The sequence below is a fragment of the Mucilaginibacter achroorhodeus genome (genome assembly GCF_007846095.1).
GTDB lineage: Bacteria > Bacteroidota > Bacteroidia > Sphingobacteriales > Sphingobacteriaceae > Mucilaginibacter > Mucilaginibacter achroorhodeus.
Map to the genome: position 1 here is coordinate 230,687 of NZ_VOEI01000004.1, position 230,686 is coordinate 461,372.

The 230,686-nt window shown below is 43.0% G+C and carries 205 protein-coding genes and 1 tRNA gene (2 of these 206 cut by a window edge); 99 read left to right on the forward strand and 107 right to left on the reverse strand.

What is annotated here, in order from left to right; genetic code table 11:
• The 13 genes from FPZ42_RS12820 to FPZ42_RS12880 all read right to left on the reverse strand — a co-directional run.
• Window positions 1-53: the 5' portion of a hypothetical protein gene (locus FPZ42_RS12820; RefSeq protein WP_146271998.1), read on the reverse strand. The gene continues 640 nt to the left of window position 1, outside the view; only the first 53 of its 693 coding nucleotides appear in the window; it begins with the start codon at window positions 51-53; the stop codon falls past the left edge of the window.
• The gene (locus FPZ42_RS12825; RefSeq protein ID WP_146272000.1) at window positions 40-720 is read right to left on the reverse strand and encodes a conjugal transfer protein TraI; all 681 of its coding nucleotides are present in this window, start codon (window positions 718-720) and stop codon (window positions 40-42) included. The genes FPZ42_RS12820 and FPZ42_RS12825 overlap by 14 nt, the downstream gene beginning before the upstream one ends.
• A gap of 59 nt (window positions 721-779) precedes the next feature.
• Window positions 780-1,148: a hypothetical protein gene (locus tag FPZ42_RS12830; RefSeq protein ID WP_146272002.1), complete on the reverse strand. Its 369-nt coding sequence runs from the start codon at window positions 1,146-1,148 to the stop codon at window positions 780-782.
• 12 nt (window positions 1,149-1,160) lie between these two features.
• The gene (locus FPZ42_RS12835) at window positions 1,161-3,650 is read right to left on the reverse strand and encodes a TraG family conjugative transposon ATPase (protein WP_146272004.1); all 2,490 of its coding nucleotides are present in this window, start codon (window positions 3,648-3,650) and stop codon (window positions 1,161-1,163) included.
• On the reverse strand, window positions 3,647-3,967 hold the full coding sequence (locus FPZ42_RS12840) for a DUF4133 domain-containing protein (RefSeq protein ID WP_146272006.1): 321 nt from the start codon (window positions 3,965-3,967) through the stop codon (window positions 3,647-3,649). Before FPZ42_RS12840 ends, FPZ42_RS12835 begins: the two co-directional genes overlap by 4 nt.
• Window positions 3,968-3,978: 11 nt before the next feature.
• Window positions 3,979-4,254: a DUF4134 domain-containing protein gene (locus FPZ42_RS12845; RefSeq protein WP_391561007.1), complete on the reverse strand. Its 276-nt coding sequence runs from the start codon at window positions 4,252-4,254 to the stop codon at window positions 3,979-3,981.
• 98 nt (window positions 4,255-4,352) lie between these two features.
• Entirely contained in the window at window positions 4,353-4,880 is a 528-nt protein-coding gene (locus FPZ42_RS12850) for a hypothetical protein (protein WP_146272010.1), read from the reverse strand.
• 143 nt (window positions 4,881-5,023) lie between these two features.
• On the reverse strand, window positions 5,024-5,932 hold the full coding sequence (locus FPZ42_RS12855) for an RteC domain-containing protein (protein WP_146272011.1): 909 nt from the start codon (window positions 5,930-5,932) through the stop codon (window positions 5,024-5,026).
• 85 nt (window positions 5,933-6,017) lie between these two features.
• Window positions 6,018-7,952, reverse strand: a complete 1,935-nt coding sequence (gene mobC, locus FPZ42_RS12860; RefSeq protein WP_146272013.1) for a conjugal transfer protein MobC — start codon at window positions 7,950-7,952, stop codon at window positions 6,018-6,020.
• 11 nt (window positions 7,953-7,963) lie between these two features.
• Window positions 7,964-9,214 carry a relaxase/mobilization nuclease domain-containing protein gene (locus tag FPZ42_RS12865; RefSeq protein ID WP_146272015.1) on the reverse strand — a complete coding sequence of 417 codons (1,251 nt, stop codon included), beginning with the start codon at window positions 9,212-9,214 and terminating at the stop codon, window positions 7,964-7,966.
• Entirely contained in the window at window positions 9,169-9,591 is a 423-nt protein-coding gene (locus FPZ42_RS12870; RefSeq protein ID WP_186458762.1) for a plasmid mobilization protein, read from the reverse strand. Before FPZ42_RS12870 ends, FPZ42_RS12865 begins: the two co-directional genes overlap by 46 nt.
• A gap of 176 nt (window positions 9,592-9,767) precedes the next feature.
• Window positions 9,768-10,088: a hypothetical protein gene (locus FPZ42_RS12875; RefSeq protein WP_146272019.1), complete on the reverse strand. Its 321-nt coding sequence runs from the start codon at window positions 10,086-10,088 to the stop codon at window positions 9,768-9,770.
• Window positions 10,085-10,414: a helix-turn-helix domain-containing protein gene (locus FPZ42_RS12880; RefSeq protein ID WP_117381989.1), complete on the reverse strand. Its 330-nt coding sequence runs from the start codon at window positions 10,412-10,414 to the stop codon at window positions 10,085-10,087. The genes FPZ42_RS12875 and FPZ42_RS12880 overlap by 4 nt, the downstream gene beginning before the upstream one ends.
• 293 nt (window positions 10,415-10,707) lie before the next feature.
• Here FPZ42_RS12880 and FPZ42_RS12885 point away from each other — a divergent pair, with 293 nt between their 5' ends.
• Both FPZ42_RS12885 and FPZ42_RS12890 read left to right on the forward strand, forming a co-directional pair.
• Window positions 10,708-12,651, forward strand: a complete 1,944-nt coding sequence (locus FPZ42_RS12885) for a site-specific DNA-methyltransferase (RefSeq protein WP_146272021.1) — start codon at window positions 10,708-10,710, stop codon at window positions 12,649-12,651.
• A gap of 2 nt (window positions 12,652-12,653) precedes the next feature.
• A complete protein-coding gene (locus tag FPZ42_RS12890) occupies window positions 12,654-14,987 on the forward strand; it encodes a DEAD/DEAH box helicase family protein (RefSeq protein WP_146272023.1) in 2,334 nt (777 codons plus the stop codon).
• A 48-nt stretch (window positions 14,988-15,035) separates the two neighbouring features.
• Here the strand turns inward: FPZ42_RS12890 and FPZ42_RS12895 are convergent, their stop codons facing one another.
• The 7 genes from FPZ42_RS12895 to FPZ42_RS12925 all read right to left on the reverse strand — a co-directional run bounded on the left by FPZ42_RS12895 (window position 15,036) and on the right by FPZ42_RS12925 (window position 22,642).
• On the reverse strand, window positions 15,036-15,233 hold the full coding sequence (locus FPZ42_RS12895) for a hypothetical protein (RefSeq protein ID WP_146272025.1): 198 nt from the start codon (window positions 15,231-15,233) through the stop codon (window positions 15,036-15,038).
• 123 nt (window positions 15,234-15,356) lie between these two features.
• Window positions 15,357-15,890 (reverse strand): hypothetical protein, encoded by a 534-nt coding sequence (locus FPZ42_RS12900; RefSeq protein ID WP_146272027.1) that lies wholly within the window; start codon window positions 15,888-15,890, stop codon window positions 15,357-15,359.
• Between the two features lie 3 nt (window positions 15,891-15,893).
• Window positions 15,894-17,900 (reverse strand): GmrSD restriction endonuclease domain-containing protein, encoded by a 2,007-nt coding sequence (locus FPZ42_RS12905; protein ID WP_146272029.1) that lies wholly within the window; start codon window positions 17,898-17,900, stop codon window positions 15,894-15,896.
• A gap of 1 nt (window position 17,901) precedes the next feature.
• A complete protein-coding gene (locus tag FPZ42_RS12910) occupies window positions 17,902-19,569 on the reverse strand; it encodes a DUF262 domain-containing protein (protein WP_146272031.1) in 1,668 nt (555 codons plus the stop codon).
• A gap of 118 nt (window positions 19,570-19,687) precedes the next feature.
• Window positions 19,688-20,914, reverse strand: coding sequence for a site-specific integrase (locus tag FPZ42_RS12915; protein WP_146272033.1), 1,227 nt, complete (start codon window positions 20,912-20,914; stop codon window positions 19,688-19,690).
• A gap of 294 nt (window positions 20,915-21,208) precedes the next feature.
• A tRNA-Ile gene (locus tag FPZ42_RS12920) sits at window positions 21,209-21,282 on the reverse strand.
• A gap of 136 nt (window positions 21,283-21,418) precedes the next feature.
• The gene (locus FPZ42_RS12925; RefSeq protein WP_146272035.1) at window positions 21,419-22,642 is read right to left on the reverse strand and encodes a BamA/TamA family outer membrane protein; all 1,224 of its coding nucleotides are present in this window, start codon (window positions 22,640-22,642) and stop codon (window positions 21,419-21,421) included.
• Window positions 22,643-22,828: 186 nt separating this feature from the next.
• Between FPZ42_RS12925 and FPZ42_RS12930 the strand changes: the two genes are divergently transcribed.
• The gene (locus tag FPZ42_RS12930; RefSeq protein WP_146272037.1) at window positions 22,829-23,458 is read left to right on the forward strand and encodes an HAD family hydrolase; all 630 of its coding nucleotides are present in this window, start codon (window positions 22,829-22,831) and stop codon (window positions 23,456-23,458) included.
• A 9-nt stretch (window positions 23,459-23,467) separates the two neighbouring features.
• On the opposite strand, the gene FPZ42_RS12935 is transcribed toward FPZ42_RS12930, so the two are convergent.
• On the reverse strand, window positions 23,468-27,475 hold the full coding sequence (locus tag FPZ42_RS12935) for a T9SS type B sorting domain-containing protein (RefSeq protein ID WP_186458763.1): 4,008 nt from the start codon (window positions 27,473-27,475) through the stop codon (window positions 23,468-23,470).
• A gap of 664 nt (window positions 27,476-28,139) precedes the next feature.
• Here FPZ42_RS12935 and FPZ42_RS12940 point away from each other — a divergent pair.
• A complete protein-coding gene (locus FPZ42_RS12940) occupies window positions 28,140-28,331 on the forward strand; it encodes a DinB family protein (RefSeq protein ID WP_391561008.1) in 192 nt (63 codons plus the stop codon).
• Here FPZ42_RS12940 and FPZ42_RS12945 read toward each other — a convergent pair whose 3' ends face one another.
• Window positions 28,332-29,507, reverse strand: coding sequence for a proline dehydrogenase family protein (locus FPZ42_RS12945; RefSeq protein WP_146272043.1), 1,176 nt, complete (start codon window positions 29,505-29,507; stop codon window positions 28,332-28,334).
• A 153-nt stretch (window positions 29,508-29,660) separates the two neighbouring features.
• On the opposite strand from FPZ42_RS12945, the gene FPZ42_RS12950 reads away from it, so the two are divergent.
• The 4 genes from FPZ42_RS12950 (at window position 29,661) to FPZ42_RS12965 (ending at window position 34,580) form a co-directional block, all read left to right on the forward strand.
• Window positions 29,661-29,867 (forward strand): RNA-binding S4 domain-containing protein, encoded by a 207-nt coding sequence (locus tag FPZ42_RS12950; protein ID WP_146272045.1) that lies wholly within the window; start codon window positions 29,661-29,663, stop codon window positions 29,865-29,867.
• 9 nt (window positions 29,868-29,876) lie between these two features.
• The gene (aroB, locus tag FPZ42_RS12955) at window positions 29,877-30,935 is read left to right on the forward strand and encodes a 3-dehydroquinate synthase (RefSeq protein WP_146272046.1); all 1,059 of its coding nucleotides are present in this window, start codon (window positions 29,877-29,879) and stop codon (window positions 30,933-30,935) included.
• Complete coding sequence (locus FPZ42_RS12960) at window positions 30,936-31,826, forward strand: sterol desaturase family protein (RefSeq protein ID WP_146272048.1); 891 nt, start codon at window positions 30,936-30,938, stop codon at window positions 31,824-31,826.
• A 276-nt stretch (window positions 31,827-32,102) separates the two neighbouring features.
• Window positions 32,103-34,580, forward strand: a complete 2,478-nt coding sequence (locus FPZ42_RS12965; RefSeq protein ID WP_146272050.1) for an SLBB domain-containing protein — start codon at window positions 32,103-32,105, stop codon at window positions 34,578-34,580.
• Between the two features lie 134 nt (window positions 34,581-34,714).
• On the opposite strand, the gene FPZ42_RS12970 is transcribed toward FPZ42_RS12965, so the two are convergent.
• A complete protein-coding gene (locus FPZ42_RS12970) occupies window positions 34,715-35,530 on the reverse strand; it encodes an SMP-30/gluconolactonase/LRE family protein (RefSeq protein ID WP_146272052.1) in 816 nt (271 codons plus the stop codon).
• A gap of 200 nt (window positions 35,531-35,730) precedes the next feature.
• Here FPZ42_RS12970 and FPZ42_RS12975 point away from each other — a divergent pair, with 200 nt between their 5' ends.
• Entirely contained in the window at window positions 35,731-36,345 is a 615-nt protein-coding gene (locus FPZ42_RS12975; RefSeq protein ID WP_146272054.1) for a phosphatase PAP2 family protein, read from the forward strand.
• On the opposite strand, the gene FPZ42_RS12980 is transcribed toward FPZ42_RS12975, so the two are convergent.
• From FPZ42_RS12980 to FPZ42_RS12990, 3 genes are all read right to left on the reverse strand, one after another.
• Window positions 36,346-37,224, reverse strand: coding sequence for an SdiA-regulated domain-containing protein (locus FPZ42_RS12980; protein ID WP_146272056.1), 879 nt, complete (start codon window positions 37,222-37,224; stop codon window positions 36,346-36,348). It lies immediately after the preceding gene.
• A 24-nt stretch (window positions 37,225-37,248) separates the two neighbouring features.
• Window positions 37,249-38,475: a Pycsar system effector family protein gene (locus FPZ42_RS12985; RefSeq protein WP_146272058.1), complete on the reverse strand. Its 1,227-nt coding sequence runs from the start codon at window positions 38,473-38,475 to the stop codon at window positions 37,249-37,251.
• 71 nt (window positions 38,476-38,546) lie between these two features.
• Window positions 38,547-39,017 carry an SRPBCC family protein gene (locus FPZ42_RS12990; RefSeq protein ID WP_146272060.1) on the reverse strand — a complete coding sequence of 157 codons (471 nt, stop codon included), beginning with the start codon at window positions 39,015-39,017 and terminating at the stop codon, window positions 38,547-38,549.
• Window positions 39,018-39,199: 182 nt separating this feature from the next.
• Here FPZ42_RS12990 and FPZ42_RS12995 point away from each other — a divergent pair, with 182 nt between their 5' ends.
• Both FPZ42_RS12995 and FPZ42_RS13000 read left to right on the forward strand, forming a co-directional pair.
• Window positions 39,200-39,583: a DoxX family protein gene (locus tag FPZ42_RS12995; RefSeq protein WP_146272062.1), complete on the forward strand. Its 384-nt coding sequence runs from the start codon at window positions 39,200-39,202 to the stop codon at window positions 39,581-39,583.
• Between the two features lie 83 nt (window positions 39,584-39,666).
• Complete coding sequence (locus FPZ42_RS13000; protein ID WP_146272064.1) at window positions 39,667-40,440, forward strand: alpha/beta fold hydrolase; 774 nt, start codon at window positions 39,667-39,669, stop codon at window positions 40,438-40,440.
• A 69-nt stretch (window positions 40,441-40,509) separates the two neighbouring features.
• Here the strand turns inward: FPZ42_RS13000 and FPZ42_RS19400 are convergent, their stop codons facing one another.
• The 6 genes from FPZ42_RS19400 to FPZ42_RS13030 all read right to left on the reverse strand — a co-directional run bounded on the left by FPZ42_RS19400 (window position 40,510) and on the right by FPZ42_RS13030 (window position 53,285).
• Window positions 40,510-41,955 carry an efflux transporter outer membrane subunit gene (locus FPZ42_RS19400; protein ID WP_146272066.1) on the reverse strand — a complete coding sequence of 482 codons (1,446 nt, stop codon included), beginning with the start codon at window positions 41,953-41,955 and terminating at the stop codon, window positions 40,510-40,512.
• Window position 41,956: 1 nt separating this feature from the next.
• Entirely contained in the window at window positions 41,957-45,121 is a 3,165-nt protein-coding gene (locus FPZ42_RS13010; protein WP_146272068.1) for an efflux RND transporter permease subunit, read from the reverse strand.
• Between the two features lie 39 nt (window positions 45,122-45,160).
• The gene (locus FPZ42_RS13015) at window positions 45,161-46,306 is read right to left on the reverse strand and encodes an efflux RND transporter periplasmic adaptor subunit (protein ID WP_222431580.1); all 1,146 of its coding nucleotides are present in this window, start codon (window positions 46,304-46,306) and stop codon (window positions 45,161-45,163) included.
• A gap of 92 nt (window positions 46,307-46,398) precedes the next feature.
• Entirely contained in the window at window positions 46,399-46,785 is a 387-nt protein-coding gene (locus tag FPZ42_RS13020; protein WP_146272070.1) for a hypothetical protein, read from the reverse strand.
• 126 nt (window positions 46,786-46,911) lie between these two features.
• Entirely contained in the window at window positions 46,912-51,759 is a 4,848-nt protein-coding gene (locus FPZ42_RS13025; RefSeq protein WP_146272072.1) for a chemotaxis protein CheB, read from the reverse strand.
• Window positions 51,760-51,767: 8 nt separating this feature from the next.
• Entirely contained in the window at window positions 51,768-53,285 is a 1,518-nt protein-coding gene (locus FPZ42_RS13030) for a GAF domain-containing protein (RefSeq protein ID WP_146272074.1), read from the reverse strand.
• Between the two features lie 288 nt (window positions 53,286-53,573).
• Between FPZ42_RS13030 and FPZ42_RS19200 the strand changes: the two genes are divergently transcribed.
• The gene (locus FPZ42_RS19200) at window positions 53,574-53,732 is read left to right on the forward strand and encodes a hypothetical protein (RefSeq protein ID WP_186458764.1); all 159 of its coding nucleotides are present in this window, start codon (window positions 53,574-53,576) and stop codon (window positions 53,730-53,732) included.
• A 23-nt stretch (window positions 53,733-53,755) separates the two neighbouring features.
• On the forward strand, window positions 53,756-54,982 hold the full coding sequence (locus FPZ42_RS13035; protein ID WP_186458765.1) for a glycosyltransferase family 4 protein: 1,227 nt from the start codon (window positions 53,756-53,758) through the stop codon (window positions 54,980-54,982).
• Here the strand turns inward: FPZ42_RS13035 and FPZ42_RS13040 are convergent.
• The 9 genes from FPZ42_RS13040 to FPZ42_RS13080 form a co-directional block, all read right to left on the reverse strand.
• Entirely contained in the window at window positions 54,954-57,293 is a 2,340-nt protein-coding gene (locus FPZ42_RS13040) for a mechanosensitive ion channel family protein (protein WP_146272076.1), read from the reverse strand. The genes FPZ42_RS13035 and FPZ42_RS13040 overlap by 29 nt on opposite strands.
• A gap of 115 nt (window positions 57,294-57,408) precedes the next feature.
• Window positions 57,409-58,650 (reverse strand): cation:proton antiporter, encoded by a 1,242-nt coding sequence (locus FPZ42_RS13045; RefSeq protein ID WP_146272078.1) that lies wholly within the window; start codon window positions 58,648-58,650, stop codon window positions 57,409-57,411.
• Window positions 58,651-58,763: 113 nt separating this feature from the next.
• Window positions 58,764-59,609 carry an NAD-dependent epimerase/dehydratase family protein gene (locus FPZ42_RS13050; protein ID WP_146272080.1) on the reverse strand — a complete coding sequence of 282 codons (846 nt, stop codon included), beginning with the start codon at window positions 59,607-59,609 and terminating at the stop codon, window positions 58,764-58,766.
• Window positions 59,610-59,628: 19 nt separating this feature from the next.
• Window positions 59,629-60,522: a class A beta-lactamase gene (gene bla / locus FPZ42_RS13055; RefSeq protein ID WP_146272082.1), complete on the reverse strand. Its 894-nt coding sequence runs from the start codon at window positions 60,520-60,522 to the stop codon at window positions 59,629-59,631.
• A 21-nt stretch (window positions 60,523-60,543) separates the two neighbouring features.
• Window positions 60,544-61,572 (reverse strand): cytochrome d ubiquinol oxidase subunit II, encoded by a 1,029-nt coding sequence (locus tag FPZ42_RS13060; protein ID WP_146272084.1) that lies wholly within the window; start codon window positions 61,570-61,572, stop codon window positions 60,544-60,546.
• Between the two features lie 6 nt (window positions 61,573-61,578).
• Window positions 61,579-62,910 carry a cytochrome ubiquinol oxidase subunit I gene (locus FPZ42_RS13065; RefSeq protein ID WP_146272086.1) on the reverse strand — a complete coding sequence of 444 codons (1,332 nt, stop codon included), beginning with the start codon at window positions 62,908-62,910 and terminating at the stop codon, window positions 61,579-61,581.
• 208 nt (window positions 62,911-63,118) lie between these two features.
• Complete coding sequence (locus FPZ42_RS13070; protein WP_146272088.1) at window positions 63,119-63,790, reverse strand: YdeI/OmpD-associated family protein; 672 nt, start codon at window positions 63,788-63,790, stop codon at window positions 63,119-63,121.
• A 130-nt stretch (window positions 63,791-63,920) separates the two neighbouring features.
• Window positions 63,921-64,457: an RNA methyltransferase gene (locus tag FPZ42_RS13075; RefSeq protein WP_146272090.1), complete on the reverse strand. Its 537-nt coding sequence runs from the start codon at window positions 64,455-64,457 to the stop codon at window positions 63,921-63,923.
• A gap of 22 nt (window positions 64,458-64,479) precedes the next feature.
• Window positions 64,480-65,649: a galactokinase gene (locus FPZ42_RS13080; RefSeq protein ID WP_146272091.1), complete on the reverse strand. Its 1,170-nt coding sequence runs from the start codon at window positions 65,647-65,649 to the stop codon at window positions 64,480-64,482.
• Window positions 65,650-65,791: 142 nt separating this feature from the next.
• Between FPZ42_RS13080 and FPZ42_RS13085 the strand changes: the two genes are divergently transcribed.
• On the forward strand, window positions 65,792-66,082 hold the full coding sequence (locus tag FPZ42_RS13085) for a YciI family protein (protein ID WP_146272092.1): 291 nt from the start codon (window positions 65,792-65,794) through the stop codon (window positions 66,080-66,082).
• A 2-nt stretch (window positions 66,083-66,084) separates the two neighbouring features.
• Here FPZ42_RS13085 and FPZ42_RS13090 read toward each other — a convergent pair whose 3' ends face one another.
• From FPZ42_RS13090 to FPZ42_RS13105, 4 genes are all read right to left on the reverse strand, one after another.
• Entirely contained in the window at window positions 66,085-66,474 is a 390-nt protein-coding gene (locus FPZ42_RS13090; RefSeq protein ID WP_146272093.1) for a hypothetical protein, read from the reverse strand.
• A gap of 65 nt (window positions 66,475-66,539) precedes the next feature.
• Window positions 66,540-67,409: an aldo/keto reductase gene (locus FPZ42_RS13095; RefSeq protein WP_146272094.1), complete on the reverse strand. Its 870-nt coding sequence runs from the start codon at window positions 67,407-67,409 to the stop codon at window positions 66,540-66,542.
• 107 nt (window positions 67,410-67,516) lie between these two features.
• The gene (locus FPZ42_RS13100) at window positions 67,517-67,921 is read right to left on the reverse strand and encodes a DUF1761 domain-containing protein (protein WP_146272095.1); all 405 of its coding nucleotides are present in this window, start codon (window positions 67,919-67,921) and stop codon (window positions 67,517-67,519) included.
• 54 nt (window positions 67,922-67,975) lie between these two features.
• A complete protein-coding gene (locus tag FPZ42_RS13105; protein WP_146272096.1) occupies window positions 67,976-70,693 on the reverse strand; it encodes a carboxypeptidase regulatory-like domain-containing protein in 2,718 nt (905 codons plus the stop codon).
• A 154-nt stretch (window positions 70,694-70,847) separates the two neighbouring features.
• Here FPZ42_RS13105 and FPZ42_RS13110 point away from each other — a divergent pair, with 154 nt between their 5' ends.
• Window positions 70,848-71,315, forward strand: coding sequence for a CYTH domain-containing protein (locus FPZ42_RS13110; RefSeq protein ID WP_146272097.1), 468 nt, complete (start codon window positions 70,848-70,850; stop codon window positions 71,313-71,315).
• Window positions 71,316-71,365: 50 nt separating this feature from the next.
• Here the strand turns inward: FPZ42_RS13110 and FPZ42_RS13115 are convergent, their stop codons facing one another.
• Window positions 71,366-71,581: a hypothetical protein gene (locus FPZ42_RS13115; RefSeq protein ID WP_146272098.1), complete on the reverse strand. Its 216-nt coding sequence runs from the start codon at window positions 71,579-71,581 to the stop codon at window positions 71,366-71,368.
• Between the two features lie 230 nt (window positions 71,582-71,811).
• Here FPZ42_RS13115 and FPZ42_RS13120 point away from each other — a divergent pair, with 230 nt between their 5' ends.
• Window positions 71,812-72,318, forward strand: coding sequence for a hypothetical protein (locus FPZ42_RS13120; RefSeq protein WP_146272099.1), 507 nt, complete (start codon window positions 71,812-71,814; stop codon window positions 72,316-72,318).
• A gap of 75 nt (window positions 72,319-72,393) precedes the next feature.
• Here FPZ42_RS13120 and FPZ42_RS19205 read toward each other — a convergent pair whose 3' ends face one another.
• The 8 genes from FPZ42_RS19205 to FPZ42_RS19215 all read right to left on the reverse strand — a co-directional run bounded on the left by FPZ42_RS19205 (window position 72,394) and on the right by FPZ42_RS19215 (window position 74,325).
• Complete coding sequence (locus FPZ42_RS19205) at window positions 72,394-72,570, reverse strand: hypothetical protein (RefSeq protein WP_186458766.1); 177 nt, start codon at window positions 72,568-72,570, stop codon at window positions 72,394-72,396.
• Window positions 72,571-72,594: 24 nt separating this feature from the next.
• On the reverse strand, window positions 72,595-72,804 hold the full coding sequence (locus FPZ42_RS13125) for a hypothetical protein (RefSeq protein WP_146272100.1): 210 nt from the start codon (window positions 72,802-72,804) through the stop codon (window positions 72,595-72,597).
• A gap of 76 nt (window positions 72,805-72,880) precedes the next feature.
• Window positions 72,881-73,090, reverse strand: a complete 210-nt coding sequence (locus tag FPZ42_RS13130) for a hypothetical protein (protein WP_095703974.1) — start codon at window positions 73,088-73,090, stop codon at window positions 72,881-72,883.
• A gap of 75 nt (window positions 73,091-73,165) precedes the next feature.
• On the reverse strand, window positions 73,166-73,375 hold the full coding sequence (locus FPZ42_RS13135) for a hypothetical protein (protein ID WP_146272101.1): 210 nt from the start codon (window positions 73,373-73,375) through the stop codon (window positions 73,166-73,168).
• 74 nt (window positions 73,376-73,449) lie between these two features.
• Complete coding sequence (locus FPZ42_RS13140) at window positions 73,450-73,656, reverse strand: hypothetical protein (protein WP_146272102.1); 207 nt, start codon at window positions 73,654-73,656, stop codon at window positions 73,450-73,452.
• Between the two features lie 57 nt (window positions 73,657-73,713).
• Window positions 73,714-73,902, reverse strand: a complete 189-nt coding sequence (locus FPZ42_RS13145) for a hypothetical protein (RefSeq protein ID WP_146272103.1) — start codon at window positions 73,900-73,902, stop codon at window positions 73,714-73,716.
• Window positions 73,903-73,977: 75 nt separating this feature from the next.
• Window positions 73,978-74,124 carry a hypothetical protein gene (locus FPZ42_RS19210; RefSeq protein ID WP_186458767.1) on the reverse strand — a complete coding sequence of 49 codons (147 nt, stop codon included), beginning with the start codon at window positions 74,122-74,124 and terminating at the stop codon, window positions 73,978-73,980.
• A 48-nt stretch (window positions 74,125-74,172) separates the two neighbouring features.
• Entirely contained in the window at window positions 74,173-74,325 is a 153-nt protein-coding gene (locus tag FPZ42_RS19215) for a hypothetical protein (protein WP_186458768.1), read from the reverse strand.
• Between the two features lie 507 nt (window positions 74,326-74,832).
• Here FPZ42_RS19215 and FPZ42_RS13150 point away from each other — a divergent pair.
• Window positions 74,833-76,269, forward strand: coding sequence for a tetratricopeptide repeat protein (locus tag FPZ42_RS13150; RefSeq protein ID WP_146272104.1), 1,437 nt, complete (start codon window positions 74,833-74,835; stop codon window positions 76,267-76,269).
• 9 nt (window positions 76,270-76,278) lie between these two features.
• Here the strand turns inward: FPZ42_RS13150 and FPZ42_RS13155 are convergent, their stop codons facing one another.
• From FPZ42_RS13155 to FPZ42_RS13170, 4 genes are all read right to left on the reverse strand, one after another.
• The gene (locus tag FPZ42_RS13155) at window positions 76,279-76,560 is read right to left on the reverse strand and encodes a hypothetical protein (RefSeq protein WP_146272105.1); all 282 of its coding nucleotides are present in this window, start codon (window positions 76,558-76,560) and stop codon (window positions 76,279-76,281) included.
• A 271-nt stretch (window positions 76,561-76,831) separates the two neighbouring features.
• Window positions 76,832-77,203, reverse strand: coding sequence for a helix-turn-helix domain-containing protein (locus tag FPZ42_RS13160; protein WP_146272106.1), 372 nt, complete (start codon window positions 77,201-77,203; stop codon window positions 76,832-76,834).
• 163 nt (window positions 77,204-77,366) lie between these two features.
• Window positions 77,367-79,649 carry an ATP-dependent helicase gene (locus FPZ42_RS13165; protein ID WP_146272107.1) on the reverse strand — a complete coding sequence of 761 codons (2,283 nt, stop codon included), beginning with the start codon at window positions 79,647-79,649 and terminating at the stop codon, window positions 77,367-77,369.
• A gap of 76 nt (window positions 79,650-79,725) precedes the next feature.
• Entirely contained in the window at window positions 79,726-80,145 is a 420-nt protein-coding gene (locus FPZ42_RS13170; RefSeq protein WP_219124647.1) for a hypothetical protein, read from the reverse strand.
• A gap of 146 nt (window positions 80,146-80,291) precedes the next feature.
• On the opposite strand from FPZ42_RS13170, the gene FPZ42_RS13175 reads away from it, so the two are divergent.
• On the forward strand, window positions 80,292-82,292 hold the full coding sequence (locus FPZ42_RS13175) for a thioredoxin domain-containing protein (RefSeq protein ID WP_146272108.1): 2,001 nt from the start codon (window positions 80,292-80,294) through the stop codon (window positions 82,290-82,292).
• 67 nt (window positions 82,293-82,359) lie between these two features.
• A complete protein-coding gene (locus tag FPZ42_RS13180) occupies window positions 82,360-82,866 on the forward strand; it encodes an FKBP-type peptidyl-prolyl cis-trans isomerase (RefSeq protein ID WP_146272109.1) in 507 nt (168 codons plus the stop codon).
• A 39-nt stretch (window positions 82,867-82,905) separates the two neighbouring features.
• On the opposite strand, the gene FPZ42_RS13185 is transcribed toward FPZ42_RS13180, so the two are convergent.
• Both FPZ42_RS13185 and FPZ42_RS13190 read right to left on the reverse strand, forming a co-directional pair.
• Window positions 82,906-83,553 (reverse strand): hypothetical protein, encoded by a 648-nt coding sequence (locus FPZ42_RS13185; protein WP_146272110.1) that lies wholly within the window; start codon window positions 83,551-83,553, stop codon window positions 82,906-82,908.
• Between the two features lie 191 nt (window positions 83,554-83,744).
• On the reverse strand, window positions 83,745-86,492 hold the full coding sequence (locus tag FPZ42_RS13190) for a TonB-dependent receptor (RefSeq protein ID WP_146272111.1): 2,748 nt from the start codon (window positions 86,490-86,492) through the stop codon (window positions 83,745-83,747).
• A gap of 209 nt (window positions 86,493-86,701) precedes the next feature.
• Between FPZ42_RS13190 and FPZ42_RS13195 the strand changes: the two genes are divergently transcribed.
• The 18 genes from FPZ42_RS13195 to FPZ42_RS13280 all read left to right on the forward strand — a co-directional run bounded on the left by FPZ42_RS13195 (window position 86,702) and on the right by FPZ42_RS13280 (window position 106,439).
• A complete protein-coding gene (locus FPZ42_RS13195) occupies window positions 86,702-87,781 on the forward strand; it encodes a fatty acid desaturase (protein WP_146272112.1) in 1,080 nt (359 codons plus the stop codon).
• 135 nt (window positions 87,782-87,916) lie between these two features.
• The gene (locus FPZ42_RS13200) at window positions 87,917-89,452 is read left to right on the forward strand and encodes a TolB family protein (RefSeq protein WP_146272113.1); all 1,536 of its coding nucleotides are present in this window, start codon (window positions 87,917-87,919) and stop codon (window positions 89,450-89,452) included.
• A 23-nt stretch (window positions 89,453-89,475) separates the two neighbouring features.
• Window positions 89,476-90,390: a TIM barrel protein gene (locus FPZ42_RS13205; protein WP_146272114.1), complete on the forward strand. Its 915-nt coding sequence runs from the start codon at window positions 89,476-89,478 to the stop codon at window positions 90,388-90,390.
• A gap of 74 nt (window positions 90,391-90,464) precedes the next feature.
• Complete coding sequence (locus tag FPZ42_RS13210; RefSeq protein ID WP_146272115.1) at window positions 90,465-91,019, forward strand: gluconate 2-dehydrogenase subunit 3 family protein; 555 nt, start codon at window positions 90,465-90,467, stop codon at window positions 91,017-91,019.
• Window positions 91,020-91,021: 2 nt separating this feature from the next.
• Window positions 91,022-92,740 carry a GMC oxidoreductase gene (locus FPZ42_RS13215; protein WP_146272116.1) on the forward strand — a complete coding sequence of 573 codons (1,719 nt, stop codon included), beginning with the start codon at window positions 91,022-91,024 and terminating at the stop codon, window positions 92,738-92,740.
• Between the two features lie 185 nt (window positions 92,741-92,925).
• On the forward strand, window positions 92,926-94,605 hold the full coding sequence (locus FPZ42_RS13220; RefSeq protein WP_146272117.1) for a GMC oxidoreductase: 1,680 nt from the start codon (window positions 92,926-92,928) through the stop codon (window positions 94,603-94,605).
• A gap of 24 nt (window positions 94,606-94,629) precedes the next feature.
• Window positions 94,630-96,060 carry a Gfo/Idh/MocA family protein gene (locus tag FPZ42_RS13225; protein ID WP_146272118.1) on the forward strand — a complete coding sequence of 477 codons (1,431 nt, stop codon included), beginning with the start codon at window positions 94,630-94,632 and terminating at the stop codon, window positions 96,058-96,060.
• Between the two features lie 45 nt (window positions 96,061-96,105).
• A complete protein-coding gene (locus tag FPZ42_RS13230) occupies window positions 96,106-96,678 on the forward strand; it encodes a gluconate 2-dehydrogenase subunit 3 family protein (protein WP_146272119.1) in 573 nt (190 codons plus the stop codon).
• Between the two features lie 123 nt (window positions 96,679-96,801).
• Window positions 96,802-97,968 carry a Gfo/Idh/MocA family protein gene (locus FPZ42_RS13235; protein ID WP_219124656.1) on the forward strand — a complete coding sequence of 389 codons (1,167 nt, stop codon included), beginning with the start codon at window positions 96,802-96,804 and terminating at the stop codon, window positions 97,966-97,968.
• Window positions 97,969-97,972: 4 nt separating this feature from the next.
• Window positions 97,973-99,025: a sugar phosphate isomerase/epimerase family protein gene (locus FPZ42_RS13240; RefSeq protein WP_146272120.1), complete on the forward strand. Its 1,053-nt coding sequence runs from the start codon at window positions 97,973-97,975 to the stop codon at window positions 99,023-99,025.
• 31 nt (window positions 99,026-99,056) lie between these two features.
• Window positions 99,057-99,494, forward strand: a complete 438-nt coding sequence (locus FPZ42_RS19280; protein WP_219124658.1) for a c-type cytochrome — start codon at window positions 99,057-99,059, stop codon at window positions 99,492-99,494.
• A gap of 40 nt (window positions 99,495-99,534) precedes the next feature.
• Window positions 99,535-100,788, forward strand: coding sequence for a nucleoside permease (locus tag FPZ42_RS13250; protein WP_146272121.1), 1,254 nt, complete (start codon window positions 99,535-99,537; stop codon window positions 100,786-100,788).
• 4 nt (window positions 100,789-100,792) lie between these two features.
• On the forward strand, window positions 100,793-101,677 hold the full coding sequence (locus FPZ42_RS13255; protein ID WP_146272122.1) for a hydroxypyruvate isomerase family protein: 885 nt from the start codon (window positions 100,793-100,795) through the stop codon (window positions 101,675-101,677).
• A gap of 54 nt (window positions 101,678-101,731) precedes the next feature.
• On the forward strand, window positions 101,732-102,610 hold the full coding sequence (locus FPZ42_RS13260) for a sugar phosphate isomerase/epimerase family protein (RefSeq protein ID WP_146272123.1): 879 nt from the start codon (window positions 101,732-101,734) through the stop codon (window positions 102,608-102,610).
• 20 nt (window positions 102,611-102,630) lie between these two features.
• The gene (locus tag FPZ42_RS13265) at window positions 102,631-103,401 is read left to right on the forward strand and encodes a 3-keto-disaccharide hydrolase (protein WP_146272124.1); all 771 of its coding nucleotides are present in this window, start codon (window positions 102,631-102,633) and stop codon (window positions 103,399-103,401) included.
• Between the two features lie 130 nt (window positions 103,402-103,531).
• Window positions 103,532-104,329, forward strand: coding sequence for an NIPSNAP family protein (locus tag FPZ42_RS13270; RefSeq protein WP_146272125.1), 798 nt, complete (start codon window positions 103,532-103,534; stop codon window positions 104,327-104,329).
• A 12-nt stretch (window positions 104,330-104,341) separates the two neighbouring features.
• Window positions 104,342-105,787, forward strand: coding sequence for a phytoene desaturase family protein (locus FPZ42_RS13275; RefSeq protein ID WP_146272126.1), 1,446 nt, complete (start codon window positions 104,342-104,344; stop codon window positions 105,785-105,787).
• 61 nt (window positions 105,788-105,848) lie between these two features.
• The gene (locus FPZ42_RS13280; protein ID WP_146272127.1) at window positions 105,849-106,439 is read left to right on the forward strand and encodes a TMEM175 family protein; all 591 of its coding nucleotides are present in this window, start codon (window positions 105,849-105,851) and stop codon (window positions 106,437-106,439) included.
• Here FPZ42_RS13280 and FPZ42_RS13285 read toward each other — a convergent pair.
• Entirely contained in the window at window positions 106,436-107,083 is a 648-nt protein-coding gene (locus FPZ42_RS13285) for a YceH family protein (protein ID WP_146272128.1), read from the reverse strand. The genes FPZ42_RS13280 and FPZ42_RS13285 overlap by 4 nt on opposite strands.
• 46 nt (window positions 107,084-107,129) lie before the next feature.
• On the opposite strand from FPZ42_RS13285, the gene FPZ42_RS13290 reads away from it, so the two are divergent.
• The gene (locus tag FPZ42_RS13290; protein WP_146272129.1) at window positions 107,130-107,945 is read left to right on the forward strand and encodes an SDR family oxidoreductase; all 816 of its coding nucleotides are present in this window, start codon (window positions 107,130-107,132) and stop codon (window positions 107,943-107,945) included.
• A gap of 22 nt (window positions 107,946-107,967) precedes the next feature.
• Window positions 107,968-108,357, forward strand: coding sequence for a hypothetical protein (locus FPZ42_RS13295; protein ID WP_222431581.1), 390 nt, complete (start codon window positions 107,968-107,970; stop codon window positions 108,355-108,357).
• A gap of 56 nt (window positions 108,358-108,413) precedes the next feature.
• On the opposite strand, the gene FPZ42_RS13300 is transcribed toward FPZ42_RS13295, so the two are convergent.
• The 6 genes from FPZ42_RS13300 to FPZ42_RS13325 form a co-directional block, all read right to left on the reverse strand.
• Window positions 108,414-108,806, reverse strand: a complete 393-nt coding sequence (locus tag FPZ42_RS13300; RefSeq protein ID WP_146272130.1) for a group III truncated hemoglobin — start codon at window positions 108,804-108,806, stop codon at window positions 108,414-108,416.
• A 72-nt stretch (window positions 108,807-108,878) separates the two neighbouring features.
• Window positions 108,879-109,622 carry a 3-keto-disaccharide hydrolase gene (locus tag FPZ42_RS13305; protein WP_146272131.1) on the reverse strand — a complete coding sequence of 248 codons (744 nt, stop codon included), beginning with the start codon at window positions 109,620-109,622 and terminating at the stop codon, window positions 108,879-108,881.
• A gap of 12 nt (window positions 109,623-109,634) precedes the next feature.
• The gene (locus FPZ42_RS13310) at window positions 109,635-111,359 is read right to left on the reverse strand and encodes a GMC oxidoreductase (protein WP_146272132.1); all 1,725 of its coding nucleotides are present in this window, start codon (window positions 111,357-111,359) and stop codon (window positions 109,635-109,637) included.
• Window positions 111,360-111,775: 416 nt separating this feature from the next.
• On the reverse strand, window positions 111,776-112,507 hold the full coding sequence (locus FPZ42_RS13315; RefSeq protein ID WP_146272133.1) for a 6-phosphogluconolactonase: 732 nt from the start codon (window positions 112,505-112,507) through the stop codon (window positions 111,776-111,778).
• A gap of 6 nt (window positions 112,508-112,513) precedes the next feature.
• Window positions 112,514-113,605 (reverse strand): Gfo/Idh/MocA family protein, encoded by a 1,092-nt coding sequence (locus tag FPZ42_RS13320; RefSeq protein WP_146272134.1) that lies wholly within the window; start codon window positions 113,603-113,605, stop codon window positions 112,514-112,516.
• Window positions 113,606-113,615: 10 nt separating this feature from the next.
• Entirely contained in the window at window positions 113,616-114,302 is a 687-nt protein-coding gene (locus tag FPZ42_RS13325) for a GDSL-type esterase/lipase family protein (RefSeq protein ID WP_146272135.1), read from the reverse strand.
• Between the two features lie 369 nt (window positions 114,303-114,671).
• Here FPZ42_RS13325 and FPZ42_RS13330 point away from each other — a divergent pair, with 369 nt between their 5' ends.
• From FPZ42_RS13330 to FPZ42_RS13395, 14 genes are all read left to right on the forward strand, one after another.
• The gene (locus FPZ42_RS13330) at window positions 114,672-115,109 is read left to right on the forward strand and encodes a MerC domain-containing protein (RefSeq protein WP_146272136.1); all 438 of its coding nucleotides are present in this window, start codon (window positions 114,672-114,674) and stop codon (window positions 115,107-115,109) included.
• 25 nt (window positions 115,110-115,134) lie between these two features.
• Window positions 115,135-115,584: a Fur family transcriptional regulator gene (locus FPZ42_RS13335; protein WP_146272137.1), complete on the forward strand. Its 450-nt coding sequence runs from the start codon at window positions 115,135-115,137 to the stop codon at window positions 115,582-115,584.
• A 127-nt stretch (window positions 115,585-115,711) separates the two neighbouring features.
• A complete protein-coding gene (locus tag FPZ42_RS13340; protein ID WP_186458769.1) occupies window positions 115,712-116,530 on the forward strand; it encodes an N-acetylmuramoyl-L-alanine amidase family protein in 819 nt (272 codons plus the stop codon).
• 110 nt (window positions 116,531-116,640) lie between these two features.
• Window positions 116,641-117,339 (forward strand): HAD family hydrolase, encoded by a 699-nt coding sequence (locus FPZ42_RS13345; protein ID WP_146272139.1) that lies wholly within the window; start codon window positions 116,641-116,643, stop codon window positions 117,337-117,339.
• 14 nt (window positions 117,340-117,353) lie between these two features.
• Window positions 117,354-118,202 (forward strand): phosphoribosyltransferase family protein, encoded by an 849-nt coding sequence (locus FPZ42_RS13350; RefSeq protein ID WP_146272140.1) that lies wholly within the window; start codon window positions 117,354-117,356, stop codon window positions 118,200-118,202.
• Complete coding sequence (locus FPZ42_RS13355; RefSeq protein ID WP_146272141.1) at window positions 118,192-118,746, forward strand: TerD family protein; 555 nt, start codon at window positions 118,192-118,194, stop codon at window positions 118,744-118,746. Before FPZ42_RS13350 ends, FPZ42_RS13355 begins: the two co-directional genes overlap by 11 nt.
• A gap of 19 nt (window positions 118,747-118,765) precedes the next feature.
• Window positions 118,766-119,380, forward strand: a complete 615-nt coding sequence (locus tag FPZ42_RS13360) for a TerD family protein (protein ID WP_146272142.1) — start codon at window positions 118,766-118,768, stop codon at window positions 119,378-119,380.
• Between the two features lie 112 nt (window positions 119,381-119,492).
• Complete coding sequence (locus FPZ42_RS13365; protein ID WP_146272143.1) at window positions 119,493-120,632, forward strand: toxic anion resistance protein; 1,140 nt, start codon at window positions 119,493-119,495, stop codon at window positions 120,630-120,632.
• A gap of 7 nt (window positions 120,633-120,639) precedes the next feature.
• The gene (locus FPZ42_RS13370) at window positions 120,640-121,602 is read left to right on the forward strand and encodes a hypothetical protein (protein WP_146272144.1); all 963 of its coding nucleotides are present in this window, start codon (window positions 120,640-120,642) and stop codon (window positions 121,600-121,602) included.
• A gap of 8 nt (window positions 121,603-121,610) precedes the next feature.
• Window positions 121,611-122,438, forward strand: coding sequence for a TerC family protein (locus tag FPZ42_RS13375; protein ID WP_146272145.1), 828 nt, complete (start codon window positions 121,611-121,613; stop codon window positions 122,436-122,438).
• Window positions 122,439-122,442: 4 nt separating this feature from the next.
• Window positions 122,443-122,925, forward strand: a complete 483-nt coding sequence (locus FPZ42_RS13380; RefSeq protein ID WP_146272146.1) for a phosphatidylglycerophosphatase A family protein — start codon at window positions 122,443-122,445, stop codon at window positions 122,923-122,925.
• Between the two features lie 82 nt (window positions 122,926-123,007).
• On the forward strand, window positions 123,008-124,285 hold the full coding sequence (locus FPZ42_RS13385; RefSeq protein WP_261382291.1) for a sensor histidine kinase: 1,278 nt from the start codon (window positions 123,008-123,010) through the stop codon (window positions 124,283-124,285).
• Window positions 124,286-124,349: 64 nt separating this feature from the next.
• Window positions 124,350-124,730: a response regulator gene (locus FPZ42_RS13390; RefSeq protein ID WP_146272148.1), complete on the forward strand. Its 381-nt coding sequence runs from the start codon at window positions 124,350-124,352 to the stop codon at window positions 124,728-124,730.
• Window positions 124,730-125,776, forward strand: coding sequence for an adenylate/guanylate cyclase domain-containing protein (locus tag FPZ42_RS13395; protein ID WP_146272149.1), 1,047 nt, complete (start codon window positions 124,730-124,732; stop codon window positions 125,774-125,776). Before FPZ42_RS13390 ends, FPZ42_RS13395 begins: the two co-directional genes overlap by 1 nt.
• Window positions 125,777-125,880: 104 nt before the next feature.
• Here FPZ42_RS13395 and FPZ42_RS13400 read toward each other — a convergent pair whose 3' ends face one another.
• Window positions 125,881-127,341, reverse strand: coding sequence for a YitT family protein (locus FPZ42_RS13400; RefSeq protein WP_146272150.1), 1,461 nt, complete (start codon window positions 127,339-127,341; stop codon window positions 125,881-125,883).
• Between the two features lie 172 nt (window positions 127,342-127,513).
• On the opposite strand from FPZ42_RS13400, the gene FPZ42_RS13405 reads away from it, so the two are divergent.
• From FPZ42_RS13405 to FPZ42_RS13440, 8 genes are all read left to right on the forward strand, one after another.
• Window positions 127,514-128,545: an LLM class flavin-dependent oxidoreductase gene (locus tag FPZ42_RS13405; protein WP_146272151.1), complete on the forward strand. Its 1,032-nt coding sequence runs from the start codon at window positions 127,514-127,516 to the stop codon at window positions 128,543-128,545.
• 153 nt (window positions 128,546-128,698) lie between these two features.
• Window positions 128,699-130,075 carry a serine/threonine protein kinase gene (locus FPZ42_RS13410; protein WP_146272152.1) on the forward strand — a complete coding sequence of 459 codons (1,377 nt, stop codon included), beginning with the start codon at window positions 128,699-128,701 and terminating at the stop codon, window positions 130,073-130,075.
• Between the two features lie 117 nt (window positions 130,076-130,192).
• Window positions 130,193-131,155: a hypothetical protein gene (locus FPZ42_RS13415; protein ID WP_146272153.1), complete on the forward strand. Its 963-nt coding sequence runs from the start codon at window positions 130,193-130,195 to the stop codon at window positions 131,153-131,155.
• A 94-nt stretch (window positions 131,156-131,249) separates the two neighbouring features.
• The gene (locus tag FPZ42_RS13420) at window positions 131,250-132,710 is read left to right on the forward strand and encodes a PP2C family protein-serine/threonine phosphatase (protein WP_146272154.1); all 1,461 of its coding nucleotides are present in this window, start codon (window positions 131,250-131,252) and stop codon (window positions 132,708-132,710) included.
• Window positions 132,697-136,767: an FtsW/RodA/SpoVE family cell cycle protein gene (locus tag FPZ42_RS13425; protein ID WP_146272155.1), complete on the forward strand. Its 4,071-nt coding sequence runs from the start codon at window positions 132,697-132,699 to the stop codon at window positions 136,765-136,767. Before FPZ42_RS13420 ends, FPZ42_RS13425 begins: the two co-directional genes overlap by 14 nt.
• Window positions 136,768-136,921: 154 nt before the next feature.
• Window positions 136,922-137,713 (forward strand): FHA domain-containing protein, encoded by a 792-nt coding sequence (locus tag FPZ42_RS13430; protein ID WP_146272156.1) that lies wholly within the window; start codon window positions 136,922-136,924, stop codon window positions 137,711-137,713.
• A complete protein-coding gene (locus FPZ42_RS13435; RefSeq protein WP_146272157.1) occupies window positions 137,706-139,106 on the forward strand; it encodes a serine/threonine protein kinase in 1,401 nt (466 codons plus the stop codon). The genes FPZ42_RS13430 and FPZ42_RS13435 overlap by 8 nt, the downstream gene beginning before the upstream one ends.
• A 50-nt stretch (window positions 139,107-139,156) precedes the next feature.
• The gene (locus FPZ42_RS13440; protein WP_261382292.1) at window positions 139,157-139,879 is read left to right on the forward strand and encodes a ThuA domain-containing protein; all 723 of its coding nucleotides are present in this window, start codon (window positions 139,157-139,159) and stop codon (window positions 139,877-139,879) included.
• Window positions 139,880-139,958: 79 nt separating this feature from the next.
• On the opposite strand, the gene FPZ42_RS13445 is transcribed toward FPZ42_RS13440, so the two are convergent.
• The gene (locus FPZ42_RS13445; protein WP_146272159.1) at window positions 139,959-141,113 is read right to left on the reverse strand and encodes a hypothetical protein; all 1,155 of its coding nucleotides are present in this window, start codon (window positions 141,111-141,113) and stop codon (window positions 139,959-139,961) included.
• 310 nt (window positions 141,114-141,423) lie between these two features.
• On the opposite strand from FPZ42_RS13445, the gene FPZ42_RS13450 reads away from it, so the two are divergent.
• Window positions 141,424-141,867 (forward strand): hypothetical protein, encoded by a 444-nt coding sequence (locus tag FPZ42_RS13450; RefSeq protein ID WP_146272160.1) that lies wholly within the window; start codon window positions 141,424-141,426, stop codon window positions 141,865-141,867.
• A 78-nt stretch (window positions 141,868-141,945) separates the two neighbouring features.
• Here FPZ42_RS13450 and FPZ42_RS13455 read toward each other — a convergent pair whose 3' ends face one another.
• Genes FPZ42_RS13455 through FPZ42_RS13470 form a run of 4 tightly spaced genes read right to left on the reverse strand, consistent with a single transcriptional unit; the run spans window position 141,946 to window position 145,760 of the window.
• Complete coding sequence (locus tag FPZ42_RS13455; RefSeq protein ID WP_146272161.1) at window positions 141,946-143,247, reverse strand: MFS transporter; 1,302 nt, start codon at window positions 143,245-143,247, stop codon at window positions 141,946-141,948.
• 14 nt (window positions 143,248-143,261) lie between these two features.
• Window positions 143,262-143,924, reverse strand: coding sequence for a bifunctional 4-hydroxy-2-oxoglutarate aldolase/2-dehydro-3-deoxy-phosphogluconate aldolase (locus tag FPZ42_RS13460; protein WP_146272162.1), 663 nt, complete (start codon window positions 143,922-143,924; stop codon window positions 143,262-143,264).
• The gene (locus FPZ42_RS13465; RefSeq protein WP_146272163.1) at window positions 143,914-144,933 is read right to left on the reverse strand and encodes a sugar kinase; all 1,020 of its coding nucleotides are present in this window, start codon (window positions 144,931-144,933) and stop codon (window positions 143,914-143,916) included. The genes FPZ42_RS13460 and FPZ42_RS13465 overlap by 11 nt, the downstream gene beginning before the upstream one ends.
• Before the next feature lie 11 nt (window positions 144,934-144,944).
• Complete coding sequence (locus tag FPZ42_RS13470; RefSeq protein ID WP_146272164.1) at window positions 144,945-145,760, reverse strand: SDR family oxidoreductase; 816 nt, start codon at window positions 145,758-145,760, stop codon at window positions 144,945-144,947.
• Window positions 145,761-145,916: 156 nt separating this feature from the next.
• Here FPZ42_RS13470 and uxuA point away from each other — a divergent pair, with 156 nt between their 5' ends.
• Entirely contained in the window at window positions 145,917-147,104 is a 1,188-nt protein-coding gene (gene uxuA / locus FPZ42_RS13475; RefSeq protein WP_146272165.1) for a mannonate dehydratase, read from the forward strand.
• A gap of 140 nt (window positions 147,105-147,244) precedes the next feature.
• On the opposite strand, the gene FPZ42_RS13480 is transcribed toward uxuA, so the two are convergent.
• The gene (locus FPZ42_RS13480; RefSeq protein ID WP_146272166.1) at window positions 147,245-147,436 is read right to left on the reverse strand and encodes a hypothetical protein; all 192 of its coding nucleotides are present in this window, start codon (window positions 147,434-147,436) and stop codon (window positions 147,245-147,247) included.
• Window positions 147,437-147,516: 80 nt separating this feature from the next.
• On the opposite strand from FPZ42_RS13480, the gene FPZ42_RS13485 reads away from it, so the two are divergent.
• Together FPZ42_RS13485 and FPZ42_RS13490 are read left to right on the forward strand one after the other, a co-directional pair.
• Window positions 147,517-149,664, forward strand: coding sequence for a GH92 family glycosyl hydrolase (locus FPZ42_RS13485; protein ID WP_146272167.1), 2,148 nt, complete (start codon window positions 147,517-147,519; stop codon window positions 149,662-149,664).
• Window positions 149,665-150,088: 424 nt separating this feature from the next.
• Window positions 150,089-150,982, forward strand: a complete 894-nt coding sequence (locus FPZ42_RS13490) for a glycoside hydrolase family 25 protein (RefSeq protein ID WP_146272168.1) — start codon at window positions 150,089-150,091, stop codon at window positions 150,980-150,982.
• A gap of 20 nt (window positions 150,983-151,002) precedes the next feature.
• Here the strand turns inward: FPZ42_RS13490 and FPZ42_RS13495 are convergent, their stop codons facing one another.
• Window positions 151,003-151,272, reverse strand: a complete 270-nt coding sequence (locus FPZ42_RS13495; RefSeq protein WP_186458770.1) for a CHC2 zinc finger domain-containing protein — start codon at window positions 151,270-151,272, stop codon at window positions 151,003-151,005.
• Between the two features lie 320 nt (window positions 151,273-151,592).
• Between FPZ42_RS13495 and FPZ42_RS13500 the strand changes: the two genes are divergently transcribed.
• Complete coding sequence (locus FPZ42_RS13500) at window positions 151,593-151,994, forward strand: response regulator (RefSeq protein WP_146272170.1); 402 nt, start codon at window positions 151,593-151,595, stop codon at window positions 151,992-151,994.
• 103 nt (window positions 151,995-152,097) lie between these two features.
• Here the strand turns inward: FPZ42_RS13500 and FPZ42_RS13505 are convergent, their stop codons facing one another.
• Window positions 152,098-152,673 (reverse strand): TlpA family protein disulfide reductase, encoded by a 576-nt coding sequence (locus tag FPZ42_RS13505; protein ID WP_146272171.1) that lies wholly within the window; start codon window positions 152,671-152,673, stop codon window positions 152,098-152,100.
• A 45-nt stretch (window positions 152,674-152,718) separates the two neighbouring features.
• On the reverse strand, window positions 152,719-153,621 hold the full coding sequence (locus FPZ42_RS13510; RefSeq protein ID WP_146272172.1) for a metallophosphoesterase family protein: 903 nt from the start codon (window positions 153,619-153,621) through the stop codon (window positions 152,719-152,721).
• A 130-nt stretch (window positions 153,622-153,751) separates the two neighbouring features.
• Here FPZ42_RS13510 and FPZ42_RS13515 point away from each other — a divergent pair, with 130 nt between their 5' ends.
• The 4 genes from FPZ42_RS13515 to FPZ42_RS13530 all read left to right on the forward strand — a co-directional run bounded on the left by FPZ42_RS13515 (window position 153,752) and on the right by FPZ42_RS13530 (window position 158,510).
• A complete protein-coding gene (locus FPZ42_RS13515) occupies window positions 153,752-154,231 on the forward strand; it encodes a DUF4385 domain-containing protein (RefSeq protein ID WP_146272253.1) in 480 nt (159 codons plus the stop codon).
• A 112-nt stretch (window positions 154,232-154,343) separates the two neighbouring features.
• The gene (locus FPZ42_RS13520) at window positions 154,344-155,657 is read left to right on the forward strand and encodes a paraquat-inducible protein A (protein ID WP_255563158.1); all 1,314 of its coding nucleotides are present in this window, start codon (window positions 154,344-154,346) and stop codon (window positions 155,655-155,657) included.
• A gap of 16 nt (window positions 155,658-155,673) precedes the next feature.
• The gene (locus FPZ42_RS13525; RefSeq protein WP_146272174.1) at window positions 155,674-157,014 is read left to right on the forward strand and encodes a paraquat-inducible protein A; all 1,341 of its coding nucleotides are present in this window, start codon (window positions 155,674-155,676) and stop codon (window positions 157,012-157,014) included.
• 161 nt (window positions 157,015-157,175) lie between these two features.
• A complete protein-coding gene (locus tag FPZ42_RS13530) occupies window positions 157,176-158,510 on the forward strand; it encodes a putative sensor domain DACNV-containing protein (RefSeq protein ID WP_146272175.1) in 1,335 nt (444 codons plus the stop codon).
• Between the two features lie 11 nt (window positions 158,511-158,521).
• On the opposite strand, the gene FPZ42_RS13535 is transcribed toward FPZ42_RS13530, so the two are convergent.
• A complete protein-coding gene (locus FPZ42_RS13535) occupies window positions 158,522-159,775 on the reverse strand; it encodes an arsenic transporter (protein WP_146272176.1) in 1,254 nt (417 codons plus the stop codon).
• Window positions 159,776-159,777: 2 nt separating this feature from the next.
• On the reverse strand, window positions 159,778-161,022 hold the full coding sequence (locus tag FPZ42_RS13540) for an MFS transporter (RefSeq protein ID WP_146272177.1): 1,245 nt from the start codon (window positions 161,020-161,022) through the stop codon (window positions 159,778-159,780).
• Window positions 161,023-161,333: 311 nt separating this feature from the next.
• Here FPZ42_RS13540 and FPZ42_RS13545 point away from each other — a divergent pair, with 311 nt between their 5' ends.
• From FPZ42_RS13545 to FPZ42_RS13555, 3 genes are all read left to right on the forward strand, one after another.
• Window positions 161,334-162,050, forward strand: coding sequence for a LytR/AlgR family response regulator transcription factor (locus FPZ42_RS13545; protein ID WP_146272178.1), 717 nt, complete (start codon window positions 161,334-161,336; stop codon window positions 162,048-162,050).
• Between the two features lie 105 nt (window positions 162,051-162,155).
• On the forward strand, window positions 162,156-162,611 hold the full coding sequence (locus tag FPZ42_RS13550; RefSeq protein WP_146272179.1) for a hypothetical protein: 456 nt from the start codon (window positions 162,156-162,158) through the stop codon (window positions 162,609-162,611).
• 28 nt (window positions 162,612-162,639) lie between these two features.
• Window positions 162,640-164,292 carry a sensor histidine kinase gene (locus tag FPZ42_RS13555; protein WP_146272180.1) on the forward strand — a complete coding sequence of 551 codons (1,653 nt, stop codon included), beginning with the start codon at window positions 162,640-162,642 and terminating at the stop codon, window positions 164,290-164,292.
• Between the two features lie 19 nt (window positions 164,293-164,311).
• Here FPZ42_RS13555 and FPZ42_RS13560 read toward each other — a convergent pair whose 3' ends face one another.
• From FPZ42_RS13560 to FPZ42_RS13570, 3 genes are all read right to left on the reverse strand, one after another.
• Entirely contained in the window at window positions 164,312-165,076 is a 765-nt protein-coding gene (locus FPZ42_RS13560) for a copper homeostasis protein CutC (RefSeq protein ID WP_146272181.1), read from the reverse strand.
• A 67-nt stretch (window positions 165,077-165,143) separates the two neighbouring features.
• Complete coding sequence (locus FPZ42_RS13565; protein ID WP_146272182.1) at window positions 165,144-166,163, reverse strand: N(4)-(beta-N-acetylglucosaminyl)-L-asparaginase; 1,020 nt, start codon at window positions 166,161-166,163, stop codon at window positions 165,144-165,146.
• A 100-nt stretch (window positions 166,164-166,263) separates the two neighbouring features.
• On the reverse strand, window positions 166,264-166,698 hold the full coding sequence (locus FPZ42_RS13570) for a putative signal transducing protein (protein WP_146272183.1): 435 nt from the start codon (window positions 166,696-166,698) through the stop codon (window positions 166,264-166,266).
• Between the two features lie 51 nt (window positions 166,699-166,749).
• Between FPZ42_RS13570 and FPZ42_RS13575 the strand changes: the two genes are divergently transcribed.
• Together FPZ42_RS13575 and FPZ42_RS13580 are read left to right on the forward strand one after the other, a co-directional pair.
• Window positions 166,750-167,706, forward strand: coding sequence for a helix-turn-helix transcriptional regulator (locus FPZ42_RS13575; RefSeq protein ID WP_146272184.1), 957 nt, complete (start codon window positions 166,750-166,752; stop codon window positions 167,704-167,706).
• 266 nt (window positions 167,707-167,972) lie between these two features.
• Window positions 167,973-168,398, forward strand: coding sequence for an SRPBCC family protein (locus tag FPZ42_RS13580; protein ID WP_146272185.1), 426 nt, complete (start codon window positions 167,973-167,975; stop codon window positions 168,396-168,398).
• An 11-nt stretch (window positions 168,399-168,409) separates the two neighbouring features.
• Here FPZ42_RS13580 and FPZ42_RS13585 read toward each other — a convergent pair whose 3' ends face one another.
• A complete protein-coding gene (locus FPZ42_RS13585; protein ID WP_146272186.1) occupies window positions 168,410-169,744 on the reverse strand; it encodes a dihydroorotase in 1,335 nt (444 codons plus the stop codon).
• 145 nt (window positions 169,745-169,889) lie between these two features.
• Between FPZ42_RS13585 and FPZ42_RS13590 the strand changes: the two genes are divergently transcribed.
• From FPZ42_RS13590 to FPZ42_RS13625, 8 genes are all read left to right on the forward strand, one after another.
• Window positions 169,890-171,251, forward strand: coding sequence for a DEAD/DEAH box helicase (locus tag FPZ42_RS13590; RefSeq protein WP_146272187.1), 1,362 nt, complete (start codon window positions 169,890-169,892; stop codon window positions 171,249-171,251).
• On the forward strand, window positions 171,217-171,525 hold the full coding sequence (locus tag FPZ42_RS13595) for a hypothetical protein (protein WP_146272188.1): 309 nt from the start codon (window positions 171,217-171,219) through the stop codon (window positions 171,523-171,525). Before FPZ42_RS13590 ends, FPZ42_RS13595 begins: the two co-directional genes overlap by 35 nt.
• A 10-nt stretch (window positions 171,526-171,535) precedes the next feature.
• Window positions 171,536-171,865, forward strand: a complete 330-nt coding sequence (gene gldC / locus FPZ42_RS13600) for a gliding motility protein GldC (RefSeq protein ID WP_146272189.1) — start codon at window positions 171,536-171,538, stop codon at window positions 171,863-171,865.
• 19 nt (window positions 171,866-171,884) lie between these two features.
• Complete coding sequence (locus FPZ42_RS13605) at window positions 171,885-172,307, forward strand: hypothetical protein (protein ID WP_146272190.1); 423 nt, start codon at window positions 171,885-171,887, stop codon at window positions 172,305-172,307.
• An 88-nt stretch (window positions 172,308-172,395) separates the two neighbouring features.
• Window positions 172,396-175,836 carry a response regulator gene (locus FPZ42_RS13610; RefSeq protein WP_146272191.1) on the forward strand — a complete coding sequence of 1,147 codons (3,441 nt, stop codon included), beginning with the start codon at window positions 172,396-172,398 and terminating at the stop codon, window positions 175,834-175,836.
• A gap of 2 nt (window positions 175,837-175,838) precedes the next feature.
• Window positions 175,839-176,675, forward strand: coding sequence for a CheR family methyltransferase (locus FPZ42_RS13615; protein ID WP_146272192.1), 837 nt, complete (start codon window positions 175,839-175,841; stop codon window positions 176,673-176,675).
• On the forward strand, window positions 176,665-177,273 hold the full coding sequence (locus FPZ42_RS13620) for a chemotaxis protein CheB (RefSeq protein WP_186458771.1): 609 nt from the start codon (window positions 176,665-176,667) through the stop codon (window positions 177,271-177,273). Before FPZ42_RS13615 ends, FPZ42_RS13620 begins: the two co-directional genes overlap by 11 nt.
• Window positions 177,274-179,223 (forward strand): response regulator, encoded by a 1,950-nt coding sequence (locus FPZ42_RS13625; RefSeq protein WP_146272194.1) that lies wholly within the window; start codon window positions 177,274-177,276, stop codon window positions 179,221-179,223.
• Here FPZ42_RS13625 and FPZ42_RS13630 read toward each other — a convergent pair.
• Together FPZ42_RS13630 and FPZ42_RS13635 are read right to left on the reverse strand one after the other, a co-directional pair.
• A complete protein-coding gene (locus FPZ42_RS13630) occupies window positions 179,207-179,695 on the reverse strand; it encodes a methylated-DNA--[protein]-cysteine S-methyltransferase (RefSeq protein ID WP_146272195.1) in 489 nt (162 codons plus the stop codon). The genes FPZ42_RS13625 and FPZ42_RS13630 overlap by 17 nt on opposite strands.
• A gap of 4 nt (window positions 179,696-179,699) precedes the next feature.
• Window positions 179,700-180,509, reverse strand: a complete 810-nt coding sequence (locus FPZ42_RS13635) for an SDR family NAD(P)-dependent oxidoreductase (RefSeq protein ID WP_146272196.1) — start codon at window positions 180,507-180,509, stop codon at window positions 179,700-179,702.
• A 112-nt stretch (window positions 180,510-180,621) separates the two neighbouring features.
• Here FPZ42_RS13635 and FPZ42_RS13640 point away from each other — a divergent pair, with 112 nt between their 5' ends.
• From FPZ42_RS13640 to FPZ42_RS13685, 10 genes are all read left to right on the forward strand, one after another.
• Window positions 180,622-181,305: a heme exporter protein CcmB gene (locus FPZ42_RS13640; RefSeq protein WP_146272197.1), complete on the forward strand. Its 684-nt coding sequence runs from the start codon at window positions 180,622-180,624 to the stop codon at window positions 181,303-181,305.
• Between the two features lie 32 nt (window positions 181,306-181,337).
• The gene (locus tag FPZ42_RS13645; protein WP_186458772.1) at window positions 181,338-182,486 is read left to right on the forward strand and encodes a carboxypeptidase-like regulatory domain-containing protein; all 1,149 of its coding nucleotides are present in this window, start codon (window positions 181,338-181,340) and stop codon (window positions 182,484-182,486) included.
• 237 nt (window positions 182,487-182,723) lie between these two features.
• The gene (gene ccsA, locus FPZ42_RS13650; protein ID WP_146272254.1) at window positions 182,724-183,389 is read left to right on the forward strand and encodes a cytochrome c biogenesis protein CcsA; all 666 of its coding nucleotides are present in this window, start codon (window positions 182,724-182,726) and stop codon (window positions 183,387-183,389) included.
• Between the two features lies 1 nt (window position 183,390).
• A complete protein-coding gene (locus tag FPZ42_RS13655) occupies window positions 183,391-183,600 on the forward strand; it encodes a CcmD family protein (protein WP_146272199.1) in 210 nt (69 codons plus the stop codon).
• Window positions 183,601-183,759: 159 nt separating this feature from the next.
• Window positions 183,760-185,196 carry a Glu/Leu/Phe/Val family dehydrogenase gene (locus tag FPZ42_RS13660; protein WP_146272200.1) on the forward strand — a complete coding sequence of 479 codons (1,437 nt, stop codon included), beginning with the start codon at window positions 183,760-183,762 and terminating at the stop codon, window positions 185,194-185,196.
• Between the two features lie 197 nt (window positions 185,197-185,393).
• Window positions 185,394-187,028: a sensor histidine kinase gene (locus tag FPZ42_RS13665; protein ID WP_146272201.1), complete on the forward strand. Its 1,635-nt coding sequence runs from the start codon at window positions 185,394-185,396 to the stop codon at window positions 187,026-187,028.
• Entirely contained in the window at window positions 187,021-187,710 is a 690-nt protein-coding gene (locus tag FPZ42_RS13670; protein WP_146272202.1) for a response regulator transcription factor, read from the forward strand. Before FPZ42_RS13665 ends, FPZ42_RS13670 begins: the two co-directional genes overlap by 8 nt.
• A gap of 152 nt (window positions 187,711-187,862) precedes the next feature.
• The gene (locus tag FPZ42_RS13675; protein WP_146272203.1) at window positions 187,863-188,273 is read left to right on the forward strand and encodes a cytochrome c maturation protein CcmE domain-containing protein; all 411 of its coding nucleotides are present in this window, start codon (window positions 187,863-187,865) and stop codon (window positions 188,271-188,273) included.
• A 10-nt stretch (window positions 188,274-188,283) separates the two neighbouring features.
• The gene (ccsA, locus tag FPZ42_RS13680) at window positions 188,284-190,782 is read left to right on the forward strand and encodes a cytochrome c biogenesis protein CcsA (RefSeq protein ID WP_146272204.1); all 2,499 of its coding nucleotides are present in this window, start codon (window positions 188,284-188,286) and stop codon (window positions 190,780-190,782) included.
• A 250-nt stretch (window positions 190,783-191,032) separates the two neighbouring features.
• Entirely contained in the window at window positions 191,033-192,454 is a 1,422-nt protein-coding gene (locus tag FPZ42_RS13685; protein WP_146272205.1) for a hypothetical protein, read from the forward strand.
• A 14-nt stretch (window positions 192,455-192,468) separates the two neighbouring features.
• Here FPZ42_RS13685 and FPZ42_RS13690 read toward each other — a convergent pair whose 3' ends face one another.
• Complete coding sequence (locus tag FPZ42_RS13690; protein WP_146272206.1) at window positions 192,469-192,711, reverse strand: hypothetical protein; 243 nt, start codon at window positions 192,709-192,711, stop codon at window positions 192,469-192,471.
• 178 nt (window positions 192,712-192,889) lie between these two features.
• On the opposite strand from FPZ42_RS13690, the gene mutS reads away from it, so the two are divergent.
• Window positions 192,890-195,499 (forward strand): DNA mismatch repair protein MutS, encoded by a 2,610-nt coding sequence (gene mutS, locus FPZ42_RS13695; RefSeq protein ID WP_146272207.1) that lies wholly within the window; start codon window positions 192,890-192,892, stop codon window positions 195,497-195,499.
• 72 nt (window positions 195,500-195,571) lie between these two features.
• On the forward strand, window positions 195,572-196,543 hold the full coding sequence (locus tag FPZ42_RS13700) for a 3-keto-disaccharide hydrolase (protein WP_146272208.1): 972 nt from the start codon (window positions 195,572-195,574) through the stop codon (window positions 196,541-196,543).
• A gap of 236 nt (window positions 196,544-196,779) precedes the next feature.
• Here the strand turns inward: FPZ42_RS13700 and FPZ42_RS19405 are convergent, their stop codons facing one another.
• Together FPZ42_RS19405 and FPZ42_RS13710 are read right to left on the reverse strand one after the other, a co-directional pair.
• Window positions 196,780-196,953 (reverse strand): GIY-YIG nuclease family protein, encoded by a 174-nt coding sequence (locus FPZ42_RS19405; protein WP_261382293.1) that lies wholly within the window; start codon window positions 196,951-196,953, stop codon window positions 196,780-196,782.
• Between the two features lie 110 nt (window positions 196,954-197,063).
• Window positions 197,064-202,685 carry an alpha-2-macroglobulin family protein gene (locus FPZ42_RS13710; protein WP_146272209.1) on the reverse strand — a complete coding sequence of 1,874 codons (5,622 nt, stop codon included), beginning with the start codon at window positions 202,683-202,685 and terminating at the stop codon, window positions 197,064-197,066.
• Between the two features lie 97 nt (window positions 202,686-202,782).
• On the opposite strand from FPZ42_RS13710, the gene FPZ42_RS13715 reads away from it, so the two are divergent.
• The gene (locus FPZ42_RS13715; protein ID WP_146272210.1) at window positions 202,783-203,175 is read left to right on the forward strand and encodes a VOC family protein; all 393 of its coding nucleotides are present in this window, start codon (window positions 202,783-202,785) and stop codon (window positions 203,173-203,175) included.
• Here FPZ42_RS13715 and FPZ42_RS13720 read toward each other — a convergent pair.
• The 10 genes from FPZ42_RS13720 to FPZ42_RS13760 all read right to left on the reverse strand — a co-directional run bounded on the left by FPZ42_RS13720 (window position 203,172) and on the right by FPZ42_RS13760 (window position 215,096).
• Window positions 203,172-205,817 (reverse strand): non-ribosomal peptide synthetase, encoded by a 2,646-nt coding sequence (locus tag FPZ42_RS13720; RefSeq protein ID WP_146272211.1) that lies wholly within the window; start codon window positions 205,815-205,817, stop codon window positions 203,172-203,174. The genes FPZ42_RS13715 and FPZ42_RS13720 overlap by 4 nt on opposite strands.
• Window positions 205,818-205,911: 94 nt before the next feature.
• Complete coding sequence (locus FPZ42_RS13725; protein ID WP_146272212.1) at window positions 205,912-207,099, reverse strand: glycosyltransferase; 1,188 nt, start codon at window positions 207,097-207,099, stop codon at window positions 205,912-205,914.
• Between the two features lie 11 nt (window positions 207,100-207,110).
• Window positions 207,111-208,457, reverse strand: a complete 1,347-nt coding sequence (locus FPZ42_RS13730) for a lipopolysaccharide biosynthesis protein (protein ID WP_146272213.1) — start codon at window positions 208,455-208,457, stop codon at window positions 207,111-207,113.
• Between the two features lie 15 nt (window positions 208,458-208,472).
• Entirely contained in the window at window positions 208,473-209,087 is a 615-nt protein-coding gene (locus FPZ42_RS19460; RefSeq protein ID WP_146272214.1) for an acyltransferase, read from the reverse strand.
• A gap of 12 nt (window positions 209,088-209,099) precedes the next feature.
• Window positions 209,100-210,599: an O-antigen ligase family protein gene (locus FPZ42_RS13740; protein WP_146272215.1), complete on the reverse strand. Its 1,500-nt coding sequence runs from the start codon at window positions 210,597-210,599 to the stop codon at window positions 209,100-209,102.
• 11 nt (window positions 210,600-210,610) lie between these two features.
• Window positions 210,611-210,760: a hypothetical protein gene (locus FPZ42_RS19220; protein ID WP_186458773.1), complete on the reverse strand. Its 150-nt coding sequence runs from the start codon at window positions 210,758-210,760 to the stop codon at window positions 210,611-210,613.
• 36 nt (window positions 210,761-210,796) lie between these two features.
• Entirely contained in the window at window positions 210,797-212,947 is a 2,151-nt protein-coding gene (locus tag FPZ42_RS13745) for an exopolysaccharide transport family protein (RefSeq protein WP_146272216.1), read from the reverse strand.
• Window positions 212,947-213,630, reverse strand: a complete 684-nt coding sequence (locus FPZ42_RS13750) for a TolC family protein (protein ID WP_146272217.1) — start codon at window positions 213,628-213,630, stop codon at window positions 212,947-212,949. The genes FPZ42_RS13745 and FPZ42_RS13750 overlap by 1 nt, the downstream gene beginning before the upstream one ends.
• Before the next feature lie 4 nt (window positions 213,631-213,634).
• Window positions 213,635-214,729 carry a sugar transferase gene (locus tag FPZ42_RS13755; protein ID WP_146272218.1) on the reverse strand — a complete coding sequence of 365 codons (1,095 nt, stop codon included), beginning with the start codon at window positions 214,727-214,729 and terminating at the stop codon, window positions 213,635-213,637.
• Window positions 214,707-215,096: a response regulator gene (locus FPZ42_RS13760; protein ID WP_146272219.1), complete on the reverse strand. Its 390-nt coding sequence runs from the start codon at window positions 215,094-215,096 to the stop codon at window positions 214,707-214,709. The genes FPZ42_RS13755 and FPZ42_RS13760 overlap by 23 nt, the downstream gene beginning before the upstream one ends.
• A 295-nt stretch (window positions 215,097-215,391) precedes the next feature.
• On the opposite strand from FPZ42_RS13760, the gene FPZ42_RS13765 reads away from it, so the two are divergent.
• Complete coding sequence (locus tag FPZ42_RS13765; protein WP_146272220.1) at window positions 215,392-216,885, forward strand: gluconokinase; 1,494 nt, start codon at window positions 215,392-215,394, stop codon at window positions 216,883-216,885.
• Here the strand turns inward: FPZ42_RS13765 and FPZ42_RS13770 are convergent.
• The 5 genes from FPZ42_RS13770 to FPZ42_RS13790 form a co-directional block, all read right to left on the reverse strand.
• Window positions 216,880-217,284, reverse strand: a complete 405-nt coding sequence (locus FPZ42_RS13770; RefSeq protein WP_146272221.1) for a hypothetical protein — start codon at window positions 217,282-217,284, stop codon at window positions 216,880-216,882. The genes FPZ42_RS13765 and FPZ42_RS13770 overlap by 6 nt on opposite strands.
• Window positions 217,285-217,355: 71 nt before the next feature.
• A complete protein-coding gene (gene topA / locus FPZ42_RS13775) occupies window positions 217,356-219,746 on the reverse strand; it encodes a type I DNA topoisomerase (protein WP_146272222.1) in 2,391 nt (796 codons plus the stop codon).
• Window positions 219,747-220,007: 261 nt separating this feature from the next.
• Window positions 220,008-221,096 carry a tRNA 2-thiouridine(34) synthase MnmA gene (gene mnmA, locus FPZ42_RS13780; RefSeq protein WP_146272223.1) on the reverse strand — a complete coding sequence of 363 codons (1,089 nt, stop codon included), beginning with the start codon at window positions 221,094-221,096 and terminating at the stop codon, window positions 220,008-220,010.
• A 108-nt stretch (window positions 221,097-221,204) separates the two neighbouring features.
• Window positions 221,205-221,879 (reverse strand): TIGR02117 family protein, encoded by a 675-nt coding sequence (locus FPZ42_RS13785; RefSeq protein WP_146272224.1) that lies wholly within the window; start codon window positions 221,877-221,879, stop codon window positions 221,205-221,207.
• A gap of 53 nt (window positions 221,880-221,932) precedes the next feature.
• Window positions 221,933-222,313, reverse strand: a complete 381-nt coding sequence (locus tag FPZ42_RS13790) for a winged helix-turn-helix transcriptional regulator (RefSeq protein ID WP_146272225.1) — start codon at window positions 222,311-222,313, stop codon at window positions 221,933-221,935.
• A 109-nt stretch (window positions 222,314-222,422) separates the two neighbouring features.
• Between FPZ42_RS13790 and FPZ42_RS13795 the strand changes: the two genes are divergently transcribed.
• Window positions 222,423-223,019 (forward strand): FMN-dependent NADH-azoreductase, encoded by a 597-nt coding sequence (locus FPZ42_RS13795; protein ID WP_146272226.1) that lies wholly within the window; start codon window positions 222,423-222,425, stop codon window positions 223,017-223,019.
• A 32-nt stretch (window positions 223,020-223,051) separates the two neighbouring features.
• Here the strand turns inward: FPZ42_RS13795 and FPZ42_RS13800 are convergent, their stop codons facing one another.
• Together FPZ42_RS13800 and proB are read right to left on the reverse strand one after the other, a co-directional pair.
• Window positions 223,052-224,299 (reverse strand): glutamate-5-semialdehyde dehydrogenase, encoded by a 1,248-nt coding sequence (locus tag FPZ42_RS13800; RefSeq protein ID WP_146272227.1) that lies wholly within the window; start codon window positions 224,297-224,299, stop codon window positions 223,052-223,054.
• Between the two features lie 3 nt (window positions 224,300-224,302).
• Complete coding sequence (gene proB, locus FPZ42_RS13805; protein WP_146272228.1) at window positions 224,303-225,382, reverse strand: glutamate 5-kinase; 1,080 nt, start codon at window positions 225,380-225,382, stop codon at window positions 224,303-224,305.
• Window positions 225,383-225,678: 296 nt separating this feature from the next.
• Between proB and FPZ42_RS13810 the strand changes: the two genes are divergently transcribed.
• Window positions 225,679-228,624 carry a TonB-dependent receptor gene (locus FPZ42_RS13810; protein ID WP_146272229.1) on the forward strand — a complete coding sequence of 982 codons (2,946 nt, stop codon included), beginning with the start codon at window positions 225,679-225,681 and terminating at the stop codon, window positions 228,622-228,624.
• 375 nt (window positions 228,625-228,999) lie between these two features.
• On the opposite strand, the gene FPZ42_RS13815 is transcribed toward FPZ42_RS13810, so the two are convergent.
• Window positions 229,000-230,250 carry a sulfate adenylyltransferase subunit 1 gene (locus FPZ42_RS13815; RefSeq protein WP_146272230.1) on the reverse strand — a complete coding sequence of 417 codons (1,251 nt, stop codon included), beginning with the start codon at window positions 230,248-230,250 and terminating at the stop codon, window positions 229,000-229,002.
• A gap of 164 nt (window positions 230,251-230,414) precedes the next feature.
• Window positions 230,415-230,686, reverse strand: the end of a protein-coding gene (gene cysD, locus FPZ42_RS13820; protein ID WP_146272231.1) for a sulfate adenylyltransferase subunit CysD. 634 nt of this gene lie beyond the right edge of the window; only the last 272 of its 906 coding nucleotides appear in the window; the start codon falls outside the window, past its right edge; it ends in the stop codon at window positions 230,415-230,417.

The window sequence follows — 230,686 nt, forward strand, 5'->3', positions numbered from 1 at the left end:
CTTTTTCGGCCGATCAGATCTGCACAATGCTTAATCTTATTAATTGATTCCATATAAAGCTTTTATTGATTTCGTATCAGCAAAATCCCTGCTCCGTTGCAGGCAGATTCTCAGATTCTGATTATTAAATTGCTGCAAGTCATTATAGTTGATGTCCAGCTGGTCGCTGGCGTGGTTGATCAGTTCGAGTCTTTCGGCATCGGTCATTTGAGTTTTAAAACCATTGATGACTAATAATATCTGATCAAGATTTTGAACACTCGCATCGAGGATGCCACTATAAACTTTTTGCATATAAGAAATCTCATCAGGTCTGAAGTGATTATCTTTCTGAAACAATCCCCAGGCTCTCTTATATTGCCCCACAAGGGCTGCCTGTTTCAAGGTGACCTCTTTTATTCGTTGGTAATAGGCAATGGTAGATTTGATCTTCCACAATTCAGTATAATAGCCGCTATATAGTTGCTTTTGAGCTTCTGTCCACCCGGAAATCTCAGTTAATTTTATTTTAGAAAGTTCATTCTCCAATACCTTTTGGGCGTTTTGCAGCCAAATGGTTTTGTTCTGCATCCGTTGCACTTTGAGATCTATGGCTTTGATCACCTTCTTTACCGTCAGCTTTATGACTTCACCCACAAGGAACTGCGCATGAACTTTAGGAGCTGATAGCATCATTAAAGCAGCAATAATTATCGCCGGCATTACCTTAAAATTTTTCATAAAAAGTCCCCCTTACCCTCATTTCTATGAGAGTTCACTTTTGATTAAAACGAGATTAATTACTTGATTTTTAAGTACTCTGTGCCCTTTAAGCTCAAAGATTTCCCATCTTCACTAAAGGTAATTTGTCTGCCTAATTCTGTTTCAGACAGAAACATATTGTCCTTATTCCATTGGGCTGACCATCTTTCAGATTTAAATTCTTTTGCCATAATTGAACCGTTTCTAATTTTTTGAAACCCGGTTTTCCGCTCAATCTCGTAGCTTAGTTCTGATTTTTTGGAAAGGATAAGAGTGTCAAAAGCAATACTGTATTCGCTTTGAGCTTTGTTTACGTAACTGCCTGAAAAATCACTATTTGTTTCACTGTTACCACAGCCTGCGAATAGGAAACTTATTGCAAGAAAATAAATGATCGACGCTTTCATAATAATATTTGGTTAAGCTACTTTTTCAATTTCTTCCTGGACAATTGCTGCGATGCCGCGCTGAATGCTCCCATACTTTCTAGCATACTCTTGAACCCTTGCTTTTTCTGCTGATTCCGTTGTATAAGTCCAGTACTCTTCACGGCTTACTTCTGTACGATACACTTTTGAGAGTTGACCATTGAGACTGATAAATACTTCCTTGTATTTGAATTTTTCATCGTTGTTGCGGTTCATGCTCATGATCAGCGCCGTCTCCTTATCCGTGATCCCTAAGAGCTGCTGAATTTTAGGAAAGTCATTCTGGTATTTGCGCTGGTCAAGAAGAATTTTGCAGTCACTGTTGTTGATGATGGCCTGTTTAACCACCGGAGAACTAATTATATCTTCAATATCCTGGGTAACCACCAAGGCTTCGCCAAAATATTTACGGACCGTTTTAAATAAGTATTTGATGTACTCTGCCATGCCTTCACGCGCAATGGCTTTCCAGGCTTCCTCGATCAAAATCATCTTCCGGGTAGCCTTGCTCAGTTTGCGCATTTTGGACACAAAGGTTTCCATTATAATCAGTGTAACCACCGGGAAAAGAATGGGATGATCTTTGATATTGTCTAATTCGAAAACAATAAAACGACGGTGCAATAAGTCGAGGTTTTCCCTTGCATTTAACAGGTAAGCATACTCACCACCTTTGTAATATGGCTTTAATACGAACAGCATGTTATCAATATCAAAACGCTCATCTTTGACTTTTGATTGTTTCATCGCCTCATAAAAGTCTCCCGCCAGAAATTCATAAAAGCTATTGAAGCAAGGAAATGTATCAAGATTTGACTTAAGCTTTTCATAATAGTGGTACAAGGCGTCGGAAATTGCGATGTATTCCGAACGTTGAACACCTTCATCTTCTTTCTTCCATAATGCAAGGATCATGGCCTTGATACTTTCTTTCTTTTCTGTATCCAGGTAGTCACCTTGAGCTATATAGAAGGGATTAAAGCTGATCGGGTTATCTTCTGAATAAGTGAAGTAGTAACCTCCGACGAATTCACACAATCCCTGGTAACTATGACCAACATCCACCAATACGATGTGAGCGCCCTGCTCAAAATAGCTTCGCAGCAAGTGATTAGTAAAGAATGATTTGCCGCTGCCGGATGGCCCTAAAATAAATTTATTGCGATTGGTCGTGACTCCCTTTTCCATCGGTTCATCACTGATATCCACATGAACCGGTTTACCTGATAACCGATCTCCTAAACGCAGACCGCACGGACTGATACTTGACTGGTAGTTGGTCTCTAAGTTGAGAAAGCAGGTAGCCTGTTCAACAAAGGTATCAAAGGTATCATTCATGGGGAATGTAGCTTCATTGCCTGGTAGTCCAGACCACCAGATCTGCGGTGCTCCGTCAGTTTCTTGCTTCGGTTGGGCATCCATTTGAGCTAAAGCCGAGCTCACCTTATTTTTAAGGTCTTTCAATTCTGCACGGTCATCAGTCCAGGCCATAACGTTGAAGTGTGCTTTTACCGGTAAACGCTGGTGGCTGATCGCTTCATTCAAAAATTCGTGGGTAGCATCGCGGCTGATCGCATTTTCCCGAGAATAAGCCGATAAGGATTGTAAGCGGAGTTTTTTGGCTTCCAGCTTCTTTAACGTTAGTGTGCTGTCTTCAATAAAAATAAACTGATTGTAAACATGGTTACACCTCAATAAGGTTCCTATAGGTGAAGCAAAGCCGGTGCTGAATTTGGTTTTATCCGTGCTGTACTTGTCAAAGGTGATCCTCGGGCCACAGAGCGGCGGCAGGTCTTCCGCATCACTCAGGGTGAATAGCTGGCAGTAATCACCGCCAATGCGTATTTCATCCTGGATATGGATGTCTTTCAATAGGGCACCACTATTTTTATTAAGCAAAAAGCAATATTGTTCGAGAACACCGGCTGACTTTGGTGTACCGGCCAGCCCGTCATCACCTATGCGTCGCAGTGTAATTAAGCCACTATCTTCAAGTACTTTAACAAACTGTCCGGCATTGTCTAAAAAGTCTCGAAACAACTCTTCGGAAGTAGTCTGATTAGGAACTATCCGCTTACGCATCAGCGTACTGACCGCACTGGTGTAAGGTTTGAACTTTTCTGGCTTCTTAGTCAGAAATATATGGCAGTGATGATGTAAAAAGGGCCGCTCATGAAAATGCTTTTCGCTCGAATGAGATAGAAAGGTTTTTACCTGAGTTTCACCGTTGACCTGAAAGCGCGCTCCATATCGTTCGCTTAAGAACCAATCTTGTTTATGAAAGATACAATTCTTTGGGAGCAGCTTTAACGCTTTGATCCAGGTTTCATGAAAGCTATGATACTCGTCATTGGACAAAGTAAATATCTCTGGCAGTGTGACCTCATATCCAATCGTAAGGTCGCCCTGTGCGGAAAGCATACAGTCATGCTGAACCTTGTAAACAGGAAACACCTGCTCTGCTTTACTATGTGATCTCATGATGTTCGTTTTAATCGTAAAAAAACTTGACGCGTTTTAAACTGAAGGTATTTTGGCAGGTAACGCTTTGCCGATCTCTTCATCAAACCATGCTGACCATATTTATGGCTTAGCTTAAATACCTGATAGAAAAGCAGACTTCCAAGCGCACCGATCATGATGACACAAAACGTCACCGGGACACCTACCAGGTACATGATCGCAAACCCGACAAGTAAAAGAACAAGCCCGCCAGCTAGGTAGCCAATGTATTGTGCTTTCAGCCCTTTAAATTCTATCGGCTTATTAATCCCCTTATTAATATGATATAGTGCCATGGTAATTCGCATTAAACACCAAAAAAAGATTTGAGTACGGTAGCAACAACCACGAGAAAGATGCAGCTTCCAAACCAGCTGGACGCCACTTTCCCGGTATCGTGTTCCCCGTCATTCCACTTCTTATAGACCTTTATCGCACCGACCAAACCCACCAAGGCACCGATAGCATACATTAAAGTGGTCCCGGTGGTGAAATAGCTTTTAACCTGCGTTGTTGCTTCCTGGATACCTGCATTACCGTCTTGTGCATATAAGCTAAAGCTGATCAGCATCAACGTCAACATTCCGCAGATCGTTTTTAATGCATGTTTTACGCTGTATGCTCTTTTTACTTGCTGTGATTTCATGATAACCGATTTTTAAGATTTATATAAATGATTAATTAATTCCATTTTGGTAATTCATCCGCGGTAAGATCAAATAGTAAATTCTCAGCGGACTGGCTGATCACATGAGTGGTAACCTTGGAAAAATCTATTTCTGCCTGATACGGCTGAAATGATCCTATAAGTATTTTTAGCAAAGAGAGGAACTCGGATTTATTGTCTACATCCTTAAAAGCTGCAATAAGATTATCAGTTTCGCCAATCAGTTGCGCTTCCGGAATTGTAATGTTGTTGTTTGAATCGGTTAAATCGCCAGTTGAATCCAGGCTTTCATTTAATTCCTCGTCGGCGAATTGTAGTTCCTGTTCCTCTACAATACGCACATGCTTGTCCGGACGGGCGGCACCCATCAGTTCCGTAGGTGAAATGGAGCCGCCTTGCGACATTACCGCGCTTTGCTGTTTTGATGTGAAGAGATTTGAGATCTCGCGCTGATAGTAACGCAGAAGTACATACAGGTAGTAGGTTACACTGATGATAGCGATGGCCGCAAAATACTGCTGCCAGGAAATTGATGACAACATACCGCTTTGTTTTAAAGATCATCTGCACCATGCAGCGATCCCTGAAACAAAGGTTGGGCTATCTCCAAAAAATTTATCACACCTCATGTACAAGGTAGGATAAATTTTTTTTAATTAACTAATAATCAAACTTTTACAAAATACTAAAATTTCAGCTTTTGTTGAACTGAGCCATCTTCATCAAGTTTTTGGTCGATTTTTCGGAGCAGCGACAACTTCAATTTATCTAACAACAATGTACGATCCTTCTTTCGCCTGGTGATGTCGGTATATTTATGGTAATACTGGCCCAAATCAATGTGAAAAACGGTTTGAAAGAAACTAACCACCGATTTAATTTCTGCATTGCCGTTATTAAAAGCACCTGCTGCAACCAACGCATAGATCAGCTCGATAAGATCCGTTTTGCTAAAAGTCCAGGTGAGGGGTAATTCGATGCTCATTTCAGGTGGACGCTCATCATGATTGTTGATTTTCTGCAATTCGATATTCAGGAAGTCCTGGTATTTTTCATTAGCAATGATGTTGGCGAGCTTATAGTCATGGCTGGTTGAGTAAACCTCATCTTCTTCAAACTTCTCCAGTTCCACATGTACATCGAATCCACCACGTGTAAAGTAAACCTGGTCCATTTGGGTTGAGCCGGACCGGTAATATTGATAAAAGGCAGCGTTGTGGTCGAAGTATCGTTTAAGATCTGCTAGTTCGGAGTTGATGTATTCTTTCAGATGATCCTCGGCACCTGTCGGCCTCTTCATCAAAAAGTTGTAGACACTGATAAAATAGATGTATTTGCTGTAAAACATCGGCTTTACTTCTTTGAAAAAGTGGATCTCGTCGTCAACGCTTTCGAAAGAGTAACTGGAAATATAGCTTTTCAGCTTTGCCATCGCCTTTTTGCAAAGTATGATCGAGGCTTTGTATTGTTCGGCCAGAGGTTCGCCGTTCGTAGAAATTTCGTTTAATTGATTTTCTAAAGCACTATAGAAGCGTTCGGTGATGGTGCGCATATAAGTAAGGATAAGGCTATTAGGGTATTTCTTATTACGCAAAATAAGAATAGCGTGTTACAACACGCTATTCAAAAAAGTTCATATTAAATCAATATTACGTTAATATGACGTTTGGTGTTATTTCTTAAGAGTTAACAATCACACTTTGTACAATTACCTTAATGTCGTCTTTTATTTGCTGATAATTTTGAAGAATAGTAGCTTGATCAATATTCCTTACACTGGGAATAGTTTTGTATGCCAATTCCTCTTTGTTGAGTGCCAAGTGGTCATTTTGTATCTCGTTATGAAATACTTTTAATTCAATCTTATTGGTTGGATCATCAGACACCATGCCCACAAATTCACCTGAAGAAAGTCCGGCAATCTTAGAAGCGGGAATTGCGAAATCCAGTTGTGTTGATCTGCTGATCGAAGTGTCCTGGCTGTTGATGGATACACTTTCTTTTTGTTGATTGATCTTGCCAAAACGTTCGGAAAGTTGTTTTGCTGTATCTCCTGTGACCTGACCGCAAACGATGTTGCCAACAATGTTCATGATAACTTCAGCCTGGTCGCGTCCATAATCTTTTTTTAACTGGCTGTAATCCTGAACGGCAAGTGTAACCGCTACCTTGTTCGACCTGGCCGTGGCGATGAGATGATCAATTCCGTTGAAATAGATCGTTGGAAATTCATCAAAGATCATACTGCACTTTTGCCTGTTCTTTTGGTTGACCAGCTTATTGATCCGGTTAATGTATAGAGACAGCACAGCGCCGTTTACCTGCGACTTTTGCGGGTTGTTAGCCAGGCAAACGATCTTCGGTTCGTCTGGGTTGTTGATGTCAAAAGAGAAATCATCGCCGCTCAATACGTAATAAAGCTGTGGTGAAGACAATCGGGCTAAGCTGATCTTGGCGCTTGCGACCTGGCCTTCCAACTGTTCAAAAGCCTCATTTTGCCAGGCAGAAATAAATGGATTGATCAGGACTTCAATTTCGGGCTCCTGCAACAACACTTCGAATAAATCTTTATAATCCACCTGTGCCAGCTCAATAACGTGTGGCAAAGTACAAAAGCGCCCGTCCTGGTACTTTCTTAAAAACCACATGATCGCGGTAATAAAATTAATGGGCGACTCGACAAAGAAATCCCCTTGTTTTTTGATCCACTCCCGATTTAACCCGAGCATAATCGTTCTGCTGGCATCGATAGCATCCGTGATATCCAGCATGGTTTCCGGCTCTAATGGGTTAGCACGGTGCATTATCTGTTCCAAATTGATGACGTAGAAGGTAGGCCTGACCTTATATAAGTGCCCGTATTTCAGCAATGCGTTATAAGCAATCTTGGTGAGATCGTCGTATTTAAAGTCATAGATCAGCATAGAGAATCCTTTACTGATATGCTGGGTGATGATGTGACGGATAACGAAATAGGATTTACCGGAGCCAGGACTACCGCCGATAAGTGTGCCTCTAAAGGGGTTAATAATATTGATCCAGCTGTTACGCACCTTTCCTTTGTAATGATAAACCGCAGGCAGGTTGATCGAGTATTCGTTATCCAAATAGCGTTCTTCCTGGGGAAATGATTCGTTGGCTTTATTAAAAATGTCATTAGCCAGCTTAAGCTTTAAAATTCTAAATAACGCACTTATCCCTGATAACATAAACAGGTAGCCAAACGAAGTAATGCTGATATAAAGCAGTGCCCTCACAGCGAATGAGTAGTGTGCCTTTAAAAATACCGCACTCAAAAAATAAAGCAGCAAACCGATCACGGCAAAAGCCAAGGCGCTACGGGCTTTGATCTTCTCATCCTTTTTACCTTTAGTACCCAATAATGAAATCATCAGCGTGATCAAAGCGGCCAGCTTAGCCAGCATAGTACTTTTGAAAATGGCCATTTTGGAGACTGGAAGTAAGATACTGTCTACAATAGATTGGGTTAAACCCCATTTCTGAAATGCCCTAGAGCATGTCAGGTAGAAATGAAGGAACAATATGGCCAGGCTGATAAACCGGGTAAAGTCAATGATCCTTCTTAATGCTTGTTCATTTTCACCTGTTTGCATGATTGAAATTTTTAAAGTGAATGTCCTCTGCGTTTTTTCTTACGCTTTTTTTGCTGAAGCCTGCCGATCGCAGCCATATCTTGCCTTTCCTCCTGGTAAAGTGCATCTATGATGGACCTGCCTTCCAATTGCTGATCGGCATAAATATTTGAAGTATTTATGTTAGTATGGTTAACTGGAGAGCCCGTCCGCTGAAGTTCCTCACGCGAAACAACTGATTGGGAAAAGTATTGGGATAGGCTGTTAGCGCTATAGCTCTTTCCTAAATCGCTGCCGTTAAACACTGCTTTAGCGTGATGGTCGACAAACGTAACACCGTACATTCTGCCTTCGTCGCTGTGTCTGAATATCGCATCTATCTTTTGTGCCTTAAGTTTGAGCTGAAATTCTTTTGTGCTAACTGAACTGGTAAGGACGGTATCGACCTTGCTTTTCAGTTGTTCCTTCAATGTTTTCCGCAACACTTCATTCAGGGTAAATCGATTCTCAAGGGTTTTTAATGTTGGCTTCCCGTAGATACTGCTTGCTTTGATTGGCACGCCGATTTTGCCGCCGTTATGATCCAAAGCCCAGTACACTAAACCATTTTTCTCAAACATCCTGGATTCTTTTGAGCCTCTGTCAGCAGCTACGTTAAATCCATTTAATACCGCATTCAATTCCGGCAAACTTGTAAACTTATAGTTTCGCAACACCTCGTTAACTACATTGGTAATCGCTCGTTTAGTTTCTGATTTGCCATAGGCGACCTGTTCCAATTTTAAAGAAGAAATAAGCCCCTGACCCTTTGTTTGCTCTTCTGCCTTCACCAACCCAAAATGCTGTTCGACTTGCTTTCGTGATTGCTCTGATGCTTTATTTGCCAGCAAATGAAAACTGATCCGGTTACCATCCGGCTTTATGTTCGTCGAAATGATATGAAGGTGCGGATGACCGGCATCTTGGTGCTGATAAACGAGGTAGGGTTGCGCACCAAATCCTAAACCTTCCATGTACGCATCGGCTATTTGCTGAAGGGTAACCTTATCTAAATTTTCACCAACTGCAAAGTTCAGCGAGACATGCAGGGCGTTGACCTGGGTACGCTCATTCCGTTTGGTCAGGTCTGTTAACCGTTCCAACTTGTTACTAAAAGTAAGTTCATGCGGTTCCTTCAAATAGCCCTGTGCAAGGAGCAATTCAGCCTTTCCCAAACGAACTTTATGTTCGTTATAATTTATTGCACCGAGGATGCTTCGTCCGGTTTTAATTTTTGCGACCATAACTCTGAAAAGCTTTGCATCCGGTCTTTGATCTGGGCAATAGCCGGGTCTACTTTAGTTCCGATAATCGACATCAATGACAGCCACAAACGATTGTCTGCGGAGCCATGCGCAGCGTTGATCTGACGTACAGCCTGGTTTAAATTATTGCCAATGGCATTGAGTTCACGGCGCAGCAAGGAGAGCTCTTCCAGCATCTCATCCATGGACTTGTCACGATAATTTACCGTGATCGGTTTTTCTAAAAGAACACTCCTAATGTATTCGCTCATTTTGCGAAAGCGTGTCTTTTTAAACCGCCGGTCAATTAGCAAAAACTCACCTGGTTTGAACCTCGTGGTGATCTTTCGCTCACGGTTTTCTTCCTCATTTTCCATACCTTCTGTCTCTTTAAAAATCCGACTTCGGAGGGTTTTTACCATGCTCCCGGACTGACTTCGGAAGGGAGGGCAAGATCCGTTTGTCCGACAAACGTTTATCTTGCTGATTGCTTAAAAATGCAATCTCGTCCTTTTGCAAAGCCCTCGATTTGGATTTGTTCAACGTCATCAACTTAAAATGATTCACTATAAAATGGTGATTGTCTCCATCTCCGTTTTACTTCCTGCCGATAGTTGTAGATCCATTCGGCTGCACAAACTTTCCAATTATAAATCATGCCGCCGGTCAGCGTTTTCCATCCTCGATTATCATGTTCGTAGTAGAACTTTTCAGCCAATTCACCTTCGCCTTTTTGGTCGAAATAGATCAGTAAGACATCTCTATCTGGTGGCATAGTAGTTCCCATTCCATCATGAACTGATCGAAGATTTTTGCTGCTTTCCCTGACTTCCTTTGAGAGTTTTGGAACGGTGCGTTTGGCCTTGCGTTTCATGCCATCTTCATCTGATCATTCAACTTGCCGGAGGCCATCAGCTTTTCAATTTCCTCGGAATTGTAATAAGTGATGCCACCCAGTTTTTTGAAAGGGATCAAGCCTTTGTCCCGGAGATATTGCAGCTTGCTTTCCGAGAGCCGAAGCATTTTTTTGATCTCGAAAGCTTTCAGCCATTGGTGGCCGGGCTGACCGGATTGTTCTTTCAGTAGCTTCTTAATGTCTACGATTAGCTGTTGCTTAAAGTCGAGCAAGTCCTGAACCGTGATCAGCTGATCACGGTTTACTTTAGGAAAGTCATGTTGGATTTCATTATGATTTGCCATAGCTTAAAATTTAGCAAAGGCAAATGTGAAGAAAGGCAAAATAAATTTATCACACCTCATGTACGAGGTAGGATATTTTATATATTGTTTCAACCACAAATTTTTAATACAGTATAACAGATCAAGCGAAAATTTAATTTTTAATATGTGAACCAGATTATTTCTTATTTTTACTAAAATTTTTAGCAAATTGTATTTTATCGGATTTTTTGAATTTTTTTTAATCATCTGATTTACTACATTTTGACTATTAACAAAAGAAAGTTTAAGGTTTTTTTTTACTTTTAAAAACAATGGGAAATACAACTATTTATGAGAACGGTAGTATGCAAAACCTTGATAAGGAGCAACTTATTCATCTTATAAAAGAATTACAGGAGGAAAAAAACCTTAACGCGGCGTTTTCAAACATATCGGAAACTGGATCAAACGATGCAGCATTGATGTGGCAAGGAAGGAATCGCTTCTTAGCAGAAAATGTAACACCGGTTTCGATCAAACAAGTATCAGAGAAAAGTTTTCCGTCTCCTGAAGGTGGTGTACATAGGATTATTGATGGGGACAACCTTGCTGTCATGAGATCACTTCTTACTGAGTATAGAGGGGGGCCAAAAAGTGGCTTTGATGTCGTATATATAGACCCCCCTTATAATACAGGCAGTGATACTTTTATATATAATGACAATTACCGCTTTTCAAAATCAGAAGTTGCACGATTAAAAAAAGCAATTAATCGTGTTGAAAAAGGGGTCTCTTTAGATGATCCTTCAAAGCATACAAAGTGGATCAACCATATTGCTCCGAGACTTTGGGCTGCAAGGAAATTAATGAAACAAACTGGTGTTCTTATTGCATCCATTGATGAACACGAGCTCCCAAGGCTTTGGATGCTAATGGAAGAAATGTTCGGAGAACGAAACAGGATTGCGACCTTAATATGGGAACGTTCTAGAAAAAATGACGCACGGTTCGTTTCTGAAGGTCACGAGTATATGCTGCTATGGGCACGTGATAAAGAATCCCTGGATAAACTGATTAGAGAAAAGGGAAAGTGGCGAGAACCCAAACCTGGTTTAGAACAATTCTCTTTGGAATTTCAAAGGTTAATTGAGCTTCATGAGGATAATTTAAAAGAAATCTCATTGGGATTAAAATCTTTTGTTAAGGGAATAGACAAACAGAACGCGTTATGGACTATACGGCAATACGTAGGGGTTGATGAAAAATACAAAGAATTAGGGCCGTTTAAAGAAGATGATCCGACATGGCCAAAGGGAGTTGGTCCTCATCATTTTGACGTTTTACATCCTGATACCAGAATTAAAGTTAGAACTCCACCCAAAGGCTGGCGTATTAATACACCTGAAAGATTCATTGAGCTTGATCAGGATAATAGAATTGTTTGGAAAGGAACAGGCACACCAAAAATTAAAAAATATTTATTTGAGGGCCGTGAGAATGATGTTATAACTAGCGTAATTCAAAAAGAATCACGACAGTCGGTAATGACGTTAAAGTCTATTTTGGGCATAGATGCAGCAATTGAGCATCCAAAAGATCATTTAATTTTAAAACGCCTTTTTTCAGTTGTTACTTGGAATGATCCTAATGCTCTAATACTAGATCCATATGCTGGAAGTGGTACAACTGGGCATGCGGTGTTGGAGATGAATTCAGAGGATAACGGTAACCGGAGATTCGTTTTGATTGAAAACGGCGATCCTACAAATAAAAAAATCCCTCGTGAGCTTTATACTGAACGATTAACTGCTGAACGATTACGTCGTGTGATAAGCGGTGGTTGGTTTGATGGTAAAGAGCATAAGTCATATGATGCCGGTTTTACTTTCTATGAAGCTAAAAAAAGCTTGAGCAAAAAGATTCTTATGGAATCGACACGGGAAAATCTGGCAGATATCATATTGCAAATAGTAGAAGAAGATTCAAACAGGCAGGATTGTAGAATGGATGGTTACCAATATCTAATAGGCAAAACTAGATTAGGATATGGTATAGCTTTGGTATGGCAACCTGGTAATACAAATGGTCATCAGGTTTTAACAAAGTCAATTCGATCAGAAATTATGAAAGAAGCTGATTTAGCTGGTGTTACAAAGCCAGTTTACATTTATGCCGTTGCAAATGTTTCGCCAATAAACGATGAATTATATCGATTTCAGCAAATTCCTGATTCAATTTTGGCAAGACTTAATTTATTAGAAGAAGAAGAGGATTAATAGTGCAACTAAATAAAGATCAACTTAAACCTTTTCAGCTGCGTGCTGCCGCTGACCTTACTGAAATGCTGGCCACATATCCTGCGGCGCCATTTAAAAAGCAGTTCAATCAAGATACTGGCGAACCATTACCTTTCTTATGTAGGCTTAAAGCAATAACCGGTAGTGGCAAAACGCCTATGTTGGCGAGCAGCATTTCCCAATTATCTGATTGTATCGTATTATGGACGACAAACCGTGGTGCTGTAATTTCACAAACAAAGGCTAATCTTTCATCTGGAGGTAAGTATAGCAAGCTTTTACCTGAAGAGGTAAACATATATAATTTGTCAGAGATGACATCGTTAGATTGGGAAGAAGTCTGTAATGCTAAGACGGGTTTGACGATAATACTATCAACTGTAGCGTTATTCAATCGTGACGGCGATGTGCTGAACGTCCACAAAAATAGAGGTGAAACGAGCCACTGGGAAATGCTAGCTGGTGATAGTGTAAATGGAAGACTTCGAGATTTATATATAGTGTATGATGAGGCCCATGGAGGCACTAAGGCTCAATTTAATAGACTAAAGGACCTTCACCCTCGGGCGTTTATTCTTGCGTCAGCATCAGAATTACCAGAAGATCTTGGAGAATTGTTACCTGGCCGTACTCCTGACGACAAGTCTGCAGCACTAAATTTACAAACAGTCGTTGTACCAACTCAAGAGGTGGCTGAGGCAGGTTTGTTAAAAACTAGATTGTTTTTAGTTGATTGTAATACTACACGTTTAGACGCCCTTTCTGAAGCGAATAAAAAATGGCTTGAAATTACAGACAAATTAAAAGCATTCAATGAACAACCGGTTATATGTTGTATTGTAAATTCGACTACAGCTGGTCTCGAAATTTGGGATTATTTAACTCAAAATCTTTCTGTAAATCCCAGTCGGATAGCTGTTCACTTATCCAACGTAGATAAAGCTCTACTGGAAGCTAACCCAAATGCGCCTTGGTCACAATTGATAGATACATATAAAGCTAAAAAAAGCCCTGAAGCACTCAGAAATGAAGGCTATACACATTTAATATGGAACCTTTCTCTTAGGGAGGGTTGGGACGAGCCTTGGGCATATGTAGCTTATTTAGATGGTGAGGCGAAATCATTAACTGACATTTCGCAAAAGATTGGCCGCTTTTTACGTCAACCAAATGCTTTGCCATTTGATGATAGTGATTTAAACTCCGCTTATTTTTATTTTAATGTACCTGATGAAGATTTCGCAACTGTTGTTCGCAACACGCAAAATGAATTATCAAATGAAGGTTATGAAATAATCGCAATTAAAGGATCGTCTACACGACCCAAGCTTTCTAGAGAGGCACCTACAAAGTCGATTGTTAACTTGCCGAAGGTTTCGGAATCCTTTGGTGAAGATTTACAAGTCCTAGATGATATTCTGTTGTCAAACATACCCTTGTTTGCAGAAGATAATTTAAAGGCTTCTGGCCGTGTAAGTACAAGGGTTATTGATATACGTCGAAATAAAGAAGATGGTTCATTAAGAAAGGATGAAAAGCGCAAGGATAACGCTGAAATATCAGTCTGGGAGTATGTCATTGGACGTTTGGGAGCTATAGATTCGCGAATAGCACGAAAAAACGGAACTTGCTTCACTTCATTTGTTAAAGAGGACAAGCGAATGAAGCAAAAAATGCAAGCGGGCTCACCAGCGATGACAATATTGAATAACTCAATATCGACGATTGTTAAACAACTAAATAATGAATTTCGATTGGAATTTGAACCTGATCAAGTTTTCACGATTAAACCTTTCAATCTAATTTCTCCAGACCTTTTTACTGACGATGAAAATAAGCGTGAGCGATACAAGGTGAGAACCTACAATAATGCGTTACACGAAAGTTATAACGGAATGAACAATTTCGAGATTCGTCTAGCAGATTGTCTTGATAATCAAGATTTACCATGGTGCAGAAACCCTTCCAAAGTAGGATATGGAATCCCAATTGCACAAATTGGGGAAGGAACAAGTACATTTTACCCTGATTTTTTGTACTGGTCAAATCCCAAAACATTATGGGCAATAGATCCCAAGGGAACTCACCTTATTAATGATGCAATAAGAACAAAGCTATTGGGAATCTCAGATGTACACGATTTGCCATTAAAAGTTAAGATTGCTTTTGTTGTAGAAGGCGAATATGAGTTAGGTATAGATAATCGGCCGCAGTTACGAAGTCAAAATGGATATTCAGTAATTTTTAAGTACAATACAGGGTTAAAAGCAAAAAATTATCAAACATTGGATAATTTAGTGAAAGACCTTAAATGAAGAAAGCTATCTAAAAAATATTAGACTTGGGTTTGGTATAGTATTACTTTAATATTCATTAAAAATTTCCTGATTGCGAATACTAACTTGCGTAACATGCTCGTTACGTTGTTCGTCTTGATAAGTAATTTTTAATGATAGTCCTTCTAACAATTCCGGAATTTTGCCTTCTAAAATATCATCGGCCTCTAAGTGGGTCCCCTCAATGAAATAATCAAATTCGGCTGAGATTTCTAATTTTCCCATTTGCTCTAAATTATTAGTTTTAGGAAGTTCTGTTATCCGGGTAAAGGTTTTTTCTGAACTGGGTTCAACTTTTATATTAAAAGCGGGATAACTTGAATTATTATATAGAAAGAGTGTGTATTCTTAATTTAATTTCCAATGAATTATTGGTTTGGTTGCAAATCCAATTATCATAACAGGATTGCCATTTTTATCCTTCTCTACAGGGTTTTTATTACTATAACCTTGTGATCTACGACCACTGCTATTATATCTTAAGTCAGCATCTAAGAAAGGCCGCCCTTTGACACTTACAACGCCAACGTCTTTACTTCCTTTTATTTTCTGATACATTTCTAATTCAGCATCAGATTTCCATTTTTTCAAGAGCGGTGTTGGATAATTATCGAAGTCTTTGTCTATCAAGTCTGCACAACTACTACACAACCATATTCCATTTCCTATGTCAGCTCTTTGTTCTCTAGTTAAATCATTGTCGTATCTCGGGCCACCAGGAGACGCTGCTGTGATATGAGCCGCCTCACCAATGCGCGTAGATTTGTCTCTGTTCTCATTAGGTCCAACTGTAAAACAACGACATCTAGGATTACTGCAAAGATATCCAACGCGTTCGGCTAATATTCTGGTAAGATTTTGGCTAAAATTGTCTCTGGCCATGTACTATTCAATCTTTTCACAGCCGTCTAAATCTCTCGGACGAAGGCTTTTCAACAAATAACAACAACTTTCATCTTCAGGAATTGCTATATAATGTGACTTGCACTTTTCGTTTAATAATAATGGTTCTTTTATGAGACGTATCTTCCACAGAGGCATATCGGGCGGAGGTGCAAAGTTTTGAGAAATTGATTTCAAATCAGCACCAACCAGATTTAGTAATAGTTTCTTAAAATAAATTTTATATTCATCACGGTTTTTGTAATTGCCATAAATAAAATATTCGAGTTCCCTGTATTTATCGAAAAGACAGCGTTTATGAGCACTTACAACGTTCCAAAAAGACCACCAATACTCGTAAAATTTGTAGTGGCCATTTACTTCAATCGTTAACATTGCCCTTCGAAAATCATCATTTATGTCTTCCTCAAAGTTCCTCAAAATTACCTTATGAATATCAGACAGAAGTTTTTCATCTAAAGAGAGGTTGTCTTTATCGATATCAATGGTGAATAGTGCAAAGTCAATTCTGCCTTGGAATAAATTAGTGTTTTCTATTTGCACCATAGGTTCCTTATAACTTGAGTTATGAAGTATGAGTTTCGCTTTTAGCTTTTCTTCCTCTATCTGCTCCCTCGCAAATGCCGACTTGACTAGATCTTTCTGAGCTAGGAAATGGTAAATATTTCCGCATCCTTCTGCTAATTCGTTAATTAAATTGACAACACCATCAAAGGCTTGTGGGCTTCGTATTATCGCTGGACGATCACCATATTTTGAAATATCACCACGTGACACAATATTCCGTATCACACGCATCCAGTCGAGAAAGTATGTTCGATTAAAATTTTGTGTGCGAAGCAAATATTCGGTTTGGGCATAAAACAATATCTTTTGAGAGTAGGATGCGCTATTTCTTTGTAAAGTAGAAAATTGATTATCCTCAAAGACTAACGCAGAAAACAACGTTCCGTCTGGAGAATGCTGCCAAAGGGGCATATTTATAGAAATATCAATATTCTCTTTAAACAAATTTGAATACAGATCAAAACAATCGCATAAAAATAAAAACCCCTCTTCCGAAAAAATTTCGGCTCGTACATTATTAGGGTTTTCTTGAAGCTTTGATATAGTATTTATCCTATCATCAGATTTTTCAAGCGATTGGCGAAGCATTGCGATACAAGAAATGAAACGCATAAATGCTTCATCAATACTATTCTCTTTTCTATGCTGCCAAAATAAATCAGTCCAAATGGTATCAATTTTACATGCGAAAGTGTCTAAAAAGCCTTTAGATTGTTCCCAATTTTTGTCAATTATTAGTTTTTGAAAACTTGCTTTAAAATTCTCAAAAGGAGATAACAATTTCCCACGAGCATTCATTTTTATATAGAGGTCATCAGTAAGGCCTATGTCCTCTAATTCGACGTGATAAAAAGATATTAAGCCACTGGCAGTAGAAAGTTTGACTCTAAGATTTTCTATATTAAAAAACTTTGCATGGATATCGTCAATTGTGCGAAGCATTGCATCAATAGTTGGGTCACTTTTCCATGATAGAAAAAACCACGAAGAATCAATAATACTTTCACTTAAAATTTTATTTTCTTCTATACCGATAGGGTTATCAACTATAGCATTACAAAATTCACGTGAGCTGATTCTCGTTTCATATGTGAATCTTTTAAGTAATTGAACATCATCGGAATTATTACCACTATCTTTTTTTAAGGCATACCAATGCAACAAAAACAAAGTTGTCAATCGTTGCTGACCGTCAAGAGGTTGAAATGCACCATCTTCATTACTGCCATAAATAAAATCAAGCTTAATAGAATTATTCTTTTCCAAACTGTCATAAAGTGCAGTTAAGAAGTTGTCTCTAAGTTCTCTCTTATCTTTACGACCTTGTGCATAGTCTCGCTGAATAATAGGAATTTCAATTTTTTGATTCTGTAGTAATTGCCAAAAATCCAATGTTGTCCCTCTGTATTTGTTCTCATTCATACTAAAACCGATTAATATAATTTGCTAAAACTTTTTCGAGATCTTTAAAATAATTATCTCTGTCTTCTTGTGTCCAAAAAGAAATTTTAGGTGGGTAGTCGCTGAAGTATTTTAGAAAGACGTTTTTGGTACATAATGGTATGAATGTTCCATCCTTTTCCCTAGTAATAATAGTTTTACGCTTAAGTGGGAACACTGCGTTTTTATATCCCCGATTAGTTTCTGAATCCAAAAGTGTGAGGTTAGAGATATCGTTAATGTCCTCATCTTTAAGATTGGAGTTAAAATGTGATACTATGTCCGTGAACAAGCTGTTAAACACATTTTCATCTGTACAATCGCATTCATCGGCACGTCTTTTTAATTGGCGGCCTTCTTTTTTATCCGTATCAATAAACGCTTTTGCGTCTGTAAGCCACTGCGTTTTATTATCGGGAATAGTATCTTTTACAGAAGTTATATGTTCGATATCCCATTTTCCGTTCTTAAATATGTCAAAAGGAAAAAAGGAATTATCCTTTTTGTTACTCAGCATAGTCAGGATATTATATAGAAGCAAAATCCTTTTTACACTTTTATCACCATATTGAACATTTTCGAGTGATACTCCTTTAAAATTGTTTTTTATCGTATCATCAAGAAATTCTTTAAATTCGGATTTGCTTTTGTTAGCTGAAACTTCATATAAATCTTTTATAGTTAAGCTATCAGTGGTGATTAGAAATCCAATTTTGTGATATAGATCTCTCTCTTGAAACCATTCATTGAAACGCTGAAAATATTTTTTAATTTCTGCCCAATTTTTTTCAATTACGCTAAATGACTTGTTTTGGAATTTCTTATTGAAAAATCTGAATGTTGAATAGGTATCTGTGTTGTCTTTTTCATCGTTCATAAGGTCAAAAATGAATTCGATACGATTTGTCGAAGCTTTTTTCCCATTAATAAAATACCAAAATCTATCATTTTGAAGAGCATGTTCAATGGTGTCCCATTCCGTAGAAATTTCAAGTTGCTTTAATCTAATACGGTCCTTATTTTTTTCAAAGTTTGAACTATTGAGAAATAGCGCTTTAATTAATTCGGCATTTGTTAAAGGAATCTTACCAATATTAATCCGTGTGAAAATCGCAATAGGATCAATTTCAAAACTTTCATACCAAATTACTTTAGTATTGAACTTGAATTTTGATTCAAAATCGTTTCTATTGAAATTAGGTTTGTTGAACCAAAGAGTGATTGCTTTGTAAGCTTCTGATATATAATAAAAATCAATATTATCATCACTGCTTACATCCTTCTTAAGCTTGCTTAAAAAAGTGCTTGAACCTGATCTAGTTTCATAATGCAGTTCAAACAGTTTCTGACGGTTTTCTTCAGTGTAAATCTGATTTAAATAGTGCAAGACAAGATATATTGACGTAAGCCGTTGCTGGCCGTCAATAACTTCAAATAATCCATCATCCTTACGTTTGACTACAATAGGCTGTAAACAATACCATGTTTTTTCATCACTATCTTCAACCTGACGTGGTTTGAAATCAGCAATGTCGTTTAATAAATCAATTACCTCAATGTTACTCCACCTGTACCCCCTTTGATATGATGGAATAAAAAAGTTATTTTCTTGGAGGCTGTTTATAGTTTTTAATTCAAGAATATTTTCCATTAATAGCACTTGTGTAAGGCCTATGAAAAATAAAGATACATAACTTTATTGTATGTTTTAGCCATGTTAAAAAGTAACCATTATCAACAGACGCCTATTTATGACATAAGAAATCCAGCTAAAGCTTTGATAATTTTGCTTTAAGATTTTGCATATCTTCCTTCAATTTGCGCTCAACAACCTTGGCATATATTTGCGTAGTAGTTATCTTGGTATGCCCTAGAATTTTACTTACTGTTTCTATAGGTACACCATTAGATAAAGTTATGGTCGTAGCAAAGGTGTGCCTGGCAATATGAAATGTTACATTTTTGGTAATGTCGCAACGATGGGCAATTTCCTTGAGGTAACTGTTTACCTTCTGGTTTGATATTTTCGGAAACACGCGGCCGTCATATAAAGCGCGTTCATTGTCTTTATACTTGTCAAGGATAGCTAAGGCTTTAGGCAGTAACGGAACAATTACAGGTATGAGTGTCTTTTCACGGCACGTCCTGATCCATTGCTCTCCATCAGCTCCGGTTACAATATGTTCAGGCTCCAGGTTGCTGACGTCAACGTATGATAAGCCTGTATAACAGCAAAAGACGAACATGTCCCTGACCATTTCTAAACGCTCAATGCCAAACTTCTTATCCTCAATGCCTTTAAGTTCTAACTCGGATAATTGTTCGCGGTTCACCTTTTGAATTTTCAGTTTATAGGTGGCAAAAGGATCGTTACTTATCCATTGAAGATTAAGCGCAAGGTTCACCATTTTTTTTAGGCGTATGATATGTTTCATTACGCCATTATTGTTGAGCGGCTTTTGATGGTCTTTTGGTTTATGATTTCTTAGAAAAACTTCGAAGTCCTTTACAAATTTATAATCCAGTTGATGTAAGTAAATGTCACTGGCGTTAAACTGTATATCCAAGAACTTCACTAAATAACGCTGAGTTACATAATAATGCTTCAAGGTACTCCATTTCAGGTCAGTCGTGGATGATTCGTTGTGATAGGTGAAAAGACGGCTCATGGAGTAAACTTCCTGTTCAGCTCCGAGATACAAATCTTTAACCGCTCTGGCGGAAAGCATCTTTCTTTTTAACTGTAATTCTTTATAACTACTTCCAATGGCCAACCGAACTTCCTCCAGGTAATTGTTAATAGATTTGACTTCATCTTTGTTACCCTTGGCTGCCCCCTTACCGCTATCCCAATTTTTGGGGTCAACATTCTGCTTTAAGGCGATGTAAGCGCGCTGGCGGTTAACGGTCACGCATGCATAAATAGGCTCCTTTCCGTCTTTGGCTTTGTCCGGACGAGTGGTAAAATGAATACCGAACGACTGTGATGTTTGCATAAATTTAAATTTTGAGTTTTAATGTTTCATACTTCATCCTATTTTTTGAGGTAACACACAGGTAACAAAAGCAAAGTATAACAAGGGGCTTTTGACCAACTATTATCGCTGTAACTAAATGGATTTCAATCGCTTGAATCGATTTGTGTTACCTAAGGTAAAAACAAAAAACAGGTAGTCGGATAGGTAACGAGAACCTTGGCTTTACAAAGGGTTAGTAAGGGGATAATTAATGAAAAAACCCCTTAAATCAGTGATTTAAGGGGTTTCGACACCTTGCCATAGGCAAGTTTGTGCGCCCACCTGGGCTCGAACCAGGGACCAAAAGATTATGAGTCTTCTACTCTAACCGACTGAGCTATAGGCGCTGAAAATATTCGCTATTTTCGAGGCGCAATATTACACATTTGATAGCAATTCACCAAAGCAGGGCCATGTTTTTTTCAAAGTTTTTACTTGCTCAGCTTTCATCGTTCTTAACAATCTCACATTCAACGCCATTGTTTAGAAAGCTTCGCCCAAGTTTAGCATGATTGCCCTGTAACCCTGACTAAATCCATAATCAATACCCACGTTAGTGTTGGCTCCTTTATTAAACTTAACGCGAAGCCCGGTACCGGCGGCCGGATGCCAGGATGTAAACAGGCTTTTAGAACCGCTTACGGTGTTGATGTTGCTAAATAACACAAAGCCTAACAAGCCGTTTCTGGTGATGTCCCTTCTATACTCGGTCTCAAAATATAGCAGCGTTCTGCCGCGATACCTGTTTTGGTCTATTCCGCGTGCCGAACGGTTGTACGGGTCCCATCCAATGCTCGGCAAGTCGAGATATGGCGTTTTGTTTGAAAATGCTTTCCATAAGTAAGACCAAAACGCCAGGGTATTTTGCTGGTTTGGATTACCGGGATTCATAGACATATATTTGCGGACATCGATATATATTGATGTCCAGTTTTCCTGGCTACCCAAAAATTTGGGATTAACCCGATACACGATATTGGCATATGCTCCTGGCAAGGGATTAATGGAGTTGTTACGCGTATCATAGAGCAAATTCAAGGTGACACCCGATGAAAAGGAGTTTCCATTTACGCCATAATTATAACCTGTAAACTCCTTCAGGTCGACATTTGGATCATCGCTTCTTACGTTTATTCTATAATCCAGGTTATAGCCTACACCAGCAAACAAGTAGGGCTTTATTTGTTTTAAAACGCTTTGGTAAAACCGGATATACTTATAATCAACCAAAGTTCGATCCAGGTAGCCGTTTTTGCTACCTAAACCCCAGGTATACTGCGGGTAAACCAGGAACCGTGTATCTCCTTGTATGGTCCATTCATTATTTGGAAGCCAAACACTTGTGCGCAGCGGCAAACCAAATCTGCCCCTAAAATTTAGGTAAGGTGTAAACGTTGCGCTCGATATGTTGGTGGTTTGTCTTGGCCCAAGGTATATACCTGCGGTTGTACTGGTTATAAGGGCTTTGCCTGTACCACCCGGCACCTGCCCGCCAAAAGGCAATATTGAAAAATAAACAGTTTTATCTTCAGAAAAACGGGGCTTCGTTGCCTTGGGTTTGAATATCGACCGGTAAATGTCTATCAAATCCGTTTGTTTTGATGTATCCCTAACGGTATTGTTGCTCGGTATTATTGTAGTTGCATTCTGCCCATGGCTGGCAGCGGTAAGCAAGCATAGAAACGCAGCGGCAAGTAGTTTATACATACAATAAATTCAGCATTTTTGGTATCACGTAATCTAATTCAGATCAGTATCAAATGATATATACCTCTGTTTACGCAACAATGTGTGGTAACGCTGCTTATACACTACCATCGTGCCAAAAATTAATACTAAGCATTAAAAGAAATAATAAGAAAGCAATATAATTGCAACAACAAACAAGCCAGCATGCAAAATATCAAAAACATTATATTTGATTACGGTAATGTGATCTTTTCCATCGACTTTAAACGCAGTCAGGAAGCTTTTAAACAGTTGGGAATTCGAAATTATGAAGAGTTTTTTGGTCACCGGCAGCAGGACCAGATATTTGATAAGTTTGATAGGGGCGAAGTGAATGCCGATGAATTTCGCGCTTATGTGAAACAAAGGATCGGCAATAATGATGTAACTGACCAGCAGATCACAGACGCCTGGAACAGCTTATTGATAGGCATAGCGCCCGGTAATCATGACTTATTGCTGAAATTGAAAGAAAAATACCGCACGTTTCTGTTAAGCAACATTAACGATATCCACTACAATTACATCATGGATTATCTTAAAACCGACTTTGGTTTTGAAGACAACGAGCACCTGTTTGAAAAAACTTACTACTCGCACCTTATTGGAAAACGTAAGCCGGAGATTGCCATTTTTAAACAGGTACTTGAAGAAAATAACCTTAAAGCAGAAGAAACATTATTTATTGATGACTCTCCGCAACATTTAGAAGCAGCAAGCACGTTAGGCATACTAACCTTTTTGATGACCGCACCGAATACTATACAGCAGTTTGCCGACCGCGAGCTTCTATAAAAATTGATATCACCGTATCAACGTAATATTACCGGTAGTTGCTGCCGTATTATTGTCTAAATGTATCACATAGTAGTAAACCCCTGCAGGCAATTGTTTGCCGTTAAATGTGCCATCCCAGGGTTGGCTGCTTTGGCTTGCCCGGTAAACATTTTGACCCCAACGTGTAAAAATTTCTATTGAAGCTCTTGGATAGTCGCTTAAGTTTTTGATTACCCAGTAATCATTTATCCCATCACCATTTGGCGAGAAGCTGTTGGGAATAATTAAATTAATAAGAACGGTTACTTTTACTTCGTCCTCGTTTATACATCCATTTATTGTACGAACGCTAAGCCTGTAGACCGTGGTCGAACTTGGATTGGCAACAGGATTTAGGATCTTGTTATTACTTAGACCAATTGCGGGACTCCAGGTCACCTCATCAATATCCCCGGAAGCAACGGCTGACAACTTTACTGTAGCGCCTTTTTCTATTACCTGGTCGCTACCTGCGTTGACACTTGGCAACTGGTTAACCAACATAGTAACAACATTGCTTTCTACGATTGCAGGTAACACACAGTGATCTGGATTGGTTAAACGGCAACGAACAAGGTCTCCATTTAATAAGGTTTTGGTTTGATAAAATGAGTTGTTTGATCCAACGGGCTTATCATTGACCAACCATTGATAAGCCGGATTGTTGCCTGCATGTTGTACTGTCGCTGAAAAACTAACAGAATTTCCTGCACAGATATTATTATCAGATGATGTGATTGTTACTGACGGAGTTGCCGGTCTGTTTACCACAACCGTTATAATGTTACTATTTGCAATTGGATTAAGCGTACAAACGCCATTGCTAACCACAATACATTGCACAACATCGGCATTTAATAAAGGGCCTATCGCTAAGGTTGACGCATTATTGCCTACATTATTGCCGTTAAGTTTCCATTGATATGATGGATTTATGCCAGCATTTGAAACGGTAGCTGCAAAATTTGCGACATCACCCTGGCAAATAATTGCATTAGTTTGGGTTATGGTTACTGACGGTGTAACGTAAGATATGGTACTGATGGTTATCTGATTACTTGTTGCTGTAGGTGTAACCGCACAAGGGGCGTTGCTTGTTACGGTACAAGTTACCTTATCACCGTTATTAAAACCTGCGCCAGCAAACGTAGGGCTATTATTACCGGCATTAAGCCCATTTACTTTCCACTGATAAACCGGCAAAGAACCTCCACCAGTAACAGATACTGTAAAAGTTACCAAACTGCCCGGGCAAATATTGTTTTGAGAAGCAGTGATGCTTACAGCGGCAACATCAGAATTAACACTGATAATTATTTCGTTACTATCAACAGTAACAGGCGTAGTACACAAGGCATTGCTCGTTACCGTACAAGTTACCTTGTCGCCATTTACAAGATTGTTGCTACTAAAGATGTTGCTATTAGTTCCAGTCGGCACACCATTTATCTTCCATTGGTACACTGGTGCCGTACCACTGTTATTGGTCACCGCTACAAAATTCACTAAACCACCGGCACAAACGTTTGTATTAGATGCTGATATAATTACTGACGGTTGAAGCTGGGGCGTAACGTTCATTGTTATCACATTACTTACAGCGTAAGCTGGTAACGCGCATTCTTCGCTACCAGTCACCTTACAAGTAACCATATCGCCGTTTAGCAATGAACTGCTGCTAAAGGTTGAACTGTTAGCACCCACATCAACACCATTAATCTGCCATTGGTAAGTTGGCGTGTTGCCCGCATTAACCGTTATAGCTGTGAAATTAACAAGCGTGCCGGCACAAACGTTATTATCGGATTCTTTAATATTAACCCCAAGAGGCAGATTAAATTTTACGGCGGCAATTATCTCATTACTGATAGCCGTTCCATTAAGTGAGCAAACCGCGTTACTTGTGACGACACAGGTTACCTTGTCGCCGTTGTTGAGTGAATTTGTTTCGAAGTCAGCGCTATTTAAACCGGAGTTTGTCCCGTTAATCTTCCATTGATAGGATGGTGCAGTGCCGGCGTTTATTGCTACAGCCGAAAATTTGATCAGTGTACCTGCACAAGCGTTATTCTGCGAAGCAGTAATGCTTACTGATAATGGCGACGCACTATTTAAGTTTATCGTCAGTTCATTACTAACTATCGGTGTTACACCGGCACAAGGAGCATTACTTATAAGCGTGCATACTACCTTATCTCCGTTGCTTATAGTGTTGCTGCTATAAGTTGGACTGTTGACGCCCACATTCACATTGTTAACTTTCCATTGGTATGAAGGGCTTGTGCCGGCACCTGTTGTTGCGGCAGTAAAAACTATCGGTGTTCTTGGGCAGTTATCAGGTTGAGAAGCACTTATTGTTATTGCCGTTTGTGCAGATGTTACTGATACCGTAATAACATTGCTTGTGGCTTGAGTGGGTGTGGCGCAAGGAGCGTTACTTGTCATCAAACAATTCACTTTGTCGCCGTTAACCAATGAAGAACTGCTAAATGCCGAACTATTTGCACCAACATTTACACCGTTCACTTGCCACTGATACATAGGTGCAGTACCGCCGTTAGTGGGGGTGGCAGTGAAATTAATTGCTGTGCCTGCACAAATATTGTTTGTATTGGCCGTTATTGAAACAGATGCCGGTGTTGCCGCACCGGAGTTGGAAACTACAACCTTCACTTTGGCAGAATCTACACAACCTTCTGCTGTGATAATCTCAACTTTGTAATCAGTAGTAGCGGCCGGCGATGCTTTAGGGTTGGCTATATTAGGATTATCGAGTCCGGTGGCTGGCGTCCATTTGTAAGTAACACCGCCATAAGCAGATAATTGTGCGGTTCCGGAAGGACAAATATCTAAAGTGCTCGATTGCACGTTGCTTGACTTATAATCGGAGAAATAACCATAAGACGTACCGTTGTCTACGCCGCCGTTAATGAATCCCAGAGAAAAATTTCCTGATGAATTTGAAAAATTGATAGGTACATTCACCGCTACTGCTGCACTTAGGTCTATTCTGGCAGTTACATACTCTCCATTTGTGCCTTGTACAGGTGTAAAGTTTAACGCATTGATTAAACCGGAATTGCCATTTACACTGAAGTTTCCCTGATTGCCATTTTTCGTGGTGATCATTACAGCAAAAAGAGTGTTTTTGCTTCGCACTACGCTGACCGACCTTGAACCCGTGCAATTTAGTTTGGGAATCATTGCCGACCCTGCCTCACAACCATTGCCTGATAAGTGATATACATAGATTTTTTTTGTGGAGCTAATATAAACGCTTGGATTTTGCAGTGTGAAGAAAGCGGAATTTCCTTTCTGCAAAACTGCTGATGGAGTAGGCTGCCCGTCCAAAAATATTGATGTATTATCTTCTGTAGCCGTTACATAAATATAATCAAAGATCTGGCCGCTGCCAAACGGAGTTAGATACCCTTGTGTTACCACATACTGAGTTCCTAATACGCTTGTTGGTACAGTTTGATCGCCTATAAGGTCAGCACAACTGGATATCTGCACCAGGTCATCTTTAATCGTTATAGCGATAGGTTTATCAGATTCAACATAAGAGCCTTGTAAATGGTCGTCCGGCCCAATACCTACGGCCTGGGCCGAAAATGTCTGTCCGCGATTAAGCGTTATAGTGAAAGGTACGTTAGCAGCATGTCCTATTATGGCTTTTGAAGGTGTGATTTTGATTAGCGTATTGTCCTTGGTTGCAACAATGTCAAAGGCATTTGTCGCCGCATATGAAGTGGATTCTGAGAACGAGAATTGCGACGAAATAAAAAATTGATTGCCCAACGCGTTTTTACCCTTTAACGAAAAGATCTCGGGGTTGCAATTGCAGCCACTTACAACTTCATAATAAGCCGTTACATCAGTAGTTGATGTAATAAGTATGCCTTTATTTAAGGTAGTATTAGCAGGTTTATTTTGTAATTGGTTTACCCAGGCAGTTAGGTCTACCGTTCCGGTCTGGTTAGCGCCAATATCCATTACTATGGGTACAAAGGATGGGTCTGCCGGCAACGAAATGGTTACGGTTGTTGCGGATGAAGAAGTGGTAAGTCTTAGAACGATCGGCTTATTGAAATCCCGGTTTGGGTCTTCATAAACACTCGGTGCTACAAACCAAAATTCTCTATCAGTTTGTGCTATTAAAAATTTTGGCGCAATCGATAAAGTGATTAGAATTAATAATTTAAAAAAGAATCTTAACTGTAATGGTTTAGTTGTTATCATCAGCGGGGTGTATCACACGCAACCATCACAAAAATAAAATTTTTTTGCGCTCTTAAAAGCTGTTTTATTTAAGTGAAAAATTTATTTTAGATGCAGCAGTACAACTATGAAAGAATCTTTCTTCAATTAACACATCAAAGCATCCATACCGTGAAATAGCAGTCTGCGCTTATTTACTAATTACGAAAGGCTGTATAAATTACATTGAAAGCAGCAGTGGAGGGTTTATCCGGCAGTAACATTCGTTTAACGACGAAAGCATGAGCAGTATGCTGGCACATATTCCTAACACCTGTTTAAGCTGGGTAGTAGCCTTTATTCAACAGCAAGAGATCGATTATTTAACTTTGAATGATTGCAAAGATATTAACGCAGCACGAACTACATTGAACAAATAGACAGAGCCGAGAAAGGATTTCTGGAAAGCTTTAAGCAATCGTTGAACTTGTCGCTTACACTTGAGAAAGGGCAGGGAGTTATACTTAACCTTTCACCGTTAGAGCTTTTTACCCATGTTATTACGCACGAATTTCACCATAAAGGCCAACTGGTTAATATGAGCAGACAGTTGGGATATATTCCGGTTGACACCGATGTGATACGTACCTGATCAGGCAGCGCCACGGCGCTTGCGCTCTTTACTTATTAAGCTTAGCTCTCTGCTCATTTGCCCGGCAATGGCAGTGTTCTCCTGCGCACGGCGGAATAGATAAGGCAAAACCGCCTTAACAGGCCCATACGGTACATACTTGGCTACGTTGTAGTTAGCATTGGCAAGGTTAAAGCTCAGGTTATCGCTCATGCCCAAAAGCTGTGAAAAATAAACGTGCGGATTTTTATGTTCTATCTTTTTCTCATTTAACAAGTCGGCTAATAAACGGCAGCTTTCCTCATTATGGGTGCCTGCAACAAAGGCAATGTTGTTCACGTTGTCGGCACAATAAATTATGGCATCGTTGTAATCTCGGTCGGTAGCTTCCTTGTTAGGTTGGATAGGAGAGGCGTAACCTTTTTCTTCAGCACGTTTACGCTCTTTCTCCATGTAAGCACCGCGTACAATTTTGGCACCAAGGATAAAGCCTTCAAGTTCTGCTACGGCATGGTCTGCAATCAGAGAAGCCAGCTTGTCATGGCGATACAGTTGGTAAGTATTGTAAACAATATTAGTTTCCTTATTAAAGAAACGCATCATGTTCAAAGCCAAGTGGTCTATTGTTTTTTGTATCCAGCTTTCCTCCGCATCGATCATCACCGGCACACCTTCAGAATGGGCCATCTCGCAAATGGCCAATACCCTGTCCTGCGCGGTTTGCCATTCCAGTTGCTCGTCTACACTCAGTTTTAAACCGGCGTCAAGCTTCTCCAGTAGCGCAAATCGGGCAACACCGGTAACCTTGAAAACAGTAAGCGGTATGCTTTTGCTTTTTGCTGCAGTAAGTATGGTGCGGATTATCTCATCACGGGTACTGTCAAAAACCTGTTCGCTATCTTCGCCCTCTACAGAATAATCTAATATAGTGCCCACGCCGCCTGCTGCCAGGTTTGAGGTGGTTTTTGAACATTCTTCAATAGTTTCGCCGCCGCAGAAATGTTTAAATATTGTTGCTTTTATAAGCCCTTTGATAGGCAAGCCAATCTTCATGGCAAAATTGGTAATAGGTGGGCCTATTTTTACCAGTAAGTTAACGTTGATAACCTTAAATAGCCAGTAAGCACGGTCAAGATCGGCATTTGTTGAGTGGCGGAAAGCGATCTCGGTATTTTCGAAGGACAGTTTTTCGTTCATTTATTGTACGGCGTTCGGGGATAAAATATCATAGTGCCCAACAAACCTGGTGATTATTTCACTAAGTATGGGCATTATCTATAAACTCTCAACCGGTTGCAAAATTATAAAATGATAACTCATTATTGTACGAATAGTTTAATTTTGCCAGCCATGATTGAATTTAAGGTAGAGGGCGATTATATCCCAATGATACAGCTGCTTAAAGCGGCTAACCTGGTGCAAACCGGCGGCGAGGCACAGATAGTTGTTGCTGAAGGCGAAGTGAAGTACAACGGACAGGTTGATTATCGCAAACGCCTTAAAGTTAAAGCCGGTGACGTAGTTGAATTTCGTGGCCAGCAAATAAAAGTGATTTAAGATTTGCCCATGCAAACCATCCAAAGCGACAGCTATCCTATATTTTTTGAGAACAGCATACAAGAACTGGTGAATTTTGTGGAACAAGGTAATTATTCGCGTTGCTTTATCCTCACAGATGAAAATACCGGAGAGTATTGTCTTCCGGCCGTACAAACAGCCCTTGCTCATCTCGATAAAACTGATATCATAGAAGTTAACGCCGGCGAAGAAAGCAAGAACATTGATTTTTGCGCCGGTATCTGGAAAATGCTGATCGATTTCGGTGCCGACCGTAAGGCTCTAATGATAAATGTTGGCGGTGGCGTAGTTACCGACATGGGGGGCTTTGTTGCCTCAACGTATAAACGGGGGATCGACTTTGTGCAGGTGCCAACATCACTACTTGCCCAGGTAGATGCATCTGTTGGCGGCAAAACCGGCGTAGACCTTGATGGTGTAAAGAATATTATCGGCACATTTACCCAACCAAAAGCGGTATTTATAAATATTGATTTCTTGCAGACCATGCCGCCAAGGCAAATATTATCCGGCCTTGCCGAAATGCTGAAACATGGTTTGATAGTTGACCAGGCTTATTGGGACAGCCTAAAAACAAGCGACCTTAGCTTACCATCTGTTGATTTGGTGCATCGTTCGGTAGAGATCAAGAACGAAGTAGTGATTGAAGACCCCCATGAAAAAGGCATCCGCAAGGCGTTAAACCTTGGGCATACCATTGGTCATGCGGTGGAAACATGGTCGTTAATGAATAATGAGGATCACCTCACTCATGGCGAGGCCATCGCTATCGGCATGATCTGCGAAGCATGGCTTTCCAACAAAAAGATAGGTCTGCCTGATGATGAGCTTGCAGAGATCACGAGTGTGTTGATGAAGCTTTATCCAAAGTATGATCTTCAGGAAGATAGCTTTGGTACGCTGCTTCAGCACATGCAAAACGATAAAAAGAACGAGAACGGCAACATTAATTTTACTTTATTGACACGTATTGGACAATACAGTATTGATAATGTATGCACGCCTGCCGAAATTTGCGATAGCTTAAGGTATTACGCAGCATTGTAAATGTCGTCTTTAGATTCACGTTCAGAAGCAGTTATCGTACTGGTAAGTTTACTTATCCTGCTTACGCTAACAGAAATGTGGTTCAGCTACCGCGAAAACCGCAAATATTATGAAAAGCGCGATACGCTGACGAACATCTATTTAACAGCGCTCGCGTTTATCCTTAACCTTGCTGTTAACGGAAGTACGTTTTTCCTGTTGCACTTCGCCTGGCAGTTTCGCCTGTTTGAGATACATAACATTTTTTGGTATTGGTTTGTATTGGTAATAACGCAGGATCTTCTGTATTGGGTTTTGCACTACACAGGCCACTACTGCAGGCTGTTTTGGGCTATGCACGTAACGCACCATTCGTCTGAGCATTTTAACTTTACCACGGGTTTTCGCTCAACTGTTTTTGAGCCGTTATACCGAACATTTTTTTATTTGCCGCTGGCGCTGATGGGTTTTAACGCAGTGGATATCCTGTACGCTTACCTTGTTACACAGCTGTACGGCAATATGGTGCACACGCAGTATAAAGTGCCTTTGCCTAAATGGTACGGATGGATATTTGTAACGCCTGCGCACCATCGTGTTCATCACGCATCAAACGTCCCTTACCTTGATAAGAACATGGGCATGGTGCTCATTATCTGGGATAGGTTATTCGGAACCTTCCACGATGAAGATGCTGATGAACCTGTAAAGTATGGTCTTACCCATCAACCCGATGACATGGGCCCGGTAAACGTAATTTTCCATGAGTGGAAGGCACTTATAGCAGATGTTAATAAAGCGCCGGGCTTAGGCAACAAGCTTAAGTACCTGTTTAACCCACCAGGCTGGAGCCATGATGGCAGCACCCAAACTGCGAGAGTTTTGCAGAAAGAGTACAAAAAGGTGTCTTAAGCGGTCATATGCTTAATTAATATTTAAGCAATTTATTTCTGTAAAACGGTTCACTCTAAGTTTTTAAAATTTAACGGCAGTTACCATACCCGTAGAGTTATAATTCCACAAAATTGCGCTCTTTCGCGGCGTTGTAGTTTTTATATCCTCGTGTTGTATTGATTAAGTAATTGATACATAGGTTTTTATTAAAAATTAACTAATAGAAGTCGCTTTGTAATTTTTTTTACTTTTGTTGAAACCATATTAGTCTCTGGCCACTGCCTCTAATATCCTATGACAAAAAAAATTCTTATTTTGCTATTCACCGTTGGGGTATTGATCTTTTCGGTTAATGCCACATCAGCCCAGGGCTCACTGCAAAACATTTCTTCAATTAATCCGAGCGAGTTGTCAGATCAGCAAGTAGGGCAGTTACTTCAACAAGCTGCCGGTGCGGGTTTAAGTGATTCTCAAATTTTGCAACAGGCGCAATCGCGTGGTATGTCTTCATCGCAAGTATTGCAATTGCAAACCCGTATAACCGCATACAGGCAAAAAAATGGTAATGCCAGCAGTTCAATGCAGGATACAACCGGTTTTTCGCAGCGCAAATTAAATTATACGCCAGATACCATTGATACTACCACCACCAATAAGGGCGAGTTATTTGAAAATCTAAAACCAAAAATATTTGGCGCGGATATTTTCAGAAATAAAAACAGTTCGTTTCAGCCAAATCTTAAAATAGCTACACCGGTAAATTACGTTGTTGGCCCCGGCGACCAGTTAGTAGTAAACGTTTATGGAAACTCCCTGGTAAATTGGAAACTGGGGGTGTCACCTGAGGGGAACATCAATATTCCTGGCGTAGGGGTGCTAAACGTATCCGGTAAAACCATAGAGCAAGCTACAGAAGCTATTAAAGGCAGACTAAAAGCCAGCAATTATGCCATTGGCAGGGGTACCAATGTAAAAATTTCACTGGGCGATATCAGAAGCATTAACGTGATATTGGTAGGCCAACTGGTTAAACCAGGTACATACACTTTATCATCGTTATCAACCGTTTTTAACGCGCTATACGCAGCCGGCGGGCCAAATGATAACGGTAGTTTAAGGCAGATACAGATCATACGTGATAACCGCGTGATAAGAACGCTTGATGTTTATGATTTTTTAACCAAAGGGGATCAGAAGAATAACATTACACTTAGGGACCAGGATATCATCAGGGTGCCTACCTACCGTACCAGGGTAGAAATGTCTGGAGCGGTAAAGATACCTGCATTGTTTGAGGTGTTACCTGGCGAAACGCTTGATAACGTAATAAATTTTGCCGGCGGTTTTACTGATAGTGCTTATACCGGTCGTATAAAAGTTTTACAGGTTGCAGACCAACAGCGTAAAATTACTGATGTGATAGAAGCTGATTTTAAAAATTACGTTCCGTTGCGTGGAGACAAATATATTGTTGAAACCATATTGCGCAGGTTTGAGAACCGTGTGGTTATAAACGGAGCTGTTTTTAGACCAGGTGAATATGAATTGCAAAACGGCTTAACCCTCCAACAATTAATAGCTAAGGCAAGTGGTTTGAGAGAAGATGCTTTTACTGAGCGCGGAACCATCATCAGGCTAAAACCGGATAATACGACCGAGGCTATCAGTTTTAATGTAAGAGACGTAGTTAATGGTAAGTCTAACATTGCGTTACAGCGCGAGGACGTTGTTACCATATCGTCAATATTCGATCTGAGGGATAAATACATCGTTACTATAGCAGGTAACGTAAGAAGTCCACGCACAATACCTTATGCTGAGGGACTGCGCGTAGAAGACGTTATTGTAAAAGCCGGTGGATTTGCCGAAGGTGCCAGCCCAAATAGGATAGAAGTTGCACGCCGTGTATCGGATTCAGATCCGTTATCTAAAAATACCCCTGTAGCTAAGGTGTTTACTATTGATGTTGATAACCAGCTTAAGTTATCAGATGCAAATTTTGAACTTAAGCCCTTTGATGTTATCTCGGTTTACAGCCTGCCGGGTTACGAAAAACAGAAACTTGTAAAGGTTGAGGGAGAGGTATTATACCCGGGCCCTTATGTTATCAAAAATAAGAACGAGCGTATTTCAGACCTTGTTAAACGGGCAGGTGGTATTACGGCTTCAGCTGATGTTGAGGGTGGCTCACTAAAACGCGACAACTATGCAATATTAGGCGTGGATAAAAGTAAAACGGATACCACCGCTATAGCCTTGGAACGCCAGCAGCAAAACAATCGCTTAAAAAGGACTTATCGGGATTCTTCTAACCTGGCAGACACACAGCTGAGGAACAATTTTGTAGGTATCGAGTTAGACAAAATTCTAAAAAAACCTGGAAACAAAGGTGACCTTATATTGGAAGATGGCGACGTGTTGCGCATCCCTAAGCAACAGCAGGTAGTTCGTGTTAATGGTCAGGTTTTATATCCAAGTGCCGTATTGTACGAGCGTTCTAAATCATTTAACGATTTTGTTTCTAACGCCGGTGGTTATGCACCAAGGAGTTTGCGAAGCGGAGCTTACGTGATATATCCTAATGGTACAGTGAGGGGGACGCGTAAATTCCTGTTCTTTAATATACATCCGCCCGTCAAGGCCGGCAGTGAGATCTATGTTCCGAAAAAGCCTGAAAGCAGAGGAAATGGTCTGCAAAATGTATTGGCGTTTAGTACAGGTTTAGCTTCATTAGGCGCCATCATATTGGGGATACTTACTTTGAAGAAATAGAAGTACTAAAAAAGATTTTAGTTAAATACAAAAGCGCTGACAAATTTTTGTCAGCGCTTTTTTGCTTAAAAAGTGTTCACAGCGTTCAAGGTGTTCACGTGCGTGAACGTGAACGCCTGAAGTTTAAAGCCAGTCTACTTGAGTTTGTAGGCATCTACGGCATTTCCAAAAAACGTTGGGATGTAAAGCGTTCGGGTATTTGCATCATAGCCAATGTCTGCTGTGCTGCGTTTCTTTTGGCGTGTGTCCAAAAGTACTTCTTTAGCACCTTTTGCATTGATGTAATAAACTACGCCGCCCCAGCCGGATACGATGAATTCATTTGGTTTTACCATTACTATGCCATCGGCACCGCCTTCAATACCGGTAGCTATTACAGTCGTCTTTTTATCAGCATCTGCTTTAATGAAGGTGCCATCTGCAAGTATGTAAAGGCTGCTGCCTACTGATAACAATCCGTTAACTCCTTTTTGGTTCTCCATATAAAGGGACACCTTACCGTTGGCAATGCGGTGTATTTTACCGGTTTGTGTATCACTTACATACACAATGCCTTTTGCATCAACTGTAATATCGTTAAGCATTTTGGAGCCTTCAATAGGTATGCGCTTTACAATGCTTCCTTTGGTTACATCTATAACTGCTACCGCATTAAGCTCTGCTGCGTAAAGCATGTTTTTATAAAGGCCTAAACCTTTAATTGCATTTAAGCCCTTTACCCATTCAAGTGCCTTGATATTACCATTCATATCCAGTTTGCTTACAAAGCCGGTGTTGGGCGTTTTAATATCGCCGATATTGGAAACATACAGGGTTTTACTCCTGGCATCTACCAAAACCGATTCTGGGGTTTTAAGGGTAGTATCAGACTGCCAAATTTTGCTGAGGGAATGTTGTGCAGATGCGCTTGCCGATAATGCGGTAAGTAATGCTAATAATGTTTTCTTCATAAGTATTTAGATTAAATTTTAAAGAAAGCTGATTTTGATAAAATTAGTATAATAGATTTACTATCACTTTTGATAAAACAAAAAATGGGAGCGTGATAGGTCCCTATTTGGATGTATACTTATAATATCAATAATAATAAGCCGTTATAGCTTTTCATACTTTATCATAGTTACAATTAATAAGGTCTATAAATTCCTTGATGAAATTTAAACTATTTTTAGCGCTGCTGCTTTTATCGGCATCAAATTGCTTTGCCCAAAATTGGGATGCGAAGCTGTTGGCATCAATTAACCCTAATGGCGGTGAAAGCGGCACCTGGCGGTTTATTACCAATAGCGCTATCCCTATCTCTGTTGCTACACCATTTGCAATGTTCGCTGTGGGTAGCCTTAATCATGATGATAACCTTAAGAAAAATGCCTTGCATACAGGGTTTGCTTTACTTGCAAACGGCCTCGTGACGAGCGGCATCAAAAACACCATCCAGCGGCAACGGCCTTTTCTTTCAAACCCGGGATATATCCATTTACAAGGGCAAACCTCCGGGTATTCGTTTCCGTCAGGCCATACTTCAACTACGTTTTCTTTGGCAACCTCGCTTAGTTTGTCATACCCCAAATGGTATGTTATCGCGCCATCGTATACGTTTGCCGCAGCAACAGCTTACTCCAGGATGTATCGTGGGGTACATTATCCCGGTGATGTTCTGGGTGGTATAATAGTTGGCTCGGGTACGGCTTATTTGAGCTGGAAACTGCAGAAATGGTTTTACCGCAGCAACCGCATTTACGCGAAAAGCCTTCAGGGTAGATAACTACTTTTTAGCCGACGGTTTATATTCAAACCGCAAAATATTGCCGCTTTCCAGTTCGTCTCCTTCGTTTGATATGTAGAGGTTACCTTTGCTATCGAATGCGATTCCCTCTGGCTGTAGAAATCTTGAGGTAAGCAGTTTGTAAGAACCTTTTGCAATAAATTTTCCATCGGTCACCAACAGCATGTTATTGTTGGCTGATAAAATAAACCAGTCGCCGGATACTGGATTTTTACCCAGTGCAGACGGCTTAAACTTGTCTTCATCACCATTCTTTTTCATTAGCTTTTCCATGGTGATGCTAAACGTTCCGGATTGAACTAAAGTATCCGGATTTGCGGCGCTAAGGATATATCCGCCATCCAATTCGCCGGCTTTTTTGCCGCCGCAATCTTTGCACAGTACGTAAATCTTCTTATCCGCCTGATCGGCGTACAGGCCTTCATACTCTGCTTTAGGAAGCAGTTTTTTAAACTCTTTAACGTTGGTTTGATCTTCCAGGTTGATATTTGCAATGGGAAAGCTATATAGCGTGCCGCTGCTTTTAAGGACGATAACGTTATCGTTTATAATGGTAACATCCTCGTAATCTCCCTGTTTGCTAAAATGTGTGTAGGCTACTTTACTGTCTCCCGGATGAAAATGGTAAACCCTACCGTCTTCATCTTCAATAGCATAAACGGTATCGGGGTTGTTATTATGAAAAGCAATCCCCGAGATCTCGAGCAAGCCTTCGCGCATTCTGAACTTCTTAGGATTATTAAAATCGTACCCGGATGGGCTTTCAACCTTCTCGCTTTTAAGTTTATTGCCGCAACCACCAACAGTTACCGCAATTAGAAGAATAGAGACGATAGAAGTGATAAACTTTAAACGCATAGCGTATTTAGCCTGATGATAAATTCAATGTTTAAGGTTAAGAACAGCGGTTAGTACAAACGCCAATACCGAGCCTACCAAACCAAACATAAATATATTGTAAGAGTATCTTAGCAAGCGGTATTTATGACCTAAAACAACGCCTTGTGCATAAATGTCGGTTATCAGGCTATCATATAAATACTCTGTATCATCCATTACTTTACGCATGCCGGTACGGTAGTTATCCAAACTCATGCTGTAAAAATTACCGAAGAACAAAAGGTTCACTTTACGTTCATCTATATCGCGCTGCGTGTATTTCCCATCGGGGATGGATGGCCTTGTTGCAAGGATGGCAAAGATCATTGCCGATAAGCTTATCAGGATGATAATGATGGTAGGTATCACAAAGTAGGGATAGTCTTCCAATCTGCGTAGTAACAAACTAATGATAGCAGAAAGTATGATAGAATTAACCGTTATCATGATATTGGCCTTGTTATCTGCAAGGTCGCTCAAACGCTGGTGATTGGTAGAGCTGATCCTGAACATGGTTTGCACGCCCTTATCTTGCTTCTCTTCCTGTTTGGCTTTCTCTTTTTTAGGTGCGCTTACTTCGTTCTTCTTTTCCTTTTTAGCTTCTTTTTTGGCTTCTTTAGGATTTTCTATACTCCATTCGTTCTCCTTTTTTACCAGTGCCAGTAAGTTGCGTTGTTTTTCTGCCTCAAGTAATAGCTGGCAATAGTCGGTATGGTATTGGTGTTGCTCTATCAGCCTGATGGTTTTCTGGCGCCAATCGTGCTTGCTGATGTCTTTGCCGTGTATTTCGATGACCTCACGGCGCATGGCTTTTGATTTTTCCTGAAAATCTGCTGAACCGAAATGGAAAAGATCCGCGTCGCAAATGATCTGTTCTAAAAAGCTTTGGGGCTGCTGCGGCATTTTGGTTGCCATAATGCATTTAACCACCTGCTCTATAACCTGCGGGTCAATTTCAATAGAACTCAAGTATTCTTTTGCAAGCCCGGCGCTGTGTTGTTCATGCTCATCCAAACTTTCCAGGTAGCCGGTATCATGAAACCAAGCGGCAGCAATAACCGTAAAAAAGTCGGTATCGTTAAGTTGGTAGTGGTTGGCAATTTGCGTAGCAGCAGCTGCCACATCTTCGGTATGCTGCTGGTTGTGGTAAACCAGTTTCTTGTTTTGATGCGTCGCAAAATAATTAAGCACATGCTGTTTAACCTGGTCCAGCTGGGTTTGGTAGCTCATTTGGTAAAAGTAAATAACAAATAAACATTAAAAGGGCCAATTGTTTTGGCAGTGCTCTTCACATGGTTAAATTACTTGCCCTGCGGATACCGGTCTGCTACCAGGTTTAGCTTCACACCAAACTCCAGCCAGGCTTTTAAACCGGCAAGCACCAAAGTAAATCCGCCTAATGAGTCCATAGCAGCTTTCATCTGCTCATCGTTAGACCCCGTGAAGCCAGAATTGACAACTTGTATCAGAGTTGCCGTATCAGTTAAATTATTAAAGGTAAAATCAACCTGTGTTGGGTTCTGGTTGCCCCATTCCAGCAATATGCGTTTGTTGCGCTCAAAAGTCAAAACCTTCACCTTGGTGGTTACCTGATACATTTCCCATGTCCACTCAACTTCTGCACCGTCCTGCAGCTTGCCGGTGCTGTGGGTAAACCAAAACTGTGTGGTATGTTTAGGATCGGCAAGGGCGTCAAAAACGCGATTAATGGGCCGCCTTATCAGCATAGCAGTTTCGGCAACCGGGGCTTTGGCTGCAGTTTGTTTCTTCATGAACGTAAATTTAGGTTTAATTTACTGATATCAAAACGATTGTGATGCACGCGAAATAAATTGTAATGTCCATTTGCACCGCTAAGTTGTCCTAATTACACGTGGTTAGTAACATTGCAGGTTTTAATTTTGTATAACTGAACGTAAACATTAAATTAGTAATACACCAAACCTGATTAATAATGAAAAAAGTAAAAATTGCTTATTGGATATTCACTATCCTGCTTGTGTTAATGATGGGCTTCTCGGCCGTGATGAGCTTTAACCGCACACCTGAAAGCGATAAGATGATGGCGCATATCGGCATCGTGCCACAAATGATGGTGTTTCTTGCAGTATTTAAAATATTAGGCATACTCGCAATCTTAACTCCCGGATTACCGAAATTAAAAGAGTGGGCCTACGCAGGCTTTACATTTGACATATTAGGAGCGATTTATCTTTTCATTGTGGCCGGCGACCCTGTGCAGGCCTGGGCACCTATATTGGTTGCGCTGGTGCTGATATTTGGTTCGTATATTTTTTGGCGTAAGAAAACAGATCTGTTGCAACGGAAATCTTATTGATCCTTCAAATCATGAAATTATGTACCGCATTGGCCATGATGATTTTCATGACATTAAATACCCAAGCCCAAAGTTCAAAACCTATGAAAAAAACATCAGGCCATGCGCAGGTAAACGGCATCAGTATGTATTATGAGGTGTACGGCAAAGGCCATATGCCGCTGGTTTTGATACACGGCGGCGGCTCAACTATCCAGACCGTATTTAGCAACATACTGCCATACTTCGCGGCAACGCATAAAATAATAGCGGTTGAGCTGCAGGCTCATGGCCGAACTACAGACCGCGATACGCCGGAATCTTTTAAACAAGACGCTTCTGATGTTGCTGGTTTACTCAAATATCTGAAAGTAAATAAAGCTAACTTACTTGGCTTTAGCGATGGCGGTTGCACCACCTTGCAACTGGCAATTGATAACCCGCAGTTGATCAATAGGATGATCGTTGTATCATCAAACTACAGCAGGGCAGGGATGATACCAGGCTTTTTTGAAGGTATGCAAAACATGACTTTCGATGATATGCCACAGCCTTTAAAAGATGGTTTTTTGGCAGTAAATAACGACAAAGCCAAATTGTTAAATATGTATGAGAAGGATAGAGCAAGGCGCATAGCTTTTGAAGATTTTAAAGAAAGCGACATCAAAGCCATCAAAATACCTACGCTTTTTATGTTTGGTGATAAAGATGTTATCACCCTGGATGAAGCGCTAAGACTTAAAAGTATGGTGAATGGTTCGCATTTGATCGTTTTGCCGGGTATGCACTGTACATTACTGGGCGATGTTTGCACGGTGAAGGAGGGAAGCAAGCAGCCGGAGATTACAGCAACGCTGGTTAATGAATTCTTGAATTAAAAATAAAGCCGTACATCATCGCGATGTACGGCTTTCTATCATTAAAACACGAGTATAAAAGAAACTATCTTATCTCCAGCCACCGCCAAGGGCACGGTACAGATTTACTTCGCTTATAAAAATATCTCTTTTAATATTGGCTAACTCAAGCTCTGCTGTCAGCACATCGCGCTGTGCGGTGATCACTTCCAGGTAATTGGCACGACCAACCAGGTAAAGGTCATTCGCTACACTTACCGCATTTTTTAGCGCACTTACTTCAAGTTTCTTCTGATCGAAATACTTGCTGTAGTTTTCCATGCCCTTCAAATTATTGATCACTTCCTGGTAGCCATTCAAAACAGTTTTCTGGTAGTTGAATAGTGCCGCTTTGCCTTCGGCTATCCTTGATGCATATTCGGCTTTTAAACGACCGCGGTTAAGCACAGGTGCAGTAACATCTGCTAACAAACCATAAACTGCTGAACCCGGATTGAAAAGCAGTGCACCTTTAAAGGCATTGTAGCCCGTGTACGGCGATAAATTCAGGGACGGGAAAAAGGCAGCCCGTGCACTTTTAATATCGGCATTAAGGGCGGCCAATTGCAGTTCTGCCTGTTTTACATCCGGACGGTTAAGCAGCATTTGCGTGGGTACACCGGTCTTTAGTTTCTCGGGCATCGTTAAGGTCAACAGCGAGGTGTCGCGCTCAATGGTTCCATTGAATGACCCAGTGAGCAAACGTAATTGATTCTCCGTTTCGATGATCTGCTGTGTGGTGCTAAATTGTAAACCACGTGTGTGGCTTAATTGTGCCTGAAACTGTTGTACGGCCAGCTCTGTAGCCCTGCCACCTAACTTTTGTATCTTAACTATCTCAAGTGCATTTTCCTGCAGCTTAATGTTCTTGTTGATTACATTCTGTTCCACCTCAAGCGTTAAAAGCTGGTAGTAAGCAGTAGCTATCTGGCCGGTTAACTCAGTGGTTAATAAACGGTAAGCGCTTCGCGATGCAAGAAAACGCGCCAGGGCAGCATTTTTCTGATTCTTTAACTTTCCCCAAAGGTCAACTTCCCATGATGCCCTAAAGCCCACGAACAGGTCGGCAGTAGGGTTGGGTATACGCTGTTTATCATTAATGTTTGGCGAAAGGTTGGTATCGTAATTGCCAACGCCGTTCATGGTATAATCACCGTAACGCTCCAAACCCGCGCGCGCATTAAAGTTGACCGTAGGCAGTAATAGCGATTTGTTAAACTTAACATTTGCCGCAGCCATATCAATGCGCTGCAAAGCCGACTGCAGATCGGGGTTTGCCCTTAAAGCAGTGTCTATCAGTTTTAGCAAACGGGCATCCTTAAAAAAGTTTGCAGCAGGCAGGTAACCTGCGCTAAGGGTATCGGTACTACCATCAAACGTTGCCGGTAAGGGCTGATTTGTTTTTGGCTCGATAGGTTTAAAGGTTTTACACCCTGCTGCCACAATCAGCAGCAGGAGTAAAACCGATTTGTATATAGTTGATTGTTTGACGTGCATTTTAATTTACATTTTCAGGAACTTCAACAATTTGGTGGGCTGTTGCAGGTGCTTTCTTTTTCTTTTGGCCGATGGATGCGAATATCACATAAAGGCCGGGGATAAGGATAAGCCCGAAGATGGTGCCGAAGAGCATACCCCCGGCAGCAGCCGTACCTATGGAGCGGTTACCCAAAGCACCCGCTCCGCTGGCAATACAAAGCGGTATCAAACCCGCAACAAAAGCCAGAGATGTCATCAGGATAGGGCGCAGACGTGACACGGCACCTTCTACAGCAGCCTGCAGTACTGTTAAACCCTCGCGCTGGCGTTGAACGGCAAACTCAATGATAAGGATGGCGTTCTTGCCCAGCAAACCGATGAGCATTACCAATGCTACCTGTGCATAAATATTATTCTCGAGCCCTAAGATCTTGAGGAAGAAAAACGCCCCAAAGATACCTGTGGGCAGGGAGAGGATAACCGGGATAGGTAACAGGAAACTCTCGTACTGTGCCGATAACAGCAGGTAAACGAATATCAAACAGATGATAAAGATATAGATCACCTGGCTGCCGGACAGGATCTGCTCCCTCGTCATGCCCGACCATTCAAAGGTGTAACCCTTGGGCAGGCTTTTATCGGCAACGGTTTTAATAGTACTTATGGCGTCGCCGCTACTGTAACGCGGCGCAGCATCGCCCGTTACCATGGCAGATGTGTACATGTTATACCGCGTTAGCTGCTCGGGGCCAAAAACACGTTTCATGCTGATGAAGGTAGAGAAGGGTACCATTTCGCCGTGCTTGTTCTTGATCATCAGTTGCAAAACGTCCTCAGGCTTGGTGCGAAACTCAGGCGAGGCTTGCACCATCACTTTATAGAGCTGCCCAAAACGGATAAAGTTGGATGCATAGAAGCTACCCATCAGCGTTTGCAGGGTAGACATAGCCTCGTCTATCGTGATGCCTTTCTTGGCGGCCATTACCTGGTCAACCGAGATCATGTACTGCGGGAAGTTGGCATCAAAGCTGCTAAAGGCACCATCCACCTGTTCAGTGGCGTTCAAGTCGGCGAGGAACTTATTGGTTACTGCCGCTGTTTTCTGCAGATCGCCTGTACCGGTTTTATCCAGTACCCGTATCTCAAAACCACTGGAGTTACCAAAACCCGGTACGGTTGGCGGCGGGAAGAACTGGATGGATGCATCCGTTAAAAACCTGGTTTTTTGCGTTAACTCGTCGGTAATTTTAGCAATAGATTTGTCTCGCTCTTCCCATGGTTTCAGATTGATCATCACCATACCGTATGACGCCCCGGCAACGCTGTTTACCAAACTATAACCGGCAAGCGTAGACACCGATTCAATCTCGGGGATCTGTTTACTTTGCTCTTGTATGGCCGACATAATCTGCTCTGTACGTTCAACGGTTGCACCCGGCGGTGTTGTGATATTGGCGTAAATAACACCCTGGTCCTCCGTAGGTATGAAACCTGTTGGCAAAATGGCACTCAGGCCCCACGTAGCCGCCAGGAAAAATAGCAGCATGGCAACGGTAACTATTCTACGGCCGGCAATACGTGTAATAAGGCCCGAGTATTTATTTTGAACGCCATCATAACGTTTATTAAAGCCTGTAAAGAACCTGCCGAGTAATCCTTTTGATGGTTTGCTGGCATCATGCGGTTTTAGCATGATAGCGCAAAGGGCAGGGGTAAGGGTTACCGCATTTACACCCGATATAACGATGGATATAGCCAGGGTTAGCGAGAACTGCCGGTAGAATACACCAACCGGCCCGGTCATAAACGCCACAGGCACAAACACTGCCGACATAACCAGTGTTATGGCGACGATGGCACCACTGATGCTTTTCATGGCACTCAGTGTAGCATCCATCGGCGATAGGTGTTCTTCGGCCATTTTTACGTGCACGGCCTCAACCACAACAATGGCGTTATCTACCACTATACCTATGGCCAGCACGAGTGCAAACAGCGTAAGCAGGTTTATGGAGAAGCCCAGCATCTGCATAAAGAACAGCGTACCTATCAAAGCCACCGGTACTGCCAAGGCTGGTATCAGCGTAGAACGGAAATCCTGCAGAAAGAGGTAAACCACAATAAACACCAGTATGAATGCCTCTACCAATGTGCGCAATACCTCGTGGATAGATGCATCAAGGAAGCGGGAAACGTCATAATTCACGTTATACTCCATACCTGAAGGAAACTGTGTTTCCTTCAACTCGGCCATACGGCTTTTGATATTGTTGATCACCTCGCGGGCGTTAGAGCCGGGGCGTTGTTTGATCATGATAGATGCGGAAGGCCGGCCATCGGTCTTGGAGATCATCCCGTAGGTTAAAGCACCAAATTCAACATCGGCAACCTGGTACAGCTTAAGCACAGTGCCGCTGCTATCTGCTTTCAATACGATGTTTTTGTACTGGTCCGGCTCAAAAAACTTACCGGGATAGCGTAACGTGTATTGCAGCAGCTGCGGCGATTTATCAGAGCTTTGCCCGGTTGAGCCCGGCGCAGCCTCTACGTTTTGGGCACGGATAGCAGCGATCACTTCGTCGGTAGAGATATGATAAGCCGACATGCGATCGGGCTTAAGCCAAACACGCATTGCGTACTCTTTGGCACCCATGATCTCGGCGCGGCCCACACCATCAATCCTTTTCAGCTCCTGCAGTACGTTTATATCTGCAAAATTGTAGATGAACTTCTCGTCAAGCGTACTGTCCTTACTCATTACATTAAGGTACATCAGCATACTGTTCACCTCTTTTTCGGTAGTTACCCCGGCTTTGATAACCTCCTCGGGCAACTCATCTATAATGGTAGAGACACGGTTCTGTACGTTCACAGCAGCCTGATCGGGATCAATACCTACGTTAAAGAAGATCTCGATGACGGTTAAGCCATTATTGCTACACACGGTAGACATATAGGTCATACCGGGCACACCGTTAATGGCGCGCTCAAGTGGGGTAGCTACGGCCTTGGCACACACCTCGGCGTTGGCACCGGTATAATTTGCCGTTACCGTTACAGATGGCGGCACAATGTCCGGGAATTGGGTTACCGGCAACTGTATCAGCGCCAGCACACCCAACAGGGTTATAATAAGGGATATGACCAGTGATAACACCGGTCGTTTTATGAATACTTCAAACATGTTTACTATTGCTAATAATTACATCAAAAAATGAAAGACTTACTTGTCTTGCGTTTTCATGGCAAGCAGATTTTTTGGCGGCGCAACCGGTTTAATGGTCATGCCGTCACGTGCGTTTTGGGCACCTTCAAGCAGTATGCGTTCGCCGGGTTTAAGGCCATCTTTTACCACGTAATAGCTTGCTAAACGGGTAATGGGCTTAAATGCCTGCATGTGTAATTTATTGGCGCCGTCTACCGTGTAAACGTAGCTTTTGTCCTGTATATCAAATACGGCTTGCTGCGGCAGCAAAATCACGCTATCCATCTCTGTAGTGATGTAAAGCTTTGCTGATGCGCCGTGTCTAAGCAGTTTATTGGGATTAGGGAAACGCGCGCGGAAATCTATCGAGCCCGTGCTTTGCTCTATCTGTCCTTCAACTGTTTCTATTTTGCCGGGATGGCCATATTTGCTGCCATCAGATAGAACAAGTTTTACATCCTCATCATCTTTACTGGTTGCGTTACGGCGCGCGCGTTCATAGCGCAGGTATTCATTTTCAGGAAAACTGAAATAAGCGAACACCTGTGTGATATCGCTGATGTTGGTAAGCAAAGCGCCTTCCTCCATCAAACTACCGGCCTTAAGCGGGATACGGTCTATGATACCATCAAAAGGTGCACGCAGGCTGGTATAAGCAATGTGGTTGTTGGCGCTTTGCACGGCACTGCGGGCTTCTTCGATGGTGGCCCTATCCGCATTGAGTTTTGCTTCGGCAACGTCTAATTCTGATTTGGAGATAACGTTTTTGTTAACCAGCATTTTGATGCGTTCCATCTCTACCTCGGTAGCACGGGCGGCAGCTTGGGCGTTGCTTAGGGCAGCCTTAGCCTTGCTGAGCATCACGCGGAACTCTTCATCGTTTATTTTGAACAGAAGCTGGCCCTTTTTTACGGCCATACCTTCGTCTACAAATATCTTCTCTAAAAACCCTTTAACGCGGGTACGTACCTCTACGTTTTTAATGGCCTGTATATCGGCTACGTAACCGGTTTGCAAAACGGTGTCTGTTTGTTTAAGGGTGTAAACCGGGAAGCTTGGTGCTTCATCTTTCTTTTTGTCGCTGGCATTACCGCCTGCGCATCCGTATATAAATATTGTTAAAGCCGCCAGCATGGCATATACCGGCGCATATATCTTTCTCATTGATGTGGGTGCTGTAAATTAATTTAAAGCGGCTTGCGCCGCAAAACGTAAAAAACTACTTATGCAGTTTAGGTGAAGTTTTTACAGCCAGATCAAAAAGGACTTAAACGGAAGAGGTGCTGGTATTGGGCAAGGGAAAAGGTGCGGTGTAAGAAAAAGCTTAAATTGTTTATGCGGATATGCTGCACAAAATTGGCACAGGCAAAAACTTCCGCAACAGGCAGGTTGGCAATAAAATGAAACTCGTTACCTGATGTGTACCGACTGCGAACATTTATTTTATGCTGCTCCTGGTCTTCTTTTTTGCATTTGCCGGGGTAGCTGATTAGAAATGCCAGTAACGTATCGTCGTTAAAGCATTCGCTTATACTGCATTCATCCCCAAAATCGTGATTTTCAAACGGATTTGTTGGATGAAAGCACACCAAAGCATTGATGAGCCATGCACAAAGTAAATATGTGGTCCACTTTTTTAGCATTGTTCAGAGCATCCTTAACAGAAACCGGCAGATTTGGTTTCAAACAACGCGAAGTTACTAATTTATAGTGTGAATTGTACACACATACCTGTTATTTTGGTAAATGTTACAATGCAAACAGCTTTATTACGCTTTGTTTTTGATTGGAATTGTGAACCAGAATGTTGAACCAATATTTGCTTTGCTTTCCACGCCAATTTCTCCTTTATGGCGTTTGATGATCTCAGCAGAGATATAAAGCCCCAAACCTAAACCAGAAACGTGACTTGATGACTCCTGTACACGGTAGAACCTATCGAACAGGAAATCCTTTTTATCATCAGGTATGCCTATACCAAAATCAGTTACACTCACTTTGAAGTTTTTATCATCAATGTCACATGTAATGGTAACCTTATCAGCCTTTGGCGAGTACTTTATAGCGTTGGTTAAAAAGTTGGTTACTACCTGCTCAAGGCGCACCTTATCTGCATGCACCCGCATTTCACAGTCGGCTTTAAATTCTATTCTGTGAGTTGAATTTTGTGCGTAAACTTCTTCCATGCATTCTTTTACCATAGCAGCTGCATCAAAGTCGTCATAGTTCAACACCATTTTGCCTTCCTGTATCTTGGTTACATCAAGCAGGTCGTCAACCAGTGTGGTAAGCTTACCGGTTTGTTTGTTAGCCTTATCAATGAATGATGCAAGCGTGGCGTCTTTACCTTCGGCTTTGTCTATCATGCGTTTAAGGATCTGTAATGACCCCTTTATGCTGGTAATAGGCGTTTTAAGCTCATGGCTGGCAATGCTCATAAACTCGTCCTTCTTCTGCATCAGCTCTTCTGCTGCCTGGCGGCCTTTTATCAGGTCGGTAACGTCAAAACCGAAGAACGCAATACCATCTACGCCGCCATCTTCTGCAAACACCGGGGCGTAAATAAAATCGAACCAGCAATCTTTCTTTTCGCCTGTTTTGTGATCAAAGCGGTAAACATGAAAAGCGTTTTTTACAACTGTCTTCCCTGTTTTAAATACGTGACGCTCTACTTTGAAAAGTTCCGAATCTTTCAGTTCAGGATGTACATCTAAACTTTTGCGGCCTAAGTAGCTTTTTTGCCCATCAAATTTCTCAAAGGCTTTGTTTACAAATTCGTAAATAAGATCGGGCCCGCGTTTAATGGTAATGAGGGCAGGGGCATTGGTGAAAATGCTATAGAACTCGTCCTGCTGTTTTTTAACCAGCTGCAGCAGCTCTTTTCTGCGGCTCTCTGCCTGTTTCTGTTTGGTTATATCAATAATATAACTTACAGAGTTTATCGGGGTATCATCTTGCCTTAACACAGCTGACCCCATTAGTACCCACAAACGATCGCCATTATGTTTGCGGTACTGCTTTTCAAACGGCGGTACAACACCATGTTGCTTTAATTGTTCAACTGCCCAAAGGCTTATTTCGTGATACTCTTCGGGTGTGATTTCTTTCCAGTTCAGCGGGTCGGCTTCAACTTCCTCGCGGGTATAGCCTAACATATTCAGGAAAGCATCGTTGGTTTCAATGATGCGGCCATCCATGTTAGAGAACACCATACCTATCATATTACTCTCAAATACCTTTCTGAATTTGCTTTCGCTTTCATCCAGGCGTTTTTCGGTTTCAATAAGTCGGCTGATATCTATTATTGACCCTACTAAACGGTAAGGCGTTTTAAATTCATCTTCCAGTATGCTGCAACGATCTAAAATAGTGGCGTATTTTCCATCTGCTTTTAAAAAGCGATATTCTGCCGTCCACTGGTCCTGGTGGTTATTTATAGCACTGTAAATGCTTTTTTGCACACGTTCGCGGTCTTCCGGATGGATCTTCTCAAACCAGTTATTTACGTCGGCTATCTCATCGTTAATTTCATAACCAAACATGGTTGCGAAATTTTCGCTGCGCCACATGGTGTTATTAACCAGGCTCCAATCCCAAATGGTATCATTGGTGGCCTTTGATACCAGCTTAAAGCGCTCTTCACTTTCGGTAAGTTCACGCGTGCGGTCAAGCACACGCTGCTCAAGCTCGTTGTTAAGGTTTCGCAGGCCTTCACGGGCGGTGATGAGTTCGTTGTAATTATGCTTAAGTTTTTGCTCGCCCTGTTTGCGCTCGGTAATGTTAGTTAAGCTGATCACAAAACCATCATTCATTTTACCTAAAACCGCCTGGAACCACCTATCATCTGCTGTTTTAAGCTCTGTCTCGATAGGTTTGCCGCCAGTAGCTATTTTTACATACTGATCAAAACTTACCAGGTTACCCAAATCAGGGAATTCTTTTATTGACGGATGGCGCTCCATGCTCGCTGCATCCTTTTTGAGGATATCAAGTGCAGCGTTATTGTAAGCTATGCAATTAAAATCAACAGCCTTACCAATTTGATTATGCACCTGCCTGAAAGCTAGTATGGCGGCGGAGCTCGCATTAAATACACCGTTGATAATGTTATTAAGCTCGGTGATAACCGATATATCAACAAAAGAGATCACTACACCATCAGCGCTTTTATCCTTTTTTAGGTAAGGCATAATGCGCATCAGGTTGTTTTTGCCGTTAAGCAATTCTATTTCCTTTTCAATTACCTGGCCGCTGGCAAGTACGGTGTGGATATCATTGGTGAGGTTATCGTATTTGATATTGCTTGATATGTGGTTGATAGGGCGGCCGATATCCGCCTCTATCAGGTTCACCATTTTTACGGCAGCAGGGTTAAACTTACGGATGCGCAAGTTGGCATCAATAAAGATTTGGCCTATATCGGTGCTCCTAAAGTAGTTATCAAGGTCCTCATTCAGCTCAAGCAGCTCGCGGATCTTTAGCTGATGCTCAGTATTAAGCGTGTGCAACTCCTCGTTAAGCGATTGCAACTCTTCGTTTCCTGATTGCAGTTCTTCATTGGCAGACAATAACTCCTCATTGCTTGATTGCAATTCCTCGTTAGTGGTCTCCATTTCCTCAACGGCCATTTGCAGGTTAACACGGGTTTCGCTAAGCTCAGCCTCCATCTCCATCAGATACTCGCTCTGATGCTCGCCTGCAACCGGCGGCAGCTCAATACCGTCTTTTGGCTGATGTTCTGTTTTAGCCTCGGTGAACATCAGCAAGGTGTAACCGTTTGGTGATCGCGTATCAGGCGGCTTAACGGTTATCTGTAATAATATATCTTCTTTGCCGCGTTTAATACGCACACGGTTAACGTGCGTTTTTTTATTCTCTTTCCACGCTTTGCGGATAGCCGTGTTTAGCACCACTGATACCTCCCGGCTAAGCATGTTCAATATATTCAGATCAAGCTTTTTATTTGGCAGGGTAAGGAACTGGTTAAAGTTGCCAATGGTTTCCTTAACGGTGTACGTTTTGTCTATAAAAATACCTACTGTACCAAACTCCTCTAATATCAGGTCGCGAAACTCCTCATCCAGCGAGCGTGATGTTTCGCCGTTTTGAAAAGGCAGTTTTTTGTCCGCATACCGCAAGTTTGGCGTTACGGAGGTGTAGGTGTGATGTAAACCGTAGTTGATAGTGCCGGTTTTCTGGTAGATCTTCCATTTGCCACTTATTTCGGTTAAGCCTTCCTTTAAGCTTGTGGCATTTTCGCTCGAACCTAAAAATAAATAGCCGTTCCTGTTAAGAGAATAGTGGAAAGTTGATAACACCTTTTGCTGTAACAACGTGTTCATGTAAATGAGCATGTTACGGCACGTTACCAGATCGTTTTTAATAAACGGTGGCGATTTTATGACGTTGTGTTTGGCAAAAACAATTTGCCTGCGTATAGATGGAAGAACAGAATAGCCTTTATTTTCTTTAATAAAATACTTTTTCAGTAAAACCGGTGGTATCTCTTTTGCGATTGTTAACGGATACCTGTTGCGTGATGCGATCTCTATGCTTGATTCATCTACGTCTGTGGCAAATATCTTCAGCTCTAATTTTTTGCCGGTTTTCTGCAACTCCTCATTAAACAGGATGGCTATAGAGTATGCTTCTTCACCGGTACTGCAGGCGCACACCCATATTTTAAGCATTTCCCCGTCAACTTTACCGTCAACCAGTTTAGGGATGATATCCTTAGCAAGAATATCAAATGCAGGCTGATCGCGAAAGAACTTCGTTACATTGATCAAAAAGTCTTTAGCAAGCAGTTTTACCTCTGAAGGTTTCTCATGCAGCAGGGTAACATAGTCTTTTAATTCCTTTACATTCACCGCAGCCATGCGCCTGTCAATCCGCCTCAAGATTGTTGGCGTTTTATACAGGTTAAAATCCTGGCCACTACCGTTATGCACCAGTTTAAATATCTCGTTCATTACGGTATCATCCGGGTGCGTCTCTTCTAACGGCGGTTTGTGATTTTGGCTTACATAGTTATAAACCTCGGTATGCATGGTATCGGGTGCCAATATGTAATCGGCATTGCCTGATGTGATGGCGCTGTTAGGCATACCATCAAACTTGGCTGTTGCTGGGTCTTGTACGATAACCATGCCGCCGCATTCTTTTACCGCTTCAATACCTTTTGTACCGTCTGTACCGGTGCCGGATAGAATGATAGCGATAGCCTTGTCTTTTTGATCCTTAGCAAGTGTGAACAAGAAGGTATCAATAGCGGTATTAGGCGATTTATCGGCGATTTTATCTGCCAGGCGCAGCCTGCCGCCGCGTATGGTCATTAATTTTTTTGTAGGTATGATGTATACGCAATCGCGCTGCAGGGTGGTGTTATCTTCTGCTTCATACACCTTCATGTGGGTGTGTTTTGAAACTAACTCGACCAGTAAACTTTTATAATCCGGTGATAAGTGTTGTATTACAACAAATGTAAAACCGGAATTTGGCGGCATGTGGTCAAAAAACTCATGAATAGCCTCAAGCCCACCGGCAGAAGCGCCGATAGCAATTATATAATGCTCCAGTATTTTATCCTCCGGAAATTTCACCCTGCTATCTTTCAATTTTAAGACTATGCGTTATGCGTTGTAAATTCATATACGAAACTTCTCATATTCTCAGCTATGCCAATTTCTTCTTTTTTCCATGGCTCAGAGGTATTATGAACCGTTTCTTGCCAAAGCTTAAACGAATTTCTTGGATGGTAGTTTTTGCCATCTGGCTCAAAATTTATGGCTTTGTTAGGGTTGCCACCCCATTTTATGGTTTGTTTAACCTCGGGCCTAAAGGCAACAATGTAGTCGCCTGTGGCGCTGTTAACAGGTATAGCCAATGCGCCGCTTGCTATATCAGCAAAGGGCAGGGCTTCGTCATAAATGGATGAGAGATGATCGCTTACAAAAAGTTTGTTTACGTTTTTGCTTTGCAGCCATAATACCATATTCTCCAAAAAGTCATTATCAGGCGTATTGCCGGCTTTGTAAAGTTTACCTTTTATAGATGCAGCTACGCCACCGGCGTTAAGTACATCCATCAGGTTAAGTTCGGCATCATTCAGTAATCCTGCAAGCAGGTCACCTTCGGCATAAACCTGGGCAATTAGGTTTGTTTGTTTCTTTTGCAGGTCTGCCTCAAACTCAAAGTTCTCCTTATATAATATTGTAGTTATCTTATTTGAAACTACTGATGATATCAACTCGCAAACGCTGCAAAGTTCAAAACTGAGGTAGCGCGGCGTTAGATGATGGCAGGCGATAAGCCCCCAAAGTTGCCCGTTGTGTATCACCCTGAATGACATGCTTGCCTGGACGTTCATGTTTTTCAAATACTCCAGGTGAACGGCAGCCACACCGCGCAGGTTGCAATCGCTCAGATCAATAAATGTGTTTGTTTTTGGGTTGATAACAGGGTAGAGGCGTACCGGTTTAAAATCCCTGTCTGGTATTAAGCGGTAAGCATTTTTAAGATAAAGCTGCCTTGCCTGCTTTGGCACATCTGATGCCGGAAAGGTGTGGCCCATGTAATTTTCCAGGCCCTCATCCTGCACTTTGTCCTCGGCAATAACGGTGCCGTTCCAGTCAGGATCAAAGTGGTACATCATAATGCCATCAAACCCGGTTAGCTTGCGTAGTTCAGTTACGGCTACTTGGCTTACATTCTCTATGGTATCGGCCTGCTCAATGGCGGCCATAGCGTATTTTACTTCTTCAAAAACGTTGGCGAAACTCCGTTCGGCAGCTACGGAAGGTTTTTCCAGCTCTAAAATAATATAACCGGGTTTAAAATGCACCAATGCATGTACCTTGGTGCCACCTATAACAAATGTTGCAGGTACTTTATCTTTAACAGTATCCCCAAAACGCTCCTGTAATTTAACGATTGCAGTTGTATCGGCATAGGTTGCAAGTGGCGTGTTGACCACATCGGACGCAGGCTTATCAAGCAGCTCGGATATGTTTTCGCTTGCTTGTATCACATCAAGCGACTCGCTGTCAACAACCAGCAGGTAACCGTAGGATTGTATTACGTTGATATGATTAAGGGGAAGGCTTCCGCAGAAATCCGAATCGTAATTCTTTTTTTTGTCCATCACAAAATTTAATCGAGTGCAGCTATCTGTTTAAATAAAATAGCGTAAAGGATACCGTTATGGGCTAATGCCGAAAACAAAAATAACGCTGAGATGTAAGTATAAACAGATGTGTGGCTAAGGTATTATTTAATTATAAATAAAACAAAATGCATAAGCACAACTTACGAGAGTATATTAACTCTTAACATAAAAATTAACTTCGTGACGAAAGTTATTCATCTCATAATCTGCTTTTAACATTACCCTTAAACTAAGCGGGTAAGTTTGTGTTATAACATAAAACCAATGGAAATGGGCTATTCATCACTTGATCTTATAATGCTGCTGATAGCCGGGCTGGTTATCTGGGCAGCCTCGCGCGTGCCGGTAAAAAAAGACGAGTCGCACCGCCGTACAATGCGCAGCAGGCTTAAAGAAAAACACCAGCACTCCCATTCTTTATAATATCTGCTGAAAGGGACTTTTTTTTGAATAAGATAAGGGTAGCGTTTTTTGCCGAAATATTGGCAGAAGATTTTGACGGGGCCGTGCGTACCATGTATCAAATTATCAGCAGGATAGATACATCTCGCTTTGAATATTTATTTATCTACGGAGCCGGGCCCGACCAAATAGGCGATTTTCAAACATTTAGAGTACCGCATATTAAAGTGCCTTTGAACACCAGGTATTCGTTGACCTTGCCCGGCCGGGTCAAACCTTTGTTAAGCGAAAAGCTTAAGGCATTTGCCCCGCAGGTGATCCATATTTCCACCCCATCATATCTTGGTAGTTTTGCGCTTGAATATGCACAGGGCAATAAACTCCCGGTGCTGAGTATTTACCATACACACTTTATATCGTACGTTAATTACTATTTCAAGTTCACACCTTTTCTGATCAAACCGCTTAAGGATCACATTGCCAGGGGATACCGGAAATTTTATAATCGGTGCGACAAGGTCTACGTACCATCAACCAGTATACAACAGGAATTAACCAGTATCGGTCTCCGGTATAGTAATATGCAGTTGTGGAAACGCGGGATAGACACTCAGCTTTTTAATCCCTTGAAGCGTGATAAACGTGTTATAGAGCGATTAACTGGAAATAGAAACCCAACCATAGTGTTTGCGAGCAGGCTGGTTTGGGAGAAAAACCTGGAAACGTTGATCGCTATTTACGAGAAATTTAAACAGCGCAACAACCATGTCAATTTTTTGGTAGTAGGGGATGGTGTTGCCCGTAAAGACTGCGAAAAGAGAATGAAAGGTGCTTTCTTTACTGGTAAGGTCGACCATATTTATCTGGCATCTCTCTATGCATCCGCAGATGTTTTTCTATTTCCATCAATTTCAGAAACCTATGGTAATGTAGTGGCCGAAGCGATGGCATCCGGGTTACCTTGTGTAATAGCAGACGGGGGCGGATCAAAAGATTTTGTTGAGCATGGCAAAGATGGTTTTAGATGCAGGCCCTTTGATGCAGATGATTACGTTGAAAAGCTGGAAATACTACTCAATAATAAACCACTTGCCCATCATTTTGCCACAGAATGCATCAAGCACATGAAAGAGCTAAGTTGGGATGCACTGGCCCAAACCTATTTCGATGATGTAACCGCACTTGCAGAGAGAACCGCTCCCGCCGAAATTGTACCTCCGTTAAAACCACATGCGCAGTTGATCACATCACTTTTATCTGTGCGTCTGTAAAGCGCTGCAGCAAATCTGCCAACAGCTTGCTTTTAAAGGCCGGTTCTATATATACACTGGTAACCCATATCAATATTTTAATTTCTACAGCATCAGCAGTAATATTATTTATCAGGATCTCGGGCGGCAGGTTTTTAACAGTGTGGTCTGTTTGATCTATCAGGTCTTCTAAAATTTTAGATAGCGCGTTCAGATCAGTCGCCATATTTACCTTAAATATCATTTCTGATTTTACGTAGGATGCACCCTGGGTCCAGTTAACGAGGCGATTGGAGAGCAGGTCGCCGTTTGGGATGATCACCTGCGAGCCATATTGCGTCAACATCTTGCTTGAGCGTATGCCAATGTCCTGGATCTTGCCTTTTTTATCGGCTATTTCAATAAAGTCACCAATTTCAAAAGGTTTTTCAAATACCAGTATCACGCCGGATACAAAGTTGTTTACGATGTTCTGCATGCCCAAACCTATACCCACACTAAGCGCACCTAACACCACCGTTAACCTATCCATAGGTATGCCCGATGCTGTAAAGGCAAGTAATAAACCAAGCATCACGATCACCAGCCTGAACAGCGTTAGCTTTGAGCTTTTATGTTCTACCTGGTTATTGGCATAGCCGATGGATTTTTCTCCAAACAGAACGCCGATATTTTTTTGCAGGATGTTGGATACGTAAATGATCACCACAAAGAACAGCACATTGCCCAGCGTAAATTTAAGTGTACCGAAAACCCTTTCTTTTACTAACACCTGGTGAACGAAACTGAACACACCCCCGGCAACATTAAGGTTGATAAAGAAAACCAGCAACCACAGTATCACCGCAATAACGGATAACATTCGCTGAAAGGATTGCCGTGTTTTAGCAACATCCAGCCTTGAGAACAAACCGCCGTTGGAAGAGCTGATCTTGATCTGCAGTTCCAGGGCATCAGTTAGTATTTGGATGAAAATAGCCAGCCCTATAACCTGGGTTAAGCCAACTATGGCTGTCACAGAATCAATTTTCGCCAGGCTTATCCGGCCAAAAACATTCAGAAAAATAGCTATAATATTCAGGTAGAAGAAAACATAAAGTACAGGCTTGATAAACCCTTTTTTAAAGTTAATCTCTTTTAATTTTTGATAAAATTTATAACCTATGTATAGTGAGGCAATGTTAACGGCAATTAATAACAAGCGCACAAAGATGGCATGGTGTACAGTGGCCGTTACAGCCATTACCAGTATATACAGCCCAACAATGTAAAGCCACCGCCTCAATTGCTTTGCCGGCAGCTTTTTCCAGAAATCAATTGTCAGCAGGATAAGTAAGGCAAAGGAAATGATCTCGATGTACAGCGACGGTGAATCGGGCTCGAAAAGCGGGGTGATGATGAGCATCACAATAAGCGCCGGGATCACCGGTATGGCACTGATGTATTTAAACTCCAGTGCGCCAAGGCTTTCCCGCACATCCGGTTTATTTGCTTTGCGATAGTTGAGAAACACCCACAAGAAAAATGCAACCCCAAACAGTATTACCAGGATTCGATTGTCCCAGGTAGAATTGATAAAGTAACCAAGTATTTTATTTTGGCCCCTGATGGATGATGAGAGTAGTTCTCCCAGATCTTCGCCTTTGTTTTCTACCGGTGCCGACCAAATATAGGGCGACTCTTTTCTTAAAGCACTTCTGCCTGATGTTCTCATGCGGTCGCTGATATCAACCTGCAATTCTGTAAGCTCAAGATTAGTTGCTGATACCTCGGCAAGTAACTTGCTCGTGGTGTCGAGGTTAGCAGTGGTAAGTTTGCCCGCATTTTGCAACCTCAGCTTGATATCCAGGAGCTGGCTTTTATATAGATTTTTGGCGGTAGTGTCATCAGCTTTTATCATCAAAACCGAATCCTTACTCAACTGCACTATCTCTTTTGACATCCGCTGCAGGTTGTTGCTTTCTTTAGAAAGCTTATCTTGAATGTCCTGCAGGTTTTCTTGCGATGTTTTTAATATCAGCTGGTAATTACTCAGAATTTTCGGCTCGATAATTCGCTCCTTGATATCCAGGTCTTCTTTTATCGGTTGAACGTTTTGCCGGATGTCTTTAAGCGTTTGCCTGGCGGTTAAGGTATTGTAACCATCTTTGTTAGCTGCGTTTATTTCTGTGATAGCAGCCTGTGCACGTTGCATCCTGAAAAGCAAGGTATCAGGCAGGGTTTGCCCCGAATCGCTTTTTAAAGTTGGTACCTGGGCAAAAGCAATATTTATTGAGACGATATTAAGCAGTAATAGAACCGCTGTTTTAATGAAAATGCCGTTGAATTTCATTCCTGAGATATTTAACCCTAATGGAAAGGGCTCAAAACAAATTATAGCTTATAACACCTTTTAGTTGTGATTTTGTTTCAGAAAATCAGGAATAGCCCTATTGGCTATCAAAGTGTCAGTTTGGATTACGTAATAATTTTTTAGTGAAACTGCCAATCGTAAGTCCTTGCACAAGGATGGAAAAGACAACAATTATGTAGGTGATAAGCACAAACTCTTCGCGATACATTTGTGGCCCCAAAGAAAGGGCCAACGCCACAGAAAGTCCTCCCCGCAAACCGCCCCAGGTTAAAATAGTTACAGCATTACGTTCAAATTTGATCTTCAATTTAAGAAGATTGATGGGTACAAATACTGCCAGCCATCTGGCAAATAATACTGTGATTATACTGATGGCTCCGATGATCAAGATAGTTGTGTTTATCTTAATGATGAGCATCTCAAGACCTATCAGCAGGAAAAGAATAGCATTTAAGATCTCGTCGATGAGTTCCCAAAACTTGCCCAGATAATCCCGACTGATTTTTGACATTGCCTGGCGTTTAACTTTATTGCCTGTAAGTAAGCCTGCAACTACCATTGCTAAAGGGCCTGATACATGTAGCAAACCGGCCAAAAGATATCCGCCCATTACTATCGCCACAGTTACCAATACTTCTACTTTGTAATCGTCAATAGGTTTTAGTGCATAATAACCGGCATAGCCTAACAGCGCACCAAACAAAATGCCGCCCACGGCTTCCTGTAAAAAAAGTTTTGCAACTGATAGGGCATTGATGGTTGAGCCGGTGCCTGCGGCATCCAGTAAAGTCACAAATATTACTACTGCTATGCCATCATTAAATAACGATTCGCCGGAAATTTTTAATTCAAGAGAGGATGGGATCTTTGCTTCTTTGAGTATAGCTAAAACAGCTATCGGGTCGGTAGGTGATATTACCGAACCAAATAGCAAGCAATAAATAAAAGGTATGTGGATATTGAAAAGTGCGAAAAGATAGAACGTAGTTATACCAACAACTGCTGTAGAAATAACGGTACCTATTGTTGATAATGCTAAAACAGGCCAACGTTCTTTTCTTAATTGATCAGTATCTATGTGTATTGCTCCTGCAAAAAGTAAAAAGCTCAGCATAAATTTGAGCAATACGTCCCTAAAGTTTATAGACTCGACCAGGCGGAGGGCTTTATCCGGGAGAAAAGGATGGTAATTACCCCAAACGGCTAAGATGATAGAGCAACATAGCGACATTACCATAATGCCAATAGTAGGAGGCCATTTAATAATGCGATTGTTGATATACGCAAATAGTGCTGCCAGTACAACGGTAATAGAAATGATCTCGCTGATACCCATATCCCGCTAACTTAATAAAATCGTTTGAATAATGGTAGACAGACGGGTTTGGAACCCGGAAGTTTGGCATGTTTTATTCAAAGGAATTAGCTGAAATAAAATGTGATAGTGGCCTACTTTCTATTTAGCAGATATTCAAAATCAAATATTGGTTCGTATCCTAACATTTTCCGTGCTTTATCTATCACGTAAACTCTGTCAATACTATTGGGTAGTTCCCACCCTTTTGACCGGTAAATTTCTGCAGCATGGGGGTAAAGCCTCAAAATAGCGTCAGCCGGGTTTGTTTTAAGTACTTGCAGATCTGCTTTTGTAAACGGGCTTGTGCTTGCAATATTGAAAATTTCAAATTCTTTAAAGTCTTTGTGTAAAGCCAGGTATAGCGCTTCAGCTCCATCTCGTTCGTCAAGTCCGCGATACAAGCGATGATTAGCTTCCAGGTTAGGTGCTTCGGGCAGAAAACGACCAACGCGATAAACCGAGGTTTGAAGTTTCTCTTTATAAAAGAAATCTTTGCAAAGTTGTTCAGCAGCTTGTTTGGTGATGTCGTAAATATCGCGCGGCTGTTCGGTAAGTGATTCATCAACCCACACCGCCTTATATGGATCAACCATTGCCGTACCGTAGATTGATGTGGTACTAATATACAAAAAGCGTCTTACGCCTTGTTTTACCGCTGCATTAAGCAAGTTGAGCGTGCCGTGGATATTGGTATCGATAAATTCTTCGCGCGGGTAGTTCAGGTCGCAATGTTTCCCATGAATAGCAGCCGTATGTATTATGGCATTAACTCCGTAACATGCTTCATCTACACCAGCTTTATTTTTGATGTCTAAAATTATGTCAGTCGTTGGCGAAACTAAAAGGTCGGCACCAACAGCATTTAAACCAGCAGACCGGAGCCTTTCCATTACTGCCCTGCCTAACTTACCTGCCGAACCGGTCACCAATACCTTCATATCTTTTCGCTTGCCATTATCAATTTAATTTTTCGCCCACAACGTCATCGTAAACTACCTTGGCAATGCGTGCTATAACTGCTTCGCGCGTATTAGTATCGGCCTTTGCGTTACTTACAAACACTACCAGTATAAATTGCTTGCCGTTTGGTAAGGTGATTATGCCGCCGTCATTTGTGGCAGGGGAGATCCCGGTTCGGTTATCCGTAGCCGAAGTGCCGGTGCGATGGGCAACAACGGTGTTTGCCGCCAAAAGTCCTTTTATCCGCTTCTTGCCTACCTCCGTTTTTTCCATCGTTTTTATAATGTATTCGGTGCTTTTTGCAGAGAGGGCTTTGCCATTTCTCACAGTTCTAAATAGCTTTGCCATGTCAGTCACCGTGCAAACATCAGTAAATTGCGCCTGCCAGTCATTCTTCATTTCCATCTCGGTTGCTCTTATCCAGAAAGAAGTGCCACCTAACTGATGCATGTACTGTTCTACTTCCGCTTTGCTGCAAACCTTGTTCAAAAGAATATCGCATGCATCGTTGTCGCTCCAGATCAGCATGTAATCGAGCAGTTCGCGTATGGTTACGTCAACGTTGCCGTCTGGGTGCTTATCGCGCAGCGGACTGTAATTTTCGGGCAGATCGGCTTTGGTGAGACGAAGTTTATCTTCGAGCTTAATACTGCCTTTATCAACCTTATGCAAAACCGCAACCGCGATAGGTAATTTAAAGGTACTCTGCATCACCAGGGGCTTATCACCATTAATGGAAAATGATCTTCCGGTTTGCAGGTCGATCATGCTTACGCCAATTTCGCCTTTTGCATCTTTAGCTATTTCATTGATCTTATTTTTAAGTGGGGTTTGCGCTACGGCAAAGGTGCAGTATCCTAAAAAGAATGAAAACAGCAATATTTTTCGCATAAACTAAATTTTGTAGATAGGTTATTGATGCAGATCGGCACTGTGATTAGGATCTTTCTTTTGAAAACTCCAAACCAGGTAAAATAGTGCAGGCAATATAAATAAACTCCCGGCCAGTAGCGCTATACCCAAAGCCTGTATGGTTTTATCAGCCCCGCGATGAACTAATAACGACAAGTAAGTGCCGTTTCTCAGAATAACAATGTTTGGATAGTGCTTGTAAGTGGTGGTCAACAAGATCATGGTCATCTGGAAACCGGCCAGCACCCGTATGATGTACCGTTTTCCTTTACTTATCAGGTACCATAAAAGGATAAGCGACAATGTTGCCAAACCAACCGCTGCAATGCCGATGAAATTACCGAACACCCACTGCACAAGCGGAATGTTTTCTTTGATGGATGCTACAAAAACAACCGCGCCTGATACAACCGCCGCCACATTCATGATGCGGGCTTTGCGGATGAAACTGCGGCGCTCAGCATCGTCGCGGGCTTCGCCTATAAGGTAAATTGCCGCCAAAAAACCGCATAGAGATGTGGTAAAAAAACCAATAGCAACAGAGAACCAATTGAACCAGCTAAAAATATAGGCATCCATAAAATTGTTGGCCTGCGGGTCTACCCGGCCGGATACGGTGCTCCCCGCAATAATTCCCAAAAATAACGGCGTAATAAAGCTGGAGTACACAAATATCTTGTTGTAAACCTTCTGCATGTTATCATTAACGGCATCATAATTACGAAAGGTTAATGCTGTGCCACGAGCTATGATCCCCATCAGCATGATAGTTAACGGGATATGCAGATAGGTTGACATAGTAGCATAGATGGTAGGAAAACCCACAAATAATATCACGATGGCTATGATAAGCCACATGTGGTTTGCCTCCCAAATTGGGCCGATGGCATTATACATAATGCGCCTGGTGCGCGATTTATTTGGGGTGGAGGTAAACAACTCAATTATACCTGCACCAAAATCGGCACCACCCATAACCAGGTATAGGAGCAGCGAAACCCACAGAAAAATAATTACTACGTAGATCATAAGCTCTTATTTGGCATGTACAGGTTTGGGTTTAACATCATAAATAACAGGCACCATTTTAATTTGCCTGTACAAAAGAAATATCACGGCAATGCTTAACGATACATACACCGCCGTAAACAAGTAGAACGAATAATGTATGCCGGGCATTGGTGTAACTGCATCTGCGGTAAGCATTACGCCTTGTATTATCCAGGGTTGGCGGCCTACTTCTGTTACCGTCCACCCGGCTTCAACGGCTATGAAGCCGATAGGGGTAGCTAAGATAAATAGTTTGAGAAACCACCCTGCGGTTAGCCATAACCGCTTTTTCCAAATGGCAATGAGGTAAAGCACACCCAGCGCCATCATGGCCATACCCAATGCCACCATTAATTGGAAAGCGTAGTGGGTAACAGCAATAGGGGGCTGGTCCTGTTTAGAAATCTGGTCGAGCCCTTTAACCGGTGTTTTGAAATTATCATAGACCAGAAAGCTAAGCATCCCGGGCAACTCAATTGCATAATTTACTTTTTGATTTTTTACATCAGGTATTCCACCGATGATCAACGGGGAGTAAGGTTCGGTTTTAAAGTGCGCCTCCATGGCGGCCAGCTTTGCAGGTTGGCGTTTGGCAACCATCTTAGCAGATATATCACCACTTAATGGTTGTAATAAGGCAGCGAGCACACCAAATATGGCAGCTATTTTAAATGAACGCAGGTGAAAGTCAACATTGCGCTTGCGGAATATCATTAACGCGTGTACGCCCGCAACGGCAAAACCGGTTGCTGCAAATGCAGCGATACACATATGTAAGGCCTGTGAGAACCAGGCAGGGTTAAACATTGCTTTTATTGGGTCGATATTGGTATACTGGCCATTTACAAAGTCGAACCCGGTAGGGCTGTTCATCCAGCTGTTGGCTGCTACCACCAATATGCCCGATGCTAATCCGCTGATACCTACTACCACGCCTGTAACCCAATGGAACCAGCGATTAAAACGATTCCATCCGTACAGGAAAAAGCCCAGCGCAATTGCCTCGATAAAAAAGGCTGTACCTTCAAGCGAAAATGGCATACCGAAGATGGGGCCGGCGTGCTTCATAAAGGTTGGCCAAAGCAGCCCCAGTTCAAAGGACAACACCGTGCCGGATACAGCACCGGTGGCAAAGAAAATGGCGACACCTTTACTCCATGCTTTGGTTACATTCTGGTACACCTGCTCTCCGGTGCGCAGCCACAAAAAGTGCGATACTGCCATAAAGAACGGCATCACCATGCCAATGCATGAAAATATGATGTGGAAACCAAGTGAAAGCGCCATTTGCGAACGCGCGGCCATAAAATTATCCATACCGCAAGTTTAAGTACTATAATCTGTTTGCTGATATAATACGCAGACTTTTAGTAATTTAGAACGAATAATAATTAAGAAAAGAGATAGGCCCGAATTGGATATTTGGAGATTTATGCTTATAAAATAAGCATGCCGGCGTTCACGGTGTTCACAAGTGTTCATGGCGTGAACGTGAACGCTCTTTCATCTTCATGGGTTAGATGAATTATTTATCCGATGGGTTTTTCTTACCTGCCAGCAACATCTCCATCATCTTAACTATGCGGTTTGCACGTGTTTGTTCCTGTTTCGCGCTTAATATCCACAGTACGTATTCTTTGCGGTGAGACCAGGCCAGTTTCTCGTAATAAGCCATTGCGGCCGGTTCTGCCGCCAAAGCTTCCTGCAGATAGGGTGGAAGGGTTATCTGCCTTTTATCTACATCTATAAATTCTGAGTAGTCATTTTCTTTACGGATGGATGCAGCACTGCCTTCTGAATGCTTCACCAGATGTTCCGGACGAAAGCGGAGCGATGTCCATACATTGTTAATAGCAGCCGAAGCCACCGGCCGCAAACCAAAAGGTTTAGTCACTTCCCAACCGCTCATCATCTCCAGGTCGGTTTCAATACCCGAAGTTTTCTTCGGGTAGATCACCCAGAATATGGTGTCATCTTTTAAAGAAGGTTTTAAATGCTTCAAAACTTCGCTCAGTTCTGCACCGGTTTTAACAAATACCTGAATGCCGCTAACCGGTTTGCCTACCGCGAAGGTTAACTCAACACCATCAGGTAGGGGTTCAAGCGTAGCCAGGTAATCTTCAGGTGCGTTCAATATCAGCCATGTTTGGCCGGGTTTCATTTGCAGCTTTTTGGCAAGCGGACTGCTTTGGGTCATGGTTAGTTAAGATAGTTTATAGTCTAAGCAAGTTAAGTAAAACTTTGCGCAATCAGATAAGTTGCAACTATGAACTATGAACTATGAACTATGAACTATGAACTATGAACTATGAACTATGAACTATGAACTATGAACTATGAACTATCTTCACGTAAAAATCCCACAACACAATGCCGGCCGATACCACAATATTAAAAGAGTGTTTTGTGCCAAATTGAGGGATCTCAATACAAGCATCGATCTGCTGCATCACTTCATCGCTTGCGCCGTTAACCTCGTTGCCGAATATAAGCGCGTACTTTTTCGCAGGCTCGGGGGTGAAGGTATTGAGCATGGTACTGTTCTCAGCTTGCTCAATGGCGATAATGGTGTAACCCTCTGTGCGTAAGTGTTCAACGGCCTGTACAGGTGTTTCAAAATACTGCCAGTTAACTGAGTTGGTTGCGCCCAGGGCAGTTTTCTCTATCTCCCGATGTGGCGGCTGTGCAGTGATACCACACAAACAGATATGGTCAACCGCGAAACCATCTGATGTACGGAAGATAGAGCCAATGTTGTGCATGCTACGCACGTTATCAAGCACTACAGCTACAGGAAGTTTATCCTGAGCTTTAAATTCTTCTACTGAAGCACGATTAAGTTCGTCGAGTTTTAGTTTGCGCATTATAACGTCTAAAGCCGCAAATTTACGATTTTACAGCTTCATTCAACGTACCTACGCCATTACCGATGAGTGAACTGTAAACGGCAGGGGCATAACCTACCTTATTTGTGTAGTAAACAATAACCTCTTTGCTAAATTGCTCAAAGGCGCTGCCCTCAACCAACGCAATGGCGCAGCCGCCAAAGCCTGCGCCGGTCATACGCGCACCGGCTACGTCGGGGTTGGTTTTTGCGTACTCAACCACAGTATCCAGTTCCTTGCCACTTACTTCGTACAGGTCGCGCAGCGAATCGTGGGAGGCATACATCAACCTGCCAAATTCTGTCAGGTCGTTATCATTCAATGCTTCTGCTGCCAGTTTAACACGGTCGTTCTCTTCAACCACGTGTTGTGCACGCTTTAATACGGTCTCATCTTCTATCAGGTTCTTGCACTTGTTAAAAGTTTCGGTATCAATATCGCACAAATAAGTAATATCTAACTGCTGCTGCAACGCTTTAAGCGCTGTTTGGCATTCCTGTACGCGTTCGTTGTATTTTGATTCGGCCAGCTTGCGGGGCTTATTGGTGTTGATGATAGCCAATACGTAGTTGCCCAGGTTGCTGTCTACAGCTTCGTACTCCAATGAGTTGCAATCCAGTTTCAGTGCTTTGTTTTCTTCACCAAATGCAACAGCAAACTGATCCATAATACCGCAGCTTACTCCGATAAATTTGTTCTCAACCGCTTGAGAAAGCTTAACCAGTTCCAGTCGCGAGTAACCGGCGTTGAAAAGTTGATTAAGTGCAAACGCTGTCACAACCTCAATGGACGCAGACGACGATAGTCCTGATCCAATAGGGATATCGCCGTAAAATAACATATCAAGACCTTGTAATCGCTTGCCGTTTTTTTGAAAATGATCAATAACGCCAATAGGATAGTTATACCAAGTTTCGCCGGTTTTCTGGTAAGAGCTCTGCAAAGGTACTTCTGCCTGCTCATTAAAATTCAAACTTTTGAATCTGAAGACGTTATCATCATTAGGTGTAACCAACAAATAAGTGCCAAAAGTGATAGCACATGGCATTACCAAACCACCATTGTAATCAATGTGTTCGCCGATAAGGTTTACGCGGCCGGGACAAAAAAAAGTATCGACTGCTTGCTTGCCATAAAGTTCTGTAAACGCTTCTTGAAGTTGACCTTTCATAATTGGTTATCGGTGATCAGGAAACAAATATTGTAAAAAAGACAGTTATTGTTACATCCTGTTCAAAATAAATTTACAACACAATTTTGGTGGTGCTAAACATCGTTCAGTTTTCTTTGTTGCTTTAGTAAATAACGATATCATGAACCAATACCTGGTAACAGCATACGATTATACCGACGAAGGCGCCCTTGAACGCCGCATGAATGTACGCCAACATCACCTGGATAGCGCAAAAGAACTGAAAGCCACTGGCAACTTTATATTGGGCGGTGCTATGCTTGATGACGACGGCAAGATGATAGGATCAGTACTGGTGATGCAATTTGAAAGCGAGGAACAATTAGAAGCATGGAAACAGGGAGAGCCTTACATTACCCAAAAGGTTTGGGAAACAGTCGACGTAAAACCATTTAAGGTTGCGCCGATATGATCTTAAATAAAAGATTCGTATTCCCAATACCCTTGCACATTTCTGATATAACGTGCTGTGTACTCTTTACCCTCCGTCCTGAATTGGAATGAGAAGTGCTGTGTAGTAGGGTCTGATGGAAGAAATTGCTCTACAATGCTATCAGCTACAAATTTTACCTTTTCGTTTTCTGATGGTTCAAGGGGCTCTGTTTTTAAAGCTTCTCTATAATCCGAAAAGTTAGCGTAAAGCAGCTTATCGCCTGCATTTTGACGTGCAGCATTAAATGCAGCCTCTTCTGTGGCATCCCGGTATTCTTCCATTGCTTTCAATAATCCGTCAGCAGATATCTCAGGAAGGCCGTCAGCATCCATAGTATAATATTTGGCGAGTATTTCTTCTTTACTTTTCACGCCCTAAAAATAGCAGAAAAATAAAAAAGGATGCCGTGCATGGCATCCTTCAAAATTATAGTTTGTTAACCTACCGGAGGCGCAATGCCATCCAATTGGTCTATGTCGTCAGCGTCCAAGTTTATCTCTGCTGATTTCATATTTTCTTCGAGATGGCCTACGCTTGATGTGCCCGGTATCAACAAAATATTTTTTGAGTGCTGCAGCAACCAGTTTAAGGCAACCTGGTGCACCGTAGCGCCGTGTTTTTCGGCTACTTTTTGCAAAATCTCCTGGCTGGCAACATTCCCTGCGTTAAGCGGGAACCATGGTATAAAGGCTATATCATTATCCTCGCAGTAGTTTAATACACCTTCCCATTTGCGGTTATCAACGCTGTACATATTCTGCACTGATACTACTTCAAAAAATTCCTGGGCATGTTTAATATCATCAACACTAACTTCAGATAAACCGATATGGACAATTTTACCCTCTTGCTGTGCTTGCTTTAAAAACCCGAAAGTTTCTTCGGCAGGCACCTTAGGGTCTATCCTGTGTAACTGATACAGATCTATGCGATCAAGTTTCAATCGTTTCAGGCTTCCCTCTAATGCTTCCTTCAAATGTTTTGGGCTTGCGTCAACCGGCCACTGGTCAGGCCCGGTGCGGAGCAGTCCGCCTTTTGTGCCTATTACTAAGCCGGCAGGGTATGGGTACAAAGCTTCGGCTATTAATTCTTCAGATACGTGCGGGCCATAGCTGTCTGCGGTATCTATAAAATTTACGCCTAACTCAACTGCACGCTTTAATACACGAATAGCCTCGTCTTTATCTTGCGGCGGGCCCCAAATGCCTTTGCCTGTAATGCGCATAGCGCCATAGCCCAAACGGTTAACGGTAAGCTCACCGCCTATTGTGAAATTTGGTGAAATATTATTTGTTACGTTACTCATAAGTTGATCTTTAAGATATATAAGAATAACGCCTGCTGTGTCCTATTGTTCGCCAAAAAGCTCACACCATTGTCATAAACTTTGGCGTGATAAACTGTTGATAGCCGCTATCTCCAAATACCGATGATTGCGCCCATTACGGTAAGCGTAACCGCGCTATAACCGCCGTTTATAAAAATGAGGCGCCAGCTTTTAAGTTCAAACAAACTATGGATCGCAATTGCACTGAATGTCCAGATGCCGGCGAGGAAGCCCGCGGTTGCGCCCCAGCTTAGATCGGTTTTAGCATCAGCAAGAAACATGGCCAGGTTAAATGCCATGAGTAACGAAAAGAACGCTGTAAAGCCAAATATTTTGCCCTTGTTTCCTTGCTGTATAGCATCAGTTGTTAAACCGTTGTCGGCCATCCAGGCTTTACCGAAAACTGCAGGAGCATACCAGATACCACCAATAGCAAACCCCGATAAAGCTGCTACCAATACCGCAGGTAAATTAAGTTGTGATAAATTCATAGTAATCAGGTTTAATTGCCTGAATATACGAAGATGCTATTAATTCAAAAACAACTACTTAACCGTGTAACGATATATATAACGGCCTAAGTTACCATCCGCATCAAAACCCTCAATTGTAGCACGGTAGGTGCCGCGGCCATCGGCATTAAAGAAATCAACAGAAGTGGTACCAGTTACCTTATCGGTTCTAACTTTTGGGCTCCAGTAAATTGTACTGCGCAGGTCTCCGCCAAAGGCACCTTGTTTTAAGGCATCATACTTAGGCGAATAAAACTCTTTAGCCACTGCATAACCAAAACCATTATAGGTAAGCACATTTCCTTTCGGGATCATATCCTGTAATTGCTGTAAAGTTATCCGCTCACCCTTTGGTTTCTTTTTCGTAATGATAGATATGATACCATCTGATTGATATGTTCTGTTTATTGAACTTACGCCATCACTTTTAAATACGTCTATTACTTCAACATCACGCCCTGCAATGCTGTTCAAATACCCGTAGTCAACAACTTTACCATCTACAAACACCTGTATGGGTAACTTATTGGAGTTAGAAATATTTTTGGAGAAATATAAGTTGTTATCTTCTGCCGTAACGCCTAAAAGATTTGCCGGGAGACATACGTAGAGATTTGGACAATCTTGAAACCTCTCGCCTGTGAGGCTTTGGTCTGACATGGCCGGTAGTCCGCTAAGCATGCTATAGTCCTTGTAGCTCGGCTTTTTTACCATTGGCTTTGCCTTAATCGTTACTTCCTTTAAAGTATGCGTGTTATCATACTGCCTTTTGCTGTTGACAAGTAATGGCTTAAAGGCACTGTCGATATTCATTATTTCGTCAAGGTTGTAAATATTCTTGGTTGCAGGCTGGTATGGGTCCCCGTTAACGCTGATCACCAAGTTACGGCTGTTAACATTGCCGCGTGCATTTAAAACTATCTCGGCAGAATCGGCAAAGTCAAGTTTAGAAACTTTGAAGTTGCCCTCCATATCGGTCATAGTTTCAGTAAAAAATCTTTTTGATGGTATCTGCAACCTCAAATTACCTCTCGAAATTGGCATGCCTGTATTGTTCCTAAGCATACCGGTTATCTCTAATCCGTTTTGTTCTGGCTGCAAAACTATTTGCGGTACTTTATTAAGGATAACATTACGATAAGATATACGGCGATACCCCTGAGTAAGCATCAATACGTCAAGATCTGCAGCTGCATTGGCATTTTTTGTAAGAAAATAATAATTAGGTTTCTCAACATTGCCCTTAAGTTCTGATGTAAGTAGCAGATTTGATAAAATAGTAGTTTCGTTATCCTCATCATACGGAACTTTGCTTTCGTCAATTACCGAGATAGAGAAATCGCCTGCTACAGGAGCTGCTCCTTTTTTGGCGGCAACCTGCAGATGGACTTTTTGACGGGCACCATAGGTCTTCTTATCAGAGTTTAAGGCAATATTTAGTGCATCGTTACGCTGTACAAATATCACGCGCTCTGCGAGTATGACGCCCCGCTCGCTCATTAAACTGAATTGGATTACTCCGGTAGGAAATTTATCGCGTGGAATTGATGAAGTAAAAGTTTCCTGTGTGAGAGCGGTTTGGGCGGCAAAATAAACCGCACCGCCATTTTGCGCTAACACATAATACATTTTACCCTGGTTAGCTGCAAAGTAAGCTTGGTTAGCCGTTAGTTTAATATTAACATTGTTTGGGTCAAAATTATTAACAGCCAAGCTTATACCAGAAGGTTTAATGCGCGGCATATCATAAGAAGCCGTTGAACCGTCTGAGAAAGTAATATTAGCCTTATACGTTTTGCCATCCTGCGGTGTAAGGGTAAAAACGCCCATACCAGCGTGCTGAGATTGAAGCTGGGCCACGGTTGTACCTGTATTATCTATTACTACACCTTTGATGTTTGTGCCTAAGCCATTGGCATTGATAGCTTTGAAAGCTATTTTAGATTCTACCCCCAGTGTTAATTCACCACCTTCAGGAAAAAATTGAACATCATGCTGTTCCGCAGCACCCTGTAATGGAAACCGATCAAGCTTTTCCTTTTTACCTGGGGTTTCTAAATTAGCGATCAGCGTGGCTTTTTGGAGGTTGGTATTGGCAGCTTCGCTAAGCGGCACTGTAATGTTTCCATTGGCATCTGTTGTGGCTTTCCCTTTTGCAACTTCATCTCCATTGGCATTTGCTATGCTCCAGTTTACACGCCTGTTAGCCAAACCGGCCCCACCGGTTTCTTTGTATGCTATTACTGCAATCGGTTTACCGGTATTTTTAAACGTAATACCCGTGTTAATGCCTTCAATTATAGAGTTGCCGATAGTGATATTTTTATTAAAATAGTAGTCGGGATCATAATTACGCATGTATTGCGTGTATCCTCTTAGGTGATAATTTCCCTGGCGATAGGTTTCTGCCGGAAGAAAGATGTTACCATGGGCAGTACCGTTAACAACCGGCATTTTAAGAACTTTAATTATCGAATCCTTATCATTTGCTATATCAACATAAACAATATTGCTTAACACAGTAGGCTGATGCTTGTCAATGGTAACATAAGCTTTAAACCAAATGGTGTCGCCTGCCGTGTAATAGGGCTTATCTAAATGCAGGTAAACCTTTTCAAAAGGAAAGGCATTGATATATTGAGAGGTTTTTGTAACAATAGTTTTGATACCAATGGTATCCCGTTGAGCAAAAACGGTTGAAACTGAAAACAAACACGAAAACAAAAACAGTGTAAATTTCTTAAGGTTCATATCTCAGAATGATATAGCGCGGCTAATATAAACATTTAGCCTAAGCCATAGCTTCTACAAGCGGGCTTTTAACATTTCATTAACTCTATCAGCAACAAAAATTTTACATTTGAAGCTAAATGTTTAAATAAATTACTGTAAAAATTAAGCTACAATGGGCCAGGAGATAGAGAGAAAGTTTTTGGTAGATCATGATAAATGGAATGCCCTAAAAAAGCCGAAAGGTAATGTCTACAAGCAAGGGTACATTTTAAATGAAGAAACACGTACCGTACGCATAAGAGTTACAAATAATACAGCATACATTACGCTGAAAGGAGCGGCCGATGGTATAAGCAGGAGTGAATTTGAATACGAGATACCAAAACTACAGGGCTCACAGATACTTGCTGAATTTGCAACGTCATCAGTAGAGAAAACCAGGTACAATATTTCTTACAAGGGGCATCTGTGGGAGGTTGACGTTTTTGAAGGAAGTAACAAAGGATTGATTGTTGCAGAGATCGAATTGAAAACTGAGGATGAGAGCTTTGAAAATCCTGATTGGGTAACAGAAGAGGTAAGTTATGACAGCCGTTATACCAATGCAATGCTATCTGTAAAGCCTTACAGCAGGTGGTAATAAAAAAGGCCTGCAAAACTGCAGGCCTTTTTTTCTAATGTTATTATTATTTACCAGCCAGAGCCTTTTTTAGCGTTACCATTTTTGATATGCTCTTCTGCCGCAGCTTTACCCATAATTGCTGCCATTTTGTTTCCTTCGGCATCTTTACCGGTAGCAATATATCTGCCTGATTTTACATCAATAACCGGATCGATCATTGGAACATTCTTGGTTTTTGTTTTAACTGAATAGGCGGTAATTCCACCTTCTTTTTTTGCTGCCATGTTTAAGTTTTTTGTTTTCTGTAAGTAATGTATTAATTCCGTTTGTGCTAATACTGGCTTAAAAAGCCTGTTGCAAGCCATAACGTGGGCAATATATATATAAATGTGCAACTAACAAATTTAAAAGCCACAATCGCAATCTATAACCGCTATTGCCAGTATAATGTTACACAATTAACAACATTTACTCCCCAATGTTGTTTAGCTGTAAACAAAAACTGAGATCAACAATGAAACCTTATTTTTTAGTATGCGCGCTTGCATTAGCCTCCTGCGCTGGAAATGGAGAAAAGAAATCTGACACGACGGCTAATGTTAGTGGCGACACTACCGCAAAATCTGAAATGAAAGCACCTGCGCAAAAGATGGATTATTGCTTTATCCGTACAGAGGGTACAAGTAACCAGGATACCACCGCTGTACATTTATTATTAAAAGGCGATAAAGTGACCGGTGAAATGAAGTGGTTACCAAAGGAAAAGGATAGCCGAAAGGGAACCTTGAATGGAACATTAACGGGTAACGAGATAAAAGCGGTTTGGAGCTTTATGCAGGAAGGTATGAAAGACTCTATGAATGTAGCTTTTAAACTATCAGGACAGGAACTGGCGCAAAAGCCATTTAAAGTTAATGCTGCAGATGGTAGACAGATTACCGATGATGCCGCCAGATATACTTTAACATACAAATTGGATAATTGTAGCCAGTTCAAAACTGCCGGTAAACCGGCTATGTAAATTATTTGGCCTCGCGCCTTCTTACGCCTCGTTGATTTTTAACGGGGCATTTTTGTATATAATGATTGCACGAAATTAATCGGCAGTTGCGATATCTGATTTTGGCGAAGCGGCTGTGGCGTTAACCTTCAGGTTGTTGATCTCCTGTTTAGTATTTACAGGTGCAGATGTGTTATCACTTTTGGTTGATAAAGAATAAGCGGTAACTCCTGTACTTAGAAGTAATGCTGCAGCAATGATAAACTTTTTCATAGTTAAATTTTTTTGGCTTAATAATTAGTCAGCAGTACCTATGTCTTTTTTAGTGTCTGCGGTGCCAATGTCTTTTTTTGTGTCAGCGGTACCGATATCTTTCTTGGTGTCAGCAGTGCCTATGTCTTTTTTGGTATCAGCTGTACCGATGTCTTTTTTAGTGCCTGTTGCTGCGTTTGCTACTGATAAGCTTGTTGATAATACTACTGCTGCTGCTATGATGAACTTTTTCATGATCGTTTTATATTTTGAATGTTTTTATCTGTGTGTTAATTGATGTCTCTGGTTGGAATAAGGCCTTGTGGGATGATTAGTCAGCGGTGCCAATGTCTTTTTTAGTGTCAGCGGTGCCAATGTCTTTTTTAGTGTCAGCTGTACCTATGTCTTTTTTGGTGTCAGCGGTACCGATATCTTTTTTGGTATCAGCTGTACCGATGTCTTTTTTAGTGCCTGTTGCTGCGTTAGCTACTGAAAAACCTGTTGATAATACTACTGCTACTGCTATGATGAACTTTTTCATGATCGTTTTATATTTTGAATGTTTTTATCTATGTGTTAATTGATGTCTCTGGTTGGAATAAGGCTTGGGGGATGATTAGTCAGCGGTGCCAATGTCTTTTTTAGTGTCAGCGGTGCCAATGTCTTTTTTAGCGTCAGCTGTACCGATATCTTTTTTAGTGTCAGCAGTGCCAATGTCTTTTTTGGTATCAGCTGTACCGATGTCTTTTTTAGTGCCTGTTGCTGCGTTAGCTACTGAAAAACCTGTTGATAATACTACTGCTACTGCTATGATGAACTTTTTCATGATCGTTTTATATTTTGAATGTTTTTATCTGTGTGTTAATTGATGTCTCTGTTTGGAATAAGGCCTGGGGATGATTAGTCAGCAGTGCCGATATCTTTTTTAGTGTCAGCGGTGCCGATGTCTTTTTTGGTGTCAGCGGTACCGATATCTTTTTTAGTGTCAGCAGTGCCAATGTATTTTTTGGTGTCAGCGGTACCGATGTCTTTTTTAGTACCGGTTGCGTTTGCTACTGATAAGCTTGTTGATAATACTACTGCTGCTGCTATGATGAACTTTTTCATGATCTCGTTTTATGTTTTAATGTTTTTATATCTGTTGATTGTTATTGGCTGGTGTAATTAGTCGGCGGTGCCGATATCTTTTTTAGTCATTTTACTTACCTGGTCCGCATTGGTAGCTACAGGCGCACTTTCTTCTTTCTGCGGCAATGATGGGGTAGTAAGTGTAGTATCACGATGCATAAATGCTCTTGCTGATACGATGCCTGTTGATAAGATGATGGTTGCTGCTATGATTGACTTTTTCATGTTTGTAAATTTTTAAAGCGTCTTTTTTGTAGGGGTAATAATAATTTCGTTTAACCGTAGTGAATGGATCAGTAATTAGTCGGCAGTACCGATGTCTTTCATGTTAGGAGAGGTGCTGCGTTCGTAACGTGCTGTTACTTTAATATCTGCCTGTTTTGTGCATGATGGTAATACACCTAATGTTAACACGATGGCTACTACTGCTATAATGATCTTTTTCATGAAGGTTTTTTCTAAAGTTTTGTTGTAGATATTGATTTAAGTTGCTGATCAGTCGGCAGTGCCTACTTCTTTTCTGAAAGCTGATGTTGGCTGCTCAATTTTAGCGGTGTTTTGCACCTTGTTGTCATCGTGTTTCGTGGTTGATGCCAACAAGCCGCTTGTTACTAAAACCACTATTGCTACTGCTGTAAACTTTTTCATATCTCGTTTATCTATTCACTTTTTTAACAAAATTTAATCTGCTGTGCCTATATCTTTTCTAATGCCAATGGTTGCTTTCAGCAAAACATCCATGCTTGTACGCACGCTTGTTTGCTTGATGCAGGATGATAGAAACATGCCGCACAACAGTAGGATATATCCAAGCACAGTTTTTTTCATTTTATTATTGATTAACATTTTAAATTATCTAACTTGCTAATTAATCATTTTTCAATTTGCCTAATTACACCCTTTTCTATACTGATGTAACTGTAGGTTGATAAAGTTTACTATAGGGCATATTATTTTCAACTACGTAATAATACGCCAATATCAGTATAACTTATTAACAATCAATAAATTAACAACACAAATATAGATATGTTTTTTAATTCTCAAGCAATTGTAAAAAAAAAATTCTTAACCTTTTTTTCACTAATTTTAGCACTTAAATAAAGTGCGATTTATTTCATAACTTACACCCAATTATTACCGTATAGAGGGCTGATGAAAAGAACCTTTTCTCTTCTTGTTTTTTTTCTGATCACGTTTGTTATTTATGCGAAGGGTAATGATGATATCACGCAAAAAGATACCACTGAAATAATAAAGCTTAACAGGCAGGCATACGCTAATCGTCTCACAAGTCCTGAGCAAACGATAAGCGATGCAAGTAAGGCGCTGGATATGGCGGTTAAGCTTGATTATAAAGCCGGTATAGGCGAAGCTTACCGTGTGCGCGGCATTGGTTATTATTATCTTAACCAGGCAACCGCTGCTATCAACGACTATCTGAACGCGCTTAGCACATTTGAAAAAGCAAAGGATCTGCGCTCACAAGCTAAGGTTAACAACAACATAGGAAACCTTTACCTTGATAATAATCTTACCAAGGCTTTGGAGTATTTCAAAAAATCACTTACTATAACAGAGCGTTTAAACGATAGCAGTTTAACTGCTTCGTTGTATATGAACATCGGCAACGTATATTACCGTAAGAACAGTTTTAACCAGGCTCTTAACTACTACGATAAAAGCAACGCCTTATTTGCAAGCCTGGGTGATAGTGCAAACCTGGTACAATGCCTGCAAAACCGCGGTGTTATCTATTATCATTTAAATGACTACGATAAAGCCGAAAAGCTTTTATTAGCAGCAAATAAAGCGGCTAAGGCTCAGGATCTAAACAAACCTGTTGCAAGCACCAATCTTACCTTGGCATCTCTTTATATAGCGCAAGGCAAGTTTGATGAAGCAGAGCGTATAGTGCACGAAGGAGAGGCTTATGCCGCCGCATTAAAGGACGAAAAGCTGACCAACGATTATAATTACACCATTTACCAGTTGGAGTTTAAAAAAAAGAATTACGAGAAAGCCTTACGCTATCTTCAAATGATATTCAGGCAGGATAGCTCTATACACATATCAAACGAATCGACACAGATAAACCTGATACAGGAGCAATTTAAGCAGGAAGCTAAACAGCGGGATACGGAGCTTTTGCTGGTAAATCAACAGAACGACCGGATAAAATTTTGGGCAGTTACAGTAGTGGCTGGTCTGCTACTGGTTGTTATTGGTTTGTTGGTGAGCAATGTTAAGCGTAAAGCAGCAACCAACGCCCAGCTTACCGGGCTTAACGAAGAGGTATCCCGTCAAAAAGATAACCTGGATAGGGTGAATCATCACTTGGAAGAAATTATTGACGAGCGTACAAAAGATCTGCAGGTTAAAAACAAAAAATTGTCCGATTACTCATCTTACCTGTCGCACCAGATACGTGGGCCAATCGCCACACTACGTGGTTTGATGAATTTGGAAAAAGAAGGCCTTGTTGATGAAAAAGAATGTATCAACATGATGGATAAATGCGTCTCAGACATCGATCAAAAGATCATTGAGATGAGCGAAATGCTTAATGAAGGGCCAAGGACGATAGTCTAATATATTGTTTTAATTCACCGCCGGATAAGTACTATGTATCTGAGCGTCCATCAAACCAAGATAAACGCAATATCTTGATATCATCTGTAAAATAAGAAGCTGCCTGTGGCGTTTGTAGCCTTCAGTTTCAAACGCTATAGTCTGGCTACCTGCAGTTACAAAAAATCTCACCTCACCATCCTGTTGCTTTGCACGGGACTTAAATAAATCGAACACCTTAACCTTTAAGCTGCTGCGACGGTCATGAATGGTGCCCTTACGGTGGCTATCGGCATTTGATATTGATATCATGTAATTACACATATAGTACAATTTATAGATGTACAATGTTATTACAACAATAAAACCAAAGGTGAGCGATAACAGAGTTTAAGTACTGATAAAACAAAAAATCGGTAACAGAGTAGTGTTTTTTGTCGCTTTACGTAATAAATTAAGGTTGACTTAATAATATTACGTAAAGCGTAAATTTTCTACATCTATTACCGAACTGAAAAACAGGATACCTGTTTTGTTTTTTGAACAGTAGGGGCGTAATTAAATATAGCAGGGGTGTCTTTATTTAAATACTCACGCCGTTTTTGCTCAATAATTCTTCATAAAGCAATATCACTTTGCGTTGCAGGCTGGCAATCTCAGTTTCGCGGTCAAGAAGTTTCTTTTGAACAATGTTAAGGCTTTGATCTTGCACCGGGGCTTCTTCTATATGATCAAGCGATAACAGGTTCACAACACTTACCTCAAAGATGTTAGCGATCTGCTCCAAACGCGAAAGGTTGATATCGGTAACACCGGTCTCGATCTTTGAGAATGCGGGGATTGATATTCCTAAACGGTTTGCTACATCTTCCTGACTCCAACCATGCTCATGGCGTAACGCTCTGATATTCTTGCCAGCTGATTTGTTGGTCTTTTTCTTAATAGTCTCGCTCATCATGTACATAATAGTTAATTAAGGGAATAAGGATATTAACCATTAACCAATATGGATGCCAATAGCGAAAAGTGCCTCTATTATGTCAGATTAACGTTTAGTTAACGATGAGTTATTTTTGATGTAGAATTTGTTCCCCAAATATTGGGTATTTTAAGCGCGATTACTCACTTACTATGCTCAATTTTGCGAACTTTAGCAACAGCTGTTTTTGCCCTATTTCTTTAAAAAATATAGTAGCTTTTACATCTGGTTTATTACCTTCCAGGCTTATCACTTTACCAAAGCCAAAGCGCTCATGCTCTACCTGCATACCCACTTGCAGGTTAGCAGTATCAGCAGGTTTAAACCCTGCTGATGGCACGTGTGCTTTAGCCAATATTGATGTTGTTTTAATCGGCGGTGCAGTAGCCGGTTTTGGCTTGGAAAATGCATCGGCAGGCTTTCTGCTCCAGGCGCTGCGCTCATCTCCAAAAGAGGCTGATTGGGCTGGGGCCGGTTTAGCAGAAAAATCCAGCTCAAGATACTTGGCATCTATCTCATCCAAAAAACGGCTTGGCTCACAGTTAATAAGCGTGCCAAATTTAAAGCGGGATGTTGCGTAGCTAATGGTTAATTTATACTCGGCGCGGGTGATGGCAACATAAAATAAACGGCGCTCTTCTTCAAGGTCACTACGCGAATTGAGGGACATTTGCGACGGGAAAAGGTTCTCTTCAAGCCCAACAATGTGCACCTGAGGGAATTCTAGCCCCTTAGAAGAATGGATGGTCATTAATGAAACGGTATCGGCATCCTTATTCTTATCATTATCGTCGTTAGTTAAAAGCGCCACATCCTGCATAAAAATCTCAAGGCCCTTTTCTTCGATATCTTCCCGCTCAGAGAACTCCTTGATACCGTTTAGTAACTCTTGTATGTTTTCGTATCGATTAAGGCCCTCAACAGATTTATCGTCGTAAAGATCTTTAAGTAAGCCCGAGTGTTGCGCAATATGTAAGGCGGCATCATAGGCGCTCAAAGTTTTAGTTATCACTTGGAAACTCTGGATCATGGTGGCAAAGGCCATTAACGATGCCGGCGCTTTTTCAACATAACGCGGTGCCTGCAAGATCACCTCAAAAGGCGTAAGCTGATTTCTGTCGGCGGCAACAATAATGCGGTCTACAGTAGTATCGCCAATGCCTCGTTTAGGGTAGTTGATAACTCTTTTAAGCGCTTCTTCGTCGTTTGGATTAAAGGTAAGTCTGAAATAAGCAATGAGATCCTTTATCTCCTTGCGCTGATAGAAAGACATGCCGCCGTATATCTTATACGGAATATTGAGCTTCCTCAAAGCCTCCTCCATGGAGCGCGACTGCGCATTGGTACGGTATAAAATGGCGAAAGCCTTCCATTTTAAACCATTGGTGCTGCGTTGCTGCATAATGGCTTCAGCTACCATTTTGCCTTCTTCATTGTCGCTGAAGGCACGCATTACTTTTATCTTGTCACCACTGTCCTTTTCAGAAAAGACGTTTTTTTTAAGCTGGTCTTTATTGTTGGCTATGATGCTGTTAGCAACGTTCACAATATTTTGTGTAGAACGGTAATTCTGCTCCAGCTTAAACACTTTCAGATCAGGGTAATCCTTCTCAAAGTTGAGTATATTTTGAATGTTTGCCCCGCGGAAGGCGTAAATACTCTGTGCATCATCTCCAACCACACACAAGTTTTCGCTTACGGCTGCTAAACGCTTTACTATAAGGTACTGCGAAAAGTTGGTGTCCTGGTACTCGTCAACCATCAGGTATTTAAATTTATGCTGATACTTGTTCAGCACATCCGGGTGGTTCTTAAGCAGTTCATTAGTTTTAAAGAGCAGGTCATCAAAATCCATTGCGCCTGCGCGGAAACAACGTTGGGCGTATGTCTCGTAGATCTTACCCAACATTCCGCGGCCGCTACTAAAATCATCAGCCTGTATCTGGTCGTTATTTTGATATTCCTGCCAGCCTACCAGGTTATTTTTGGCAGCCGAAATACGGTTATAGACAAAGTTTTGGTTGTACAGCTTATCATCCAGCTGCATTTCTTTTAAGATGGCACGGATAACACTCTTGCTGTCGTCAGTATCGTAAATGGTGAAGTTATTTGGATAACCGATCTTATCAGCTTCTACACGTAGTATCTTGGCAAATACAGAGTGGAAGGTGCCCATCCAAATATTCTTTGCCTCGGGGCCAACTATATGGTTAATACGCTCGCGCATTTCCTTGGCGGCCTTATTGGTAAATGTTAGTACCAATATGTTAAACGAATCAACACCGCTGCGAATAAGGTGAGCCACACGATAGGTGATAACGCGCGTTTTGCCCGATCCTGCGCCGGCAATGATCATTACCGGGCCTTTAATTTGTAAAACGGCAGCTTTTTGTTCGGGATTTAACCCCTGTAGATAATCCAAATCCAGTTCCTCTTTTCTGTGTCTGCGAAATTAACACTTTGGCAGGGAAAGCTAACAAAATTGGTAAGGCAAATTTTCAACGATGGGTTGTTTTGTCAACTGTCGGTAGCAGGTGGTTATTCATGGCCTGATAAATTATCCAGCCGAAAGGTATGAGCCAAATTATATCGTTCCAAACGTTTACCCAAAAGAAGACAGGCGCAAGCTTACCCTGCCATATATAATAAACAGAGCCTAAAGGTCCCAGTAGTTTACCAATAAAGCCTACCAATATCAGCGGCCAATATACCTGCGGGTCGCGCCCCGCAAAGTAGTAGGCCACACCATAAACGCCAACCAGCATCCCAACGCATTGTAAAATAATGATGAGAAAATCAGTAGGCGGGTTGCCAAACAGGATGATCTCCGGCTTAAGCGATATCGCCGCTCCACAGAAAATATTGTACGCTGCCGCAAGATACATGATGATTTTGGCGGTTTTAAGTTTGGTGTACATAATGAATAAATTTGTATGCAAATAGAAAAATAATTATTGAACTTTCAAAAATAAATGAAAGTAAATTCCGATTTTCATATTAAATTTTTGTAATATTTCCAACTATACTTGCGGCTGATTGTAGTTAATTAAACCATCCACCGCTAATGAATCGCCTTGCCAACGCTACTTCGCCATATCTTTTGCAGCATGCCAATAATCCTGTTGATTGGTACCCCTGGGGCGCTGAAGCCCTGCAAAAAGCCAAAGATCAGAACAAACTGATATTGGTGAGCATTGGCTACTCGGCATGCCACTGGTGCCACGTTATGGAACACGAGAGCTTTGAGGACGAAGGCGTGGCAGCGCTGATGAACGAGTATTTTGTATGTATAAAGGTTGATCGTGAAGAACGCCCGGATATTGACCAGATATACATGAGCGCCGTGCAATTGATGAGTGGCAGGGGAGGCTGGCCGCTCAATTGTATCTGCCTACCCGATCAGCGGCCTATCTACGGCGGTACCTACTTCCGCAAAAACGACTGGGCATCATTGCTGCTTAACCTCGCCGATTTTTTTAAAACCAAGCCCGAAGAAGCGGAAGATTACGCTGTACGACTCACAGAGGGCATCAAACAGTATGAATCTGTGCCATTTGTTGAGCAAACAGCCGAGTATAGTAAAGAAATGCTGGAGCCCATCATGGCCAACTGGCGAAGGTATATTGACCCGGTTGAAGGTGGCTTTGGCGGTGCACCAAAATTCCCGATGCCGGCCAACTGGATCTTCCTGATGCGGTATGCACTTCTGATGAAAGATAGCGGTATTGCCGAAAACGTAAAACTTACGCTACAGAAAATGGCTCATGGTGGCATCTATGACCACATCGGCGGCGGCTTTGCACGTTACGCTGTGGATGGTGTTTGGCACGTGCCACATTTCGAGAAAATGCTGTATGATAATGGTCAGCTTTTGAGCCTTTATGCCGAAGCGTACACCTGGAATGCTAATCCGCTTTATGCTGAAATTACCGATGAGATCATCGGTTTTGTAAAACGCGAACTTACATCGCCCCAAAGCAGTTTTTACTCGGCGCTTGATGCTGACAGCGAAGGCAAAGAAGGTAAGTTCTATATCTTTACTCAGAACCAGTTAGCTGAAATTTTAGGCGATGATGCGCCGGTATTTAATGCTTACTACCACGTAACTGAAGAAGGTAACTGGGAAGAGGAGCAAAGCAATGTGTTCTTCCGTAAGGAAGATGAAGAAGCCATTGCATCACAATTTGGCATTACCACCGAAGAGTTACACAACCGTTTAAACGCAGCTAAACAAAAAGTATTTGACGCCCGCAGCAAACGCGTACGACCTGGTTTAGATAACAAGATCCTGGCATCATGGAACGGTTTGATGTTAAAAGGCCTGTGCGATGCTTACCGCGCTTTTGCCAAACCAGAGTATTTGGAGCTGGCGTTAAAAAATGCGGACTTTATTACTAAAAATCTTATTTCAGGCGCAAAGATCAGTCGCGTTTACAACCCTCAGACTACCGAAGGTGTTGCATTTCTTGATGACTATGCAAATGTAGCTGATGGCTTTATTACATTATATGAAGTAACGTTTAACGAGGATTGGATCATCCAGGCTCAGAAACTTACAGATTATGCTTTACAACACTTTTACAATGCAGAAGGCGGCATATTCTTTTACACTGCCGTTAATGATGGGCAGCTTATAGCCCGTAAGTCAGAGATAATGGATGGCGTTATACCGGCATCAAATTCGGTAATGGCGCGTAATCTTAAAAAACTCGGGTTGCTGTTTGATAACGAAGGTTACCTTGAAGTTTCAGCGCAAATGCTGCGCAACATTGTGCCTCACCTGGCTAAGTATGGCACAGCTTACCCTAACTGGACGATCCTTTTACTTGATGAGATTTTCGGTGTTAATGAGGTTGCCATAACCGGCCTGGATCATGAGAATATACGCAGAGAATTTGAACAACATTACGTGCCAAATAAGGTTATGCTGGGCGGCCAAACCGGTACACTTCCGCTGTTAGATGGCCGGCTTGGTGACACCACAAGAATATTTGTCTGTAAAGACAGAACTTGCGGTTTGCCTGCCAACACGGTGCCTGATGCATTAAAACAAATAGCCGGGTAATTAGTATTTATAATAAATAGGCGGGTTAAAAAAAAAATTTAGCACCTTGCCGCAAAATTATCAATAAATGAAAATTCAACCACAACACGTAGTGTCACTAACATACGATCTGTATGTAAAGAAAGAGGACGGTGAAGAAGGACTTGTAGAAAGCGCAACACAGGAACAGCCGCTTACATTTTTATTTGGCGCAGGCCAGATGATCCCAAAATTTGAAGAAAATTTAAGTACGCTGTCAACAGGTGACACTTATGATTTCCATATATCAGCACAGGATGGTTACGGCGAGTACGACCAGGAAGCTGTGGCAAACCTGCCAAAAGAAATGTTTGAAGGCCAGGGTGCGGATCTACCGCAGGTGGGCGAAGTATTACCTTTGCAGGATAACAACGGCAACCGTTTTCAAGGCCAGGTAGTATCGATCACAGAAGATTCGGTAATTGTTGACCTTAACCACCCAATGGCAGGCCAGGAACTGCATTTTAAAGGCGAGATCATCAACGTTCGCCCGGCAACACCGGAAGAACTTTCGCACGGCCATGCACACGGCCCGGATGGTCATCACGATCACTAAAAATTAAACAGAAACGGCGCCTTTTAGGCGCCGTTTCTGTTATTTAGCAAAATCAAGCGTGCCGTTACTATTTAGTACGCATTCGATCATTATCCGGCATGACACAGCTTCACCTTCATAGCTGGCAGGTACAAACACCAGGTCATCAGGATTAGGTAATTTCAAATTCATGCGTATATCATCGATCGACGTTTGCAGCGGTGCGTAGATCAAATGCACTGTGTAATCCGCCAATCTGCCGCCGGGGCTTACTAATAGTTCAACCACCACGTTTACATTAGAATAATCTAAATCGGTAGATGAATACCTCTTTGGCATTTTAAACAATGATACATAAGGCAGATATCCATAATATACGCCGCCTATACGCAACGGTTTATTTACCTTTGGGTTGGCCACTTTAACAGTATCAAATGTCCGGTCTACAAAATAATGGATGTTAGAAGTAGTATCTTCCTGCGCTTCGTAAACAAACTGGTTCTTATCAAAATTGTAACTCTGCACAACAGTGCCTCTGTTATTATAAAACTGCCATAATCCAACCCGCTTATTATCCTTATAAGCACCGTTAGCCAAAGCAATCTTCTTTTTGTAAAGAGCCTGGTACATGCCCTGGCGGGTATGCCCGTCGCCTGATACATGATATACTTCTGAAACGTTGTTAGTAAGCCGTTTTGTGACCTTCATGGTTTCCTGTGCTGAAACCCTGAGCGAAAAAGCTGTAAATAATAAACAGATAAATTTTAGATAACGCATTTAGGCTATATTTATTTAATTAACCGCGCAGGAGGTATTTATGTTTTTTAGCGGTGTTGTAAATTTATAAGCTTCTTAGAGATATATGGTGATGCAAACAAATTTTGTTCGACGGTTACCGATCAACCTCTGTTTCGTCCGCGACGCCCGCCACCAAAATTACCCCTGCCGCCTTGTCTGCCTGCAAATTTTTGCAATCGCATGGTGAAAGATAACATAAAATATCTGCCTAAACGATTGCTCCTGGTATCGATGATCTGGTTGCCTGATACCACCCTCGATACGCCCGTGTTTTGGTTAAACAGGTCAAACGCCTGGAAACGCAACACGGCCAAGTGATTTTTTAGGAACTGATACTCCACATATGTACTAAGCAGGGTAGGGTTGGCTTTAACTGTAGCGCTGAACCCTTTGTTGATGGTTTGTGTTAAATTGTAGCCTAATACAAAATCGTTCAAGAAATAGTTACGCCCGTCAAGACCCAATGCCCAGGTTTTAGCGTCGGTATTAATCGATGAGGGTAAACTGTACCTTGTGGAGTTGATGCTGTAGTTTCCGCTTACCTCGGTATCCATCAGGCTGTCAATGTCTATCCGAAGTTTCGCCCCCTGATTAAAGACCCAATTCTTACCCTCATTACGCTGGTCTTCAATAAAGTTAATATTGTTATTAAAACTTGCTCCACCGTTTAATGTAGCGGTAAATTTTCTGTTGGCAAACGGTTTTGAGAATGAATAATTACCATTTGCACTGTAATAACCGCTGGTATTTAAGTATCGGGTCTCTTGTACAAAACGAGTGGCATCAATACCGATACCTGTTATAGGCTGCGTGTTGGTCACTATCTTGTTTTGTGTTTTGTTGAACGAGAGATTAGCGAATAAAGCATCACCGCTTGCTATATCAAATTGATTATATCGCAACGCGATGTTGTTGCTAAACTCCGGCTTAAGATTGGGGTTACCGTAGACCCGGTTCTGCGGATTTGAAAAATCGGGCTGCAGTTGCAATTGCGTAAAACTTGGCTGGTTGTTACTTCCGGAGTAGTTAATGGAAAGCGTGTGGTTACGTTTGAAATTGTAAATAAACCTTGCGGTAGGTATTAAATTAAAGGTGTTGGTTGTAGTAGTGAAATTATGTGACTCGCCCGTAAGTGTAGCAGGCTGTACCGCCATCCCAATAGTGTAGTTATACTTGGTTTTTACGCCACGTAAATTAAGCCCAAATTTATTGGTAGTAAATTGGTAATTGTAAAGTGTACTTAAACTATCTACATAAGTTTGCGTACCGGTTTGCGGATCTATGCGATAATTATAGCGGTTATTATCTGTATTGTTGCGGCTAAAAGCATAATTGCCTTCTAAAAAAGTAGTTTTACCCAACGGCTCAATGTAGCTTAAATTAACACCCACCCTTGAGCTTTGATTATCAGTATTTATCTGCTGGAACAACGGTGTTACAATAGTATCCTGCCTGGTGGTATACTGGTCATTAAGGCCCTGGTCTGTTTTAGAAAAACTTAAACTGGTGTTGATGCTGAAGTTGCGGCCCTTCTTTTTAAACTTGTGATTATACAAAACGCTAACACCGCCATTGGGCGATTTAGCGTTGGTAAGTGCGAGTTCGTTACCGTTTATTACCCGGCCATTACGGGTGTTGGTAAATACATCGGTAGTATTATCGTTAGAGCTGCTGTACGAGAAATTTGGGTTTATCTTCAAGTAGTTGACTGTATCAATCCGATATTCGATATTGAAATCAAACCTGTGGTTAACGGTGTTGTTGCGGCCAATAGTGTTATCATCGTTTAACAAGGCACCACTCTGAAAAAGGTTTTGCGTTTGCGAAGTGTTGGTGATCAGCCTGTCGCGGTCAGAAAAACTGTAGCTACCATAAGCGGTAACTTTTTTGCCCCACTCATCGCGGTAATTAAAGCCTAAAGAGCGGTTTGTAGTAACACCGTTTGCTGTGCTAACGCCGCCTGAAGAACCGCCGCCGCCTGCACGACCACCGCTGCCGCCCTGCGCACCTAAATTAAATGAATTGGTATTGGTGTTATTCCAGGTACCAATTACCGATACCTGTCGATCTTCCTTAAAAGCGTTGGCTGATAATCGGGCAAGATAGCGGTCATCATTACCCGCACCAACCGTGGCCTGGCCAAACTTGCCGGTTCGCTTGCCTTTTTGGATAGTGATGTTCAATATTTTATCAGGGTCTCCTGTTTTAATGCCGGTTAAATTGGCCTGGTCACCGTAATCATCAATAACCTGTATGTTCTCAACAATATTGGCAGGCAGGTTTTGCGTTGCCGTTTGCACATCTCCACTAAAATAATCTTTACCGTTTACCCGTACTTTGGTTACTTGCTTGCCATGCGCCGTCACATTTCCATCTTTATCTACTGAAACGCCGGGCAATTTTTTCAAAACATCCTCAACCGGCGAACCTTCACGTACCTTATAAGCCGACGCTTTGTATTCAACTGTATCTTCTTTGATGGTGATCGGGTTTACAGCTACAATATTAACCGCCTGCAAAAAGTTAAGCTGTACTTTAAGTTTGATGGGGTCCAACACCACCGGTCCTGTAGCGTTATCCATTACATACTTACGGGTAATTGTTTGATAACCAATTCCACTAATAGTTACACTGAAGTTTTTGCTGCCAACCGTAGGGAAATTAAATTTGCCATTTACATCACTTACCGTCGCTACGCTGTCTTTACCTGCTTTTAACTTAACAGTGACACCGGGTACTGCACCCAAACTATCTATAACGCCACCCATCACTGCACGCGGAACTTCCTTCTGGGCAAAGGTTTTTGTAGTAATAAAACATATTGCCAACAGCAGTAGGTATTTGAACATAGTAATAATTGTAGGTTTTGATTTTACATGACATAATAGATTTGCGGAAGTTTAACAGATCGCGCAATGTCATACAATTGTTGCAATTAGGTAGACATTTTTATGACAATTTAATTATTTATTAAAAATTTTAAAGCTATTTGAAAACTAAACCATATCTTCCATCCGTATATCCCTACAACCCCAATTAATTAACTAATCCCAATTTAATGGCTTTTATACATGATGTGCTCGAAGCACCATCTTACGGTTGGAAAAACGCTGATGGCGAATTGTCAAAACCCACTCAGAAACAACTCCTCCGGGAATTTTTATCGCGGATAAACATTTTTAAGGATAAAAAAAATTGGTTGTCGTTCACCGCGTGGATGATGGTTGTCGCATTATCACCTTTTTTATACTTCTTCATATTCGAGTATTTTAGTGTATCCAGATTGATCATTGCTTTTGTATACAGCATGATGGTGATGGGTACACATGGCACCATTTGGTACCACCGGTACTGTACGCATGGCGCTTATAAATTTCGCAACAATTTCTGGCGTTTTGTTACGCAAAACTTAACGCTTAAGATTATTCCTGAGGAGATCTATGCCATTTCTCACCATGTGCATCACGCCCTTTCAGATACTCCCGGTGATCCTTATAACGCACAAGGTGGTTTTTTATATTGCTTTCTGGCTGATGCAAATCACCAACCCGTAAATCGCAACCTTACAGAGAAGCATTTTGAGCGTTGTATCAAATTAATGAAACACACCGGTGTAACAACCAATACCTACAAGCAGTACCAAAAATGGGGCTCTATAGCTAATCCGCTACATATGATAGTTGGCGTAATAGCCAATTGGGCATTTTGGTTTGCAGTGTTTTATTTGTTAGGAGGTATCGGTTTGGTTTGTGCGATATTTGGTGCAGCAGGTGTTTGGGCAGTAGGTGTACGTACATTTAATTACGAAGGCCACGGCAAAGGCGATGATAAACGCCGCGAAGGTGTAGACTATAACACGAAGGATATGTCTATTAACCAGGTATGGCCTGGTATTGTAGCTGGCGAATGGCACAATAACCATCATTTATACCCTAAGAGCGCACGTTCTGGTTTCAAACCGTACCAGGTAGATAGCGCGTGGTATTATATTAAATTTATGAGCCTTATAGGCGCTGTAACTCATTACCATGATGCTAAGGCCCAATTTTATAAAGATTATGTCAGGCCTGATATAAAGGCTATTGTTGAGCCTGCTTATTGTCCCCTTACCGGTGAGAAGTTACTGCTGACTGAATAGACACATAATCTGAAATATTATACAAAAAAAGCACGCCTTTAAAGCGTGCTTTTTTTGTATAAAAATGTTTAAGCGCGCTTTTTTATCAAATGAAATGATAACTTAGTAAATCCAATTTATTAAGCCCAATAGCTAATGTCATCTTCAAAGGTTTACTTACTTGCGGTAACGCTGGTGAACATACTTGTTGCTACAAGTGTTTTTGCACAGCCGGCACCTGGTGTTTTCCAGGGAAGTACAAACGTTGGCTCGCCTAAACGTAAAGGTACTGTTGTTTATCAAACTGCCTTACAGCAATATAAAGTAAGTGGTGCGGGTGGCAATATGTGGTTTGGTAAAGATGAATTACATTTTGTTTGGAGACAGGTAAAGGGAGATTTTATCCTCAGAACAAACGCCTCATTCTTAGGCAAAGGAGCCGAAGCTCATCGTAAATTGGGTTTAATGGTTCGTAGTTCGCTTAAGCCTGCTTCCGCACATGCAAGTGCGGTAGTGCATGGCGATGGTCTCACCTCACTTCAGTATCGAAAATTAGAAGGCGATAGCACCCGCGAACAGAAACTAACGGTGACTGGCGCAGATGTTATACAATTAGAGAGGAGGGGCAACACCTACACCATGTCGGCCACCCGTAACGGCAATGTATTTGGTTCCGATGAAAAGGTTGAACTTAACCTTGGCGATGAGGTTTATGTGGGGCTGTTTGTATGCTCGCATAATGCAAACGTAACAGAAACGGCAATTTTTAATAATGTGAGAATTGTTAAGCCGGCACCGGCTGATGTGGTGGCATACAAGCAATATCTGGGCAGCAACATCGAGGTCTTGGATCTCAATACCAAAAATAGCCGCGTGGTTTATCAATCGCCAAAATCGCTGCAGGCACCTAACTGGACAGTAGATGACAAGTCGCTAATTTATAACAGTGAGGGCACGCTTTATAAATTTGATATTGCAACAAGTACACCCAGGTCGCTGAACACCGATCCTGCAAAAAATAACAACAACGATCATGTGCTATCTTTCGATGGGAAGTGGTTAACCATCAGTAGTAACGATGATGGCCCATCAATAGGCTACGTGGTACCCGCTAACGGGGGCAAGGCCCGCCGAGTAACACAGTTGGGTAAGGGAGCATCATACATGCACGGATGGTCGCCCGATGGTAAATACCTGGTTTTTTGTGGCGAACGTAATAAAGAATTTGACGTGTACCGCATACCTGTTACCGGCGGCACAGAAGAGCGGCTCACCACCACACCGGGCCTGGACGATGGCCCCGAGTATACTCCGGACGGCAAATACATTTATTTTAACTCGGTGCGAAACGGCCTGATGCAGATATGGCGAATGAAAGCTGATGGCTCAGAGCAAACACAGATAACGAATGACGATTACAATAACTGGTTCCCGCATGTTTCGCCAGACGGGAAATGGATCGTATTCATTACCTTCCTTAAAAATGAAGTTGCACCCGGCGACCATCCATTTTACAAACACGTTTACATCCGTAAAATGCCTGTAAGTGGTGGCCCGGTTACAGTGATGGCCTATTTGTACGGTGGGCAGGGCACCATCAATACGCCTTCCTGGTCTCCCGATAGCAAGCGGATAGCTTTTGTAAGCAATACCGATCTGCTGTTCCCGGTTTATCCCATCAGTAAAAATTGAACAATCAACTAATCTCTAATAACATGACATCATCCAGAAGGACTTTCTTAAAAAACAGCGCCGTAGCCGTAGCAGCAACAGCGCTGATGCCGAAAAACCTTTTTGCCGAACCCGCAAAAATGCAGCGCGTAGGTTTACAGCTTTATTCTGTTCGCGATGCAATGAGTAAAGACCCGCTGCCAACGTTAAAAAAACTGGCGGATATGGGTTACACGCAAGTGGAACATGCCAATTACATAGATCGTAAGTTTTACGGCTGGAGTGCCAAGGATTTTAAAAAAGTGCTGGACGATCTTGGCCTGCAAATGCCAAGCGGCCACACGGTAATGTTGCCGAGCCACTGGGATCCTGCTACCAATGATTTTACCGATGCGTGGAAAGCAACTGTTGAAGATGCAGCCTACATGGGCCAAAAGTTTGTGATAAGCCCATGGATGGACGAGAAGGTAAGGCATGATACAGATTTGTTAAAACGTACCATGGATCAGTTTAACAAAAGCGGTGAACTGTGCCAGAAGTACAACATGAAGTTTGGTTATCATAATCATGATTTTGAGTTTACCACCATGGTAGGTGATATACGCTTGTTCGATTACATTATGCAAAACACCGATCCGGATAAGGTTTCGCAACAATTAGATATTGGTAACATGTATGGCCGTGAGAATAATGCAATCTCCCTGCTTCAAAAATATCCCGGCCGCTTCGTTTCTATGCACGTTAAGGACGAGATCAAAAGCGCTACCAAAACAGAAGGAACAGGTTATGAAAGCACCATTTTAGGTAAGGGCGTATTACCGGTAAAGGAAACTTTGAAGGTAGCCAAAAACATAGGCGGAACGGTTTATCTGATCATTGAGCAGGAGAGCTATCAGGGTATCGATCCGTTAGAGTGTGTAAAAATTGATTTACAAACCATGAAAAAATGGGGATATTAAGGAGTAAACGCTACCTTAAAGCCCTGAAACCATATCAGTCACAATTATAAACGCTAATTACATTGAACTTAGATATGAACCGGCGCGCGGCTATCCGTAATATGGCTCTGATATTAGGAGGTGCCATTGTATTGCCATCATGTTTGCATGATGACAAAGGGAAAGCGATAGTTGAACTCGAACGCCTTAAAATAGATGCTGAGCAGGAAAAGCTGGTTAACAGCCTTACCCAAACCATTTTACCAAAAACAGATACCCCCGGCGCTGCCGAATTGGGCATTAACCTGTTTGTATTTAAAATGATGGATGATTGCGCAAGCAAAGAGCAGCAGGCAGATTTTATAACAGGCCTTAAAACCTTTGCTGATGAGGCTAAAAACCAAATGAACAAAGCTTTCGCCGATGGTACCGACCAGGAGCGCACTGCTTTTGTACAATCGGTTGAAAAGCAAAGCACAGACAAAAACTTTAAGGACGATGGCAAACTGATGGCCTTTTATCAAATGGTAAAGGGGCAAACCATATTTGGCTACACCACCTCAAAGTTTTTTATGACCAAGCAAGTGGTTTATGAACTGGTACCCGGCAGGTACAACGCAATGTACCCTGCAAGCAAAGCAACAGCATAGTAATGGCAAACTTAAATATAGATAGCATAAAAGAGCGTACGTTCGATGCCATTGTTATAGGCTCGGGTATGAGCGGTGGCTGGGCTGCCAAAGAGTTTACCGGCAAAGGACTTAAAGCCCTGGTTTTAGAGCGTGGCCGCGATGTTAAACACTTAAAAGATTATCCAACCACTAACCTTTACCCATGGGAGTTTCCACACCATGGGGTGGTGCCAGACGCGGTACAGAAGGCTAACCCCATTGTTAACCGTTGTTATGCTTTTGGCGAGGACGCTATGCATTTTTTTGTTAAGGATGCCGAGCACCCTTATGTGCAGGAAAAACCCTTCGATTGGATCCGCGGGTATCAAACCGGTGGTAAATCATTATTATGGGCACGCCAAACCCAGCGCTGGAGTGATTTTGACTTTGAAGGCCCTGAGCGTGATGGTTTCGCAGTAGACTGGCCTATCCGATACGCGGATATTGCGCCATGGTACAGCTACGTAGAAAAGTTTGCAGGTATATCAGGTAACCGCGATGGCCTGGCAGAATTACCTGACGGTGAATTTTTACCGGCTTTTCCATTAAATGCTGTTGAAACCTATTTTAGCAATCACCTTAAAAAGAACTACAAAGGCAGGCACGTAATAAGTGCACGATGTGCGCATTTATCAAAACCCAACCAGATCCACTTGGATCAGGGTCGTGGTCAATGCCAGGAGCGTACACTTTGTCAGCGCGGTTGCCCGTTCGGTGGCTATTTTAGTGCCAATTCATCAACCATACCCTGGGCATTAAAAACAGGCTTGTGTACGTTAAGGCCACATTCTGTTGTTGAGTCTATCATTTATGATGATAAGAAAGGCAAAGCTACGGGTGTGCGCGTTATTGATGCGCAAACCAAAGAAGCCATAGAATATTACGCACCGGTAATATTTGTAAATGCCGCAGCATTAAACAGTAACCTGATACTGCTTAACTCCAGATCAAGCCGTTTCCCTAACGGTTTGGGAAATGACAGCGGTACGCTGGGTAAATATGTAGCATTCCATAACTATTCGGCACACATTAATGCAGAATATGATGGTGCCAAGGAATGGACCACAGATGGTCGTAACCCGGCTGGTGGTGGCTATATTCCACGCTTCAGAAATCTGCATAAACAAGAAACAAATTATCTCCGAGGTTATGCGGCCGGCTTATATGCTTACCGCGGCCGCATGCAAAGCGGTGAAGGCATAGGTGAGGACTTAAAGAAAAATCTGGTTAACAAAGAACTTGGCGGCTGGCAGGTTGGTTCGCACATGATGGGTGAGACCATCCCTAAAGAAAGTAATTACGTTGCGTTAGATAAAAGCCTTAAAGATCCGTGGGGAATCCCGCAATTGAAGATCTCGGTAGATTACGACGACAACGACGAAAAAATGAAGAAGGACTACATCGAGCAGATGACAGAAATGTTTACCTCGGCAGGGTTCAAAAATATAAGACCCGGGACTGATCATCGCGCGCCTGGTTTAGATATCCACGAAATGGGAGGGGTACGTATGGGTAAAGACCCTAAAACGTCAATGCTTGATAAATGGCATCGTTTGCATGCTTGCCCTAACGTATACGTAACAGATGGTGCCAGCATGACCTCAACATCATGCCAAAATCCGTCTCTTACTTATATGGCTTTTACCGCACGCGCAGTAGACCATGCAGTAGGAGAGATGAAGAAGGGAAATCTTTCTTAGTCAGCAGTTGCCAGCAGGCAATTTACAGGGTTAAAATGACTGCTGCAAACTGCAAACCAAAAACTACTAACTAACAGATGCAATGTGTGAAAAAAACACAATGGATAATGCTTGTAAAATTAATTTTATTCATACATTAGGCGAGACAACCAATTGTTAAAACTAAAATAAACGCTATACTTATTATGTCTAATAACACTTATGACGCGATAGTCATTGGTTCAGGTATCTCAGGCGGCTGGGCCGCCAAGGAACTGACTGAGAAGGGTTTAAAAACCATCATGTTGGAGCGTGGTAAAAACATAGAACACATTAAAGACTATGTTAATGCCAATAAGGCACCATGGGAATTTGAACACCGTGGCGGTCGCACGCAAAAAATGATAGAGGATTATCCCGTACTAAAACGCGATTACCCTCTGAATGAAACCAACCTTGACTATTGGACCAACGAAAAAGAAAGCCCGTATGTTGAAATTAAGCGTTTCGACTGGTTCCGTGGCTATCACGTAGGTGGTCGTTCGTTAATGTGGGGCAGGCAATCATACCGCTGGCACGATACCGACTTTGAAGCAAACGCAAAAGATGGTATCGGTACAGACTGGCCTATCCGTTACAAAGACCTGCATGACTGGTATGGTTACGCAGAGCGCTTTGCCGGTATCTCTGGTAATAAAGATGGCGTTCCAATTCTGCCGGATGGTGATTTTATGCCGCCAATGGAGATGAATGTTATTGAGAAAGACGTTCAAAAACGTTTCAAGGATTTTTATAAAGATGCAAGGCACTTCATCATTGGCCGTACAGCCAATATCACCGTGCCGCATAACAATCGTACAAATTGCCAGTACCGTAACAAATGCTGGTTAGGTTGTCCGTTTGGTGCGTACTTCAGCACGCAATCTGCTACTTTACCTGCAGCTATGGCAACCGGTAACTTAACCGTTCGCCCGTGGTCAATCGTAACTAAGATACTTTACGATAAAGACACCAAAAAAGCTAAAGGTGTTGAGATATTGGATGCTGAAACCAATAAAACTTACCAATATTTCGCTAAGATCGTTTTCGTTAACGCATCTGCACTAAACAGTGCATGGGTGTTAATGAACTCTGCTACCGATGTTTGGGAAGGTGGTTTGGGCAGCAGCAGCGGCCAGCTTGGTCACAACCTGATGGATCACCACTTAGGTGTTGGTGCGGGTGGCCGTATCGAAGGCTTTGAAGACAAATACTACTTTGGCCGTCGTGCTAATGGTATCTATATCCCTCGGTACCGTAACTTAAACGGCGAGAAACGCGATTATATCCGCGGATTTGGTTACCAGGGTGGCGGCAGTCGCCAAAACTGGAGCCGCGACATTGCAGAGCTCAATATTGGTGGTGCATTTAAAGATGCATTATCAGAACCAGGCAGCTGGAACTTTGGTATGGGTGGTTTCGGTGAAACGCTTCCTTATCACGAGAACCGCGTATTCCTGGATAAAGAGAAAAAGGACAAGTGGGGTTTACCTGTATTGGCAATTGACGCTGAGTGTAAGGATAACGAGCGCAAAATGCGCATCGATATGATGAACGATGCGAAAGAGATGCTTGAGAACGCAGGTGTTAAAGACGTACAGACTTATACAACTGAGCCGGTATTAGGCCGTGGTATCCACGAAATGGGTACCGCACGTATGGGCCGCGATCCAAAATCATCGGTTCTTAACGAATGGAACCAGGTTTGGGATGCCAAGAACGTGTTTGTTACAGATGGTGCTGCAATGGCATCAGCTGCTTGCCAAAACCCATCGCTTACCTACATGGCACTTACAGCACGCGCTGCAAACCATGCCGTTGAAGAGCTTAAAAAGGGTAATATTTAATACAGTATTGAAATTCGACTACCAATGACTGAAAAAAAAGAAACAACTACGAACAGCGCCTCGAGAAGGGATTTTCTTAAATCCACATCAGTGGCTGCTGCCGGTTTAATGATCGTACCACGCCACGTGCTGGGCGGCAAAGGCTTTACCGCACCAAGCGATATGCTCAATGTTGCCGGTATTGGTGCTGGCGGTAAAGGTGAAAGTGACATTGCTAACTTTGCAAAAAGCGGTAAAGCAAATATTGCTTATCTGTGTGACGTCGACGACCGTCAGGCTGCAAAGTCAAGGGCTTCGTTCCCTAAAGCCAAATACGTTAAAGACTGGCGCGAGCTTTTAGAAAAAGATCATAAGAATTTCGATGCTGTATCAGTATCTACCCCAGATCATAACCACGCTATCATAGCATACCATGCCATGCAACTGGGTAAACACGTTTATGTGCAAAAACCACTAACGCATGATATCTGGGAAGCACGTTTGCTGACCGAGGCTGCTAAAAAATTTAAGGTAGTTACCCAAATGGGTAACCAGGGTGCTTCAAACGATGGTACCCGCTTAATGGCAGAGTGGTATGATGCAGGCCTTATTGGTGATGTAGATACTATTTACTGCTGGACAAACCGCCCGGTATGGCCACAAGGTATTAAATGGCCTGATCCAAGTCAGAACATCCCTAAAGAGCTTGACTGGAATCTTTGGTTAGGTACTGCACCTCACAAAGATTATGTCGAGAAATTGGTTCCGTTCAACTGGCGCGGCTGGTGGGATTACGGCACAGGTGCATTAGGCGATATGGGTTGCCACCTTGTTGAAGCTCCGTTCCGCGTATTGGGTTTACAATATGTTAAAGACGTACAAGCCAGCGTGGGTAGCGTCTATGTAGATTCGTTTAGAAAAGGTAGCTTCCCTGAGAGCTGCCCGCCATCAAGCCACATTACGTTAACCTTCCCTAAAACTGCCAAAACCAAAGGTGATGTTACGCTTCACTGGATGGACGGCGGTATACAGCCGGAGCGACCTGACGAGCTTGGCCCTAACGAAAAATGGGGTGGCGAAGAAGGTAACGGTACCTTGTTCATTGGTAGTAAAGGTAAAATGTACGCAAGCACTTATTCTGATGCGGCTACCCTGCTACCAAAAGAACGCACCAAGGATGCGAAAGCGCCTCAGAAATACAAACGTGTTCCTGGTGGTGCAAATGGTCACTATGCACAGTGGGTAGAGGCAGCTATAGCCGGTTATGGTAAAATGGAAGTAAGTTCTCCATTTGAAGTTGCAGGCCCGCTTACCGAGGCTTTGCTGATGGCTAACCTTGCGGTTCGTGGTCATGACCTTAAAGGTGGCGCGTTCAAATACACATGGGATAACAAAGCCATGAAGGTTACCAACTTTGACGATGTTAACCAGTACGTTAAACGCCAGTACCCTGCGGGTTTTGAGCTAAAAGCGTAATAATTAATACAATTAAAAACATTAACTCATTAATTCTATAAAACAATGGATAGAAGAGACGCGATAAGCAGAGTGGGTTTGATACTGGGCGGTGCCGTTATCGGAGCCGAGTTCTTCGTGTCAGGCTGTAAGTCAGGCGGATCGGTAAATACCGACGACCTGTTTAATGCAGATACTACGGCCTACATGGATGAAATAGCAGAAACCATTTTGCCTGAAACCTCAACCCCGGGTGCTAAAGCAGCAAAAGTGGGTGCATTTATGGCCGTTATGGTACGCGATTGTTATACCGATGACGACCAAAAGATCTTCAAAAAAGGTTTAAAAGACCTTAATGATGCATCAAGCAAAAAGTACAACAAAAGCTTCATGGAGGCCGATGCAAAACAACGTACAGAATTGCTTACCCAGTTAGACAAAGAGGCTAAGGATTACAACAAAAATAAAAAGCCTGAAGATCCTAACCATTACTTCAGCATGATCAAACAGCTTACACTGTTGGGTTACTTTACCTCAGAGCCGGGCGCAACAAAGGCGCTTAGATATGTACCTGTACCGGGCAAATACATTGGCGATTATCCATACAAAAAAGGTGATAAGGCCTGGGCTTTATCATAAAAAATACGTTTACATTTGAACATCAACCGCTCCGTAAAAAATACGGAGCGGTTTTTACACATTTATCTAATCTTAAAACAAAGGTAAATCCGGGCTTGTTCCGATTTATACTTTACAGCTATTATGAGTAACAGAAAATTACGCATGGGCATGATAGGCGGTGGCAAGGATGCATTTATAGGTGCTATCCACCGTATAGCTGCCAACATGGATGGTCAGGTTGAGCTGGTTTGTGGTGCCTTAAGTATGCACCCAGATGTTGCGCAGGAAAGTGGCCGTATGCTTTTTTTACCCGAAGAACGCACTTATAACACTTACGATGAAATGTTCAAAGCCGAAGCACAACGCCCGGCCGATGATCGTATGGATTTTGTAACCATTGTTACGCCAAACTTTGCACACTTTGCTCCGGCAATGCAGGCTTTAGAAAATGGCTTTAACGTGGTGATCGAAAAACCTATCACTTTTACGCTTGAGGAAGCTAAACAACTTAAAGCAAAAGTAGAGGAAACAGGATTGATGCTATTGCTTACCCACACCTATGCCGGATACCCGATGGTGAAGGAAGCCCGCGAAATTGTAAAAAGCGGCGCTTTAGGTAAAGTAAGAAAAATATATGTTGAGTATTTGCAAGGCTGGTTAAGCCGCCTTTCAGAACGTGAAGGTAACGCCCAGGCTTCGTGGCGCACCGACCCATCTAAATCTGGTAAAGCCGGCGCAATGGGTGATATTGGTACACACGCAGCTCACCTGGCAGAGTTTATTTCCGGCCAAAAGATCAGTGAACTTAGTGCAGCACTAAACATCGTGGTTGATGGCCGTATGCTTGATGATGACGGCGCAGTGTTGCTTCGTTTTGACGGGGGCGCTACAGGCACACTTACTGCATCTCAAATTGCAGCAGGTGAGGAAAACGCTTTAAAGATCCGTGTGTACGGAGAAAATGGCGGCCTTGAGTGGAACCAGATGGAGCCAAACACATTAATTGTTAGATGGCTGGATAAACCTGCTGAAATATTACGTGCAGGTGCCGGTTACACTGGTCATTTATCAGCTTCGGCTACTTCAAACTGCCGTACTCCCGGAGGTCATCCGGAAGGATACCTTGAAGCATTTGGTAACCTTTATCGCAACTTCGCTTCGGCGCTAAGCGCTAAGATAGAAGGCCGCCAAGTTCCTGAGTGGATCGATTTCCCATCTGTAGATGATGGTATCCGCGGTATGGCATTTATAAATAATGTGGTTGCCTCAAACGAGAGCAACGAAAAATGGACCAAATACACAATCTAAAGGCATGAATACCATTAAAGGACCGGCTATTTTCTTAGCCCAGTTTATTGGTGATACCGCACCTTTTAATGATCTGAAATCTATTTGCCGATGGGCTGCCGGATTGGGTTACAAAGGTGTACAATTGCCAACAAACGACCTTCGTTTTATAGATGTACAAAAAGCGGCAGATAGTAAAACTTATGCCGACGAGATAAAAGGCATTGTTGCAGAAGCCGGCTTGGAGATAACCGAGCTTTCTACGCACTTGCAAGGACAGTTGGTAGCCGTTAATCCGGCTTACGACACGCTGTTCGATGCATTTGCACCCGATGCTTACAAAAACAATCCTGCTAAAAGGCAGGAGTGGGCGGTATCGCAGGTTAAGGCTGCCGCAAAGGCTTCACAAAACCTGGGCTTAAATGCATCAGTAACCTTTAGTGGCGCATTAATATGGCATATGGTTTACCCTTGGCCGCAACGCCCGGCAGGATTGGTAGAGACAGCCTTTGCTGAGCTTGCTAAACGTTGGGAACCTATCCTTAATTATTACGATGAGCATGGAATCGATCTTTGCTACGAGATACATCCCGGAGAAGACCTGCACGATGGTGTAAGCTACGAGCGTTTCTTGGAGAATGTGAATAATCACAAACGTGCCTGCTTGCTTTACGATCCATCGCACTTTGTATTGCAGGCAATGGATTACCTGGAGTATATCGATATCTACCACGAACGCATTAAAATGTTCCACGTTAAGGATGCTGAATTCAATCCTACAGGCCGTCAGGGAGTTTATGGTGGTTATTCGAACTGGGTTGAGCGTGCAGGTCGTTTCCGCTCACTTGGAGACGGACAAGTTGATTTTAAATCAGTATTCAGCAAATTAACCCAATACGATTACAAAGGATGGGCTGTTTTAGAGTGGGAGTGTGCCCTGAAACATCCCGAGGATGGTGCAAGAGAAGGTGTACAGTTTATCAAAGACCATATCATCCGGGTAACCGATAAAGCTTTCGATGATTTTGCAGCATCCGGCAGCGACGAAGCTTTTAACAAATCACTAATTGGACTATAACACATATTAACTAATAACACAAAAACGCATCATGAAAAAAGTATTCTTTATATTAGGTATCAGCGTAGCTTTCTTAACAGCTTGCGGTGGTAGCAGCAACAAACCGGCAGACACAGACAGCGCATCGTCAAGCAATAACAGCGCTGTAGCGCAACAATCAAATGCCGCTAATGACACATCGGTAAATAAAATAGGTACTGATAAAAACAGCGGTACCACAGGCAATAAAGGCGAAGAGCTTATGGCCGCTGCAGACTGTAACACCTGCCATAACGCGCAAAGCAAAGTTATTGGCCCTGCATTGGTTGATATCGCCAAAAAGTACAAAGAAAGCGACGTTGATATGCTTGCAAAAAAAGTAATATCAGGCGGTAGTGGTAACTGGGGTACAGTACCAATGACAGCGCACCCTGACCTTTCTTTAGATGATGCTAAGGCCATGGTTAAATACATTTTAACCGTAAAATAAGTACTGACTAAAACCTAACTAATTTAAACCAATACTAATTATGACCGTAACTACACGTGTTAAGTTATCAACCATGATGTTCCTGGAGTTTTTCATCTGGGGAGCATGGTTTGTAACGATGGGAACGTACCTTGGCAAAACCTTAAACGCCACGGGCGTGCAAAATGGTAATGCTTATGCAACACAATCATGGGGCGCTATTATTGCACCGTTCGTGATTGGGCTAATTGCCGACAGATTTTTTTCTGCACAAAAAGTTTTGGGTATACTGCATTTAACCGGTGCAGCACTTTTGTATTACATTACCACCCAAACAAATTTTGAGGGCTTTTTCCCAATTATTTTCGCTTATATGGTTGTGTACATGCCTACACTTGCGTTGGTTAACTCGGTATCTTTCAGGCAAATGCAAAATCCAAGTAAAGAGTTTCCGCCGATACGTGTGTTCGGTACTTTAGGTTGGATCATCGCCGGTTTGGTTATTGGATGGTTGGGCTGGGAGCAAAGCAACTCGCTTGTCCTTACCTTTAAAATGGCTGCTGCGGCATCGTTGATTTTAGGCTTATTGAGCTTTACGTTGCCTGCAACGCCGCCTGCTAAAAAAGGACAAAAAGCAAGCCTTGGTGATATATTGGGTTTAGATTCTTTAGGTTTATTAAAGAACCGGTCATACTTAACATTTTTCCTGGCATCTGTTGCTATATGTGTGCCTTTGGCATTTTACTATAATTTCACCAATCCGTTCTTAAATGAGGTTGGTATGAAAGCGGCGGCTGGTGTGCAGTCGCTGGGCCAGGTGTCAGAGTTCTTGTTTATGGCTTTGATGCCGTTGTTCTTCGTACGCCTTGGCGTTAAGAAGATGCTCGCAGTAGGTATGCTGGCATGGGTTATCCGATACATCTTCTTTGCTTACGGCAATGTAGAATCTAATTACTGGATGCTGATTGCAGGTATAGTAATGCATGGTATCTGTTATGACTTCTTCTTTGTAACGGGTCAGATTTATACTGATAACCTTGCTGGTGAGAAATTTAAAAGCGCGGCACAAGGCTTTATAACACTTGCAACTTATGGTGTGGGTATGTTAATGGGATCTTACATTTCGGGCCCGGTGGTTGACAAATACAAACTAACAGAAACATCACACAACTGGACAAGCATCTGGCTAATTCCGGCTGCTATTGCTGGGGTGGTATTCCTGCTGTTTATCATATTCTTTAAGGATACTAATCAAATACAAACCAAACCGGGTTTGGATATTGAAGAGCCGGGACTTGGCCGTGCAGATATATAATATTATGGCAGGTACAAACAGAAGAACAGCTATTAAAGGCATACTCGCCGGTACAGCTGCAATAGGGACGGGTGGTGTGTTATCGTCATACAAACCCGATAGTAAAGAACAAATGAGCGATAAACTCAAAGGCAACATTAACCATGCGGTTTGCCGCTGGTGTTATGATGGCATATCTGTTGAAGATCTTTGCAAAGCAGCTAAAGATATCGGCATAAAAGGTATTGACCTGGTTGGCCCATCTGATTGGCCAACGCTTAAAAAATATGGTCTTACTTCGTCAATGTGTAATGGGGCTGAGATTAACCTTACTGATGGTTTTGGTGATACGCAATTTCATGCACAGCTTCATAAGCAATACAGCGAAATGATACCTAAAGTGGCTGCTGCGGGATATAAAAACCTGATCTGCTTTAGCGGTAGCCGTCGCGGAAAAACAGATGAAGAAGGATGGAAAAATTGTGTTGAAGGACTTAAGCCGATGGTAAAACTGGCAGAGCAGCACGGTGTGGTTTTAGTGATGGAATTGCTGAACAGCAAAATAGATCACAAAGATTACCAGTGCGACCATACCGCTTGGGGTGCTGAACTTTGCAAACGCTTAGGATCAGAAAACTTTAAACTGCTATATGATATTTACCATATGCAGATAGATGAAGGCGATGTTATCCGCACCATTCGTCAATATCACCAGTATATTGCGCATTATCATACCGGTGGCGTTCCCGGCCGTAATGAGATAGACGAAACACAGGAATTATACTACCCGGCAATTATGCGGGCTGTGCTTGAAGTAGGCCACAAAGGCTTTGTAGCACAAGAGTTTATCCCTAAACAAAAAGACAAAATTGCATCGCTTAGAAAAGCTGTGCACATTTGCGATGTTTAAACTATTGCCGTTGTAGAGCGTCTATAACGGCAATATTACTTTTATAAATACATTATGACTACTACCAGAAGAATTTTCTTAGCGCAAGCCGGTTTGGCTGCGGCAGGCATTATGCTTGCACCAAAACTGGCTTCGGCGAAAAGCCCAAACGGCATAGGCATACAGCTTTATTCCCTGCGCGACCAATTACCTAAAGATGTTAAAGGCGTTATTGTTGCTGTAGCAAAAGCCGGATATAAAGAGGTTGAAACCTTTGGTTACTCTAAACAAAATGGCTTTTGGGGATTAACCGCAAAAGAGTTTTCCGCATTGTTGAAACAGAACGGTTTGAAAAGCCCAAGCGGTCACTATGGCCTTGATGAGTACTTTAGTACCGGTAAAATGGATGAATTTGACAGCTACATTGAAGCTGCAAAAATTTTAGGCCAGACTTACATTGTGGTGCCAAGCCTTAACGGAGACCTCATTAAAACTGCAGCCGATTTTAAATCAATTGCAGCCAAAATGAACCAAGCCGCTGCCATCTGCAAAAAACACGGTTTAAAACTGGGTTACCATAACCACAACTTTGAGTGGAAGGAAGTAGAAGGAACTACTTTTTATGACACAATATTGAAGTATACCGATCCAAAGTTGGTAGCCATGGAAATGGATATTTATTGGGTGGTTCGAGCCGGTAAAGATCCTATCGAGATATTCAAAAAACATCCTGGACGTTTTGCAATGGTGCACATCAAGGATATGGACAAATCTAATCATGATCTGAATACGGAAATAGGCACTGGCGCAATTGATTTTAAAAAGATCCTTGGTCAGGCAAAATTAGCCGGTATAAAACATTACATTGTTGAACAGGAAAACTTCACCAACATTGATCCTTATGTAAGTATTGCCAAAAGTGCATCTTACCTTAAAACCAAACTCTATTTGTAACGGCACCAATTAACTAAAAAATGAAACATAAACTGATTTTAACTGCTTTGCTTTGCGGAGGCTTTTATATGGCTAACGCGCAAAACGCAAAACCCGAGGATACTGAAAAATGGGAACCTGTACCACCGGTTGTAAAGCCTGGTAAAGTTGCAGGAGAAGCACCATCAGATGCCATTATACTTTTCAACGGCAAAACCGGGCTTTCTGAATGGGTGGACGTAGCCAGCGGAGATGCTGCCAAATGGGATGTAAAAGGTGATGTATTAACCGTTAACAAGAAATACGGCAACATCGAAACCAAAAAGAAATTTGGTAACTATCAGTTACACATAGAGTGGAAAGTACCTTCAAATATTGAAGGTACCGGCCAGGCACGTGGTAACAGCGGCGTATTCCTTGCATCAATAGGCAAAGGCGATGACGGTTACGAGTTGCAGGTATTAGATTCTTATAATAACAAAACCTACGTTAACGGTATGGCTGGCAGTATATACAAGCAATTTATCCCGTTAGCTAACCCAACAAACCCTCCGGGCACCTGGAATGTTTATGACGTGATCTGGACTGCTCCAACCTTTGACGGTGACCAATTAAAAACGCCTGCGCGTGTTACTGTTATATTCAACGGTGTTTTGGTGGAGAATAACGTTGAATTAATGGGCCCTACACAATACATCGGCAAGCCTGGTTACAGAAAACCACATGGCGATAGCCCAATTAAATTACAAGCTCACGGCGACAAAAGCGAACCGCTTAGCTTCCGTAATATTTGGGTGAGAGAAATTAAATAAGCCATTTAAGAATACGTAAAAAGCTTGCCTTAGGCAGGCTTTTTTTGTTTATGGAGCGTCGCATCAATTTACCGCTTATACGTGCCTCTGCGATGGGATTATTTGCGTAATTTAGCATAACCACAATTTTATGTATAACATTCAATCTATATCACAGCGTTTGTTGTGCTTTCTATCACTCATCGTTTTTATGGTTGTTAGCAAGCCGTCACAAGCCCAAACCATCAAAGGCGATTACTACCAGATAAAGATATATCACTATAAGTCGCCTCAGCAAGAAGCGGTACTCGATGCTTATCTGCAAAAGAGCTTTCTACCGGTGATGCACAAAAAGGGCATTAAAAATATCGGCATCTTTAAGCCTGTTGAAACAGACACTGCTGACAGGAAGATTTACATACTGGTGCCGTATGCTTCATGGAAGGATGTTGAGCCGGAAAATGTATCTGCAAGTAAACCTGCTATTTCATCGACTGATAACAATGAATACGTTACCGCAGCGTATAACAACGCACCGTACTCGCGTATCGAAACTATTTTGCTTAGTCCGTTTATTACACGCCCGCATTTGATGTTGCCCAAATTAACCGGAGAACGTTCAAAACGGGTGTATGAACTGCGCAGTTACGAAAGCCCAACAGAAGCTTACCACCATAACAAAGTAAAGATGTTCAACAGTGGCGAAACAGACATTTTTGAGCGCTTAGGCTTTAATCCGGTTTTTTACGGCAGTGTTATTGCAGGCAGTAGAATGCCTAACCTGATGTATTTAACAACATTTGATGATAAACAAAGTAGGGACGAGCATTGGAAAGCTTTTGATGCAGATGCGCAATGGAAAGGGCTGATAAGTGATGCTCAGTATAAGAACAATGTATCAAAGGCAGACATTATTTTTCTTTATCCTACCGCTTACTCCGACTATTGATAACAACAGCCTATGGCGCTTGAGAAACGCGATTACGATGCAATTGTAGTGGGCAGTGGCCCGAACGGCCTTGCGGCTGCCATACTGATGCAGCAGCAAGGGTTATCGGTATTACTGCTCGAAGCGAAGGACACCATTGGTGGCGGCCTGCGTACAAAAGAGCTTACGTTGCCGGGCTTTAAGCACGATGTATGCTCTGCGATCCATCCGCTTGCAGTCGCCTCCCCTTTTTTTAAAACGCTGCCTTTGGCAGATCATGGGCTGGAATATATCTACCCGGAGATAGATGCCGCTCACCCGCTGGAGCAACACAACACAGCAATTTTATGTCGCGATATCGAGCGTACAGCCAAGCAATTGGGAGCTGATGAAAATGCCTATTTAAAGCTCGTGAAGCCTGTGACTAAGAACTGGCCACTGATAGATGCTGATGTACTTGGTCCGTTGCACATGCCTAAGCATCCGCTGGCATTGGCGTCTTTCGGGTTAGATGCGCTTAAACCGGTCACTATGCTGGCAAAGCAATTTAAAACTAAACAAGCTAAAGCATTATTGGCCGGCATGGCCGCTCATAGCATGCAACCGCTAACCAACGCGGCTACTGCTGCCATAACACTTGTGCTAATGGCCACCGGGCATTTGCAAGGCTGGCCGCTACCTAAGGGTGGATCACAAAGTATAGCTGATGCCTTGGCAGGATATTTTACTTCGATAGGCGGTAAGATAGAGACCAATACTTACATTACATCTTTAGACCAACTACCCTCAGCGCATGCTGTATTATTTGATGTAACACCGAAGCAATTACTGCAGATAGCCGGGCATAAATTTTCCGCGCTATATAAATGGCAACTTAAGCGATATCGTTATGGTATGGGTGCTTTTAAAGTTGATTTTGCCTTAAGTGAACAAATTCCATTTATTCCTGAAGCCTGCCTTAAGGCCGGAACGGTACACCTCGGCAACACGCTTAACGAGATACGTGACGCCGAGCAGCAAACCTGGAACGGCAAACATCCCGATAAACCCTTCGTATTGCTGGCCCAACAAAGCCTATTCGATAATACCCGCGCCCCCGACGGCAAGCACACCGCCTGGGCCTATTGCCACGTTCCCAACGGCTCAACCAAAAATATGACGGACGCAATTGAGAAGCAGATAGAGCGCTATGCGCCGGGCTTTAGGGATACCATCCTTGCTAAGCATACCTTCAACACTGTCGAACTGGAAGAATACAATCCCAACTATATTGGCGGTGATATTAATGGGGGAGTTATCGATCTTGGTCAGTTGTTTACACGGCCTGCCATACGTTTGTCGCCCTACAGAACTTCTGAGAAAGGATTATACATCTGCTCTGCCTCAACACCTCCGGGTGGAGGGGTGCATGGCATGTGCGGTTATAATGCCGCCAAAAAAGCGCTTAAAGATGTGTTCGGCATAGCGGTAACGCTTTAGAGTTTTTTGCCTTTGCAAAGCACTCTGCCTAAACGTATATTTAACTTCAATTGATCACAGTATGGGTAAAGGTCGTTTAGAGGCATTTAGCGATGGCGTTTTTGCTATTATCATCACCATTATGGTGCTTGAACTTAAGGTGCCGCATCACGCGGAGTGGAGCGATCTGATACATTTATCGCCAGTGTTTCTAAGCTACGTTCTTAGTTTTGTGTATGTTGGTATTTATTGGAACAACCATCACCATCTTTTACACGCAACAAAATCAGTGACCGGTGGCATCTTATGGGCTAATCTTTTCCTGTTGTTTTGGTTGTCACTTGTTCCGTTTGTTACAGATTGGATGGGCGAAAACCACTTTGCACAGGTCCCGGTAATATGCTACGGCATTGTACTTATTATGTGCGGCGTGGCTTACAGCATATTGGTGCGTTTGCTTATCAAACATCATGGTGAGGAATCATTACTGGCACATGCCATGGGCAGTGATATGAAAGGTAAACTATCCGTAGGCATATACGGAGTGGCTATCGCATTGTCATTCGTCCATCCATGGTGGGCGGCTGGCCTGTATGGTGCGGTTGCGCTTATTTGGTTGATTCCTGATAGAAGGATCGAGCGTAAATTGAGCGGTAGTGAAACTTCCGTTTAAGATAGTTCCTTCATTGATTTATCAAAGGCTTCTTTCAGTTCGGCGAAATCAGTTTCCAGCTTACTTAAGCGTTCTTCGAGATCGTTGTTCGATGTGCGGCGCTGAGGCTCGTCGAATGCATCATCTTCAGGAACGGATCCGCCTAAAAGGTGTCGGTAACGCACTTCCTTTTGCCCCGGTCGTTTTGGCATCTGCTCTATAAACGGGAGGTCGCCTCCGGCTAATTTCTCCAGCATTTCCGTTACTTCATCCAGATTTTCAAACTCATACAAACGTCCAGAATTGGTATTGATCTCGCCGGGTGTTTGCGGTCCGCGAAGGATAAGCAAACAGATAACAGCCACTTCTGATGGGACAACCGGGAAAACGATACCAAAATTATGTTTGTACTTAATTACCCTACTTGAGCCACCAGTAGCGGTAGATACCAGGCCTTTACGTTTCAATGTGTCTAAAGCCAAAGCAACGGTTTGTTCGTCATACTCTACTACAGGCTTGCGTGCAGTTTTTTGGTTGCAGGCTGCAGTTAAGCCGTTGATGGTCATGGGGTAATAATCGGGCGTTATCTTGCTTTTTTCCATTAGCGAGCCTAATACCCTCAGTTCTGTGTCGTTTAGTACAGGTAAAGTTTGCGGCGTATCCATAGGGCAAATATATTGTTTGCATTTGTATTATCTTTAAGCCGCTATTATGACAATAAGTATTTTAGGATGCGGTTGGTACGGGTTGCCACTTGCAAAGGCTCTGGTCAACGACGGGTACAAAATTAAAGGCAGTACCACATCTGCCAATAAAGTTGAACAATTGGCTAACGCAGGTATTAAGCCCTTCGTGTTGGATCTATCGACTGATCAATCTACCTTTCCCGATGAGTTTTTTGATACCGATATTTTAATAATTGCTATCCCGCCTAAAACCCGGTCCGGGGAAGGGCAGGAGTACTTAGCTAAAATGGAGAAGGTAGTGGAGAGCATCATTAAACATCAAATAAGCAAAGTTATCCTGATCAGCTCCACAGGTGTTTATGCTGATATGAACAAGATGGTAAACGAGGATATACCCCCGGATCCCGATACCGAATCCGGCAAAATTCTATTAAATGCAGAGGCACTGTTCCAGCAGCGAATTAGCTTTAAAACAACCGTCATCCGTTTCGGCGGGCTGGTAGGGCCAGGCCGGCATCCCGGAAGGTTCTTTGCAGGCAAGCAGGGGGTTGCCAACGGATTGGCACCTGTAAATCTGATACATTTAGATGATTGTATAGGCATTACTAAAACCATCATTAGCAAAAATGCCTACGAGTGTACCTTTAATGCGGTTGCCCCGCATCACCCAACCCGTGCAGATTTCTATACCCAAGCTGCTGAGCAAGGCGGTTTAGCATTGCCAGGTTTTATTTTAAAACTTGATAGATGGAAAATAGTGGAAAGCATGAACGTGCCGGAAATATTGAATTACCAGTACGACGCAAATAATTGGTACACAGCCCTTGATCATAAATTTTAATATCCCTTCAATATCAATAAGCATGTCACAATACGTCATTCCGCTCAAGTACCGTAAGATGGAGAACCTCCATATCGTGTTCTGGCTTTTTAAGGATATTGGCTGGTGTATGATATGGAAGCCGCTTGGTATTATTATGATTGTCCCTACGTTGGTGATATCCATCTTGATAGCCTGGCGCACAAGAGAGCTGATGTCTGAACTTTGCCATAACCTGGCTATTACCTTTTGGATAAGTGCTAACTCTTACTGGATGATAAGCGAGTTTATGGGTTTTGATCACATTACCATTAGCGGATGGTTCACTTATAAGCATTTAGCCTTGATCCCATTTCTGCTTGGTGTTTTTTGCCTGGCATTTTATTATGCCATCTGGCAGCCTCGCCATCCGGATGAAATAGAGACGATGTGAGTAGATGTTATTTGTGTTTGTAGAGCGGGGAAACGAGAGCCGGAGCGGGCTTCGTTTTACACAATATTAAAAGGATTATTCCTCAGATAAGCAAGTTTACTTTGAAACATCGTAGCCATTTTATTAGCGCGCCATTTGGCTTCCGCGGCTTTATCGCCGCTAAATAGTTCATCAACTGTTCTTGTAAATAGAGCCAGCCATTGGTTAAAGTGCTTTTCATCGATAGGCAACTGCGCGTGAGGCGGGAATGGGCGACCGCCATAAGTGTATTCTTCCAGCAGAACGGTTTGCCAAAAGCGGTACATCTTATCCAAATGCTCGGGCCAGTTATCTTTTATCCGCTCGTTAAAAATGAGCTCTAACAGATCATCTTTTTGGATCCGCTCGTAAAAGGTATCAACCAAAAGTTTGATATCTATAAGCGATAAAATATCCTCCTTGCCTTGCATGCACCAAAGTTAAGGATTAGTAGTTGCCAAAAATGTGACGGCTGTCACAAACATTCCATAAAAGCCCTGATCTTATAGTTTTTTGATCTCAACATTTCTGAACCAAACATCTGCGCCGTGGTCTTGTAACGCGATATGGCCTTTCTTGAAGGTGCCGAAACCCGGCCATTCCTTAAATTTGCTTGCCGCTATCATCTTCTTCCAATTGTCATCCCACATGTTGGTAGATAATACTTTCTCATCGTTAACCAGGATTTCCAGTTTGCCATCATTGGCTATCACTTCGGTTTTGTTCCATTCGCCCGCTGGTTTAACTACCTCTTTTGAAATCGACATCAGATCGTACAGATCGCCTGCACGATGCTTGATCAGTTTGCCGTCCTCATTTTCTTTATTGTCAGCTATTTGTGTTTCCGGGCCGGTTTGCCATGGATATTTGTATTTGGTAGTATCTTCATGCACGTAAAACATGATACCGCTGTTACCCGCACGCGATATTTTCCATTCTACCTTAAGGTCAAAGTTCTCATACTCTTCATTGGTGATAATGTCGCCGCCGCCGTTGGTTTGCCAATCAGCTTTTTTAGAAGCATCAAGGTGCAACACGCCACCTTTTAGCTGCCACGCTTTTCCCACGCCCGTTTTACCGTAGGTGTGCCAGTTGCTCATGGTGCTATCGGTAAGTAAAGGCTCAAATGCGGTTTTGGTGGTGTCTGCTTTGACCTCTACTGTTGTATCACCTGCGGTTTTCTTATCTGCGGATTGACAGGCAGCCAATGCCATTATTGCAATTGATAAGTAGGCTAATTTTTTCATGTGAGATAGATTTTAAAGTTTACCTGCTTTAACCTGCTCTGCAGCATAGTTAGTTGCGCGTGCTGTTAATGCCATGTATAAAATTGAAGGACTTTGATTACCGGTACTGGTCATACAGGCCCCATCGGTAACAAAAACGTTTTGGCAAAGGTGCAACTGGTTCCATTGGTTTAGCAGTGAGGTTTTGGGATCTTTACCCATGCGTACGCCACCCATCTCGTGAATATCCAGGCCTGGTGCCTGCTTGTTGTTATTTGTTTCGATGTTTTTTACGCCGGCTTTCTCGAACATCGCGGCTGTCTCTTTTAGGAAATCATCCGTCATTTTATCATCGTTAGGGTGGTAGGCGACTGAAGTAACCAATAGCGGAATACCCCACTGGTCTTTTTCGGTATCGCTTAAACGAACGTGATTTTCTTCGACGGGTACAGTTTCGCCCTGTAGATAAGCGAATACATGCCAGCCGCCGGGTTCAGACAGGTTGTCTTTATAAGCGGAGCCAATGTGTTCACCCGGGATATCTTTTGCATGCTGATCGCGATAGGCATTCAGGAAGGTAGTATAGCCGCCGTAATAATCCGTCTCGCGTTTATGTAGGTTTTTGTAATTCACTAATATCAGGTCGGTAGGATTGCGGCCGAAATAGTATTTATCCTCATAACCGTCCAGAGTGCCGCTTACCGATGCACGGTAATTATGAAATGCAACATATTTGCCCAACAACCCATTATCGTTACCTAACCCATTGGGAAAACGTTTTGACTTTGAATTAAGGAGGATGAGATTAGTATTCAGTGCTGAGGCGTTCATAAATATCACCTTTGCTTTGAAGTCAATGGTCTCTTTGGTTTGGGCATCTATCACCCTTACACCAGATGCTTTGCCTGTTTGCTCGTCATAAATAATAGAATGAACAACAGAGTGCGGACGTATAGTTAAATTCCCGGTTTTGGCCGCCCAGGGCAGGGTAGAGCTTACCGAACTGAAATAACCGCCAAAAGGACAGCCACGCATACACATATTACGCGCCTGGCACTTACCCCGGCCCTGATCCAGGTGGATCTGTTTAGGCTCGGTTAGATGCGCCCAACGGGCATGCACCAAATGCCTGTTAAAGTTTTGCTTGATGTTGTCTCGCATAAATTTTAGCGGCGCACTCATTTCAAACGGTGGTAAAAATTCACCATCAGGCATTGCCTCTAAGCCGTCTTTATTTCCGCAGATTCCAATGAATTTTTCAACGTGAGAATACCATGGGTCTACATCTTTGTAGCCGATAGGCCACTCAATACCGTACCCAAAACGATGTGGGGCGGTAAATTCAAAATCGCTCCAGCGTTGCGTAGCGCGGCCCCAAGTAAGCGACTTACCTCCAACCTGGTACCCACGGATCCAGTCAAAGGGCTTTTCCTGTACATAAGGATGGTCTGCATCTTTGATGAAAAAGTGGTCGCAATCGTCGCCATAGCCGGCAGCTTTGGTGATCAATGGATTTTCTTTAAGCTGTTTCAAACTTACCCGGCCGCGGTATGGAAACTCCCATGGCGCTTTCGTAGCAGTAGGATAATCCTTAATGTGTTTAACATCCCTGCCGCGTTCTAACACCAGCGTTTTGAGGCCTTTTTCGCAAAGTTCTTTTGCAGCCCATCCACCACTAATTCCGGATCCAATAACTATAGCATCGAAAGTTTGCGCAGCAGAAGTTGCCGCAGTATTTTCAGGCGTATCAGTAAGCATTTTGTAGTTTATAATTGGTAACTAAAGATGCGATTAAAAATCAAGAAGTACTAATTACGTCACGCCGAATTTACATGGGCTGTGCTCCAAGCAAGTATTGCTATGCCCTTATACTTATAAACGCACAAGGCCAAAATTGCTTTGGTCGCTTTCGCCCGAAGCCTTTTTGCTGACGCGGGATAAAAGAAATGCACGGACAGAACGTAACCGAATAAGGCGACATAGTGTAACGTGCGGTAGCACAGGCATTGCTAAAGCATAGCCATTGTAGCGCGTTGCCGTGGTCGCGAGTTTTCTTTGGTTACTTTCTTTTGCGGAAAAAGAAAGTAACATCCACTAACAATCATACCACTCACTGCCTTTCCTAACGAAGAACCGCCTTTGAGATTGCTTCGTACCTCGCAATGAAATGGTCCTTATACTTTTATCAACTTAGTTGCCACTTCCTCATCCAACAAAACAACCGCGTTATCCAGTGTTTGCAGGATAGATGCGGGCACAGCTGTACTTACTTCGCCTTGCAGGCTTTTGGCAATAATATCAGCTTTTTTAGCGCCCGAGGCAATTAATATGGCTTTGCCGGCTTCTGCCAGGTGCTGTAAGCCCAATGTAATGCCACCGGTTAAAGGCGTGGCTTTATCGAAATATTTCTGACCAACCTCAACAGTTACCGGATCCAGTTCTGAACGGTGTGCGTAGAGGTTAAATGGTGTGCCGGGCTCATTTAAACCAAGGTGGCCGTTCATACCTATACCCACCATCATCACATCAATACCGCCTTTGGAAGCGATAAAGCCATTTATACGATCACACTCGGCTTCAAGGTCATCAGCTTTGGCGTTAAATAAGGTGACATTGGTAAGCTTCGTGTTTAGCTTATCGAAAAAAGTATTTTTGAGATAGTATTTGCAGCTTCCTTTATCATTCTCATCCATGCCTACCCATTCGTCAAGGCCAACGATAGAAGCTTTCGTCAGATCTATGCGGCCATCATTAGCCCAGCTAACCAAATAATTTAGGGTTCCTGTTGGAGAATCGCCTGAAGGAAAAACTAATACCGAATCCGGTTTTACTGCCAATTGCGTCGCAACCAGTTCGGCTGCTGCTTTTGACATTTCGTCGTAATTGCTATATACTTTAACTTTCATTTTTTGTTAGTCATGTTTAGGGTTTAACCAAAGATCTATCGGCTTTTCTACTTTGGCATAGTAGGGCAACGCTACCTTTTTCCCTAATCCGGCAGATGCATAAGCTGCATAAATAATTTCCAGCACTGCTCGGCCATCCTCGCCGGTAACAATAGGGGTTTTGTCTTTCCGAACGCACTCGATAAAGTGTTTCAACTCCTGCGGGTAACCCTGGTTAAATGCTTCCTCAAAGATGGTAAATGTCCAACCGGCAGAACTATCCACTTTTTCCATGGCATAACCATAGCCATCTTTGCTGTATGTAAGCGCAGAATTACCCATAAAAAGATCGGCATATACCACACCGCCGGTGCCGTATATTTCGCAACGGTCGTCCATGCCGCCATGCTTGGCCCAGCTGCTTTCCGCAACGCAGGTAACGCCGTTCTCAAACTCCACTATCACTACCGCATTGTCTTCGCCTTTTGTGCGGCCTTTATGTAAAACGGTACTCATGGTGGCGTAAACATCTTTCACCCTGGCATAATTCAACACCCAGCGAAACCAGCCTAAAGCGTGGCAACCCATATCCATTAGTACACCACCGCCGGCCAGGTCAATATCATAAAACCAATCAGTATGCGGGCCGGAGTGTTTCTCGGCTTGCTTTAGCATGTACACTTCGCCAACGGCACCCTCAGTAACCAAACTGCGGGCACGCTCGTATTTCGGCGCAAAGCAAAGCTCTTCTGCATACATCAGTTTTACGTTATTCTCTTTGCAAACCGCTATCATTTCATCGGCTTGTTCAATGGTAACGGCCAATGGTTTTTCTATAATGATATGCTTTTTGGCTTTTGCTGCTTTAATGCAAACCTCGGCGTGCAGGTAATTGGGTACGCAAATGTCGATCACTTCGGCATCGGTTTCGGCCAGTAGCTGGTCAACATCATTGAACCAGGTTGCGATATGATATTTCTCGGCAAAGGCCTTAGCTTTATCCAGGTTACGGGCATAAACGGCTACAACCTCGGCCTCCGGCACAAAGCGGTGGTACGATTCCAGGTGAATGTCTGAGATAAAGCCTGCGCCAATGATGGCTACTTTAGTTCTGTTCATAAGTAAGATGTTATAAATAGTTCATTTTTTTGAGATATGCCACCCAAACCTTGTAGGCATCCTGATTAAGGTGCAAACCTTCAAGCGTATAACGGTTATCAAGCAACCCGTTTTTATCGGTAAAAAGCGGTGCTAAATTAACCCATGTAAAATTAAGTTCTTTTGCTTTCGCTTTCAGCAGGTTATTAACAACCGATACATGAGCGCCCTTATCATAGTGCTGCGGGAAATTAGCGTGGGTAGGATTTACCGGCAATGTACTCTGCACGTAAATATGTGTTTGGGGGCTTTTAGCGTGTACGCGTTTAATGATCTTAAAATAGTTATCAGCAATAACCGCATCCGGGATATCTTTACCGATATCATTAATGCCAAACAAGATGAATAGCTTATTGGGCTGGCGTGCAATGATATCATCCAAGCGTTTTAGTGCCCCGAAGGTAATATCGCCACCGATCCCACGATTAACGGTGGTTGTATCGCCGGTGAGACTTCCCCAGTTACCCATCTCGGTAATGCTATCGCCAAAGAATATGACGTTAGCCTTTTTTACCGGCTGGGCAGCAAATATTTTTAACCTATCGGTAGTATGGTCGGGAATAAAGGGTATGGTATCAAACAGATTTTGATTTGTAGGCCGCTGCTGGGCCTTTGCAAAAACCGGGATGGCTAATAGCAGTAATAAAAACTTCTTCATGAAAAAATAATTGGCAGCTAAATGTACAAAAAGCTGACCGCTGATTTTATTGATTTTGGGATTAAGATGATTTTTTACTCACCCCGCGGCACTTCGTGCGCGACCCTATCTTCGCTGCGCGAAAGAAGGTGAGGAAGAAAGAAGCTAAACCACCATGTCACTTCGAGCGAGCAGAAGGGTAGGGTAAAGCTTGGGGGCGACGAGAAATCTTCTACATTTACATTAGCAGGTGTAAGTATAGTATATAGAAGATCTTTCTACGGCGTAGTTCGTTCGAAATTACACTGTAGATAACGAGAGTATCCATTCCTGACAAAATCTAAACAAATCTAAATGTAATAATGTTGCATTTATATTTATCTTTGTAGCATGTTATCACCCCGTAAAGCCTTAAAGCTGGACAATATTGGTATGACCGCCTCTACACTTTGTGCTATACATTGTGCGGCGGTGCCGGTGTTTTTTACCAGTTTGCCTTTGTTAGGGTTGGAGTTTTTGGCTAACCCATGGGTGGAGTGGAGCATGATACTGTTTGCGCTGTTTATAGGCGTATGGTCTATAGGTGGGGAGTACAAGAACCATCGCAACGCTTTGCCTTTAGCAATGTTGGTTTTGGGTTTTATACTTGTTATTGGCGGTCATTTGTTAATACACAACTGGGTTGAAGCCGTAGTAGTGCCCGTTGGCGGCTTATTGATAGCCACCGCACATTTTATTAACTACAAACTGGCCGGTACATGCAATGCCGGCAACAGCTTCCTGCACCTTAAACACTCACACAAACACGATAATAAGCAAGCTGCTTAACTGAATTTTACCTAAATTTGGAGAAATGGCACAGACTAAGAATTTTCGTTTTGAGGAACTGCTGGACAAGCACCATCTAAAAAAAACCGGTGCGCGTTTACGGGTGCTTTCTATGATGTATTCAAAAAACACGGCTACTTCGCAGCCCGATCTGGAGAGTGTGATGAGTGATATTGACCGCGTTACTCTTTACCGTATCCTTAATGTGTTTGAAGAAAAAGGCATCATCCATAAGGTTTTCGATTTAAACGGTACAGCCAATTATGCCGTTTGCCACGCAGATTGTGGCGAAAATCATCATCATGATGAGCACCTGCATTTTAACTGTACCAATTGTAAAAACGTTTACTGCCTTGATGATCTGCACATGCCACGTTTAAATTTACCGGAAGGCTTTAAGGCCGATAGCTTTACGCTTTATGCATCGGGTTTGTGTCCCAAATGCAGTAAAAAAAGCGCTGCTACCATTAATTAATGCAATACGGAGATTTCTTTTATTAATCCCTTTTACAATCTCGTCGTCAAAATCAACAATAGCAAACTTTTATTTGCGTTTGCAGTTTGATAGTGTGGCTGATAAATTTGTATTCCTGATTAATCTAATGCGACAAAAATACACGAGGCTGATCTGTGGTGTCAGCGTTTTATGTTTATATATCCTGTTTTGTTCTTTTACCCCTGCAGATACTATTGTTACGGGAGGTTATAAAATTAAGAACATTATCATTGATGCTGGCCACGGTGGTAAGGATGCCGGCGCCCGCGGACAGTATTCTTTTGAAAAGAACGTCACGCTTTCCATCGCCAAAAAGCTGGACGCTGCAATCCATGCTCAACTGCCAGATCTCACTACTGTACTTACGCGAAGCGATGATACTTTTATCGAACTTCGCCGGCGATCGACTATTGCCAATCAGTCAAAAGGTAACCTTTTTATTTCCATCCATTGTAACTCATCTGCAGAGGGCACAGCTTATCGCGCGCACAAGCAAAGCGGGGTAATGGTGCTGGTTTATGGTTTGCATCGTGCCAAAGAGCAGGCAGAAGCCATGCGCGAGAACGCCTCTATTTTTGAAGAAAAGAACTACCAGCAAAATTACCAGGCACTTGATGACAGCGACCCTGCTAATGCAATTATCCTGGATGCCTTTACTAAAAAATACCGCAAACAAAGCATTATGTTTGGCGATTACCTGATGCGGGAGTTCACCGATACTGACGGGCGTGCTGCATTAGGTGTACGCGAGCAGGGTGTTTACGTACTGGCTAACAGCGCTATGCCGTCCGTATTAATAGAAACCGGTTTTATCAATAACCCTGATGAAGAAGAATATCTGAACTCTGATGAGGGGCAAACGGCCATAGTGCAATCTATTATCCGCTCCATTACAACATACCGCAACGTGTTAAGTAGCAGGTAAGCTATTAATATAAATTTCATTCTAAGTTATTAAGCTAATAAGCATTATTTTATATCTTGGGGTCTTGTTAAGCCTGTAAAAAGGCTTTTTACTGACACCTATTAAATCTAATGCCTTATTTTCAGCACTATTCGTTCGACTTGTGGTTAACGCTCATAAAATCAGACCCAAGGTTTAAGCCCGAGCGCGCTAAATATTTCCACCAACATTTTAATAAGGCAGATAAGTCTGTTGACGAGATAGCAACAATATTTCGGCAGGTTGACTTGATGTGCAATGCCGTGAACGAGAAGAGCGGTAAAAATATCGATGCCGACGAGATGTATCTGATGGTTATCCACCTGATCAATGGCGATAGACTTGATATTGATGAAGTGGATTATCAGCAACTGCATAACGATATGGAAGCGTTGCTTTTCAAATATCCCTCACAATTATATAGCGATGTAACATTTGAAGCCCTGAAAACTCTAAAAGAAAAAAGCGGAGCAACTTTTAGTTTGTTGAGCAACACAGGATACATCACCGGTAAAACATTGCGTAAGGTGCTTGCACTTTACCAACTGGATACTTTTTTTGATTTTCAGCTTTACTCTGATGAGGCAGGCATGTCAAAACCCAACCCTGAATTTTTTGAGGTTATGCTAAAGAATATCGACATCTGTAATATGGGTAAAGACATCCCGCGCAGCGGTATTTTGCATGTTGGTGATAACCCCAAGAATGATGTGGCCGCAGCCGAAGCAATGGGTTTAAAAGCAGCATTGATCAATTCCAATCAGCAAACAATTTTGAGTCTTGTTGGCTAATATATCTCACACCTATGAAAGCATTAACCTATTCATTACACCATATCAATAGCGAAACTCATTTCGGTTTCGAGGCGGCAGATTACAGTCGCTTTAAGTTTGGCGATGGCACGGTATCGCGCGATTTTGGCGTGGCGCTGGCCAACGGTTTTATTGAAGAGCATCTGGCGCGAGCCGAAAATATAAAACAGTTGGTGGTGATCTCCAGTCCGTATTCGTTTATCCCAACGGCTACTTTTGCCATGAAGAACTGGTTTGTATACACACTCAACCACTGGCTGGCAGAGAATGACTTACCCGTTGTTCAGGAAACCAAAGTACACCGCACCATCACCTATAAAGAAGATTACGGCGAGCTGGATGCAGAGCAACGGATGAAGTTGATAGGCAATGATAGCTTTCATATAGATAAGGCTTTTCTGGAAGGCAAGACATTGATTTTTCTGGATGATATCCGCATCACGGGTAGCCACGAGCGTATGATCATGAAAATGGTGGATGCTTACGGCTTAAAGAATGACATCTACATGCTTTACTTTGCCGAACTGGTGAACAGCAATATCCACCCTAATATTGAGAACTACCTCAACTACCACCAGGTAAAGTCAATATTTGACCTGCACAAGATCATTAACGATAGCAGTTTTTGCATCAACACAAGGTTGGTTAAGTATATCCTCAACTACGAGCATGACAAGTTCAGGGTATTTATTGAAGACCAATCGACAGCGTTTTTGGATGAGTTGTACAACATGGCTTTAGGCAATGGCTATCATACTATTGAAGCCTATCAGCAAAACCTTGGCTTTATAAAAAAACTTTTACTTTTAGATAATTATAAACTCGTACAATATGGCAATTAATCTGCAAAAGGGGCAGCGCGAAGCTATTGACGCTCCCAAATTCACTATAGGCCTGGGCTGGGACACCAATGCGTCGTCAACAGGCTCGGCTTTCGACTTAGATGCATCTGTATTTATCATGGGCGACAATAAGAAGTTGATAGCCGATGAGTATTTTGTTTTTTATAACAACTTAAAAAGCCCTGATGAAGCCGTTGAGCACACAGGCGATAACCTTACGGGCGCCGGTGACGGTGATGATGAGCAGATCAAAATAGATCTAACTAAAATTGATTCCCGCGTTACCGAGATCTGCATTGTGGTAACCATCCACGAGGCCGAGAGCCGCAGGCAGAATTTTGGGCAAGTGCGTAACTCGTTCGTTCGTATTTTTGACCCGGTTACCAATGCCGATATTCTGAAATATGAATTGGAAGAAGACTTTTCGATAGAGACTGCAGTTGAATTTGGCCGCATCTACAAACGCGATGGCAAATGGAAATTTGAAGCAGTTGGCGCAGGCATGAAAGGTGGCCTGCAGGATTACTTAAACAAATATAACTAATACCTTAAAACATAATATTATGGCAATTAACTTGCAAAAAGGTCAGCGTATATCGTTAGAAAAAGAGAATGGCAACAAACTGCAAAACGTTTGTGTAGGCATTAACTGGGGCGCTATTGAAAAGAAAGGTCTGTTTGGTTTTGGCTCAACAAAAGAAGCAGTTGACCTTGACGCCAGTTGCGCACTGTTTGATGAAAATAAGAAACTGATAGATGTGGTTTACTTTGGTCACCTAAAGTCAAAAGACGGCGCAATCCGCCATAGCGGTGATGACCTCACCGGCGACATGGGGGGTGATGACGGTTTGGATAATGAGGTAATTACGGTCGACCTGGGCGCTTTAGACCCGGCTGTAAAACACGTAGCCTTTGTATTAAATAGCTTCCGTGGTCATGATTTTGGTACCATTCCGTTCGCTTCTATCCGCATTTATGAAGGCACGCCTAAACGCGTTAACGAAGTGTTTGCAAAATATGACATTGCCCATGATGCAACCTTTAAAGGCCATGTGTCAATGGTAATGGGTATCTTCTACCAAAAGAACGGCGAATGGAAGTTCAATGCTCTTGGCGAACCAACCAAAGACCGCAAACTGGAAGAAACCGTAAATACTGTAATGCGAAATTTTTTGTAAAGAAAATAAAAATGCCTCACCTAAATCCTCTCCAAAGGAGAGGACTTTACAAAAGAGTTTGACAACCCTCTCCTTTGGAGAGGGAAGGGTGAGGCCTAAACCCAAAACAACCATGGAAACCAACTCAATTAACGACGGAGCTGAACTTACTAACCCTGCGCCAACACCCGCGCCGGGTAATGCAGCTACTCCGGTTAAATTAGATAAAGATGGTAATGTTGATCTATCCAACATTACTACTGCAGAAGTTGCCAAATACGGCGAGAAAAGCAAAGACTTAAATCCGTCTGATGTAAATTCTATCCTGAATTATGGCTCAGATCTTCAGCAGAACATGGAGCGTTATAGCAATAGCTTCCTGTCATCAGTACGCACATTTGACGCCGGCGAAGTAGGCACGCTGATAACCGATCTGCTGCACGAATTGAACTACATTGATGTTGATGAGCTTGACCAAAATGCTTTCGTCCGAGTATTATCGCGTATCCCGCTGATCCGCACTTTGGTAATGGATACAAAAAAGATCTTCGCCAAGTATGACCTTGTGGTGAACAACGTAGATAAGATCGTCAATAAAATAAAGGCCGGCAGGGTAAACTCGTTGAAAGATAATGCATCGTTGCAAACCATGTTTGATAACAATGTGGATTACATTAAGCAAATGGAAGAACTGATCATAGCCGGTCAGTTGAAATATAACGAGTTGAATGAGAAACTGGCAGTTATGGATGGCAATCCGTCAGGATATCAGGATTACGAAATTGCCGATCTTCGCGATTACGTTAACCGCTTGGATAAACGTCTGGCCGATCTTAAGGTTGTGCGTTTTATTATGCTGCAGTCTTTAGCACAGATCCGCGTGGTGCAAAACAACAATACCACTATTGCCGAAAAAGCGCAGTCAATTGTATCAACCACTATCCCCGTTTGGAAAAATCAGCTTACCTTAGCAGTTGCGCTAAACAGGCAAAAGGCCAATGTGGAGATGCAGAAAAAGGTATCGGACACCACCAATACCATTTTGCAGAAAAACGCTGAGTTGTTGAAGCAGAACAGTATTGATGTAGCAAGGGAAAATGAGAAAACCGTGGTTTCATTAGATACGCTGAAACGCACAACATCATCATTGATCGAAACCCTTAACGAGGTTAAACGTATCCATGATGAGGGTACACAAAACAGGAAGGTGCTGAATACTGAACTGCAGAATTTAGAGACCGAGCTGAAGAAGAACGTGACGAATACACGTTAACGTAAATATGGATGAGAACAGGTTAAATATATTAAATGCGTCTACCCGGATAATCAGCAAATTACACCTTCTTTCGGTTTTTTTTAATAACGATATCATTTATAAGATTTACCTGCGCACGCAAGTGCTTCACCAGCTTTTTCAAACCAACCCCGAACTTGACATTAACCAACTGGATATGTTTCATCTCCAGTTTACGCAAAGCCTGATAGACCTGCTGAAAACAATAAAAAAAGGCAATGAGGCTAATGCCGACCTGCTGCTCGACGAGGTTGCCCTCAATAACCAGCTTATCGAGCAAATGGAAGATTCGGCTTATACCGAACATACATTTGTAAATGATAAGCAAAGGCAGGCGCTAAAGATGAGCCAGTCGTTACGGAAGTTGTTCCAAGTATTGTCTGATAATCTATCAGATTATCCGTTTACAGGCAATATCAACAAATTCAGTTTACACTATTCTGCCGATTACTTTTTTAACGTATCAACAGATCTGGTTTATGATCTGCTGGCTTACACATCCGCAGAGGTTTACAGCAACGAGTATGCAACCATCGGGCGTAAACTAATGGGCACGCTTTGCAAGTATGACTTTAAGATAGAGTTTTACTGCGGCCTGCGTGCCAATGACCTGGTACTGGAGGTGTATAAGTTTGCTGATGTGAACAAGCATTTTATATTTTCGCCATTAAACAATGTGTTGCTCTTTTGCGATGTGTCCAAACTGGGTAACCTCGATCTGAAAAACACTGTATGCAAACGTGAACGGATGATGCGCGAGCTTCGTGATAAAAACATACAGCTAACAGGCAAGGCTGGTTTAATAAAAACCAACCTGCCGGATAACATCGCAGCCTTGCTGGCAGATAATTATAAAAAAATAGCTGACGTGAATTTCCTTGAGCATATTAATGCTTTTGACGTTCAGGCTAATATTTTGAAAACTATGTTAAACACAGACATTATTTAAACCCCCAAATGGATATTTTACACACGCTGCTTGGCGACGATATAAAAGCCGGCCTGCTTATCATTCTTAACCTAATTGTTATCGAAAGCCTTTTATCGGTAGATAATGCCGCTGTGCTGGCTACCATGGTGCTCGATCTGCCGAAAGAGCAACGCGCACGGGCTTTGCGCTATGGTATTATCGGAGCTTATGTGCTGCGTGGTTTGTGTTTGTTTTTAGCCGCATGGCTGGTAGAGATCTGGTGGTTAAAACCGTTGGGTGGCTTGTACCTGCTTTACCTGGCCTTTGATTATTTTAAAGGCAAGGCCTCTAAGAAGAATAATACAGAGGATGAAGGCGAAGAATCTGTTGACAAGAACAAGAACTGGCTGTACAAATCAACCGTTGGTTTAATAGGCAATTTTTGGGCAACCGTGGCGCTTGTAGAGTTAATGGACTTAGCTTTCTCGATTGACAATGTTTTCGCAGCCGTAGCTTTCACAGATCATAAATTTTTGATCTACACAGGGGTGTTTATAGGTATACTGGCTATGCGTTTTGTAGCACAGGCGTTTGTGAAACTGATGGAAAAATTCAGCTTCCTGGAAACCATAGCCTTTATCGTTATAGGTGTTTTAGGTATCAAGTTAACGGCATCGTTATATATACATTTTTATCCGGAATCTACAGTAGGTAAGTTCCTGGAGAGTGAAATAGCTGATGCCGCAGTGTCGATCTTCACGGTAGCGGTATTTGTTATTCCGGTGCTCACTTCTGTCTTTTTTAACTTCCCTAAAAAGAGTTTAAAAGAGCCTGAGGTTGCCGAGGAAGCTGAGCATGTAACCGGTAAAAAGTAATTGGATGAACAAGCTAATTGCATCTATTTTTGGCATTGGTTACGTCAAAGGCGGCGGTACGTTGGCCGCTTTGGTCACCTGCCCGTTCATTTACCTGTTATGGCTGCAGTCCTGGGCGGTAAACCCTATATGGCTGGTATTGGCAACCCTTATTGTTACGCTTTTAGGTATAAATGTAGGCAACAAGGTAGAGCCTTTTTGGGGTAAGGACAGTTATCGCGTGGTGATAGATGAGGTAGCGGGTATGATGGTGACCATGCTGTTTGTTCCTGCCAATATTTATTACTTGTTGATAGGCTTTGTATTGTTCCGCTTCTTCGATATTTTAAAGCCTTTGGGTATCCGTAAAATGGAAGCCTTAAAAGGTGGTACGGGAGTAATGATGGATGATGTGCTGGCAGGCGTTTATGGCAATATTGTTCTGCAGGTGATCGTGCATTTCTTACATCTGCATGGAAATGCTTCGTTAGATTTAAACATTAGGTAATTGGGTATAAATAAATGTTTACCTTAGGTTAAATTTAAACCGCACTATGTACGCTTTTCCATTTATTGCTATTTTCTTATTAATGATACGGCTTCGTAAGTCGTTGAAGTTTACAGATTATTTTTATAAATGGAATTTAAAGTTAAACCTCATAGGTTGGGGCGCGCTCGGCCTGATGATTATTCTTGGCAGTAGCGGCATAAATGATGAAGTAGCTGGCATTATTGGAGCGTTTTCTTTAGCCGGAGTATTATATTATCTTCATAAAGAACCAATATTTAAACCTTATGGTGTTCTCCTGAGGGCGCACTATCCTTTGGTCGTTGTAGCTCCTATAGTTGAACTGGTTTATCTTATAAGCGAAAGTTTTTATGATAAATATGATGATTTCTTTCAGTGTGCTTACGCCGTAGCCTTCGGTTACATCTATGTGAAAATAGCTACATCCAAAAAGCAATTGGATGAAATTGCCCGGATCAACCTTCGTAAAAATGAACTGGAAGCTATGGTTGCTGAGCGTACTGCAGAAATTACCAGCCAACGCAATGCGCTCGAAGAAACTGTAAAAGAGCTTAAAGCAACCCAAGCTCAATTGATCCAGCAGGAAAAACTGGCTTCGTTAGGTGAACTTACTGCGGGCATCGCCCACGAGATACAAAATCCACTGAACTTTGTAAATAATTTCTCGGAAGTAAGTATGGAACTTATAGACGAGATGGAAGCCGAAATTGCCAAAGGCGATATGGAAGAAGCGAATGCAATAGCTGCCGACATTAAGCAAAACCTGGAGAAGATACGCCACCATGGTAAACGGGCAGATGGTATTGTGAAGGGGATGTTGCAACATAGTCGTGCCAGCAGCAATATTAAGGAGCCAACCAACCTTAATACCATTGCTGATGAATATTTCCGGTTGGCCTATCATGGCTTAAGGGCAAAAGACAAATCATTTAATGCTGAATTGGTAAGCAACTTTGATGAGCACTTGCCTTTGGTAAATATGGTATCGCAGGATGTTGGCCGCGTATTGCTGAACATGTTCACCAACGCGTTCTATGCGGTGCATCAAAAACAAAAATCGGTAGGTGGGGATTTTAAACCGAAGGTAGAGGTCTCTACAAAGGTGTTGCCTGGAAACAATGTAGAGATTATCGTTCGTGATAATGGTACTGGTATACCCGATGCTATTAAAGATAAGATCATGCAGCCCTTTTTTACCACCAAGCCGGCAGGTGAGGGTACAGGTTTAGGCCTTTCATTAAGCTACGATATTATCGTGAAGGCGCATAAAGGCACTATCAACATAAACAGTAAAGAGGGCGAAGGCTCGGAGTTTATTATTACACTGCCAGTTGCCTGATCTTGATCAGCAGTTCATTAATTCGATTAAACAGCAATTATTTTAAATCAATAGTTACTTTCGCATGAAGATATTAGTAGTAGACGACGAGGAGGATGTGCAGCCGTTGTTTTTGCAGCGTTTCAGGAAAGAGATCCGCAATAATGAAATAGAACTTGACTTTGCCCACTCTGGCGAGGAAGCGCTTGAATACCTGAAAGAGAAACATTCTGAAGTTGTGCTAATTCTTTCGGATATCAACATGCCAGGCATGAGTGGTATAGAATTGTTGGGGCATATCCGTGAAGATTTTCCTATGCCGCCTCCACCGGTTGTGATGATGGTTACTGCCTACGGCGATGAGGAAAATTACAAGCAGGCAATGGAGAAAGGGGCGAATGATTTTCTTACAAAACCGCTTGATTTTAATTTGTTAAAAGAAAAACTAAAAACAATTAGCGAGTAATGGCTAAGATACTGGTAGTAGATGACGAAGCAGACCTGGAAGTACTGGTAAAACAGAAGTTTAGGCGCAAGATAAGGGAGAGTGAATACGAGTTTATCTTTGCGCAGAACGGGGCCGAAGCGCTTGAGCGTATAAAAGAACACCCTGATCTGGACATTATCCTTTCTGACATCAATATGCCGGTGATGGACGGCTTAACGCTGCTATCGCGCCTGCCGGAAGCTAACCCTACATTAAAGGCTGTTGTTGTATCTGCCTACGGCGACATGCAAAACATTCGCACCGCCATGAACCGTGGTGCGTTTGATTTTATTATGAAGCCGGTGGATTTTGATGATCTTGACCTTACCATGCAAAAGACCATTACGCACGTACGTCAGCTGCAGGAAACCCTTAAAGCTATCAAGGAAAATAACATCCTGAGGATGTACGTAGATGAAAACGTGCTCAATTTTATGACCCATAAGGAGGCTGAAAGCAGCCTCATGAAAAATGAGTTGCTTGAGGCCACTGTAATGTTCGTAGATGTTTGCGGCTTCACTGCCATTACTGAGCACGTTGCAGCAAACACCGTGGTAAACTTGCTGAACGGCTTGTTCGATAAAATTGTAAAGGAGATCATTAATCAAGGCGGCCACGTAGATAAATTTATGGGTGATGCTATTATGGCCGTATTTCGTGGAGAATATCATTTAGATAGGGCAATTGACACTGCCTTAGCCGTTAAGCAGCAATTAGCCAACGAGCCTGAAATAGATGCGGGCAACGGTAAGATCTTTAAACCCGAAATATCGGTAGGTATCAACTCGGGTGAGATGGTATCTGGTAATATTGGTTCAGCATCCTTAAAACGACTTGATTATACCGTAATAGGCGACTCTGTAAATCTTGCCCAACGCCTGCAAGGCATTGCCAAAGCCGGCCAGATCATCATCACTGAAGCCGTGTATGAAAAGGCGAAGGAATCTTTCCACTGCAAAGAAAACGGGGAATTTATGCTAAAAAATAAGGCTTTGCCGGTAAATACTTATGAGGTTGTGGAATAGGGTATTGAGTCAAAAGGCGAAATTAAAAAGTCAAAATTATCCCGTACGTCGCAATTACGCTTAGACTTTAGAGTTTAGATCTTAGCTTTTAGAATTCCTCAACATTAGTGTCTCGCTCTTCTCTTTAAAACACCACCAGCAGCTTCTTTAATGATACTGGTGAAGATAAAAGCCTTAGGATCGATATCGTGCACCATGTCCTTAAGTCGGCGTAGCTCCAGGCGGGTAACAACGGTGAACACGATATCCACGGGATGGTGAACATCAAAGTTTTCTTTCAAAAACCCACGCTCACCTTTATAAATGGTGATGCCGCGGCCCAACTGCATAACCAGCATTTCCTTTATAGCCTGGTTTTGGCCGGATATGATAGTAACGCCGGTGTATTCCTCCAAGCCTTCTATCACAAAGTTGATCATCCGCGATGCGGTGAAATAGGTGATAATAGAATATAACGAGGTGGTAAAGCCAACCTCAAAAGCCGCTATCAGGAAAATGATGATATTGATACCTAAAATGATCTCACTGATAGTGAAACTAATACGCTTACCCGTGTAAAGGGCCAATACTTCAATACCATCGAGGGCACAACCACCACGAATAGCCAGCCCGATACCCGTACCCATAAAAACGCCACCGAATATAGAAACCAGCAATTTATCGGATGTGATTTTATCTGGATAAGGAATATAAAGGATACAAAGGGCCAGGCCTATAATAGCCAAAAGTGTACGTATGGCAAAAGTTTTATTCACCTGGAACATCCCCATAACAATAAAGGGTATATTAGCCAGAATAATTACGTAGGCTATGTTAACGTGGTAAAGTTCGTGTATCAATAGAGAGATACCAGTTACGCCACCGTCAAAAAAAGCATTGGGGATCAAAAAGCTTTTAAGGGCAAAACCACAGAACAGGATACCCGCAATTGTGTAAATTGTGTCGGTAATGATTGATTTAGCAGTTGGCGCTGTACTCATTTCGGCAATAGGTGTTTGGTTTTGTAAAGCTCTTAAATTTTCTTGTTTTTTCGGCTCCTTGTTTTCAACAGATGCTTTGGTGAAATAACGGTGCTGCGTGAGAAAGGTAATTTGCAATGCATCCCAGGCTTTTTTATCGCTTATGCCACCTAACGCTTTCATCTCCAGGTAAAGTTTATTACCTGTGCTAATGAAATCCTCGCGGCCTAAATAATCCAGGTCAGCATCACAAATTATTTCTTCCAAATAGTCTTTGGGCTGTTGAGGCAATTGCGTTGCCATGATGGTGGCACAAATACGGTCTATCTCCTCACTGGTATAACCGAAATTTGGTAGAGCGTCCCGTGCTATATCGCATGAAGCTTTCTCGTGATCTTTAATTTGGTTAAGGTAACCGCTGTCATGATACAAAGCTGCAACTAACAATAAACGCTTATCTATTTCACTTAACTTTTCTTTTTCGGCAATGCTGGCAGCAGCGTTGTAGACATCCAGCGTATGATCAATATTGTGATAGTGAAAATGCGCCGGCAGCTCAGTTTTGAGTCGGTTTAAAATGTGCTGTCCCTCCGGGCTGTTGATCATGTTGCTAAGATATCAAATACTCCATGGATTTTGATTAACATAACCCGCATTGTCACCACTATGTCCCAGTGTACCCGCAACGTCATATAACATCAAAAGCAGTCTTACGGTGCTTTATTCACCGTAAATTTGTGGTAGACCTGTTTAAGACATTGCTATCAGGACATTAGTTATGAGTACAACAAAATTATCTGACATAAAATATTCTATTCTTGATCTGGCACCTGTGGTGCAGGGTGGCACACCCGGTACCAGTTTCAAATCAAGTCTTGAGGTTGCACAGTTAGCCGAAAAGGTTGGCTATACGCGCTATTGGTTTGCCGAACATCATAACATGATCAGTGTGGCCAGTTCTGCAACCTCTATATTGATAGGCTATGTTGCCGGCGGTACGTCAAAGATCCGTGTAGGATCCGGCGGTATCATGTTACCTAATCATGCGCCGTTGATCGTAGCCGAGCAATTTGGTACGCTGGAATCTCTCTATCCCGGCAGGATAGATCTTGGCCTCGGCCGAGCGCCCGGAACCGATCAGCTTACAGCTTTAGCTATCCGCGGCGAAAATTTTAACGCGGTACAAAATTTCCCTAAAGACATCTTAAGGTTGCAAACATTTTTCTCTGCTGATAATGCTAACAGCAAGGTAAGGGCCAATCCCGGCGAGGGCTTGGATATCCCTATCTGGGTACTGGGCTCAAGTACTGACAGTGCCAAAGTTGCCGCAGCTATGGGTTTACCTTATGCTTTTGCCAGCCATTTTGCACCCACTTATTTCAGGGAAGCGATAAAGATCTACCGGGATAATTTCCGACCGTCAGACCAGCTAAAAGAACCATACGTGATCTCGTGCATTAACGTAATTGCTGCAGATACCGACCCGGAAGCCGAGCGCCTGGCAACATCAATGAAACAGATGTTTTTAGGCGTTGTAACAGGCCGCAGACAGTTGCTTCCACCGCCCGTAAAAGACATGGATGCTATATGGTCGCCGTACGAAGAGGAGGCCGTAATGCAGATGCTGGCTTACTCGTTTGTTGGCAGTGCGGAGACAATAAAAAATAAGCTGGGAAGTTTTATTGAAGAGACTGGTGTTGATGAGGTAATGGCAACTTCGCCCATATTTGATCATCAATCGCGCATGTACTCAGTAAAGTTATTTGCCGATGTTATTCGTAAATCGGCATATGCGCCTTTAAACCAGTAGGTTTAAATGTGTTGTGTTGCCCGTTACTTGTAAAAGTGACGGGCTTTTTTGTGGGCTAAATTTTAATCCATTTAAAATTATCACAACAAAATGGTGTGATAAAATGTACATTAGTCTGTAAATTGCCATTACCTATACGGAAAATATCTATCCATGAGCAAAGTTTTTACCATAACCGAAGGACTTGAAAATTTAGGTGCCATGAGCACAGGCGGACAGGGTTCCGTTTATAAAGGCCGGCGTATGGGGCCTGTGCTTACCGCTATTAAGTTGATGCCAACGCCGATACTTAATGAGAGCGATGATGACCGCAATTACCGCAACTTTAAAAACGAGGTTACAAAACTGCAGAAGGTAAATGAGGAGCCTAACCCCAATGTGGTTAAGATACTTAGCTGGGGGCTTACGGATAGCGGATCTTTCCCTTTCATAGAGATGGAATACATAGATGGCCCCGATCTGTGTGAATTATTGAAAGAGCCTCATGATAAAATATTTATGCTTAAGGAGGCCATACGCGTGGCCGACCAGCTTTCAAGCGCTCTTGCACATTGCCATAGGATTGGGGTAAAGCATGGCGATGTAAAAAGCAACAACGTAAAATATAACGTACATACCGGCAACTACGTGCTCTTGGATTTTGGCCTTGCCGTGATGACCGAGGAGCAGCGCCGTACAAGCATCAGGCATGCCGGTGCCGTGGAGTTTATGGCACCAGAGCAGCACGAAGGTAAGATGCTGCTGGAGACCGATATCTATAGCTACGGCATCATACTTTATGAGTTGCTTACCGGCGAGGTGCCTTTCCCATCAAAAGGGCATGGCGATAGCGCACGTAACCAGGTGATGCTGGCACACATCGAATCGCCTGTTCCTGATCTGCTGAATGCACGCCGCGCGGCCTTGCCTGCATCCTGGAGCGATGAGAAAAAAGCGCAGGAGATGCAGGTACCGCAGTGGTTGCTAAAAATTATTGATAAATGCTTGCAGAAAGATCCGGACAGGCGGTTTAAGAACGGCACAGAATTGCATGACGCCATCGTCCGTGGTAGTTTGGCTGCTGCAGATAGCCACGATTTTAACGGTGGACTAAGCAATGCTGCCCTACGCAGCGAGAACGAACGTTTGCATAACCTTTTGTTGCAATACCAGCAAACCGGCCCGCCGCCTCAACCGGCTTATGAAGAGCCGGTAGACGATGAATCGCGCGTGTCGCTTTCCAAGCCATACTATTATACGTTAATAGTATTAATAGTGTTGTTTATGGGTTTTTCAGTCTATGCAACTTTCCTTAAAAAGCAGGGGCAAAGCAAGCAAGCAAGTGAAGATACGATACAAAACAAGCCCGACACAGGCGGTGTTGATTACGGTTCAAAGTATCCGCAAAGCCAAAGTGCCCAGCCAGATACGATGCCGGCTAAGCGAGATACCCCGGTTGTAAGAAAGCCGGTTACAGAACCACAAAGGCCATCAACAGACAGCGTAAACAATCAGCAGCAGGATACCACCGTAACACAGCCCGAACAGTAAAACATCTGTTTACTAAATGTGTTCAATGAAACTATAGCAAAATATTAAAGATCGGTAAGTTTTTCAACGGCTTGTTCATCTTTTAAATTTCGACTTTTAACTTTTGAATTAACCTTAATGGCATCTACACCTAACTTTTGGCAACGCATTGGTATACAAGATTGGTTTCTTACTAACGAGACCACCGAAAAGGCTAAGGCAAACGCCCTCACGCCAGATACTGTTTACAGCTACATCGTAGAAAAATTTAGGGAATCTATTAAACAGCTATCATTTGCTGATAGGGTGGTGTTTTATCATGAGTTCATCATCAGCTTTAACCCTGATGATTACAAAGAATTTATTGCTGATAAACAAGGCATATTCGGCCTCATAGTTCAGGAAACGGTAGAGAAATTCTACGAGATATTAAAAGAGTACCGTGATGCAGGCAAAACGGTAAAGCCATCCGGCTCTAAATGGGTTTTCAGGCTGGTATCGCACCCGGATTATGCCCGCGGCGATAAAGGTTTTATTGGCAAGCTGTTACCTGATAATAATGAGCCAATAAAAGAGCAGAACCTGCGGGTAACTTTCATACCCCGTCAAACCGGTATTGCCCAAACTTTTGATGTTAGCCAGGATGTGCTAAAAGGCTTTAATTATTACAGCGAGGGTTATTTTGAAATACCTTACGAGGATAACCTGCAAGCTGCTGAAGAAGAGAAAAAAGCATCTACCAAGTCGCCAAAAGATAGCATTGCCAAACTGGAAACTATCATTCCCGATCAGCAATTTGCCGGTAAAAAAGTTGAATACCTGATGAAAGACGATGAGATCATTGTATCAGGCAGCGAGGAGACGCGCGAAGACTCAAACATATTCACCATACCGTCTGATTGGGTTAATGCCCCGCATTTGCAGCTTAAATATAACCGTTCTGATGGTAAATTTTACCTGGCATCATTCGGAGAGATGACCACACTTAATGAGGTTAAAGTAGAGCGAAGTGACATCAACTCGCCCAAATGGGTTGAGTTACCGGTTAACTCGCGAATGCTGCTTAACGGCATTATAGGTTTAAACCTGTTTAAAGCATAATCAATGTCACAAATATTATCCATAGGCTTATTGGTAATTGGCGGGCTAATGCTGCTCACCCACTTTGCTGATATTAAAAGATCAGGTAAACGCAATGGCTGAAAACTATTTTGGACAAACCGATACCGGCAGGGTACGCAGCAACAACGAAGATACCTTTGTTGCCCGCAAAGTAATGCATGACAAGTATGTGCTTGCTGCAGTAATTGATGGCGTTGGCGGATACAATGGCGGCGAAGTTGCTGCCGAGATTGCGCAGACCGTTTTTACAGAACAGCTTAGTAAGCCACAGGCCAATATCATCGAAGGAATGATTGAGGCCTTTAAGCAGGCAAGCCGGGATATAGCTGCAAAAAAAGCGGAAGATAAAGCGTTGGAAAGCATGGCTTGCGTAGCCACAATGGCCATAGCAGATATCGAAAATAACCGCTTTTATTATGCTCACGTAGGGGATACCCGTTTATACTTGCTGCGCGATCAATCATTAGTTAAAATCTCAAAAGACCACTCTTTTGTTGGGTTTTTAGAGGATAGTGGCAGGCTGACTGAAGATGCCGCCATGAACCACCCAAAGCGTAATGAGATAAATAAAGCCTTAGGGTTTAGCAACCAAGTAGAGACGGATGATAGCTTTGTGGAAACCGGCGATTCTCCATTTTTGCCGGGGGATCTGCTTTTGCTTTGCAGCGATGGCCTAACCGATCTGGTAGACAAAGAGGGTATTCTATCGATACTAACTTTAAACGCTTCCTTACAAGAAAAAGCCCGTGAGCTTATCACCGCTGCCAATAACAACGGCGGGCGCGATAATGTAACCGTTGTATTAGTTCATAATGATAAACCCCGCTATCAGCCGCAGGCAGTGGCGCCGGTAACCAACCAGGTAAAACGAGCAGAGGAGCCCGAGGAGAATAAAGAAAGAACAAATCACGAAGCTATTAAACCATCCACAACAAAAACTGAACCTCAGATGCGTAAAAGCGGAAACAGCGGGTTAACCGTAATATTAGGGCTATTGTGCCTGTTGTTTTTAGGAAGCACAGTTTGGCTGTTTATGAAAGGGCAAACACCTGCAAAGGTGACAAAGCCAATTGCCGATACCGCAAAGCTGCGTAATGATAACGAAGTGAAGCTACAAGATGCCATAGATGCCTTTAAAGGTGATACACTTGTATTAACGGATACGGCTTTTAAACAACCGGTAATGTTAACCGATACCTTGCACATAGATAAGGATACGCTTTATTTAAAAACCAAGGGCAATTTTGTTTTGCAGCGCGATACGGCTTATCATGGCCCTGCATTGGCTTTAGGCGGCAAAGCCAAAGTTATTGTAATTGAAAACCTAAAGTTTAAAGACTTTGATGTAGCAGTTGAATTTGCTAATAATGGCTTGTCGTTAGTGAATGTGCAGTTCAGCAATTGCCGTTTGCCGGTGCGCAACAACTATGTGTTTGCGCAGGACAAAAACATCACGGCAAGTTTTCCTATGATCATTACAAACACCAATACTGCTAAACCTAAAACCACTGCAAAAGCAAATGGAGGCAGATAAAGTGCAACAACCCGGCCGGTGGACCGAGCGCATTTTCATTGTACTGTTAACGGCATTATTTGTATGTTTTTTCCTGCGTTTACACACCGTTTTGCAAACCCGCTTTACTGATGTAGATCAACGCTTGCAAGACGGCACCATGATAAACCTTAGTGCCGGCGACCCGGCAGGTCAGCTCAAGCGCCTGCTTACTAAAGGCTATTACTTTGAAGATAATAAGGATATTGACCTTATCACTTCAACTGTTGCCAATGCAACAGATAATCACCTGCAGATTGATAATATCGGTGAGCTTAATAAACGTAAATATTTTATTGTTGCCGATGATGCCTTTGCACAGGGTGGCAAATCTTTTAAAAGCAGGGTAGAAGCTTCAAGGGCTTTACTGGGATACACCGGCGCGGATTCGTTGTTATTTGTAAGCGAGAAATCTAACCCAAGGCAGGTGCCTCAAAGTACCGATCTTGAGATGGGCAGCGGAACTATCGCTGCAAACATCGTAAGTAAAGAACAACCCGTTGACGGTGTATTGGTACGGCTGCAGATGATATTGCCGCAGGATAGTATTTATAACGATGAGGAAATAGAAGAAATTAAACGTACACGTGAAAATGGCAACGGTTTCACAAAGGTATTTACACCTGATAGCGCCGGAAGGCCGCATCTGCAGGAATTAATTGCTTACGCACGCACCAATGAGCAAGGCGTTGCGCAGTTTACGCATCTGCCAAACGGCAAAGCGTTTAAAGTATTGCCTTTGCAGCCCGGTTACCAGTTTGGCACATCGCAGGGTGTGCAGGAACTGGATGATGATGCCACTTTCGCTTTTAACCAGCAGCCGCATACCATTCGCTTGTTCTCAACCCGCGATTTTAATATCCTTAAAAAAGAAAAATCATTAACCATACGTACTGTTGACGATTTTAATCACTGGTTTTATATTATAGTCGGTAGCTTTTTAGGTGCTTTCTTGGTGGTACACATTGTATTGTCAATAGGCTTCAGAAGTGCCGATCAACTGATCCTGCCGGTTATCATGACTCTAACAGGATTATCATTTATTACCTTACTCAGCTTACAGGATCCTCTCCGAGATCGTTTCCTGGCTAAGGATATGCTATTCTACTTAGGTATTGGGTTGGTTGCCATGCTGGTGATGCTGTTTTTCAGCCTCCGCCGTTTTACACCCGATTCTTGGGTGTACCGGATGCTGGTGTTTAAACAGAACACGGCGGCAGCAAATGGCTGGCCTTGGGTAGCCTTAGCGGCAACTTTACTGGCGCTTACCATCAAGTTTGGTACCGGGCCCGAGGGTAGCGGCGTAAAGGTTAACTTATTTGGCTTTCAACCGAGCGAGATCGTAAAATATTTGATCATCCTTTTCCTGGCCGGTTTCTTTGCGGCCAACGAAAAGCTCATCAGCGAGTACACCAGTTGGAATAAACGCTGGCAGTTTTTCTCTTTCGCGCTGATAGCCATACTTGTAACGTTGTTCCTGTTCCTTATCCTGGGCGACCTTGGGCCGGCAATGGTGGTACTTTTTACGTTTATTGTTTTGTTCTCGTTTTCGCGCGGCGATTTCATGTTCATGGCGATAGCCGTTGTGCTGTATGTGCTGGTAAGCTGGTTTGTAAAAAACGTTTGGCTTGCCGCGCTTATTACCGCTGCTGCAGTTTCGTTAATGATGCTGTTCAACCGCCGATCGTTAAGCGAATCGGCCATTATGGTGCTGGTTATCATGGCAGCGTTTGTTACGATAGACCAAGTGCCTTTATTAGGTAAGTTATTCCCTGGTCCGGTACAACGTCTGGTAGACCGTAAAGCCATTTGGCAGGATGCCTGGAATAACGAAGTTTATGGTGGCGACCAGGTAGCGAACGGGCTTTGGGCTATGTCCAGCGGTGGTGTTGCAGGTCAGGGCGTGGGCGAAGGCTTTGCCAAAACTATCCCTGAGGCGCATACCGATATGATATTACCATCTATGAGTGAAGAGTTCGGGTGGACGGGCATGACCTGTATTTTCATCCTTTTCCTGCTCTACCTGCATCGATCCATCATCATTGGCCGGCGAACGGGTACACCATTTTTGTTTTACTTGTGTGCGGGCATAGGGGTATCAACCTTTGTGCAGTTCTTGCTAATTGCAGGTGGTTCCACAGGAGCGTTACCGCTATCCGGCGTATCGTTGCCGTTTGAAAGTTACGGTGGTTCATCATTGGTGGCTAACTTGCTGGCATCAGGATTTTTACTATCGGCTTCAAAGGTTAGAGGTACGCCTGTGCAAATGAATTATATTTCGCAGCAACAGGACAAAAACCTGGTTCCGGCACTTATGGCAGCCTTAAGTGGTGTGGTGCTGTTGTCGGTTAGTGTATCAAGATATTCATTCAATAACAAAAAATGGGTGGTTAAGCCATCATTGGTGGCCGATAAAAGCGGCGCAAGGATGTTTAGCTACAACCCGCGCATTGCCATATTAATGAACCGACTGGAGGCCGGTAACCTTTATGATCGTGATGGCGTTCTATTGGCAACCAGCGATCCTAACCTGGTGAAGCAACAGCATCGTAAACTGGTGCTTGCCGGTGCGGCTGATTACAATATTGATTCGGCTATGCACAAGCGTTTGGATAGGTATTATCCTTTTGATGATAAAATGTTCTTTTGGATAGGCGATGCCAACACCGGCGTTTTCAACGGCAGCCCTAACGGCTACTTCGCGGAGTATGAACATGCTGCAGAACTGCGAGGTTTCCAAATGCCTACAGAGAAATTTAACGTAACCGCTAATCGGTATCGAGAAGATAGGTTTCTGGCAAGGGGCGTTAAGGAAATGACAGTCGTAAAACGAGATTACAGCGCCATTGCGCCTTTATTACTTGCGGGCATTAACAGTAAGGAAGTTGAAGCCTTTAAAAAGCGAAACCGTGATGTTAGGCTTACCATGGATGCGCAGTTGCAAACCGAAATAGAAAATTCAATAGCTCAGGATACATCGTTACTGGATAACCGGGTATCGGTAGTGGTAATGGAATCTAATACAGGAGATGTACTTACATCGGCTACTTATCCATTACCACCTGTACATGATTGGGAAAAGCTGACCATGAGCTATGCCGACCAAAATCAACTTGCCGGCTGGATGACCACACAAGATCTTGGTTTTACTTTGGCAACGCAACCTGGTTCAACGGCAAAGCTGGCAACTTCTATTGCATCGTTCAATAAACTGGGTGTGGCCGCGGCTAACCGCAAATTTAACGTGGCCAGCTATGAGCGTATCCGTACCAAAGGTTTGGAGCCCGATGAAACCGGTGTAATTACGTTGGAGCGTGCTGTTGCAAAATCAAACAACGTTTACTTCATCAAGCTGGCTAACGAGGAGCACCTGCAGGAAAATATGGCAACCGTTTATCTAAAGACCGGTATGTTCTTACACGGCGTTGGTGGTTATTATTACGGCCGCGATAAAGAGAATGCCCAGCAGGAAGAAAAGTGGCGCGAGCTTTGGCGTAAAACGGAGTTCAATATTAAGCCGCGATACAATCCAAATAACATTCGTAAAACAAGGGCCAAAGGCATCTCAGGTATGGCCTGGGGCCAGGGCGAGCTGATAGCCACCCCGGCCGCTGTTGCCCGCATGGCCGCCGGTATTGCCAATAATGGCACCATGCCGCAAAACCGTTATGTACTTAAAGTAAGCGATTCTGCAACGAAGGTAAAACCGGGTATTAAGCTGATGAACGATCCGCGCTATGCAGAGCTGATGCGCCATTACATGATAGAACAAAGCGCTCCTAAAGTATATACGCTGGGCCTTGCGGTTGCCGGTAAAACCGGTACGCCGGAACGCATCTGGAAAGGCGAGCAGATAAACGATGGCTGGTACGTATTCTTCGCGCCCAAGGCAAACGGAGCTGGCAATATGGTAGTTTGCGTGAGGATAGAATCAACCAAGGGCTCATCTGATGCGGTAAAACTTGCAGGGCGGCATGTAATACCGTTCCTGAAAGAAAAAGGCTACATTAAAAGCATTACAGACCAAACAACTGAATAATGCGTTGGTTTATGGTAGTAAGTGCAATGCCGTATGCCAGTGCGGGGTTTGATGATGGTAGAAGTAAACATTAAGCCGTTATTTTATTAGCGAGATATTTAGGATTAAGGTCAGTAAAGCACTTAAATTTAGATTCATTACTTTACAGGATAGGATGTTCAATTTTTTTAAAAGCGATAAGGCGGACCGGCCTTCTGATGTTAAAGGTATACGGTACGAACTGCTTCAATTTATTAAACAGGAGTTGCAGAAAGCAGAAGGTGGCGAAGGTGGCAACATCCGCGGCTTAAACTTGTACATCAACGCCCCAGCGGCAGATAAATCGCTTTACGAGGCTGCGGTGCATACCGAAGAACCGGAAGTTTTTAAAGACGAAGTACAGCGGATTGCCGATGACTATGCAGTAAACCTTCCTCAGAACTGGCAACTGGATGTGATATTTGACGAGGAACTGCCGGCAGAAGCGGTGCCCGCTAAAACTGTAGACGCTGCATTTTTTATTAAAACCGGCAGCAACTTCATCAAACAATCTGCCTCTGCCTACATCCGCGTTTTGGGTGGAGAGGCGGAACAGAAAGCGTATCACATCCAATCCGGTAAAGACAAGATCAATATCGGTAGGGATAAAAAAGCACAGGCCGATGATGGCTTTTTCCGCACTAACCATATCGCATTCCCCAGTGATGCAGCCGATGAGGCGAACAAGTATGTAAGTCGCCAGCATGCACACATCGAGTGGAGCGATGAGGCCGGGAAGTTTTATATTTATGCAGATGAGGGTGGTATCCCGCCGAGGAATAAAATAAAGATCCGTTCAGAAAAAAGTGAGGACGTGATCAAACTAAGCTCTACCCATATTGGTCATCAATTGCTGGAAGGCGACCAGATCATATTAGGTCAGTCGGCAGTTTTGGAGTTTAGCTATCAACCAGCAGGCAATGAGTAAAGTATTTACCATAACTGAAGGATTAGAGAATCTGGGTGCGTTACGCACAGGCGGGCAGGGATCGGTGTATAAAGGCCGGCGCATGGGGCCAATGATCACCGCGGTGAAGATATTACCCACGCCTGTTTACGCAGAAAACACCGAAGACCGCAATTACCGCAACTTCATTAACGAGGTTGGCAAACTGCAAAAGGTTAATGAGGTGCCTAATCCCAATGTGGTTAAGATCTTGAGCTCGGGTATAACAGAAAGCGGATCGTTGCCATATATTGAGATGGAGTATATTGATGGCCCCGATCTGTGTGATCTACTACAACCACCCAATGATCGCGTATTTACTATCAAAGAAACTATTCGCCTTGCTTACCAGTTGGCTGGGGCTTTAGCACATTGCCATAAGATAGGCATCAAGCATGGCGATGTTAAAAGCAATAACGTTAAGTACAATGCCCAAACCGGCAATTACATACTGATAGATTTTGGATTGGCCATCCTTACCGATGAGGAGCGCCGTACCAGCATCAGGCATGCCGGGGCTATAGAATTTATGGCACCAGAGCAAACAGATGGCATGATGTTGCCGCAATCTGATGTTTATGCTTATGGGATCATCTTATATGAAATGCTCACCGGCACTGTGCCGTTCCCACTTACAGGCAACGGTGAAACCGCCCGCAACAACGTGCGCATGGCCCACCTTGAATCACCTGTGCCAGATCTGCGTATTATGCGTCAGAACAATCTGCCCCGCACCTGGACAGAAGAAAAGCGCGATCAGGAAATGCAGTTGCCACGCTGGTTGTTGGCCATTATAGATAAATGCCTGCAAAAGCAGCCCGAAGACCGCTACGCAAGTGGTGTGGAATTATTGGACGCTGTTGTTGAAGCCAATTTCTCCGGGGAAAGTAAAGCTGGAAACGCTGCGATACTTGCTGAGAACGAACGCTTAAGAAAGCTTGTTGAGCAGTTTGAAAAAGAGGACGCTGAAAAGAACCGGCAACTGGCCGCACTGCAAACCCTTGCAAAAGAAACAGGCGCTCATTTTAACGGTAACAAAGGGATGTACGAGCGCAACCGGGCAACCATTATTATGCCGCGAAAAATGCTTGGCGCTATTATAACCGTTGGGCTTATATTCGTAGCTATATCGTTATATGCATTCTTTAAGAGTCCTGCCGGTAACAGCAATGTAGTGTACGTACCCGCTGTAAACTATTTGCGGCCACCGTATATACCTAAACAGTATAATTATGATAGTGTTGCCCTCGCCAGACAAGCCCAGCTTGCATCAAAAAAGAGAGTTTGGAAAGCTAAAAAAGTCTGGGCTGATTCTGTAAAGGTGGCACCACCGGTCAAGAAGAAAAAACGTAAGAAGTTCCTGGGGATTTTCTGATACTACAATACTTTAAGATGAGATCACTGTTTTTATCGTGCTTGATTTTGATGAATTTCGCATGTTTTGCACAACACAAATCTTTCAAAGTACTGGCAATTTATGAGAACGGTGGTCATCACGTTGAATACTCTAAAAGAGCAAAGGTGTGGCTAAACCAACTTGCTGCCAAACGTGGTTTTACGGTTGATTACATCGTGAATACCAATAACATCGATTCTGCTTATCTCAGCAAATATAATCTGTTTATCCAGTTAGATTATCCGCCTTACGGTTGGAAGGAGAAAGCGGTAAAGGCTTTTGAACAGTATATTAATAGCGGCAGGGGAGGTTGGATAGGTTTTCATCACGCTACGCTTTTAGGAGAGTTTGATGGGTTCCCGATGTGGGAGTGGTTTTACCACTTTATGGGCGATATTAAATTCAAAGATTACATCGCCACCTTTGCATCAGGCGAGGTTAAGATTGAAGACAGCCAACACCCGGTAATGCGCGGCATCCCCGCTAAATTCTTAATAAAACAGGAGGAGTGGTACACTTACGATAAAAGCCCACGGCCAAATGTTAAGGTACTTGCCAGCGTTGATGAGAATACCTATCAACCTAACGGCAATATCAAAATGGCCGATCACCCCGTTGTATGGACAAACCCTAAGTACAAAGCCCGGAATGTTTACATTTTTATGGGACATTCGCCCAGGCTGTTTGATAATCCGGCTTATACCAAATTGTTCACCAATGCCATTTTCTGGGCGGTTGGAGGGAAGTTGTAATTCTTGAGTCTAAAGTCCTAAGTCTTTCTATTAACAAATAGTAAACTTCACTTAGGACTTTCGACTAAAGGCTTTGCACTTATTTTTCCGTTACGGAAGTGTTTAAGCTTTTGAATAAAGTAGTAACAGGTTGTTTATCGGTAGTGCCGTAACCTCCCTGCAGGATGCTTTGGCCTGTTACTCCGGGATTATTGCCATGCCCCATAAACCATTTACCATCCGTATTGCTGATGCTGATGCCGGCTACACCTGCCGCCTGCAGTGAAAAATCGGTGCAGTTGTTATAACTCAGGTGGTAATCCACGTCATTGTATTCTTTAGTAAGCTTCAGGATCTTTTCAAAACTTTTCCTAGAAATAAACTTCCCGATGATCTCATCCCATTTGTGCCCCGCGTCATTTTTGAATTGCGATGACGTTGACGGGAACCAAGGTGTTGCGGAGAATAAATGGTCTTTTTTAGGGTAAAAACCAAATGAGCATGAAACGTAAGTAGAATCTGTATTGTATTTGATCAATGTGATATAGGTATGCCCGGTATAAGCCAGTACGTGCACTTTCTTTTTACCCGGCGAAGGCTGCTTTACATGAAAAAGCAATGCATAGGCCACCGCTTGTTTCCCATCGTTGAACGTACCTGAAATATTTTCGTATGTGGTTCTTTTTGATTTATCACTCCGAACCTGCAGGCTTTGAACGTATGCTAAGGAATCGTCTTTGGTGTTGATTGGCAGATCAGTGTTTTGGCTGGTATCTATTTCCAGGCTGTCTACAGCAGCGGCTTCTTCATTGTCTTTTAGCTTTTTATCCTTCTGTAACGTTTTAAAGAAGCATTTCATCGCCAGGGGATAAAGTTTCAATCTTGCGAAAAGATTTGCAAACTTGAACAGCGTTTTATTTCGCGCCTCATTACCTGCAGCGTTGTTATCACCTATCTCAAGCTGTTTGAGATAATCCATCAATTGCCTTCGGTCTCTGGAATTATTAAGACTTACAGATACCTTTTTTTGCAGGGAGTTTTCATTAACATCATCAAAAATGCTCGACAACTTTGCTGCTTTAGATGCTGTAAAAGCTTGCTCGTCAATGTAAGATGAGTTAGCAGATAGTGAGTCAATAGCATTGTCCTTGTAAGGTAGGGATGCTGACAATTGTGCACTGGCGGTTGCTGTGCTAAAAGCCAGTACGACAAAAACAGAAATTTTTAAAAGCGATAAACGTATACGATCAATCATAGTAAATTGCCATTGATAAGGTGGACGCTCAGGCGTAGGGGGATCCTATCAGAAACAATAGCAGCGCGCGATTTTTAGCCGCCCGGTGAGATAAAGATAACAACTAACAATTGTGAAATACACAAATGTGGAGTATTTCACACTTTTTAACATTAAGAAGACTTTAACATAAGCCCCTATTCCGAATTGCTCAATGATTAAAAATTCAATCATAATATTATTTTTTGATTAAATATTATCTTTAGATTTATGTAATTGCCGTCAATAAAGTTTTTACGTCCTCGTTTTTAACCAATTAAACATTATTTTTATGAAAAGGAACCTTATGTTATCATCGCTGATAGCTGTTATGCTATTTGCTTTACCTTCATTTACTCCTGTTGACACTAAACCTCCTGCTAAGAAGGCCGCTAAGAGAAATGCAGCACCTTTACAGCAAGATTTCCCTGCATGTGGGGCTGTGCTCAACATTCATGTTACATCTTTTTCAGCCTATTCAATAACCATAGAATGGAACCCAAGTTCAGCCAGTTCTTATGGTATCGGTGGCTATTGGAACACAACCGGTCCAAGCCTGCCACCACCGAGCGGCACCACTTATGCTAATAGCTTAACGCTTGCAATTCCATCTTCAGCAACAGGTGGCAGGGTAGCTATATTAGCAAAATGTGCAGACGGCAGCACTTCTACCGGCGCTGATTTTTCACATGGGGTGTTGTTTGATAAAAACTCACTTACCTGGAGCACTTTTTAAGTTATTGTTATAGACGGTAAACAACAGGGCCCGCTAATGGCAGGCCCTGTTTGTTAGATATAAATAGGTGACGGTTCTTTAAACTTTTAGGATTATTCTTTTAGGCTTAGCATTTAAAAAATGCATCAATAACCAGGCAACGATATAGGCACAAGCACAGATGCTGAAAAGTATATTATACCCGGCAGTGATATTTCCCGACGCTTTTGCAGCGTCAAGTATCCAGCCGATAAAAAATGGGAACAAAATTCCGCCTACCGAACCCGCCATACCACCGATGCCAATAACTGAACTTACTGCATTTTTAGGGAAAATATCTGATGCTGTGGTGTAAATATTTGCGCTCCATGCCTGGTGGGCTGCTGCAGCTAAACTGATAAGGGCTACCGATTGCCAAATATCAGTAGCATACCTGGCCGTAAAGATGGGAACTACGCAAAGCGCAAAAATAAACATAGCGGTTTTGCGTGCCCTAAATACAGGCATACCTTTTTTAATGAACCATGACGATAGATAACCACCGCCAATGCTGCCCGCAGTAGTCGCCGTGTAGATGAGGATGAGCGGTAATGTGGGTTTCTTTAGATCGAGGTTAAAGGTGCTTGAGAAATAGGAGGGTAACCAGAACAGGAAAAAGTACCACATTGGGTCTGTTAAAAATTTTCCTATCACAAGCGCCCACGTTTGTCTAACGCTGAATAAACTTGTCCAGGCAATTTTCTTTTCAACTAATTCACTTTCTGCAGTTTCTTCTTCAGCATCACTATTGATGTATTCAAGTTCAGCAGTATTAACCTTTTTGTGGCGGGAAGGTATCTCGTAATATATCCACCAGAATATCAGCCACACGAAACCTACAGCACCTGTGATGATAAAAGCCATTTGCCAGCCGTATACACCCAGTATCCACGGAACCATAATAGGGGCCACAACTGCGCCAATATTAGCGCCGGAATTAAATATTCCGGTTGCAAAGGCTCGTTCTTTTTTGGGGAACCATTCTGCGATAGATTTTACCGCTGCCGGAAAGTTGCCGCTTTCGCCGGCACCAAGGGCCGCACGCACTACACCAAAGCCAAATGTGCCTTTCACCAACGCATGCGCCATTGCCGCAACGCTCCAAACGATGAGCGACAAGCTGTATCCCAGTTTTGTCCCAAGCTTATCTATAAAAGCACCGACCGCTAACAGCCCAACGGCATAAGCAGCCTGGAAAGCCATCACTATATCGCTGTAATCTTTCTCAGACCAATTAAATTGCTTTTCAAGCGTGGGCTTAAGTAAGCCGATCACCTGCCTATCCAGATAATTAATGGTTGTGGCAAAAAATAGCAACACAACCACCGTCCAGCGGTAGTTAGTTTTTTGTGTTTGGCCCATGATGTAAAGTTGCGTTACCTTGCTTCTTTAACCAGTTCTAAAGCGTGCAGGGTATCGGTATATAATTGGTTATAATTCTTCTCATTTAGCAGTTGCGGGCTTATCAGTTTACTACCCATCCCAACCGCTACAACACCAGCTTTAAACCACGAAGAAATGTTGTCGGCACTCATATCAACACCGCCTGTAGGCATCATTTTAACACCCGGGAATAGTTCCTTTACTGCCGATACAAAGCCCGGCCCCAAAACATTAGCAGGAAATAATTTCACAAACGAAACATCAAAATAACGGGCAACTTTGTCTATTTCAGTAGGTGTCATACAACCCGGTATCCACAAATAATTATTCGTGATAGCTAAATGACCCACTTCTTCTGCAACCACCGGCGATATAAAAAAATCAGCTCCGGCAAAGGCGTAATCATCAAAGTCCTGGGGAGTTTTAATGGTGCCTATCCCCAATATGAGGTCTGGCAGTTCTGTTTGCTGCAATTGTTTTAAGACCTTAAAGTTCTCCAATGCAGCCACACCTCTGTTGGTATATTCAATAACACGTATGCCTGCTTTGTAAAGTGTTTTTACCGCATCTAAACTTACCTGCTTATCGGCATGATAAAAAAGGGGCAACATGCCTTGCGTGATTATAGCATCAGTAATTTCCTGTTTAGATTTCATACCGGATAGTGTTTATTATATCGTCAACGGTGCTTGTTGTAGCATCGCCTTCGATAAAAAGCTTTGCAAATGCCGCTGCGGTAGCAAAGTCTAATGTTTTTTTATAGGATAGTTGATTATAAATGCCGTATATCAAACCGGCCATAAAGCAATCGCCGCTGCCAACTTTGTCAATTACGTTATCGGCATTGTAGGTTGCAGAGCTGTGAAATTCGCCATCGGCATAAATGGATGTGTAGTAGTTGATGCCATCCTGTTGGTCAAACCGGAAGGTGTTGGCTACCACCTTGCACTTAGGAAATGCTTTGATGACATCTTCCGATGAACGTAAACCCTCCTTAAGATAGATACTTTTCTGCCCCGACTCGTGGATATCGCCTAAAACGGGTATGCCTAAAAGTTTTTCCGCAGCCCATACATTACCCATTATCAGATCGCAATATTTAGCAAGTTGCGGCATCACCTCAATGGGTTGCTTGCCATATTGCCAAAGCTTAGCCCGGTAGTTAAGATCAACAGATATGTAAATGCCTCGCTCAGAGGCAGCCTTAAGCGCTTCTTCACACAGCTCTGTTGCTTCCTGGCTTAGCGCAGGGCAAATAGCGCTGAAATGAAACCAGCTAACATCCTGCAGAACCTCATCCCAATTAACAGTCCCAACTTTCAGTTTAGCGAAGGACGAGCCGGCACGGTCGTATATCACGGCATCGTGCTTCATATCCTTGCCTTTGGTGAGGTAAAAAGTACCCAAACGACCTTCACTTTTTGAAATGGCGGTAATACCGATGCTCCGCTTTTGCAGGTAAGTGAGTAACTGATTGGTAAGGCCATTGTCCGGCAGGGCTGTAAAATATTTAACGGGTATGTTCCATATAGCGAGTGCTGTAGCAACATTAAGCTCCGCACCACCAACATGGAAAGGCATGGTGTTAGTGGCTAACCATTGTCCGTCCGCGTCAGGGCAAAACCTGAGCAATAACTCGCCGAATGTTAAGACTTTCCCCGTCATAAAACCAATTATTAAACTCCGCTAAAAATCGAGAAACCACCATCAACGCATATCATGGAGCCCGTTACAAATGCCGATGCATCGCTAAGCAACCATACCAAAGCGCCTATCAACTCATCCGGATGGCCAAACCTTTTAAAAGGTGTTTTATGGATCACTGATTCGCCTCTGGAGGTATAGCCGCCATCAGGCGTGGTCAACAAGTTACGGTTTTGTTCAGTGAGGAAAAATCCTGGAGCCAGGGCATTCATGCGGATAGCATCGCCATAACGGTTGGCCAGTTCAACGGCGAACCACTCAGTGTAGCAGTCAACGGCTGCTTTACCCATATTATAACCCAATACCTTGGTAACAGCCTGTTTTGAATTCATGGAAGATATATTGACTATACTGCCTTTGCCTGTTTGTGCGATGGCCTCACCAAATATCTGCGTAGGGAGGATGGTGCCCCAAAGATTAATATCCAGCACTTTTTTCATGCCATCGATATTCATCTTAAAAATATCTTCATCAGGCTGTATAACGCCTGCGGGCATATTGCCGCCTGCGCCATTAACCAGGCCATCTATGTGGCCAAATTTATCTAATATCTGCGTTTTGGCTTGTGTAAGCGCTGCTTCATCAAGCGCATCTGCAATAAGGGCGATAGCTTTGCCGCCTTTTGCGTTAATGGCTGCAGTACGCTCATCAGCAACCTGTTTATTGCGGCCCAGGACGCCAACTGCACCACCTGCTTCAACAATGCCGTTAATAAAAGCGTTGCCTAAAATGCCGGTGCCGCCGGTAACTATTATAACTTTCCCCTCAAGCGAAAATGAATTGTTCATAGGTGTATTGGCTTATACGATGCTTAACCGTTTGGTAAGGTTTATAATGCCTTAGGATGGCAATGTAGTATAATGCAGGCTAAAATGAAAAAGCAAACAGATTTTTGTTCAATTTTTCGATGATGCATATGAGTAATTAATTTTGTTATTTACGGTATGAGTTTAGAACAAACCTGGCGCTGGTACGGCCCTCATGATCCGGTTTCTTTAAGTGATGTTAAACAGGCAGGGGCAACCGGTGTGGTTACTGCTTTGCACCATATCCCTAACGGAGAAGTTTGGCCGGTAGCTGAAATACTTAAGCGTAAGAACGAGATAGAAGCCGCCGGTTTAACATGGTCGGTAGTGGAGAGTGTGCCGGTGCATGAGGATATCAAAAAGCGCACAGGACAATTTGAACGCTACATCGAGAATTATAAGCAATCACTGCTTAACCTGGGGCAGTGCGGTATCGATATCGTTTGTTACAATTTTATGCCTGTTCTGGATTGGACGCGTACCGATCTGGAGTATCGCATGCCCGATGGTTCTACAGCCTTACGGTTTGATATGAGCCATTTTGCGGCTTTTGATATCCATATATTAAAGCGGCCAAACGCTGCCACAAGCTATCCAGAAGCCATCCGGGAATGCGCTCAAAGATATTTTGATGAATTAAGCGAAGAAGGAAAAAGGTTCGTCAGCAAAAATATCATTGCCGGGCTGCCGGGGGCAGAGGAAGGCTATACTTTAGAACAGTTTTTGAAAGTACTGGCCGCTTATGATGGTATTGACGCCGCTACGCTGAAATCCAATCTTTTCTACTTTTTAAAGCAGGTGATCCCCGCTGCGGAGCAGGCAGGGGTGTTGATGTGCATCCACCCGGATGACCCGCCTTACAATATATTGGGATTGCCCCGAGTAGTAAGCAACCAGCAGGATATAATTGACATTTATAACGCGGTAGATAGCCGCCACAACGGACTCACCTTTTGCACCGGTTCGTTCGGTGTAATTGAAAGTAACGACTTACCCGCTATGGTAAAGCGCCTGGCTGATCGCATACACTTTATACATTTGCGCAGCACCAAACGCGATGAATTTGGCAATTTTTACGAAGCAGATCACCTTGCCGGGGATGTAGATATGTATGAGGTGATGAAAGCTTTACTTGAAGAACGAAAGAAACGCATTACGGAAGGTCGTAAGGATACGCGCATGCCCTTCAGGCCCGATCATGGGCACAAGATGCTGGACGACCTCCACAAGACCACCAATCCGGGTTACTCTGCTATCGGTAGACTGCGCGGGCTGGCAGAGCTGAGAGGTTTGGAATTGGGTATTAAAAGAGCTTTTGATCTGTAATACAGTATTTTATGTGATTTTACCCAATAAGCGTTCACGTTCACGGCATGAACACTTGTGAACACCGTGAACACTGGTGAACGCTGATAGACTCGAACCGTCCTGAAAAAAGTTTACAGATCAACTTTTGTCAGTGCTTTTTACCCGGGATGCACAGTGCCATCGTCCCGGTCTTTATTTGGCTCGGGTATGATCTCGGATGGTATATCATCGGGCGCTTCCTTAGGTATCTCAGGCGTTTTCGGGTCTCCGGGCCGGGTTATTTCCGGGCCTTCAATGTGCGCCGGCATCTCCTCGGGTTCGTTCGGTATGGTTTTGTGCTGTTTGCTCATATTAATAAAATCAACTATTAAGGCAATTGTTTTTGGGGGATAACTGTCTTTTAAACATCTTACTATTATAAACCTTTATAATGAGAAACAGTACTACCTTAAAATTGGCGGTGGCCCTGCTGCTAACGTCTGCAACAACTTTGAAGGCACAGCAAAGAAAACTTAGTTCGTATGTAAATACCTTCATTGGCACCGCGCCTATGAACGACCCTAAAATATTGGGCTACGAATTACCTAAAGACTGGCGCTCATGGGCTGGCTTAACTTTCCCCGGCAGTGCATTGCCAAATGCCATGGTACAATTGAGCCCTATTACCCAATACGGATCAGGTGCAGGTTACCAATATGAGGACGATACCATTTTAGGCTTTACCCATACCAATAAAGGCCATTGGAACCTTTGCAACGTGCCACTGATGCCTGTTAGCGGTAAAGGCGGCAAATTTAGCTCTCACTTTAGCCATCAAAAAGAAAGTGCTTCGCCGGGGTTTTATCGGGTTTATCTTAATGATCAAAAAGTAAACGTGAGCCTTACATCAACCTTACGTGCCGGCTTTCACCGTTACGAGTTTGACAGCAATACAGACCGAAGTATATTATTTGACCTTGCTAAAGCCAACAACAGGGTTAACGATTGGAAAATAGAGCAAGTTGGTAATGCCCTGCAAGGCTACCAGAACGTTGGCGAAGTGATCTACTTTTACGCCGTTGTAAACAGTAAGATAGATAGCGTAGAGAAACGCAACGAAGGCAAGCGTGATGGTTATGCCCTGGCACACATCAGCAACCAAAGCAAAGGGCCCGTTGAGGTTAAAATAGGTCTATCGTTTGTGAGCATGGCTAACGCTAAGCTAAACCTGGAGCAAGAGTTAGGCAACAAAACGTTTGAGCAGGTGCGTACAGATGCCGCCAACATCTGGGAAAATACCTTAGCCAAAATACAAGTTAAAGGGGGAGAGGAAAAAGATAGGCGTATGTTTTATTCATCGCTGTACCGCTCACTGCTGTGGCCTTGTTTAAGAAGTGATGCTAACGGCGAGTACACCGATGTTAAAAAGCAAGTAGTGAAAGGCGATTTCCGTTACTATACAGATCCGTCGCTTTGGGATACTTATCGTAACAAGGATGTTTTGTTGGGGTTGCTTTTTCCAAAGGTTACTACGGATGTGATCAAATCCCTTAAAGATCATGGCGATAAAACGGGCTTTATCCCCACCTTTTTCCATGGCGACCATGCTGCATCATCTATCGCAGGTGCTTACCTGCGCGGCATAACCGATTTTGATATCAAAGATACTTACCGCTTGTTGCTGCGTAATGCTAACATCGAGGGCGGTACACGTCCGTTCATCAGCGAGTATATCAAGAACGGATACATTGCCGAACCGGAGCAGCCAAACCCTAACGTTGAGACAAAAGGAAAAGCATCCGTATCAAAAACCCTGGAGTATGCTTATGATGATTATTCCGTTGCGCAATTGGCCAAGGCTTTAGGCGATACGGCTAATTACCGCATACTAATGGCCCGCTCTAAAAACTACAAAAATGTGTTTGATAAGCGCGTAAACTTTATGCGCGGCAGGCAGCCAAACGGCGAGTGGATCCAAAACTTCAATCCGCAATACCCGTATTATGAATACATGTTCCGCGAGGCTAATGCCTGGCAGGTTTCATTCTATGCACCGCATGATATGCCCGGCCTGGTAGAACTTTACGGAGGTAAAAAGAAATTTGAGGCTAAATTGGATTCACTGTTCACCGTACCATGGAACCCCGAGTACAAAGCCCGCAACGTAGAGACCATGATAGGCCAGTACTGCCAGGGAAACCAACCAGATCATGAAGCGCCGTTTGCCTATTACTTCGTAGGCAAACCGGAGAAATCTCAACGAAAGCTGGATTACATCATGAAAAATCTTTACGGCATCGGTAAAGAAGGTTTGGAATTGAGCGGAATGGATGATGCAGGTGAGATGTCGTCATGGTACGTGCTAACCTCATTGGGTTTATACACCTTTTCTGCAACTGATCCGCAGTACCTAGTTACCGTACCATTATTTGATGAAGTGAAATGGACAACAAGCAACGGCAAAGTGCTCACCATTAAAAAACCGGGCAAAAGCCGCAACCTAAAAGACATTAAAGTTAACGGTAAATCCATCAAAGGCTACTTTGTACCCCATAGCTTGTTTAAAACAGGTGGTACTATTGAAGTGGTAACGAGGTAAGGCAGGCGAGGATAATGTAGATAGCAGCAGTAATTGGGGATTCCCTCCCTTGGGAGGGGGTAAGGATGGGGTTAGCCACGCAATGAAACCCCTCCCTGCCTTTACGCATTAGCCGCCGCACCCCTCCCAAGGGAGGGAATAGTGCTGCATTTGATTTGTACTGTGTAAATAACATATATCTTCTGAAAAAAATATATCCAAGATCGCCAGTTGCTGTGGTATTGAATTTTCATTCCCTCCTTGGGGAGGGGTGGGCAGGTACGTGCGTGAAAAGCAGGGAGGGGTTTCTACAAGCGAATAAGCCCTGCCATTGCTACAATCAACATACCCCACCCAAGGGAGGAAATTTAAACTTTAAGCTAAAGCTGCTCAACGTTGTAACTTTAATAGGTTTAAACTCCATCCGCACGCTCTATATTTGCACGTGCCTGCTCCTCAAAAAAGAACACCCGCTAAAAAAACTTCGCCGGTAAAGCGTAAACCTGTAAGCCGTAAAAAGAAAAAAAGCCAGGGTGGTTATGCTTATCTTAAGTGGTATATCGCAGTGCTGGCATTTGCAATTTTGTTCTCGCCGTTTTACTATGGTTACGTGTTTAAGCTATTCTCATCTACCTGGCGCTGGTTTGAGGACCTGGGTACGCCAGCATCGGGCAGGGTTTACAAAAGCTTCGGCATAGCCATACCCGAGGGTTACAGCATACATGGGATTGATGTTTCGTACGCACAGGGCAAGATAGATTGGCAAAAGGTGAGCACTATGCGTGAGGATGGAGTAAGCGTGCGTTTTGCGTTCATCAAAGCAACAGAAGGATTACTGACCGTAGACCCTTATTTTAAACGTAACTGGCGCGAGGCGGCTAAAGTGGGGATGCGCTGCGGTGCTTATCATTTCTTTCGCCCTAAAAAAAATGGCCTGTGGCAGGCGCGTTTCTTTTTGCAGAATGTACAGGTTGAAAGCGGCGACCTGCCGCCAGTGGTTGATATTGAACGGCTTGATGGCAAATCGCCGGAGGCTATGCGCAAAGAGCTTAAGGATTATGTGTTGTTCATAGAATCTAAAACAGGCGTTCAGCCCATCATCTACACCGGCATTAGTTTTTATAACGATTACCTGCGCGGGCATTTTGATGATTACCCGCTTTGGATAGCACATTACAACCAGCCAAAATTAAAAGTGCGCGGCAATGCCAACTGGCGCTTTTGGCAACACTCTGAAACCGGCCATATTAACGGCATAGGCCACACGGTTGATTTCGACGTGTTTAAAGGCGATAGTTTATCGCTGCAAAAAATGCTGGTTAAAAAAGAGAACGATTAAGCCCAAAGCTTAGCCGATCCTTAATAAGCCATCTTTTCTTTCGGGAAACTTTTTTGGGCAAGCTTGCCTACAATTTCATTGCGGCTCTTACCTTCAAGGTGCATTAAAAATTCTATTGGTCCGCCTTCAACGCCGCAACCAAAGCATTTAAAAACGTTACTTGCAGGTATCACCATTAACGATGTGGTTTCATCTTTATGGAAAGGGCAGCGTCCTTTTAAAGCCTTGCGGCTTTGTTGTAAAAGCACGTGTTTAGAGACAATTTCTACCAGGTTCAGCTTATCAGTCATCATTAAAAATTGATGCCCAAACATACTAAAGACGCTTTTTTTTGGCAACAGCATTTTGGAAAATGATTTGTGCATGATAAACGCCAGGTATGCCTGTTTTTCTATTAAGAAGATGGTTTAATTAAAACAATAACCTGGGCTACTTGGTTTTATTGGGAATAAAAAGTAAAAAGGCATTTGTAAGGCCACTGATAGTAGTCCGAAAAGTTTCACAACTACTGAGCTCAGCGTTGGCTTACATCGCCTTCTCGCCAAAAACCTGTTAATACAGGTATTATGATTGTAAACCGGTATTTAAATTTAAGTGTTAAGGGAAAGTAATGGGTAAGAGGGTATTGATAATTGATAATGACCACGATGTGCTGGACGTTATTCAGGAAGCTCTGAGTTATGAGGGGTATGATACTGTAACGTTGATTGACAGTGATGGTTACGAGCAAACACTTGCTAAAGAACAATTCGATATTGTTATCATAGATTACTTATTGGAAGGAATAAACGGTGGAGATATCTGCCACCAGATCAAATCGGCTGATGCGTCTAAACACATTCCGGTGATCATCATGTCGGCTTATCCCAAAGTGCTTCAGTCGCTTGGCGACTATGGCTGCGACAAATTTATGCCAAAACCTTTTGATCTTACGGAGTTAATAGATGTAACTAACCAACTGGTGAACAGCCGCTCGGGTAAGCATACTGAAGCACTGCACGAGCCGGAATAACCCGATAGCAAAATTTTTGTTGAGCCAGGCGACGCTTGGTTTATCTTGTTTTGCCGGAAAGCGGCTTAACCGCAGGTCAATTTACCTTATCAACGGAAATAAATCATTTTGCATTCGCCAGCTGCTTTATATACGTTGCAAATTTATCATCGCTGTAATCGGCCATACCCTCGTGCCTGAAAACCATTTTGCCGGTTTTATCAAACACAACGGTAGTTGGCAGTGCACTGCCCAATATATTATCGGGTACATAAGAATTTGCCTGTGCCAGCGGTAAACCATAGCCATGTTTTTGGATAAAAGGTATGGATTTTCCAAAATTATGGTCGGCATCTATCATCAGGAAAATAATGTTGGTATCAGCCTTTAACTGCTCATGCAATTGATCGATAGCCGGCATTTCAGCAATACATGGAGGGCACCAGGTAGCCCAAAAGTTGATGAAAATTACCTTACCTTTAAAATCGGTCAGTTCCCGTTTTCTCCCGTCCGGATATTCAATGCTAATAGCAGGTAGCCCTGCAGTGTTCCCGGTTTGCTTAATATCCGGGCTAAAAAGCCCTATCTTCATCAAGCCTCTTATCACCAATATCTTAACGGGCGGTACAAATAATATAGCCAATAGCAGGCTTGCAAATATGGCGTTGTATAGATACTTAACGCTCTTTTTCTTCTCCATATAATAGGGGTACTATTATACCCACAAACGTAGCAAAATGCACTATTAGTATATCATGTATTTTTCTTTAAAGCTGCCATCGGCATAAAGGTCTATCAGCCCATAACCCGGAAAGGTTTCGCGGCGGTTACCTTCCCACCAGGCGCCGCTTACAGCACCATCACAAATGTAGGTTACATTATTATAAACCAGTTTTTCGCGCAGATGGATGTGCCCGCTGAGGCAAAGCTTAACGTTTGAATGTTTATAAAATAGCGAAATGATCTTAGCTGTATCGGTATGCATATCACCACCAAGCATCACCCATTTGTTCACCACATGATCATCGATCAGGTTAGTTGCCGTTAATATCGGGATGTGCGACATCACCAGCACCGGCATTTTTGCATCGGTTTGCTGAAGTTCACTCTCCAGCCAGTTAAACTGCTCGTCGCCTAACTTACCAATGTACCAGGTGCCATCAATATCCAGGTGTACGCTATCTAAAATGATAAACTTCCAACCGTTTTGACTAAAGCTGTAATAAGGTTTTGTAAGCTGCAACTGGCCCATGGCATATTGCTTACCATATACCGACAGGTCTTTTTTATCTTCCTGCCACCAAATGTCGTGGTTACCAAGGCAATACTTAACAGGCAGGCTGCAATCATTTTGAATGATGCCTTTATATAAATTCCACTGCGCATCGATAGTGCTCAGCTGCTCCTTATTCATGTCAAAGACAATATCGCCGCCGTTCAGGATCAGGTTTACCTTCGGCGTTTGTTTTTGCAGGTGATGCAGGCATCGCGCAAACTTAGCAGGTGCGCCAAACTGGTCTTTCAAATGCACATCGGTGATATGAGCTATGCGCATTACCGGTTTTGCGGTACTGTTGATATTTGCTTTTGCTAATGCCGGCGCTAATAAACCCGCGCCAATTGATTTGAGTGCTATTCTTCTGTCCATACCGCAAGGTAGGTTATGTGTATTAATTAGGCGTTAAGGGGCTTGTTTGATTTTGTTGAATTGGATCTCTCTTTGGGGCGAGTTGTCAATTATCAGATGAACTTTTAACGTAGTGATACGTTCCCACATCATGCCACGCCCAAGCTATCTTGATTTTGATAATAACAGCTATCCATGGAAGCCTGACGTAGATTACCGGAAGCACCCGGAACTGTACAAGGTAGGAAAGGGAGAACAAGGCGTTTTAATATGCGAACCCTACAAAAGCGAAATAGGAAAATACTGGCGATTTAAGACACCTGAAATAGCCCGCGAAAGCAGTGATAAGATATTTGAACTGTTTGAACACTACCTTGCTAAGGGCGACTTTGTTGGCGCAGATATGAGTCGTAAATATTTGCAGATGGGTTACACACGGGCCCGGAGGTACGCAAACTACAAAGGCGGCAAAAAATATGATGCCGACCACAACTACCAACAATTAGAACGGGGAACAGGTGAAACCGCAAAAGCAGAAGCCGCTAAGATATTTTACGACAAATGGAAAGCCGCCGAAGCGAATGAAAGCTATACCATACAAAAGCGGGATTGGAAAAAGAAATACGGTTGAAGGCTCATAAACATCGATCTATCCGCATAAAAAGAGTGAGGTTATGCTTAACTACTAAAACATTTAATCTTTTATAAAGTTATCAACCAAAAACCTGCTAATCTTCATTAACTTGAAAACGCAAACCTCAAAACAAAAAACGCTTTATAACCTCCTGCTTATATTCGGGTTGGCTGCATTGCTTTGTGTTGAGGGTTATGCCGGTTGGCGCCTGCACGAACTCTCAAAACAGCAGGAAGAAATTAAAACAGATTACTCAAACGTTAATAACATTACGCTTGGCCTATTCTCAGTAGACCAATGGAAGGACGACATCAAAGGCATCATCAACCACCAGGTGAGGCATTTTGAGATGACCAAACAGCAGCGTAAAGATCTGCAGAAAGAGGTTGAGCAGATCATTATGGCGTTGATCAACAAGGCAGAGGGTATTCTCAACCGTCCGCCTAAATCATTGGGTGGCAAGCTTAAAAAGTTTGCAATAAAAACCTTTGTAAATACTGATGACATTAAAGCTCAGGTGCCGGCTTTCGCCAAGAAAATAATTTCCCAGGCTGATAATCCTAACAATAAAAAACAGCTAAGCAAGCTGGCATTAGGCAAAGTTGCCGTACTTGAGCAGAGCGCTTATGTAGATAGCACACTTTCTGTTAAAGATTCTATCATGAACGTGGCTTTCAAAAAATATCATGTAAAGAGTCAGGATATTCTCAACAAAAAGCTAAACACATCTTTAAGCGAGATCAGGACACGGATGTATAACTATTCATTTGTGATGTTGGGCTGTGTGATATTTGTATTGTTATTGTGGTGGTTGCTTCGTAAACGCACCGAACTGCATGTGGCATTGTTCATCATGTCGTTACTATTTGCATTTATCTTATTAGGTGTAGGCCTAACTGCATCAATGTTAGAAGTAGACGCCCGCATAGGCTCGCTTGATTTTGTGCTGTTGGGCGAACATGTGACCTTTAAGGACCAGGTGCTGTTCTTCCAAAGTAAAAGTATATTGGATGTAGTAGAGGTGCTGGTAAAACAACCCAAGCCCGATTCTATAGCAGTGGGTATCCTCATCCTTGTTTTCAGTATCTTGTTCCCGGTAATGAAATTATCTTCAACAGGGATACACCTGCTCAGCAAAAAGAAAATTGCCGAGAACAGGTTCATCAAATACTTTGCTTTCCAATCCGGCAAGTGGAGTATGGCCGACGTTATTGTGATCGCTATTTTAATGGTATTTATCGGCCTGAACGGTTTGCTGCAAAGCCAGTTAGCTATGCTGGATATCCAGAGTGAGCCGCTTACCATCATCACTACAAATAATACCGCTTTGCAACCGGGCTACATTATATTCATCAGTTTTGTGGTTTATGGTTTGATATTGTCAACCATATTGAAATTTATAACCCCGCACGACGCGCATTAACTTATTATAATTACGAATGACCAACGCTAAACATATTTCTGCTGACAGCAAAAGGGCTAACATCCTGCTTGCTGCCGGGCTTATATTGCTTTTAGCGGTAGAGGTTTTTTGTGGCTATTGGGTTGATGTACTATCTAAACGCCAGGAGCAGCTTAAGGAAGATTACAGCGCTATTAATAATATTACGTTCGGGATTTTCTCAGTCGATCAATGGCGCGATAAGATTGTAGGAGTGGTGGATAGCCAGGTTACCGAGTACAAGATGACCCGGAAACAAAAGCAGCAAATGCAGGCCGCAGTTGAAAAGCAATTGAACGGACTGGTAACATCTACCGTTGCTGAGTTTAATAAGCCGCAAAAATCATTAGGCGGTAAACTTAAAAAGTTGGCCTTTAATGCGGTTGTAGATGTTGACGACATCCGTGCGCAGGTGCCGGGCTTCGCGCGAACCATTGTTACCAAAGTAAACAGTCCCACCAGCACAAAAAGATTAAAAGGAATAGTTACAAGCAAAATAGGCCAGCTAAGCCGTCAAACTTATGATAGCACAGCCGAAGCGCATACTACCCTAACTAAATTCATGTTCCACAAATACCGGGTAACAAATGTGGAGCAGTTTAACAAACAGTTAGATAAAGAGGCCAGGGAAATGACGGCTTTGATATACCGGTATGCATACGCCATGTTTGGCTGCGTGGTATTTGCATTGCTGTTGTGGTGGTTGCTGCGTAACGCTGTACATCTCAGGACCACTTTGTTTGTGCTATCATTGTGTATAGCATTTGTGCTGCTTGCGGTTGGGGTAACGGCTTCTATCATAGAAGTAGATGCGCGTATAAGTTCGCTTGATTTTATGTTGCTCGGTGAGAAAATAGGCTTTACCAACCAAGTGCTGTTTTACCAAAACAAAAGTATCATGGAGATTATCTGGGTACTGCTTAGCCAGCCTAAACCCGATGCCATTGCAGTAGGTATTTTGCTGTTATTATTTGTTGTTATCCTTCCGGTACTTATATTGATTGCAACAGGTATGTATGTTTCAGGCAATCAGCGTTTGTCTGAAAACAAAGTAGTGCGCTACCTTGCGCTTGAGTCGGGAAAGTGGAACATGGCCGATGTGATGGTGGTAGGTATCCTCATGACCTATATAGGTCTTAACGGCATTCTACAAAGTCAGTTATCAGGACTTAACATGCATAGCGCTTCCTATAACGTAAGTACTGTTAACCAAACCGGTCTGCAGCCGGGTTATTTGATATTTGTGGCATACGTTGTTTATGAAACGGTGCTTAAACAAATATTAAAGCGCATCACCGGCAAAACAACTGTGCCACGTGCTCACGCAACTGAAGCGTAATTATCTACAGTCTTCTACTGCTTATGCTGTGTAAACTTACAAGTCCGAACAATTAAGTTTTACAACTGTTAAAAAAATGCTGTTATAACTATCGAGGGTAATTACTACCTTAACCGATGCTGCCTGTATCCGGCGCAAATTTTAATATCTTAAATATGCCAATGGCAAACGCAAAACCTAAAGACCTGGCCCTGCACGTGATGGAGAAGCTGCAGCACAGTAAATTAGCGCTGCCTGTACCAACACTATCCGTGCTTGAAGATCTTTTTGAGTGCGTTTTCTTTGCCAGTATGCGAACAGAGGAAAGTGACCTTGTAAAGGTGACCATTACGCTGATCGATCCCAATAATCCCGATCCTCGCCCGCCTAAAAACCCAGTTGCCGAGCGCTGGAGTGTAATAAGGTTTGATAAACGCACCGAGTTTACTGTTAAAAATATTGTAAAGCTATCAAAGGCAGCAGACCCGTCTACCACTTCACTTGCCGTTTATTACGATGATAGCGGTAAACTGTACATCTGGGGGATGATAGACCAAATGCTGCATTATCAGAGCTTTTTAAATTACGAATCTGATTTTGGCTCCGAGCAGCCCGGTATTTTCCAGGTTTTGGTTAATGATATAGGTACGCTTGATGTGATGTTTGATTATGAGTTGCTTGCAACACTTAAACAAAACATTTTAATAGCCAGGTATCTGGATGTTTTCACCATTGGGCCGGTATCCAAGATATTAAAAGATAACGCAGGGCATTTAAAGGATGATCTTAAAACCTTTTTGGCAGAAAGCCATGCGGCAGAAGATTTTGAAGATTGGGAGACCTTTGCCAATGGCTTATGGATCCAAACCCTATCGCGTTTGTTGTTACGGGTGCAAAACTATCACCACGGTGGCGGCATACTGATAACCGATAGTGAAGAGGATATCGACCTGAAATACAAGGTGCATTACGATAGATTAAAGATCGCTATCAGCAAGTTTGCCCGCGAGACTGTAAATAATTACGTGGCAGAAACGCTGATTGATGAACATTTGCAAGCCGGGAAAAGGTCTGTTGCCAAAGAACACTATCAGGAAGAATCGCGCTCGTTGTTTTGCAGGCAACAAATAGCCGATGAGATAAAGGGCTGCATCGCTTTCCTGGCATCGCATACCTGTGTGGATGGGGTGCTGGTGTTTGATCGCGATATGGTATCAAAGGGCTTTGGCGGTGTGCTCAAATCCAAAAAAATGCCCAGGAAGATCTATGTATCGCCTACGGCCACTGCAACGCCTAAATCACTTATACCGGCAGACCCTAATCACTTTGGCACACGCCACAGGTCAATGATCGGCTACTGCTGGAACCACCGGGGCAGCCTGGGCCTGGTAGTTTCGCAAGATGGTGACATCAGGGCGTTTTACCGCATAGAGGAAAAGCTCATCATGTGGGAAAACATCAAAACGCAGCAATTTTTAAAGAGCCGCAAACTCAAGGTCAGCGCCATTAAACGTTGATTTTATAATATTTAAAAGCTGATGTAAGGCAACAGCAATAACACGGCTATCAGCGGTATCAGCATTACAAATACACCATACTTTAAAAATTGCATAGCAGTAACGTTGATGTTTTCACGTCTTAAGGCGTTAAGCCATAAAATGGTTGCAAGCGAACCGGTTACAGATAAGTTTGGTCCAAGGTCGATGCCTATCAGTATCGCCTTGCGGATCAGATCTGATATATGAGACATCTGCGAGATCTCACCGGCAATTAAACCGGCAGGCAGGTTATTCACCAAATTACAGGCTACGGCTAAACCACTACCTGTTAAAAAGGATGCAGTTTTATCGTGCCCGGCGGCATTGCCAAACATCGCGTTAGCAAGCATATGTGTTACACCTGTTTGCGTAAGTGCTTCTACTATAACAAAAAGCCCTGCAACCAACGCCAGCACACCCCATGAAACCTGTTTCAAAAAAACACCCATTGATTTTTTTGAAGTAATGCTGATGAGGACGGTACATAGCAAACCGGTTATAAAGGTTGGCCAGCCTAATTGAATATCAAGCGCAGAGCAGGTTAATAAAACCACAATGGTTAATATAATGCCGTAAAGTGCGAGCTTACCTGTTTTGCTAAGCACAGGCTGGGGAAGGTCAGATTCAAAAGTTTCTTTCAATGATTTAGCCTGCAGCCTCTTAAGTGCCACGTAAGTAAGCACAATAACTACGATTGACGGCAGTAAGAAATGCCCCAGCCAGGTTAATAGCGACGGCAGTTCTTTTTGATAGATAACCAGGTTGGCAGGATTCGATATTGGAAGCAGGAAAGACGCTGCATTTGCAACAAAGGCGCAAATAAGCAAATAGGGCAGGTTATTTTTAACACCGGCAGCCTGGCACGATGCAATAACCGCCGGGGTTAGCACAACTGCAGTGGCATCGTTGGAGAGTAAAGCGGTAACAACCGTACCGGCTAAAAATATAAGCAGGAACAGTCGCTCAGCGGATCCGCGTGAGGCCCTTACCGTATAAGAAGCTATCCAGTCGAAAAGTTTTTCTTCACGGGCGGCTTCAGACAAGAGCATCATCCCGCTTAGGAAAAGATAAACGTCAGTGCCTTTGCCAACGCCTGTTGTTACGGTTTTAAACGAGATCAAACCGGTGATAAACAATATCAAAGCGCCGGCTACTGCCCAAACCGCTTCCGGAAGTTTAAAAGGCCTGATGATAACGCCGGCAATTGCAACTATTGAAATTGCCCAAATGATGTAATGGTTCATGTTTATGAAATACAATCGTTATCACAAGCTTTACGCAATTGTGTGCGGTAAGCCAACCAAATAACTATCGAAACTACGGCAAACATGCCCAATATCATAAACGCCGGTTTAAAGCCTGTTTCCTGGGCCAGCCACCCGCCAATAGCCGGGCTTAGTGCCGCTCCTACACCCTGCACCGTCATCACTGCGCCCTGGCCAACGTTTATACGCCCGGTGCCATTGAGTATGCGCGCCACCAGGCCGGGGACGGCAACACTTTGTAAACCGGCCCCAATACCATCAAGCATTTGAACAGGGTAAAGCCCGATATGATAATTAAGGTAGGATGCTATCAGTCCCCTGACGGGCAATGCCAGGAAGGACAGAAATATTACCAGCCAGTAGCCTTGTTTATCAGCCATTTTCATGGCAACAATTGATGCGCCTATCATTACCAGTTGCGCTATCACAATGGTCATGGCCACAAACATAGAGGCATTGCCGTTATTCTGGCTTGCCGCCCCCAAGCCGTATAAGGGCAGCATAGCACCATTACCAAGGTGGAAACAGGCCAATGCCGCGGCAAGTAATAACAGTGGTTTGCATTCAAACAACGCTTTAAACTGGCTTGCTTTATCACCCTCGTCGCCATTTTTTATGCCACGTGCGGCGCGGTCATCAATGGACTTAGATGGGATGGTGCACACGATAATTATGGACATTACACCAAAAGCAGCCGATAGGTAGAAGATGGCATGCATCCCATAAAGCATTCCCAATAAACCTGATAAACCTGCTCCAACCATGTTACCGGCATGGTTCCAGGCCTGGTTACGGCCATTTTGCCGGTTAAAGCCTTTTTGTTTTACAATGCCCAAAGTTATGGCCATTACAGCCGGTACTATTGCGGCACCTGCAATGGCTGTTGCAACCTGCGATAGGCCTACTATCCAGAAATCCTGCGATAGCAGTATGACTGCCGATGCCAGCACCGTACATACGCCGGGAATAATAACGTAGAGCTTTTTCTTCTTAGTCTGATCGATAAGAGCACCCGCAGGGATGGTAACCAGCACACCGGCTATGCCGCCGAGGCTCATTACGGTGCCTATGGCCCCGCTTTTCCATTGGTGTGCAAGCAGGAAAATACCCAAAAATGGGCCTATCCCGGCCTGCATATCGGCCATAAAAAAATTGAGCGCCTCTAATAATGCGCCAACGTTGGTTTTTTTAGCGCGTGTGGGGTTATGAACGGCTACTGATGACATACTGTGATCTTTAAAAACCAAATAACCGTCAGAGTAACATAAAAGTTGCAGAAATTTGAAATATAGCTATTAGCTATTAAATTCTGCATAAAAAGGGCAGATGTGAACGTCACACCTGCCCGGGATGTTATAGTAGTGAGGGGTATACACCAGACAAACTTTCGTTTATCATCAGCAAAAATAGAGCGGTTAATACCGTTAGAACAGGGTATTCGCCGGAGAGCTTATGACGAACGACAGAATCCACACCTTGGCCGACGAGTTCTCCACCAACTATTGCGGTACATTGTATACAATTGTATTTTAGCCTGATGGAACAAACGCTGAACTGCCTGGTGGTAGATGATGATAAAGAAGTAAACGCCTACGTATGTGATATGGTAAGGCAAACAGCTTTCCTGCATCTGGCCGGCAGTTTTTACAGCGCAGATGAAGCTTTGCCTACCCTAAGCAATGGTGGTATTGGTCTACTTATTTTAGATATCAATCTGCCGGGTATTGATGGCGTTACCTTTGCCGGTATGCTCAAGAACGGCAGTGCAGGCACTACTCCAAAAGTGATATTGATAAGCGGCTCTAAGGAATATGCAGTAGACGGCTACAAGGTTGATGCGATCGATTACTTGGTAAAGCCGTTCCAATACCAGGATTTCTACAAGGCCGCTGCCAAAGCATTATCAGTTTCCAAATCAGTTAAACCTGCCGAAGCGTTAACCGACCACCTTTTCTTAAAAGTTGAGCATGCCCTGGTAAGAGTGGGTATTGCAGATATACTTTACGTGGAAAGTTTTAAAGATTATATTAAAGTTTTCACTACAACCGGGATGGTCACTGCTTTATCCACCCTTAAATCCATCGAAGATAAATTGACGCCGCACGGATTTATCCGTATCCACCGCTCGTTTATCATCAATCCTGCAAAGGTAGAGTCTATACAGCACATGACAGTTAAGATCGGGAAAACAACTATACCGGTTACCGAGCAATACCGTGATGCTTTCCGCAAGCATTTTGAAGAATGGCTTTAACGTTTTCGGGGTGTATTTCGTCGTTCATGCTTGGGTTTCCGTCGAACAGGTTTTGTTAATTTTTCCCGCTGATGTTCATTTGAGTAAATTTTAAAATGAACAACTATGAAAAAGATTATTACTGCAACTTTAGCAATGGTGTTTTCTGTAGCCTGTTATGCCGGTAACGGTGAACTTTATGCTAAAAACGATTCGGCTAAGCTTAATCAGCAGATACTTAAATTAAACAAAAAGCTTACAGACCTTCAGCAGGAACTTGCTAAGATACAAGAGCGACTACCTGAAGAACAGGCAGCAGCCGAGGAAGCTTCTGAGAAATCTAACAAGGCTCAGGAGAAAAACCGCAAAGCAGCCGTGTACGCAGTTGGTGGTGATGCCGGCGATGCAAAAAAGGCTGCCAAAGCCGCTAAAAAAGCTGCCAACGAAACCAGTGATGCAGAAGATGCGGCTGAAAAGGTAGAGAAAGATCAGAAAAAAATAAAAGACCTTACCGAGGATATCGAAAAGTTAAAAGCCAAGCTGGATGAGGCACAGAAAAGCACAGATGCAAACCTTAATTAGGTTATGCCTGTTGTAATGCCATCTAAACATGGCAACAACACGTGGTAACATCGGCGGCTTAATAAACCGTGTGGTATTTATATTCTTACTGTTCAGCTTAATTGTTACGGTTGGCTCACTTATTTTGCGCCATACCATAACAGTTAAGCTGGATAGTTTAAGCGCACAGCTAAAACAGCCTTCTTCAAACTCCCGGATAAGTGCTCTATTGCTTGATCTCGACCTGGCGGAGAACAGCTTTCAAAAGGCCAGCAGTACCGGTGACGTTGGTCAGCTGCAGGATTATCACAACAAAACAACTGCTATCTTCAAAGAGATATCTGCCATAATTGATAGGTATCAAAAAGGCCAAAAAACAGATCTGCCGCAAAGTAGTATGCGGTTAGCCAAGATACTGCAGGATAAGATGCAGTTAACAGCGCAGGTTTTTGAGCTGCGCAAAAGTTTTGATTCACTGGTTAAGGTAACTACCGTAGATAAATTACGCGGTAAACCTGTTGTAATTGCCCGCACCCGTACCAAAGAAAGTAAAATTGATTCAATTGTTTCTACACGCAAGGAAACCACTAACAAAAGCCTTTTAAAACGATTAAGAGAGGCGTTTCAGCCTACGCAATCTGTTAAAGTTATCACACTTAAGCAAAAATCAAATACTACAACCAGTGTTGCAGGTAAGGATGCAAGCGGATTACTTACCGAGTTGAGTTCACAATACGGTCGCATTGCGCAGTCAGCCCAGGCATTGGTGTTAGCTAACCTGAACCTGTTGACAGGTTTAAGGCATTTGATAACCCAACTGGATGATATTGACCGGATGGCTTATCAGCAAAATCGCGAGGTTACGTTAAAGGCTTATTCATCTGCTGCCCGCGATCTAAATACCTTTTCGGGCGTGGCAACTGTTGCCATGCTTGTATTTATTTTTATGCTTTTCATCTACGTGCGTCGTGCTGCCTGGGCAGAACGCCGGTTGTTGGTTGAAAGCAAGAGGGCCGTAAAGCTGGCCAGCCAAAAATCGGAGATATTGGCTATCATGAGCCACGAGATCCGGAATAAGCTTATGGCTATAAACGGCAGCGTTTTCACGCTTAAACGTACAGAGCTAACTACGCAGCAGGAGCAGCGGATCAATAACATTAACCTGGCATCAGGCTTAATTTTAGAAACGGTTAACAACGTGCTGGATGTAAGCAAGCTGGAGCAGGGCTATGCACAAACCCGTAAAAGCGGCCCTTTTGTACCCGGTGATGCTATTGCCGATGCGGTTGATGCCATGCGCTTTATGGCAGAAAACAAAGGACTCCAACTTTCTTTTAACCAGCAAGATGGTGTGTTTGCAACCGTTAACGGTGATGGTTTTAAATTGAAACAGGTGATGCTGAACCTGCTTAGTAACGCCTTAAAGTATACTGAAAAAGGAGGCATTACAGTTAATAGCCAATTAACTGAAGAGCTTGTCTTAAAAGTAGAAGTAAAAGACACCGGGGCAGGCATCCCGCAGGAGGAGCAGGCAAAATTATTTACACCTTATTACCAGGCTGCGGGCCACAAACCAGGCACCGGCCTTGGCTTGTACCTCTGTCGGGAAATGATTCGTAACCAAGGCGGCGAGATCAGTCTCGCCAGCACTTATGGGGAGGGAACGACGATAAGCTTTTCGATACCGTATCAGAGAGATTGAAGGATATACATATTTTAGGTTACTTATTCGCCTCTTCTAATATCTTTTTCACCCGTTCAACACTGGTAAGGTCAAGGCTAAATTCGTCACTCATGCCTTCGCTCATCAGAATATGGTCGTTTTTGTATTGCATGCCGCCCTGTACTTTAGCACGGGCAGATGAATGCACTTCTGTAATGTTAGTGTAATGCACCAAATCGGCAACGTTGCCTTCAGTCACGCCGCTGCCGGCCATAATGCTGATGCGGCCCGCTGCCCGCTCAACCAGGTGAGCAATAGTGCTGGCACCTTCCATTGCGGTAGTTTTACCACCGGATGTAAGGATGCGCTCGCAGCCTATCTCGATTATATCCTCCAGTGCCTTAAAATGATCGTTACACATGTCAAAAGCACGGTGGAAGGTAACGCCCAGTCCCCATTGCTTGGCAAAGCGTACCAGTTCGGCGCAGCGTTCTTTGTCGATACTGCCATCGGCCTTAAGCATGCCTATCACAACACCATCGCAGCCTGCCTCAACACAATTTCGGATATCAGCCTGCATTATCTCGTACTCCAGGTCGTTATATAAAAAATCACCACGGCGGGGCCTTATCAATACATAAAGTTTGATGTGCAGATGTTTACGGGCTAAGAGTATTTGCCCGGCAGATGGGGTAGTGCCACCTTCTGCAAGGTTTTCACAAAGTTCCACGCGTATAGCGCCGCCATCCTGTGCGGCAATTGCCGATTGCGCTGAGTTGGCACATACTTCAAGATTAACTTTGTGGGAGTATTCTGTTGTCATAAGGTAAAGATGTTGGAGTGGATAAGACGACCATCCACCACTGAATCATCAAAAATACAAATTGTATTTACTTGCCGTCTTTATAAAAATATTTTCCGGGGATCAGGGTATCCTGTTTATTACTGTCGCAAACAGCGAAAGAAAAACCATCCTGCAGGGCATACGCACCATATTCACCCTTTTTGTTTATAGCAAGGAAACCTACCTGGATCTGTTTAGCGATTTCCGGCTTCTTTTTAATGATACGTTGTACCGCCTCTTTACATGCATCCTCCGGCGAAAGGCCCTGGCGCATTAGTTCAACCACCAAAAAGCTGCCCACATTACGGATAACTTCCTCGCCAACGCCCGTAGACGTGGCACCGCCAACTTCGTTATCTATATATAAACCCGCACCAATGATTGGGCTGTCGCCAACCCGGCCATGCATTTTAAACGCCATGCCGCTTGTAGTACATGCACCACCAATGTTGCCTTTTGCATCAAGCGCGAGCATACCAATAGTATCATGATTGTACTTGCTGCCCTGGCGGCTTTGCTGGTTCTCAATATTCATCACCGGCGAATATTTTGCAGTTTTAAGCCATTTTTTCCAGGCTGCGCGAGACTCGGGCGTTAATAATTTTTCGGGTTTAATGCCTTGCTCAATGGCAAACTGGCGCGCGCCATCGCCCACCAACATCACGTGCGGCGTTTTATCCATCACCAACCGAGCTACAGAAATAGGGTGCGCAATGTCTTCCATCGCGGCAACAGAACCGCAGTTACCGTTCTCGTCCATAATACAGGCATCAAGGGTTACAAAACCGTCACGGTCCGGGTAACCGGCGCGGCCAACGGTATGGTTTTTCATATCGGCTTCAGGGATGCGAACGCCTGCCTCAACCGCGTCTACGGCGCGGCCGCCTTTTTCTAATACTTTCCACGCCGCTTTGTTAGCTGCAATACCAAAATCCCACGTAGAAATTACAATGGGAAACTTGTTCTCTGCTGTTGTGTATAAATTTTTAGCAATTGCTGATCTGGAAATAGCAGCCACAGAAGCAGTTGCTGCAGAAAGTTTTAAGAATTTACGGCGATTATACATAGGTTAAATATAGCAATCCTAAACACAGGGTACATAATGTATCAGGTTTGATACATGAAATTTAACTCGCAATAACGCCGAAAATAAAAGCGGATAACTATTAGTCAAATTCGCGTTGGCAATTGTAGCAATACCATTCGCTTTTCCCTTTAAATGATAGCAAACCGGATAGGGTTGAAATCAGGCCCGAAATACCTGTTGTTGTATCATTAGCCAAACGATGTTTAACATTGGTAGAGGCACAATAAGGGCAGGCAACCGCGTTATCTTCTTCATCTATTTCAACATGGTCCTGCTCATGCAGGTCGCCCTCATCTGCGAGTATGGCCCGGCAGCGCTCCAGATCACGTTCAAATATTTTAAGTTTTATACCGCCCACTGCCGTATTGTAGAAGGGGTTGGCAGCAATAACGTTCTCATCAGCAATAAAGCAGGGAATGCCGGCATCCTCTAAGCGCGTACGCACAATATGGGCCAGCATGGGATCGTAGTAGCTTTCAAATGTTATGATATTATCCTCGGTAGATTGTGCCATAATTAATCAACATTTTTACTAAGGTACGGTGTTTTTTATTTAATTTGAGGCATGAACCGCATCGACCGTATATCTGCTATTTTAATACAACTGCAATCGCGCAGGGTAGTGAAAGCCAGCGATATTGCCGAAAGGTTTGGTATAAGTTTGCGTACGGTTTACCGCGACGTGCGTTCGTTAGAAGAAGCCGGGGTGCCCGTTATAGGTGAAGCGGGCGTAGGTTACTCGCTGGTTGATGGTTACAGGCTGCCGCCAATTATGTTTACCCGCGAAGAAGCAACCGCTTTTCTTACTGCAGAAAAGTTTGTTGAGCAGATGACGGATGCATCGACTGCGGCGCAGCATCGCTCCGCTATGTACAAAATAAGGGCTATCCTCAAAACATCTGAAAAAGACCTTTTGGACAGCATGGAAGGTAATATCGAGGTTTTTAAAAGTACGGTACAACGTAAGATAGAGAACCAGGATCACATCCAAACCATCCTTAACGGTATCATAAGCAAAACGGTGCTTTGTATAGAATACCTGGCCGGTTACACGCAAGTAAAGACCAAACGCGAGATCGAGCCAATCGGGATATTTTATCTCGATAGTTTCTGGCACCTGATAGCCTGGTGCCGCATGCGTAAAGATTACCGCGATTTCAGACTCGACAGGATACAATCATTAACGGAAATGCCTGATAAATTTGAAGGCAAACATCCAACACTTAAGGATTACATCGCCCAAACGGCATCAGAGCATAAATTAGAAACGGTAATAATGCGGGTTGATAAAAAAACCATGCCGTATCTGAGTTATCAAAAATATTATAATGGCTTCGTATCAGAAAAGGACGCCGGGGAGCAGACAGAAATGACTTTCCTTACAAACTCAATCGAAGGCTTTGCCCGCTGGTACATGATGTTTGGCGACTCGGCAGATATTGTTAGTCCACCGTATTTAAGGGATAGGGTTGGGGAGTTGCTGGATGCTGTGAGTAAGAGGGCTGGGGGAGTGGCGGTGTAGGGAGACTATTTGTTTTGAACCTCGATTAACCTGATCAAATGATGTCGTAATTACAAGCCGTGTCATTGCGAGGAGCTACAGCGACGTAGCAATCTCATAGGCAAGATCGGTGTGCTTGTGCTATAAGACTGCCATGCTATCGCTCGCAATGACATGATCTTTTACTTTTAATTTTGACTTTAACTTCAATACCCTCCTGACATACAGTTGTCATCACACACCATTTCTTTGCTGTAATGTTATATTAAAACTAAACATATCAAAAAATGGAAAAGCTCACATTAATAACCAGTATCAGTATTAATGCGCCGCAAGCCGAGGTTTGGAAAGGATTGACCGATCCTGAAATTGTAAAACAGTACTTCTTTGGCACCACCGTAAACTCCGACTGGAAACCCGGTAGCTCCATCACCTTCAGCGGCGAGTGGGAAGGCAAAGCTTATCAAGATAAGGGCACCATAAAAGAAATTGAACCCGGTAAATATGTAAAGTACACTTACTGGAGCAGCATGAGCGGCACGGAAGATAAGCCGGAGAACTACGCCGATGTAAGCTATTCGCTGGATGAAAACGACGGCGTTACAACGCTAATCTTAACGCAGGATAATATAAAAGACGAAGCATCTAGAAAGCATTCTGAAGAGAACTGGCAAATGGTATTAGGCGGATTAAAGAAAATATTAGAAAAATAACATTACCACCATCAGCGGACGAAGCTTAATCGTTGTCCGCTTTTTTCATTGCTGAAACTGCCGTTCTCGTAAGCCAGGTTACCCGATACAATGGTGCTCACCACCTGCGAGCGGAAAGTAGCTTCCTCAAACGGTGACCAGCCGCATTTGTAAAGGATGTTGCCTTTGTTTACCTGCCATGGTTTGTTCAGGTTAACCAAAACCAGATCTGCCCAGTAGCCTTCGCGTACAAAGCCGCGTTTCTCTACCTGGAATATGGTGGCCACGTTATGCGCCATCTTTTCAGCTATTTGCGCGAGGGTAATTTTACCGTGGTGATAAAGCTCCAGCATGGCTACAAGCGCATGCTGCACCAGCGGCCCGCCGGATGGGGCCTGTAAGTAGTTTTGTTCCTTTTCGGCAAGTGTATGGGGGGCATGGTCGGTGGCAATTACATCTATTCGGCCGTCAAGCACTGCTTTCAAGATCTCATCGCGGTCAGCCGCCGTTTTCACTGCCGGGTTCCATTTGATGAAATTGCCCTTGGTCTCATAATCTGCATCGCTGAACCACATGTGGTGAATGCAGGCTTCGGCAGTGATGCGTTTTTCTGCAAGCGGAATATCATTGCTAAATAAATGAGTCTCCTTACCGGTAGATATGTGCAGGATGTGTAAACGTGTATTGTGTTTTTTAGCCAGTTCTACCGCCATCGATGATGATAGGTAGCAAGCTTCCTCACTACGGATAATAGGGTGGTAACGCACAGGTATGTCATCGCCCATCAATTCCTTATAATGGGCCAAATTGCGCCTAATGGTTGCCTCATCCTCGCAGTGGGTAGCAATTAGCATGGGCGAATTGGCAAACAAATTCTCCAGTGTGGTGCGGTTATCCACAAGCATATTACCGGTTGAGGAGCCCATGAAAACCTTTACACCGCAAACGTTTTTAATATCCGTCTTTAAAACTTCGTCAAGGTTATCGTTAGAGGCACCCATAAAAAACGAGTAGTTAGCTAACGAATCTTTTGCACCTATCTGGTATTTTTCCTCAAGCAGTTCTTGTGTAAGCGTGTTAGGCACCGTGTTAGGCATCTCCATAAAAGAAGTGATTCCACCTGCAACTGCCGCCCGCGATTCGGTATAGATATTACCCTTATGCGTTAATCCCGGCTCGCGAAAATGCACCTGGTCATCAATCGCGCCCGGGAACAGATGCAAGCCTTCCGCATTGATTTCGCGGTCGGCAATGATATTGATACTGCTGTCAACGCGTTCAATAAAACCGTCTTTAACCAGCACATCGCCGGTAAATTCTTTGCCTTCGTTAACTATGGTAGCTGCTTTAATGAGGATAGATGACATGGCGGTAAAAATAGTGATTAGTGGGTAAAAATTAGAGATTAGTTGATTTGTGATTAGAGATTAGTAGGTGATCACTCTACGCTTTCAACTAATCTCTAATCTCCAACCTCTAATTAACTAAACCCAAAACCTTATCTTTGCGCCCATGGCAGAAACTTTTGATGACTTTAAATTTAACCGGCAGATATTAAATGCCATTGCCGATGCCGGTTACACACAGCCAACCCCCATACAGCAAAAAGCAATCCCGCCGATATTGAACGGGCAGGACGTGATGGGCATAGCGCAAACAGGTACCGGTAAAACTGCGGCCTACGTGTTGCCGTTGCTGATGAAATTGAAGTATGCGCAAGGCGAAAACCCGCGGGCGCTTATCGTATCGCCTACGCGGGAACTTGCCATGCAGATAGAGGAGAATATCCGCACGTTTGCTGCCAATACAGACCTGCGTACGGTGGTATTATATGGTGGTTTGGGCCCAAAAACACAGATCGAACAAGTTAATAAAGGTGTGGATATTATTGTGGCTACACCCGGCCGCTTCCTGGATATTTACATCGCCGGCCATATTGTTACCAAACAGTTGCAAACCCTTGTGCTTGATGAGGCTGATAAAATGATGGATATGGGCTTTATGCCGCAGATAAACCGCATTTTAGAAGTTGTGCCGGTTAAACGGCAGAATTTGCTTTTTTCTGCAACCATGAGCGATAAAGTGCATAGTTTGGCAGGTAATTTTTTGGAGTTCCCTACAGTAATAGAGGTAACCCCGCAGGCTACGGCCGCAGAAACCGTGGAGCAGCAGTTATATCAGGTTCCCAATATTAAAACCAAAATAAACCTGTTAAAGACTTTGTTGGACAAAGAAGATGATATCAAAAAACTCATCATCTTCTGTAAAACAAGGGTAGTGGCCGAAGATGTTTTTAAATTTCTTGCACGTAAGTTTGGCGAGGCGGAAGTAAAGGTATTACATGCCAACAAGGGGCAAAACACCAGGATAAATTCGATCAATTCTTTTAAGAACGATGAGGTAAAGATATTGGTTGCTACCGACGTTGCATCGCGCGGCATTGACGTAAGCGACGTAAGTCACGTGATAAACTTTGATGTACCCGTGGTAATAGAGGATTATGTGCATAGGATAGGTCGTACAGGCAGGGCCTATAATAAGGGTGTTGCAATCACATTTGCTACACCATCTGAACAGTATTATCTAAATAAGATACAAAAGCTTATTCGCCAGATCATCCCTGTGCTTGAAATACCTGCGGAAGTATTTATAGAAGAAACCCCTTACCAGGAGCGACAGGACCAGGCACGTGAGATAGATCTGCAAAAACGTAAAGAAGACCCTGACTTTAAGGGAGCCTTCCATGAAAAGAAATCAGCCAATCAGCACAAGAAATTTGATGCCGAAAAAGCAAAACGAAACCCTAACCATCCAAGTAATAAAAAACCATCTAAACAAAATGGCGGAGCAAAACGATCAGGCCGGAAACGTTAACCAGCAACGCAAATTCAGGATAAGTCCTCTGAATTTCGCTACGGCTTTTTTCTTTATTGCAGCAGGTTATTTGTTTTTTACCGGCGCCAAAATTACGGGTATGCCAAGCGGAAACTGGGGCACTACAGTAGCGTGGATCTTTATCCTGTTCGGGGTTGTTGTGTCATTTTTAGATCTTATTTTCCGCAATTTCTTTACGATAACCAAAAACCTGTGGATTGTAGAGCTAAGCTTTATAACTTTGGTGCTGATAATTTTTTTCCTTGTTAAATAGTACTTTATAAATGAAAACCGCTGAAATAAAGCTGACCGTTACCCTTGACGATAATAACGTGCCTGAGAAAATTGTATGGACCTCAACAGACTCAAAAGGTGAGGATGCCGTACCGGTGAAAGCCCTGATGCTTTCTGTTTGGGACCCCAGCTATAAAAACACCATGAAGATTGACCTGTGGACTAAAGAAATGCCCGTTGATGAGATGAAGCGCTTTTTCTACGAAACGCTGCAAACCATGGGCGATACCTTTTTACGTGCAACCGGCGAGCAGAATATTGTAGAGGATCTGCGCGATTACTGCGCCCACTTTGCAGAAAAAATGGAAATAACCAGGTAAAAAATTCCTTTTATCACCTATGCGACTTTCATCACTTGTAGCCATGCTGGGCTTTCTTACTTTGATAGTGGCCACCTTTTGTCCGCTGTTAAGGCCTTTCCACTTATTTAATATGAACGTTTACAAGCTTAACCAACCCTACGGAATGGTGCTGATGCTTGTAGGTGTAATTGGTATTTTGTGTACAGTACTAAACCAGGTTAACGTTACCCGTATAGCTGCCTGGGCGGCAGCTATTTTAGTAACATTGCTTTTTATTGCCGCTGTGTTTAAAGTTAAAACCACTTTCAGCTTTATTCCGTTTAAAGGCGTAAGCGGATTTCTGGCAAAGCAGATAGCATTTAAATGGGGCTGGTATGTGTTATTTGCAGGGGCTTTGCTTTCACTGGTTGGCGCAGTTTTAACCGAAAAACCTGTTAATTTGCAACAGTTTAACCAATAATACCACCTCTCTGTTTATTACATCAAACCGTATATAAGGCGTATAATTTTTTAACATATTTGTAGCAATATAAACCACTATCTACACTATGCTCAAGCTTTCCTTTCGTAACCAGGTAATGTTAGGCTTTGGTATATCCATCCTGCTTGTATTATTGGTTGGCACACTATCCTTTAAAAGCATCAAACAGCTTGAGGACGACACCATATGGGTTAACCACACGCAAAAGGTTATTAAAACATCCAATGAAGTTTTACAGCTTTTGATTGACGGTGAAACCGGCATGCGAGGTTACGGCGCTACGGCAAATAAAACCTTCTTAGACCCTTATAACGCTGCTGTACCTAAAATTACCGAGAACCTTTACCAGTTAAGTAACCTGGTTTCAGATAACGCGGTCCAGGCACGCCGGATAGATTCTTTAAAAGATCTGGTAAACCGCCAATTGCTGGTGTTGAAAACCAATATAGACACCCGTGAGAAAATGGGCCTGGAGTATATGGTAGCCAACAAGATGTTTTTGGGCGGCAAGCAGAACATGGATAGCATCCGTGGTATCAGCAACCGGTTGGTTGTATCTGAGAACACATTGCTCGATCAGCGTAAAGCTGCTTCAGAAAAAGCTTCGGCTCAAGCCATACAGATAATCTTGGTTGGCTGCTGCTTGTTTTTAGCCATCGTAATAGTAATGTTCTATTACATACAAGGAACTTTTAAAAGGCAGAAAAGGGTTGAGGAAGAAGTAAGACTTGCTAACATTGAGTTAGAAAAGGTATTAAAAGAGAACGAAGATAAAAATTGGCTCCTTACCGGCATTGGTATCTTAAACGATAAGATGCAGGGCCAGCAAAGTGAGAAAGAACTATCGGAGAATGTGCTTACCGAGTTGAGCCGTTATGCCGAAGCCTTTAGTGGTACCATATACTTGTACAATGATGGCACAGAAACCCTTGATCTTTACGCTTCTTACGCATTTGCAAATCCCGCGGAGATCAAACAAACTATCCGCATTTCAGAAGGCTGGATAGGCCAGGCGGCTAAAGATGAAAAAGCAGCTGTAATAAAAGGCAAGCTCAATGATAGCCTGCAACTAACCAGCTCAATAGTTAAGGATGAGCATATCGAGACCTTTATTGTGCCTTTTTTATTCGATAAAAAGTTAAAGGGTGTTTTTGAGCTTGCTTTCCGCGGCGAGGTATCTGCGCAGGTAAAAGAATACATTGAGCGTGTATCTAACGATGTAGCAGTTGCTGTTAACACTGCACAGGCCCGCACTATTATGCACGATCTGTTTGAAGAGACCCAACAGCAGGCAGAAGAATTGGAAGCCCAGCAGGAAGAGATGCGCGTAACCAACGAAGAGCTGATGAACAAAACAGAAATGTTGCAGGCATCAGAAGAAGAGTTGCGCGTACAGCAGGAAGAACTGCGTACCATCAATGCCGAACTGGAAGAAAAAGCCAGTTTACTTGAAGAAAAGAACCAGGCAATAGAAGAGGCGCGCCAGTCGATAACGCAAAAGGCGACCGAATTGGAAACTACAGGCCGTTACAAGTCGGAGTTTTTGGCCAACATGAGCCACGAGTTGCGTACCCCGCTAAATAGTATCCTGGTATTGGCGCGCATACTTAAAGATAATAAACCGGCTAACTTATCAGAAGACCAGATCAAGTATGCAAGCGTTATTTTTAACGCCGGTAACGATCTGTTGACTCTTATTAACGATATTCTCGATCTTTCTAAGATAGAATCCGGAAAACTGGACATGCAAACAGAGGTTACCAACATCGCCGATATCTTATCGGATATGCAATCGTTGTTTGCCGAGGTTGCGCTTAATAAAAATATCAAGTTCACTACCAACTCTTCCGGCGTGCCACCAAGCATTTTAACAGATAAGGTACGTGTTGAACAGGTGATCAAAAACTTACTTTCAAACGCATTTAAGTTTACGCCGGAGAGCGGCTCAATTAGCGTAAGCGCTGTTGCGGGCCCAAGGCCAAATACGGTTTCATTTAAGATAAAAGATACAGGTATCGGCATCCCTGCAGATAAGCAGCGTATAATTTTCGAGGCATTTCAACAGGCAGATGGTTCTACTAGTCGTAAATACGGTGGTACCGGTCTTGGCCTGTCTATCAGCAGGGAATTGGCTACCTTATTAGGCGGCGACATTACCCTAAGCAGTGAGCCGGGTGTGGGTAGTGAGTTTATACTTACCCTGCCGTTTGAGGCCCACTTTGAAAACCAGGAAGATGATGTAGTGCCAACCGTTGAAACTTACCAGCCGGCGCCTCAAAACTTTCTTCAATCTGTTCCGAAAAAAGAAGCTGACCCTTTGCATGAGCCGTTTGTGATAATCGTTGAAGACGACCCAAATTTTGCAGTTATTCTTCAGGACTATGCCCGCGATCATGGTTTTAAATCAGTAATGATCAACGAAGGTACCGATGCGGTTGAAGCCATTAAAGAACAACAGCCTGATGCGGTTATACTGGATATTATGCTGCCGGGCAAAGATGGCTGGCAGATATTGAAAGAGCTGAAACAGGACGAACAAACGCTGCACATACCGGTGCATTTGATGTCAGCTGGTGAAGCGGCTGCTAATCGTGTACGTAAAGAGGGTGCTATCAGCTTCCTTAAAAAACCGGTTAATACCGAAACACTTGATAAACTGTTTGGCGATATCATGGCGCGAAACGGCACAAGGTTTACCCAGATACTACTGGTCGAAGACCACAAGGCGCAAAGCCAGGCGCTTAAAGACCTGATGCAAAGCCAGGGAATCACGGTAGATCAGGCCTTTGACGGTGAGTCGGCATTCCGCATGCTTCATGAGCATGATTACCAGTGCGTGATACTTGACCTTAACCTGCCTGATATCTCAGGGCTTGATCTTTTGGACAAAATTAAAGAGGTTGATAAGTTCGCATCGTTGCCGGTTATCATCAATACGGCAATGGAATTGGATAAAACTTCAGTAAATCGCTTAATGCAGTATGCAAATGCGATGGTTGTTAAAACAAGTAAGTCATCTGATAGGTTAATAGATGAAGTTAACCTGTTCTTAAACAAAATTAGCGAAAACACCCCACAAGCAACAAATAATACACAGCCGAAACAGAAAATGATAACGAAAGGGAAAGACGCCATTAAGGGTAAAAAGGTACTGATTGTTGATGACGATATGCGCAACATATTTGCCCTTAGCAGCGCACTTGAAAGCTACGATCTGGTAGTTGAGATAGCGAACGATGGCGAGGAAGCCTTAACTAAGCTTGAGGAAGTGACCGATATTGATATTGTGCTGATGGATATCATGATGCCTAAAATGGATGGCTACGAAGCCACCAGGCAAATACGCAAACAAGCCAAGTGGACAAAGCTGCCGGTTATTGCGTTAACAGCTAAGGCCATGAAAGATGACCGCGAAAAATGTATTGCTGCCGGTGCTAATGATTATATCACTAAACCGGTTGATATGGACAGGCTCATATCGTTAATGCAATTGTGGTTGGATAGTTAGTTATGAATATATCTGTTTCTAAAGAGACTATAACAGACGCACAGCTAAAAGAACTGATAGATATTGTTAAAAAAATTCACGGTTTTGATTTTAGCGATTACACGGAAGCGTCGTTTAAGCGTCGCATTGGTCGTATATTGATGCTGAAGAAACTGGCTTTCTATGATCTTAAGCATTTGCTTATAAACGATCCTCCCTTTTTTCAGGAATTTTTAGAGGAGATAACCGTAAACGTAACAGAGATGTTCCGTGATCCGGCTTTTTACAAAGCTTTACGGAGCCAGGTTGTTCCATACCTATCAACTTACCAGCATGTAAAGATCTGGTGCGCGGGCTGCTCATCCGGCGAGGAGGCGTATTCGCTGGCTATTCTTCTGAAAGAGGAGAACTTGCTAAAGCGATCATTCATCTACGGAACTGATGTAAATACTGAAGTACTTAATGAAGCAAAGAAGGGGATCTACAGCTTACGCAAGATCAAAAGCTATGCAGAAAATTATGTGTTTACCGGTTTGCCGGGATCGTTAACAGATCATTTTACTATTGCTTACGATGCAGCAGCTATACAGAGTGAGTTAAAGCAAAATACCTTGTTTTCTGTACACAACCTGATATCCGACACCGTTTTCAACGAGTTTCAGATGATCAGCTGCCGTAACGTTTTTATTTACTTTGAAACAGAATTGCAGCACCGTATACTCGAGCTGTTTTACAACAGCCTTTGTCCGCTGGGTTACCTTTGCCTGGGTAATAAGGAAACTATCCGCTCAGATGCTTTCCGCAAGAAATTTAAGGTGATCAACCAAAAGGAAAATATCTACCAAAAAATTGGCGCTTGATGCTCACATAAAACAACAATGGCTTAGCTCGCAAATACTGCTTTTAGGTGGTTCCGCGGGCTCTTTTAAGTTGCTTTTTAAATTGGTGAAGGTATTGCCGGAGAGCTTTGATAAAACGGTGATTATCATCATTCACCGTAAAAAAAATTTTTATTCAGAGATAGAAAAACTGTTTGCCGAGAATAGCCGTATGTCCTTACGCGAGATAAGCGATAAAGAACCCATACAGGCCAACACCATATACATAGCCCCGGCAAATTATCACTCACTTGTAGAAAAAGATGGCTTTTTCAGTTTAGATGTATCTGAAGCAGTTTGGTACTCAAAGCCTTCCATTGATGTGACTTTTGAAAGCGTTGCGGAGGTTTACAGAGATAGCGTAACAGCTATTTTGTTCTCAGGCGCTAACCAGGATGGGGCAGAGGGTTTACTTAAATTGCGGCGAAGCGGGGCATTAACCATTGCACAAGACCCCGCAGATGCAGAAATGACGGAAATGCCGCAGGCCGCTATTGACATGCATGCTGCGGAATACGTGTTATCTTTTGAAGATATATTTGAGCTTTTACAAACACCACCTGATACCCAACATAATTAGATGACTCCCATTAATATCCTTATTGTCGACGACAGAGAGGAAAATATAGTAACTCTTGAGGCATTGCTTAAACGCGATGATATCAAGTTATTTACAACCACCTCTCCAAACGAGGCTTTAAAAATAGCCTGGGAGAACCAGATCTGTATAGCCCTTGTAGACGTGCAAATGCCGGAGATGGATGGCTTTGAGTTGGTGGAAATGCTAAAGTCTAACCCGCGTACTAAAGATATCCTGGTGATCTTTGTTACAGCTATTTCCAAGGAATCTAAATATGTTGTTAAAGGCTTTGGCGCCGGCGCTGTAGATTACCTATACAAACCGCTTGATCCGTACGTAACTTCAGCCAAGGTTGATGCATTTATACAGCTTTCGCGCAGCCAGGAAGAGATCAAACAAAAGAACGAGCAACTGCAAAATATGGCGCTTGTAGTTAAAAATAGTGCCGATATCATCTGTTCTATAAATGCCGACAGTTTACGCATTGAAACCATAAACCAGGCTGTTGAGACGATACTGGGTCATAAGCCGGAAGAGGTATTAGACAAAAGCATAGTCGATTTCGCAATCGAAAGTGAGCAGTCTGCTTTCAGAAAAAAGTTAGGTGAGATCATAAGAGAAAACCAACCCTTCTCAGTAATGGAATTTCAGTTCAGCACCTTTAATAAAAGCGTGATCTGGACGGAGTGCCGCGTTTCTTACCGCGGGCGAACAATATTTATGAACATCAGTGATGTATCGCCCCAAAAAAGTTATGAGCAACAGCTTATCAAATCAAAGGAAGCTGCTGAATATGGCAAAAAAATTAAAGAAACGTTTTTAGCCAATATGAGCCATGAGTTGCGCACACCGGTAAATGGTATCATAGGGCTGACCAACCTGCTAAAAAAAACAAATATTGACGAGCAGCAAGAAAACCTGTTAACCATGATGGAAACATCTTCGCGTTCGCTGCTCGGGGTTATCAACGATGTACTCGATCTTTCAAAAATTGAGGCAGGTAAGTTTAGCATTGTGCGTACACCTAATAATGTAAGGGCGCTTGTAAACAGCGTTTACGGCTTACTTAAATACCAGGCCGACGAGAAGGATATCGAATTTACCAAGGAAATTGATAACGATGTGCCCGAAATGCTGCAGTTAGATTCGTTAAGGCTGAACCAGATACTAATGAACCTGCTGAGCAACGCGCTTAAATTTACCGATAGAGGTTACGTAAAGCTCAAGGTATCCGTTCTGCAAAAAATAGATGATAGCCGTGTTAAATTGAAATTTAGCATTGAAGACACCGGTATAGGCATCCCGGCATCAAGGTTAACAAAGATATTTGAATCATTTGAGCAGGCAGAGGATGATACTTCAAGCAAATATGGCGGTACCGGCTTAGGGCTTACCATTGTAAAAAAACTTGTAGAGCTTAAAGGCGGGGAACTAACCGTAAGCAGTAAATTAGGCGAAGGTAGTGTGTTTAATTTTACAAACTGGTTTAACATAGCACATGAGAGCAGTACGCCAAAGCCTGTAAAAGTGGGCAGAAAGCTTGCACCGTTTGTGAACACGCGTGTTTTGGTAGCCGAAGATAACATGATAAACCAGTTTATGGTAACCAAAATGCTTAAAGACTGGAGTGTTGAATTTGAGGTTGCCGATAACGGATACAAAGCTCTTGAAAAACTAAAAGAACAGGATTTTGACCTCGTGTTGATGGATACCCACATGCCGGGATTAAACGGCTATCAGGCAGCCCGCGCCATACGTATGGATTTTGAGGAGCCTAAAAGGAGCGTACCTATTATTTCATTATCAGCATCAGCGTTTGAGCATGAGCAGGTAGAAGCTATATCCTCGGGCATGAACGATGTGCTGCCAAAACCATTTGAGGCGCACGAGCTTCACGATAAAATGATCAGGCTTTTAAAAAAAAGGATTAAGCCTAAAATGCCAGCGTAGTTTGGCCTACGCCAAGTGTTTTAGCCTCGTGCTCTAACAACCACTTTTTACGCCATAAGCCTCCGGCATAACCCGTAAGGCTTCCGTTGCTGCCTAAAACGCGGTGACAAGGCACAAGTATCCATAAATTATTACGCCCGTTGGCTGCTGCTATTGCCCTTATGCCTAAAGGGTTGTTCATTTTTTGCGATTGTTGGCTGTAAGTTATGGTGCTGCCGTAAGGTATGCGCTGCAACTCCTGCCAAACGGCTTGCTGGAAATCTGACCCCGGCTGTTTCATTGGCAGGTCAAACGCCTTTCGGCTGCCTGCAAAGTACTCCTCAAGCTGTGTTATGGCTTGTTTAAGTACGGCAACATCTGTGGTTGTGGGCTTAAGATCTTCCTCATCACGAATAGATACCTTTGTAATTAAGCCATCTTCTTCAACAATATTTGTAATACCTAAGGGCGACAAATAGTAAACCTCTGCCATGATCTTATTGCTGTTCGCTTTTTAATAACGATTTGAGATAAACCTTGCTCATACGGCCGCCGATAAATTTTGCGGGTAAGAACTTCATAAACACCTTCCCTAAACGGTTCATCAGCCCTGGTATGTAGTTGAATTTACGGGTTACAAATGCGCGTATGGCTTCTTTGGCAGCTTGTTGCACCGGCATTAACCAGCCCTGTAACTCGCCAAATTCGGCACCATGGGTCATTTCGGTAGCAATGCCGCCGGGAGCAAATACGGTTATTGAAAAGTTTGGATTGGTCAACTCGTTATACAGGGCGTTACCAAATGCATTAATAAAAGCCTTGGTAGCCGAATATGCGGTTTGATACGGTACAGGGAAAAAACCGGCCATGCTTGATACCAGCATCAAGCCACCTTCTTGTTTGCTTGTTTCGAAGTGACTTACCAGAGCGTTAGCCATACGCACTACACCAATAACATTTGTTTTCAGGATAGATTCAAACTTATCCCACGGCAACTGGCTGTGGCGACCAAAGTAGGTGACACCGGCATTTAGGATTGCGCCATACAACTCTCCATTAGCAAGGCATTCGGCAACTACGTGGTCTGCGCCTTCAATGGTGGATAGATCGGCAACTACAACTTTAACTTTTACACCTGCTGTTTTTTCCAGTTCAGCTTTAAGTTGTTCCAGTTTGTCTGCCCGGCGAGCGGCAATAACTAAATTGGCTTTGTGCAGGGTTGCAAGTTGCCTGGCCATTTCCTGCCCAAGCCCTGATGATGCACCTGTAACCAATACCCATTTGTTATGCAACCGCAAATTATTCATGTTGCTAAGGTAGCTGTTTGAGTCGAAAGTCCTAAGTCAAATACTTGGTCAATCTTTTGTGACTTAATACTCAAAGCTTTCGACTTCGGACTTAACTTATTAAATTCGCGACATGAAACTGGCGGGGCAAACTATTGAGCTGTTAAAGAAGGAGATCATCCTTGAGTGGCGTTCTAAATACGCCTTCAACGGCCTCCTGCTTTATATTGTCTCCACGGTATTTGTATGCTACATCTCCTTCAATTTAAATCCTGGTTTTAAACAGACACCTGGCTATCCCATTGTATGGAACATTCTGTTCTGGATCATCATGCTATTTGCATCGGTTAATGCCATTGCCAAAAGCTTTCTGCAGGAGAGCAAGGCCCGGTTGCTGTATTATTATACCATTGCTCACCCGCAAGCCATAATTCTTTCCAAAACTATTTACAACACGCTGCTCATGTCGCTGCTTAGTGTGCTGGCATTGGTAGTTTACCGGTTGTTTTTCCCTAATAAGGTAGATGATATGCTATATTACTTTATTACCGTTCTGTTGGGGAGTATGAGTTTTTCTACCGTATTCACCATGATCTCTGCAATAGCCTCTAAAGCAGGTAATAACGGTACGCTGATGGCTATTTTAAGTTTCCCCGTTGTGATACCTGTTATATTGCTGCTGGTTAAAGTAAGCAAAGCCGCCATGGATGGAATAGACCGCAGCCTTAGCCTTAATAATATTGGTGTATTGCTGGCAATAAATGTGATAGTAATTGCGTCATCCCTCATATTGTTTCCCTTTTTATGGCGCGATTGATCTTTCGCTTAGCTTTTAGCATTTTATTGATATTGCCTTTTACAATTAAGGCTCAAAATGGTGTAATTACTGGTAAAGTAACAGCACAGGGCGGCGCTAATCCGGTTGTCAAAGCAAGCGTATTTTTAAACAATGCCTCATACGGCACAGCTACTGCCGATGATGGCACATTTGCGCTCCGCGGCGTAAAACCAGGCCAATATGATCTGGTAGTGTCTGTGTTAGGTTTCGAGGAATATACCCAAAAGGTTCAGGTGAATAACAATACGCTTGATCTGAAGATAAGCCTTACGCCCAAAGTAATGATGATGCGGGAGGTAGTGATTACCTCCAACGCCGACTGGAAAAAGAACTACGAACAGTTTAAAAAAGAATTTATTGGTAATGATGATGCGGCCCGCCAATGTAAAGTGGCTAATCCGCGGATACTTAATTTATCCTACACCCGTAAAACGCAAACGCTTGAGGCATCTACCGATGAGTTCTTGGAGGTTGCGAACTATGCATTAGGCTATAAGGTGAAATTTCTGTTGGCCGATTTTAGTAGTAACAATATCTCCGGCATCATCAGTTACGCAGGCAAAGCGCTGTTTGAAGATCTGCCGGGCAGCGCAGAACAAAAGAAAAAATGGAAGGCCAGGCGCGACGAAGCATATTACGGATCGGCAAGGCACTTCTATAGATCTTTATACAAGGACCGTTTGCAACAGGAGGGCTTCGAGGTATACGATCTAATGCGTAGTCCCGATCCTAACCGCGCCCCAGAATGGTTGATCAAAAAGAAGATCAAACAGTTCAACGGCTTTAACCGCGATTCGGCGATGTTTTGGATAAACATGGAGAACATGCCCAAGTGGTACCAGGAACATTTAACCAGGCCAAACTTAGCTGCAAGTGCTGTACTGCGAAAGACCGAGCAAGATGGTATCTACGTAATCACTTTTCCGCACTACTTATACGTGATGTACACTAAACGCTTTGAAAAGGATAACTTTAAAGATGTATACCGGCCGCTGGATATGCCTAACTACGAAGCCAGCATCATTACCCTCAGCGGAAACTTTGCTGCCTTTGATATGAATGGCACCGTTGTGGCCAATGCCCCCTTGGTGGAGGGAACATGGTCAAAGTCTAAACTGGCAGCTATGTTGCCTGTGGATTATGAACCGTCAGATAAGTAATCAGAGATTTAGTGATTAGAATTGCCTGACGCGGTATCGTGACAAAATTTTTAACTAATCTCTTATCTTCAATCTCTAAAACTGATCTGTACTATCATTCTCTCAACACAAAACCCTAATCAACACAACTTTTTTAACTACTATGCTTGCATAGTATAACAATGCTAATTATAACACAGGGCATATAATGGATACATCTTATTGTTACATTTGCCCCATATTTTTGCTATGAAGTTTATATATCAAATGTGGTGGAAGGTATTAGCAGTAGCACTTGTACTATCCACCTTCATTACCGGATTACTGCTGCGCGTGCCCCGCTTGCCTATAATTCACGAAACAATAAGAAATTTGTATTTCCACGTACCGATGTGGATGGGAATGCTCACTGTATTTGTAGTATCGGTATATTACAGCGTTAGATACCTGAATACTGGAAAAGAAGAACACGATTTGGCCGCTGTTGAATGCGTAAACACAGGCTTGATATTTTACAGTCTGGGTTTGTTAACCGGCATGCTTTGGGCAAAATATGCATGGGGCGAGTATTGGAGCGGCGACCCTAAGCAAAACAGTGCGGCTATTGCTTTTTTGCTGTATTGTGCTTACCTGGTGCTGCGCAATTCTATAGACGAGGAGCAAAAACGTGCAAAGATATCAGCCATTTACAACATCTTCGCTTTCCCTATAATGGTGGTACTGATATTTGTTTTACCACGTTTAACAGATTCGCTTCACCCGGGTAGTGGTGGCAATCCTGCTTTTGGCCGTTATGATTTGGACAATGGGATGAAATTGTCTTTTTATCCGGCAATGCTGGGCTGGAGTTTTATTGCGTTGTGGATTGCTACTGTGCGTTATCGCATCCGTTTAATTGAAAATAAAAAGAATGCCATTAATTAATATGAAAAAACTTGCTTTTTTATTGTCGTTGATTTTCTGTTTTACGGCTGTCTCGGCACAACAAACACAAAGTGTAGAAATGGCCGACGTTTTACGTAGTTCTGGTAAGATCTATGTTGTGATAGCCACTATATGTATTATTTTCATTGGCCTTGCCCTATACCTCTTCAGCATTGACAGGCGCTTAAAAAAAATCGAGAAAGAAAATTAAATCAAAAAGCCTTACAGCATTGTTTAAACGGTGTTTTTGCTTGCCGCCGGGCAAGGTGTAACTAAAACACCATCTCTTTAACAGTTGCGATATTGGTAAAAAATATACCAAATTTGGGCACTTTTTTAAGAAATTAATAATTATACCAAAAATCTAAATATGAGCACGAATAACCCGACTGCGAACCAGGAAACGCATTTCTTTGGCGATGTTTGTAAAAACTTCGATCACGCAGCGCAATTCACCAAGCACGATGCCGGTTTATTAGACCAGATCAAATCATGTAACAGCGTTTATCGCTTCCGCTTCCCAATACGTAAAGGCAATGGCTTTGAAGTTATAGATGCATGGCGCGTTGAGCACTCTCATCATCAATCACCAACCAAAGGCGGTATCCGCTACAGCGAAATGGTGAACGAAGATGAGGTAATGGCGCTTGCGGCGCTAATGACTTACAAGTGTGCTATCGTTAACGTTCCATTTGGCGGCGCTAAGGGTGGTATCAAGATCAATCCAAAAAATTACACTGTTGGCGAATTGGAAAACATTACCCGCCGTTACACAGTGGAATTGATAAAGAAGAATTTTATTGGCCCAAGCATTGACGTACCTGCACCGGATTATGGATCGGGCGAACGCGAAATGAGCTGGATAGCCGACACGTATGCAACCATGAATCCTGGTCAGCTGGATGCCCTTGGCGCTGTAACAGGTAAGCCAATTGCTTTACACGGTATTGCCGGCAGGAGAGAAGCTACCGGTCGTGGTGTGGCAATTGCGGTTCGCGAGTGTGTTAGTGTTGCCGAGGATATGGATAAGTTGGGTTTAACAACGGGTTTATCAGGCAAAAAAATAATTGTACAGGGTTTAGGTAACGTAGGTTACTACTCGGCTAAATTCTTGTCAGAGTTTGGTGCTCTTATCGTAGGTATCTGCGAGTTTGAAGGTGCCGTTTATAACGAGGACGGTTTAGATGTTGAGGCAGTTTTCCAACACCGCAAATCAAGCGGATCGATCTTAGGTTACGCAGGTGCTAAACAAGAGTTTAAAAACACCATGGAAGGCTTAGAGCAACCATGTGATATTCTTGTACCGGCTGCTTTGGAAAACCAGATCACTGAAGCAAACATCCGTAACATTAAAGCGAAAATTATTGCTGAGGGTGCAAACGGCCCTACGTCACCTGAGGCTGAAGCGATATTTTACCAAAACGGTGGTATGATTATCCCGGATATGTATGCCAACGCAGGCGGTGTAACCGTATCATACTTTGAATGGTTAAAGAACCTTAGCCACGTAGCGTTTGGCCGCATGAACCGCCGTTTTGAGGAAAACTCTAACCTTAACCTCGTAAACATGGTTGAGGGTATTACGGGTATCGCCTTAACGCCTATTCAGCGTGCTACTATTGTTAAAGGTGCATCAGAACTGGAACTGGTAAATTCGGGTTTAGAAGACACCATGATCCGCTCATATCACGAGATCCGCGAGATCTACAAAAGCAATCCAGATATTGGTACCCTGCGCAATGCTGCAATGGTTGGCGCTATTAACAAAATTGCGGTATCATACCAAAACCTTGGCGTGTGGCCGTGATTTATTGTTATAAAGATTAGGGATTGGAGATTAGAGATTAGGTTCTTTTTTGAATACAAAAGCGGCAGAAATGCCGCTTTTTTTGTTTAAACAGGTTTCTCTTATTTAACCAACCTTATTTTATGTTAACGTATGTTAACAGATAAGAGCGCTTGTGGGCTTGTAAATTACCTTTATCTTAATCAACCGCAAATTATATGAAACGGAAACTTAAGATAGTGATGGTATTGGCTGCAATTGCGCTCACAGGTATCATTATATTTCAGGCTTATTGGAGTATTAACGCTTATAAGCTTAACAAGCAGCAATTTGACCGCGATATCAACACAGCCATGCAGCGGGCAATGGATAGCTGTAAAAGAGACTACTTTGATTCTATACGTAAGGTAATGGTGTATCGCCTGTCTGATACCGCCATTCATATTAAGCTTGATACGATAATAGAAAGGGATACCGCACATCCAAGTTTAAATATTATGGTATCAGATAAGTATACATCCTTTGGACAGCCATATCATATGCTGCTCGGTGCTTATGATTTCTATCGCCGCAAACTCCCACACAAGGCAACTACGCCGGAGATATTAACAGAAATGTCTTTCTATGTACCTTCTTTTTTAGATAGGATAGAAATGCTGTTATCTATGCAAGATATAGCAAGTCATTTTGGGGAGCTACAGGGCTTTTTGCAAAAACATAAAAATGAAGAACCAAGCGATAGCCTTATGGCCCACAACCGAATAATTAAGCACGGGGTGTATGAGCTTCCACAAAATTTTAGGCAGGCTGATAGCCTCAAAATATCAAAATATTACCGTGCAGAGCTTAATAAATTGCATCCAAAGGCGAGCTTTAAACTAAGTATCTCAGATAAACCGATTCCTCCCAAAACTGCCGATCCACATCATGTAGATGATCTTAGATACAGCGAAACAGATGAGGTAAATTACAAATATCACGGCTTCCTGTTTTTGCAGCATACTTCTAAAAATCAGCTTTTTGTGAGGGCGGTGTTTGACAGGGCGCAGGCGGGCCTGCTAAAAGAAATGTTAGCCCCACTGTTATTTTCGGCTTTGTTAATTGTGTTCACTATTTTCTGCTTTATTTACATCATCAGAACTATCATTAACCAGAAACGGTTGACGGAGCTAAAGGATGATTTTATTAATAACATGACGCACGAGCTGAAAACACCTATTGCAACCATATCTGTAGCAATAGAGGGGATGCAAAAGTACAATGCGCTGGATGACCCTGATAAAACAGCGCGCTACCTGCAAACTTGTCGTAACGAGCTCGGCAGGCTTAACGATCTGGTAAATAAAGTGCTCAATATAGCAGCTTTTGAAAGCCATGATATCCCGTTAAATAAAGAATGGACAGACATCGACGGATTAATGAGCGATCTTGTTAATTCTGAAACGCTTAAGGCCGACAAACAGGTTGACATCAGTTTTGAAAATACAGTTGGTGTAAAGAGCGTATTTGCTGATAAACTGCATCTGCGAAATATCCTCGCTAACCTTATCGACAACGCTGTAAAATATTGCGCTGAGCCTGTTGTAATAAGGATCATCCTGTCAAAGAATGGCAACTATGCAGAGTTTATTGTAAAAGATAACGGTATAGGTATACCTGCCGAACATTTGGGGCAAATATTCGATAAATTTCATCGCGTGCCATCCGGTAATGTACACGATGTAAAGGGTACAGGGCTTGGACTAAACTATGTAAAACACATGGTAGAAGCGCACGGTGGCAAAGTTGATGTAAAAAGTGTTGTTGGAAACGGTACATCGGTTAGTTTTACTTTACCTTTAAGTAATGACTAATACCCGCGTACTTTTGGCCGAAGATGAGTTAGCCCTGGCGCATATTGTACGCGAAAGCCTGGAAGAAAGCGGGTTTGCGGTTACACTATGCGCCAACGGCGAGCAAGCGCTGAAAAGCTATCAAAGCACTAATTACGATATTTTGGTGCTTGATGTAATGATGCCCAAAATGGATGGCTTTGAAGTAGCTCGTAAAGTGAGGGCAACGGATAACACAACACCTATTATTTTCCTTACTGCACGCTCGCAGCCCAAGGATGTGGTTGCAGGTTTTGAGATTGGTGCTAATGACTATCTTAAAAAACCGTTCAGCGTTGAGGAACTGATAGTGCGTATAAAGGTAATGCTAAGCACCAATCGCATTTTACCTAAGCTCAGATCGGCACAGGAGGCTTATGCTATCAACAATATTTCGTTCTCGCCAAACAAAAATATGCTTCAGCATGGAGTAAGTAACATACAACTTACTGCCCGTGAGAGTGATATTTTAAAAATTCTTTGTAAACACCAATACGAGGTAATTCCGCGCAAGGAACTGCTTGACGCTTTATGGGGAGATGACAGTTTCTTTAACGCCCGCAGCTTAGACGTATTTATCACTCGCTTACGTACTCATCTTAAGGTAGATCCGCAGGTGCAGATAATCAACGTAAGAGGAGTGGGGTATAAGTTGGTGTGGTAACAACTGCGAACCAAATTACTTATGCCTAAACCTTATCACATTTTACCTATGCAATCTATAACAATTCTAAATAAGCAATATCCCTTGTAATAAACATTATTAGCTTTGCGTTTTGTATTTTTGCAAAACTGTTCTGTGCAGTTGTATAAACAATGAAAAAAAGCGCAATCTTCGGTATAGTAACTATTGCTATTGCGATAGCTGTTATCATAAGCACCTATTCAAACACAAGTACTTACGGCTCTTTTAACGATGCCCGTAAAGCTGACGCTGAACTACATGTTGTAGGCCATCTTAACAAAACCAAAGCTTTGTATTATGATGCTACTAAAGATGCTAACTACTTTTCTTTCTATATGAAAGATAATAAAGGTGAGGAGTGTAAGGTGGTGTTCAGTGGTACCAAACCACAGGATTTTGAGCGTTCGGAACAAATTGTACTGACCGGTTCTATGAAAGGCAAAGAGTTTCATGCCTCAAAGATCCTGATGAAATGCCCATCTAAATATACCGACGATAAATTGAACGTTGCTGAGTCTAAAACGCAAAGCGCCAGCATATAAATAGTTTTTAATGGAGATAGCTTATCAGGGCGAACACCTTTTTCCGGGTAGTTTAGGCCAGTTTTTTATTGTACTTGCATTCGGTTCAGCACTTTTTTCATTCATCTGTTACTACTTTGCCACTACCGAAACTGCTGCCAGCAGCGATAAATCGTGGTTGCGCATGGGTCGTATAGGCTACTGGTTAAACACTGTATCTATCATTGGTATGGGTGTTTGTTTGTTCTACATTCTTTACAACCATTATTTCGAGTACCATTACGCCTGGTCGTACACTTCTAAAACCTTACCTACCTATTATTTAATTTCCGGTTTTTGGAACGGGCAGGAGGGTGGCTTTTTGCTATGGATGTTTTGGGGAGCGGTTTTAGGTAATGTACTAATATGGCGCGCCAAAAGTTGGGAAAAGCCAGCTATGGCTATCATGGCGCTATCGCAAGCGGTTTTAGGTACCATGATATTAGGCCTGCAGATAGGCAGTGCACATATCGGCAGCTCACCGTTTTTATTGCTGCGCGATGCCATGGCCGATGCACCGATATTTAAAAACGCTAACTATCTCGATTTTATAAAAGACGGCAAGGGCATGAACCCTTCGCTTCAAAACTACTGGATGATCATCCACCCGCCGGTGTTGTTCCTTGGCGTGGCGTCTCTGGTAGTGCCGTTTGCATTTGCCGTTGCCGGTTTATGGCAAAGACGTTTTAAGGAGTGGGTTCCGGCTGCAATACCTTACGCTTTGTTTGCCTGTATGATATTGGGCACAGGTGTTATTATGGGTTCTTTCTGGGCTTATGAATCATTGAACTTCGATGGCTTTTGGGCTTGGGACCCGGTAGAGAATGCATCTATCTTCCCTTGGTTGATCATGGTGGCTGCGGTACACGTACTTATCGTATTTAAAAACAGTGGTCATTCATATTTTACGGCAGCATTTTTAACACTGCTGGCTTTCGTTATCGAATGGTATTCATCGTTCCTGGCACGTAGTGGTGTGCTGGGCGAAACATCTGTACACGCATTTACCGACCTTGGCCTGTTCTGGCAGTTGGTTATCGGTATGGCTATATTCTTCATCATAATGGTTTACCTGCTGGTAAGCCGCTGGAAAGAAATGCCCATCACCAAAAAGGATGAGGACACTTATTCGCGCGAGTTCTGGATGTTTGTAGGTGCGGTATTCCTTTGCCTATCATGCCTGCAATTGGTGGTAGTAACATCACTGCCGGTTTGGAACCTGATGTTTGGCACCAAATGGGCGCCGCCAACAGAATCTATCAAACAATACAACGTTTTTCAGGGATCATTTGCCGTGGTGATCGCATTGCTTACAGGTATCACGCAGTTCCTTAAATACAAGAAAACCGATATAACGCGCTTCTTTATTACTACCGGCGTTTACCTCGTATTTGCTGCGTTGGTAGCTGCGTTAATTATCTATGCAACCGGGCTGTATAAACTTAGCTTCGTGTTCTGGCTGGTGATGTTTGCATCGTTGTATAGTGTTTTTGCTAATGGTAAAATACTGTCTGACGCGTTTAAAGGTAAATACAAACTTGCCGGGTCTGCCGTATCACACATCGGTTTTGGTTTACTTTTGGTAGGCGCGCTGATAGCTGCAGGTACTAAAAAAGTAGTATCTATAAACGAACAGGGCGAAGAGCACATTGCCGAATCTTACAAAGAGGAGAATCCAAAGGAAAACCTGCTGCTTTACCTTAATCAGCCTATCAAAATGGGCGAGTATAACGTAACCTTTAAAGGTGATACCATAGAAGGCGCTCAGCACTTGTTCAATATCGATTATGAACGAGTGAAAGATGGTAAGGTGACTGAGAAATTCAGATTGAGGCCAAACGTAATACAATCTCAAGGTGGTATGTCGTCATCTCCGGATACCAAGCATTACCTGTTCCGCGATTTATACACGCACATCACCATGACCAACGTGATAAGTGCCGAACCTAAGCAGGAAGAAAACCACGCCGACCATCCCGAGGCCGACGATGATAAAAACTACGATGCACCGGTTGCCCATGAAGTTGCCGTTGGTGATACTATCCCGTACCGCGATGGCAAGATCATACTAAAAAGCCTGAACAAACAGGTGAAAGTTAAGGACATCCCGCTGAGTGATAAGGATGTTGCCGTTGGCGCACAGCTTGAAGTTATAACCCAGGGGAAAACCTACACAACAGAACCGGTTTACCTGATAAAGGGCCGTAATGTTTTTGATTTTGGTAAAAAACTGGAAGAAGCTGGTTTAAAGCTGCGTTTCTCAAAGATCATCCCGGATAAAGGCAAAGTTGAAATTCTGGTTTACCAACAGCCTGAAAGCAAGAAGAAATTTATTGTAATGAAGGCCGTTGAGTTCCCTTACATCAACTTTTTGTGGGCGGGTACCATTATCATGGTCATCGGGTTCTTTATGTCGATATTAAGAAGGAATAAAGAACTGAAACCTGCTTTAGCAGAAGTCAAAAGTCAAAAGTCAGAAGTCAAAAGATAAGGCCAATACAACAATATTTTACGGAGAGCACAAAGGAATTACCTTTGTGCTCTTTGCGTTTTATATGGTAATTTACGCTGATAGAGATTGCTTTAGTGTAGCTACCATCTGTGATCAAATGGTCGGAGCGGATGAACATTCTACAAGAATGGTAAGTATACTCATCAAAGCATTGCGTTCTGTAACAATTTACAAACACCTGTAAAAACTGCTTGGCAAACATTAAATTAGGGTTACCAATACCCTTTACATGCTTAGCCTAAAAAAATTACTTAGCGCATCTATATTGTTGTTGCCACTATTTACAAATGCCCAGGAAAAATCACCTCTGATTACAGGTAATGTAAATATTTCAATAAAAAAAGGCACTATTGCCTGCGACCTCATAGTGACCGACCTGCCAGATGTAAAAGATTACGTCATCAGGCTTAATTCAGGTATGAACATCCATTACTTTAAAGACCTGAAACGAAGCAAACAGCCTTTGTACTACGATATGGATACCAAAGACAGTATCCAGTCTGACGAGACCAAGGCGTATTACCTGCACGAGAACACGGGTAACCCGGCGCGTTATCTGCCTGAGGAACTGGAGATAAAATATGCGGGCATGTACCCTGTAATTGCTGATTCGCTGAGCGGTTACATGGGCCAGGACTGGCGGGGCAACATAGCCTTTAACGGTTACTCGGTAAGGGCCGAAGGAATGCAGGCGGCGTGGTACCCTGTATTGTATGATAAAGCTACAAGAACCCGTTACGCAGAAGTAAAGTACAATATCAACATTACCTGTAACGATTGCAGCCTGCTTTTTTTGAACGGCAGCCAGCCGGTGAGAGGGACAAAAGGTAGCTTTAAAAGCGATGCCACGCAAGAGATGTCTATGTACTGTGGCGACGTTAAGGCAAAGCAAAATAAAGGTGTATGGCTTATCAATTCGGATATGACCGCGCAGCAGGAGCAGAAGTTATTTGATCTGGCGGGTTCCTACCAATCGTACTACACTAAAAACTTTGGCACACCTTTTAAAGGCAATCTTGCTTTCGTACAAACCACACCCGTGGCTGATTCCGCACAATGGGCTTTTTCTTTTTTTTCGGCACCCACAACTTTTAACGTAGGAGCCGGGCGGTATGGCCTGCATGCTATGTTTGATGATAAAAACAGCGGTATGCCTAAAAAGACCATGGCGCACGAACTGGCGCATTATTACTTTGGTACATTGTTAAAGCCCGGCAATGAGTTTGGCCATGCCATTGAAGAAGGCTTTGCCGAGTACTTAGCGTTTAATCTTACTAAGCATTTAGAGGGTGAAGCCGTGTACAATGAAAATCTGCAGAACAAGGTACACAGTCTTAAATATCTGCATAAATATCAACCATTTTCAAAAGTAGTGTCTGATAAAGATTACGGCAACCGCGAATATTACCTGTACTATTACACGCCGGTGTTACTTTTAGCTATCGAAAAAGAAATGGGTGAACCAGTGATGTGGAAATGGCTTAAAGCCATGATAGCCACCGGTTCAGACCACGCAGATTACAGCCTGATGCTTAATACTTTCCGCACCGCCGTAACGGATAAAGACCTGCAGGAGAAGATCATTAAGAAGTATTTTACATCTGATGATGCATTGAAGAATGCCTATGAGGTGTTGGGGGTGAAAGAGTAGGTGCATTTTCCCGCTTAGGCACGTAGTGCCATGCCTCTTAGCCCACACAAGTCCGCCATCGTTCTGCCAGCTTTCACCCAAAGCTTTTTTGCTGACAGGGAAAAGTAAGAGCAGTAACCCGATGCTACCGAAAGATGCGACATAGTGTAACGTGCGGGTAGCACAGGCATTGCAATAGCATAAACGTAGTAGCGCGTTACCAAGTCGCGAGTTTTCTTTTTGGTACTTTTTCTTTTGCGGAAAAAGAAAAAGTACATCCACTAATGATCGTAAATCACTGTCATTCCTAACGGAGAACTAATCCTAAAGAGATTGCCACGCTATCGCTCGCAATGACGCTTCAGGCCAACTCTCCACATCCCTTTAACTTTTCCACAATCCGCTTTATCAGCAGGCAATAAATTAAATTAGCGGATTAATAAAAGCGAGGACAAATTGGCTAAGAGCGATACCAAAGAAACGCCGTTAATGCAGCAATACAACGCCATAAAGGCGAAATATCCCGGTGCATTATTGCTTTTTCGTGTGGGTGATTTTTATGAGACCTTTGGTGCCGATGCCATCAAGGCTTCGGGTATTTTGGGTATTACGCTTACCCGCCGCGCCAATGGTGCTGCATCGCATATAGAGCTGGCCGGTTTCCCGCACCACTCGCTTGAAACTTATCTGCCGAAGCTCGTTCGCGCAGGTCAACGCGTAGCTATCTGCGATCAGTTGGAAGATCCAAAATCTGTTAAGGGAATTGTTAAACGCGGTGTTACCGAACTGGTTACCCCCGGCGTGGCGGTTAGCGATAACATTCTGCAGCAGAAGAGCAATAATTACCTTGCTTCGTTATACTTCGAAAAAAACAGCATCGGCATTGCGCTGATAGATATTTCTACTGGTGAATTTTTAACCGCACAGGGTAACAGCAATTACATCGATAAATTGTTGCAAAGCTATTCGCCCAGTGAAGTCATATTCCCCAAAAGTCGTAAAGGTGATTTCAACGGTTACTTCGGCGACCGCTTTTACACCTACATGCTTGATGAGTGGCCTTACAGCGGCGATTACGCCAATGAAACCTTGCTCAAACACTTTGGCGTAAAATCACTTAAGGGGTTCGGCATTGATAAATTGGGTTTGGGGATTGTAGCTGCTGGTGTAGCGCTTCATTACCTTAACGAAACAGAGCATCGCAACCTGCAGCACATATCAGCCATCAGTAGGATCGAGGAAGACCGTTATTTATGGCTGGATAGGTTCAGTATCCGCAACCTTGAACTGGTGGGTTCTGCAAATGAGAACGCTACAACCTTGGTTGATGTGTTGGATAACACCTGTTCGCCCATGGGCGCTCGTATGTTGCGCAGGTGGATTGTGATGCCCCTTAAGGAAATAAAGCCGATACAGGATAGGTTAGGCGTTGTTGAATATCTGATTGCTGAAGAAGAACTGCGCGAAGAACTGCAAAATCAGATCCGCCAGATCGGTGATCTGGAAAGGCTGATCTCAAAGATCGGTTTGCAAAAGGCCAATCCACGCGAGGTTTGCCAGCTTAAAAAGGCATTACTGGCAATTGAAAGCATTAAGAAAACGGCAGAATCATCATTAAGTGAGCCGCTCAAAGCAATAGGCGACCAGCTGAATCCATGCACGTCGATTTGTGAGAAAATAGCGCGCGAACTGCACCCCGAACCACCGGTAATGATGGTAAAGGGCATGGTGATGAATGACGGCATCAGTGAAGAACTGGACCGTTTGCGTAAGATCGCTTTTGGGGGTAAGGGATATTTACTGGAGATACAAAAACGCGAGGCAGAGGCAACCGGCATCCCATCACTCAAGGTATCGTTCAATAATGTGTTTGGCTATTACCTTGAGGTTACCCACAGTCATCGCGATAAGGTGCCTGCGGATTGGATCCGTAAGCAAACGCTGGTCAACGCCGAGCGTTACATTACGCCGGAATTAAAGGAATACGAAGAACAAATATTAGGTGCCGAAGAGAAGATCCTGGCTTTGGAAACCAAGCTGTATAACGATCTGCTTTATACGCTTGCCGAATACATCAAACCTATACAACTTAACGCCTCATTGATTGCCCGTTTGGATGTATTACTGAACTTTGCCACCATCTCCATCAAAAATTACTACGTTAAACCAAACGTGAACGATAGCCGTGTGCTGGATATTAAAGGCGGCCGCCACCCGGTAATAGAAAAGAATTTGCCTTTGGGCGAGGAATATATCACTAATGATGTTTTCCTTGATTCAGAATCGCAGCAGATCATCATTATCACGGGCCCTAACATGGCGGGTAAGTCGGCATTGTTAAGGCAAACCGGCCTTATTGTGCTTATGGCGCAAATGGGTTGCTTTGTGCCGGCTAAGGCTGCATCGGTTGGTTTGGTTGATAAAATATTTACCCGCGTGGGTGCATCGGATAACCTTTCATCAGGCGAATCAACCTTTATGGTGGAAATGAATGAAACGGCCAGCATCCTCAACAACTTAAGCGACAGGAGCTTGATCCTTTTGGATGAGATAGGCAGGGGTACTTCAACATACGATGGTATTTCCATTGCATGGGCCATTGCCGAGTTCTTACATAATCATCCCGCTGCAAAAGCAAAAACACTTTTTGCTACGCACTACCACGAGTTAAACGAGCTGAGCAACAGCTTCAATCGCATTAAAAATTATAACGTTTCGGTAAAGGAAGTTGGACAGCAGATCATCTTCTTGCGTAAACTGGTACCTGGCGGCAGTGAGCACAGTTTCGGTATCCACGTGGCCAAACTTGCAGGTATGCCACAGAAAGTATTAAGTCGCGCCAATGAGATATTGAAGAAGCTGGAGAACGAGCGTACCGGCGGCGAACACATTAAAGAAAGCATCCGTAAAGTGCAAAAGCAGGCTGTGCAAATGCAAATGTTCTCGATAGATGACCCGGTATTGGTAAAGATCCGTGACACGCTGAACAACCTCGATGTAAATACCCTAACCCCGGTTGAAGCTTTGATGAAGCTTGATGAGATACAACGGTTGATAAAAAGTTAGATAGCTGCATGATGCTTTACCAGCGACGTGATTATGAAATAATTCGTAGCTTTAAAATCTTAACCACCAATTATGAATAAACAATCACGTATACACAAACTTATCAGTCGTGCAGCTATACTTGCATTGGCTGTGTTTTCTTTACAACAAAGCGTATCTGCGCAGGAGATGAAAAAAGATCCTGACGTTATCGGCCGCTGGGATATCACCATGGAGAAAGATGGCAAATCACAACCATCATGGTTAGAGGTTCAAAAATCAGGTACGCATACGCTTATCGGTCGCTTTACTTACGCTTTCGGCAGCGCAAGGCCAATATCTGAGGTGAAATTAGCAAATGGCAAATACAGCTTTTCCATCCCGCCACAGTGGGAGCCGGGAGACCGCAATATGGATTTTGAGTTCGAGGCTGCCGGTAATTCTATAAAAGGTACCATGATTTACACCGATGGCAAAAGCTACAGCTTTACAGGCGTACGTGCACCTGCCATGCTGCCAACCAAGGCACCGGTTTGGGGCAAACCCATAAAGGTGTTCAATGGTAAAAATACAAAGGGTTGGCATACTGATGGCAGGCCAAACCAATGGATAGTAGAGAATGGCATCCTCCGCAGCAAAAAATCGGGGGCCAACCTGATAACCGATCAAAAGTTCAAGGATTTTAAACTACACATCGAGTTCCGTTACGAGAAAGGAAGTAACAGCGGTGTTTACTTGCGCGGACGTTATGAAACACAGGTTATCGATACCAAAACCGGCGAGCCCGAGCCGCTTATGAACCAATTTAGCTCTATATACGGCTTTATGCAGCCAAACCGGATGATGGCTAAAAATGCAGGCGAATGGCAAACGTACGACATTACATTGGTTGGCCGTGTGGTTACCATTGTAGCTAACGGACAAGAAGTAATTTGCCGCCAGGTTATCCCTGGCATCACCGGCGGCGCGCTTGACAGCAACGAAGGCGAACCAGGTCCACTTCTATTACAGGGCGACCATGGCCCAATCGATTACAGGAATATTGTGATAACACCGGCTAAGTAATCAATTACTTTTTTTATAATAGAAGAGGCCTTGCAAACTGCAAGGCCTCTTCTATTAGTATATGTCATTGCGAGCGATAGCGTGGCAATCTCATAGAAGAGGAATAACGTGCTCTAATCATACCAGTCATCACTCAGATCTTTCCAATCAGGGTTATCGTTACGGACCAAGGCAATTTTCTTTTTTCTTGATCCGGCTTTTATTTGTTTTTCTCTTGCAATCGCATCATCAATCCATTAAAAAGTTTCAAAGTATACTAATTTATTGCACTGATATTTTGCGCTAAAACCAGCATTGGTTTTCAACTTATGTTCTAATACACGATTTTTTAGATCACTTGTAACGCCAGTATACAAAACATTATTAGACGTATTAGTAACTATATAAACGCAATAATGGTTAATATACATGTTGCAACTTGTCCTTTAAGGTTGCCGCGCTATCGCTCGCAATGACAAACTCTGATATATTCATTTTGACAACGCTTTCTCCAATCAACTAATCTCCCATATCCAATACATTACTTCACTACCTCAACCCATTTGCCCGGTATCAGTGCATTTATGTTGTGGTCATACATAGCCTCGGTGTATGTTGCGGGCAGGTAATATTTTCCTGCGTAGGCAGCATTAAGCATTACGTAGTAAACCACTTCCTTACCTTCTGGGAGGCTAAAATAGGTGTTCACCCTGTCATCTCGTATGTCGCGGTAATCTGATGGCGAGGATTTAAACGCTTCGTCATTATTGAGCATACGGCTGTTCAATATCTCCCAGCCTGATGGGAATATCTGCGTAAGCGCCAGGTTATCGTAACGGCCACGTTTGCCCGGATTTTTGATGGTCACCTGCGCAACAAAATCAGTCCCTTGTTTCAAAGAGGTTGGGTCAATGAGTTTACCTGCTAAAGAGAAATAGGCCACTTTCTTATCCAGCACATCTGGATTCACATAAGTTTTTACATCCTGGCCGGATGATGGTTGCCCTTGCTGTATCAACCTTACATAAAGCCGGTTATTGCCTGTATTCTTTAGTGAGAATTTACCACCATTAGGCGTAAGCTCCTGCTGCCATATGTAAGATTTAGCATTGATATTGCCTTTACTGTTACCCGCATCATAAGTGAATTGCACCTTGCCGCCATTTTTGTTAACGCCGCAGTATTGCGCTATAGCAATAAGCGAATAGGCAGTGGTTTGGGTGCTATACCAACTATCTTGTGATAGTTTGGCTGCTACCGTTCGTACTAAACCCGCTGCGCGTTGCTGCTGCCCGAGCAGGGTAAGAGTTTCTAATATCATAGCCTCATCGCGCAGGTCGCTGCCGTAGGTGCCGTACATGCTGTTATATGGCTTAACGGTAGTTGGCAGCCTGGCTATCAGCCGTAAGGCAACCTCCGGCTGGCCAGCCAGTTTGTAAGCTGCCGCGAGCCTCCAGCGGCCTTCAGTACTTAGGTAGTTGTATTCCCTTAACCGGTTCATGGCGCCTAACTCCGGCGAGCCCGCTAAAGCCAGCAGGTATAGTCGGTAGGCCTGCACCAGGTCGGTGTAATAGTAACCGCCATGTATATTGTTATTTGGGTTTGGCGACCAATCTAATGCCTTTTGTTTTTGGTAGCGTTTCCAGTCGTCCAGCATACCCGATGGCAGACTGTATCCTTTGATTTGGGCCAGTATCAGGAAGTGGCCGGCATAATTTGTTCCCCATTCATCGGCATTACCGCCATCAGGCCAGTAGCTTAAACCACCACCCGCCACGCGGAAGCCATTTAACCGAGCAATAGTAGATTTAATGTTACGCTCCGTTTCCGCTTTTTGGCGAGGCGTAAGATCAAGCAAGTCGTTCAGATATAACTGCGGAAAACCTGATGAAGTTGTTTGCTCAACACAACCATGCGGATAGGTGATGAGGTAGTTAAGGCGTTTAGCCAGGTTAAGTGATGGTATGCTCGATACCTCCAAAGTGGCTTTATTGGTGCCGTTAATACCGATAGCGCTGTAGATAGCACCGTAAGCAGCACCCGATGTAAGTTCCTTTTCAAAAATGCGCGTTACCGGCGGGTTTGGGTTTCGCACGTTCAACTCCACATCGTATGCGGCGGTTTCTCCGCCTGCTTTCGCAATTATCTTCACCTTGCCAACACCAACAAAATCTTTAACGTCGAGATCAAATGTTACCAGTTGGTCGCCGGGTTTGGCAAATCTTACCGTTTTAATGTTATTACCGGCTAAGTTGCTGAATGCGTTGGATTGTACCTGAACGGTAACCGTTTTAATATTGGTCTCCATCGCAAAGACAGTAACCGGCAATTGTATCTTTTCTGACGGACCCAACACACGCGGAAGCGTTGCCAATATCATCAGCGGCTTTTTAACGGCTACTGCTTTTTCTGCAGAGCCATAAGCACCGCCATGGCCGGCAATAACTATCGCTTTAACCGAGCCTACGTATTGCGGCAGTGTAAATTTGGTGGTTTGTTTATCGCCTGCCCCCAAATGGAATGGCCCCAGAAACTTCACAACAGGTTTAAACCGGTTTACCGTAACATCCTTTTTAACGCCGTTTGTACCATCACCACCAATACTTAAAATACGCTCTAAACCGCCGCCAAAGGCACCGATAACGTAATCAAACAGGTCCCATGTTTTAACGCCTAAAGCTTCACGAGCGTAAAATGCCTCATGTGGGTCAGGGGTTTTGTAGTTAGTAATGTCGAGCAAACCTTCATCAACAATAGCGATTGTGTAGGTCATTTCCTTACCATTTGCTTCTGATATTGTAATGGCAGACGGTGTTTCCGGCCGTATCTTATCAGGCATGCTGATTACAGGTTTCAGTACGGTTGCAGGGTCATCAACCACCAAAGGGATCGCACCGTACATACGGATAGGCAAGTCGTTAACAGTTTGCGCATGACGCTGCAGCAGAGTAACGTTCACAAAAACATTAGGCGCCATGGTTTCGTCTATCTTAAAGCTATACCGGGTTTCGCCTTTTTTGGTATCTATCCAGGTTGTTTTGAGCACCTTGCTGCCATTTTCAAAACTAATTAAAGCCCTGCCGTCGCCACCTGTAGGGATGGTTAGGGTAGCTTCTTCGCCCACTTTATAGTTTGGCTTATCTGAAGTGAACGATAGCATTGCCGCCTCAGTAGGGTCGGTGTTTTGCAAACGTTCAGACCAGTTTGGCCAGTCTGCATAGATGATCTTGCCGGTTGAGTGACCCGTCTGAGGATCTTTAATACGGATGAGGTAACGGCCCCAATCTGCTTTATTGATCCGTAGGTTCAATTTACCTCTGCCGTTGTTTAACTGTACATTATCTGTTTTAACAAGCTTGTTATAACGGTCTTGTGTAAAATTACTCAGTTCGTTACCGGTTTCGTCCCACCACCAGCGCCATTGTATCTTGTATAATTCAACCTCAACATTGCGGCTGCCTGCTAACGGTGAACCCTTCACATCAACATCGGCTATGTCTATTTGGTGGTCTTTGTCGGTTACCAGCATCCCGCTTAGGTCGGTGCCTTTAGGCGTTTTAATACCCACGTAGCCGCTGTAGACGTTGTAAGGCATGGTGGCTTGCTGTATGCTGAAGTTACCGCCAGCCTCGAAAACTTTTACCACAAAATTCGCGCGCAATTGGCCGGGAGCTTGTTTCTCAACATTAATGTCCGGATTTACCTGCGCTACGCCGTTCTCGTTAAGCTTACCATCAAAAACCGTTTGAGTTTGAGTGTTGAACGCCAGTGTGGGATCATCAAAGTTGTAATCTTCAAACCCTTTAAAGTTTGTTTTTTGGGATGACAGGAATGCATCAACCTTAGCTTTAAGGTTTTGCGCGGCACCACCAAAAAGCCATTGAGCGCTTAGCGTACCGTTAATACCATCGTTCTTAGTTAGCTCTTTAACATTGCCAAAGTCCAGCTTTATCTTAAGCCTGTTTGGCATGATGGTTTCTACCTTAATGTTCTTTTGGAAAGATGCGCCGCCCATTTTTACCACAGCATTCCAATTACCAGTGGGCGAGCTGGTTTCAGTAGCAGTATGAAAACTGTAAAAACCATCCACAGAACTGGTACGGGTTATTTTCTTATAGAGTTGCCCGCTCGGGTTGTACAACTCAAACTCCACAGGATGGTCTGCAGGCAGGGTTTTAAGTTTATCTTCCAGGATAAAGGATACAAAGATTGAATCGCCGGGACGCCAAACGCCGCGTTCGCCGTAAATAAAACCTTTAAGGCCGTTCTGTACTTGTTCCCCACCTACGTTGAAACGGGACAGTGGGAGAGAGCTTCCGTCGTCAAGCTTTAGATAACCGCGTTCGTTACCCTTTTTGGCAACCAGCAGGTATGGTTTACGCTTAAGGTTGAAAGTGGCCATGCCATCGCCGTCTGATTTTGATTTAAGGATAAGTTGTTTTTGGTAATCCAGCAGTTCCAGATCAACGCCACCCATTGGTTCGGCATTCAGGATGTTGGTTACCGCAACCGTCATGGTGTTATCGTTGCCGCGCTTGGCTATCAAACCAATATTGGATGCAATGATATTACGCGTAGCCCAACGGTTTTTTGTGAAGTATGATTCGGTACATGGGTCGTCACGGTCTTCCCAGCTATAGCCTTCCGGGTAATAGTTATCATAGCGTTGCCAAAAATCGTCGTCCTCGTCATTTACCCGGCCTGTATTGTTTCCGCCGTATTCGCCACCTTCGTAGTCGTCTCCGTAACCGTTATCATTACTTTTAGCGACTAACTTTCCTGCGGCGCAGTTGTAAAGCGAATATTCCTTTCTAAAACCAATGATCACACGATAAATGGCTCCGGGCTCTGCACGCATCAACTGGTCAACATCCAGCATAAAGCGGTTTTTTTTGGTAAGGTTAAGGCCTTTGTCTACATCAAGCCTGATGGTCTTTTGTATAATAGGTTTACCCACCTGCCTTAGCTCTACACCGCCATCAAAGCCATTACTTTGAAAGTATTGCGGAACGTTGTTCTCGTAGATCTTAACAATGCTAACGTCAACTGCGTTCAGGTTCACCGCCTCAAAAGGCATCATTAACTTACCTGAGTCGGGGAGGATAACCCCTTTGCCGGGGATGATCACCTGCGGCAAACGATTCTCAAAGAATACGTTGGCCGTGTAAGCCTTTTTTATCTTTTGGTGGTTAATGCTGTAAATGCCCTCGTTTACAAATACATTGTAGTTACCCTGCAAACGCTCGGGCGCATAAACCTTAACCACGCTGCCGTCAATAGTGTATGCGGCATCAGCTACATTGGTAATGCCAACAAGGCCATTCAGTTCCTGGCCGACTAAAATCGGGTCAGAGAACTGCACGGATACATACTGGTCGTTATCCTGCACGGGACGCACTTCCAACACTTTAAAGTCACCTTTGGCGGGCACCTCATAATCCTGCTTTCCTTTCTTGTCAATATCCAAAGCGTCTCCATCCCAATTAAAGGAAAGGGGAGTTGCACTTTCGGTACGTGTAATATTATCAACAGTAAATTGGTGTGATTTTGCCAAACCATTGTGCTGCCAGCTGATTTTTGTAGCCGTTGAATAATTAACCTTTACCAGTTTCTCAACCTTGGCCGGGTCTTCTACGTCAGCAGTTTGTATGGTGCCTATCAGCTTCATCTTGTCGGTACATGTAGACGTAGCAGAGCGCAGACCGGCAAAAGAGATGGTAAAATCTGGCTTTACTGTTTGGAAGTTGAATTTGAAATGTTCAAAGCCGTTTTCAACTTTTACTACCTTACCTAACTCAAAATCAACTGCATAATCTTCGTTAGCATCAAGTGCCTCGGCAGGCCTGAATTCGATGGTCCTGTCGTCTACCCAATAAGCTTTACCCTTTACAGATGGAGAAAAGTCAAAAATATCATTCTTAAGTTCTTCATTCTGCGCATGTGCTACCTGCACCTCGCCGGAAAGTTTTATTCGGATGGTGCTTTTTTTGGAGATAACGCCTGTGGTGTACGATTCTATATATTTGCTAAAAGCTGCATCAACCTTTTGATTTTGGTGCTTATGCCGACGCGCAAAAAAGATAACCAGTGCTATTAAAATTAGGGAAACTGCTATAATAACCTGCCCTCTGCGGGAGCTGACAAGTCTAACAAGGTTTTTCATATAGGGTAAGGTAAATTGCCATGAATTTAAAACTTTTAAGAGTTCAAAGCAATTTTAGCCGTATATTTTTGAAACAAATCTAATCTGCTAAAACATCATGGAAAACAATTTTAAGGCGCATATTTTACCAACCCTCACCGTGAATAATGCCTTGGTTGCAATAGCTTTTTATCAACAGGCATTTGGTGCGAAGGCATTAACCGGTAATACGGCCGAAGGCCACACGGTGGGTGTATTGGCAGTAAATGAGGCACTGTTTGTGGTTGCGGATGAATCACCCGAAAACGGCACGACCGGACCTGATAAACAGACCGGCGTTAGCGTGAGGATCGGCTTAATGGTATCCGATCCTGATGCTGTTGCCAAACAAGCTGTTGATGCAGGTATAACTACCGTTTACCCGGTTGCTGATCAGGATTACGGATACCGGCTCGGGCATTTCATCGACCCATTTGGCCATCACTGGGAAATCGGTAAACCGCTTTTTTAACTTTTGGTGTTTTTTTCGCCTACTGCTGCCTTGTCTAAGCATTTTTGCAAGGCCTGCGCAAATTCTTGGTCATTTGGTGGCGCAAAAATAGTGTTGTGCTCACCGGGAATATCATGTACGTTAACTCCTTTGAGGGCATAGGGTTTCCAACCCAGGAACTCCGAATCTGCCATGTAGAATGTTTTTTTTCGCGCCCTGAAGAGTTCAATTGCAATGTTAACCGGTGTTAACAGATAGTTTTTTTGTGCAGTTAGGCTGCGCTCGTGAATATCATTTGTATAAGCATCAAAGCCTTTCTTTTCCAAAGCTTTTGACGGGAATATTTTTTTCCACGCTTTGTCAATTCTTCTGCCAATCTCGCGGCTTTTATATTCGATCGTACGCTTAGGGTCTTCAAAAAACAGCACAGGTGTGTATGCTATTTGCTTTATCAGCAACCAGGTATTATCAACAAAGCGCTTAAGTGGCGAATCAAGTTTTTGAGTTTGATCTGCATAAGTATCAAACATAGCCAGCATCCGCACATCCTTTCCCATAGCCAACATTTGTTTAGCCATCTCATATGCTATCAGCCCACCTAAAGAATAACCTGCAACTGCGTAGGGCCCAACAGGGTCATGGTTGATGATCTCGTCAACGTAATTGGCGGCTATTTCTTCCATAACATCCAAGGGCTCGTCAACCCCGTTTAGCCCTTTAGCCTGCAAGCCGTAAACGGGTTGCTCTTCGTCCATGTTCATGGCCAGGGCGTTGAATAGTAACACATTCAGGCCCGCTCCGTGTACAATATAAAGCGGCATCTTGCTACCCTTCGGTTTTATCGGCACTAAAGAGTCCCATGTAATGGCAGATGCGTCAATCTCCAATCTTGCGGCAAGTTTCTCTACCGTTGAGTATTCAAATAGTGTTGCAAGCGGTAAACGTTTCCCTGTTTCTTTTTCCAGGCGAGCCATAATTTTTACAGCTATTAACGAACGGCCGCCTAATTGGAAGAAATTATCGAACACGCTCACTTTCTCTAAGCCCATCAATTCTTCCCATATATCGGCAACCAGTTTTTCGTTGCTGGTGCGTGGGGCAACATATTCTCCTTCGCGGGTTATCTGGCTGTAATCAGGTTTGGGCAGTGCCTTGCGGTCTATTTTTCCGTTAGGGGTGGATGGAATGGTGTCTAATAATACGTAATCATCAGGTACCATATATTCAGGTAACACCTCTAATAATGCTTTGTCCCAGTTGTTTAGGGTTGCCTTATCAGGTGCGCCTGATCCTCCGGATTTTAATACGATGTAAGCAACCAGGCGCGGTATGCCCGGCGTATCTTCGCGGGCTATCACAACAGCCTGCTTGATGTCTTCCTGTTTGCCAAGGTTATGTTCAATTTCGCCAAGCTCGATTCGATAACCGCGAACTTTAACCTGGTGGTCTATGCGGCCAAGATAAACGATGTCGCCATCGGGTTTTATTTTGGCAAGGTCGCCGGTACGGTAAATTTTCTCGCCCGGCGTAAAGGGATTATCGATAAAGCGTTCGGCGTTTAATTCCGGGCGGTTAAGATATCCTAAAGCTACCCCCACGCCACCAATGTAGATCTCGCCGATCTCACCATCTACAAGATCATTTTTATCTTCATCAAGGATGTAAACCTGCGTGTTATCAACCGGCCAGCCTATGGTAATGTCGTTGGCATCAGTAATATGCTTGATGATAGAGTAGATGGTGGTCTCGGTAGGGCCATACAAATTCCAAACCTCTTTACTGCGCGGGATCAACCGCTCGGCAAGGTCTTTTGCCAAAGCTTCGCCACCGGTAAATACCTTAAGCGGTAAGTATTCTTCCCAGCCTACCTCAAGCATCATGCGCCAGGTGTAGGGGGTTGCCTGCAATATAGTTATGCCTTGCGTGCGAATTATATCCAACAAGGCACGGCCATCTTTAGCAGTAATAGAATCAGCCAAAACGATCTCTGCACCAACAGAAAGCGGCAAATAAAGATCTATACCGGCTATATCAAAAGATATGGTAGCAACAGCCAGCATACGGTCTGTTGCAGTAATACCGGGCTGTTTTTGAAAGCTTAGCATTACATTCACCAAACTGTGATGGAATATCTGCACGCCTTTTGGCTTACCGGTAGAGCCTGATGTATAAAGTATATAAGCAAGGTCTTCGCCGCTTACCGTTCTTTCAGGTTCATTATCGGCGTAGTCTTCCGAAGCCTCAAGGGCATCTTCTATTAGCACTTCGCGGGTATTGGATGCAAAATGCCCACTATATTTTTGCGAAGTAAGTAAAATGCTCGCCGATGAATCGTCAAGCATAAACTCAATGCGGTCTTTTGGATATTCAGGGTCGAGGGGGACGTAAATACTGCCCGCTTTTAAAATGGCCAATAGTGATATCACCATCTCTGCAGACCTATCGAGCGCCAGGCCGATAACAATACCTTTGCCTGCGCCCTTATTGAGTAACTCGCGGGTAAGGCGGTTCACAATTTGGTTAAGCTCTTTATAGGTATAGCTAACCTGGTGAAAGGTTAACGCAACATGATCAGGATAGCGGTTTACACTATCTGTAAAAAGATCAAAAAGTGCTTTTTCTTTTGGATAGGCGGTTGAAGTACTATTTAAGTCTGCTCCCATATTTAGATAACCCTGTACAACTGTGCAATTTTAAATACCAAAAAGCGGGGAAAAAAGTTCCCGCCTTAACTCACATATCGCATAAACCGCGCAATTATTTAGCTTGCGGATTATGCGGCGTATGAATAAATTTCTTGTTAGCGCCTTTAAGTTTAAATAACAAAGCCAGCATTGTAAAGAAGATCAGGGGTATCCTCATTACTGCTCCCAGTAATTTGCTGTTAAAGAACTCTGCAGGTACTGCAACTAATATACCAATGTAACAGCAAACGGTAGCGGTAAGCCAAAGCTGCCAGCTTGGGCCAATGCCGGGCATTACCAACGATATTATCAGCATAAACGGCATCAGGCCCAGCATCAGTATACGGGGGAGTATAGCGGTCTGGTATATCTCGTTAAAATAATCAATATTGCCGTTTTTAAATAGCTCCGTTAAGCCGGTTGCGCCGTAAGTTTTAAGTAGGTTGAACTGCGCCGATAACCAACGGCGGCGTTGCTTTTTAAATACCTCCGGATTGCTTACCTTTTCGTCATATATGTACGCTTTGTCGGCGTAATTTACATGTATTTTCTGGCGTGTTAGCACAAGGCCCATTTCTTTGTCGAAGCCGCCAACAGCATCTATTTGTGCCATGGTTTCCTTAAACAGCTTAAACTCCAGTACCATGCCCGATCCGATAATGGCTGCCGATAGTTTAAATACCTGCTGGGCCTTACGGAAGATATGGTTGTTTATCTCTTCGCTAATGGCATCTAATATAGCCACTGGCGTTTCAGTGTTTTTGGCTACGCGATGTCCTTGTATCACACGGTTGCCATCATGTAAATAGTTGTTGATCTGGTGCAGGTAATCCGGCGCTGCAATGTTATCGATATCAAAAACCACGGCAGCATCAAAATCTTCATGGGTGGCTGCAATGGCGGCATGCAGGGCCTTTGATTTGGTACTGCTCTCAAACACAACTTCAACCACTTGTAAAGGCATGGCCTTAAGCTTCTCGACTGTTTCAGGCTGCATGGAGTCGGCAATAACACATACATGAAACTTATCTTTAGGATAATCGATTGTTAAAGCCTGCGCTGCAGAATTAAGAATGATCTCATCCTCTTTGTAGGCACAAATGTAAATAATGAATTTGCTGAGCCCATTAGCCGGCGGTGGTGGCTTTATTTTAATTAGCTTGCCTAATACTGAAAAAACAAACAGGTACAAGCTGTAGATACCCAGATAGATGAATATGAGGGTGAAAATTATTGATAATACTGTGATGAGGATACCCATATAAAAGCTTGCTATTGTACGCTGTTATGTTCCGGTTTTGATTTTTCAAGAAAGTTGCTGACAACTCTTTTGATTTCCTGAACACCTAAACTAAAAATATCTTTGACGGTAAATTTAAGATGTTTTTTTAATGCCCAATAACCAAATATCACTCCTGAGAAGAATGTGAAAAGCGATGCTACTGCAACTGCATACAAGCTGTGAAATAACCAGATCCCAATAAAATCACCGGCCACGTTCACAATCAGCATTATAATAACCTTAAGCATGTTAAGATGCGGCTTGTTGATGATATCAAGCGTTACGCCAAAGAAGCGATCGATAGGCATCAGCATAACATAGCACATAAATAACCTGAATATATTTACCGCTTCGGTCTCATGATACTTGGTGCCAAAAAGTATCTCGATAACAATTTTAGCTAACAAAAATGCAGCAATGGCAATAGGTATCAGGGTAACGGTAAGCATGCCTGCATAACGTTTCATAATACTGGCTACTTCGCCTTCCTTCCCTTTGTGCACAGCGGCAGAAAGTTCTGGCAGAGCAACGGCTACACCGGCACGCATGGGTATTTCAAATATCTCCATTAACCTCTGCGGGATGTAGTATACCGCCAGCAGGGCAGGGTTAAACATTAGTTTAATTATAAAGGTATCAGAGCTGCGCAGCAAGTAAGAACTAATTGAAGTGCCCACGCTAAACTTACCAAAGTGTGCCAGCTTACTTGCAGTTTCCTTTGTTCGGAAACGCAATGTTTTGATCTTAGACCAGCCATTTAAAACTGTGAATACCGATGTGATTGCACTGGCAGCAAAATAGCCATAAACAGCAGTTTGAAAGTTAATTTTGTGCAGAAGGATCAACGTTACAATGAAGATAAAGAAGAGGCCCTGATTAATGACCTGTAGTAACAACATCCGGCCAAATTTTTCCTCGGCCTGCAGTAAATAGGATGCGATAGCGCCCGGAAGCGTGCTTAAATAAATAATACCAAACCATTGTATAGTTGTTTCGGTATCCGGGCTTTTGCTGCGGTATATAAAGTAAACTACAGCATCTATGGAAACAAAAACCAGCGTTTGCATAATGCCCACATACCAGGCAGAGCCCGCCACCTCTGCAGCTGTCTTTTTACTGGTACCTGCATAAAACTTAATAAGGGAAGTTTGTACAAAGCCGTTCCTGAATGTATCTGCCAGCAAGATGGTTATAAGCAGAAAGATGTAATTGCCAAATTCCGGAGCGGTTAGGTTATGCGCCATTAGCGATAGTACCAGCATACCAATTACAGGCATAGCGGCACTGGTTGCCAATGAAATGGTATGTTTGTTAACGAGCTTCCTTAAATCGGGCATATGTAGGTTATACGGCTAAACTCTGTCCCAGTTGCCGGTTTCAAAATTATATTTTTTAATAACTTTTGCGGGGTTGCCCAACGCAACGCAGTACTCGGGGATATCTTTAGTTACTACGCTGCCTGCACCAATAACAGCATGCTTACCGATAGTTACACCTGCTGTAATAACGCAGTTTGATCCTATCCATACTTCGTCGCAAACGGTTATTTGTTTGGTGATCACTTTTTGAAGACGGATGGGGGTGTTCACATCTTCAAAACCATGGTTCAACCCGGAAAGGGTGATATTTTGTGCCAGTGTTACATAATTGCCTAATGTTACCGGCCCAATGAGTGTATTACGCAAGCCTATTCCTGTGTGGTGGCCAATAATGATATCTCCAACGCCATTATTGATAACGCTGAAGCTTTCTACCACACTGTATTCGCCCATTGAAAATTTGTTGAAAGGGAAAACATCAAGGCGCGCACTAAAACTAACTTTTGAGTGCTTACCCCTGTGATGGAAAAACGGCGTTACAAACCATCGCACCCAAAGCCGCGGCGTGGCACGCCCGGGCACCACTATCATCCAGTGGACGATCTTTTTTAAGCGTGGGTTTGATTTAACGGTTGATAATAATGACATCTTCTCTGCTTATCAGGCGTTTATTTGGGTCGATTGGTTAACGCTTTTTTCACGTTCTTGTTTATCTAAACGTAAAGTAACGCTTAGCAACGCGCAGGCAAGATAGAATAAAATATTGGATGGATATTGAACTAAAGCTTGCTGTGGATAGTTGCCAATATTAAACACAAAGATAATGAGTACCATAGCCAGGCAATACATTTTTAGCTCAGGATCTTTAATGAGGTAATAGTTATTAATACCCGTTTTAAGTATCACAAACATAAGCGCACAAAATAGCAGCAACCCTACATAACCCATTTCAACAGCTACGCGTACATAACCGCTGTCAGGCGGGAATTTTGCCAGGAACGAATTTGGCGCAAAACGGCGCCCCCAGATACCAACAGATCCCAAACCACCACCAATAGGATGGGAAAGGATATAAGGTTTTATCTTACGCTGATTCTCTGCCCGTACATTGAATGAAGCGTCGTCCGAAGGGCGAAAAGCCGTTTGGAAACGTTTGATGAATTGATTAGAGGTAGGCATAAAAATAAGCGCACCTAAAACAAGCGCTGCAGCGCCTACCATCATCAAAATCTTTTTATTATAGTTCATAACGGCCAGCAAAGCTAATGCCGCCGGCGGAAGAACGAAAGCGCCACGGGTACCCGAATAAAGCATCACAAGGAAAAAGAATGGGATGCTTAAGCCCAATACAACCTTTTTCCAGGTTTTGATTTTGGTGAATAACAAGCACAGGCATAGTAGTGCAGCTACCACCATGTTGTAAGCGAACGTCACCGGGTCCGGAAATATGGCCACCTTGCGAAGGTGCCCGTTAATATAAAGGAAGCTCAAACGCAGTGGATCTTGTGCATACCAGGCTTTCTCCATCGGAAGCAAGCCAATGTTTTCCTGCTGGAAACCCGATAATGCCGAAAGGAATGCCAGTATCAGCCATAACTTGAAAAGGAATTTGATGGTCTTCTTAGTGCGTATCTGATATAAAAAAATAAAATACATCAGCATAATAAATGCTACGGTACGCACTGTGTAGATCCACGCCAGGATGGATGGTGATGCCGGATTAATGGCTTCGAAAAAGTTGTATGCAAGCCAGGCCAAGATCCAGTAACTGATAGGATTTTGAAAATGGCTCCAGTCGCGGTCATACTTAAATTTGAGCAGGAAACCGAAGATGAGCAAATATGTAAGAATATCAAGCACAATACCCGTAGGCGTTTCTGGCGGCAAGGGCTCAGAAATATAATTCATAAAAAATGCCAGTACCATAAACACCGCAATGCCAAATATTGGATACGCAATGATGGCTAAGACCAATGGCACGCCTATGATTAATGCAAGTATAGCCCCGGCGGCAATGATGCCCCCAAAAGTTATAGCCACTGCAATAAGCACGGCTAAGGGTAAAAACACAAGGATCATGGTAGGCGTACTTAATTCGCCTGTTACCAATTTGCGGCAAAAGCTTATGACCGGGTTACTTTTTTGCGCCTGATTAAGCATTGGCAAGTAATTTAGAAGAACAAAATTTTAGCTGCCCAAACAAACACACCCACAAATGCGAGCCAAATGGCAGCCTTGCGGCTGCGTTGCTGTAGCGGTGTGAGTTTGGCAAACTCGTCGCGCGCTTCTTTTTGCTCAACTATTTTTGGTTCTATCCTCATCTCAGGGTCGCTGTCGTAAAAATTAAGCAGCTTGCTCTAAAATTTTTCTATATCAAGGCTGGTCTTGTTCAACACCCAACCTGCAAATTTCGCATTCAAGTTACGCAGGTATTCAACATCTGCTTGTTGCGCTTTATTAATACCCTTGTTGGGTTCGTATATGGCAATAACCTTGTTTGCAAATAATATCCACTCTTTAGATTTATTTAAAGATGATAGCGGCGGCGTTTCAATAATGATGATATCATACTTCATCTTCAGCTCATTGAAACGGGTTCTGATGAAATTTTCGTCGCTTAGTTCTAAAAGTGTAATATCTCCACCGTGCGTACCCATTACATTGGTGGTAACCGCAATCGAATTATAGTTATCCGGATTGTTCTTGAAATAATCCTCAACAAAAACTTTCGGCTGTATAGCTTCGGTAAGGCTTGGTTGGTCAAAGTTGCCGTCAATCAACAACACCTTTTTATTGATCATGGCGTAGGAGTAAGCCAAACTGGTACCCACTACTGATTTACCCTCGTGGTTAATTAAGCTGGTAACTGCTAAGATCTTATCGCCTTTAAGTTCCTGATCTATCTCAAATCTTAATGATCTCGTTAATTCTTTAAATAGCCGCATACGTTCGCGGTTCTCTACATCCCAAAGCTTGCGAAGGTCTAAAGTGCCCTCAATTGTGTTCAAATGGCCAAGTAGTGGTAAATGGGTGCGCTTAACCAGGTCGGCAGGCTGTTTAATGGTATCATCAAAGAACCAGCCTATGAACAAAACTATAACGCAAATAGCAAAGGCTACCACGCCTGCAACGGCGGTAAGCAACAATTTTTTAGATGGCTCGGCAGCATCCGGCATAGCTGGTTCAACTTGTCTCAACTTTATTGAGAAGGTAGATTGCAGGTTGGTTTGATTATATTTATTCAATATATCCAGGTATTCCTTGCTGGCAATATCTATATCGTAGTTATAATTTTTAACAGTAGCATCAAAAGGAACCAGGCGATTGAATTTAGCGTTCAGTTCATCCAAACTTTTATTGATAGCCCTGATACTTGACTGCGCCATATCACGGTTTATCTCAAGAGTAATTTTTTGGCGTACCAACTCATCTTTGGCGGTGAGCGGACTGCTGATGTACTTATCAGACGTTTGGTTGATCTGTGCTGTTAATTTTGCCTGTAACGAATCTAACGCAACTTTAAGCTTAGGGTCGAAACCACTGCGCACGTAGCGGTCATTAAGGATATGTAACTGATCCTGCGTGTTGGTAACGGCCTGATTGTATTTGCTTACGGTAGATTCAATATAACCGCGATCTGCCGGCGTAAACTTGGCATTTAACTGCCTTATAGCGCCATTGTTTGATGCTACATCTTTTTCTGCCTGTTGTTTGCGGTCGTTAAAAACTATTATCTGGTCAAATATCGATTTTGACTGCTCGTCCAGGTTAAGGATGCCGTTCTTAATCTTGTATTCACGCAGCTCTTCTGTTTTTTTGTTAAGCGTTGCGCGTTTCTCATCGAGTTGTTTTAGCAGGTAGTTTACAGCATCAGTTTCATTCTTACGCACCGTGTTGGTGTAGTAATCGATAAACTGCGTACAAAGCACGTTCACAACAAATGCCGATAATTGCGGATTTTGAGATTCATAACTTACCGTGATAAAATCCGAATCCTCATCGCGGTTTATCGCCAGGTCTTTCCTTAGCGAACGCTCGTCATATTTCATGGAGCGTAGCAACTCATTCAAACCGTTCTCATCTCGGTTATAGTAGGAGAGTGCTTCGCGTTTTTCAAACTTTTCTTTAAAAACCTGTATAGCATGTGCACGCGCAGAGGGGTTCATGCTTTTATAAAGCTTGCTCTCCGGCTTAAACTGGCTACTGCTGGTCAGGTCGTGCAGCATCAATTGGTATGATACCTGGTTAATGAGCGTTTTTAGCTTCATTATCTCAACCAGGTTACTAAACTCATGAGCGATAGATTGCTCCTTTGACGATGCGTTAGGGTCGTTATCTAATAGCTGGCGCGATTGATCTACGATACCTGTAGCTATCTGTGAAGTAGAGATATATTTATCCGGAAGATTTTTTAAAGCAAAAAAGGCAATTGCAACTGTAACTATTGGGATAACGATAAGCAGGAGCCGGCGTTTCCAAAGCAATTTAAAAAAGTTACCTAACTCCATTATTTAACGTCTTCTAATTTAACACCCAGGTATTCTTCCAAATTAGTTTTGGCAGTAAGCACATTCAATTCTGTAATTACTTTGAATGAGTTTTGATTGTACAAACTGGTCAATGCTTCATTATAATCATGAAAGGTAGTTTCGCCCTTCTGGAAAGTGTACTTTAATTGTTTAACCGCTATTTCGCCGTCAGTAACAGCGCGCGAACGGTTGCGCAGATCTGCCTGCGCCTCTAAGTACGCAAAGTATAAACGCTTTACGGTAGCTTCGAGCGTTAAATTGTACTGCTGCTGCTGATAAAGCGCTATGTTATAGGTTTCGTGCGCGGCTTTGGTTGCAAATGGTTTTGAAAGCAGCGTACCTATGTTTACCGAAATACTGATCTGGTAACCGTTAAAGAAGGTTGGGTTCACCAGGTTAAGCGAGTTACGCGGGCTGTAAATATAAGAAGCTGTAAATGCATCAAACCAAGCCATTTTTGACTGGGTAAGTAAAGCTTTTGATGAATTTACGGTTGACTGCCTAACCTTAATTTCTGGATAGTTGCGCTTAGCGGTAGCTATTAATTTGTCGAGATAAGAATAGTTAACGTCTGATAAAAAAGATTCCTGCTGCGCGTTAACACGCGTAAAGGAAAGGGATAATAAAAGTAATAGGCTTAAAAACGTAACTTTTCTTTTCATAGGGTTATACTTTCTCTTTTTGGAACAAGGCAGGTACCGTACCTGCGATTATTTTAAGATCAAGCCATAAAGAGTACTTCTGTGCATAAAAATTATCGAGCTTTTTGCGTTCGCGTTCGCTCATGTCTTCCTTACCACGTTTGCTTATCTGCCATAGGCCCGTTAAACCGGCCGGGCCTAAAAACCGCATAGACCACTCGTTTGACGTAAGCATTTCTGCTTCATATACCGGTAGGGGCCTATTACCAACTACAGACATATCACCTTTAATAATGTTTATCAATTGTGGTAATTCGTCTAAACTGCTACTCCGCAAAAAACTGCCTAATTTAGTAATCCGAGGGTCATTCTTAAACTTTACAAACGCTGCTTTGTTTGCACCGCTTTCTTCGGCAGCATATTGGTTATGCTCCTCGGCCATTTTTGCAAGCAACTGATCGGCATCAGTACGCATACTGCGGAACTTGTAAAAATCAAAAACCTTGTAACCGGTACCAACGCGTTTGCTTTTGTAAAATATAGGTCCTTTCGAATCCAATTTGATCAGGATAGCGACTATCAACATTATTGGCGACAGGCAGATCAGCATTCCCCAGGCAATTACCAAGTCGAGCAAGCGTTTACCAACCGGCATCTTATAAGTGGTATCAACCTCTTTTGAGAGCTCAAGGAGGCGTGGTTTTATCAGCTTAAACCTTACCAGAAAATTCAGGCGCTCGCGCAGATCTGATGTTGCAAAAGGGTAGGTGTAAAAATCATGCAATTTCATGCGCATGGCTTTCTGTACCTGCTCTTTATTCTTTTTGGTAGACAGCATTACGATGATCAAACCATTCATCAGCATGTTTTTACGCAAACGCTCTACAAGGGCAAAGCATTCTTCGTCTTTATCCACCTCAACCAAAATTATTTCCGGAATGGTGAGTAGAGATTGTTCGCCAAGGTAAGTTTCCAGTTGCTGAACGGTATCACTATAGGTAATGCTGAATGAATTGCCAAGATCTGCTGCGATAAGTTCTTTAAGTTCCAAACCGGCATAAGCAACTCTTACCTGCGAGCTGGAATTTTGATTCCAATCAGTTGATGTCTGCGGCGTCATAAACTTGTAATGCTTGATTAATGGCGTTCTTTAATTCAGTTGGATTAAAGGGTTTATGCATATATGCATCAACTTTAAATGGCATTTTGGCAACCTGTTCGTCAAGGTCATGTGCTGCTGAGAGCATAATTACCGGAATATCGCGATAAAAGCCGCTTATTTTAACATTCTTGAGAAAAGACTGGCCGTCAAAATAAGGCATTTGCAGGTCAGATATGATCAGTTTGGGCATGTTCCCGTCCTCAAGCCAGCTAAAGGCCTCAATGCCGTTGTTTTTAACCACAATTTCGTAGTCTTTAGACAGTATGAAGTTGAGCAGTTTAAGTATGCTCAGGTCGTCATCAACAATCAGTAAAGTTTTTTTCATACCAACTCTAATGGTGGATTTATTGCTATAAAGATGAATTTTTTATACCACATGCCCTAAAATATTGTACCAAATATCAGGGGGGATGATAACTGATAACATTCAATCGGTTATAACACAGTCCACTACGGGAAAATTTTACCTGTGATTACTTTTTTAAAAGTAAGTTAAATATCTGATAGTGGATTAAATTCCGCAAATCGGGATTTAAATTGTTAAAAAATATCTTCAATGTGGAATAATTTAGGGTGGTTGTATTAAGTTTACGGAGGGTTTAAAATAAGGTTTCGTACGCATGCAAAAATATTATTTAGGGGTAGATCTGGGTACTGGCAGCGCAAAAGCAGTGGCAATTGATGCTGATGGGAATACACTGGCCACTGCCCAGGATCATTACAATTTTTTGCAGCCCCAACCAGGATACGCCGAGCAAGATCCCGAACTGATATGGCAAGCATTTTTAAGCTGCCTGCAGCAAATTGATGATCAACTGAAAGAAACGCCTGTTGCCATAAGTTTCAGCAGCGCTATGCATAGTGTAATGGCGGTTGATATAACCGGAAGGCCTTTGGTGAATGCGATGTTATGGTCTGATGCCCGCAGCGGAGCTATAGCAGAGGAACTTAGAGCAGGTGAACATGCCCAAGAGCTTTATAAACATACAGGTACGGCTATTTATGCCATGTCGCCATTATGCAAGATCATGTGGCTTAAACAAAATAAGCCGGAAATTTTTGCAAAAACGCACAAGTTTATTTCCATAAAGGAATACATCTGGTTTAAGCTTTTTGGTGTTTACGAGGTGGATCACTCCATAGCATCCAGCACAGGTATGTTTGACATTTCTGATCTGAAATGGTACGAGCCGGCATTGCAAATGGCCGGCATTAACACCGGAAAACTATCAACCCCGGTTGAAACAACCTATAGCCGCAAGCTTACAAACAATACCAGCATTAAAGGTTTAAGTTTTGAAACTTTAATATTTACTGGTGCCAGTGATGGCTGTTGTGCAAACTTAGGTGGTAACGCGATAAAGGCGGGAGTGGGAGCGTTAACCATTGGTACCAGTGGGGCAGTTAGGGTAGGCAGCGACCGCCCCATTTATAACTTTAAGGCAATGACGTTTAACTACCTGCTTAAAGCCAACACATTTATCTGTGGTGGTGCCGTAAACAACGGGGGTGGGGCAGTTAATTGGCTGTTGCAAAATTTCCTAAAAAAAGATCTTAACGAAGAAAATTATAAAGGGTTTTTCAACCAGGTGGAAAGCATTTCGCCAGGAAGTGACGGCTTGCTCTTTCTGCCATATTTGTACGCCGAGCGCGCACCGGTTTGGGATGCAAAAAGCTCGGCCTCATTTATCAATATCAGCGCTAAGCACCAGCAAGCACATTTTTTACGCGCAGGTTTAGAAGGAATATGTTTTGCCTTAAATGATGTATTAAACGCGGTAGAGCAAGGCGGCGGAGTAGTAAATGAACTGGTTATCAGCGGTGGTTTTATAGCTTCGCCGGTTTGGGTGCAGATGCTTGCGGATATTACGGGTAAGCGTTTGGTGATCCTGCAGTCAGATGATTCATCTGCTATCGGGGCTATTTACCTGGCCATGGAAACTATGGGTATAGATATTGAAGCAATTAGGCAAAAAGAAGCAGGTACCCGTACTGAGATAAGTCCGAACCTTGAGATACATGCCAGGTATAAAAAGATCTTTGCTGTTTATCAAGAATTATATGGCACAATCAAAGAATCGGTGCATCGTTTGCACAGCATTGCTACACTATGATATCATAACACCAGGCTTGTTCACTAATGGCAACTTAATGAAGTTGCCATCCACGATACTCTCCGGCAGAAAGATAAATTTCTTGTCGAATATCTCACGGCCTATATCATAGCTTACCCAATACTCATTTGCCAAACCAAAGGTTTGCTCGTCTATCGGTTCTATCAATTTGTAAGAGTTGGCTTCGATACGGGGAAAGGAATGCCTTAATACAGATGTTTTAACCTGCTCGCCATCCTTTTCGCCATAACCTTTAGAGGTGATCAAAACATTATCGATAGCTTCATTTTTTAGATTAACGATATAAACATACCATGTTTTAGCTTCAACGCTTTCGCTCTCAAGTGCCACAACAACAGCTATGTCTTTCACGATATTAGGAGGAAGGTCTTTGATCATTTTTGAGTTGTAAGTTTAAAGGGTTGTGAAGCCGAAAAGTTGATCCTGCAACTCCACAACCTTTTAACATTTTACTTCTTTTTCTTTACTGCCGCTTTCTTAGCCGGTGCTTTGGCTGCTGCCTTTGCAGGCGCAGCTTTACCAAAACGGCTCTTTTTAGGTGTTGCCGGTGTGGCGTCAGCCAAGGCTTTACACTCTTCGTATGTCAACGATTTTGGGTCTTTATCTTTGGGTATCTTAACGTTTAATTTACCAAATTCGATGTAAGGGCCCCATCGACCGTTCAATACTTTAACTTCCGGGTCTTCGTCAAAGGTTTTGATGAGTTTTTCGGCGTCTTTTTTACGCTTATCTTCAATCAGTTGTATCGCCTGTTCCTCGGTAACATCCAGCGGGTCTATCTCTTTTGGTAACGATACAAAGGCTCCGTTGTGGCTGATGTAAGGCCCAAACCTACCGATTGCTACCTTCATCACTTTGCCTTCGTATTCACCCACAGCTTTTGGAAGTTTGAATAACTCAAGTGCTTCTTCAAGCTTAATGGTTTCAATACTTTGACCGGTTCGCAAGCTTGCATAAAGAGGCTTTTCAGCACTGTCGTCAGTAGCGGTTTCGCCAATTTGTACAAACGGGCCAAACCTACCTATGCGTACGGATACCTTTTTGCCATTTTCAGGATGTATCCCTAATTCGCGTTCGCCGGTGGCTTTATCCGCAGTAGCGATGGTGCTCTCCACATCTTTATGAAATGGATCATAGAAGGTGCGGATCATCTTTGTCCAATCCTTAAGGCCCTGGGCTATTTCATCAAATTGTTTCTCAACACTGGCAGTGAAGTTAAAGTCAACGATACCGTTGAAGTGTTGTACCAGGAAATCGTTCACAACCGCACCAATGTCGGTAGGGAAGAGTTTGCCTTTTTCCGCACCGGTGTTCTCGGTTTTGGTTTCCTTGTTAACGTTCCCGTTTTTTAACGTCAGCACCTGGTAGTTGCGCTGGCGGCCTTCACGTTCTTCCTTCACTACATAACCGCGGTTCTGAATAGTAGAGATGGTAGGTGCATAGGTTGATGGTCGGCCGATGCCCAGTTCTTCCAGTTTCTTTACCAGGCTTGCCTCGGTGTAGCGGGCAGGCGGGCGCGAGAATCTTTCGGTAGCGCTTAATTCCTGCAACTCCAGCAACTGGCCTTTTGTCAACGGAGGCAATATTGCATTATCGCTTTCAGTATTTTGGTTGTCGTCTTCTTCGTCGTTACTTTCCAGGTAAACTTTCAGGAAGCCGTCAAATTTCATTACTTCGCCATTGGCAACCAATTCGTCTTTACGGGTAGAAATGCCAATACGTGCAACGGTTTTCTCAAACTGCGCCTCGCTCATTTGCGATGCTATGGCACGTTTCCAGATCAGTTCATACAGGCGCTTCTCATTACTTTCTCCATCAATAGTATGATTATTAAAGTATGTAGGGCGAATGGCTTCGTGAGCTTCTTGCGCACTGGCATTTTTGGTTTTGTATTTTCTAAGCTGATGGTATTTATCTCCATAAGCTGAAGTGATCTCGTTTTCAGCAGCGCTTAAAGCAGTATCGCTTAGGTTCACGGAATCAGTACGCATATAGGTGATATATCCTGACTCGTACAAACGCTGTGCAACCTGCATGGTACGTGCTACCGAATAACCCAGCTTGCGGCTGGCTTCCTGCTGTAAGGTGGAGGTGGTAAACGGTGCAGCCGGCGAACGTTTTGTTGGCCTTGTATCTAAAGAGTTCACATTAAATGCAGCGTTAGCGCAATCCTGTAAGAACTTTTCGGCATCTTCCTGTTTGCTGAAACGTTCTGGTAGTTCTGCCTTAAATGCATTGCGGCCTTTATCAAAAATGGCAACGATCTTATAAGCAGCTTCGCTTTTAAACCTGTTTATTTCGCGTTCGCGCTCTACTATCAAGCGTACGGCTACTGATTGTACACGGCCGGCAGACAGCGATGGTTTAACTTTCTTCCATAAAACCGGCGAAAGTTCAAAGCCTACAAGTCTATCCAGCACACGTCGGGCCTGTTGCGCATTTACCAGGTTGTAATCTATCTTACGTGGATTATCAATAGCACGTAAAATAGCCGGTTTGGTTATTTCATGGAATACAATGCGTTTGGTGGCAGGCTCTTTCAGCCCCAATGTCTCAAACAAGTGCCATGATATTGCTTCTCCCTCGCGGTCCTCATCGGATGCGAGCCATACCATGTCGGCTTCCTTAGCTAATTTCTTTAACTCGCTAACTACCTGCTTTTTATCTGCAGGTACCTCATATTTTTGTTGAAAATTATTGTCAATATCTATGGCGTCCTCAGACTTCACCAGATCGCGGATGTGGCCGTAGCTCGACTTCACCGTAAAGTCCTTTCCAAGGTAACCTTCGATGGTTTTGGCTTTTGCCGGGGATTCAACTATGAGTAGATTTTTCGCCATTAAACACTAATATTTTTTGCAAAGAAAACATAAAGTAATAGAAACGCAAATTGTTTATCAGGTTTAAAAGGTCACAACATCCGTTAAAAAGTTGCAATGTTGTAATGTTGTAAGGCTTTTCAGCAGGAAAAGTTTTTATTTTTTGGAGTTGAAAAGTTTCAATGTTGTAAAGTTGAAGTGTTGAAAAGTTATCAAACGCAAGAGGTACCGGTTGAAAACAACATTCCAACCTTTAAACATTTCAACTTTAAAACAAAACTACTACAGCAAAAAGCCACCACCAAGCAGGTCGTTTCCTTCGTAGAATACTGCCGACTGGCCAGGGGCAATTCCTGATACCATATGATCAAACGATACCTTCATGTGGTCGCCTATCTGTACTATCTTACTTTCGGCACCTGCATCCTTGTAGCGGATCTTGGTTACCGCAGCAAGTGGTTCGGTAATGCTTTCGTATTTAATGAGATTAAGATTACGTACCCACGCTTCTTTACGTTGCAATTCATCTGCAGTACCTAATACAACGGTGTTGGTATCAGCCTGTATCTGTGTAACAAACATAGGCTGACCTAAAGCTATACCTAAGCCTTTACGTTGCCCAATGGTGTAATAAGGGTAACCCTGATGTTTACCTACGATGGTACCATCTGTCAACACAAAATTTCCCTGACCTATTCGATCGTCAAGGTCTTGTACCTTGTGGCGTAGAAAGGCACGGTAATCGTTATCGGGCACAAAACAGATCTCGTAACTTTCACTTTTGCCGGCGAGCTCCAACTGGCCCATATCAACTGCCATCTGGCGTATCTCGGGCTTAGAAAAGCTACCCAGCGGGAATTTGGTACGAGCAAGGTTCTCCTGCGATACGCCCCAAAGCACGTATGATTGATCTTTATTTTCGTCTTTACCTTTTGATATCACATAGCGGCCATTATCCTGCTGGCGGATATTGGCGTAGTGGCCAGTAGCAATAAATTCGCAATCAAGTTTATCGGCGCGTTTTAACAGTGCTTCCCATTTAATATGGGTATTGCAAAGCACGCAGGGGTTAGGGGTACGGCCTGCAAGATATTCGTCAACAAAGTTATCGATCACAAAATCCCCAAACTCGTTACGGATATCCAATATATAATGCGGGAAGCCATATCCAACGGCTAAGGCACGGGCGTCATTGATACTATCCAGACTGCAGCATCCGGTTTCTTTTGAACTACCGCCGCTTGCGGCATAGTCCCAGGTTTTCATGGTAAGGCCTATCACCTCGTAGCCCTGCTCGTGCAGCATAACTGCCGCTACAGAACTATCAACACCGCCGCTCATGGCCACCAGGATTCTACCGTGCTTACTCATAATAGCTGCAAAGATAAGCTTTACTTATTTATAATGCCTGTGGGTAAGTCAGTAAAGGGTAAAATGGTGGGTGGTGAGTAATTGGTATTGAATACCGGTTAGATGAGATCAGTATTTTTTAAAGATAGGCTTATCCATCGGCGTCCATAAACATGCTTTTTGCCCGCAAGCCTTTAATGCATTGTTTGCCCATGTGTTGCAGGTGTAAAAGAGATTATACCTTCTATGGGCTTCGTAGAAGGCATCTGTGTCGCCGTAGTTGGCAGTAGTTTTTATATCGATGTAGTTGCCTGCGCTGTCGGTCTTAAAACTTTGGCTGATGTATACTACTAATCTTTTGTATTGCTCTTTTGTGATGGTGATCTTTTTGCAGGATGCATCCTCCGTTAGGCTATTGTAGAAGGTAGCATGTATGGCCGAGGTACTTAAACCGGTTGCTGCCTTAAAAGCCACGCTGAATTTGAGCTGGGCCCAGGTGGGCGTGTTAAGATAAAAGCCCTTATCTCCCCATCCAAAAGCTACTAATCTTGCAGTCGTATCCGGTTTACGCACATTTTTAAATTCAACTTTTTTACTCCAATCTGCCGCGTCGCTTTCAACCGGTACAACAACATCGGTGTGCACACCATTGGTGAGGATGTAAATGTCGACGTTTTTTGTGTCGGATGTGTTTTCTGCTGGTGTGCTGATAGCAGATAAGCCAAATGCCGCTATTAAATAGACAGCAATAAACCCAATGAAATACAGCAGGATACGGAGTATTATTTTAAGGAGTTTTCTCATGTAATAATTGGTAAACTTAATACCAATTGTTGTTTAAGGTAACCCAATAAAAATCAGGCAGGCTGTTTACCATCCTGTTTCATATGTTCTATTATTCTTGCGCGGTGTTGTGTTCCCCATTCGCGTAAACTGTCTATTATAGGGTTAAGCGTTGCAGCGTATGGTGTTATTTCATAAGAAACAGTCACGGGAACGGTATTAAAAACTTTGCGCTCCACAAACTCGTTCATTTCCAGCTCGCGTAATTCTTTGGATAAAACCTTGGGTGTAATATCTACCAATGAACGCTGTAACTCGTTAAAGCGCATAGGTCCGTCGCGCAACAAAACGATCACCTGTATCTTCCATTTGCCGCTTAGCACGTAAAGCGTATCTCTGATGGCGTTGAGTGCGCCGTTACATTCTGAAGTGATATGTTTTACTCCTGTCGACATATCCACAAAGCTAATAACTATCCACAAGGATACTGCTATCCTTTGGGATAGTAATATCTTTTTAATAGCGGCTGTATGTAGGTTTGCATGGTAATTAAATACTAAGAAAATGAAAATACTACATTTAATATCAAGCCCGCGCGGCAACGAATCTTACAGTATTAAATTGGGTAACGCCATTGTTGAAAAACTTTTGGCAGCCAATCCCGGCAGTAGCGTGAAAACGCATGACCTGGTTAACAAACCTTTCCCTCACTTGGAAGAGGCGCACCTTGCATCTTTCTTTACACCGGCCGAACAACATACACCAGAGCTTGCCGAAGCAATAAAGCACTCAGATGAAGCTTTACAAGAGTTATTTGAGGCCGATGTTTTGGTGATCGGCGCACCTATGTACAACTTTAGTATCCCGTCAAGCCTAAAAGCCTGGATAGATCATATTGTACGTGCGCAAAAAACTTTTAAATATGGAGAAAACGGCCCGATCGGTTTAGTTGAAGGAAAACGTGTTTACGTAGCGATATCATCAGGCGGCGTTTACTCTGAAGGTAACCTTAAAGCGATTGATTTTATAGAGCCATACATCAAAACGGTATTCGGCTTTTTAGGTATGACCAATATCAGTTTCCATCGCGCAGAAGGGTTGAAGATTCCGGGACTGCAAGAAACCGCGCTTAAAAAAGGTATAGCTTCTGTTGAAGTATAAAACAAAAGAGCGGGATCATACTCCCGCTCTTTTTAATTTTGCCTTATCTGCCCGTTTCCTTTAACTATCCATTTGTAACTGGTAAGTTCCTGCAAGCCCATAGGCCCGCGGGCATGGAGTTTTTGGGTGCTGATACCTATTTCGGCACCCAAGCCGAACTGGGCACCATCGGTAAACGCTGTTGACGTATTTAAATAAACTGCAGCTGCATCCACACGGTTAAGGAAGGTTTCGATGTTAAGCTCATCTTCCGATATGATTGCTTCACTGTGTTTTGAACTGTGCTGGGCGATATGCTGCAAAGCTTCTTCCAGTGTACCCACAGTTTTAATTGCCATCTTCATAGATAAAAACTCGGTGCCAAAATGCGAGGCTTGTGCTAAATTAAGCAGATCGGCAGGGTAGTGGCCATCCAGTGTTTCAAATGCGCGTTTGTCTGCAAATAATTTTACGCCTTTTTTAGCTAAGGGTTCGGCAATGTGTATAAGGTCGCCCAGGCGTTTACTGTTGATGATGAGACAATCCAACGCATTGCAAACACTTACGCGACGGGTTTTAGCATTCTCGATAATGGGAATAGCTTTATTCAGATCACCGGTTTCGTCAAGGTAAGTATGAACAATACCAGCCCCGGTCTCTATCACCGGCACCTTGCTGTTATTCCGCACAAAATTGATAAGCGATTGGCTGCCACGAGGTATCAACACATCTACATAACCAATAGCGTTTAACAAAGCTTCGGTAGCGGCGCGGTCTGCAGGGAGCAGGGTCGCGGCATTTACATCAATATTGTTGGCTTTAAGCACACTATGTATAATGCTGACGATAGCCAGGTTAGAATACTCCGCATCGCTGCCGCCTTTTAATATTGAGGTATTGCCGGTTTTAAAACACAAGGCAAACACATCAAAAGTAACATTGGGCCTTGCCTCGTAAATTACCCCAACCACGCCGAGCGGCACACTTACTTTTTTGATGAGCAAGCCGTTAGGTAAAGTATTATCAAGTAAAATCTTACCCAAAGGGTTTGGCAAACCGGCAACATTTTCTATATCAGCAGCTATGCTTTTGATCCGCTCTTCTGTTAGTTTAAGGCGGTCATATTTTGGATCGGCAGCGTCCATACGATCAAGGTCCTTTTGGTTTTCCTGCAGCAAATAGGGTGTTTGCTCAATGGCTGCCTTTGCCACATCCTTTAGTGTTTTATTGATAATCTCTGCAGTAAGCGCTGCTTTGCGAGATGCTGCTACTGCCTGATCAAAATATTGTTGGTATGCCATGTTTTAACTCTGTAAATAAAGGTAATCGTAATGTACAAGGGCGCGCTGGTTCTTTTGTCCGGCATATTCACGGGCTTTTTCAGATCCATATTCGGCCAGGCCCAAGCCAATTACCTTTTTGTTCTCGTCGATAATTTTTATGATCTCACCCTTTTTAAAATCAGCAACAATATCAGTTACGCCAACCGGTAGTAAGCTGGAAGCTTTATTGGATTTAAGTGCCGTTTTAGCTCCTTCGTTAACCTGTACAACGCCTTTAGCGGAGTTCTCAGAGTGCGCTATCCATTTCTTTTTGCCCGATGCAATTTTAGCAGGAACGAAGCGCGTATGTTCTATTTTATTCTCCAGCACATCTAAAAGCACATTAAGGCTGGTACCATTAGCTATGTGAACAGCAATGCCCAATTGCGCAACTTTATGAGCTATGGTAGATTTGGTTATCATCCCGCCACGGCCAAACTGTGATTTACCCAAGCTTACAAATGATGCAAAATCAAGTCCGCCGTTTGTTATCTCGGTGATAACGGATGAGCCGGGCAGTTTAGGGTCGCCGGTGTAAATGCCGTTAACGTTGGTTAGCACGATGAGCGCCTGGGCGTTCAGCATGGAGGCCAGCAGGCCCGCCAGTTCATCGTTATCGGTAAACATCAGTTCGGTTACCGATACCACATCGTTTTCGTTAATAACCGGGATAACCTGGTGCTGTAACAATATCTCCAGGCAGTTGCGCATGTTAAGATAATGCAGCCTGTCCCGAAAATCCTCTTTGGTCACCAATACCTGCGAGCAGAGCATATCATACTTTTCAAACAGGGCAGAGTAGGTGTTAATCAATTTTACCTGGCCTATAGAAGCCAGCAACTGGCGAATGGCCACAGCATCTGATCTCTCAGAAACACTGATCAAACTACGGCCGGATGCTACTGCGCCGGAGGATACCAATATTACCTCGATACCTTGCTTTTTTATTGTCGCTATCTGGTCTACCAGATGTGCTATCCTGTCGGTATCAGGCAAGCCATCAGGGCGGGTTAATACGTTTGAACCAATTTTTATAATGATGCGGCGATAGGAAAAGGACATTAAAGTATATTAATTTAGTAGACAATTATACGCATTTGAAGCTAAATAATCTACATTTTGCTATTTGCTGATTGACAGGAAGATAAATTTTATGAAAGTTTTTTTGGATGCTATCAAACAATTAATATTTTTGTCGAGTAATTCTATAGACAATGTATTATTTATACCCCGTATCATTAAACTTTAAAAGAAACATGCAGCCCTCAACTGCATGCTGTTGCTGCTGCTGTTAAACCTACCCGGCACGGCGCCAACCTGTTCACATTTTTTCAACTAAACTCAATGCAACCTATTTCATGAAATCTTTTAAAAGTTTAATAAAACTTATCGTACTTTTTTTAGTCCTTGTCCCGGGCCTGGCCTCGGCGCAACTTAACGGCAGTTATATCTTAAGCGGCCAGGTTAAAGATGATCATGGCCAGCCACTTGTAGGTACCACAGTATCTATTAAAGGCACAGATAACAAAACATCAACAGATAGCACCGGTAAATTCTCACTAACTACCCAAGCAAAATTCCCTTATACTTTAATATTCAGTGCAGTAGGTTATCATTCACAAGAGTTTACCATTCGTAATGTAAATAGCAATGTAAACGTTCAACTTACCACGCAATCTTTATTAATAAACGAGGTTGTGGTTACTGCATCACGCCGCGAGGAAAAATTATTAAGATCACCTGTAGCCATCGAGAAATTAAGTATAACAGCTTTGAAGCAGTCGCCTGGCCCAAGTTTTTACGATGCTTTAGAGAACGTTAAAGGCGTGCAGATGACCACAACCAGCATCACGCTTAAGGTACCCAATACACGCGGTTTTAACAGCCCCAACAACTTCAGATTTATGCAACTGGTGGATGGTGTGGATATGCAGTCGGCAACTTTGGGCGTACCGCTGGGTAACGCCATTGGCCCAACTGAGCTGGATATTGCCAGTTTAGAGATAACGCCCGGTGCTGCTGCTGCGCTTTACGGTACCAATGCAATCAACGGTTTATCAAACTTATTTACCAAAGATCCTTTTAAAACGCAGGGCTTGAGTTTTTACCATCGTACGGGTGTGAACCACGTAGATAATATAGGCGTGAACGCGAGCACTATTAATGAAACTGCTATCCGCTTTGCTAAAGCGTGGAATAATAAGTTCGCATTCAAAGTAAACGCCAGCTATTTAACCGGTACTGATTGGCAATCAAACACCCGCCTGGATCAAAACCCAGGCAATCTAAAAACAGCTAACCCTGCTTATCCGGAACTAACCGGCGTTAACAACGCTGCTTATGACGGGTGGAATAAATATGGTGATGATGCATTGGCGGGAAGTAACACCGTATCTATAAAGGGTATCGTGGTTGATGGTGTTGCGAGGCCTAACCTTACTGTTGCCCGTACAGGTTATAACGAAGTTGACCTGGTTGACCCCAAGGTTACCAACCTAAAACTGGATGGAACGTTAGCTTATAAGTTTAATCCCGATCTGCAATTATCATATACTTACCGCTACGGCCGTATGGACGGCGTTTTTCAACGCGGTAACAAAATATCACTTAATGGTGCAACTGTACAAAACCATAAAATAGAACTAAAAGGAAAAGAGTTTTTGGTGCGTGCGTACGAGTCTATCGAAAATACCGGCAACTCATTCAACGTAAAACCACTGGCCGATAACCTTGACCTTAACCATGCCAGCAATAGCGCATGGGCTACAACTTATAAAAACGCTTTAACTAACTACGCTAATGCAAACGGCGGACTGACCTCTGCTAACCTCGCGGCTGCCACACAGGCAGCGCGTGCAGCCGCGGATGCCGGGAGGGTGGAGCCCGGCACCCCGGCTTTTGATGCACTACGTAAAACCATCATAGGCATCAATAATTGGGATATTAAATCGAGCCTTATACCTGATGCGCCGGTTACCGGTGGCGCTGCTCTTGTGCAAAAAAGCCATTTATATAACGCCGAAGCACAGTACGACTTGAGTAACAGGATCAAATTTGTTGACCTTCTGGTAGGAGCCGATGTACGTGTTTATTCTATCATCCCTGATGGTAATAATTTCGTTGATTTTAGCCGCTCAATTTCTGACCGTAACAAGCCACTGGCCGATGGCAGCTTTGGCGATAACGTGATCTACAAAAAATACGGCGCTTTTGCGCAGGCAACAAAGACATTCTTTGACGAAAAGTTGAAATTATTCGGTTCGTTACGATACGACTATAACCCATACTTTGATCCTAAGTTTACACCGCGTTTGGCTGCTGTTTATTCGCCCAATGCTAACCACAACTTCCGTTTTACGTTCCAGAATGGTTACCGTTTCCCATCGTTATTTGAGGCATTATCTTATGTGAATAATGGCCGTGTTAAACGCGTCGGCAGTTTGGAATTCATCAATGAAGGCTTGGGTTACCTGAATAACAGCTACACGCAGCAATCGGTTACTGCATTCAACGCGGCGGTAAAAGCGCAGTCAGCATCAGGCGATGATGCTACGGCTTTAAAGAACAGAAATCTATTACAAGTTGCTGACCTGCCAAAAGCCCGCCCCGAACAGATCACATCCTTTGAAGTTGGCTACAAGGGTGTTTTATTTGATAACAAAGTTTTTCTTGATATTGATGCCTATGCTAATCGTTACAATGGTTTCCTTGGCCAGGTGCAGGTATTTGTACCGAACGGAGCAACCGTTGGCAGCGATGCCGCTGTGTTAGCCATGCTGGATATTAACCGCGACCCTACAACGGCTACAGCGAACAACGCAGCCAGCCAGGGCCAGAGCCGTTATCGTGTGTACACTAACGCTAAGAACATCTATAACAACTATGGTTCATCAGCAGGTTTAAGCTGGAACTTTTATCAGCGCTACACAGTATCAGGTAATGTTAGCTTCAACAAACTGAAAGCACAGACAGCATCAGACATATTCGTTACCGGCTTTAACACGCCTGAATGGAGCGGTAATTTTTCCTTCGGTAACCGCGAAGTGGTTAAGAATTTTGGTTTCAATGTAGTGTACAAATGGCAGCAATCATACCTGTGGGAGAGCCCGTTGGTTACGGGCCAGGTACCTGCCGTCGGTACCGTGGATGCACAGGTTACCCTGCGTGTGCCGGTTTATTATGCTACGTTTAAAATTGGAGCCAGCAACGTATTTAACAAACGCTACATACAATATGCAGGCGGCCCAACCATCGGGGGCATTTACTATGCCTCGGTTACGCTGGATGGCTTGCTGAGTAAGTAGACAGTGGTTAATAGGTAATAGATCATAGTTCATGGTAAGATTTGCACTGAACAATGATGGATGAACCATGCGACATAAAGATCCTATTGTTTTTTAGGTATAATTTAGTTTTTCTCAAAAGCGGGCGGGCGAGCTGCCCGCTTTTTTTGTGCGTTTACTTTTGCTTATTTCGGTCGGACATAGACGGTTCTACGCCTCGGGATGAAGAGAAATCTTCTAAGCACGATATTTACCAAGCAGAAGATTTCTCTTCGCTGTCGCTCATTCGAAATGACATAGGTTGATAATAAACGGCCAACAAAAAAGCCCTGCACGAGTTGCACCTCATGCAGGGTTAGATTCACTTAATTGAGTGTAATAATCGGTTAAATTATTCTATTCTACAGACTGCCTAAGCATCAATGCGCCGACAGTTACGTTGGTACGGCTATCAATAATGATGGCGCCACCATTTGCTTTGTTCTCCTGGTAAGGGTCAAAAGCCAGAGGTTCGGCGGTTTTGATCACCACCCTGCCAATATCGTTCAGTTTAAAATCTTCGTCAAAATCTTTCTCAAGCGTGTTAATGTTCACCTTATGCAGTACTTCACGGATTTTGCATCGTACGGTTTTGGTGTTATGCTGCACCAGGTAGGTGAGGGATGTATCCAGTCCGCGGGTATCCATCCAGCAAAGGTCAGCTTCTATAACGCTGCTGAGCTGCGGCTCGCCGGCGCTGTTCACAATCGTATCACCACGACTGATATCGATATTGTCCTTTAGATGCACCGTTACCGACATACCCGCTAAAGCTTCGGCAGGTTGGGTATCATATAACTCTATCTTTGAAATAGTTGAGGTAAAGCCGGATGGCAGAATGGTAACCTTATCATTTACTTTAAACGATCCGCTTGATACACGGCCGGCGTAACCGCGATAATCGTGCAGTTCGTCGGTTTGCGGGCGTACCACCCACTGCACAGGCAGGCGGGCATGGGTTGAAGTGTTATCCCTGTTGATCTCCACGTTCTCTAAATGGTGTAGTAGGCTATCGCCTTTATACCAGCTTATAGCAGTTGATGGATAAACAATATTATCACCCTTCAAAGCACTTACTGGTATGAAGGTCACATCCGCTATATTCAGTTTGGCAGCTATTTTTTGATAGTCAGCAACGATATTACTGAATACATCCTCGCTGTAATCCACCATATCCATTTTGTTGACGGCAATAACTACTTTTTGGATCTGCAGCAGCGATACCAGGAACGAGTGGCGGGTAGTTTGCTCAACTACTCCTCTACGCGCATCTATCAATATAATAGCCAAGTCGGCATTACTGGCACCGGTAACCATGTTGCGGGTGTACTGGATATGACCGGGAGCATCAGCTATAATGAACTTGCGTTTATCGGTCTCAAAGTATTTGTAGGCCACATCAATGGTGATACCCTGCTCGCGCTCAGCTTTAAGGCCGTCGGTTAAAATCGCAAGGTCAATGGTGCCGTCGTCGTTTTTACGGTTTGATGCGTGCAGAGCTTCCAGTTGGTCGGCCAATATAGCATCGCTATCATAAAGTAATCTGCCTATCAATGTGCTCTTGCCATCATCAACACTACCTGCCGTTATAAATTTTAGTATATCCATTTAGTTTATTTTCATTCCCCTCTGGAGAGGGGTTAGGGGTGTGTTATTCGCTTTAAATTACACACCTCATCAATGTCATTGCTATTTGTTCTTTTGGGCAACCCCTCTCGAGAGGGGAATGAATTATCCAAAGCCTTTACCTTTCGCCTTTCAGCCTTTTACCTTTAAAAGTACCCGCCTTTTTTGCGATCTTCCATGGCCGCTTCGCTCACTTTATCGTCCATGCGGGCACCACGTTCGCTTATTTTTGAATCGGCTATCTCATTGATGATATCGTCGATCTCGAAAGCATAAGATTCAACAGCCGCGGTACAGGTCATGTCACCTACGGTGCGGAAGCGTACGTTTTTGCGTTCAATCACGTCATCATCATCCATATTCAGGAATGGAGATGCCGCCATCAACTGACCGTTACGCGTAATGCAATCGCGCTGGT

Excerpts from the sequence above, each read along its gene's own strand:
- FPZ42_RS13160 (WP_146272106.1), bottom strand. The coding sequence starts at position 77,203 with ATGAGCGAGACTATTAAGAAAAAGACCAACAAATCAGCTGGCAAGAAT.
- gldC (WP_146272189.1), top strand. The coding sequence starts at position 171,536 with ATGAAAACCGCTGAAATAAAGCTGACCGTTACCCTTGACGATAATAAC.
- FPZ42_RS13130 (WP_095703974.1), bottom strand. The coding sequence starts at position 73,090 with ATGAAAAAGTTCATCATAGCAGTAGCAGTAGTATTATCAACAGGTTTT.
- FPZ42_RS13205 (WP_146272114.1), top strand. The coding sequence starts at position 89,476 with ATGACATCATCCAGAAGGACTTTCTTAAAAAACAGCGCCGTAGCCGTA.
- FPZ42_RS19460 (WP_146272214.1), bottom strand. The coding sequence starts at position 209,087 with ATGTCATTATTATCAACCGTTAAATCAAACCCACGCTTAAAAAAGATC.
- FPZ42_RS13015 (WP_222431580.1), bottom strand. The coding sequence starts at position 46,306 with ATGAGAAAGATATATGCGCCGGTATATGCCATGCTGGCGGCTTTAACA.
- FPZ42_RS13480 (WP_146272166.1), bottom strand. The coding sequence starts at position 147,436 with ATGAGCAAACAGCACAAAACCATACCGAACGAACCCGAGGAGATGCCG.
- FPZ42_RS13115 (WP_146272098.1), bottom strand. The coding sequence starts at position 71,581 with ATGGCAGCAAAAAAAGAAGGTGGAATTACCGCCTATTCAGTTAAAACA.
- FPZ42_RS12850 (WP_146272010.1), bottom strand. The coding sequence starts at position 4,880 with ATGTTGTCATCAATTTCCTGGCAGCAGTATTTTGCGGCCATCGCTATC.
- FPZ42_RS13000 (WP_146272064.1), top strand. The coding sequence starts at position 39,667 with ATGAAAAAAACATCAGGCCATGCGCAGGTAAACGGCATCAGTATGTAT.
- FPZ42_RS13530 (WP_146272175.1), top strand. The coding sequence starts at position 157,176 with ATGGCAAACGCAAAACCTAAAGACCTGGCCCTGCACGTGATGGAGAAG.
- FPZ42_RS13150 (WP_146272104.1), top strand. The coding sequence starts at position 74,833 with ATGAAAAGAACCTTTTCTCTTCTTGTTTTTTTTCTGATCACGTTTGTT.
- FPZ42_RS13330 (WP_146272136.1), top strand. The coding sequence starts at position 114,672 with ATGTTATCACCCCGTAAAGCCTTAAAGCTGGACAATATTGGTATGACC.
- FPZ42_RS13760 (WP_146272219.1), bottom strand. The coding sequence starts at position 215,096 with ATGAAAAAAACTTTACTGATTGTTGATGACGACCTGAGCATACTTAAA.
- FPZ42_RS13625 (WP_146272194.1), top strand. The coding sequence starts at position 177,274 with ATGACTCCCATTAATATCCTTATTGTCGACGACAGAGAGGAAAATATA.
- FPZ42_RS13535 (WP_146272176.1), bottom strand. The coding sequence starts at position 159,775 with ATGAACCATTACATCATTTGGGCAATTTCAATAGTTGCAATTGCCGGC.
- FPZ42_RS13715 (WP_146272210.1), top strand. The coding sequence starts at position 202,783 with ATGGAAAACAATTTTAAGGCGCATATTTTACCAACCCTCACCGTGAAT.
- FPZ42_RS13185 (WP_146272110.1), bottom strand. The coding sequence starts at position 83,553 with ATGAAGGTCACAAAACGGCTTACTAACAACGTTTCAGAAGTATATCAT.
- FPZ42_RS12960 (WP_146272048.1), top strand. The coding sequence starts at position 30,936 with ATGTCGTCTTTAGATTCACGTTCAGAAGCAGTTATCGTACTGGTAAGT.
- FPZ42_RS13630 (WP_146272195.1), bottom strand. The coding sequence starts at position 179,695 with ATGGCAGAGGTTTACTATTTGTCGCCCTTAGGTATTACAAATATTGTT.
- mobC (WP_146272013.1), bottom strand. The coding sequence starts at position 7,952 with ATGCAAACAGGTGAAAATGAACAAGCATTAAGAAGGATCATTGACTTT.
- FPZ42_RS13320 (WP_146272134.1), bottom strand. The coding sequence starts at position 113,605 with ATGAACAGAACTAAAGTAGCCATCATTGGCGCAGGCTTTATCTCAGAC.
- FPZ42_RS13615 (WP_146272192.1), top strand. The coding sequence starts at position 175,839 with ATGAATATATCTGTTTCTAAAGAGACTATAACAGACGCACAGCTAAAA.
- FPZ42_RS13180 (WP_146272109.1), top strand. The coding sequence starts at position 82,360 with ATGAAAATTCAACCACAACACGTAGTGTCACTAACATACGATCTGTAT.
- FPZ42_RS13275 (WP_146272126.1), top strand. The coding sequence starts at position 104,342 with ATGGCGCTTGAGAAACGCGATTACGATGCAATTGTAGTGGGCAGTGGC.
- FPZ42_RS13305 (WP_146272131.1), bottom strand. The coding sequence starts at position 109,622 with ATGAAAAAATTAGCCTACTTATCAATTGCAATAATGGCATTGGCTGCC.
- FPZ42_RS13010 (WP_146272068.1), bottom strand. The coding sequence starts at position 45,121 with ATGTTTGAAGTATTCATAAAACGACCGGTGTTATCACTGGTCATATCC.
- FPZ42_RS13335 (WP_146272137.1), top strand. The coding sequence starts at position 115,135 with ATGGCACAGACTAAGAATTTTCGTTTTGAGGAACTGCTGGACAAGCAC.
- FPZ42_RS12835 (WP_146272004.1), bottom strand. The coding sequence starts at position 3,650 with ATGAGATCACATAGTAAAGCAGAGCAGGTGTTTCCTGTTTACAAGGTT.
- FPZ42_RS12900 (WP_146272027.1), bottom strand. The coding sequence starts at position 15,890 with ATGGCCAGAGACAATTTTAGCCAAAATCTTACCAGAATATTAGCCGAA.
- FPZ42_RS13220 (WP_146272117.1), top strand. The coding sequence starts at position 92,926 with ATGTCTAATAACACTTATGACGCGATAGTCATTGGTTCAGGTATCTCA.
- FPZ42_RS13445 (WP_146272159.1), bottom strand. The coding sequence starts at position 141,113 with ATGATTGATCGTATACGTTTATCGCTTTTAAAAATTTCTGTTTTTGTC.
- mnmA (WP_146272223.1), bottom strand. The coding sequence starts at position 221,096 with ATGAGTAAGCACGGTAGAATCCTGGTGGCCATGAGCGGCGGTGTTGAT.
- FPZ42_RS13105 (WP_146272096.1), bottom strand. The coding sequence starts at position 70,693 with ATGAACCTTAAGAAATTTACACTGTTTTTGTTTTCGTGTTTGTTTTCA.
- FPZ42_RS13060 (WP_146272084.1), bottom strand. The coding sequence starts at position 61,572 with ATGATCTACGTAGTAATTATTTTTCTGTGGGTTTCGCTGCTCCTATAC.
- FPZ42_RS12925 (WP_146272035.1), bottom strand. The coding sequence starts at position 22,642 with ATGTATAAACTACTTGCCGCTGCGTTTCTATGCTTGCTTACCGCTGCC.
- FPZ42_RS13235 (WP_219124656.1), top strand. The coding sequence starts at position 96,802 with ATGAGTAACAGAAAATTACGCATGGGCATGATAGGCGGTGGCAAGGAT.
- FPZ42_RS13100 (WP_146272095.1), bottom strand. The coding sequence starts at position 67,921 with ATGAATTTATCACAACTTAATTTACCTGCGGTATTGGTAGCAGCTTTA.
- FPZ42_RS12970 (WP_146272052.1), bottom strand. The coding sequence starts at position 35,530 with ATGAAGAAAACATTATTAGCATTACTTACCGCATTATCGGCAAGCGCA.
- FPZ42_RS13290 (WP_146272129.1), top strand. The coding sequence starts at position 107,130 with ATGACAATAAGTATTTTAGGATGCGGTTGGTACGGGTTGCCACTTGCA.
- FPZ42_RS13450 (WP_146272160.1), top strand. The coding sequence starts at position 141,424 with ATGAAAAGGAACCTTATGTTATCATCGCTGATAGCTGTTATGCTATTT.
- FPZ42_RS13125 (WP_146272100.1), bottom strand. The coding sequence starts at position 72,804 with ATGAAAAAGTTCATCATAGCAGCAGCAGTAGTATTATCAACAAGCTTA.
- FPZ42_RS13485 (WP_146272167.1), top strand. The coding sequence starts at position 147,517 with ATGAGAAACAGTACTACCTTAAAATTGGCGGTGGCCCTGCTGCTAACG.
- FPZ42_RS13050 (WP_146272080.1), bottom strand. The coding sequence starts at position 59,609 with ATGAAGGTATTGGTGACCGGTTCGGCAGGTAAGTTAGGCAGGGCAGTA.
- FPZ42_RS13685 (WP_146272205.1), top strand. The coding sequence starts at position 191,033 with ATGCTTAGCCTAAAAAAATTACTTAGCGCATCTATATTGTTGTTGCCA.
- topA (WP_146272222.1), bottom strand. The coding sequence starts at position 219,746 with ATGGCGAAAAATCTACTCATAGTTGAATCCCCGGCAAAAGCCAAAACC.
- FPZ42_RS13070 (WP_146272088.1), bottom strand. The coding sequence starts at position 63,790 with ATGACCCAAAGCAGTCCGCTTGCCAAAAAGCTGCAAATGAAACCCGGC.
- proB (WP_146272228.1), bottom strand. The coding sequence starts at position 225,382 with ATGTCCTTTTCCTATCGCCGCATCATTATAAAAATTGGTTCAAACGTA.
- FPZ42_RS13575 (WP_146272184.1), top strand. The coding sequence starts at position 166,750 with ATGAACCGCATCGACCGTATATCTGCTATTTTAATACAACTGCAATCG.
- FPZ42_RS12830 (WP_146272002.1), bottom strand. The coding sequence starts at position 1,148 with ATGAAAGCGTCGATCATTTATTTTCTTGCAATAAGTTTCCTATTCGCA.
- FPZ42_RS13195 (WP_146272112.1), top strand. The coding sequence starts at position 86,702 with ATGGCTTTTATACATGATGTGCTCGAAGCACCATCTTACGGTTGGAAA.
- FPZ42_RS12945 (WP_146272043.1), bottom strand. The coding sequence starts at position 29,507 with ATGAACGAAAAACTGTCCTTCGAAAATACCGAGATCGCTTTCCGCCAC.
- FPZ42_RS13510 (WP_146272172.1), bottom strand. The coding sequence starts at position 153,621 with ATGGACAGAAGAATAGCACTCAAATCAATTGGCGCGGGTTTATTAGCG.
- FPZ42_RS19280 (WP_219124658.1), top strand. The coding sequence starts at position 99,057 with ATGAAAAAAGTATTCTTTATATTAGGTATCAGCGTAGCTTTCTTAACA.
- FPZ42_RS13570 (WP_146272183.1), bottom strand. The coding sequence starts at position 166,698 with ATGGCACAATCTACCGAGGATAATATCATAACATTTGAAAGCTACTAC.
- FPZ42_RS12905 (WP_146272029.1), bottom strand. The coding sequence starts at position 17,900 with ATGAATGAGAACAAATACAGAGGGACAACATTGGATTTTTGGCAATTA.
- FPZ42_RS13425 (WP_146272155.1), top strand. The coding sequence starts at position 132,697 with ATGGAGGCAGATAAAGTGCAACAACCCGGCCGGTGGACCGAGCGCATT.
- FPZ42_RS13525 (WP_146272174.1), top strand. The coding sequence starts at position 155,674 with ATGACCAACGCTAAACATATTTCTGCTGACAGCAAAAGGGCTAACATC.
- FPZ42_RS13280 (WP_146272127.1), top strand. The coding sequence starts at position 105,849 with ATGGGTAAAGGTCGTTTAGAGGCATTTAGCGATGGCGTTTTTGCTATT.
- FPZ42_RS13550 (WP_146272179.1), top strand. The coding sequence starts at position 162,156 with ATGAAAAAGATTATTACTGCAACTTTAGCAATGGTGTTTTCTGTAGCC.
- FPZ42_RS13080 (WP_146272091.1), bottom strand. The coding sequence starts at position 65,649 with ATGAAAGGTCAACTTCAAGAAGCGTTTACAGAACTTTATGGCAAGCAA.
- FPZ42_RS13580 (WP_146272185.1), top strand. The coding sequence starts at position 167,973 with ATGGAAAAGCTCACATTAATAACCAGTATCAGTATTAATGCGCCGCAA.
- FPZ42_RS13420 (WP_146272154.1), top strand. The coding sequence starts at position 131,250 with ATGGCTGAAAACTATTTTGGACAAACCGATACCGGCAGGGTACGCAGC.
- FPZ42_RS13370 (WP_146272144.1), top strand. The coding sequence starts at position 120,640 with ATGGATGAGAACAGGTTAAATATATTAAATGCGTCTACCCGGATAATC.
- FPZ42_RS12965 (WP_146272050.1), top strand. The coding sequence starts at position 32,103 with ATGACAAAAAAAATTCTTATTTTGCTATTCACCGTTGGGGTATTGATC.
- FPZ42_RS13200 (WP_146272113.1), top strand. The coding sequence starts at position 87,917 with ATGTCATCTTCAAAGGTTTACTTACTTGCGGTAACGCTGGTGAACATA.
- FPZ42_RS13155 (WP_146272105.1), bottom strand. The coding sequence starts at position 76,560 with ATGATATCAATATCAAATGCCGATAGCCACCGTAAGGGCACCATTCAT.
- FPZ42_RS13470 (WP_146272164.1), bottom strand. The coding sequence starts at position 145,760 with ATGAACAATTCATTTTCGCTTGAGGGGAAAGTTATAATAGTTACCGGC.
- FPZ42_RS13465 (WP_146272163.1), bottom strand. The coding sequence starts at position 144,933 with ATGACGGGGAAAGTCTTAACATTCGGCGAGTTATTGCTCAGGTTTTGC.
- FPZ42_RS12875 (WP_146272019.1), bottom strand. The coding sequence starts at position 10,088 with ATGAAACGCAAGGCCAAACGCACCGTTCCAAAACTCTCAAAGGAAGTC.
- FPZ42_RS13555 (WP_146272180.1), top strand. The coding sequence starts at position 162,640 with ATGGCAACAACACGTGGTAACATCGGCGGCTTAATAAACCGTGTGGTA.
- bla (WP_146272082.1), bottom strand. The coding sequence starts at position 60,522 with ATGCGAAAAATATTGCTGTTTTCATTCTTTTTAGGATACTGCACCTTT.
- FPZ42_RS13455 (WP_146272161.1), bottom strand. The coding sequence starts at position 143,247 with ATGGGCCAAACACAAAAAACTAACTACCGCTGGACGGTGGTTGTGTTG.
- FPZ42_RS13515 (WP_146272253.1), top strand. The coding sequence starts at position 153,752 with ATGCCACGCCCAAGCTATCTTGATTTTGATAATAACAGCTATCCATGG.
- FPZ42_RS12985 (WP_146272058.1), bottom strand. The coding sequence starts at position 38,475 with ATGAGCTACCAAACCCAGCTGGACCAGGTTAAACAGCATGTGCTTAAT.
- FPZ42_RS13045 (WP_146272078.1), bottom strand. The coding sequence starts at position 58,650 with ATGGGTATCAGCGAGATCATTTCTATTACCGTTGTACTGGCAGCACTA.
- FPZ42_RS13435 (WP_146272157.1), top strand. The coding sequence starts at position 137,706 with ATGAGTAAAGTATTTACCATAACTGAAGGATTAGAGAATCTGGGTGCG.
- FPZ42_RS13190 (WP_146272111.1), bottom strand. The coding sequence starts at position 86,492 with ATGTTCAAATACCTACTGCTGTTGGCAATATGTTTTATTACTACAAAA.
- FPZ42_RS13690 (WP_146272206.1), bottom strand. The coding sequence starts at position 192,711 with ATGTACTTTTTCTTTTTCCGCAAAAGAAAAAGTACCAAAAAGAAAACT.
- FPZ42_RS13740 (WP_146272215.1), bottom strand. The coding sequence starts at position 210,599 with ATGCTTAATCAGGCGCAAAAAAGTAACCCGGTCATAAGCTTTTGCCGC.
- FPZ42_RS13255 (WP_146272122.1), top strand. The coding sequence starts at position 100,793 with ATGGCAGGTACAAACAGAAGAACAGCTATTAAAGGCATACTCGCCGGT.
- FPZ42_RS13655 (WP_146272199.1), top strand. The coding sequence starts at position 183,391 with ATGAAAAAACTTGCTTTTTTATTGTCGTTGATTTTCTGTTTTACGGCT.
- FPZ42_RS13635 (WP_146272196.1), bottom strand. The coding sequence starts at position 180,509 with ATGAATAATTTGCGGTTGCATAACAAATGGGTATTGGTTACAGGTGCA.
- FPZ42_RS13225 (WP_146272118.1), top strand. The coding sequence starts at position 94,630 with ATGACTGAAAAAAAAGAAACAACTACGAACAGCGCCTCGAGAAGGGAT.
- FPZ42_RS13610 (WP_146272191.1), top strand. The coding sequence starts at position 172,396 with ATGCTCAAGCTTTCCTTTCGTAACCAGGTAATGTTAGGCTTTGGTATA.
- FPZ42_RS13365 (WP_146272143.1), top strand. The coding sequence starts at position 119,493 with ATGGAAACCAACTCAATTAACGACGGAGCTGAACTTACTAACCCTGCG.
- FPZ42_RS13800 (WP_146272227.1), bottom strand. The coding sequence starts at position 224,299 with ATGGCATACCAACAATATTTTGATCAGGCAGTAGCAGCATCTCGCAAA.
- FPZ42_RS13670 (WP_146272202.1), top strand. The coding sequence starts at position 187,021 with ATGACTAATACCCGCGTACTTTTGGCCGAAGATGAGTTAGCCCTGGCG.
- FPZ42_RS12915 (WP_146272033.1), bottom strand. The coding sequence starts at position 20,914 with ATGCAAACATCACAGTCGTTCGGTATTCATTTTACCACTCGTCCGGAC.
- aroB (WP_146272046.1), top strand. The coding sequence starts at position 29,877 with ATGCAAACCATCCAAAGCGACAGCTATCCTATATTTTTTGAGAACAGC.
- FPZ42_RS12880 (WP_117381989.1), bottom strand. The coding sequence starts at position 10,414 with ATGGCAAATCATAATGAAATCCAACATGACTTTCCTAAAGTAAACCGT.
- FPZ42_RS13460 (WP_146272162.1), bottom strand. The coding sequence starts at position 143,924 with ATGAAATCTAAACAGGAAATTACTGATGCTATAATCACGCAAGGCATG.
- FPZ42_RS12870 (WP_186458762.1), bottom strand. The coding sequence starts at position 9,591 with ATGGAAAATGAGGAAGAAAACCGTGAGCGAAAGATCACCACGAGGTTC.
- FPZ42_RS19405 (WP_261382293.1), bottom strand. The coding sequence starts at position 196,953 with ATGTATATTAACCATTATTGCGTTTATATAGTTACTAATACGTCTAAT.
- FPZ42_RS13590 (WP_146272187.1), top strand. The coding sequence starts at position 169,890 with ATGGCAGAAACTTTTGATGACTTTAAATTTAACCGGCAGATATTAAAT.
- FPZ42_RS12980 (WP_146272056.1), bottom strand. The coding sequence starts at position 37,224 with ATGCGTTTAAAGTTTATCACTTCTATCGTCTCTATTCTTCTAATTGCG.
- FPZ42_RS13040 (WP_146272076.1), bottom strand. The coding sequence starts at position 57,293 with ATGAAATTCAACGGCATTTTCATTAAAACAGCGGTTCTATTACTGCTT.
- FPZ42_RS13385 (WP_261382291.1), top strand. The coding sequence starts at position 123,008 with ATGATACGGCTTCGTAAGTCGTTGAAGTTTACAGATTATTTTTATAAA.
- FPZ42_RS13430 (WP_146272156.1), top strand. The coding sequence starts at position 136,922 with ATGTTCAATTTTTTTAAAAGCGATAAGGCGGACCGGCCTTCTGATGTT.
- FPZ42_RS13215 (WP_146272116.1), top strand. The coding sequence starts at position 91,022 with ATGGCAAACTTAAATATAGATAGCATAAAAGAGCGTACGTTCGATGCC.
- FPZ42_RS12865 (WP_146272015.1), bottom strand. The coding sequence starts at position 9,214 with ATGGTCGCAAAAATTAAAACCGGACGAAGCATCCTCGGTGCAATAAAT.
- FPZ42_RS13360 (WP_146272142.1), top strand. The coding sequence starts at position 118,766 with ATGGCAATTAACTTGCAAAAAGGTCAGCGTATATCGTTAGAAAAAGAG.
- FPZ42_RS13295 (WP_222431581.1), top strand. The coding sequence starts at position 107,968 with ATGTCACAATACGTCATTCCGCTCAAGTACCGTAAGATGGAGAACCTC.
- FPZ42_RS19400 (WP_146272066.1), bottom strand. The coding sequence starts at position 41,955 with ATGCACGTCAAACAATCAACTATATACAAATCGGTTTTACTCCTGCTG.
- FPZ42_RS13770 (WP_146272221.1), bottom strand. The coding sequence starts at position 217,284 with ATGATCAAAGACCTTCCTCCTAATATCGTGAAAGACATAGCTGTTGTT.
- FPZ42_RS13440 (WP_261382292.1), top strand. The coding sequence starts at position 139,157 with ATGAATTTCGCATGTTTTGCACAACACAAATCTTTCAAAGTACTGGCA.
- FPZ42_RS13495 (WP_186458770.1), bottom strand. The coding sequence starts at position 151,272 with ATGACTGATAAGCTGAACCTGGTAGAAATTGTCTCTAAACACGTGCTT.
- FPZ42_RS13785 (WP_146272224.1), bottom strand. The coding sequence starts at position 221,879 with ATGAGAAAACTCCTTAAAATAATACTCCGTATCCTGCTGTATTTCATT.
- FPZ42_RS13710 (WP_146272209.1), bottom strand. The coding sequence starts at position 202,685 with ATGAAAAACCTTGTTAGACTTGTCAGCTCCCGCAGAGGGCAGGTTATT.
- FPZ42_RS13390 (WP_146272148.1), top strand. The coding sequence starts at position 124,350 with ATGAAGATATTAGTAGTAGACGACGAGGAGGATGTGCAGCCGTTGTTT.
- FPZ42_RS13640 (WP_146272197.1), top strand. The coding sequence starts at position 180,622 with ATGAAACTGGCGGGGCAAACTATTGAGCTGTTAAAGAAGGAGATCATC.
- FPZ42_RS19210 (WP_186458767.1), bottom strand. The coding sequence starts at position 74,124 with ATGAAAAAGATCATTATAGCAGTAGTAGCCATCGTGTTAACATTAGGT.
- FPZ42_RS13120 (WP_146272099.1), top strand. The coding sequence starts at position 71,812 with ATGAAACCTTATTTTTTAGTATGCGCGCTTGCATTAGCCTCCTGCGCT.
- FPZ42_RS13030 (WP_146272074.1), bottom strand. The coding sequence starts at position 53,285 with ATGGACAAAAAAAAGAATTACGATTCGGATTTCTGCGGAAGCCTTCCC.
- FPZ42_RS13765 (WP_146272220.1), top strand. The coding sequence starts at position 215,392 with ATGCAAAAATATTATTTAGGGGTAGATCTGGGTACTGGCAGCGCAAAA.
- FPZ42_RS13725 (WP_146272212.1), bottom strand. The coding sequence starts at position 207,099 with ATGGGTATCCTCATCACAGTATTATCAATAATTTTCACCCTCATATTC.
- FPZ42_RS13340 (WP_186458769.1), top strand. The coding sequence starts at position 115,712 with ATGCGACAAAAATACACGAGGCTGATCTGTGGTGTCAGCGTTTTATGT.
- FPZ42_RS13500 (WP_146272170.1), top strand. The coding sequence starts at position 151,593 with ATGGGTAAGAGGGTATTGATAATTGATAATGACCACGATGTGCTGGAC.
- FPZ42_RS13750 (WP_146272217.1), bottom strand. The coding sequence starts at position 213,630 with ATGAAAAGAAAAGTTACGTTTTTAAGCCTATTACTTTTATTATCCCTT.
- FPZ42_RS13410 (WP_146272152.1), top strand. The coding sequence starts at position 128,699 with ATGAGCAAAGTTTTTACCATAACCGAAGGACTTGAAAATTTAGGTGCC.
- FPZ42_RS12935 (WP_186458763.1), bottom strand. The coding sequence starts at position 27,475 with ATGGATATTGGCGCTAACCAGACCGGAACGGTAGACCTAACTGCCTGG.
- FPZ42_RS13605 (WP_146272190.1), top strand. The coding sequence starts at position 171,885 with ATGCGACTTTCATCACTTGTAGCCATGCTGGGCTTTCTTACTTTGATA.
- FPZ42_RS13795 (WP_146272226.1), top strand. The coding sequence starts at position 222,423 with ATGAAAATACTACATTTAATATCAAGCCCGCGCGGCAACGAATCTTAC.
- FPZ42_RS13310 (WP_146272132.1), bottom strand. The coding sequence starts at position 111,359 with ATGCTTACTGATACGCCTGAAAATACTGCGGCAACTTCTGCTGCGCAA.
- FPZ42_RS12930 (WP_146272037.1), top strand. The coding sequence starts at position 22,829 with ATGCAAAATATCAAAAACATTATATTTGATTACGGTAATGTGATCTTT.
- FPZ42_RS13085 (WP_146272092.1), top strand. The coding sequence starts at position 65,792 with ATGAACCAATACCTGGTAACAGCATACGATTATACCGACGAAGGCGCC.
- FPZ42_RS12950 (WP_146272045.1), top strand. The coding sequence starts at position 29,661 with ATGATTGAATTTAAGGTAGAGGGCGATTATATCCCAATGATACAGCTG.
- FPZ42_RS12845 (WP_391561007.1), bottom strand. The coding sequence starts at position 4,254 with ATGTTGACGTTGATGCTGATCAGCTTTAGCTTATATGCACAAGACGGT.
- FPZ42_RS13395 (WP_146272149.1), top strand. The coding sequence starts at position 124,730 with ATGGCTAAGATACTGGTAGTAGATGACGAAGCAGACCTGGAAGTACTG.
- FPZ42_RS13110 (WP_146272097.1), top strand. The coding sequence starts at position 70,848 with ATGGGCCAGGAGATAGAGAGAAAGTTTTTGGTAGATCATGATAAATGG.
- FPZ42_RS12825 (WP_146272000.1), bottom strand. The coding sequence starts at position 720 with ATGAAAAATTTTAAGGTAATGCCGGCGATAATTATTGCTGCTTTAATG.
- FPZ42_RS13545 (WP_146272178.1), top strand. The coding sequence starts at position 161,334 with ATGGAACAAACGCTGAACTGCCTGGTGGTAGATGATGATAAAGAAGTA.
- FPZ42_RS13345 (WP_146272139.1), top strand. The coding sequence starts at position 116,641 with ATGCCTTATTTTCAGCACTATTCGTTCGACTTGTGGTTAACGCTCATA.
- FPZ42_RS19205 (WP_186458766.1), bottom strand. The coding sequence starts at position 72,570 with ATGAAAAAGTTTATCATTGCTGCAGCATTACTTCTAAGTACAGGAGTT.
- FPZ42_RS13585 (WP_146272186.1), bottom strand. The coding sequence starts at position 169,744 with ATGTCATCTATCCTCATTAAAGCAGCTACCATAGTTAACGAAGGCAAA.
- FPZ42_RS13375 (WP_146272145.1), top strand. The coding sequence starts at position 121,611 with ATGGATATTTTACACACGCTGCTTGGCGACGATATAAAAGCCGGCCTG.
- FPZ42_RS13745 (WP_146272216.1), bottom strand. The coding sequence starts at position 212,947 with ATGGAGTTAGGTAACTTTTTTAAATTGCTTTGGAAACGCCGGCTCCTG.
- FPZ42_RS13300 (WP_146272130.1), bottom strand. The coding sequence starts at position 108,806 with ATGCAAGGCAAGGAGGATATTTTATCGCTTATAGATATCAAACTTTTG.
- FPZ42_RS13265 (WP_146272124.1), top strand. The coding sequence starts at position 102,631 with ATGAAACATAAACTGATTTTAACTGCTTTGCTTTGCGGAGGCTTTTAT.
- FPZ42_RS13315 (WP_146272133.1), bottom strand. The coding sequence starts at position 112,507 with ATGAAAGTTAAAGTATATAGCAATTACGACGAAATGTCAAAAGCAGCA.
- FPZ42_RS13660 (WP_146272200.1), top strand. The coding sequence starts at position 183,760 with ATGAGCACGAATAACCCGACTGCGAACCAGGAAACGCATTTCTTTGGC.
- FPZ42_RS13380 (WP_146272146.1), top strand. The coding sequence starts at position 122,443 with ATGAACAAGCTAATTGCATCTATTTTTGGCATTGGTTACGTCAAAGGC.
- FPZ42_RS13350 (WP_146272140.1), top strand. The coding sequence starts at position 117,354 with ATGAAAGCATTAACCTATTCATTACACCATATCAATAGCGAAACTCAT.
- FPZ42_RS13540 (WP_146272177.1), bottom strand. The coding sequence starts at position 161,022 with ATGTCATCAGTAGCCGTTCATAACCCCACACGCGCTAAAAAAACCAAC.
- FPZ42_RS13790 (WP_146272225.1), bottom strand. The coding sequence starts at position 222,313 with ATGTCGACAGGAGTAAAACATATCACTTCAGAATGTAACGGCGCACTC.
- FPZ42_RS13020 (WP_146272070.1), bottom strand. The coding sequence starts at position 46,785 with ATGCTAAAAAAGTGGACCACATATTTACTTTGTGCATGGCTCATCAAT.
- FPZ42_RS12885 (WP_146272021.1), top strand. The coding sequence starts at position 10,708 with ATGGGAAATACAACTATTTATGAGAACGGTAGTATGCAAAACCTTGAT.
- FPZ42_RS13230 (WP_146272119.1), top strand. The coding sequence starts at position 96,106 with ATGGATAGAAGAGACGCGATAAGCAGAGTGGGTTTGATACTGGGCGGT.
- FPZ42_RS13135 (WP_146272101.1), bottom strand. The coding sequence starts at position 73,375 with ATGAAAAAGTTCATCATAGCAGTAGCAGTAGTATTATCAACAGGTTTT.
- FPZ42_RS13675 (WP_146272203.1), top strand. The coding sequence starts at position 187,863 with ATGAAAAAAAGCGCAATCTTCGGTATAGTAACTATTGCTATTGCGATA.
- FPZ42_RS13700 (WP_146272208.1), top strand. The coding sequence starts at position 195,572 with ATGAATAAACAATCACGTATACACAAACTTATCAGTCGTGCAGCTATA.
- FPZ42_RS19215 (WP_186458768.1), bottom strand. The coding sequence starts at position 74,325 with ATGAAAAAGTTTACAGCAGTAGCAATAGTGGTTTTAGTAACAAGCGGC.
- FPZ42_RS12910 (WP_146272031.1), bottom strand. The coding sequence starts at position 19,569 with ATGGAAAATATTCTTGAATTAAAAACTATAAACAGCCTCCAAGAAAAT.
- FPZ42_RS13810 (WP_146272229.1), top strand. The coding sequence starts at position 225,679 with ATGAAATCTTTTAAAAGTTTAATAAAACTTATCGTACTTTTTTTAGTC.
- FPZ42_RS13325 (WP_146272135.1), bottom strand. The coding sequence starts at position 114,302 with ATGAAGAAGTTTTTATTACTGCTATTAGCCATCCCGGTTTTTGCAAAG.
- FPZ42_RS13250 (WP_146272121.1), top strand. The coding sequence starts at position 99,535 with ATGACCGTAACTACACGTGTTAAGTTATCAACCATGATGTTCCTGGAG.
- FPZ42_RS13720 (WP_146272211.1), bottom strand. The coding sequence starts at position 205,817 with ATGGGAGCAGACTTAAATAGTACTTCAACCGCCTATCCAAAAGAAAAA.
- FPZ42_RS13560 (WP_146272181.1), bottom strand. The coding sequence starts at position 165,076 with ATGACAACAGAATACTCCCACAAAGTTAATCTTGAAGTATGTGCCAAC.
- FPZ42_RS13175 (WP_146272108.1), top strand. The coding sequence starts at position 80,292 with ATGAATCGCCTTGCCAACGCTACTTCGCCATATCTTTTGCAGCATGCC.
- FPZ42_RS13285 (WP_146272128.1), bottom strand. The coding sequence starts at position 107,083 with ATGGATACGCCGCAAACTTTACCTGTACTAAACGACACAGAACTGAGG.
- ccsA (WP_146272204.1), top strand. The coding sequence starts at position 188,284 with ATGGAGATAGCTTATCAGGGCGAACACCTTTTTCCGGGTAGTTTAGGC.
- FPZ42_RS13140 (WP_146272102.1), bottom strand. The coding sequence starts at position 73,656 with ATGAAAAAGTTCATCATAGCAGCAGCAGTAGTATTATCAACAAGCTTA.
- FPZ42_RS19200 (WP_186458764.1), top strand. The coding sequence starts at position 53,574 with ATGGAAATGGGCTATTCATCACTTGATCTTATAATGCTGCTGATAGCC.
- FPZ42_RS13270 (WP_146272125.1), top strand. The coding sequence starts at position 103,532 with ATGTATAACATTCAATCTATATCACAGCGTTTGTTGTGCTTTCTATCA.
- FPZ42_RS13355 (WP_146272141.1), top strand. The coding sequence starts at position 118,192 with ATGGCAATTAATCTGCAAAAGGGGCAGCGCGAAGCTATTGACGCTCCC.
- FPZ42_RS13665 (WP_146272201.1), top strand. The coding sequence starts at position 185,394 with ATGAAACGGAAACTTAAGATAGTGATGGTATTGGCTGCAATTGCGCTC.
- FPZ42_RS13565 (WP_146272182.1), bottom strand. The coding sequence starts at position 166,163 with ATGTATAATCGCCGTAAATTCTTAAAACTTTCTGCAGCAACTGCTTCT.
- FPZ42_RS13815 (WP_146272230.1), bottom strand. The coding sequence starts at position 230,250 with ATGGATATACTAAAATTTATAACGGCAGGTAGTGTTGATGATGGCAAG.
- FPZ42_RS13170 (WP_219124647.1), bottom strand. The coding sequence starts at position 80,145 with ATGTACACCAAACTTAAAACCGCCAAAATCATCATGTATCTTGCGGCA.
- FPZ42_RS13595 (WP_146272188.1), top strand. The coding sequence starts at position 171,217 with ATGGCGGAGCAAAACGATCAGGCCGGAAACGTTAACCAGCAACGCAAA.
- FPZ42_RS12895 (WP_146272025.1), bottom strand. The coding sequence starts at position 15,233 with ATGGGAAAATTAGAAATCTCAGCCGAATTTGATTATTTCATTGAGGGG.
- FPZ42_RS12840 (WP_146272006.1), bottom strand. The coding sequence starts at position 3,967 with ATGGCACTATATCATATTAATAAGGGGATTAATAAGCCGATAGAATTT.
- FPZ42_RS13145 (WP_146272103.1), bottom strand. The coding sequence starts at position 73,902 with ATGAAAAAGTCAATCATAGCAGCAACCATCATCTTATCAACAGGCATC.
- FPZ42_RS13260 (WP_146272123.1), top strand. The coding sequence starts at position 101,732 with ATGACTACTACCAGAAGAATTTTCTTAGCGCAAGCCGGTTTGGCTGCG.
- FPZ42_RS13505 (WP_146272171.1), bottom strand. The coding sequence starts at position 152,673 with ATGGAGAAGAAAAAGAGCGTTAAGTATCTATACAACGCCATATTTGCA.
- FPZ42_RS13065 (WP_146272086.1), bottom strand. The coding sequence starts at position 62,910 with ATGGATAATTTTATGGCCGCGCGTTCGCAAATGGCGCTTTCACTTGGT.
- FPZ42_RS13210 (WP_146272115.1), top strand. The coding sequence starts at position 90,465 with ATGAACCGGCGCGCGGCTATCCGTAATATGGCTCTGATATTAGGAGGT.
- FPZ42_RS12990 (WP_146272060.1), bottom strand. The coding sequence starts at position 39,017 with ATGAAGAAACAAACTGCAGCCAAAGCCCCGGTTGCCGAAACTGCTATG.
- FPZ42_RS13095 (WP_146272094.1), bottom strand. The coding sequence starts at position 67,409 with ATGAGTAACGTAACAAATAATATTTCACCAAATTTCACAATAGGCGGT.
- FPZ42_RS12975 (WP_146272054.1), top strand. The coding sequence starts at position 35,731 with ATGAAATTTAAACTATTTTTAGCGCTGCTGCTTTTATCGGCATCAAAT.
- FPZ42_RS13400 (WP_146272150.1), bottom strand. The coding sequence starts at position 127,341 with ATGATCAACAGCCCGGAGGGACAGCACATTTTAAACCGACTCAAAACT.
- FPZ42_RS13755 (WP_146272218.1), bottom strand. The coding sequence starts at position 214,729 with ATGACGCCGCAGACATCAACTGATTGGAATCAAAATTCCAGCTCGCAG.
- FPZ42_RS13415 (WP_146272153.1), top strand. The coding sequence starts at position 130,193 with ATGGCATCTACACCTAACTTTTGGCAACGCATTGGTATACAAGATTGG.
- FPZ42_RS12995 (WP_146272062.1), top strand. The coding sequence starts at position 39,200 with ATGAAAAAAGTAAAAATTGCTTATTGGATATTCACTATCCTGCTTGTG.
- FPZ42_RS13405 (WP_146272151.1), top strand. The coding sequence starts at position 127,514 with ATGAGTACAACAAAATTATCTGACATAAAATATTCTATTCTTGATCTG.
- uxuA (WP_146272165.1), top strand. The coding sequence starts at position 145,917 with ATGAGTTTAGAACAAACCTGGCGCTGGTACGGCCCTCATGATCCGGTT.
- FPZ42_RS13240 (WP_146272120.1), top strand. The coding sequence starts at position 97,973 with ATGAATACCATTAAAGGACCGGCTATTTTCTTAGCCCAGTTTATTGGT.
- FPZ42_RS13730 (WP_146272213.1), bottom strand. The coding sequence starts at position 208,457 with ATGCCCGATTTAAGGAAGCTCGTTAACAAACATACCATTTCATTGGCA.
- FPZ42_RS13075 (WP_146272090.1), bottom strand. The coding sequence starts at position 64,457 with ATGCGCAAACTAAAACTCGACGAACTTAATCGTGCTTCAGTAGAAGAA.
- FPZ42_RS19220 (WP_186458773.1), bottom strand. The coding sequence starts at position 210,760 with ATGAGGATAGAACCAAAAATAGTTGAGCAAAAAGAAGCGCGCGACGAG.